Origin of the sequence: Acinetobacter sp. ANC 4218 (assembly GCF_002135245.1) — a bacterium.
Taxonomy (GTDB): Bacteria; Pseudomonadota; Gammaproteobacteria; order Pseudomonadales; family Moraxellaceae; genus Acinetobacter.
Genome location: NZ_NEGD01000010.1, coordinates 1 through 176,788, shown reverse-complemented (window position 1 = coordinate 176,788; position 176,788 = coordinate 1). Strand labels below are relative to the sequence as shown.

Here is a 176,788-nt window from a genome sequence, read left to right as displayed (position 1 = left end):
TTTCTCTAATTCTAAAATCCGCTGTTGTTCTGGTGAAAGTTGGCGTTTGCTTGAACCCGCCGGATTGGTTTCACGAATCCATTTATCCAATGTTGAATAACCAACACCTAATTTCTGGGCGATTGCAGCTACAGATTCGTGTGAGTTTGAAAGTGCATAATCAATTGCTTGCTGTTTAAATTCAGGACTAAAACGTTTAGCCATTCTTGTATCTCCAAAGTTAACGTTACGTTATCTTTAGAGGGAAATGCTGTCCATTATTTTGGCTAGGATCAATGCTAAGCTTTCATTAATCGCATATTCTTCACCAAATAACTTTATTAATTCATTTTCATAATTGTATAGAAGTGCTTGGCATTCACCAAAAATTGTTAGTCCGATTTCGTCTTTATCAATAGTTCTATGTTCAATTTTATTGCGAAGTTTAATAAAGAACTCCAGATTAGTTTTTACGGCTGGAGATAATTTTCCATATTCTTTGATACAAGTTTTTAATTCCCAAGCTTTTTTCTCACCATCTGTAAGCTTATAACGACCATTTTTTTCTTTATAAAAGTATGTTTCCCCAATAGTAAAATTAAAATAAGCCTGAAAAAGCCGAGTCCAAGCCATAATCATATGAGTAATAAAAGTTTCAACTCTGAAGGGGGCTCTAGGTTTATTGTAAATTTCAACTGCTAGCAAAGCACAATCAATAGAGCTTTCTAATAGGGATTTAGTTTTACCTTTTCTAAGTATTGGTGCTTTCATATTTGATCTATTAGTCGTATTTATCTGAAATATTAGCAAATTTCTTAATTTTTAGAATTATATAATTTACTTTTGTCGGGGCAAAAGTAACAAAACCCCTTTGTTCGTTAGAGGGCACGTCCGTGTGCCCCTAACGAACGTGCGACATCCATGTCGCAAGTCATCTGATTAGATTCTGTCCTAAAATTCACAATGAATTTTCCTCTCCTTAAAGGAGAGGGAACTACATAAAATTAGCTTAGTAATGGATTCTCCCTCTCCCTCAGGGAGAGGGTCGGGGTGAGGGAAAAATAAAAAAGCCCCTACATCAGTAGAGGCTTTTTATCTTCCGTCTTAAACCTTAAGACACTTTATCACCCGGTTTAGCACCAGATTCAGGTGAAATCACCCAAACACCGTCGCCATTACCCGCAGCTAACACCATACCGTTTGAAATACCAAAACGCATCTTACGTGGTGCAAGGTTTGCCACCATCACCACCAATTTGCCTTTTAAGTCTTCAGGTTGGTAGAACTCACGAATACCGCTAAATACGTTACGTGGCTCAGCTTCACCAACATTCAACGTCAATTGAAGCAATTTATCAGAACCTTCAACTGTTGCAGCATCTAAAACTTCAGCCACACGAAGGTCAACTTTCATAAAATCATCAATATTAATGATTTCAGCTTCGCCCACTTGAGGTTCAGGTTTCTTTTCTACCTTCTTCTCTTTTTTCTTTTCCGCTTTTGGTGCTTCAGCAGGAGCAGCTAAAGAATCTTTAGATGCATCGACCATCGCAGCCACAGCTTTCGGGTCAACACGTTGCATTAACGGTTGGAACAATGCAATTTCATGACCCACCAAGATTTGCTTACGAGATTCAAAGTTAAAGCTATCAAGTTGTAAGAACGCTTGAACTTGTTCAGCAAGCACAGGTAATACAGGGCTTAAGTACACAGCTAATTGACGGAACAGGTTAATACCTACAGAACATACATCATGTACTTGTTGTTCTTCGCCTTCAATCTTCGCTAAAGCCCAAGGCTTTTTCTCATCGATGTATTGGTTGGCTTTGTCTGCAAGCGCCATGATTTCACGAATCGCAGTAGAGAACTCACGTGCTTCGTATGCAGCAGCGATTGAATCACCGGCATCAATAAAGCTTTGAACCAATTCAGGCTCTGCACAAGTTGTACTTAACTTGTTGTCAAACTTGGTGTTAATGAATTTCGCACAACGACTTGCGATGTTCACCACTTTACCAACCAGGTCAGAGTTAACTTTCTGTACGAAGTCGTCAAGGTTCAAGTCAGAATCTTCAACTTTGTCAGAAAGTTTAGATGCGAAGTAGTAACGTAGGTATTCAGGGTTTAAATGCTCTAAATACGTTTCAGCTTTAATGAATGTCCCACGAGATTTCGACATCTTCTGACCATTCACTGTCAAGAAACCGTTGACGAATAAGCTTGTAGGCGTGCGGTAGTTTGCACCGTCAAGCATCGCAGGCCAGAACAATGCGTGGAAGTAAACGATGTCTTTACCAATGAAGTGATACACCTCATTTTCAGAATCTTTTTTCCAGTAATCGTCAAAGCTTAAGTCAGGACGTTTGGTTTTGATGTAATTTTCAAAGCTCGACATATAGCCGATTGGGGCATCGACCCAAACGTAGAAGTATTTGTTTGGCGCATCTGGAATTTCAAAACCAAAATATGGCGCATCACGAGAAATATCCCAATCCGACAAACCTGCTTCAAACCATTCATCTAACTTGTTGGCAATCGACACAGGTAAACGACCTTCGTCACGTGTCCATTTTTGCAGGTATTCACCAAAGTTAGGCAGTTTAAAGAAGTAGTGATCTGAAGATTTTTCTACAGGCGTCGCACCGCTTAATGTTGATTTTGGATTGAGCAGTTCAGTAGCATTGTAGGTTGTACCACACACTTCGCATGAGTCGCCGTATTGATCTTCCGCTTTACATTTCGGGCAGGTGCCTTTAATGAAACGGTCTGACAGGAACATGCCTTTTTCAGGGTCGAATAATTGCGTTACAGGGCGAACAGCAATGTTGCCTGCTTCACGGTTCTTGATATAAATCTCAGATGCACGAGCCTGGTTTTCAGTGCTGTTGGTTGAGTCGTAGTGGTCGAAGTCGACTTTAAAGCCGGTAAAGTCACGCTGATGTTCTTTTTGGACATTGGCAATTTGTTGTTCCGGAGTAATGCCATTCGCTTCAGCACGCAGCATGATCGCCGTGCCGTGAGCATCATCCGCGCAGACATAAGTCACGTTATGACCCATTGCACGCATGGCACGAACCCAGATATCTGCCTGGATATAACCGAGTAAGTGACCCATATGGATCGGACCATTGGCGTATGGAAGGGCGTTAGTGACTAGGATATTACGCACGGATATGACTCTCTCATTCGTATTTTATGCAATGGGTCATAATTTTACATGATGCAGAGGGGATTACAAAGAAATGCTTTAGCTGAAGCGCAATGAATAAAGCAACTTGAATATTCAAATATAAAATTCGATATCATTCGATGAGCGAATATTAAATAATTGATCGAGCTAGGTTAACGCTACTTTCTGCAATCAATAGCAACAACATGTACAGGCTTTGTTGCAGTTTGCTTAATTCGTCCGCTGGGTTGCATGCTTTGTGCTAAAAAATTTGTCTGATCATTTTATGACACCTCAGGAGGGTACTCATGACTCAGAATAACCAGACAAGTACTTCGAAGCAAAACCAAGATAAAGAACCACATGCACAACAACTGAATGAGCAATTGGAAAAAGAGCAAAAGCAGAACGAGATTGATAAACAGCACAAGCAGGAACATCAGGAAGTTTTAGAAGCCCAGCAGAATAATACTGATGAAAAGTCTGCAGTGAAGCAAGGTGCTCAGCCCAATGGCGAACATGCAGAGCAAGAAGATAATTCTAAACAAGCTCAGTCTGGCAACTCAGATCAAAAAACTGAAAGCATTAAGATGGATGACTTAAAAGCCATGGCAATCGCCATTGGTGAGGATCTACTGAAAAAAGCCGAAAAGATTCTGAATGAACTAAAAAATGGCAAGTCAGACAGCCAGCAAAATAGTGAACATGGTTCTGGTGATACGAAAAAGGCGAAAGCGGATCATACCTCGGAAGATAAATCGGCAAATCAGTCAGATCAGCAGGACCGTATGGCACATTTCAAAGATGAGGCCCTGCATAAGTTTGAAGATACCAAACAGAAGATTACAGAGTTGGTCAATGAAGCCTCTGTCAAACTGGGAGAACTGAGACAGATGGCGACGGATACAATGAGTAAAATGAAAGGTGAAGATCAATCCCAGTCAGGGGATTCGAAAAAGCAGGATCAAGATAAAACCGATCAATCTGAGCAAAACAAGCCTGACCAAAATAAAAATCATCAATAATGGTTTCAACTTTAAAGATACTTCAGTCAGGGCAGGGTTGAAGGGGGGCAGAGCGGCCGAAAAATTTAAGATTGTTCAGATGCCATCAAAACATGCTCCATCTGCATATTGGGAATGTCTAAATCAGGCACACTGTTATTGAGCGTCTATGACCTTGATTGAATCTCGATTGCGGTTCCATCAAGGTCAGTATTTATTTTATAGCGCTATCTGCTGTAGTGAATACCTGTGATAATAAGCACCTAAAGCAATGTGCCAAGAGTAAAGCCCATGATCGACGAAGATGATTTCGATTTCGACCAACCCGTTACCCGTATTAAACAAAATACTGCGATTCAAAAACAATTGGGCAGTCAGATTTTAAAAGATGCTGAGCAATATCTTGAAGAGATCTCGGCAGATGAGCATGCACTTTTAATCAACACCCTATTGGGCTTAGCCCAGCAAGAACCGTATTTTCAAGTGCTGGCTGATGAACTGGATCAACCGATTGGGGCGAAAGTGGCCAATGATGCTTTAAACCTGATGCACTTTTGGCCTGCTATTCACCAGTTTGAAGATTTAGAACAATTTAATTTACTCGACATTATTAACAGCGAACATTTCCAAACCCAAATGCTTAAAGCTTTTGACGCTTTAGAGATTGATGAAAATATCAAAGCGAAGCGCCGTCTTGTATTGCTTGAAAGTTTTAAAATGTACAAACTCGGCTTCTATAGTGGTTGCATTCCAAATGTTTATGCACAACTAGAAGGCATCTTGACCGATGTCCTAATTGAGGCGGGTTTTTTAAAACAAAATGCAACCAGGTTTGTGGATGTTTATAAAATTGTTCCAGGCTTAAAGGGCAATGAAATAAAAAGCTTGTGGCACAAATCTAAAATTGCGACTGAAATGAATCCGTACTTTGCTGAACTTGCCGCTTATAAAAAGGATAGCAGTTCAACCGTGAGCATGACCCGGCATAACATTCTGCATGGTACCGATCTGAATTATTTTAATCAGGGACGCAGTTTTGTCTTGTTTATCTGGCTGTTTTCTGCACTGAGTTTTATGGGGACGCTTAAGTACTGAACAAGCTGATCTAAACTATATTCGGCTTAAAGCTGCTGGGTTTGGGTGAGCTTATATACTGGATGGGCTGGAGATAGAGGGAACTTTTAACGTTCACAACAGATAAAGTATGTATCTCTTTTCTATGGTTTTGATCAGCAGGGTTGCTATTCAGCCAAATTTTATTGTTGTTTATGGCACATCGAAATCCTCGAACTTGAGTTTAGGGGAGTTATACTCAAGTTCGAGGATTCCGTAGCCAAATTTTTTAAATTACTATACAAATCTCATGAAGCTTATAGTTCACGCCAGACTTTATTTTCATCTTGCAAAGAAACAGTAAAATTAAAGTCGGTATCGTCTGATACCAGCAGGCTGGTCGGTGTTTGCATAATGACTTTTAAGATCGTGCCTTGTTCAAAAACGAGAGGACTGCAGTTCTCTTTTTCCAAGGTCACAGGTTTTAATAATTCGATGATTAAATTTTCCATTGCACTTCCCCCTAGATCTTATAAATTAGGTTAATAGTATCATAAATTGGTAAATATTTAACCAATCCTATCAGTCTTGATAACTAAATCCAAAAACAAACGGATGAAAAATACGATATAGTTCACATATTGTATATTAAAATGAGATAGAATTAAAACTTATATTTTGATTTAGCTCCGGTTTTTCAAATATTTCCATAAAATTTCTATGGATTTAATGGCTGGATTATTTTTAAGCAAATTTTAATTTGTCCCGGCTATGCTGGGGCAAAATCTGACTAAAAGTCACCTCTGCTGCATTGGATGCGATATGCAGCAGATTTTAGGCTGAACTGGCGTGATAAAAACCTCATCACAGGGCGAATGAAGCATACAACTTGATTATAAGAGGCATCATTCAAAGAAAATGAATTCACCTGAAAAAACATTTCACAAACAGTCTATAAGTTGCTACAAAGATGAAAAGACGAGAATAATAGCTACTTCATCCATCCAGTCTAAATGGGTCGGGTGGTTGATTGGCAAGTTTGAAACTAAAAATAAAGGAATAACCCTAACTGATGTTTAAATCTTTTTTTCCTAATCCAAAGTGGTTCTTTTCCTCTTTGGTACTCTGGTTTGTCATCAATATTGCACTGTGGTATTCCGGCGGAAGTGGCTGGGGAACATTTTTAGGCTTTGCACCGGGTTATGCCACTGCGGAATTACCGATTGGAGTAAGCCGTTTTTGGGCACCTTCATTTTTATGGTTCTATCTGTGGTTCATCGTTTCTACCGTTATTTTTGCGATGTTCTGGCGCTTTAAATCCAGCAATCCATGGCAGGGCTGGTCGGTCTGGGGCTCGGCTTTTATCCTGTTCAATATCTGGTTTGCGGTGCAGGTCAATGTCGTGGTGAATGCCTGGTACAGCCCATTTTATGACCTGATTCAGAAAATGCTGAGTAGTGGTGGTGGAGATGTCAATTTACTTTATAGTGAAACCCTGACCTTCCTGTATGTCGCCATGGTCTATGTGACGATTGCCGTGTTTAACCTGTTCTTTGTCAGCCATTATATCTTCCGGTGGCGTACGGCGATGAATGACTATTACACTGCGCATTGGGAACAGTTACGTTATATTGAAGGGGCTTCGCAGCGTATTCAGGAAGATACCATGCGTTTTGCCAAAACCACCGAAAGTTTGGGGGTAAGTTTCATTCAGGCCCTGATGACACTCATGGCATTTTTACCGGTGTTGTTACAGTTATCATCGCATGTGAAACAGCTCCCGGTGATTGGTGAAATTCCTTATGCACTGGTCTGGGCTGCCATCAGCTGGGCGGTGCTGGGTACTGTAGTGTTGATGCTGGTAGGTTATAAATTGCCGGGTCTGGAATTTAACAACCAGAAAGTTGAAGCTGCTTACCGCAAAGAACTGGTTTATGGTGAAGATTATGCCGATCGTGCCGATCCGCTGACCTTAAAAGAACTGTTTAGCCGTGTGCGTTTTAATTATTTCCGCCTGTATTTCCATTATGCCTATTTCAACATGGTACGCATCTGGTACATGCAACTGGACAATCTGTATGGCTTGTTTGTGCTGTTTCCAAGTATTGCCGCAGGGGCGATTACTTTAGGTTTGATGATGCAGATTGCCAATGTCTTTGGCAAGGTACGCGAGTCCTTCCAGTATTTAATCGAGTCTTGGCCGACCATTATTGAATTGCTTTCGATTTATAAGCGTTTACGGGCATTTGAATCGACTTTGCATAAATAAGGTATACTCAAATTGAGCAACAGAACCCGCATAATGCGGGTTTTTTTATAATGCTTTATATTTAACAATCATGAAAATGCTGAAGTATAGTAATTAAAAAGGGAAAGGGTCAGAAAAAATGAAAAGGTTTTATGCGTGGACTTCGCTTTGCTGTCTGGCCGTGACCAGTCCTCTAACATTTGCCAAAGAAATTCAAGGCATGTCTTTTTCTCATCAGGATTGGGAAGTGTATTGCAGTAATACCGGCACCTGTCGGGCAGCAGGCTATCAGGATGATTATCTGCAAAGCATGCCCGCCACAATCTTGTTGACCCGTAAAGCTGGAGCAAAACAAACTGTACAAGGGACATTTGCCTTATCCAGTTTTGATCAAGCCTTAGATAACAAGAAACTGAATAATTTAAACTTTTTTATCAATCATCAGGATTATGGTCGAGTCAGGATTAATATTTCAGAGCAACTGCTTACAGGAGCGCTAAATAGCAAACAGCTCAATGCACTGTTACAACAGACTCGGAAAAAAGCGAACATCGTATTTAAAAATGCCTATTACACCTGGCAGGTTTCTGATGCAGGCATGACGGCTTCATTGTTGAAAATGGATGATTTTCAACAACGTATGGGTACTGTAGGTGCTTTGGTCAACCCCGGAACTGCAGGTGAGTCGAAAGTATTGGCAGCACAGCCCAAATTAGTAGTCAATAAAGTAAAAACCGCAGCAAAACCTTATTTAACACTACAGCCCAATAGCAGGCAGTACCAAAACCTGCATAAGTTACTCATGACTGCCCGGCCGACACAGTCAGATGTAGCTGAATTTTGTGAAGGCATTTATGATGGAGATGGTGCCAAACCACAAGCGATTGAACTCTATAAGCTTACCAATAACAAAGTTCTAGCTACCACCCTATGCTGGCGCGGAGCCTACAATGAAGGCTATGGGGCTTGGGTAATGAATCCATCTTTAACAGGCAAAGCCAGCTTTGTGACCGAATCTGCATCGGATTTTGCAGCAGGCGAAATCAGCAGTGCGCAAAAGGGTCGTGGTATTGGTGATTGCTGGAAGATCAGCGAATGGATTTGGCAGGGACAAGCTTTCGTTCAAACTGTAGATCGCTGGTCTGGCATGTGTAAAGGTTTTGCCGGTGGGGCCTGGGATCTTGATTTAATTGAAGCCGTGGTGAAATAACCCATTTTAATTTTAGCTTTTGAGTACGCCAGCTAGCTATTTATATAAAAGATTAAATTTTCATCGGTTTATGATGGAAATTGCCGAATAGTTTCAGGGATAACTAAAGCTTCACCAATCATAAAAAATTTTAAACTGGCTAAAAAGTGTTATCCCATTCGGATTTTAGTACTAAAACTTTTAAAAGATTGGCAGTTATTTTGCATTTTCAGGCAAAAATCTATCATTTAACTTGAAGGGAATTAATAATAAAATCAAAGTGCTATATTTGTGATTTCCCCAGTTTTGATATATTTTTGAGTTACAGCATCAGTGAGCATTAATACGTGAATTTCAAAACATTCATCTTGATTGGCGGAGTGGGCATCACTTTACATGGCTGTACCAGTTTTAATGCTTTGAGCTCAGATGATTCTGTTAAAAATTATGCTTCAGCACAGGAAATGATCGTTCAAAAAAATATTAACCAACCCAATGGACAGGCCAAAGAATATGTCTATTCATGGGGAGCAAAACAGAATGACAAAGAAACGCAATCTTTATATCCCAGAAAATATTTAAACAATTACTGTTCTGCCAAGCAGGGCAAATTCACGCTGCTGTATAAGAGTTCCATGGCTCTGGTGAAGGATGTATCGGATAAAAAACGCTTGTCTGCTTCCGGTAATGTCAAACAGGGCATAGGCGCCTATAAGTGTGTACAAAATAATAGACAGAGCTGGATTGCCTCTATTGAACCGGCGGCTGAACGTAAACTCAATGACGGTTCGGATGCACGGGTAGTTAGTCTGCAGACCAGACTCATGTCGGCGGATGAAGCTAAAAAGTTTTATAAAAATATTAGTATGACCACAAATGCTGCGGATAAAAAAATCAATTCCAATGATCTGGGCAATAAAAAAGCGTTAAATAAATCTGCCCTTCAAAAAGAGGCTGAAGCCAAAAAAGAAGCAGATCTTAAAAAAGAAACCAAACTAACTCCGGAGTTGCCAGCAGCACAGCCGCTAAAAGTCGTGGAAAGCCCGCAACAGCAACAGATGAAATTTTACGTCGCTGCACGTCGTGATTTAAATAGTGGTAAAAATCAGATCTCTGCCTGTAATAATGCCCAGCGAGCTTATAACTATGGCAAGTTGCAAGGAACTGAGGGAACCCGGGTCTATACTGAATCTGGGATGCTGGTTGCACGTTGTTTAACCAGTGTACCCAGTTATAGCAACCGTTTTTCTAATTCTAAAGCTCAAGCAACGCGAGTCTTACAAAATTTAGCTGTGAACTATAATCACAGTGGGGCGAAAAATATGCTCAGGCAGATGAAGTAAAAAGCTATTTTGCTTATCTTTATCAGCGTCACGTTCCATCATCATGCGATGGAACGTGAATATTGAACTTTAAATCTGAATTCGGCAGGATTACAGGCTAATCGTTGCCCCTAATACTTTCACAAATTGTGCTAGCCATGCCGGATGAGCAGGCCAAGCCGGTGCAGTCACCAGATGTCCGTCGGTGACTGCTTCAGTGACTGCGATATCGGCATATTGCCCGCCAGCAAGTTTTACTTCCACTGCACATGCCGGGTAAGCAGAACAGGTTTTACCTTTAAGCACATCGGCCGCGGCAAGAAGTTGAGCGCCGTGACATACGGCTGCAATCGGTTTTTGAACAGCATCAAACTCACGTACAATTTCCACCACGCGTGCATTCATGCGTAGGTATTCAGGTGCACGTCCGCCCGGAATGACCAGACCCACATAATCCTCAGTATTGACCGAGTCAAAGTCATAATTAATGGCAAAGTTATGACCACGCTTTTCACTATAGGTTTGCTCGCCTTCAAAGTCATGAATAGCGGTGGCGATGCTGTCACCGGCTTTTTTATCCGGGCAGACTGCATGTACGGTATAGCCCAGACCAGTTAAAAACTGGAACGGCACCATGGTTTCGTAGTCTTCAGCGTAGTCGCCCACCAGCATCAAGATTTGTTTAGCCATGATTTTTCCCTCTGTTTGGATATGATTTATATAAAGTTTTATTTTCATTCACCATAGCATAAGCAGATGTCATTTTTAAAGGTGGGGTGGCTTTCTTTAGTCGAAGCCAGAAAACGTTCAAATCATCAGGTGGATAGACAAGCTGAAAAAAAGTTTGATTTTACAGAGTCATAACAGGCTGAACCCTGTAATTTATGATAAAAAGGCTGCAGTTCAGAATGGAAGTTTGCTTTATGTTTTACTCTATTTTTACCACTTTGGTTCGTCGCTTTACTCGAATGGGTTGTTCTATTTTGATGGCAATTGCCGTGATGGGGGCAACGCAAGTCGCAATGGCCGGGCCAACGGTGGATCAGCTGAGTAAGTGTCTGGTGAAATCCACCACTGCAGCAGATAAAACAACGGTGTTGCAATGGACTTTTGTCGCGTTATCTGCACATCCGGAATTGAAGAAATTCAGCAATGTGAATGAAGAGCAGAGAACCCAGCTGGATAAAAATTTAGCTCAGGTATTGCAGCGTATATTGGTAGAGCAGTGTTCCGCACAGACCAAAGCGGTAATTGCTGCGGAGGGTGTACAAGCGGTGGGCGATAGTTTTCAGGAGCTTGGACAAATTACCGGTGAAGAAATTTTAGAAAATCCTGAAGTGAAAAGTCAGCTGAAAGGTGTGCTGCGTTATGTCGATTTAAATAAATTGGTGATGACTTTTTTAACACCTGAGGTGTGGAATAAGTTGGGTTCGATCAGAGGAAATTAATATTCTTTTATAAAAATAACCTCTCCCTAGCCCTCTCCTGAAAGGAGAGGGAACCACGCGTATCAATTGATGACGTGGCAAGTCCCCCTTTGAAAAAGGGGGATTAAGGGGGATTAATGATTACAATAAATCAGGATAAAATTTCTCAAATTCTTTATTCACAGCTTCACCACGCAGCAAATAGCCTTTGGGTTGAATATAACTATAAATTTCGCGTGCAGGTTGTTCATGCCAGCCAATATTAAAAGCACACAGTTTTGGGAAAAATGTCATGTGGCTATAGTTCAAGTTATTATGAATCCAATATGCCAACTGTTGCCAATTGCTTGGGTCTTTCTCATAAAGCTCTAAAAATGATGGAATAACGATACACGCCGTTGCACCATAACCTTTTGCATCAGGATAGTCCCAAATATGGCTGGCAAAGTTTTTCTCATTGCTGGCGCAGTTATGTCCTTTTTCATTGCCAAGTTGATTGACACTCGGTGAGCGATAAGCCGAGCGAATGGTGATCCGTCCGAATTTTTCTTGTAATGGTTCGAGCAGTTGCTCGCACAGTTGTGTGCCTGTGTAGATGGCTTTTTCAGGATGGTCGGGGAAGTTGGGTGCACCGTACCAATTGGCGATTTCGCTATATAGGAAATCACGCATAAAAAATGACTTAGAGAGTTGGATACGTCCTAAGTCTTCGAGTTTGGCGATGGAGGATACTTTTTTGATGGTCATGTTTTAATATTAAAAATTATTTTTAGGGAAAATTTGTTGGGCATTGGACTGATTAATAAAATCAAAATATTTTTCTTCCTCTCGTGTCATAAAGTTTAGATCTAGAGGAGTGTGTGGAAGATGTCTTGAAAAGACTTCCTTTAATTTTTTTACATCTTCATAAGTTCTATAAATTACAAGAAAATCAAGGTCAGCCCACTTGTTACTCTTCAAGTAAGAGCCGAATAAATAGATATTACAATCAATTTCTAATATTTGAACTTCATTAATTAAATTGGAAATTTCAAGCATTTATGACTTTGGATTTGCTAAAAATGAAAAAAGAGCAGCCCACAATCCAATTTTTACTTCTTGGCCACGATAGGTGTAGTCTTTCCAATGGGCATTTGGATTTGCTGCAAGAACAAAGTCAAATGGTGCATAAAGCTCATAAATTTCATTTATTCTTTCTTGAGTGATGGCATATTCATTAATAAATACAAAATTTATAGGTCTACCATCATGACGTATAACAGAGATCTTTCTATTGGACATGAGCGAGTAGCTTTTAACATTAAAGTTTGCTCCTAAGTTATTCATTATGTATGCAGCATCTTTAGGAATGAAATCCGAATAAGCAGTAGTTTTATCGTGTAATAGCCTAAATAAATCACCACCTGTTCCAAAGCTAATATTATTTTTATTTAATAATCGAATAGCATCCTCGTCGATGAAAAAATTTTTCTTATTGCACAGTAAAAAATCGAATTTATAAGTATTTAAGAGTGTTTGAAGCATTTTGCCTGTTAATTTTTCATTAAAGTTTGAAAGAGATAAAAGTTCATGTCGATTATCTTTCGTAGTTATTTTAATGAGATTACCTTCTTTACTAACGGTTTCAACATTATCGTGAGCTTTTAAGCTGTCTAACCAAGTCATGATTTAATCCTTAAAAATTTTAACTACATCTTGTGGGAATCTTCTATTCGGTAAGTAACCTGATTCATGACATGATTTAAAATCGGTGACATGATCTTCATATTGATGATATAAATCACATTCCTCTTGCGTCATTAGCAATAGATTTTCAGAGCATATATCCCTAATTTTTTGATGATTAGGTAACATTATTTCTTTAACTTTTTTTCGCCATTCTTCTGTTGCATTACCTTCTAAATCGTAGAATGCATCATTATCTTCATGCGGACCATATTCTATGAAAATTTGACGATTACGGTCCCAAATAGGTTTAAGTTTTTTATAAATACGCTTTCTTTGAGCACTTTTTCGATTATTAAATTTTCTAAATAACCAAATAAAAAAAGGAATAAGTAGAGCAATTAAACCGATAATCCAGCCACTAAGCCCCACATCTTGTATATGCTCTAAAGAAAATAGTTTACCCATAAAAAACCCCGCACTAAGCGAGGTTTTTATCTCATGAAAATAACTGATTAGTCAATTATAAACCAATCAATTTCTTCATTAATTCATTCACTTGCGCAGGGTTGGCTTTACCCTTAGACGCTTTCATCACTTGACCCACAAGACCGTTGAAAGCTTTATCTTTACCAGATTTATACTCTTCAACCATCTTTTCGTTGGCAGCAAGTACTTCTTTAATGATTGCTTCAATTGCAGCAGAATCATCCTGTTGGTAGAGTTCATTTTCAGCCATAATAGCTTCAACACTTTGTCCAAAAGTAAAGTTGATAGTGAAGGTTGCAAAATGCTCATTAAAAGCATTTTCTTGAAACTTATTTTCTAACTCTAAGCGTTTTTTCTCAAAGTATTCTTTAAGAAGAACTTTGCCATCCTTAACTGGTAGAGCTTTTTCCGTTTTTTTGGTAGCCACTAACATTTCTGCTAGGAATGGTGCAGGAATAATATCGGGTGCGAAATCTTTAGAATACTTATTAAATAAACTTAAGACTTCACCCATTACCCAGTTAGCAGCCAACTTTCCGAAAGTTGAACCACCAGCATTTTCAACAACAGCTTCAAAATAGTCAGCTAGTTCTCGAGATGCAGTTAAGATATGAGCATCGTACTCAGTCACACCGAAGTCAGCTACAAAACGTGCACGACGTGCAGCAGGCAGCTCAGGCATAGTCGCTCGAATCGCTTCGATTTGCTCATCAGCAATCACAACCGGTAACAAGTCTGGATCCGGGAAATAGCGGTAATCGTTCGCTTCTTCTTTAGAACGCATTGAACGCGTTTCCATCTTCACAGGGTCGAACAAACGTGTTTCCTGATCGATGGTGCCATCCCATTCCAGGATTTCCATTTGACGTTCAATTTCAACATTGATCGCTTGTTCAATGAAACGAAATGAGTTCAGGTTTTTCAGTTCACAACGTGTACCGAACGGTTGACCCGGACGACGTAAAGACACGTTACAGTCGGCACGGAATGAACCTTCCGCCATGTTACCGTCAGAAATGCCCAACCAGCGAACCAGCGTGTGAATCGCTTTAATGTAGGCAACTGCTTCTTCAACCGAACGCATATCGGGTTCAGATACGATTTCAAGGAGTGGTGTACCTGCACGGTTTAAGTCGATACCGGACATGCCTTCGAACTGGTCATGAATCGATTTACCTGCATCTTCCTCAAGGTGCGCACGGGTTACGCCAATGCGTTTAGTCGTGCCATCTTCAAGCTGGATGTCGATATGACCCAAGCCCACAATCGGATTGTCCATTTGGCTAATTTGGTAGCCTTTAGGAGAATCCGGGTAGAAGTAGTTTTTACGTGCAAATACAGATGCTTTGTCAATATACGCGTCGATACCCAAACCAAAACGAATTGCAAGATCAACCACTTCTTTGTTGAGTACTGGCAATACGCCTGGCATCGCTAAATCAACCAGGCTGGCTTGTGTATTTGGGTCTTGACCGAAAGTGGTTGAAGAACCAGAGAAAATTTTAGTATTGGTTGCCAGCTGAGTGTGAATCTCGATACCAATAACGACTTCCCAACCATCAATCAGGTTTGATTTAGCTGCTTTTGGGGATTGTTTTTGAGCTTGAGCCATTATGCGTTCTCCTCAGCAATTGCAGCGCGTTTTGTATGCCAATCCGTTGCTTGTTGGTATTGGTGTACCACAGACAACAATTGAGATTCTGACCAGTAGTTACCAATCAGCTGTAAGCCAACAGGTAAGTTATCTTTGTCAAAACCAACAGGCGCATTAATCGCAGGCAGACCTGCCAAGTTTACCGCGATAGTGTAAATGTCACCTAGGTACATTTCCACAGGAGACAGGTTGGCACCAATTCGGTATGCAGTTGTAGGCGCAGAAGGGGCTGCAATCACATCAACCGATTCAAAGGCTTTCAGGAAGTCTTGCTGGATCAGACGACGTACTTTTTGTGCTTTCACATAATACGCATCGTAGTAACCCGCAGAAAGTGCATAAGTACCGATGAGGATACGTTGCTGAACTTCTTTACCAAAACCTTCTGAACGAGAGCGTTTGTACAAGTCCATAATGTCTTTCGGATCTTCACAGCGGTAGCCATAACGCACGCCATCAAAACGTGACAAGTTTGAAGATGCTTCAGCAGGGGCAATCAGGTAATAAGTTGGAACATAAGCTTCTGTCATGTTGAGGTCAATCTCAACCAACGTTGCACCCATTTCTTCTAACTTTTTAAGCGACTCTTCAACACGTACTTTTACGTCAGCATCTAAGCCGTGAACGTTGAAGTACTGTTTCGGAATACCAATGCGTAAACCTTTCACTGATGTGCCGTTCAGGTTTGCCACATAATCATCAACATCTTTGTTTACAGAAGTAGAATCTTTTGCGTCATGACCTGCCATCACGTTCATCAGGTAGGCACAGTCTTCAGCCGAACGTGCTATTGGACCACCCTGATCCAGAGATGATGCATAGGCAATCATACCGAAACGTGATACACGGCCATAAGTTGGTTTCAGACCGGTCAGACCACAGAAAGAAGCCGGCTGACGGATCGAACCACCAGTATCGGTACCGGTTGAAAATGGTGCCAGATCCGCAGCAACAGCCGCAGCAGAACCACCTGAAGAACCACCCGGAACGTGATCCAGTGCCCAAGGGTTTTTGGTCGCGCCAAAGTAAGATGACTCGGAAGTTGAACCCATGGCGAATTCGTCCATGTTCACTTTACCTAAAGTCACCAGGCCCGCAGCTTTACCTTTCGCTACAACGGTCGCGTCGTAAGGAGAGATAAAATTGTCCAGCATTTTAGAACCGGCTGTGGTCTTAATGCCTTGGGTACAGAAAATATCTTTATGTGCAATTGGCACACCGGTTAAGGAAGTTGCATTGCCGGCTTTAATTGCAGCATCAGCAGCATCGGCTTGGGCCAATGCCTGCTCGGCGGTTACGGTCACATAAGATTGTACTTGGGCATCGATTTTTGCAATGCGTTTTAAATAATGTTCAGTCAATTCGCGAGACGAAAATTTAGCCCCAGCTAAACCCTCGGAAAGTTCACGAATCGATAAGCGATGTAAATCTGTCATGAGAAATATTTCTTTACGTTTAATTTAATAAAATGATTTAACTGAATAAAGATTATTCAATCACACGCGGAACAAGGTACAAGCCATCTTGGGTTGCCGGTGCAACAGCTTGATATTCTTCACGATGATTTTCTTCAGAAACCACGTCTTCACGTAAGGGCTGTGGATGGTCAAATGGACTTTTAAGCGGCTCGACATTTTCAGTGTCAATGCCTTTTAAGGTTTCCATCATGCCTAAAATTTTATTTAGACTTTGAGCATATTCAGCAGATTGCGTATCATTTAGCGACAATCGGGCCAGATGTGCGATTGCTGAAACTGTTTTTGCATTTAAATCTGCAGAATGCTGTGCATCCGATGTAGACATAATATTACCTAATCAGTATTAAAAAAATTCAAAATATCGTGCGTTATAATAAGCGATTGACTTGTCCAAATCATCACATTTAGTTAAAGTTGCCACCTTGCGTCCACATAAAGTTTAATCGAGAACGTCTCCGTGATTCTAAAAAGACTAATTGGCTTGTTTTCGCCCGATCTAGCCATTGATTTAGGTACAGCAAATACACTTATTTATGCACCAGGACGAGGCATTATATTAAATGAACCGACGGTTGTGGCCATCCGTCACAGCGGTTCACAGAAAATCGTTGCCGCGGTTGGTCTTGATGCTAAACAAATGCTCGGTCGTACACCTGCAAATATTTCTGCAATCCGCCCGATGAAAGACGGGGTGATTGCCGATTTCGAAGTGACCGAAACCATGTTGAACCAGTTTATTGGTAAAGTACATGAAAAGCGTCTTTTCCCACCTGCACCGCGTGTTGTAGTGTGTGTACCGTGCAAATCAACGCTGGTTGAGCGCCGTGCCATTCGTGAAGCGGTATTCAATGCTGGCGCACGTGATGTCCGCTTAATTGAAGAGCCAATGGCTGCTGCAATTGGTGCCGGTATGCCGGTTGAACAGGCATGTGGTTCGATGGTGGTCGATGTGGGCGGTGGTACCACTGAAATCGCAATTATTTCATTGCAGGGCTGTGTTTACGCAGATTCACTCCGTATTGGTGGTGATGTCTTTGATGAACAGATCATTAACTATGTACGTAAAGCGCATGGCTGTGTGATTGGTGAAACCACTGCCGAAGTGATTAAAAAAGAAGTGGGTATGGCACTTCCGGATGAAGGCGCGAAGCCGCTGGAAATTGAAGTGCGTGGCCGTAACCTGGCTGAAGGTGTTCCTCGCGCCATTACGGTGACTTCAGACGAAATTACCCAGGCGATTTCAGACCCATTACAAAATATTGTCTCTGCGGTTAAATCTGCACTTGAACAAACCCCGCCTGAACTGTCTTCTGATATTGCAGAACGTGGCATTGTGCTGACTGGTGGTGGCGCACTACTTCGTAACCTCGACAAACTTCTTGCGCAAGAAACCGGTTTGCCTGTGGTTGTGGCTGAAGATCCGTTGACTTGCGTGACTCGTGGTGGTGGCAAGGTGCTGGAATTCTTCGACAATCCAAATCACGACATGTTATTTGTAGGTTAAGTTAGGGACCAGGCGGTGCAAACACAACTGTTTTCTCGACAACCGCCATCTTTTCGCTCATTTATCATTGCGGTGATTACATGTCTGGTGGTGCTGTTTTTTAACTGGCGCATGCCGCATGTGATTCAACCTGCACGTGATGTCTTGTATGCGGCATATAATCCTATTTATGCCCTTGCAAGTTATCCGGTGTTATCGCGAGAATGGCTCAATCAACAAACCAAGTCTGAAGCCCAGTTACGTCGTGAAAATACCGCGATGCAAGCCGAGTTGTTACAGGCTCAGGTTCGTTTGCAAAAATTATCTGAACTTTCTGCCGAAAATACCCGTTTAAGAGGTCTGCTGGATACGCCTTTGATTATTGATGGGCGCATGGAAATTGCAGAAGTCATCGGTACTGATGCCGATCCGCTACGGCATATTATTGTGATTAACCGTGGTTCCAACAGTCAGCTCAAGGTCGGTCAAACCGTACTGGACGATAAAGGAATTATGGGGCAGATCATCAATGTCAATTCGCATAGTAGCCGTATTATGTTGCTATCTGATAAAGAGCATTCTCTCTCTGTGCGTTTGGAACATACCGGAATGCGTGCCATTGTATCGGGTACAGGTGATTTGGGGCATTTGAAGATGGAATATGTTCCGACCAGTGCCAATGTTAAGGTGGGTGAAAAAGTGTACAGCTCAGGTTTGGGAGCGCATTTTCCGGCGGGTTATCTGGTTGGCACCGTGTCCAAGGTTAACCGGCATAATTCGGGTGAATTTGCCCAGATTGAAGTCATTCCAGCCGCACAATTGGCTGGTGGACATCATGTCGTGGTACTTTTTTCTGATTCATTAGCGATGGAGCAGCCGCATGCCACTCGCTAAATTACGGGCTGAAAGCAATCGGGATCCTTTAATTGCGATTATTGTTTCAGTCATTGTCTGTTCGGTGTTGATGGTTTACCCACTGTCTTATGCCGTATCCGGTGCACGTCCCTTATTCATGTTGCTGCTCATGCTATTTTGGGTGATGTGCCAACCTACATGGTGCGGAATCTGGTTTGCCTTTGCCACCGGTATGTTTACCGACCTGCTGGTAGATGCCCCTTTAGGCATGAATGCACTAAGTTTTGTGTTGATTACCTTTATTGTCCGGTTTTTAACCCGTGAACGACGCATTATGACCTTTGGCAATCTCTGGGTGATTAGCTTTCTGGCAGTAATGGCACATTTATTTGTGATCTGGATTGCCCAAACGATGGGTGGCTTGCAATTTTCCATTACCCGACACTGGCAGCCTTTATTGAGCAGTGTGCTGGTTTTCCCTGTCATGTATTTTATGCTTAAAAAATGGCGCGTTTAATTCTGGCTTCGAGTTCTCCACGCCGTCGGGAACTGCTGCAACAGTTAGGTTTAGAATTCGAGATTTATAGTCCGGATATCGATGAATCTATTCTTTACGGAGAAGATGTTGCCGCTTATGTCGAGCGTTTAGCCTGTAATAAGGCGCAAGTGGTATTGGAGCAATTTCCGGATGCCATCGTGATCGCTGCTGATACCAGTTTAGGTGTGGATAATCAGATTTTAGGTAAACCTGAATCAAAACAACATGCTTTTGAAATGTGGCAGTGCATTTCCGGGCGCAAGCATGATGTCTTTTCAGGTGTTTGTGTGCGTACAACAACAGAAAAATCAAGTATAGTGGTACGAACACAGGTTGAGTTTCAAAAGTTAAGTCTCAATGATATGGAAGATTATTGGGCAACTGGGGAACCCTTAGGCAAAGCGGGTGCTTATGCCATTCAAGGCATCGCAGCGCGTTATATTCCCCGTATCGAAGGCAGTTATAGTAATGTCGTGGGCTTGCCTTTACATGAAACCGTACAGTTATTACAGGCAGTTAAGGCACTAAATTAACTGACCTCAAAAAAGAATTTTTATAATGTTTTGAGTTTTATTATGTCTGACGAGTTGTTGATTAACGTCACACCTATGGAATGTCGTGTGGCCTTAATCCAGAACGGCACGGTCAATGAATTATTTGTTGAGCGTACGGTTAAGCGTGGATTGGTGGGCAATATTTATAAAGGCAAAGTGGTGCGTGTACTTCCGGGTATGCAGGCTGCTTTTGTCGATATTGGTCTTTCTCGAACCGCCTTCCTCCATATCAACGATATGGTCTGGCCCCGCAATCAACCGACCCCCAACGTTTTTGAACTGCTGCAACCCGGTCAGATTCTCACGGTGCAAGTGATGAAGGATATGCTGGGGACCAAAGGGGCGCGTCTTTCTACCGATCTTTCCATTCCTTCACGTTATCTGGTATTGATGCCTTATGGTCATCATATCGGTGTATCACAACGCATTGAATCTGAAGAGGAACGGGACCGGCTGCGTTCGATGATCGAACGCATTCAAAGCGAGCATGAATTACCGGGCAGCGTCATTGTCCGTACTGCGGCAGAGGGGATTCCTGAAGCGGAAATTGCACAGGATATGGCGTATTTGGCCAAACTTTGGGAATTCATTCAGCGCAAGCAAAAAAGCATTGCCGTCCCTTCACTGATTTTTGAAGAACTGCCGCTGCCACAGCGGGTGATTCGTGATTTGGCCAATGAAGATACTTCTAAAATTTCTGTCGACTCACGTGAAATACATGCCAAGTTGCAAGAATTTGTACTTGAGTTTGTTCCCAGTATGCAAGATCGACTGGTTCACTATCCGGGTGAACGTCCCATTTTTGACTTGTACAATGTTGAAGAAGATATTCAGAAGGCCCTACAAACCCGCGTAGCACTGAAATCGGGTGGCTATTTGATGATCGACCAGACCGAAGCCATGACCACCATTGATGTCAATACCGGTTCTTATGTCGGTGGCCGAACTCTGGAAGACACCGTATTTAAAACCAATATGGAAGCGACGCAGGTCATTGCCCGTCAGCTACGCTTACGTAATTTGGGTGGCATCATCATCATCGATTTCATTGACATGCAGGAAGCACAGCATCGTGAAGAAGTCATGAGCCAGTTTGAGCGTATGCTGGAACGTGATCATGCCAAAACCAAAATCACCCAGGTTTCGGAACTGGGTCTGGTGGAAATGACCCGAAAGCGTACTCGTGAATCTTTAGAACACTTATTATGTGAATCGTGTCCAACCTGTCAGGGACGGGGTTATGTGAAAACGGCAGAGACAGTGTGTTACGAGATTTTTCGGGAAATTTTAAGATATGCCCGTGCTTTTGAATGTAAAAGCGGTTTTACCGTAGTGGCACATCCTTTGGTGATTGACCGATTGTTAACAGCGGAAGCACCTGCAGTGGCCGATTTAGAGCACTTTATAGGGCGTATCATCAAATTTCAGGTGGAAAATCTGTATACGCAAGAGCAATACGATATCATTCTGAGCTGAAATTGTAACAGAATATCGTTAAACACTTGTTACATCTGAAATTTTACTTTTTAGGCTGAATTTTGAATACTAGTCATACACAAGTAGCCAAAGCCAAAATCTCCCAGTTTTGGTTTAGCAAACAAGAGGTATGACATGAGTATAAGCCAAGTAGCAGTTCAACAAAATACGAAAGTTACAGATAATAAAATGAGCCAAAATGGTTATATCGTCAATGAGCAGGGTAAAGAAGTTCAAATTACAGCTGCCATGATTCATTCAGTTTGTCATCAACTATTAAATCAATGTCGTGCAATTAAGAATTAATGTCGTGCAATAGAAAATAAAGGGACCTCTAAAAGGTCCCTTATTTTATTTATTATTCACTCTTTTGAAGCTGCGGTTAACTCACCGCTTTTAACTTTTTTGGTGGAATATCTTGACCTACAATTTCTTCAAAGCGCTGAATTTCATCTTCCAGGTGCGTGAGCAAGTTTTGCATTTTCGGTAAGGCATTACGACAACCGGTTAACCCCACTTCCAGTTTATCCAGATAGCTGGTCATGGTAATATTCAGTGCCTGTCCATCCAGTACAATTGAAGCTGGATAGAGTGCGTCCAGTTTTGCACCATTCCAGTATAGCGGTTCGCGTGGCCCTGGCACGTTAGAAATCACAATATTGAACGCTTGGCGTTTTGGCATCATTCCCGAGACAATATTTAAACCAGCTGCACCGTAAACTAATGCGCTATAGTTTAAAATTTGATTTGAATTCATGCGTTTGAACCGCTGCTTGGCATTTAACACACTACGGCGAATAATTTGCAGGCGTTCTAAAGGCGTATCTTTATGCGTACCCAGATTAGCCAAAATCATGGTAATACGGTTTGAAACTTCAGAATCATCATCACGAATTGAAGCTGGAACCATAGCAATCAGCGGTTTTTTCGGCAATGCGTGATGACTGATCAAATACTCACGCAGTGCGCCAGAACAGATGGCCAAGACTACATCATTGATGGTGACACCCAGTGCTTTTGCGATTTTGCTTAAGCGGCCCAATTCAAAGGATTGTGCGGCAAAACGGCGTGATGAACTGACTCGCTGATTTAAAATGCTGCTGGGTGCCTGGAAGCTGGAAACATAGTCCGGATTGCGCCCCATATCTTTGCAGATGGTTTGCGATAGTTCATACATGACTTTAGGGGTCGCTTCAAATTGTGATTTTACAGCCCCCATGACTTTCTTTATACGACTTGCTTTCGGCTCTTTTAATCGTTTAGCACGAGGACCTTCGACACACCAGAGTGGCACAATACTCTTGGCTTCTGGATCATAGGATAGTGATTTTTCTACTAAACGCATACCGGCAATACCATCAACCATAGCATGGTGAATTTTAAAGTACATGGCAAAGCGGTTGCCTTCAATGCCTTCAATAATGTTGCAGGTCCAGAGTGGTTTGGCACGATCAAGCAGTGCGCTATGTTCTTGTGAAATATAAGTCAGTAATTCACGGATTCGACCCGGGTGCGGTAGTGCAATGTGGCGGAAATGATGGTCTAGATCAAATTCTTGGTCTTCATCCCAAAATAGTCCATTGAGTTTATTATTAAAAGGCGCAACAGGAAGACATTTGGATTTACGAATATCAGCAACGAGGTCTTGAATAAATGTATCAGGTGCATTGTCAGGAATTTGAAACAGGAACAGCCCACCGACGTGCATCGGTTGCTGACGCTTTTCAAGTGACAGAAAAATAAAATCAATTGGGTGTAATGGACGCATAGCGTTGAATGCCTCACTGCAATTTTGTGCCTGTTCTTATATGAACAGGCTTGTTAGAATTATATAAAAGAGTGTTTTTAGTATATCTTTTTTCAAAAAGAAATGAACTGCTTTATGTGTAATGATAAGTTAAAAAAATCACTGAATAACAGTGATTTTTTTAAATATTATTTTAAATTTCCTGCGTGTAACCCGCATTCTTTATGGGTCGCCTCTTCCCACCACCAGCGGCCTTCACGTTCATGCTGATTTGGCAATACAGGACGGGTGCAGGGCTCACAACCAATCGAAATAAAACCACGCTCATGCAACGGATTATAAGGGATTTCCATCATGCGGATATAGTTCCACACGTCGGAACTTGACCAGTTTGCCAAAGGATTATACTTAATCAGCTGTTTTCCTGGACCTGAAAAACCGGCATCTGCTTGCACCACTGGAATTTCATTACGAGTCCCCGGACTTTGATCTTTACGTTGACCGGTAATCCAGCCATCCAGTGTAGCCAGCTTTTTGCGTAAGGGTTGAACTTTACGGATACCGCAACATTCCTGATGGCCATCCTGATAGAAGCTGAAAAAACCTTTTTCAGTCACCAGTTTTTGCATCACTTCTGTTTCAGGGAAACAAATTTCGATCTCAATATTATAATGTTTACGGACCTGGTCGATAAATTGATAGGTTTCTGCATGTAAACGACCGGTATCTAGACTGAAGACACGAAAAGGTTTGCCCAAATGAGAAGCCATATCAATTAAAACCACATCTTCAGCACCTGAAAATGAAATGGCAATTTCACCTTCTTGACTTAAAGCAAGTTCCAGAATCTCGCTGGGAGATTTATCGGCATATTCAGATGCAAGTGCATCAACAAGGTCAATGGTAGGGATTGTAGTCATGATAGTTCCTGGCGTATAGGCTTGGACACTTAAAAACCTATATTAGTTTAATTCACAATGATTTTAATGGAATTGAAATAATCTGCTTAGCACTAAAAAATAAATGCTTATGAATAAAATAGATTTAAAAAACAGCCCCTGAAATCTCTATTTTTAAGCTATCATAACGCAAAATTTTTTACTGACATTGGGAGAGCCCATGGAAATCGTATGTCTTGATCTTGAAGGGGTGTTGGTTCCGGAAATTTGGATTAACTTTGCCAAGAAAACTGGAATTAAAGCGTTGGAAGCTACTACACGTGATATTCCAGACTACGATGTGTTAATGACGCAGCGCCTGAATATCTTAAAAGAGCATGGTTTAGGCTTAAATGATATTCAGGAAGTAATTGCAGAGATGGGGCCTTTCCCTGGGGCAAAAGAATTTGTGAAATGGGTGAGTACACATTTTCAATTGATTATTCTTTCCGATACGTTCTATGAGTTTGCTCATCCTTTAATGAAGCAACTCGATTGGCCAACCATTTTCTGTCACAAGTTAGAAACTGATGAAAATGGCATGATTACAGCTTATAAACTTCGTCAGCCAGATCAAAAACGCCAGGCAGTTAAAGCACTGCATGGTTTGAACTTTCGTGTGATTGCAGCAGGTGATTCCTATAACGATACCACGATGCTGGGCGAAGCAGACCACGGTTTCTTGTTTGATGCACCGGAAAATGTCATTGCTGAATTTCCTCAGTTCCCACCGATTCACGGTTATGACGCGTTAAAAGAAGCAATTCGTAATGCTTCAGTACGTAATATTCCAGCTTAATATTTTTTAAGTTTATGCAATAAAAAGAAAGGGCGCCAATGGCGCCCTTTCTTCTTTAGTCCTAATTTTTAATGCAATTAGAAGCGGTAACCGATTTTCAGACCATAACCCATTGCATGGTTATCAGTGAAATCAGCTTTTATAGCGCCGCCAGTTTGAGCTTGAGCATCGCCTAGCCAGAAGTATTTAACCCCAGCTTGAATAAAGTAGTTTTCTGCAGGACTGTATTGTCCACCTAGACCAACACTCCAATAGCCTTCAGTTGGGCCTAAAGTAGTTACAGGGTTGCCTGCGCCAGAATCGTAGCCTACAGCTGCTGTACCCGCCCACTTAGTATTGAATTTATGTGAAAGACCTGTAGTTACAGAGTATTGATCGTTTGAGTAATCAATCAGGTTTTGCGCTTTGCCTTTTGCAAATGTAGATGCTTGAGCTAACAATTCAGGTTTAACTGCGAATTGATCCCAATGTACCCAGCGTAAGTTTGCAAATGCTAAAGTGTTTGCGGCAATACCTGTTTGTAAATCAATATTTACAGATTGAGGCGTTGTAGCATCAAGTATGCTTTCTTTGTAGCCTAAAGTTGATAAAAATGGTTTGTAAGGACTATATGGATGGCCTGTTGCAGGAATGCTTGCACCAAGAGCAGCTAAATTACTTGTTTCTGTAGAATTAGCTTTATGTTTGATTTCTGAACGATAAGTTACAGCAGCCTTTAAGGCTATTTCTGGGATTTGATAAGCAAATCCAGCTAACCAACCATACGCTTGTTTTTGATCAACTTTAATGTTGTAACCACTTAATAATGAATAAGCTGCACCACGTAATTTAATATCAGCCTCAACAGTTTGCCAAACCGGACCTGCATAAAAATTCCAGTTTGCTGTTGGTTGATAACCAATCAAAGCAGTTAAATTATTAGTACGGACTTCTACTTTTGTACCTTCTTTAAGTGTTGGGTCTGAGAAGTCTGAACCGTCAACTTGATAAGTAGCATCTGCACCATAAGGTTGGTCGTATAAAAGACCTAGGGAAATTTTATCTGTGGCTTGAACTTTAATGGCAGCAGAGGGGAAAGAGTAGTCATCTCCCATATCACCGACATGATGGCCACTTCGATCTTTACCTTTAACATCCGGATCTAGAACGGAAATTCCAGCTTCGGCATAATTTCCGGGTTGTAAAAATGCGGTGATAGATTGACCTGAGCGATCTAAGCCAGCGGCAAATACTGAAGCAGATGGAAGTAAGCTAATTAAAACTGCTGAATATATTTTGTTGAGCTTCATGGTTCTTTCCCTGATGCCATTTTGTAACTAAAAGTGCTGGAAAAGTAACATAAATAAAAAAAGAGTAAATACTCTGCTAGAGTTTAATAATTGACTTGTAAGCACACAAATGATGCTTGATAGAGTAATAATTCTATTTTTATTAAATTATCTTTATGATTTTTAAATAAAAAGAAAATTATAAAGAATGGAGTAAATTTCAAAATAAAAAATTAACCGTTTGATTGAAAATACAGCTATTAATTTATAAGTGTATATTAAATGCTAATCAAAGACTGAAAAAAAAGACCATTGCGAACAATGGTCTTTTATTGTTTGGTTAAATAAGATTAGAAGCGGTAACCAATTTTTAAGCCGTATGCAAGTGCATCGTTGTCTTCAAAGCTAGCAACTGTATTAGGAGTACCAAATTGTGCGCCAGATTGTGCTTTAGCATCACCTAACCAGAAGTATTTCACACCACCCGCGATGAAGTAGTTTGGTGCTGGGCTGAATTGTAAACCTAAACCAACATTCCAGTAACCTTCTGTTGGACCAAGGGTAGATACAGGGTTACCTGCACCAGTATCATAACCTACTGAAACGTTACCAGCCCATTGCTCACTCAGTTTACGACCAACACCAACAGTTGCAGAAATTTGATCATCGGAATATGCAACTAAATCAAAGCCATTTGGTTTTCCAGTTGAAGCTACAACAGGTGCTTGTACACTAGCTGTACCAAATTTAGGTGGGCGAATGGAGAAGTTAGACCATTCAACCCAGCGTACATTAGCAAATGCTACGGTATCTGCCATGATGCCGGTTTGGAAATCCAAGTTAACAGATTGTGGTGTCGTGATTGAAGTACTTGAATTTGGTTGTAGGTTAAGACCAGCAAATAAACCTGTATTAAAAGTTTCGGTGGTTTTTGCATCATGGTCAATTTCAGAACGATAGGTTAAAGATGCTTTGAGAGCAATATCAGGAATTTGATAAGCAAAACCAGCTAACCAGCCGACTGAACCGTCTTCTTCCATATTGGCATTATAAGAGCCAAATGTACTGCTACCGCCATATGCTAGACCACGTAATTGAACGTCACCTTCAACAGTTTGATAAACTGGACCTGCATAAAAATTTAAATTTTTATTTGGTTGGAAACCAAATAGCATTGATATATTTTGTGTTTTTACTTCAACTTTAGTTGATTCAGAACCATTATGGAATAAACCTTGACCTTGAAATGCGGCTAATGCACCTGGTAGTACAGCAGGTGAACTTGAGTCTGTGGCTGAATAAGTTGCATCAGCTCCGAAAGGCTGATCGTAAATTAAGCCAAAAGAGAAATTATCAGTAAGCTGTAATTTTAATGCTGCGCTTGGAAAATAATAATCATCTCCCATATCTGATAAGTTTGTATTTTGAAGCCCAATAGCACTTGCTGGAGCTGCTGGGTTTGGAGTATATCCATTATTTACTTTACCTGAAACATTTGGATCTAAAACAGAAATACCCGCTTCGAAATAGTTACCCGGTTGTAGGAAGGCTGAAATAGATTGACCTGAGCGATCTAGTGCAGCTGCAAATGCACCTGTCATTGGTACTGTTGCAAGAATCATTGCGGTACTAAGAGTTTTTAATTTCATTTTGTGTCTTTCCTTGAGGTACAAATTTTATTACGGCTGATTTGTGTTTTTGAATGCGCTAAATTTATTTTCCTAATATCAGTTATATAACCAGATATCATTTGTTACTCCATGTGACAAAAATAGCACAATAAAAAAAAGAGTAAATGCTCTATAAAAAACTATAGAGTTTAAAAAATGAACGTATTAGAGTTTTTAGTCTAAATTTATACTAATAGTTTATTTTAAATAATTGAAAAATAATAAATTAAATTTAATTGATAATTATTTTGTTTGAATATTTATTTGATTAAAAAGTGATCATTTATCATAAAAAGTATCATATTTTTATGTGATAGAGTTCTCTTTTTAAGCGTAATAATTGAAATTAAAAAACAGGAGGTCAGGAAATTTAATTTTTTAAATATTTTTTATTATTAATTGCTATTTGGGAATTTTAAAACACTCGTATCATTACCTGACTAAGGGAAAGTTTAAATATAGGTAGGTAGGGAAGCGAGATCTGGCAGGCTGAATAGGGCTTTAGATTATTTTTATTAAAAATTCTAGGGTGAAAAGTATTGTGCGCCCTGCGGGACTCGAACCCACGTCGGTCGCTTAGGAGGCAACTGCTCTATCCAGTTAAGCTAAGGGCGCAATGCGCAGCTAATTTAACGCAAATATCGGTAAAAAAAAAGTTATTGTCGAAACAATAACTTTTTAAAATGATTTTTATGTTTAAGATTTCTTCGTCTTTAGGCTTTTAAATAGGCCAAACATCAGCACTATCCAGACGGGAATCATTAATACGGATTCTTTAAAACCTTGGGTCCACATAATATAAAGTACTGTCGCAATAAAGATCAGTACCACATAATTGCTGAGAGGAGCCCAGAGTGCCGGGAACTTGGTTTGAATCGCAGCGTTTTTGACAGCCTGTTTGAATTTCAAATGTGTCAAACTAATCATGGCCCAGTTGAGTACCAAGGCACCTACGACCACATACATCAAGTGGCCCAAAGCGTCTTCTGGGACAAAGTAGTTTAAAAGCACACAACCGAAAATGAGCAGGGCTGAGAATAAAACAGCAGGGATAGGCACACCTTGTTTATTTACTTTCAGGAATGCTTTCGGTGCATTGCCTTGCTGTGCCAGACCATACAGCATACGGCTATTGGCATACATACCGCTGTTATAAACAGACAGTGCCGCAGTCAAGATAATGAAATTGAGTAGATGTGCTGCCCAGCCAATTCCGAGTTGACTGAAAATCATTACAAATGGACTTTTATCCATACCACCCAGTTCCAGCTGGTTCCAAGGCACTAAGGATAAAAGAATCGTGAGTGAGCCAATATAGAAAATCAGAATACGGAACACGACCTGGTTAATGGCCTTAGGAATGGTCTTTTCCGGGTCTTTGGCTTCTGCAGCCGCCATACCAATCAGTTCAATACCGCCAAAGGCGAACATGAGGAAAGCCAGCATATAGAACAGGCCTTCAAAACCATTCGGGAAGAAACCGCCATGTGACCAAAGATTGCTAAATGAAGAGGTTGATCCTGCATCTGCGGTCAGTAATAAATACAGGCCGAAAACAATCATGGAAATCACGGCAGTCACTTTAACAATGGAAAGCCAGAATTCGGATTCGCCATAAAACTTGACATTGCCGAGATTGACCAGAGTAATGACAATGAAAAAGAACAGTACCGAAGCCCATGCAGGAATATGTGGCCACCAGTAATTAATATATTTGGCAACTGCGGTAAGCTCTGTCATGGCAACCAGAACGTACAAAATCCAGTAATTCCAGCCCGCCAGGAAGCCCGGGAATTTGCCCCAATATTTATTGGCAAAGTGGCTAAATGATCCTGCTACAGGCTCATGAACAATCATTTCGCCCAGCTGGCGCATGATTAAAAAGGCGATTAAACCACCAATGGCATAACCCAAAATGATGGAAGGACCAGCAGATTGGATGACCTGTGCGGAACCTAAGAATAAGCCTGTCCCAATTGCACCGCCCATGGCGATCAGTTGGATATGACGGTTCTTTAAGCCACGCTGAAGTTTGGAAGACTCGTTGTTCAAAGTATTCAGCCCGACAATGTGTAAGGAAAGGATTGAAATGGATTGTAATAGATTGAAATGTATAAGCCTAGTACGGGCTCTAGAGAGGGATTGTTAAAAAATAATCATATAAAAAATATTTTATATATTCCTATTTTGAATCAATAAATTAATTTTATTTTTTAATACATAAAATAAAATGAGGTAAATGATGAAAAAAAGTTTGATATTCGTTTTTTATACTTAAGTCAAGAAAGCATCTATTTCATAAAAAAATCGCTATGATACTTTTTAGCATTTTGCTGACGGCGATGTACAACAATGATAAATGAAAGGATAAAAGAGAAATGAGTTTTGCTCCACAAATCAAGATTCCAGCAACTTATATGCGTGGCGGTACCAGTAAAGGGGTGTTCTTTAAACTGGATGACTTGCCCCAAGCTGCACAGCAGGCTGGAAAAGTGCGTGATCAGTTATTGCTGCGTGTAATTGGTAGTCCTGATCCGTATGGCAAGCAGATTGATGGCATGGGTGGAGCAACTTCAAGTACCAGTAAAACCGTGATTTTGGCCAAAAGTGCCCAGCCAGATCATGATGTCGATTATTTATTTGGACAGGTTTCGATTGATCAGCCTTTTGTGGACTGGAGCGGTAACTGCGGAAATTTAACGGCTGCAGTCGGCTCATTTGCCATTTCGAATGGCTTGGTCAGTGCAGAACGTATTCCGGAAAATGGCATTTGTACAGTCCGTATCTGGCAAGCCAATATCCAAAAAACCATTATTGCCCATGTGCCGATCACCAATGGACAGGTGCAGGAAACTGGTGATTTTGAGCTGGATGGGGTGACTTTCCCGGCAGCTGAAGTTGCCATTGAATTTCTGGACCCGGCTGATGATGGTGAAGAGGGCGGAGCCATGTTCCCAACGGGGAATGTCGTAGATACCCTGGAAGTGCCAGAAATCGGAACTTTCCAGGCGACCTTTATTAATGCCGGTATTCCGACCATTTTTTTAAATGCAGAAGATATTGGTTATGAAGGTACTGAATTACAGGATGCCATTAATGGCGATGCCCAAGCTCTGGCACGTTTTGAAACCATCCGCGCTTATGGCGCCAAACAGATGGGTCTGATTCAGGATATTTCCGAAGCGGAAAAGCGCCAGCATACCCCGAAAATTGCCTTTGTATCGAAACCTAAAGCCTATACATCTTCAAGCGGTAAAGATATTCAAACCACTGATGTCGATTTGCTGGTTCGTGCCTTGTCGATGGGTAAACTGCATCATGCCATGATGGGAACGGCTGCAGTGGCTATCGGTACGGCTGCTGCGATTCCTGGAACTTTGGTTAATCTGGCAGCAGGTGGCGGAGTACGTGAAGCAGTACGCTTTGGACATCCATCAGGTACCTTAAGAGTCGGCGCACAAGCTGTGCAGGAAAATGGACAATGGGTGGTCAAAAAAGCTGTTATGAGCCGCAGTGCGCGGGTACTGATGGAAGGCTGGGTTCGAATTCCGGAAGATAGCTTGAAATAGCAAACAAGATAGAGAATCTTGCGAGAAAGCAGTATCATGCTGCTTGTCATTGATCAATAAGTTAGCCTGATTAAAGCTTAAACGATGATGACGGTTCAATTCTCATGTAGATGAGGAATCGCAAGTTCTCTGTCGAAGGTGACAAGAGCGTTGTATATTAGATCGGGGTCATTTTTAATTTTCCCGATCTATTCCCAAAGCAAAGTATTCGAGGCGAATGTGTCATCTTTAACTGACGTGCAAGCAAATGCATTAACTCAAGCACAGCAACGTATTCAACAAGATTTATTAACGGCATTAGACGCATTTTCTATTCCGGAGCCGCTTAAAGGGGCTGTGTATCATGCAGTCATGCTGGGTGGAAAACGGGTACGTCCTGCACTTTGTTATGCCACCGCTGCTTTAAAACCGAATGCAAATTTTGCTGCCGTACGCCGTGCTGCAGTCGCCATTGAAATGATTCACTGTTATTCACTGGCCCATGATGATTTACCCTGTATGGATAATGATTCCTTGCGTCGTGGTCAACCGACCTGTCATGTCGCTTTTGGGGAAGATACGGCATTATTGGCAGGGGATATTTTGCAGTCGATGGCCTTTGAAATCTTGGGCAGTCGCCTGTTTGATCAGGGCCCGGCAGTTGCTCCGACCATTATTTTAAAACAGATGCAAATTCTGGCGACTGCCAGCTCGAAAATGGTCTGTGGTCAGGTGCTGGATTTACAGGCTGAAGGTAAGCGTGTTGATCAGGATGCTCTGGAAAATATTCACCGCAATAAAACCGGTGCCCTGATTTCTGCAGCCGTGATGATGACAGCCGTGACCGTATTTGAAGGCACAGATCCTGCCATTCCTAAACTGCGTGAATATGCGCAAGCGATTGGACTGGCCTTTCAGGTACAGGATGACATTCTGGATATTATTTCCGATACAGCAGTACTGGGAAAAACTGCGGGTAAGGATGAGCAAGTGGATAAATCAACTTATCCTGCACTCATGGGTCTGGAAAAAGCTCAAGCCTATGCCAAAGAGCTGCATGACCAAGCCTTTAATGCTTTGGAGATGTTTGCTGAAAATGCAGCTGAATTGAACCGGATTTCAGAATTTTTATTGGCGCGTAAAAGTTAATTTGGTTCAAATACAGCAGCCCAGACTATAAAAAAGAGGATCATATGTCCTCTTTTTTATACGTACAGACTGTAAAAATTATTTAGATGCTTTATATAGCTGGTCACCTTCATCGAAACGGGTGGTGACTTCAGCAGAAGGGGCTTTACCCAGAAGGCTGACCACGACAATGGCAATGATTGAAGCAATGAAGCCGGGAATAATTTCATAAACACCGGTATCACCCAACAGGTTTTTCCATAGAATCACCACCACAGCTCCGACCAGCATACCTGCAAGTGCGCCATTTAAAGTCATACGACGCCAGAACAAAGACAGAATAATCAGTGGACCAAAGGCTGCACCAAAACCTGCCCAGGCATAAGCCACCAAACCTAAAACCTTGGATTCAGGGTTTCCAGCCATCCAGATGGCAAGCAGGGCGATCAGCAACACCATGAGGCGGCCAATCCAGACCAGTTCTTTTTGTGTGGCATTTTTACGCAAGAAGGATTTGTAAAAGTCTTCGGTTAGCGTACTTGAGCAGACCAGTAACTGACAACTCAGAGTACTCATCACCGCGGCTAAAATGGCAGCCAGTACAATACCTGCAATCCACGGATTAAACAGAATCTTGGTCAGTTCCATAAATACGGTTTCAGGATTGGCCGTCACAGCACCAGCCAGTTCCGGATGCTGCTGGAAGTAGGCAATCCCAAAGAAGCCTGCTGCCACCGCACCACCTAGACATAACGTCATCCAGGTCATACCGATACGGCGTGCATTGGGAATGGATTTCACCGAATCTGCTGCCATAAAACGCACCAGAATATGTGGTTGACCAAAGTAGCCTAAGCCCCAGGCAAGTAAGGACATAATCGCCACAAAGCTTAGATCACCCATGATATCCATCGCTTGTGGACGTGCAGCTTCAAGTGCCAGGGTCATTTGAGACAGGTCCGAGAAGCTCAGAATGGTCACAATAGGGGTGAGTAACAGAGCAAAAATCATCAATGACGCTTGAATGGTGTCGGTCCAGCTGACCGCGAGGAAGCCACCGATAAATACATAACTGATGGTGGCAATGGCACTGATCCATAGTGCCGTGCTATAGGACAGGTCAAACATATTTTCAAACAGGCGCGCACCAGCCACCATGCCGGAAGCACAATAAATGGCAAAGAAAATCAGAATAATGAAAGCCGATGCCACACGTAAAATTTTCTTCTGGTCATTAAAGCGGTTGGAAAAATAGTCTGGCAAGGTCAGGGCATTGTGCTGTACTTCGGTGTGTACACGTAAACGTCCAGCAACCAGCAGCCAGTTGAGCCATGCACCAATAATCAGGCCAATTGCAATCCACATTTCAGATAAACCTGAAAGATAAATTGCACCCGGCAAGCCCATCAGCAGCCATCCACTCATATCTGAAGCACCGGCAGAGAGCGCCGTCACGAAACTACCTAAACGACGACCCCCCAAAATGTAATCAGAAAAATTGGCTGTCGCGCGATAAGCCAGAAGGCCAATCGCGATCATGGCGACAATATAAAAAAGAAAGGTAATTAAGGTCGGATTCAGGGAGTTCATACGGTATCCAGTTACACGGTGGACAGTAGATCGAAACACAGGCTTTTAAAGAACAAGCACAAATCATTTCAAAAAAATAACGCGAAATTTAACCATAGATTAAAAAAAAATGCTGAGTTTTTCTTGGCTGAAATAAAAATAGACAGCTTTTGCTGTCTATTTTTTAATATAAAAGAGTAGTTTACTGATTGCGTCCCATTACTCCACGAATGGTGTTCATGATGTCGGCAGGTAACACCACCGTTTTTGCATTATTGGATTTCGACATGTCCTGCATGGCTTTGACATATTGTTCACCCAGCAAATAAGCCACCGGAATTTCCTTGTCGCCGACTGCTGAAGTCACCATCTCAATGGCTTTCTGTGAGGCTTCAGCCAAGACGACTTGTGCTTCTGCATCACGGCGTGAAGCTTCCAGGCGGCCATCGGCTTCCAAAATTGCTGCCTGTTTTTCACCATCTGCCTTGGTCACGGTAGCACGACGCTGACGCTCGGCAGCCGCTTGTGCTTCCATTGCAGCCTGCATGGTCGATGAGGGTTGAATATCCTGAATTTCCACGGTTTTCAGGGTAATGCCCCAATCGGAAATATCATCGGAAATGGCGGCTTTCAGTTTGGCTTTAATGTGATCACGTGAGGATAGCGCATCATCCAGATCCATTTCACCGACAATTGAACGCAGTGAAGTTTGCACCAGGTTCTGAATGGCCCAAGTATAGTTTTCAATGCCGTAAACCGCTTTTTCCGGGGTAGTGATATTAATGTACGCTACTGCATTCATCAGCAGCACCGCATTGTCACGGGTAATGACTTCCTGTGAAGGAATATCCAGCACGATATCTTTGGTGGTGACTTTATAAGCCACTTCATCAATATACGGAATGACAAAACTGAGTCCCGGTCCCAAAGTGGTATGGTATTTACCCAGACGTTGCACGATCCATTTATAACCCTGCGGGACAATGCGCACCCCTTTAAAAATGGTCACGCCGGCAAAAACCAGCAGTGCTAAAACAATAATTGTTCCACCAGACATGTTATTTCCTCACTTATATATTTTCGTTATTGGGATGGTGTGGTTTAACCACCAGATCATTGCCGAGAATATCGACCACGCGAACCCGATCACCCACTTCTACCGGAGACAGCGTCCGACAGTTCCACTCATCTGACCCCAAAACCGGCATGGGAAAACGCACCGTGATCAGGTCATGCTGCATATGAGTCTGAATGACCATGCCCACCTGACCAATAGTCGCTTCACGGGATAAACCGGCTTTGGTTTTATCAATTGAAAGTGGTTTGATAAATTTGAACCACAACAATGTGCATAGCACAGACAGGATAATCCAGGTGACAATCTGAGTGGTTAAGCCCATCATCGGAAACATCCAGAATAAAACACCGACCATGATGGCTGCGATGCCAAACCATAGTGCAGCAAAAGCGGGGATTACCAATTCAGAAAGCATCAGTAATACCCCGAGTACAAACCAATGCCAAGGTTCGAATGCAAATTCCATACATCTACTCGTGTATTGTCAAAATAAAGAGAGACCATGAGGCCTCCATATCAATTTAGCAGATGAATAAGTCTTTGAATATTAAAAAAGCATATTTTTTAGATTCTGGATTTTGGCGCGGGTTTAAAGGCTGCGGGTGATTTTTTAAAGTCGCTGATTGCCTTTTTTATGGCGATGATTTTCAGCTGGGTCGCTTTTTCGCCTTCCAGAATGGATGTATTGCTGGCTTTTAAATCCAGCGTGCCTAAATGTCCTACTTTAGGCTGAATGATCACATTGGCCTGATTCAGTTCTTCATGAATGCTTTGTTGACCCATAATATTGATGGTCTGGTCCAGTAGGCCCCACATATTCATCGGTTGATTGCCACTCGGTCGTGCAGAAATGTCGACGGCAATAACAATATCTGCACCCATCGCTTTCGCGGTTTTCACCGGAATCGGGCTGACCAGCCCCCCATCGACATACTGTTTCCCACCGATGGTAGCGGGAACAAAGACATTGGGGATACTGCAGGAAGCACGCACCGCCTGACCGGCATTGCCTTTAATAAATTCAGCTTTAGTGCCGGTGTCCAGACGGGTCGCAACAGCTGCAAAGCGAATCGGGAATTTCTCAATCGGTTTATTAGCAATATGCTGGTTGACATAATTCTGCAATTTTTGACCTTGCACCACACCTTGACTGTTCAGGGTTAAATCACGGATATCCGATTCTTTTAAAGTCAGTGCAATTTGCTGTAGTTGATAAGGCGTTTTACCACTGGCATAAATACTGCCGACAAAACTTCCGGCACTGGTCCCGGTGACGATTTTCGGCTTAATGCCATGTGATTCTAAAACTTTCAGCACACCAATATGGGCAAATCCTTTAGCCCCGCCACCCCCAAGCGCAATGGCAATGACAGGTTCACGTGCCTTGATGGTTGTGGTTTGCGGTGGTGTTTTGGTGGTTTTATCACAGCCAATCAGTCCAAGCCCTAGTAGAGCAATGAAAGAATATTGCACAAGCTTCATGGTTGAATTTGTATATCAATTTGATGAAAAGTTGTGCACATGACAGCAGATAATTGTTATTTTGACTAGTTATTTTTTAAACGCTTTTGTAATGGCTTGGCTAACCAGTCCGGATTTTTGGCTGAAAATTTGCCGGTATAGTGATCTAAAATTTGTTCTACATCCTGCGCATAATTTCCCGTTGGCTGAAACACACCCAGGCAGTGTATCGCCTTGTTTTTATAATCCAGTGAAAACATCACAATCGGGATATGGGCACCCACGGCAATGCGGTAAAAACCACTTCTAAACGATTCAGCCTGTTTGCGTGTTCCTTCCGGTGCCATACCGACCCAGATCTGCTGTTGCGTATTAATGAAGTCGATAATTTGCTGAGTGGTACCTTGTTGGATACTGCGATTGACCGGAATCACCCCAATCCATTCAAGTATGGGTTTCAGCGGTGTGTTAAATAAGGTGTGTTTGCCAAAAACCGTGATCTTGATGCCCAGTCCAAGCAGTGCGGCAAAACCGTGCCAGGCATCGATATTCGAGGTGTGTGGAGAAATAATGGCGACCGCTTTCTGCAGGTTGGGAAAATCACCCTCAAAACTCCAGCCTTGGGCAAGAAATAATTTTTTGAAAATATTTCGGCTTAAGTGACCACTACGGGCAGGCACTTGATCGGGCAAGGTCGGAAAGTGTTGAGTCATGGTGTTTGATTGCACTCCCGGGTAAATTTATCGGCTTTTAAACATGTTAAGCTTTTGTAAAATAAGATTCATTGGCAAAATATCAACTGTCATTCAGCTTGCCTGATCAAAATAGTCAATCCGGTTTTGACCCTAAGGGCCCACTATGCCGAGTACACGTAACATCTATCTCTTGTTGTTCTCTTTATATTGGGCACAAGGTTTACCCGTCGGTTTTATGACCCATGCTTTACCGGTGATTTTACGTGCCCAAGGGGTGTCACTGGCACATATTGGCGGTTTTGGCTTATTGATGTTGCCCTGGTCAATCAAAATTTTCTGGGCACCATGGGTTGACCATTTTGGCCATGCAGCATTTGGACATTACCGTAGCTGGATTATTCCGACCCAGTTATTGAGTGTGGTGGTATTGACTGGCTTATCTTTTCTGCCGATTCAGGCTTTAAACCAGCCTGAATACTTGCTGGCTTTTTTTGTGGCTTTACTGAGTATGAATCTGGTCGGTGCAACGCAAGATATTGCTACCGATGGCCTGGCGGTCAATATGCTGAACAATCAGCAGCAGCATTGGGGCAACACCTTTCAGGTCATTGGCTCACGATTGGGCTTTATTGTCGGTGGGGGAGCTATTTTATGGGCACTGGACTGGCTGGATTGGCAAAGCACATTTTTAATCTTGGCGGGACTGGTGCTGTTGAATACTTTACCGATTTTATGGCTGAAAGAACCGCAACGATTAAAGCATATGCTGTCCAGTACCGAAGCAGGAACATTTCGCTGGCAAAAAATAAAAGATTATCTGGCTTATTTTTATCGAGAGCAAAATCTTGCTGCATGGTTAGCGGTGCTCATCACCTTTAAAATTGCCGATGGTTTAGCTGGGCCTTTGCTGAAACCCTTAATGGTGGATTTAGGACTGACATTTTCCCAAATTGGCATTTATGTGACCATGCTTGGCGCTGTGGCTGCACTCATCGGTGCAGGGCTTGCAGGGTTCAGCCTGAAGTATGTTTCCCGTGAACATGCTTTACTCGGTTTTTCTATTTTGAAAATTTTCACTTTGGCTGCCTATGCATGGCTAGCTGTTCAATATGAGACCCAAGGTCCTATTGAAACCTGGATGATCTATCTGGTTAATGCTGCTGAAGACATGATTTCCGCCATGCTTTTGGTGGTGATGCTGACTCTGGTCATGCAATACAGCCGCAAACATTTGGCAGGAACAGATTTCACTTTCCAGGTGGCGTTGATGGCAACCGTGAGCGGTGGACTGTATAGCCTAAGCGGGATTTTAGGCGATCTCTTGGGTTATGCGAGTTATTTAAGCTTGATCACTGTGTTGGCATTGCTCTGTATTTTCCCGATTCTGAGATGGAAAAACAGTTTGCTCTAAACCCTAAAAGCTTTTTAATTCAATTCAATATACATTTAAAATCTAAGGATTAAATAAGATAACTAAATAAAAATTAAATCATTTTTTTAAATATTTCTGAATTGTAACATCTGTTACAGAATAACTTAGGGGTATTTATAGATGAAAACCAAATTAGCAGCAGCGATTGCATTAAGCCTACTGGCAGCACCAACTTTTGCAGCGCCAACTTTTTATGGGGAAATTGATGCAAGTATCGATTACTTGCCAGAAGACAATGCCAATACTTCGGATAAAGATGTAGTAGAAGTTAGTTCTAATAGCTCTTTCATTGGTTTAAAGGGTGAAGAAAAACTGAACGATCGTCTAAACGCAGTTTATGTGATTGAATGGAGTCTCAGTGCAGATGGTGATAGTACAGACTGGACGACGCGTAACCGTTTTGTCGGTTTAAAAGATGCTCAACTCGGTACTTTAAAAGTGGGTGCACATGACACGCCATTGAAGCAACTCTCAAGTCCAGTTGATACATTTAACAACTACGTTGCTAACAAAGCAGATGTAAACGGTATTTTCACTGGTGAAGCCCGTATATCGAATGCAGTCATTTATGAATCTCCAGCAATTAAATTGCCTACAGGTGCCATTAAAGTGAATGCGTTGTTGGCCTCTGGTGAAGATTCAGGCATTGCAAAAGGTAATGGCTCATCTAAAACTGCTGGTCGTGGTTTAGGCGATGCATGGTCTGCATCTGTAGTCTATGACAGCCCGGTGGTTGTGGCTGGTATTGCGTATGATAAAGCCATTCCATCGTCTTTCTTAGGTTCTGGCTTTTCAAACGCTAGCTCTCCAGAGGTTTTACCAGCAGTTGATAAAGATGGCAAATTAACATCATTATTTGCAGCTGCAAATACAATTCGAGCTATTGGCCGTGTAAACCTTGAGGGTGGTTTGGCATTAAAAGCACTTTATCAAACTTCAGAAGTTGAAACTGCAAAAGGTAATGCTGCTGGTTCAGAATTTATTGATGATGCTCAAGGCTGGTTAGTGGGTGCAGAATATAATTTGCCAACAGCCAAGGCCTGGACGGTAAAAGCACAATATAGCCAAAACACAACTACATTTACTAATAATGCTCCTGACTATGAAGCAAAACAAATCTTTGCTGGTGCAGATTATGCATTTAACAAACAGGTGAAAGCGTATGGTTATGCCGGTTATCTGACTCTTGAACAAGGTTCGAATGAAACTAAACAACCTGTAGTCGGTACAGGATTGGAATATAAGTTCTAATCTGTGCGTTGTTTTTTTCTAAAAGGCGATGTTTTACATCGCCTTTTTTATTACTGTTTTTTATATTAAGTGAATTTTAAGTTTGGTATTCTACATTAAGACAACAGTAGAAAGATTAACCAACAGTCATGTCAAATATCATCAGTCCTATACGTGATAAAATAAAGCCCATTTCGTTAAGCCTGTTTAATTTATTGCTGGCAATATGGTTGGGCTTGGTGCTGAATTTTGCCTTTTTTCAAAAAATACAAAGTTTGACCCCTTATCAGGGCAGCAAAGCCTATTTATTTTTAATCGCGACCGTATTGGTGATCGTGGCGGCCTATAACCTGATTTTTCAGCTGCTGCAATGGCGCTGGAATGCAAAAATACTGGCTTCAATTTTTTTAGTGATTGGGGGCTTTACGGCCTATTTTGTCAATAGTTTGGGCGTGGTGATTTCACCTGAACAAGTTCAGAATATGATGCAAACCGATGCCCGTGAAGTCCGCGGATTGATGTCCTTACGCTTTGGGCTTTGGACGCTGGTATTTGTCATTTTCCCACTCATTTTTGTGGCGCTCGTTCGGATCAAGCCTGAAGCTTTTTTACCTAAACTTGGCAAAAAAATGTTAAGCAGTATCGCTTCATTGTTAGTGGTTGGCGCCTTGCTGTTTACCTTTTATGTAGATTATGCTGCGATTTTCCGGGAACATCGTGATTTGAAAGGCATGATTTCTCCACAAAATGCCATCGCATCGACCTTATCGTATTACCGTAAATCTGCACCTAAGCAGAATTTACCTTTAGTTCGTTATGGTGAAGATGCTCATTTGCTTCAGCCAGTCAATAAGCAGGCTAAACCTAAGCTTATGGTGTTGGTCGTGGGTGAAACAGCCCGTGCAGAAAGTTTTTCATTGAATGGCTATGCCAAAAATACCAATCCTGAACTCTCTAAACTGGACATTATCAATTTTAGTCAGGTGAGTTCATGTGGTACTGCAACCGCTGTATCCGTACCCTGCATGTTCTCCGGCATGCCTCGAAAAGATTATGATGAACAGCTGGCCAGTCACCGTGAAGGACTACTCGATATTGCACAACGTGCCGGCTATAAAGTGACCTGGATGGATAATAACTCGGGTTGTAAAGGTGCCTGTGACCGGGTTGAACAGTATCAGATTCCGCAACAGCTCAAAGATAAATGGTGTGCCAAAAATGGCGACTGCTATGATGAAATTCTGGTCGATAGTCTAAAAACTTATTTGGCTACAATTCCTGAAACCGACAAGACTCCACGTTTAATTGTATTACATCAGATGGGTAGTCACGGACCTGCTTATTATCAGCGTTCCAAAGCACCCTTCCAACCTTTTAAACCAAGTTGCGATAGCAATGCAATTCAAGGTTGCAGCCGTACAGAATTGTTGAATACTTATGATAATTCAATTGTATATACCGACCATGTTTTAAGTTCACTCATTCAGGTGTTAAAAGGCAACAGCACTTATCAAAGTGGGTTCTGGTATCTGTCTGATCATGGTGAATCGACAGGAGAACATGGTTTATATTTACATGGCTCACCTTATGCGATTGCACCTAGCCAACAAACTCATGTTCCAATGTTGATGTGGTTTTCTCCTGAATGGACTGCACAAAATTCTGCGCAAATCACTTGCTTAGCCCAGCAAAAAAGCAAACAATTAAGTCAGGATAATCTGTTCCCAAGTCTGTTAAGTTTGCTGGATGTCAAAACCCAAACCATTGACGAACAAAACAATATGTTGCAGAACTGTCAGTCAAAACAGAAAGTATGAGTTTAAAATATGGCTAAAATATTGATCATTGAAGATGATTTCATGATTGCTGAATCCAGCATCACTTTGCTGAAATATCAGCAATTTGATGTGGAATGGGTCAATAATGGCATTGACGGTTTAAAGAAACTCATACAGGAAAAGTTTGATATCGTCCTACTCGATCTAGGCTTGCCGATGATGGACGGGATGCAGGTATTGAAACAGATTCGCCAGCAGTGGCCTGCTTTACCTGTGCTGATTATTTCAGCACGGGATCAACTGCAAAACCGGGTGGATGGATTGAACTGTGGGGCAGATGACTATCTGGTCAAACCCTATGAATTTGATGAACTGTTGGCCCGCATCCATGCTCTATTACGTCGTAGTGGAGTAGAATCTGCGCTTCAGGACAGCCCGCAAATTTTAAGTTATGGCGAACTCACGCTGGATGTTGAACAGCACATTGCCAAGTTTAAGGGGCAATATATTGACCTGTCCAATCGTGAATGGGCGATTTTGATTCCCTTGGTGAGTCATCCAAACAAGATATTTTCTAAAGCCAATTTAGAAGATAAATTGTATGATCTGGATAGCGAAGTAAGCAGCAATACCATTGAAGTGTATGTGCATCACTTACGCGCCAAACTCGGCAAAGATTTTATTTGCACCATTCGTGGTTTAGGTTATCGACTGGGACAATTATAAATTCAGACAACGATAAAATCAGCTAGAAGGTCAGTCACTGGTGCAGTCACAGTATTCATTAAAAAAACGCCTGATTATTTATGTTTCTGTTTTTAGTATTGCCTTGGGCTGCTTGCTGATTTTTTCTGCTTACCGCATCGCCCTGCAAGAAATTAATGAAGTGTTAGATGCCCAGATGCAGAATCTGGCAGAACGCGTCGCGCAGCATGATCCTGAACCGGTGCAAAGCAAGTTTGATCAAGCCAGGCATTATCACGAAGAAGACCTGTTTGTCGATGTCTGGTCTTATGCAAATGAAGAACATAAAAGCCATGCCATGAATTTATTGGTTCATCCTGTGAAAAAAGCAGGATTTTATACCCATAAAACCGCACAAGGGGTTTGGCATACTTACATTCTGCCTTTAGAACATTATCAGATTCAGGTGAGCCAGCAACAATCGACACGGCAGCATCTAGCCTTGGAACTTGCCGGCAGTATGTTTATTCCTTATTTACTGTTTATGCCTTTTGTGATTTGGGGACTGAGCTGGATTATTAGCCGCAGCCTGCAGCCTTTGGATGATTTTAAAGCGGAATTGGCACAACGTGATTCGGAGGAATTAAGTGCCATTCAATCAGATAATTATCCGCTTGAAATTGTGCCGACCATTACCGAAATGAATCATTTGTTTGATCGGATTTCCTTTGCACAGCAGGAGCAGCGGCAGTTTATTGCCGATGCAGCACATGAGCTTCGCACGCCTATCACTGCATTGAATTTACAGATGCAGATTTTGTTAAAACAGTTTCCTGATGCTCAGGAGCTACAGAATTTAAGTAAAGGATTAATCCGGATTCAGCATTTGGTCAGCCAATTACTCAGCCTGGCTAAACAGGATGCGTCAATTCTAGAAGTTGAGACCAAACAGCAGTTTTTACTGAATCAGGTCGCGGTGAATTGTGTAGAACAGCTGGTTCATCTGGCCATGCAGAAAGAAATTGACTTGGGTATGGAACGTCAGGAAGATGTGCTGCTGTATTGTCAGGAATCAGCAGTACATTCCATTATTTATAACCTGATTGATAACGCGATTAAATACACGCCCAATCAGGGAGTGATTAATGTGTCTGTATTTGAACAGGCAGGTTTTGCCATGATTCAGGTCGAAGATAGTGGACCCGGAATTTCCCCCGAACTGTATGAAAAAATTCTTAAGCGCTTTTATCGTATCCATCATCATCTGGAAATAGGCAGTGGTTTGGGACTATCTATTGTAGATAAAGCCACAGAAAGGCTTGGCGGCAAGATTTCTTTTTCCAAGAGTGCCAGCTTAGGTGGCTTGCAGGTCAATGTGCAATTGCCACTCTAGCAGATCACTTCTCTTCTCTTAGATGATGGGTTCTAGCAGATAGGTATGAGCAGTTAAACTATCTCGGCTGTTTTATCCATGCTTTGGCTTGGTGCAAATCTTTTATAATTGAGTAGATAAAAGCTCACGTTGACGAGCCAGATAATCCAGGCGGTCCATAAGTTATGACTGAGAAAATGTGCTCCACGCATCATTTGCGCCCAGCCCATGGCGAAACCTAAAATAAGCCCCGAGACCAGAAAAAAATAGGCACGCTTTTTATCGGAAAGTCTGAATACAAAAAAACCAGCCATCAGTGCAAAGCCGGTAGATGCATGTCCCCCCGGGAAACAGTGTCCTTTGGTGGCAGAAAAATCCCAGAAAAAACCTTGATGGGTCGGAATGGTGATATTCCAGGGGCAGGCATGGGCAGACTGTGATTTCAACAAGCCAATAATTGAGGTGGAAAGGAGGATCAGCCCAAAGAAATAACCATAGGTCCAGCGTAAAGCTTTAACTTTCTCAAACTTGAACGATGCCAGCCAGATCAAAAAAAAGCCGGTATATACCGCAATAATCAGATTTTTGACATAACGATGGTTCAGTTCAGCTAAATACCAATTGTCACGTAACAGGAATTTCCCGGATTCACTGACCCAGGGATGAATTAGCGTCAGATCCAGTGCCCCCCCAATCGGGAAACAAACTAAAAGCAGGCAAAAACTGATAATGAGAAAACAGCCCTGATAGAGCATAAAACGTTGCTTATCGTGCATAGTAAAGATCAATTGATTTTAGTGCTGCGATTACAGCAATAAAAACTTAATCCAGACTTAAGCGAGCTTGAATCGGTGGGGAAAATCGCCGTAAAAGTATCGTGTTAAGTATGATGTTGGGTTAAATGTTGATAAGCATATCCAGGAAAGAGCATAACCGGATCAAGCTTTAATGCTACATTAACGGCAAGATTGCTATAGGTATTCAAATGACGATTCGTGCTGTTCTATTCGACCTGGATAATACCTTAACCCATCGTGATCAAAGTATTCTGGCGTATAGTCAATATCTGCTACAGGTCTATCAGCACCAGTTCCCGCATGATGCAATTGGGAAAATTCAGGCGATTATCCGTCGCATTGATAATGGTGGCTACCCGAAAAAAGAATTGCTCACCCATCCCAGCATTGCTGCATCTGTGGCTTATGCCTTGCAGCAGGAATTAACATGGAAAAGCATGCCACATTTGGATGAACTTACCCAATTCTGGTTTCAGCAATTTGGCTTATCCGCAGTGGCCATGCAGGGTGCCAGTCAGCTCTTAACCGAACTAAAACAGGATGGTTATCAGCTGGCGGTCATTTCAAATGGTGGACATGCGACCCGACTCACCATTTTACAGGGTTTGGGTTTTAGTCATTATTTTGATGAAATTGTCAGTTCTGAACTGGTCGGCATCAGTAAACCGAATCCGGAAATTTTTCTCTATACCAGCCAGAGGCTGGGCGTTGCACCAGAACATTGCCTTTTTGTCGGTGATCATCCCGTCAATGATGTACAAGGGGCAATGGATGCCGGTATGCAGGCTGTCTGGTTACAGGGTTTTCATGAAGTTCAAGATCAGCCCATAAATTGCATTCAATCTCTGGCTGAAATTAAGCAGTTTTTATGATGTTGATGATATTTAAAATTAGATTTTCTAAATTACCACGGCCTCATATTTAAGTAATTTCATTTTGATACCTCTGCGTAGGCAATGTCTCTACTTTTGAAAGGTCAAAAGTAGCCAAAAACCTTTTGTTTCCCATACACGACATCCTTGTCGTGATGAGAAACGTTGTGGCATCCATGCCACATTCATGAATCAAATACCTACTAAAATCTATTTTAACTTTGCATTACGAACAATTTGTAGTCATTGAAAATGATTTATGAAAGAAGTCTATTCAATAAGGAAAAACTGTTTAAGACAGTTAAATCTAAGAAATAAAAAGCGACTCTTTTGAGTCGCTCTGAAAATTGAAATGTCGTTTAGATAGTCAGTTTAAAGCATCAGCTTTAAAAAATGGTTTCTTCCGAATTGGCTGAAATTTTATGAATCGATAAATCTGCACCGCGGAATTCATCTTCCTGCGATAAACGAATGCCCATAATCAGTTTAAGTACGCCGTAAACGAAAAAGCCGCCAGCCAGTGCAATGGAGATGGCCAGTAAAGTACCAATCAGTTGAGAGAGGATTGAAACACCGCCCAAACCGCCGAGCCATTGCTGTCCGAAAATTCCTACGGCTAAACCGCCAAAGGTTCCGCATACGCCGTGTAATGGCCAAACACCGAGTACATCATCCACTTTCAGTTTGTTTTGGGTATAAGTGAACAGTTTGACAAAAATGACCCCAGCCACCATGCCAATGATTAATGCACCTACGGGGTGAACCACATCCGAACCTGCACAGATGGCAACCAGACCAGCCAAAGGACCGTTGTGCAGGAAGCCCGGGTCATTTTTGCCGATGAAGTTGGCCGCAATAGTACCACCAACCATGGCCATCAGTGAGTTAATGGCAACCAGTCCAGAAATGGCATCCAGACGTTGTGCACTCATCACGTTAAAACCAAACCAGCCGACAATTAGAATCCATGAACCAAGTGCCAGAAATGGAATGGAAGAAGGGGGATGTGCACTGACACGACCATCTTTTTTATAACGACCATGACGTGCGCCCAGTAAAATGACCGCTGCGAGTGCAATCCAGCCACCCATAGCATGCACCACGACTGAACCGGCAAAATCGTGGAAAGCTGCACCAAAAGTTTTTGCTAACCAGCCTTGTAATCCTAAATTGCCGTTCCAGGCAATGCCTTCAAAGAAAGGGTAAACCAGTGCCACCAATAATAATGTAGCAATTGCTTGAGAACGCATTTTGGCCCGTTCTGCAATACCTCCAGAAATAATGGCAGGAATGGCAGCAGCAAAGGTCAGCAGAAAGAAGCAGCGCATCAGGTTGTAGCCATGATCTGCGGCTAAGGTTGTACCGATATGAAAAAAGTGTTGTCCATAAGCAATATAGTAGCCGACAAAAAAGTAGGCGATGGCAGAAATGGAGAAATCTGTCAAAATTTTACTTAGGGCATTGACCTGATTTTTATGTCGTACTGTGCCCAGTTCCAGGAATGCAAAACCTGCATGCATGGCTAAAACTAAAACTGCACCAAGAAGGAGAAAGAGTAAATCTGTATTTTGCATTTTATGGCTCCATTTTAGTGCTTAAAATCACAAAAAGAAGATCAGTATAACCATGAGATTATTTTCGTGAAGATGGTCGAAATGGGGAAATTTTGATTAAGGCTGAGAAAAAGACCATAAGACTCGATATAAAGCAATCACTTGCTGAAGTATGAATGATTTGCGTTATTATGGTGCAATATTGTTTAATTTAAATTATAAATAAATATATGAAAATTGAATAAAATTTAACTTTTTTAAAGAAGTTGGTTTTATATGTTTTTTATAGCACTGAATAGTAGCAAGTTTAGCCCGATAAAAATGTAAACGGGTTTCTCGCTCATCATAAAGAAAAAATGAAAAATATATTTAAAGAAATTCTAATTTGGTTCAGTTTTAGAAATTGAGCACAAAAAAACCAAGCCAAAAACTCTGGACTTGGTTAAAGTACTCACTCTTTTAGTGCAAAATTTTATTTAGGAACTGCTGTGCACGTTCACCGCGTTGGGTGTTAAAGAATTCATCTTTGCTACAGTCTTCCACAATTTTTCCCTGATCCATAAAAATCACCCGGTTGGCCACCTGGCGGGCGAAGCCCATTTCATGGGTCACACACATCATGGTCATGCCTTCTTTGGCCAGTTCGACCATCACGTCCAGCACTTCATTGATCATTTCCGGGTCTAGTGCCGAAGTCGGTTCATCAAACAGCATCGCAATCGGGTCCATGCTTAAGGCACGGGCAATGGCCACACGTTGCTGCTGGCCACCGGACAGTTGTGCCGGGAACTTGTTGGCGTGAGCACTGAGTCCGACCCGTTCCAGATAGGCCAAGCCTTTTTTCTTGGCTTCAGCTTCAGAACGGCCCAGTACTTTAATTTGGGCAATGGTCAGATTTTCAGTAATGCTTAAGTGAGGAAACAGCTCGAAATGTTGAAATACCATACCCACACGGCTGCGCAGTTTGGTCAGGTCGGTTTTGGGGTCCTTGATGGAAATACCATCCACAATAATATTGCCTTGCTGAAAGGGTTCCAGACCATTCACAGTTTTAATCAGAGTCGATTTACCTGAACCTGAAGGTCCACAGACCACCACCACTTCCCCTTGGTGAATCTGGGTGGTGCAGTCGGTCAGTACCTGAAAATCTTTGTACCATTTACTGACATTTTGCAGATCAATCATCACTTTACCATCAGTCATACAGTTAACTTCCTTTGTAATTTTTTAACGGCATAGGTCGCGATCATACTCACAGTGAAGTACACCAAACCTGCAAATAAAATATATTGGGTCAATAGCGACATCAGGTCGCCACGGACATAGTTGGTCCGGAAAAAGTCCAGCAAACCAATGGCATAAACCATGGTGGAATCCTGAAACAAGATAATGGTCTGTTGTAACAGCAGCGGGGTCATTTTACGGAACGCCTGCGGCAGAATAATGAGTCGCATCGACTGGCTGTAACTCATGCCGAGTGCATAGGCGGCCGCAGTTTGGCCCTTGGGAATGGACTGGATGCCGGCCCGGACAATTTCCGAAAAGTAAGCCGCTTCAAACAGCATGAACGCCACAATACTGGATACCAGTGCGGTATCAATAGTCAGATAATTGCCCGTAACAGCCGTATAAATAAACGGTACGGCAAAATAGAACCACATTAGTACCAGTAGTAAGGGGATAGAACGGAACAGATTGACATAGCCTTGCGCAAATAAATTCAGGACTTTAAATGACGATAAGCGCATTAAGGCCAGCAGGGTACCAATTAAAATACCGCCGATGGTCGCACTGATGACCACTTTTAAAGTAATGCTCATGCCATGCCACAAGGCTGGAGCGGAGAGTTGTAAGTCATTTAAAAATGCAGTGAGCCATTCCATTATTTATCTCCTGCAATCAGACCGGGAACACGTAAGCGTTTTTCCAGCATATTCATTGCCTGAATTAAGCAGAAGTTAATCACAATAAAGATGATGGTCACAAAGGTATAAATTTCGATAGTGTTCTGGGTATATTCACTGATGGTTTTCATCTGGGAAATAATTTCTGCCACACCGACCAGTGAGGCTACTGAGGTATTTTTGACACAGTTGGTCAACTCGGAACTCAGTGGCGGTAAAATCATCCGGAATGATTGCGGTAAAATCACATAACGGTATAGCTGAGCAGTGCTAAAGCCCATGGCATAACCGGCATGGACCTGACCGACCGGCAAGGCTTCAATTCCGGTACGCACCTGTTCACAGACCCGTGCTGCGGTAAATAGCCCCAAACCGACACTGGCGGAAATGAGTGCCGTAGTATTCGCGCCCAGATCATTCATCCACCATAATTTGATGGTCGTGGGTAAAAAGTTGGGAACCACATAGAACCAGATAAACAATTGAATTAATAAGGGGACATTACGAAAGATGGTCACATACGCCGTGCCAATGCCCCGTGCGGTTTTGCTGGGTAAGGTGCGCATGATGCCCAGTATGCTGCCCAACACCATGGCAATGCTCCAGGCCACTACGGCAATCACCAGCAGCCAGCCCAGACCGGTCACAATCCAGTTCAGATAGGTGGTGTCGCCCACTCCAGTGGGCTGAAATAAAACTCCCCAGTTCCAACTATAATTCATAGTAACTCCTGAGTCGGGTCAGGCAAAAAAGTCCTTTTTCTGCCTGATATATTAAGTTGTTGTTCTAATGTTTATTGGTCACGATCATGTGGGTTACTGATTAAAGCTTTTAACTGATCAGACATCTGGAAGTTCAGGTTGATATTTTTCGGTGGAATGGGTTGCTGGAACCATTTCTGATACATCTTGTTGATTTCACCGGAGCTGTAGGTGGCTTTAATGGCATCATCAACTACCTGTTTAAAGCCAGTATCACCTTTACGCAGCATGCAGCCATAAATTTCATGGATGGGTGCAGTTCCGACAATCACCCATTTATTCGGATCAGCCGCCTTAGATTTTTCACCAGCCAGCAGAATGTCATCCATCATAAAGGCCGCAGCGCGACCGTTTTGCAGCATCAGGAAAGATTCCGCATGGTCTTTGGCCGAAATGATTTCTCCAATGCCTAATTCCTGTTGATGCTGACGGATATAACGTTCCGATGTCGTCCCCGCCGTAGTGACCAGTTTTTTACCTTTCAGGTCGGCAAAATCTTTAACGCCAGAATCTTTCGCTGTGAGCAGACGAGAGCCGACTTCAAAGAAACCGACCGAGAAATCGACCTGTTGCTGACGTTCCTTGTTGTTGGTGGTCGAGCCACATTCCAGATCTACCGTACCGTTTGATACCAGTGGAATCCGGTTTTGGCTGGTCACCAGGTTATAACGGATTTTTAAATCCGGCATATTCAGTTTTTTCTTCACAGCCTCTACAACTTTTAGCTGTAAATCATGGGCATAACCGACCGGTTGATTGGGATTGTCGGCAATATAAGAAAAGGGAATAGAGGAGTCACGATAGCCCAGAACAATGGTGCCAGATTTTTTAATCTTATCCAGCGTACCGGATGCGCTGGCATCCCCGGTTCCAGCGGTTTTTTCACCCGATGCGGGAGCCTTATTGTCACTACAAGCACTTAGCCCAAGCATAAGAGCACTTGCACAAAGTAGGGAGGTGATACTGCGTTTATGTATCATGTATAAAACTCCATTTTTATTTCATTATCATCAAGTGCCTAACAGGCAGCGAAGGCCATCAGTTTTGTTATGTAAAAGGTATTTTCTGTTCTGTACATAAATAGATCAGATTTCATCTTAAGCGAGTTTTCAATGCTTGCTCAAGCAAGTTTTTTTACCATTTTGTTACCGATAAATGATTATCAAACAATCAGTTTTTGAAACAAGACTGCATCAGATGCAATGCTAACTGCTGCAGGAACTATGCCATTTAAAATATGATTATTACTGCGTCGACTCAGCTTTTAGCCGATAAACTTGAATTAAAGCCAAAAACCAGTTGAGCTACTGCCAGCTTATCTGAGCATCGGTTCTTTGATAGCTTTGGCCCAGCGGCAACAGCCACAGCGTGGGCAGGACTGCTCGGGCTGGTTAGGTTGATCGACATGGCCACAGTACATGCAGGCATAATAAGTGTTTGGTTCTACCTGATTAACCTTCTGGTATTGCTTGGGAAACAGCGGCAAACCATAACGGATGTCTTCCGGGTGAAAAAGCAGGATACTAAATTTACCATCGCTTTCGAGCAGCCCGGCACGCACCTGACCTAGATGTTCAATGCCTTGTTGGCGCATTTCTGCAAAAAATTCATCGTGTGACATTTTCCCGCGCTTGATTTTCTCCAGCACCAATACACCATCTTCTACAATGTACAGCGACTTGCCTTCCAGCAGATTTTCAAAGGGTTGGTATTTCATCATCAGCCAGGTGGTCAGGCGGTACAGCATGATGATTACGCTCATGATCAGCAGGGCCTGAATTAATGGCAGGTCTTTGGTAAACATCGGGTCGCCGGCAATCGAACCGAGCGACAAGATAATGGCCAGTTCAAACACCGAAAGTTGCCGGACGCCGCGTTTCCCGGTCAGACGTAAAAACAGAATAATCATGATAAACATGCACACGCAGCGCACTACAATTTCAGCGGCAAATGACCAGCTAGTATCGTGGATGAAAATACTGGCCCAATCCATGTGTGCAGTTCCTTATCTCTGTTTATTCATCATTTTTTTTATAATATGCCTGACTTAATCCAAACCTGCCTTTATAGTTCGGTAAAGAACTGAAATTATTTGAGTCACGTAGTTAATTCAAAACTTGACCTGACCTAAAGCCGTGTAGTGTTAAGGCATGCCTGACAAGTGTTTTGCAGGGCTTCAATTTTACTGAAATGAGCCAAAAAATACTTTCCCATAAATCAGGTATAATTTTTCTTTTGCATTTTTCTGCCTTATGTCTTTCGATTTAAAAACCACGGTTCAGCCCGATGTTAAGCTTTCACCACAGCAGAGAAAGCTGAACCGGCTGATTGATAAAATTGAACAGCAGCAGCTTGAGCTGAAGCAGTGGCAGCAGGCAAAGGAAGAGATTCAGCAATATACCCGTCAAACCTTGATGCCGGTCTATCATGAGCTACATGCAGTGCTGTTCGAACAACTGGAACAGCTTTGGGCACATTTACAGGCTGCAGAATTTTCCAAGGCAGAGCTGACACAGCTGGATGTCAAAATCCAGTCTCTTGCAGCTTATTTAAAAGATTCTCAATCTTTATCAGGGCAACATGCCCAGATCGTTGATGAGATTTATAATTATTATCAACAGCATATTGAACATAGTCAGGCCAGAAAAAATAAAAAGCCAAGCGTAGAGGATATAGAGCTATTTTTTGATGAAGAAAATGATTCGGATCAAATAGTATCTGATGATTTTGAAGAATGGGACACTGAGCAGTATCAACAGGCCCGTGAGCAAGCCAAGTTAAAACGGCAGCAGGAAAAACTGGAACAAGCTGCAAAGCTGGCAGAGCAGTCCTTAAAAACTGTGTACTTAAAAATTGCGGCGATCATTCATCCAGACCGTGAGCTGGATGAAGCCAGAAGAATAGAAAAAACCGAAATGTTGCAACGAGCGAATGAGGCTTATGCAGCGCAGGATTTGTTTTATTTATTGAAACTGCAAATCCAGATTGAGCAGAATCGGGGCACTTCGCAAAAGGGTTTAACTGCCGAGCAGGTAAAATTTTACCAATTGGCTTTAAATGCACAAAGCCAGAAACTGGATGACCAGATAGAAGAAATGATTCAATCGTTGAGCTGGAATAAAAAAGCCTATACAGGAAAAGTGAAAATTACTGATTTATATAAGCAGGTAGATGCAGATACCTCAGCGATGAAAAAGCAGCTAAAAGGGGAGAAGGAACGCTTGAAGTATATGAGGAAGTTGAAAGGGTTGGAGATGTTGTTGGAGCATGGGGTTTTATAATTTTAAAAGCACCTCTCCCTGACCCTCTCCTGGGAGGAGAGGGGAAATCCATTACAAAATTAATTTAAGCTAGAAGCAAATAATAATAATTAAAATCACAATGAATGTTCCCTCTCCCTATGGGAGAGGGCTAGGGAGAGGGAAATAAAATGACAATAGATCCTCAATTATTAGAATTCGCTAAATCCATGCGCCACACAGCCACCGATGCAGAACACATCTTGTGGCAACTCCTACGCGCCAAGCGTTTTATGGATCTAAAATTCCGTCGCCAGCATGTGATTGAACCTTACATTGTGGATTTTTACTGTCATGAAATTGGTTTAGTGGTTGAGTTGGATGGTAGTCAGCATGGAACGGATGATGCAATTGAATACGATGCTGAACGAACCAAATTTTTAGAGGCTTTAGGTTTAACCGTCGTGCGTTATTGGAATCATGATGTGTTGGCGCGGATGAATGTGGTGTTGGAAGATTTGTGGAATGTGTGTAATGAGCTAAAAGTAAAAGTGGAAAAGTTCCCTCTCCCTCTGGGAGAAGGCGGGGGATGAGGGTTTTATAATTTTAAAAGCACCTCTCCCTAACCCTCTCCTAAAAGTAGAGGAAAACAAGTTTTTGAATTTACAAGGTTCAAATATGTAGTTTATTTATTGAAAACCAATTTTTTCTTTAATAAATTCAGGTAAAAACTCTGGGTTTGGTGGGATATCCTTTCCAATTTTAACTTCAACTTTTTGTTCAATTCTATCAATCAAGGAATTATTGTTATTTGTTATTAAGTATGCCTTTAATTTATCACATAATCTTTGAGAGAAAATTGAGTTAAAGAATCTTTCTATAAATAGACAAATTGTATATTTATTTTCTTCATTTAAAGTCACAGGGAATTCTATTTTCTTGGCGTCTTCATGATTTGCATTATATTTAATCCTATAGAGTAAATTTAATTGCTTTCTTTGCACTACTTGAATTTTGATATATTTATCAAGTAATTCATATAAATTATTTGCTAATTCATCATTATAAATATTTTTCTCAATTAATTTATCTATATGACTACATAAAATAGCTGAAAAGCTCATAAAATCTATGTCATTTATATATCTACAATGGTCTTGTACAAGTAGAGGGAAGTTTGGACTTTGTTTAAAAATTAAGTCTAACAGATACTCATTAAAATCCATCGGTAATGGAGTTATGAGATAATTTTCTTCTAATGTTTCTTTTAGAAAATCAATTACATCGGGAATTGAGAACCCTAAATTATTGGTTAAGCCAATTTCATCTAAAAGATCACCACAATTGTCATATGTTTTAGGAGTATCAATCAAATTAAGAGACATACGACATTGATTGTATTCTTTTAATAAATTAAAACGAGAAGGACAGTTCATTAAAGCATTGATGAATTTTTCAATTATTTTTATGTCATGGTATTCATAACATAGGTTGCCAATTAAAGTTAAAATTCTTTTCTTTTTCAAGTGATCATAAAAATTGAAAGTAATAAGGTTTACTAATATGTGGTCTAGATTGTCTAATAAATATGTGGATTTATCTTTGTTATCACAAATGTGAATTATTTTTATGGATTCTATAATATTTTCATAAATATTGGCACAGTTAATTAGGTGGGTAAAATGGAATATTATCTTGGAAAAATGAGTATATATATGTTGAATATTCAAAATTGTATTTTATGACGCTTATTGATTTTATATATTCAATAAATTCTTTAATATTTTTTTTCTATTTTTTTGCTTTTTAGTAATTTTTTTAAATACCTTATTTCTATTTGATTCGTATTCTTCATAGTGTAATGGTTGTGGAATTTCTCTTTCTAAAAAAATTCTTGGTGTATTTGCTAATAAGCTAAAAATTTCATGTTCAAATGCAATAAGATTAGGAATTCGATTAGAAGTTAACTTAATATTTAAATTTTGGATATCTTTTTCAATTATAAAGTCATCTTTACCTGAAACTAAAATAGCTTTAGTTTCTAGTAAGTCTATATCTAGTTTGGTCAGAGGGAGTTTTTTTCTATCGAAGTTATAATCTATCATCATAGTAGATTGTACAATAGGATAGGATAGAACATGCTTGTGGCTGAAAGCTTTTCCGTTATTTCCTGTATATGGTTGTGTCCATGTTGGAAAGCATGAAGCGATATTATTATCATCATGTATAAAATACATTAGACGTATAATTTTAGTTGGATCTGATTGAATATTACAATAACCGAATAATTGAGCATTTTCAGATTTCTCCAAATCTAAATTTTCTAAACCTTCTTTAATATACTCAAGTAATTTTATTTTATCTGTGTTTGCGGGGAATAAAGTTTTCCATAAATAACCAGAAATATAATATTTATCTACTGATAGAGTTGCTGATGCAGCACGTTTATTGAATAAAGTTCTTGGTAATTTCGCTGTTAAAACACCATTTTGTAATTCTCGAACATAGAACCAATCCTCATGTAACAAGGAATTGTAGTTGTATAAATGTGCAATAGTGGGGTGTTTATTTAAGAAATAATCAAAGCCATCCTTAATATGTAATCCACCAGCTAGAATAGATTTTACTTGTCCATTTCCTATTGGTTGAGTTGAAAATTCACCTTGAATGATATGATCTAATGCTCGTTGAGATAAATAATATTTTTTCCATTTATTGCATCAAATTCTAAAGTCATAATTAAAAATAAAGGGCTGAATAATCAGCCCTTTATACACAAATTAGATCAAACTAACAACACCTTAAAGCGCTGCAATCTGCTCCATATTCGCTTTAATCTTCGCTAACTGGTCAGCAAACTCGGCAAGTTTCACTTTTTCGCCTTCAACCACAGCAGCGGGAGCTTTCGCGACAAAACCTTCGTTAGAAAGTTTGTTGGCAATCTGGTCATGTTGCTTTTGAACCTTGTCTAAGTCTTTTTGTAGACGGCCTAATTCCGCTTTCGGGTCAATCAAGCCCTTCATTGGAACGTATACAGACACGTGACCCACTACAGAAGAAGATGATAATGGTGGTTGTTCGCCATCCGCCAAGAAGGTGATGCTTTCAACTTTCGCCAATGCTTTAAACAACGCTTCAATACGTGTGATCTGTGCTTTTTCAGCTTCGGTGGTATTTTGCAGAAGAACTGGCAACAATCGCGCATTACCTAAGCCCATTTCACCACGGATGTTACGTACTGCACCAATCAAACCTTGCAGCCATTGCATATCTGCTTCAGCTTGATCATTCATCAACGACTCATCCGCAGTCGGGTACTGCGCAAGCATGATGGTTTCGCCTGAAATACCAAGTTTAGGCGCAAGCGTTTGCCAGATTTCTTCAGTCAGGTACGGCATTAACGGATGAGCAAGACGTAAAGACGCTTCCATCACCGCGAGCAATACACGACGAACTTCCGCTTTACGCTCTTCAGATACATTTTCATCATTCAGAACCGGTTTAGTCAGTTCGACATACCAGTCACAGTATTCATTCCAGATGAACTCGTAAATCGCTTGTGCAGCCAGGTCTAAACGGTAGGTTGCAAATGCAGTTTGTACCGCAGCAGTCGCTTTTTGTAGACGGCTCACGATCCATTGTTCAGGCAATTCCCAAAGATCAGGACGAGCTGTTTGACCAACTGTTTGACCTTCAACATTCATCATCACGAAACGCGTACCGTTCCAGATTTTGTTAGCAAAGTTACGGTAACCTTCAACACGTTTCATGTCGAACTTGATGTCACGACCGGTGTTAGCCAGCGCACAGAATGTGAAACGAACTGCATCTGTACCGTAAGCCTGAATACCTTCTGGGAATTCTTTACGGGTCGATTTTTCAATCTTCGAAGCCTGTTTCGGGTTCATTAAACCAGTGGTACGTTTTTGTACTAAAGTTTCAAGATCAACACCGTCAATCAGGTCGAGTGGGTCAAGCACGTTACCCTTAGATTTAGACATCTTCTGACCTTCACCATCACGTACCAGACCGTGAACATACACAGTTTTGAACGGCACTTGCGGTGTACCATCTTCATTCTTCATGAAGTGCATGGTCATCATGATCATACGCGCCACCCAGAAGAAGATGATGTCAAAACCAGTCACCAAGACATCAGTCGGATGGAACGTATTTAAGAAATAGTTTTCCGCATCTTTCTTGGCATCGCCAGTCCAACCTAAGGTTGAGAATGTCCAAAGACCTGAAGAGAACCAGGTATCCAGTACGTCTTCGTCTTGGTTTAACTGTACATCGGCAGGGATGTTGTTTTTCGCACGAACTTCAGCTTCATCACGACCAACGAATACATTACCTTCAGCATCGTACCAAGCCGGGATGCGGTGACCCCACCACAATTGACGAGAGATACACCAGTCTTGAATGTTGTTCATCCACGCCATGTACATGTTACTATACTGTTCAGGTACGAACTTGATACGACCATCTTGAACCGCTTCAATCGCCGGTTTCGCAAGCGGTGCAATCTTCACATACCATTGGTCTGTGAGTAGAGGCTCAACGATCACACCTGAACGGTCACCGCGAGGTGGTTTAAGCGTATATGGTTGGATCTGGTCTAACCAGCCTTCCGCTTCCGCTTGTTCAACCAGTTTTTTACGTGCTTCAAAACGTTCTAGACCAACATAGTCCGCAGGTGCAGGGATGGTTTTAGAAATTTGTTCGCCCGCTTTTTCGATATATTCAAACTCAGCAAGAACTTCAGCATTTTTGTTGAAGATGTTGATGATTGGCAATTCGCAGCGTTTACCCACTTCATAGTCATTGAAGTCATGTGCAGGAGTGATTTTTACACAGCCGGTTCCGAATTCTTTGTCGACATATTCGTCTTTCACGATTGGAACTGCACGACCGGTAATTGGCAGGATGATATTTTTACCGACCAAATCTGCATAGCGTTCATCATCCAGTGCAACAGCAACTGCGGTATCGCCTAATAACGTTTCAGGGCGAGTGGTGGCTACTACGATATAATCTTTACCATCGTGCGTGCGAAGTGATTTATCTTCAAAGAAATATTTGAAGTGCCAGAGTGAACCAGCTTCTTCTTTATCAGACTCAACTTCCAGGTCAGAAAGGGCAGTTTGCAGTTTTGGATCCCAGTTAACTAAGCGTTTACCACGGTAGATCAAACCTTCTTCATGTAGTTTCACGAACACTTCTTTCACCGCATTGGATAAGCCTTCATCCATGGTGAAGCGTTCACGTGACCAGTCAACCGAAGAACCTAAACGACGGATTTGACGGGTAATGTTACCGCCAGACTGTTCTTTCCATTCCCAGACTTTTTCGATGAACTTTTCACGGCCCAGGTCATGACGGCTGATGCCTTGTGCACCCAACTGACGCTCTACCACCATTTGCGTTGCAATACCGGCATGGTCCGTACCCGGTTGCCATAAGGTATTTTTGCCTGACATACGGTTAAAACGCGTCAAAGCATCCATGATGGCATTGTTAAAACCATGACCCATGTGCAAGCTACCGGTGACGTTTGGTGGCGGAATCATGATACAGAATGATTCGCCTTTTTCAGACGGCTTGAAGTAACCGCGCTCTTCCCAAGTTTGGTACCATTTTTTCTCGATCTCGGTAGGATCGTAGGTCGTAGCAATATTTTGCGCAGAATCAGTCATAGTGAAAACAGATCAAAAGTGAATAAAAAATTGCAGTTATTGTAGCAAAAAAAATGACAGATGAGGCAGCTAAAGAAAATGCAAAAATTAAGCATTTGGCACATACACAATTCGGTTCTATGATGAGAGTATTATAAAAACAGCGCAGATGATCGCAGAACAATACTAAAAAGGAGATGATCACCATGAATTATATGATTTCTTTAAAATTAAAATCAGAAACACATCAACGGTTCCAGCAGATTCACCAGCAACTCAATCAGGGCAAAAGCGAAAGTCTGGCGAAACCGCTGGGTGAAGTCTTGGCGGATATCTCCTGTGAAATTGTCGATCAGGTGTTTGGTGAAATTGCCCGTTTATCTACCTCCAGTGACCGGGAATCTGAAAAAGTGGTGCAACAGATTTTAGATACGGTACGTAAATATATGCCGTGGTCGGTGTCATTTTTTGGTAATGACCGTCTCACTCCAATGGTTAATTATTTGATTGAAATGGCACATGAAAAAAATGATCAATACTATATTTCCTATCAGGTTGATCATGTGCTGGTGGTGGAACTGTTAGGTTGTGTGGAACAAGTCAAGAGTGGAAATAGCCAATATGTTTCGCCTGCCTTGAAAGCTTTTACCGAAATGGTCGATCAAGGTGTGACCTATTTGCTACGTGAGCCTAAAAAAATGTTGAAATTCAATTTGGTGGTTGATAAAACCCTGAATGGGGTGATTCATTTGACCACGCAAATGGGCTATAAACGTTTGGAAAAAATTGGAACTTATTATGATGATCAAGATACTTATCGTTATCTTGATCATTTTCTGATGTTTTTGAACCCAGAGCCTAAAACGGACAGATCAAACAATTCTGAAACCTAATTTAAAACAGGAAGCATAACATGGCGCAGCAGGACAGTTTAAACAACAAAGTGGTATGGATTACCGGTGCATCTTCAGGTTTGGGCAAGGCTCTTGCTCAAGAGTGTGCTCTGCAGGGTGCACAACTAGTACTGACTGCACGCCGTATCGATGAACTGGAAAAAGTCCGTTTAAGCTTACCTCATCCTGATCAGCATATCTGTGTCAGTGCCGATATTACTGATGAAAATCAGGTTCGCCATGCTTATGAGCAAGTGCTGAACCAGAAAGGGCGTATTGACTGGTTAATCAATAATGCCGGCCTAAGCCAGCGTGCCTTAATTGCCGACACCACCATGCAAACTGAACGTGCCATTATGGAAGTGGATTATTTCTCGCAGGTGTTTCTGACCAAAACTGTTTTGCCGACCTTCCTGCAACAAAATTCGGGACGGATTATCTTTGTTTCTAGCGTGGCGGGTTTATTGGGTACCCAGTACCGTGCTTCATATTCAGCGGCAAAAGCGGCCATCCACATGTGGGCCAATAGCTTGCGCGCAGAGGTGGCACAAGAGGGTGTTCATGTCAGTGTGGTGTTTCCGGGTTTTGTCAAAACCAATGTGTCTTTCAACGCCTTAAATGGAGAAGGTAAACCGCAGGGGCATCAGGATGAAGCGATTGAAAATGGTCTGGAGCCAGAAGCGTTTGCCAAAACCGTGCTGAGTGCTTTGCTGAACGGTGAAGAATACATTGTAGTGGGGGGGACTAAAGAAAAACTGGGGGTATGGATGTCACGCCTATCGCCAAGCACACTGTATAAAATGATCCGTAAGGCTAAGGTGAAATAATTAAAGCTCCCTCGTTTTTAAAAGGAAGCTTTAAAGTCCCCCTTTGCAAAAGGGGGATTCTAAATAGTAAAATGTTAGTCAAGATATAATTCCTTCCTTGCTCCTTAAGCATATATGCTGAGGAGGCTCATCTCCTGAAAGGAGAAAAATTTTTCATTATTAGATTCCCTCATCCGTGAAATCATATGATGCTCCCTCTCTCTGTGGGATGAGAAGCACTGCTTCGCAAGGAAGTGAAGAATTTTAGAATTATTTCTGAACCGCCGTCCCATAAGCAAAGACTTCAACCATCCCACCTTGCATGCCCAGCTCGGTGGTACTGAGGCGTAAGCCCATAATCCGGGTTGCACCGATTTTTTCGGCTTCCAGTTTCAAGCGGACAATCGCTTCACGGCGGGCACGTTCCACCACACTTTCATAACTGGTCAGGCGACCACCGAAAAAGTTCTGGATATTGGCAATCACATATTTAAAGTAATCATGCGAGATGACTACATTGCTGCTCACCAGTTGCCCCGGATATGAAGATGTTTTAAAACGGCTATTATCCAAAGTGATATAGGCCAAACGCTGTTCATTTTCCGCCAGTGAATCCAGGTGCTTGCGTTCATTGTATCTGCCAAAACCAAAACCGAGTGCAAATAAAATGGCAAAAACAGCAATTTGAAGAATCAGGCCATCCATCACTTAGACCTGCGCTTGAAATGGATCGGGAAGTTTGGGAATGTTTGGCTCCACCACAACTGCTGTGCCATACACAAAAAGTTCCGAAGCACCTTGGGTAATATTGGAGGTTGAAAAACGGATGCCAACCACGGCATTTGCACCCATGGATTGGGCTTTTGCAATCATGCGGTTCATGGCTTCCTGACGCGACTCTTCCAGCAGTTCGGTATAGGCCGTCAGTTCACCACCAACAATATTTTTTAAGCCTGCCAGCAGGTCCCGTCCTACATGTTTACTACGTACAGTGCTGCCATAGACCACATCAATTTGTCGGCTAATGGTATGACCTGGAACGGTTTCTAAATTACTCAGCAGCATTTTTTTGATATTCAAATGAAATGGGATTTATTGAAGATAGGAAATCATGTTTAAAAAAGCAATAAAAAAGCCTGCATGGTGCAGGCTTTTTTATCATATTTGAACATTACTGAGCGCTGTTTGCCGCTTTGCGTTCAGCCGAAGAAGGTGCCTGTTGAACGGCATCATCGGTGTTGGCTTTCAGACCACCACCGAGTGTTTTGTACAATTCAACCTGGTTATTCATGTTGGCTTGTTCAAGCAACAATAGACCCTGTTCAGCAGCATAAGAGGCACGTTGTGCATCCAGTACCGTCAGGTAGCTGTCAATACCGGCGCGGAAGCGGGCATTTGACAGTCGGTAAGTGGTATTGGTTGCATCTACCAGACGGCGCTGCGCTGCCAGACGGTCACCAATATTTTGACGTACCGCCAAGGCATCATTCACTTCGCGGAAAGCGGACTGAATGGATTTTTCATAATCAGATAAGGCAATTTGCTGGTCTGTTTCTGAAATCTTGATGTTGGCTTTACGTGTGCCCCAATCGAAGATTGGCAGGTCGATACTTGGGCCAATTGACCAGACAAAGCCACCGGATTTAAACAGGTCACTCAAGCTGGTTGAGGCATAGCCTGCATTGCCGGTCAAACTGATGGTCGGGAACAGACGTGCCTTAGCTGCACCGATATTGGCACCTGCTGCAGAAAGTTTATATTCAGCAGCGCGGACATCAGGACGGTTATTTAACAGGTCACTTGTTAAGCCAGCAGTTAAAGCATTGCTGCTGGTAATACGTGTGACACGTTGATTTGGCAATAGGTTTGCAGGAACCGCCTGACCAACCAGCAAATTAAGCAGGTTTTGTGCTTGCGCAATTTGGGTCTTGTAATTGGCAACATCGTTACGGGCCGTTTCGACAGAAATTTGTGCCTGACGCACAGGAACTTCACTGTCGATGCCGACATCGAAACGTTTTTTATTGAGGTTATAAGACTCAAGCTGGGCTTTCAGGGTTTGCTCGGCAAGTTTTAAATTGGCATTGGCAAACGAATAATTTAACCAGGCTTGTGCAACCTGACCTATCAATGCAATTTGAGTTGCATCACGCGCACTTGAAGTCGCTAAATACGTATCTAAAGCATTGTCTTTCAAGCTGCGCACGCGGCCCCAGAAATCCAGCTCATAGGCAGTCACACCTAAGCCGACATTGTAGCTGGTCATCGCACCCTTGGTGTTCATGGTGTCCTGACGCAGTACACTGCCACTGGCACCAATGGTTGGCAGCTGGTTGTTCTGGGTAATCTGGTACTGCTGCTGTGCACGCTGAATATTCAACGTTGAAGTACGCAAATCACGGTTATTGGCCAATGCCAGATCAAGCACTTGAAGCAAGCGTGGATCGGCAAAAAAGTCTTTATAACCTTGTTCAGCAATTGAAGGTCCAGAACTTGCGGTTAAATAACCCTGTTCCGGAATATTTGCTTGAGCTACGGGCTCTGGGCCACGCATGCTTTGACAGGCTGTCAAAGCAAGCGCAAGTGCAGATACCGCAATGCTACGACCTGAAATAGACCATACCTTTTGCATCACGATGCTTGCTCCTGATTATTTTGGTTTTTAGGTTTGTATTTAAAGATACTTCGAATCCAGACGTAGAACACCGGAATAAAGAAGATACCCAATAAAGTCGAACTGATTACGCCACCCAGTACACCATATCCGACTGAATGTTGGCTACCTGCACCCGCACCTGCAGCCAGGGCAAGCGGAAGTACACCAAAACCGAAGGCCAGGGTGGTCATAATAATTGGACGTAAACGCATTTTCGCTGCATGAAGCGTCGCTTCAAGCAAAGGCTCGCCTTTATCTTCCTGCAGCTCCTTGGCGAATTCTACAATCAGGATCGCATTCTTCGCAGCCAAACCAATGACGGCAATAATCGCGACCTGGAAGTAAATGTTATTCGACAAGTTTGGATCTTTCAGTACGATCATGCCAAGGAACGTCAAGCCAATTGCACCGACAATACCTAAAGGAATCACCAACAGTACCGAGAATGGAATAGACCAGCTTTCATACAATGCAGCAAGACACAGGAACACGATTAACATAGAAAGCCCGTATAGACCCGCAGTTTGCGAACCTGCTTCACGTTCTTCTAAAGATAAACCTGTCCATTCATAGTCAAAACCGCTCATGCCCATTTGTGGCAGTTTGGCAATAATTTCTTCCATGGCGAGCATTGCATCACCAGAGCTGACGCCCGGTGCAGGAGTACCCTGAATATTCACCGATGCAATACCGTTATAACGTTCAAGACGTGGCGAACCATAGGTCCATTCACCGGTTGCAAAGGCAGAGAACGGCACCATTTGTCCCAGGTTGTTACGTACGTACCACTTGTTTAAATCTTCTGGCATCATACGCGCATCGGGTACCGCCTGAACATAGACTTTTTTCACGCGACCGCGGTCAATAAAGTCATTAATGTATGAACCACCCCAGGCAATACTCATGGTACTGTTGATTTCAGAAATACTGACGCCCATAGCGCTGGCTTTTTCATTATCAACATAAATTTTGTATTGCGGCGTATCTTCCTGGCCGTTCGGACGCACACCGACAAGACGTTTATCTTGTGCTGCCATACCCAGAATCATGTTACGGGCAGTAATCAGTTTTTCGTGACCACTACCTGCAGCATCTTTCAACTGCAAGTTAAAGCCGGCAGAAACACCCAGTTCCGGCATTGCAGGAAGCTGCAACGGCATCACGTAAGAGGCATCTTTGGCAATCACGTTCAGGGCCATACCACGCTGGATGATGGCACCGATTTGAGATTCAGGTGTTGTACGCTCACTCCAGTCTTTTAACTTAATGAAGGCTAAACCGGCATTCTGACCGATACCCGTGAATGAGAAGCCCGCAACGCTGAAGATAGAATCGACATTGGCCTTTTCACCTTCCATAAAGAAACCATTCATTTGATCAATCACTTTTTCGGTACGATCAAGTGTGGCATTCGGTGGAAGCTGAACCAGCGTCATTACTACACCCTGGTCTTCATTTGGCAGGAATGAACTTGGCAGGTTCTTAAACATGAACAGCAAACCAGCGATGACCACAGCATAAATGGCACCCGCAATGATTTTATGAATTAGCAGTTTGCCTACCCATTTCTGGTAACCGACTGATAAGCGGTCAAAGCCATGGTTAAACCAGCGGAAAAAGCGAGCGAACACACCATTGCTTTCCGGCTTGTCTTTATCATGCTGTTTCAGCAAGGTTGCACAAAGTGCAGGAGTGAAGGTCAGGGCAATGGCCAGGGATAAAATCATCGCGGTCACAAGTGTGATCGAGAACTGGCGATAAATTACACCGGTCGTACCACTGAAGAATGCCATCGGTACGAATACTGCGGTTAATACTGTCGTAATACCGATCAGGGCACCCGAAATCTGTTGCATCGACTTTTCAGTCGCCGTAACCGGATCGAGATGTTCTTCCTGCATTACCCGTTCCACGTTTTCGACCACAACAATCGCATCATCCACCAGCAAACCAATTGCAAGGACCATGGCAAACATGGTGAGGGTGTTAATCGAGAAGCCAAACAGGTTGATGATGGCAAAAGTACCCAACACCACTACAGGCACGGCCATGGTTGGAATCAGCGTTGCTCGCCAGTTCTGCAAGAACAGGAACATCACCAGGAATACCAGCACAATCGCTTCAATTAAGGTGTGAACCACACTTTCAATCGAAAGTTTGATAAACGGCGTGGTATCAAATGCCAACTGGTCTTTCAAACCGCTTGGATAGTTTTTGCGCAGTTGTTGCAAGCGCTCTTCTACCGCAGTTGCCGTGTCGAGTGCGTTTGCACCGGTAGCCAGTTTAATTGCTACACCGCCAGCAGGTTTACCGTTGAATTTAGACCGGAACTGATAGGTGTCAGAGCCTAATTCAACTTTAGCCACATCACCCACAGTCACTTTTGCACCGGAACCGGCATTTTTCAAGAAAATGGCACGGAACTGTTCAGGTGTTTGCAACAGGCTTTGTGCATTTACAGTGGCATTCAGTACCTGGCCTTCAACAGCAGGTGCACCACCGAGTTGACCTACCGCAACCTGTGCGTTCTGGGTGCGCAGTGCAGTCACAACATCACTTGGAGTCAGCTGGTAACTGCTGAGTTTTGCTGGGTCGAGCCAGATACGCATGGCATAAGAACCACCAAAAACCTGCACTTCACCTACACCAGCTACACGGCTCAGTGGTTCAGAAATATTCGAGTTGACGTAGTCTTTGATGTCGGCATCAGAGAGTGATCCATCTGGCGAGTAGAATGCAACGACCTGCAGGAAGCTGGCACCCGATTTGGTTACCTTGAGGCCCTGACGCTGTACATCTTCAGGCAGCAGGGCAGTTGCGGACTGTAATTTGTTTTGCACCTGAACTTGTGCAATATCAGGATCAATGCCTTGTTCAAAGTTCAATGCAATAGATGCCTGACCGTTACCAGCACTGTTGGATGAAATATAGCGTAAGCCATCCAGACCGTTCATTTGCTGTTCAATAATTTGGGTCACTGTATTTTCTACAGTTTCAGCAGATGCACCTGGATAAGTCGCAGCAATGGTTACCGTTGGCGGTGCAATGGTCGGATATTGTGCAATGGGCATTTTGCTGAGGGTTAAAATACCCGCCAGCATAATCACCAATGCAATCACCCAGGCAAAAATCGGGCGATGAATAAAAAAGTGAGCCATTCAGTCTACCCCTTATGCATTTGAAGTAGCTTTTTGTTCAGTTTTAGGTTGTGCTTGGCCAGCAGGTTGGCCTGCTTTATTTGCATCTGCCGAAGGCTGACCTGCACCCTGAGGCTGGTAAGGTTTGGCAACCACGGTTGCGCCTTCTTTCACCTTGGCAATACCATCAACAATGACTTTTTCACCCGTTTGCAAGCCTTTGGTCACAATCCAGTCTTTGCCTTGCACACCGGCAGTTTCTACCGGTCGTGTTTCAACCACACCTTTAGCATTCACGATCATGGCAATCGCCTGACCTGTCGGGGTACGGGTAATCGCTGCCTGAGGAATCAGCATGGCATTTGGAATAACCCCTTGCACGATTTGAGCAGTTGCATACATACCGGGAAGCAGTAAATGGTTCGGGTTCTGGAACACAGCACGCAGCGTTACTGTACCGGTTTCCGGATTCACACTGGCATCGGAAAATGCAAGACGACCTTCAATCGGGTAATAGCTACCATCTTCAAGCTTAAGCTTCACTTTAGTGTTGTTGCTGCTACCCAAATTGCCTTGGCTCAACTGTTGACGTAAACGCAGCAGCTCGGCACTTGACTGGTTAATGTCGACATAAATCGGATCCAGGCGTTGCACCGTCACTAAAGGTGCTTCCTGGCTTGCGGTAACCAGGGCACCTACAGTGACGCTTGAACGGTTGGTTTGACCTGAAATAGGTGAACGAACGGTAGAATAACCGAGGTTGATTTCTGCATTTTTAAGTTCAGCCTGGGTTGCCGCGACATCCGCTTCAGCCAGTTTTACTTGTGCAGCAATATCATCATATTCTTGTTTTGAAATGGCATTGGTGCCGACAAGTTGACGGTAACGTCCTTCTTTCACGCGTAATAGGTTTAAGTTGGCCTGCTGACGGTTGAGTGCAGCACGTGCACTGGCGACAGTTTCACGGTTGGTTCGCGAGTCAATTTCATACAGTGCCTGTCCTTGACGGACATAACTTCCTTCAGTAAACAGACGTTTAAGAATGACACCACTGGTTTGTGGACGGACTTCAGAAATTTCAAATGCCGTCATACGACCAGAAAGTTCTACCGATTGCTCTACGCTTTGGGGTTGAGCAACAATGACACCGACTTCAGCCGGTGGCATTTTTTGGGCTGCTGCAGCTTGCTGCGCATCCTTGGGATCTTTGCTACAACCAACAAGTGCAATACTTGTTGCTAATGCGCAAGCGGTAAGGGCGGGTGCCCATAGCTTTGCAGACATCATTGTTCCACCTCGATTAGATTCTTCTCTAAAACTAATTTCTTTTTTCTCTACTTAATTTGGCATACAGCAGATAAAGTAGTGTGATCCAAATAAAACTTATGCTCCAACCCGCCAAAACATCAGAGGGGAAATGCACGCCCAGATAAACCCTGGAAATTCCCATAACAAACAGCCAGATAAAAGCACATATACAAACCAGTATGTGCTGGGGATGTTTTTGACTGAGATAAATTGCAAGACAACCCAAAGTTGCGGCATAAAGGCTATGCGCACTGGGAAATGCAGCACCATAGCTTGCAACCAGATGATACATTTCGGGTGGGCGAGGTCTTGAAATTACATATTTAAGTAGCCAAACCGTGACAGTACTTCCGATCAGCCCCATGCCAATAAAAACAACATTTGTAAATTTTTTATACCATGCCTGCTGTAAACACCAGACTGTGGTTAAAAATAACACAAATGGCATACCGCCTATAGTCGAAAGTGTGATGAATATTCTATTTAGTGGCACGCTACGATGCTGGCTCAGCCATTCAATCATCACCCAGTCGAAGTGATTCAAGAATGGCGTAACCAACATTAATATGCTGAAAATAAATAAGAAAAATCCTACACCAAGCAACAGATAAGGCATGTAAGCAACCTTTGTTATCTTAGTCGATTGAAGCATGACTAATGAATGGTTAAAGTGTACTCATCAGTACACTTTATTTCAAGTATGTGTAAATTATGCTTTTCTTTTTACCGATTTTTTAACATGAAGTAAAACAAAAATAGCAAATTACTTGGGTGCCGATTTTTGCGGTGTTGAAAATTCATCTACTTCTAATGGAGTTTTTGGCGGCCAAAAAAAGTCACTTGGGCGGGTCAGGAAGTGGGTGAGTACCAGTTTGGCCAATGGCTTCCATTGTTCAAAGCGAACGCGGCGAGCACGTAACGCGACAATAATCGTTAAAGTAAAACTCACAAACAGGTTGGTCAAACCAATTAACAATACACCTAAAAATGACACAATAATCAAGCCAATTTCAGGACTGCCATTAATACAGATCAGACCCTGAATAAAGTTGGCTGAAGCAAAGGCAATGTGGCGAATATCCAGAGGCAGCCCTAAAATAAAACCGATAGTGCCCATACTGCCAAGCATGATTCCGAACAGGAAGTTTCCTGCCAATGCACCTAAATTGCGTTCTATATAGGCGGCAAATTTATTCAGGCGTTCTTGCCCCAATAACTGTTTTAAGTTTGCATGGGCCTGTAAACGTGGACCCACCTTACGATATACCGCCATGTTGTCAAAATAGCCGGCAATCAGTCCTGAAAAGAATAGACACACCCCGGCAATCGCTGCATGAGGAATGGCCAGTGAGGTAAATGGATTGAGGGAATGTAAAGTTTTGGTGGCTTTGACATGAGTTAAAAGCGGTTCATCCACGCCGTACTGCCAGAGCAGGGTAATGATTGCTGCGGTCGGAATGGCAATGGAAATATTACCTAGAATGGCAATGAACTGGGTGCGGATAATATTAATGATCAGTGCGGCAAGTTCAGCAATCTGTGTGGTTTTAGAGCCTTTGGTCTGTTGTACCGTTGCTGCAAGTGCCGCGGCAGTCATGGCGGGCTGTTTGGTGGCAACGGTAAAATGCAAGACATGAATCAGCATAAACCCGAATGAATAATTCATGCTAAAGACCAAGGCGTGCATGATGGGTGCCATAGCCATTCGCGCAGCCAATATTTTCAAGCTGGCCATGGTGGCAATAATGACACCGGCACCCGCAGCCGATTTATACATCGACCAAAAACCTTGCTTGTCGGTACTTACATAGTGTTCACCGGTTTTACTGGCATTCTCGGTGACCTGTAATGCAATCAGTTCGCTATTGGCGGCTAAAAGTGACCGCACACTGCGCTCGCTATAAATAGCATGGGTGATATCGACCAGCAATAAGCCTAAAGATTCATAGCGAAGCTGGTCTTCATCCATAATCAGATTAAGTAACAGTTCAATACGGTCCAGACATTGTTCCAGTAATGACAGCAGATAGGTCAGGCTTAAACTCACGCCAATTCTTTTGGTGGCACGACGAATTTTTAATACCACATCCCGACATTGCTCAATCATGACCAAAGCTTGAGATGCGTCCGGAGGAACAATTAAGGCCATCGGATCGGTGTTTTGATGCAGTGCCTTGTAATGCTGGATAAATTCATTGATTTCCCGGTTTTGTACCAAGAAAGGCGATTCATATTCGGTAAGTTCCGGATGGGCGTTAATAAATTCCGGATACAGCCCAATGCCACTAATCCGGTAAGATAAAACGGTAATGGCCTTGATCAGCTCGCTTTTAATTTTAAGCTTGTCTTGCTGATTACTGTGCCCCTGATTGATCAAAGAAAAGAGTTTTTGCCAGTCTGCATCGACAAGACTATCCAGCCAGTATTTGTCACTACGCTGATAAAAAACACGCCGCACCAAATCTTGCAGCTGGCTTTGATCATTAATCAGGGGAAGAAAATGCGCACCCAGCCGCTGAGCGAGCTGATTCCAGAAACCATCCAAAGACAAAATGCCAGTATCGGCATATAAACTGGTTTGCTTGTACTGGTTAATGAGTTTTAAGATAAAATTCTGAAAGGTAGTAACAGCGTGGGGTGTAAGCAGCAGCGCTTGGATGAAAGCTTGGAATTTATGGTTAATTTCGTCAAGATTGGTGGAGTCATCTGGGCGAATCCGGTTCACCAGCTCAATCAGCAGTGAATCATCAAGAACAGCCTGACTGGATTCAAGCTGCTCCTGCATTTTTAAAAATAGATCATTAAAATTTATATGCATAGGCGAGGGGTAAAACTATATTTTTCAAATACCGTTATTGAATCCGGTTAAGGGCAAGCTGGGCCAAATTAATCAGTGCCTGGCGATATTCACTTTCAGGAAGTGCATCTAATGCGTTCAGTGCAAATTGTGTTTCTTCAGTGGCACGTTGGCGGCAATAATCCAGAGCACCACAGCTTTGTACAATCTCGATTACCCGTTCCAGCTGGTTAAGACCGCCGGTGGCAATACTACGACGAACAATTTCATGTTCTTCATCGGTGGTTTTTTGCAAGGCAGAGATTAATGGCAAAGTCGGTTTACCTTCCATTAAATCATCACCAATATTTTTACCTAATGTTTCCGCATCGGAAGTATAGTCTAAAATATCATCAATAATCTGAAAGGCATTGCCAAAGTGACCGGCAAAGACGCGCAGGGGTTCACGATATTGTGGCGTGCCCGATAAAATGGCAGCACCTTCAGTGGCCAGTTCAAATAGGCGCGAGGTTTTACCATGAATAATGTCGAGATAAGTCTTTTCGGTGGTTTCAGGCTGATGCTGTGCTTGCAGTTGCAACACTTCACCTTCGGCAATTTCACAGGTACCGGTAGAAAAGTCCTTTAACAGGGTCATGTCATTCAGATCGACCAGCAAATCGAAAGCACGGGAAATCAGAAAGTCACCGACCAGAACCGCAGTCTGGTTATTCCAAGTGGCATTAGCGGTAGGGCGACCACGACGCAAGCCTGATTCATCCACTACATCATCATGCACCAGCGTTGCGGTATGCAGCATTTCAATAATCGCTGCCAGTTTACGCTGGCGTTCGATATCTTCTGCACCACAGGCTTTGGCCGCCAATAGGCACATGATTGGGCGCATACGTTTGCCGCCTGCTTCAACCACGTGTTTACTTACTGCCATCACCAAGGCAACTTTTGAAGTGATTCCTTCATTGATAAATGTGTCCATCGCAGCAAAGTCTGAAGCAACAGGAGCGAGAATGTCTTGCTTAAAATCGATGGCCATATGAAGAGAAACCTCTAAAAATTGAATTGCTTATTTATAGTTTAACAACTATAGCTGATATAAGGCGAAGATCTTAATATAGTTGTTTAAAACCTGACTAGGCAAATGGTTTTAAATTTAACCGCATTATTATTATCCAGCCAGATGTGTGATGGAACTGGCACTCGGGTTTTTATACTAGCGAATTGAGTTTAAAAATCTATTACATTGACAAAACGTCAGTTTTACATACAGAGCTAAGAGCCATTTTTTAATACGCTTTGATCGTTTATAAAATAAACTGCGGACAAAGTGCAAAAAAACGCTGAAACAGCTTGTTGTTTGATTTATTATCACTTAATATGTTTGCCCTTATATATCCCCCCAGTGGCGTTCGTATTAAGATCGATATATTCCTTTATCGGCACGACGACACGGGCATGTTTGGAGTACATTATGTACGCAGTAATCCAAAGCGGTGGTAAACAACACCGTGTGGTTGAGGGTGAAACCCTTAAAGTAGAATTGTTGAAAGCTGAAACTGGTACAACTATTACGTTTGATGACGTATTAATGCTTGTAAACGGCGAAAGCATTCAAATTGGTGCTCCAGTTGTTGCTGGTGCGACAGTAACTGCTGAAGTAGTTAGCCACGGTCGTCACGACAAAATTCGTATTGTTAAAATGCGTCGTCGTAAACATTACCGTAAACAACAAGGTCACCGTCAATGGTTTACCGAGTTGAAAATTACTGCTATTTCAGGCTAATTACGAGGATTATGAAACATGGCTACTAAAAAGGCTGGTGGATCGACACGTAACGGTCGTGACTCGAACCCTAAAATGCTAGGTGTTAAAATGTACGGTGGTCAATCTGTGACTGCGGGTAACATTATCGTTCGTCAACGTGGTACAGAATTCCACGCTGGTGCAAACGTAGGTATGGGCCGTGACCATACTTTATTTGCTACCGCTGATGGCGTGATCAAATTCGAAGTGAAAGGTCAGTTTGGCCGTCGCTATGTATCTGTTGAAACTGCATAAGTTTTAATGGTACGAAAAAACCCACATTTGATGTGGGTTTTTTTATGGCTATTATTTAGGTAAAGTTAAACAAAAATAAAATATTAAAAGTATTTTATAGTGAGGGGGGATATGGATTTCTTTAAAGAAAAAATTGAAGAATCATTCGAGATTTTGATAACTAATAATATATTGCCTCAGAAGCTGAATGATGAGCTTGCTGTAATTAAAAATGAACATTATCAATTTAATAAGAAATCACAGCAACTTAGTGTGGAAGATTTCGAGCAAAAGGATATATATGCTCTTCGGCATTTTTGGGTTCTTAATCAGGATCGCTTGATGTGTATTAAACAAGGGCATTTTGAACCTTATGATCGAGTGGAATATGTAGTCTATTGTGTATATGAGCCGAGTGATCTCATGGATGCTCTGGCATATCTATTTTTGAAATCTTTTGTAGATCATATTCGCGGACAGTTTTTGCCCCAATGGATTGAAGGCGTAGTGGAATTTAAAGAGGATCAACTACATGCTGAGAAATATCAAGCTTTAAGCGTGCAGAAAAACAGAGTTTAAATGAGTAAATTTTAAGTTTTTTAAATGCTTATCCAGATTTACATGCACTCTATAGTGCTTTATACAGTAGGGATCTGAAGCAGTTTGATTCACCGCTGGTATTAGAAACCGTTGAGCGTATGGGCTTGATTTTTATTGAAAAATGGGCTGATTTTAAACAATGTCTTTGCTTAGGTGAGCAGGGAAGCCCAAATTCGCTAATTTTTTATATTCTGAATGAAGCAGTTTTGAAGCGCTATTTTCCTGAAACTGGACTCATCGAATGGAAATCTACGTCTTATCTGCAACAAGAGAAATACATCGATGAACAACTGGCGCAGCAAAAAGAGGTTTTACTAAAGTGCATTATAAAAAGGTATGTGGAAAGACTGGAACATTTAGCTTTAAAAGAGCCTGAACTATGGCAGATCAATCAAAGCTTATTTCCAGAGAGTATATTGAAGCAATATGTCGAAAGTTTAAAAAGTCTGATCAAGAAAATTCAAGCCTGCTTTTGAGGAAAGGATAGATAATTTTCTCCATCATGATGTAGAAATGGCTACATTGGCTATTAATAACAATACAAAACTTCTTATTTTCTCAATTATTAGAAATAAAAATTGGTTTAAGATGGACGCATTGAACAAATTGCGATACTGCAAATAAAAAAAGGTGATGATATGAAAATGCTTCGTAAAACCCTGTGTGCGATGACCTTGGGTGCTGCAACGCTTGCACCGGTAATGAGTACAACTGTTTTTGCTGCCCCTGTAGCAGCATCGGAGCAGCAAGCAACCAACAATCTGGTCAAGCAGTTAAGTAATATTCGCACATTGTCTGCTAACTTTGAACAAACCACAAAAGCGACTTCAGGCAAAGCGCCGCAGAAAAAAGGCTTGACTGGACAACACATGAATCAAACCTTTAAAGGGGTGATGAAAGTTGCGCGTCCGGGTAAATTCTTCTGGGAAACCACCAGTCCATCCAAACAGACCATTGTGACTTCGGGTAAAACCGTATGGATTTATGACCCTGATTTACAACAAGCCGTCCGTCAAAGCCTGGATGAACAGGTGGCAAATACGCCTGCGTTATTATTGTCGGGGAATACCAGTCAGATTATGAAGTCTTATCGAGTGACTCAGCCCGATAAAGGCAAGACCTATTACACTTTGTACCCTAAAGTGAAAGACAGTGCATTCCAAAGCCTGACCATTAGTTTTGGCGCGAACAAGGCCCCAAGTCTGATGATTTTGCAGGATTCATTGGGGCAAACCACCTATGTGCGCTTTAATAATGTGAAATTGAATCCATCGATTGCTTCTTCAACCTTCAATTTTACACCACCAAAAGGTACCGATATTATTGATCAATAATATATTGATTTATAATATTTAATTATGAGTTCGTCATAAATTGAAAAGCAGTCCTGTGTGGCTGCTTTTTTATTGGATATGCTGTTAAAAATGAGGGAAATTTTTATTCACCCAGCACCACCCTACAAGAATATGTTCAAGCTTGAACCTAAACATCATAACGCGCAATATTTCAAAATCAGCGGATGCGCAGAGGGCTTAGGGCTATCTGTTATCTTATCTCTATCATATCCATACATAATCTTCCTAAGTGGTGATTCTCAATGTGTAAGATTTAACACTTCAGTCTCAGGCAGGAATTATCCTAGGTGTGCATATGCCCTAGGGTTTTCACGATAACTGGGTTGAGCTATCTTAAAATCAGGCAATTTTTGATACAAATGTTTCGTTATTCGGCTAAAAAGAGTTAAAGATACATATTTTAAATGTTATTCAGGGATCTGGCTTTGTATAGTGCAGGAGCATTCTAAGGGTCTCAGGTTGTAAAAATAAAATGGAAACACGCACGAATAAACAATGGCTATGGGCACTTCCTGTTTCTTTGGCAGCACTCGTCATCACTGGTTGTCAGGAGCGACCTGCACCGCAAAAGGAACAGGTTAAGGTAGAAAAACAGGAAGCTTCTTCTACAATTCCATTAATTCAAGCCAATGTTGTTTCTGTGAAATTAAGCAAACCGGAAGCATGTGATGCGGAAGGTTGTACCCAGTATGAGATTCAGACGGTAAAGAGCAACTTGAAATGGGTGGATGACTATTTTCTCGATCGGGTGAAAAAAGCTGATCCGATTGCGTTTTCTACCACTCCCAATGAAAAGATCAATACTGCCGAAGGAGCAAATCCTAATTTAAGTCAAAGCTCGACCTATATTCGTTTTGTCAGTCAGCAGTATGACCGGGCAACCTTTGCCATTCAAACTTATACCTATTCATCCGGTGCTGCGCATGGCATGTATCATCAGGAATTTGTCAATTTTGACTTGAAAAATAAAAAGCGTCTGGCACTGCAAGATATTATGGTCAAAGGTTCAGAACAGCAATTATTGAATACTTTATATGATTCAAATAGCATCTGGCTGGAACAGCACAGTATAGAAAGAGAAAAGCTGAAATTAAGTGATAATTTTTACTATGGTGCCAATGGCATTGTCTTTGTTTATCCCTTGTATGAGCTGGCTTCCTATGCAGAAGGCATGACTGAACTGACCTTGCCTTATTCTGCACTCACTAAACTGATTAAAGCTGAATATCTGCCAGCTTTACCCAAGTATCCATCGTCTTAATTTTTCAGCTTAATTCGGGTAAATTTGCTCTAATAAGCCACAGCTGTCCGCTCGATCACTGTCTTTTTTAGTGTTTAGCGCTTACACTATAGCCAGTTTTTTTCTTTGCAAAAGATTGGCTATGATCGACCCGAAATTAATCCGAAATAATATTGAGGCTGTAAATTTAGCCTTGGCAAAACGTGGTGTACAGCTGAATGTCGAAGAGTGGGCTTCACTGGAAGCTCGCCGTAAAGAGCTTCAATCGAAAACTGAAGCTTTACAAGCAGAGCGTAATTCGGGTGCTAAACAAGTTGGCCAAATTAAAAAATCTGGTGGCGATGCATCTGAAATTATGGCACGTATGGCTGCTATTGGTGATGAAATTAAAGCTGCTGAAGTTGCACTTGCTGAATTGCAAACTGAAATTGAAACCAAGTCTTTAAGCATTCCCAACATGCCGCATGAATCTGTACCTGAAGGTAAAGATGAAGACGACAATGTTGAAATTTTAAAATGGGGCACACCGCGTCAATTTGATTTTGAAATCAAAGATCATACTGACTTGGGTGAATGGATGGGCGGTTTGGAGTTTGAAACTGCAACCAAATTGACCGGTACACGTTTCAGTGTCCTGAAAGGTCCATTGGCGCGTTTACAACGTGCATTGACTCAGTTCATGCTGGATACCCATACTCTGAAAAATGGTTATACCGAAGCTTATGTACCTTATCTGGTGAATGCAGATTCCTTACGTGGTACTGGTCAATTGCCTAAATTTGAAGAAGATTTATTCAAATTGCAGGGTGAAAAAGAATGTTACCTGATTCCGACTGCCGAAGTGCCAGTCACCAATTTCGTGCGTGATGAAATTGTTGATCCTGAACGTTTGCCATTGAAATATGCTGCACATACACCATGTTTCCGTAGTGAAGCGGGTTCCTATGGTCGTGATACCCGTGGTTTAATCCGTCAACACCAGTTCGACAAAGTTGAGATGGTTCAAATTGTAAAACCTGAAGATTCGATGCAGGCTTTGGAAGAACTGACCGGGCATGCTGAAGGCATTTTGCAGGCACTCGGTCTGCCATACCGTAAAATTATTCTGTGTGGTGGTGATATGGGCTTTGGTTCAACCAAGACCTATGACCTTGAAGTTTGGGTACCGAGCCAAAATACCTACCGTGAAATTTCTTCATGTTCAAATATGGGTGATTTCCAGGCCCGCCGTATGAAAGCACGCTACCGTGTAGACCAGAAGAAAACCGAATTCGTGCATACCCTGAACGGTTCTGGTTTGGCTGTTGGCCGTACCTTGCTTGCGGTGATGGAAAACTACCAGCGTGCAGACGGTTCAATTGAAATTCCTGAAGTACTTCGTCCATATATGGGTGGTGCGGAATTTATTGATTGATCTTCGGATGGATCAATAAATTTATGAACAGCATAATTTTGTGCACGAAAATTGCTTAAGACAGTCAGATTTAAAATATTGAGGTAGTGTGTGGATATCTTTCCAATCTCTTTAAAGTTGCAACAGCAACCTTGTCTGATTGTCGGTGGTGGGCGTATTGCCTATCGTAAGGCCGTACTTTTGGCAAAAGCAGGGGCAGTCATTGATGTGATTGCGCCTGAAATCGAAACTGATTTACTAGAGATTGTTCGTGCCAGCCAAGGGCAATATGTCCAAGCATCTTTTAGTCCAGATATTCCATTACGTCCTTACCGGTTGGTGATTGCGGCTACCAATGACAAAGCGACCAACATACAGGTTTTTGAAGCTTGCGAAGCTGAAAAAATTCTGGTGAATAGTGTGGATGATCTACCTCATTGCCGTTTTATGGTGCCAGCCATTATCGACCGTTCTCCTTTGGTGGTTTCGATTGCCACCAATGGCAAATCACCAGTTTTATCCCGTCAAATTCGTACCCAACTGGAAGCCAGTATTCCGCATGGCATGGGCAAGCTGGCAGAGTTTTCTGGAAAATGGCGTGCTGCAGTAAAAGCCAAAATTGAAAATCCAGAAGAGCGCCGTATTTTTTGGGAAGATCTGTATGTCAGTCCACTCAAAGAACAGGTGTTTAATGACAATATTGCTGCAGCGGACCGTTTAATTGAGCAAGCCTTAATGGAATGGAAAGCGCCAAAAGGTGAAGTCTACCTGGTGGGCGCAGGACCGGGCGATCCTGAACTGTTGACCTTAAAAGCACTGCGTTTAATGCAGCAGGCAGATGTGGTTATTTACGACCGTTTAGTATCGCCTGCGATTATGGACTTGTGCCGCCGTGATGCGGAAAAGGTTTATGTGGGTAAAGCCCGCTCCAATCATAGTGTGCCGCAAGAAGGCATTAATGCACTCTTGGTGGAATATGCTGCAAAAGGTAAACGTGTCTGCCGTTTAAAAGGCGGTGATCCATTTATTTTTGGTCGTGGGGGGGAAGAAATTCAGGAACTGTTTGCTGCGGGTGTAGCCTTTCAGGTGGTACCTGGGATCACTGCTGCTTCAGGCTGTTCTGCTTATGCAGGTATCCCTTTAACCCATCGTGACTATGCGCAAAGTGTGCGCTTCCTGACCGGACATTTAAAAGAAGGTTCGCCAGAGTTACCTTGGAGTGAGCTGGTGTATGAAAACCAGACCTTAGTACTATATATGGGCTTGGTAGGTCTGGAAAAAATCTGTGCCCAGCTGATTGCCCATGGCCAACGTCCAGACATGCCGGTTGCACTTATTTCCAAAGGGACTACCCCTGACCAGAAAGTGGTGGTTGGAACCTTGGCCGATATTGCTTCAAAAGTGTCAGAACATCAAATTCAAGCGCCAACCCTGACCATTATTGGGGAAGTGGTAAAATTGCGCGAACAATTACAGTGGCAAGGCTAATTCGAGTCTTGTTACATTGAAAGAGTAGAGAAATCCTGTGATCCACGTTGTTTTATACGAGCCTGAAATTCCTGCCAACACCGGGAATATCATCCGTTTATGTGCCAATACCGGTGCGCAATTGCATTTGGTTAAACCGCTGGGTTTTGAGCTGGATGATAAAAAGCTGAGACGTGCAGGTCTGGACTATCATGAATGGGCGCATATGAAAGTGTGGGAAAACTTTGCAGAATGTATAGCGCATTTAAAAGAACAGGGAATTGAGAATGATGCCATCTATCCCTTAACCACCAAAGGTTCTGAAACTCCGCATACCTCAAATTTAAACCGCCCGGTGGCATTGTTGATGGGACCTGAAACACGTGGTCTGCCTGAAAATGTACGTATGATGTTCCCGGAAAAACATTGGATTCGTTTACCCATGGCTGCTAATTCACGTAGTTTAAATTTGTCTAATGCTACAGCAGTTATTCTGTATGAAGCATGGCGTCAGCAAGGTTTTAAAGAACTGGTTTAATTTTAGATCATAAAAAAAGACGCATTGAGCGTCTTTTTTTATGCATGAAGTCAAAGCATTAATGCGTATCATCAAACTCGTTGTGCTGCGGAGCGGGGTGTTTGAAACCTTTGGTTTTATAACCCAGATACAAAATACCGAACATTGCCCACCATAAACCGAATTTTAATGCAGTATCTTCAATCTCTAGCCACATCGCAAAAATGCTCAGGAAGCCGAGTAAAGGAATGACCACAAAGCTGAGAATGTCTTTGATGTTTTTGCTACGTCCATCCCGTAAAGCATAACGTGAAATAACAGACAGATTCACAAAGGTAAAGGCAGTGAGGGCACCAAAACTGATCATTGAAATCACGATGTCCAAATCCATGAAACCAGCAGTTAAAGCCACGCCACCGACAATCAGGATGTTGTAAACCGGAGTGTAGCTTTTCGGACTGATATGACCAAAGATCTTTTTATTGATCACGCCATCACGGCCCATTACATACATTAAGCGTGAAACACCTGCATGTGCAGAAATACCCGATGCCATCACCGTGACGATCGCAAAGTAAAGCACTACAGTTTTGAACGCTACTCCGCCAACGGCTTGAAGAATGTCTGGCTGAGTTGCAGCAACATCTTCAAAGTAAGTCTTCGGATCATTCGGGAAGTAGATTTGCATGAAATAGGTACTGATAATGAAGATAATACCAGCAAGGAGTGCCGTAAGGAAAATCGCTTTAGGTAAGGTTTTTTCAGTATCTTTGGTTTCTTCTGCCAGTGAGCTGAGTGAGTCAAAACCGGTAAAAGAGAAACACAGCAATGTTGCGCCGGTAATGAGCGGACCTAAAGCCGTCATTTCATTCCAGAATGGTTCCAGGCTCCACAACTGGTATTTGGCATTTGCTAATGTACCATCGGCATTGACCCCACCTGCAAGCAGTGTATAAACCATCCAGGTGAAGTAAGCGATGACTGCCAGCTGAACCAATACAATCAGGCCGTTGAAGTTGGCAACGAATCTGGCACCACGTAAGTTTACCCCGGTCATAAATGCAGTCAGTACAACGACCCAAACCCAATGGTTAACCTCAGGGAACAGAGCTTCCAGATAAATGACCGCCAAAATGATGTTGACCATGGGTGACAGTAGATAATCCAGCCATGATGACCAGCCCACCATAAAACCAACGTTCGGATGAATTGATTTTTGCGCATAGGTATAAGCAGAACCTGACGACGGATAGCGACGGATCATGTGTCCATAACTAATCGATGTAAACAGAATTGCAATCAGGGCAATAATGTATGACGTCGGTACGTGGAAATGACTTTCTTCGGAAACCAGGCCGAATGTGTCAAATAAGGTCATTGGTTGAATATAAGCTAAACCAATAATAATGATGTGCCAGAGCCCTAGCGTTTTTTGCAGTTTAGCTGCCGATTGAGTCCCAGAGATATTTGTCAACGGCGTTATCCTCTTAATCGTTGATCAAGGATCAGTCATGTTTACAAGGATCGTTTGAGACGAACGATCCCCCCTATATGAATAAAACAAAGTGCGCCAATCTACTCTAGTTTGGTACCTTTTGCCAATATCTTTGTGAGTTTTTAATGCAGAAAATATGCCACTTGATATAAAAGACTCGCTTTAATTTTCTATATAAAAGTAAAAGCCTGATGCTTAAAAAAACATCAGGCTCATTTTTAGCTATATTCGCTTAATTTTCAATATTTACCAAGCTTTTTCTAAAATCGCTTTTAAATCGCTCAAGGTGGCTTCTTTCGGATTGTAAATAATGGAACCATCATTTAATGCTTTGTCTGCGACTTCATCCAGTTGTGCTTCTGAAACCTTGCCGGTTTCACGTAAAGTACGTGGCAATTTCGTCAGTGCATACAAGCGATCACGCATGGTCAGAATCGTAGCAATGGTTTTATCGGCACGTAAATGGGCAGGGGTTTGCGCATAAATGTCTGGACCTGCTAAAGGTAGCAATAATTCTGCAATCTTGTCTCCATTCACTTCTTTATTGTACTCAAGCACATAAGGCAGGAACAGGTTCATGCACAGGCCATGTGGTAAATGTGCAACTGCACCTAAAGCATGTCCAAGGGAATGCACCAGGCCTACCATGGAGTTCGAGAACGCAATACCGGCCATGGTGGAAGCTTGGGCTAATTCCAGACGGCCAAACTCATCAGTTGGATTATCTAACACATTGAACAGGCTGTTGCTCACTTTTTTGATGGCAGCTGTCGCATAAGCATCACTGATCGGATTGGCTGCCATACAGGTATAGGCCTCAACTGCATGGGTTAGTGCATCCATGGCTGTCATGGCAGTTAAATGTGGTGGCAAGGTCTGGGTCATGCGCGGATCCAGAATTGCCGCATGTGGCATCAGATAATAGGATGCAAAGGGCATTTTGACATTTTTTTCAAGATCCGAGACCACAGCCACCATGGTCACTTCTGAACCCGTACCCGATGTGGTAGGAATCACAAAAAATGGTTTTAACGGTTTTGGCAGGTTATGTGCACCTGAATATTTAAGCAGGTCATCGCCACCTTCGGTCACCAGAATATTGGTTGCCTTGGAAGTATCAATCACTGAACCGCCACCGACAGCAATAATCGCATCACAACCATTATCACGATAAGCTTTCGCTGCATTTCGGACGGTTTGTACACTTGAATCAGGTGGAACATCATCAAAAATATAACCAATCACCGCATCGGTAGATTCAAAAGCCGCTTCAATTGGTGCAAGCAGGTTGTTGCTGCGTACACCTTTGTCAGTAATGATCAGAGGACGTTTTGCACCTAAAGTAGCAAGTTCAAACGGAATATGTTCTAAGGCAGCATGACCTGCAATGACTTTGACCGGACAGAAAAATTCGTAATAAGGCTTAGCCATGTTATGCACTCCGTTTAAAATAGGATTGAGCTACTTTCAAATAAATATTTGCAGCTCCAGTCAGTTTTTCTTTTAGGCTTAATTCGGTCGGATATTGTTTTACAGCAAGCTCAGCAAGCAGTTTAGGTAAAATAAGCGCTTCCATTTTGTTTAAGCAGCGGACCAAACGAATGGCAAATGCAATATCTCCATCGGCTATCATACGGTCATGGGCAAAGGCCTGTGCGGTACTTTCCTGAAAGGAAAATACTAAAAAGGCATGGCTTAAGTGCTTAAAAGTAATGGTGAGGTCAGGTTTGCTGTCTACAGATTGCAGTAATTGTAATTGATGGTCTTGCGTGACTTTTGCAATAAAAGCCGGTCCATGGGGAAATACTTTCATCGATAGAACGAAATCCACCGGGAATTTTGCAACTTCCTGTTTGACTTCGGCGTCGACTTGACTCGCCATTACCAGACCTCTGCCAATCACATCCATCATGAGTTTGACATAGGTCAGTTGTAAAGCGGGCTTAACGGATTTGGTTGAAATCACTCGCGTATCCCTTATCTAAAGAATATTTTATTTGTTTAGAGTAAATACTCTAATTTATTTTTATGTCAAAAGCAAAATTATTGTTGCATGATTTGAACTTCACTAAAGTAACCGCTGTTGTTTAAAGTTTCAATGATATCGAAGCATAAGTTCTCGAATTTTGGATAATCTTCAACTAAATCCTCAATGCGTACCATCTCTAGGCCAGCATAACCACAGGGGTTAATGGTGTGGAAACCAGAAAGGTCACAATCAATATTTAGGGCCAGTCCATGATAGCTGCATCCTTTGCGGATTTTAAAACCCAGAGAACCAATCTTGCGCTCTGCTACATAAACGCCTGGTGCATCTGGTTTGGCATAGGCTTCAATGCCATATTTATTCAGCAGTTCAATCATTAAATTTTCAGCATAAGATACCAGCATGCGTACATTCCAGCCCAAGCGGTTTAGGTCAAACATAAAGTAGGCTACCAGTTGGCCTGGGCCATGCCAGGTCACTTGTCCACCGCGATCCGTTTGTACCACTGGAATATTGCTGGGTATCAGAATATGTTCCGGTTTGCCAGCTTGACCTTGAGTTAAAACCTCATGGTGTTGCAGAATCCACAGCTCATCCGGCGTGTTTTCATCACGGTTTTCAGTCAGGTTTTTCATCTCCTGAAAACGGTCGAGATAAGGTGTGAGCTGGTTAAATTGACGAATAATCAGTTTGGGTTTTAGAACAGCATCAGTCATGTGAAGTGCGTCCTTAAAAATTTTCAACAGGATGCAAGGATTATAATGAAATCATGCCAAGATGGGGGATGATCGCTGCACGATTTAAAGTTTTTCGTAGTATTGATAATATTTTTATTGGCTTATAAATAAAAAAACACGCATGACGCGTGTTTTTTGCTCTTAAAGTGCAGTTTTAATCAATGGGCAGGCTGCCAAGTCAGCATATAAAGCATGTACCTGTTCCAGTTCGACAAAAACGATTTGGGCAGTTAAAGAGTGATATTTTCCAGTACGTGAAGGTTGTACCTTGATGCTGTTACCATCAAATTCCGGAAAATGTTTTACCAAAATATCTACAACAGCAATATGTAATTCTTCACAGGCTTCACCAATCAGTTTGATCGGATAATCCATAGGGAAAACCCATAGATGTTCCTGAAGTTCGCGAGATGGTGTACGGTCTAACATGGTCATAGTAGTCCCACTTATATATCAAACGCCTGCATAGAGGCAGGCGTTATGTGTTGCTGAATACTAGATGGGGGTGTTGGATAACTTTTCAATCCCCATCCGTATCACTATGTCTTAGTCATTTTCCAGGAATGAACGTAAGTGTTCAGAACGGGAAGGATGACGTAATTTGCGTAGTGCTTTGGCTTCAATCTGACGGATACGTTCACGGGTAACGTCAAACTGTTTACCGACTTCTTCCAGAGTGTGGTCAGTCGGCATGTCGATACCAAAACGCATTTTCAAGACTTTCGCTTCACGTTCAGTCAGGTTTTCCAGTACTTCACGGGTTGCTTCTTTCAGGCCTTCTGAAGTTGCCGCATCAATTGGAGAAGTGATGTTGCCATCTTCAATGAAGTCACCCAAATGTGAATCTTCATCATCACCAATTGGCGTTTCCATGGAAATCGGCTCTTTGGCAATTTTAAGTACTTTACGGACTTTAACTTCATCCATTTCCAGACGTTCGCCCAATTCTTCCGGGGTTGGTTCACGGCCCATTTCCTGAAGTAATTGACGAGATACACGGTTGATCTTGTTGATGGTTTCAATCATGTGTACCGGGATACGAATGGTACGTGCCTGATCGGCAATCGAACGGGTAATTGCCTGACGAATCCACCAAGTGGCATAAGTCGAGAATTTATAACCGCGACGGTATTCAAACTTGTCTACCGCTTTCATCAAGCCGATGTTTCCTTCTTGAATCAGGTCAAGGAATTGCAAACCACGGTTGGTATATTTTTTCGCAATTGAAATTACCAGACGCAAGTTGGCTTCGACCATTTCCTTTTTCGCACGACGGGCTTTTGCTTCACCTACTGCCATACGTTTAGAAATATCTTTGATTTCCTTAACATTCAAACCCAATTCTTTTTCGATGTCGGCAATCTTTTGCTGGAATGCCAGTACATCGGGACGTACTTTTTCTAAATAAGTTTTTTGTTCAGCTGGCGCTTTGGCAATTTGCTCATCTAACCATGCAGGATTTGATTCCTGGCCCGGGAAAGACGTACGGAATTGAGTACGGTCCATACGGCCACGGCGGACTGCATAACGCATTACTTCACGTTCAGACGTGCGGATCTGTTCATGGGTGCCACGAATCATTTCAGAAATGATGTCAAATAGACGCGGAGTGAATTTGAACATCATAAACACGGTTGCCAGTGCTTGGAGCGCTTCATCTGCCTGTTTACTGTTACGACCGTGTTTTTCAATGACAGCTTTGGTTACTTTCCAGGCTTCTTCCAGTTCAGCAAAACGCACACGTGCAATTTCCGGATCAGGACCTGACTCACCTTCAGAATCATCCTCAGTTTCAGATTCTTCTTCTTCGTCATCGTCCAGTTTTACATCTTTGGTCGATTTAGATGTTGATTCTTCATCCTCATCGATATCCGCTTCATCTTCTAAAACTTCTGGAATTTCTTCATCAGATTCCGGGTCTAAATAGCCCGATAAAATATCAGCAAGACGACGTTCACCTTCGGTAACATCATTATATTCTTTTAATACAACTTCAACGGCATTTGGCCAGTAGGCAATCGAGTGCAGAACGTCACGGATACCTTCTTCAATGCGTTTGGCAATGCTAATTTCGCCTTCACGTGTTAAGAGTTCAACCGTTCCCATTTCACGCATGTACATACGTACGGGATCTGTGGTGCGACCAGGTTCGTTTTCAACAGAAGCAAGTACGGCTGCCGCTTCTTCTTCGGCAACTTCATCGGTCGCTTCTGCACTGGTGCCATCGAACATGGTGTCATCAGATTCAGGTGCACGTTCATGAACAGGAATACCCACGTCTTGAAGCATCTGGATGATGTCTTCAATCTGTTCGCTTTCCGTGATCGAGTCTGGGAGATGATCGTTAACCTCAGCGTAAGTTAAGTAACCTTGCTCTTTGCCTCGGCTAATCAGAGCCGCTACTTGCGAAGTAGGGGAAGTCATATCGCTCATCTTTGCTTACTCTTCGTTGAATCTGTGGCAGTGAAAAACCGTGCATGATAGCACAATTTGCTTAAAATTGTTTTGAATATTGATTGCTCAAGTTTCATTTAAAAATATAAATTTGATTTAACAGCTGTTTTCAATATTGGGCTGAAACTTTTTTTTTCAAGTCCATAGGGTGGATCACTCAAATTATGTTGAGTTTTTATTGGTCCATGCTGGAAATTCCAGGAACTAATAAATACACAATTTTTAGGGAGAAAAACAAGATTAAACCCGGTTTGCGGGAGAAAAAAATAAAAATACTTGACAAGAGTGCATAAGCAGGATAAATAGCGCCTAGACCCATTCACTTTTTTTCACCATGAGGTAGTTTTAGTGTCTTCTACAGATTTTGAACTAGATGATAGCTACAGTGATGATGATGTTAGTTTTGATGAAGTATCAAGCAAAATTAGTGCTAAAGAGTCGTTAGAAAAACGTCGTCTGATTGATGACCTTCTTGCACAGCGTCGTTTAGAGCGTGAGCTGAAAGATTTTGATTATGATCTGGATGATGACGACGATTTTGATGATGAAGAAGACTAAAATAGGATTCTGCATAGCGGGCTAAAATGCTATGCTATGTCGCAGTTATTTTACAAACCTGGATTTTAAATGAGTGCTTTAGATTTAGACCTTTTGAGCGAATATCTAGATGGCGACCAGAATGAATATGGTCTAGATTTTCCGGCTACTCATGGCTTTTTATGTGCAATTGCGGTTGGTCCGAAATTCGATAAATGGCTGGACGAACTTTTTGATAACAATCATAAGAAAGTGCCTGCTGAAATCATTGCTCAAGTAAAAGCCTGGTTAGAATCAATTCGTCAAAGCCTGGCGAATGAAGAAGGAATCGAGTTTCCTTTTGAAATTGAAGAGGCAGATGTTGATTCAAGTTTAGGTGACTGGAGTGTCGGCTTTGTCGATGCCATGTTCTTAAACGAAGATGCCTGGTTCACTCCTGAACATGAAGAACAATTGGTTGATTTAACTTTGCCAATGATGGTCTTTAGTGGTGTGGATGAAGAAGATCCGCAAATGGAATCTTTCCGTCGCAATGGCCAGTTGATGGATGAAATTGCTGAAGAAATTCCGGATAATTTAAATGAATTATATTTGATGTACCATACGCCAGCATGATGGTACGCCTTGCGCTGCTATAATCGCCGCGCATAGATCACATACCAGCGTGATGTGACATCTTGTGCTGTTCTAATCGCAGCTTATGTATGTATTTAGCTCAGATTAATTTGTTAATAAAAAAGCACCCTAAGGTGCTTTTTTATTTGTTCAATTGGCTATTTTCTGGATTTTAATTTCAAGAAGAGCGGACTCATCCACTGATAGGCAATAAAGAATAAAGCAAAATGTATTGCAACGATGAGCAACATAAATACGGCATAACCTGCTAGACCCATTTTTTCAGCAGATTGAATAATTTGTTCTGCATTCGGGTTCATCATGACCAAAAAGAATATAATAAAACACTCCAAAGTAATGGCAATTGCGGTATTTCCCCAGACCAAGATATTGCGTTCTTGAGCAGTCGGCAAGCGTTGTTCTTTTTGCAGGAATTTAACCACATGACGAATCATGGTAACCAAAAAAATAGCGACGAAGAGCATCAAGCCAAGATTAGTGACAAACAATAAAAACAAAACACTGAGAATTAAAACCACGCCATAATCGATAGCAAAACTTTTTAGATATTGTTGCATTTAAGCCCCTGATAAAATCACAATTAGTTCTTCATTTTGCGTAGCTGTCTACGGTATAGGAGGATAGCAACAATCACTAGGATAATGAGGATAATACCATGGCTGACTTGGCTAAATATTTGCTGCATGAGCGGTTGGTTTTCACCAAAGTAAAAACCCACACAAGCCAGAAATGTAGTCCAGATGATGGTGCCTAATCCGCTGTAAAACATAAATTTCCAGAATGGCATTCGGCTCATGCCAGCAGGAATGCTGATGAGCGAACGTACTGCAGGAATCATGCGACCAAAGAATACAATGCGATGTCCATAATGCTCAAACCAGTCCAGAGACTTTTTAACATCACTAGATTTTATAAACATATATCTGCCATAACGGTCAACGAAATGGAAAATACTGTCATGGTTAAACTTATAGCCAATCCAATACAGTAAGGCAGCTGCAAGCAATGAACCGAAACAGCCAGAAATAATTACCCCAAATAGTGTGAGTTGACCTTGTGACGCAGAGTAGCCAGCGGAAGGCATGATGATTTCAGAAGGAATAGGAGGAAATACATTGTCAAGGAACATCAGTAGGGCAATACCTAGATAGCCCAATTGTTCCATAATGGAAATAATCCATTCTGTCAGAGTCATAAAGTTATAAAAATATTCGTGATATTTACACCATCCTAAATATTATTTGTTGCGGGGTAAAGTATAGCCAAGCAATTATTCCTGGCTATGGATCAGGGTATAGATATAAACTTTTCTTAAGCTATAGGCGAGTGCAAATGGAATTACACCGAGCAAAGTATATTCCAGCAGATTAGGGGTGAGATGATAAGCAATAAACAGGGAAAAAATACTGCCAATAACAGCACCCATTATCACAATAAAAAGATGTGATTCTTGCTCTAAAGTTTGTTTAATTTGTTCTACTTTTTGCAGATTTCTTTCGCGCACAAGATAAAAGCGTCGAGTATCCTGGGCTGAACGGCTAATTGTTCTTGACATAATTTAACTCCTTTTTCACGTTACTTTTTAATGTTATATATTAAATATTTCACGTTAAAAATTAATGGGTTATAGATTTATTATAATTTTTATCCCAGATTACCATATTATTTGTGACTTGATATACATTAATGGTGAAAATTGGTGATATTTTTTTATTTATTGTTAATTTTAGGTAAATAAAAAGCCCTCGAGTGAGGGCTTTTTTGAGGGAGATTAATTACAGGCGTTTACGCTTGGCAGCTGCAATTTGTGACTGACGCATACGGAAACCGGCTTTTTGTTTCTCGCTGGTTTTATCGATGCAGTATTTGCAAGACACGCCATGTTCATAGCTTGGAAGTTCTACTTCTTCAGGAAGCAAAGGCCAACCACAGGCATGACACTTGGTGTTCTGGCCTTCTTCTACACCATGAGTTACGGCTGTACGGCCATCAAACACGAAACATTCACCTTCCCACATGCTTTCTTCGGCAGGCGTTTCTTCCAAATATTTTAAAATACCGCCTTTCAAGTGATAGACCTCATTAAAGCCTTCTTGCAGCAATAATGATGTTGATTTTTCACAGCGAATACCGCCTGTACAGAACATGGCAATTTTCTTGTCTTTATGCTGTTCCAGCTGTTTTTTTACATATTCCGGGAATTCACGGAAGGTTTCAGTTTTAGGATCAATTGCGCCTTTAAATGTACCGGCTTTATATTCGTAGTCGTTACGGGTATCAATTAAGATCACGTCATCACGTGCAATCAGTTCATTCCATTCTTTTGGATCAAGATAGTGACCGACTAAATCGCGCGGTTTGACTTCAACGCCTAAAGTCACAATTTCTTTTTTCAGTTTAATTTTCATTTTACGGAATGGCTTGTCAGAGCTGTGTGACTCTTTATATTCCATTGCGTTAAAACCTTCATCTAGAAGAAACTGGTGGATGGTATCAATTGCTGCACGGTCACCTGCTACAGTACCGTTAATGCCTTCTCCTGCAACAATAAGAGTTCCACAAAGATTGATGGTTTTTACCAAATCAAGAAGACGTTGCTGCAGATCGGCAGGATTTTGAACTTCTTTAAATTGATATAGTGCCGCAACAACCCAGTCAGTGGTCGCTTGCTGTTCTACAGGTGCAAGCTGTTCTACAGTAGCGTTCATGGAAAACTCCAAATGTATTAAGGTAAGACAAAATTTAAGCCGCATATTCTAACGTGAATTGGCACAATTAGCGATAAAACCTAGTATGAAATATGGTTTTTCATTTGCTGTTGGGGAATGTATGATGCCTGTGCTGATAGTTTATCAAATCAGAAAAGCGGTCTGAATTTTCCAGATGTGAACATTGTTGAATTTCGGAGTTTATTTTGAATACTGATCGTCGAATTGCTTCTTTGACCCCATGTGCAGGGCGTTGCTCTACGGTGTTTGGTGATTCGGTCTGTCGGGGGTGCCGTCGTTTTAATCATGAAGTGATTAAATGGAATACCTATACAGCAGAGCAGCATACAGCCATTTGGCGTCGATTAGATTCGCAACTGGATCAGATTTTGATTCCAATGTTGCCTATAGCCAATATCGCCCATGTAGAAGGTTTTGTTTTATCCAAGCGTGTGCGTTTGCGTCTGGATGCGAGCAAAGGGCGCAAGCTGTACCATGCATTAAAATTGTGTGAGAAAAATCGTCATTTTACTGATGATAGCGGTTTAGGCATTCACTATAAAGACGTGCGTCTTTTATGGGATGAATTTGAGCGACGTATATTGGCACTTGCCACGGCCAGTTATGATTTGGCTTTTTTACGCGCTGATTGCATCAGTATGCATTTGCTGCAAAGTCTGGAAGAAGAGGATTAAATCCTCTTTTTTAACTTAAAATTTATAAAAAAATTTCTTATTCTCGTGTGCACTGAAATCATTTTGCATTAAAAAATCATCAGGCTTAATCAGGAAGCCTGATGATTTTAATTTTTTTGTGGCAAGTTTTGTTGTCTCGTTTAAAGATTATGCTGCAAACGGTACTGTACAATTTCTTCAATGGTAATCACGGTTAAATGATGAGTCTGTGCATAAGACAGAACCTGAATACCAGATGCCATCGTACCGTCAGGATTGGTCAGTTCACATAATACACCAGCGGGTTTCAAGCCAGCCAAACGTGCCAGATCAATGGTGCCTTCAGTATGGCCACGACGCGTCAGTACCCCACCTTCGCGCGCGCGTAAAGGGAAGACATGACCTGGTCGGTTGAGATCACTTGCCACAGCACCATCTTTAATTGCCGCTTTTACTGTGGTGGTACGGTCTTTTGCCGAAACGCCTGTAGTGACACCTTCTGCTGCTTCAATGGTCACGGTAAAAGCTGTTTTAAAATGGCTGGAGTTATCTGTCACCATTGGGGGAAGTTCCAGATGGTTAGCGAGTTCATCAGTCAAACAAAGACAGACAATGCCTGAGCCATCGCGAATCATACGGGCCATGGTGTCTACAGTTAAGGTTTCTGCAGCCACGATCAGGTCGGCTTCATTTTCACGGTCAAAGTCATCCATGACTAAAACGGGTTTGCCTTGGCGGATATCTTCTAAAGCTTTCTGGATGCGTTGTTTAGCAGGAGGAAGGGCAGAAAAGAAAATTTCGGGTTGAATCAAACTAGACATTGAAACGCTCTCGTAAAATAAACATACGGTTGAACATTTCAGGACTGATGCAGAAATGGGGTCGCAGCGATATATCACATATCAATATCGGTTACGTCGTCTTCTTTCATCCGGACTATACCGTCGGCTTTGGTTTTTCACCAAATCTGCGAGTAAACTTTAACCAGTTTACAGGCTCGTGGGCTGATTAAATCCTACAAGAATGTAGTTTTAATTTACCACCGGTGGGGAATTGCACCCCGCCCTGAAGCGATGTGTCATAAGTATAGTCCTGTTTTTAACAGTGGGTACAAATTTCTATAGATGAATCAGTCATATCCATAGTCAAACCAAGAATAACTTTAGAATAAGCTTATAATTATGAATATGTAGGGTATAAAAAAGCCCGCAGAAGCGAGCTTTTTGAATGTTTTGATCTGAACTGATCAGTTTAGGCAACCTGTACAGGAATACAGTTGGCGGTATGGTTCACTGTATTGTCCGGATTGGCATATACCAGACGAGGTTTATGGGCATTCGCTTCAGCTTCGGTGAAATCGCCAAATGTGGCGATAATCATTAAATCGCCCACATCAGCCTGCAGGGCAGCACCACCATTGACTGAAATAATGCCAGAATTTTCTTCACCACGGATGGCATAAGTGGTAAAACGCTTACCATTAGTCACGTTCCACATATGAATTTCTTCATATTCACGGATACCGGCTAAATCCATTAACACGCCGTCAATTGCACAAGAACCTTCATAATGTAATTCTGCTTGTGTCACGACACAACGGTGGATTTTAGCTTTTAATAAACGAGAAAGCATGGCTAGCGTCTCCTTAGTCGACCTAAGATTTTATCTTAGTTAAATCAAATCACTTCTTACTGGATCAGTAATCCGCAGAAAGCGCATTTTGCTCCGAAAAAAGCAACATGGCAAGAAGGAAAATTCAATTATTTGTAGAATGATCAGTTCGGTTTATACGCGTTAATTTGATTCATGGCTGTCTGAATGTCACCGTTTACCAGCAATTTAATGCGAGATAAAGCATGTGCAATGGCATCATCCATTAAACCTTGTTCGCTGCTTGGAGCTTTGCTCAGGACATGACCCGATACACGTTCTTTGGAACCTGGGTGACCGATACCGATACGTAAGCGATGGAAATTGGGACCTGTATGCGGAACGATATCACGTAAACCGTTATGCCCACCATGACCACCACCTGTTTTCAGGCGAATGACACCGGGATTCATATCCAGTTCATCATGTGCGATGAGCATGGCTTCAGGAGCAACTTGATAGAATTTGGCGAAGGGTACAACGCTTTTGCCAGAGGCATTCATAAAGGTTGTGGGTAACAGCAGACGAACGTCTTGACCTTTGATGTTACCTCGACCACTGATTCCGTGGAATTTAGGATCGGCTTTGAGAGAGATGCCATATTGTTCTGCAAGGCGTTCAACGAACCAGAAGCCTGCATTATGGCGGGTTTGGGCATATTCCTTACCAGGATTGCCCAAACCAACAATTAGCGAAAGTTTTGACACTAATTTACACCGTTAACACTTATGCGCGTTTAAAGTCAGCGTGCATTGGAGTGTTTTTAGCTGGGTGACGTTGTAAAGCTTGGATTTTAACGCTTTCAACTTTGTCACCAACTTTGATTTCAACAACTTCTTCAAAGAAAGCGTTGTCTTCAAGTGCTTTAACAAGTTCACGAAGTTCTAAAGTAACCGCTACAGGTTCAGCAGCACCACCGTAGATGATTGCTGGTACTTTGCTTTGAAGACGAAGGCGGCGGCTCGAACCTTTCCCTTGTACTGCTTCTTCACGTGCTGCTGCGTTTAATACGAAGTTTGCCATGATAGACATTCCTAATTTAAGTTTAATTAAGCTGAGTTTTCGACCAGCTCAGCGATAGAAAACCCTGCCAAAGGCAGGGTTTTGAAAATTTAGCGCTATATTATAGATAAGAATCAAACATTGCGCTAATAGATTCTTCGTTGTTAATACGACGAATTGTTTCAGCAACCATGCTGGCGACTGAAACTTGGCGAATCTTACCAAGTTCTTGAGCTTCTTGAGAAAGAGGAATGGTATCCGTAACAACGAGCTCGTCGATTACAGAGTTTTTCAAGTTCTCAATTGCTTTACCAGAAAGTACTGGGTGAGTTGCATAGGCAACTACACGGCGCGCACCAAACTGTTTCAGTGCATCAGCAGCTTTACATAAAGTACCTGCTGTATCCACCATGTCATCCACGATGACGCAGTCACGATCTTTTACATCACCAATCAAATGCATCACTTGTGATTCATTGGCTTTTTGACGACGTTTATCGATGATTGCAAGATCGATATCACCCATTTGTTTCGCTACAGCACGTGCACGAACTACACCACCAACGTCTGGAGAAACAACCATTAGGTTATGGTGTTGCTGTTGACGAAGATCAGCAAGTAATGCTGGAGTACCGTAGATGTTGTCTACAGGGATATCGAAGAAACCTTGAATCTGGTCAGCATGAAGGTCGATCATTACAACGCGGTCAATACCGACAGTTGTCAGCATGTCTGCGACAACTTTTGCAGTGATTGGCACACGGCTTGAACGAGGACGACGGTCTTGACGAGCATATCCGAAGTAAGGGATGACAGCAGTAATACGACCTGCACTTGCACGACGCAAAGCATCAGCCATAACAAGGACTTCCATCAGGTTGTCATTTGTTGGGGCACAAGTAGGTTGTACTAGGAATACGTCTTTACCACGAACATTTTCAGTAATTTCGACAGCGATTTCACCGTCAGAAAATTGACCTACAGATGCTGCACCTAAAGGGATGTGCAGATGGCTTACGACTTTTTGGGCGAATTGTGGATGTGCAGTTCCACTAAAAACGACAAGATTGGGCATGAAGCACCCTTGGCGGTTGGAATGTTTGAAAGTAGATGGCAGGGGCGGCTGGATTCGAACCAACGGATGCCGAGATCAAAACCCGGTGCCTTACCACTTGGCGACGCCCCTAATGCGGCAGAACTTTAATATTTTTGCGGTTCTGTGTCAAGGTGAATTAACAAATGAACATGCAAATACTATTCTGTCTTTTTTGAGAAAATGGCAGGGGCGGCTGGATTCGAACCAACGGATGCCGAGATCAAAACCCGGTGCCTTACCACTTGGCGACGCCCCTAAATTTGATTGCTGTATTGTGATTTAAACTATAAGTTTAAATGGCAGGGGCGGCTGGATTCGAACCAACGGATGCCGAGATCAAAACCCGGTGCCTTACCACTTGGCGACGCCCCTAATACAGTAATCTACAGATGAATATGATGGCAGGGGCGGCTGGATTCGAACCAACGGATGCCGAGATCAAAACCCGGTGCCTTACCACTTGGCGACGCCCCTATCATATAACCTGGAAATGACGTAATGGTGATTCATTTAAACTATTGACCAAGTAAGCTTTACAAGGTGAATGAGCTAAAATCTCATCAATATTCATATCGGCAGTTACTTCAGTAAAAACACAAGCACCTGTACCTGTAAGTTTTGCAATACCGAACTGGTCTAAATACTGCATTGCTTCATTCACTTTTGGATATAGGCTTCTTGCCAAAGGCTCAAAGTTATTTCCAAAGTTAAATGGCTTTAACTGATAGGCGCAAAATTTAGTAGGCTTCGTGTCTCTTGTCAACGTTTTTTGTGAAAAAAGCAATTGAGTGCTGATAAAACAATCAGGTTTTAACACAATGTATTGTTTTTGATCTAAGTCTATGAATGTTAAGTGTTCACCAATGCCTTCCGCCCAAGCATTTCGCCCATGGACAAAAACTGGAACATCGGCACCTAACTTGAGTCCCAGTTCGGCCAACTGTTCAATACTTAAGCCGCATTGCCATAATTGATTGACCACAATGAGAGTAGTAGCTGCATTGGATGAACCACCACCAAGTCCTGCACCCATAGGAATATTTTTTTCAATGCGGATATTTAAGCCTGAATATGCTTTTGCATACGGCTTTAAAATCTGTATTGCCTTGAAAATCAGGTTCTGTTCCAAATCAACACTATTTAATCCATCAATACTAATTTCAGGACTTGCTGTTTGGCTGAACTCCAGCCAGTCATACAGGTCAATGAGCTGAAAAATGCTTTGCAATTCATGGTAGCCGTCGTCACGACGGCCGGTGATATGCAAAAAAAGATTAAGCTTGGCAGGAGCGGGAACACGAATCATAGAATTTTGAACTTTTGAATAGGCTTAACGGTTTTGAATGAGCATTGTAATACGGTTTTCCTGACCGGATTCAAGCAGATGCTTTAAAACTAGCTTGTTCGGTAACTGGGCTTGCTCGTTATAACTGAGATCCACTATCCAGCCATCTTCCAAGAACTGGATGGGGCGGTTTTGCTCATCCTTACTGATTTTTGCCAGTGTGGTTGCCGGTTTGGCCTGAACCCAATCGACTAAATGGGTAATAGGGGCTTGCCAGCCTGTGGCACGCTCAAGTAACTCTTCCGGAGTATCCGCTGTAATCAACCCGGTTTTTGAACTATTGAGGGTGACATTACCCAGTTGGCCGGAAATCTGGGTTTTACCCACGCCCAAAATTCCGCTTAATTCGATGTCGAATGCATCCTGCTGTTGTACCCAGGTAAAAAAGGCACTGCCAGATTGTCCCGGAGTTCTTACCCCAATTTTACCTTGCAGATTAAAATTCTTCGCAGCTTCTGGAATTTGAGCCACATTCGGTGCTTGAGGCTGGGTGTATTGTTGGCAACCGCTCAGGATTAGCGTGCTTGCTGCAATCAGGCTTAAACTGAATTTTGAAAAAATGTGCATACAGATAGTTAACTCTTTTTCATTTGTTGCGGTAACAGTAACGATTTCAATTGCTCTAATTGCGGATCATTCGGATGATTTTTTTGTAATTGTTGTAACACTTTACTAAATTTTGTCAGCTCACCTTGCATGTATAAAGATTTGGCATAACGTACACCAATTTTCACATTTTGACTTAATTGGTAGGCTTGCTCTAATACTTGAGCTGAAGTTTTAAAGTCATTTTGTAAATAAGTGATATAGCCTAAAGTATCTAAAATAGAGGCCTGTTCCGGAGCAAATTCCAGAGCATGTTCAACATACTTGCGGGCTTCATCTAAACGCCGGTTTTGCAGGGCAAGCGTATAGGCATAGGCATTGAGGTAAGTCGGGCTATTGGGTTCTATTTCCAGTAATTTTTTCAATAATTTATCCAGTTTATCTTTGTCTTGAAAAGCATCAAGTAATAACACTTCGGAGTAAATTAGTTCCGGGTCATCCGGGACGTTTTTAATGGCTTCATCCAGCAGGCGCATGGCTGCTTTTTTATTGTCCATGCGTTTTAAAATATCAGCCTGAGCCTGGTACAGGAAACTGGCATATTGCGGATAATTGACCCGTTCCTGAGTCAGGAAGCGCAGGGCATCAGTGGGCTGGTTCTGGGCAGTAAAAATATTAACCATGTTGCGGCGCGAAACTGTGTACAGGCTGCCATCCACCAGACGGTAATAGGCTTTCGCAGTTTCAAAATGCTGCTTTCGTTCGGCATTGACTGCTAGATAATAATAGGCCTCATTTTGATATTGCATGGAATATCGCAGCTCAACTAAATATTTTTCAGCTTTTTCATATTGTTCTAAGTCAATACTGGTTAAACCGGCAATAAACAATGCTTCTTCTTCATTGGGCCATTTTTTTAACAGGATCTCAAGTTTATTGAGAGCTTCTTCTGACTTATTTAATTTAATCAGATATTTAATTTCCGCTAAGCGAACTTCGATATTGTTTTTATGTTTGCGGCTGGCTTTGTCGTACCATTTTAGGGTTGCTTCATCATCCCCCAAAGCACTGAGTAAATTGGCCTTCATTAAAATAAAGCCGGTCACATTGGCACGCTTTTTTAAGGCACGACTAATGGTGGTCAGGGCCTGCTCTAGTTGCCCGTTTTGTGCTTCCAAACCTGCGATCAGTACCAGTACGGAAGGATTATCTCGTTCTTTACTTTTACGCAAGGCATCAATCAGAAAATCCCGATCTTCAGGGTCTTCAGGGGCAATCCCTGCCAGAATTTTTTCCAGGTCTGCATTGGGGTCAATATTTAAAATTTTGTCCAGCGTTTCTGCGGCCAGTTCATATTCATGGGCTTTTAAGGCAATATGTGAAAGATAAAATAAAGCCGGTACGTCGGTCGGTTCTTGCACCACCCAATGGGTGGCAATATCCAGGGCTGCTTTTAGATCATTCTGTTCAATCGCAACATTTAAGGCGCGCTGTTTAACCGTGGTGGAATTGCTTTTAATTGCAAGCACGGTGTAGTTGTGTAATGCTGTGGGAATGTCTTGATAGGTCAGTGCAAATTCAGCAATCATGCTTTGTTTTATAGCATTATAATTTGAATTGGCATGATAAATTTCTCCAGATGCTCTAATATGAGCACTGTAAGCCATGCTACCCACAAGTAAGAATGTGGTAGAATATTGCTTAATTGTCGCGCCGTTTATCCGGCTATTTGTTTGACGCAATTTTTCTTGATCCAAGTAATGCTTTTTATGACACCAATACTGCACAATAGCATAAATTTAGCGAAATGATGATCTGATATGTCTTTCTTTGCATTGGGTGTCAACCATCAAACCGCCTCTGTAGAGCTGCGTGAGCAGATTGCATTTAATCCTGAAAAATTAATGCACCTGCTTGCCCTGCAAAGCCAAAACCATGACCTGAATGATATGGTGGTGGTCTCTACATGTAACCGCACCGAAGTTTATGCCATGTCTGAAAATGCGGACATGGTAATGAATTGGCTCGCCGAAGCAAATGGCTTAGATGTTAAACAATTGTTTAATCATGTATATCGTTACGAAAATGCGCAGGCAGTGACCCATTTAATGCGGGTAGCCAGTGGTCTGGATTCACTGATGCTAGGTGAACCACAAATTTTGGGTCAGGTGAAATCTGCATTGTCTCTAGCTAAAGATGCACATACCGTTTCGCCGGATTTAAACCGAATTTTTGAATACGCCTTTTATGCAGCCAAACGTGTGCGCTCGGAAACAGCAGTGGGGAGTCATGCTGTTTCGATGGGCTATGCCGTTGCCCAGCTGGCCCTGCAGGTGTTTAGCAAACCTGAAAAACTGACCGTGATGGTGGTAGCTGCAGGGGAAATGAACAGCCTGGTGGCGAAGCATTTAGCGGAAATGGGAGTGGGGAAAGTTCTGATTTGCAACCGTACCCGTGCGCGTGCAGAAAGTTTGGCCCAAGAAATTGCCCATCGCGTTGACGTGGAAATTATTGAATTCTCTGATTTGGCTGCAAATTTACACCGTGCAGATGTGATTTCAAGCTGTACCGGAAGTCTGCATCAGGTTATTTCATATCAAGATGTTAAAACAGCGTTGAAAAAGCGTCGTTATCAGCAAATGTTGCTGGTCGATTTGGCCGTTCCGCGCGATATTGATCCCAAAGTGGAATCTCTGGATGGCGTTTATTTGTATGGAGTGGACGACCTGCAAAGTGTGATTGACGATAATCTTGCCCAACGTCGCCAGGCTGCGGTTGAAGCCGAGGTGATGGTCAATCAGTTAGCTACAGAAATGCTGACCCAGGAAAAAATCAAAAAAGCTGGCAGTACCATTCAAGCTTATCGTGAACAGGGTGAAGTACTCAGGCAAGAAGAACTGGCTTTGGCAATCTCTCGTCTGGCCAGTGGTGACAATCCTGAGCAGATTTTGCAGGAATTATCGTATCGCCTGACACAAAAACTACTGCATCCGACTTCAATCTTGTTGCGACAGGCAGTCAAGGCTGAAGATCCGGCTTGTTTTGAATCGATGCGTGATCAATTAGAAGATGTATTTGCTAAACGGCGTAATACCAAGCATGAATCATAAATACTAAATTATAGCCGCTCGCTTAATCTTCCAGTAGGGTAAGCGAGCGCTTTTTATCAATTTCGTAAATTTTCTGTTTCAGGTTGCGCATTTCAGCAATGCTGGTGAACTTTTTAGATTTGAGTTTTTGTTGTAAACATTGATATTGCAGTTTGATGGAAAAATCTTCTGCCAGTTTATCGGCCTGCTCGGGTGAAGATGTGTAATCACTTATATTGGCGTGTAGCAAAATATTTTGCAGATCATGGTGATAAGGCGCACAGGCACCTAAGACATAATACTGTGACAGCTCGGTATCATCAGGTAAATCATCAAAAATGATATTGAAGATATCAAGAATTTTAAACAGCAGTTGATCGTGTGAAATCAAGGCGCGTAGCGGTTCAAAATGAATATACAGATAGGGGTGATTCATTAAAATCGCAATGACATATTCTTCTGCATCAATCTTGGTGCTAAAGCTTAAGGATGCATCATTGTTGACCTGAGGTTGCCATTTGCGGTTAAAGCCCAGTTTTTCTCTAAAGAACTGCTGCAATAAATAACGGTACGACCCCTGTTTTGGCAACAGTTCGGTCAGTTGACGTAATTCGCCCATGACCTGGCTTTTGCCTTCCGGCTTGGTCACATCATGATTCTGGGTTAAAAGAGCAAAGACAAAATCGGAGAGTAACGGCGCTTGCTGTAACAGGCGGTGAAAGTTTTCAATACCTTCACGGCGAATCAGTGAATCCGGGTCGTGATCATTGGGTAACACAAAAAACTTGAGTTCACGGCCATCATTGAGTAGCGGCAGGGCAATTTCGAGTGTACGGCGGGCGGCTTTTTGTCCGGCAGCATCACCATCGAAAGCAATGGTAATACGGTTGTTTTGTTTGAATAAAATATTCAGGTGTTCGGTATTACTCGCTGTTCCCAAGGTCGCCACAGCCCCAGAAATGCCATATTGCTGCAAGGCAATGACATCCATATAACCTTCAACCATTAGCCAGTCTTGGGCTTTCTGTTTGCGGCCTTCATATAAACCATACAGCAACTGGTTTTTATGAAACACTTCCGAGTCAGGCGAGTTGATGTATTTGGGTTTGATTTCGTCATTCAAGGCACGACCACCAAAACCGACCACGCGACCTTTAGCATCCCGGATCGGGAAAATCACCCGGTCACGCAGCAGGTCAAAATCGCGTCCATTGTCACTGGTACGAATCAGCCCCAGTAGTTTTAAGCCTTCAATATCCTGTGGAAAAGCTTTTTCCAGATGTTGCCAGTCTTCTGGCGCATAGCCTAAACGCCAATAGTCAATGGTTTCTGCACTTAAGCCACGTTGCTTGAAATATTGCTGGGCACTGGTACTTTGCGGTAACTGGCGCTGGTAATACTGGGCGATGTTTTCCAGTAGATCAAACAGGTTGCCGTCTTGTACGGTTTCTTCCATTGGCATCTGTTCAAAAGATGCAAATGGATCATCATAGTATTCGGTTTCTTGCGCCTGAAATTCTGCAAAAGGATCAAAATGTGCTACAGGCGCTGCATTCGGTGTTTGATCGGTGGTGTTTTTCGGTTGTTCTTGCAGCTGTGTTGCTGCGGCAGGTTTTATGGATTCACGTTTATATTTGATTTTATTACTGTCGTTATTGTCTTTTGGTAGTTCAATACCAGTACGGCTCGATAGATCCTTCATCACATCAATAAAGTTACGACCGTCAATATCCATTAAAAAGCGGATAGCATTGCCGTTGGCCTGACAGCCAAAACAATGGAAATATTGCTTGTCGCGATAGACATGGAAAGATGGCGATTTTTCCTGATGAAAAGGGCAGCAGCCTGAATAGGTGCGACCGGTTTTCTTGAGTTTCACGCGCTGACCAATCAGATCGACAATATCGGTACGATCCAGGATTTGATCAATCGTGTGTTGAGGAATAGCCATAAGTATGCAATCGGGTGGTAATTTATTTAAATGACTGACAAATAAGCTGTCAGAATTTCCGCATATTAAAATTACGGCATCGGTTAAAAGTTAATTTGTATACCTTTTGCGCAAAATGATCAATATGATGCATTGAAATGACAAAAGGGCAAGTATGATAACTTGCCCTTCATGAAAATGCGACTGATAAGCCAAGCTTATTGTGATGCTCGCGTTCCAGTTGCTGCCGCTGCTTGAGGTTATTGCTCTGGTGCAGGGGGAATGCTGTTTTCAGTTTTAGGACGATCCAGCAAGCCAAAACTGATGCGATTGGTGAAACTGCGTTTTTCACTTTGCGCTGCATTTTGCTGTTGCTCTGCTTCGGTCGAGCTTTGCGCTTCGCGACCAAAAATACCTAAAGTGGCGCGGTTAAACCAGCTGCCTTCACCATGTGCAGCACGCATATTCACGCTACCATCAGCTTTGACCAGATGCGGATAATTCAGCTTTAACACTTCAATGTACTGCTGTGAAGTCTGCTGATCGCCCAATTTGTCATATCCATAGGCCATGGTGGCTAAAGCTTCAGGAACTTGCGGAGTTTGTGGATAGTGTTCAACTACCCATTGTGAGCGCTCAATAGCCGCTAGCCATGCTTTACGCTTAATATTAAAACGTGCCGCGTTCATTTCACTTTCAGCCAGCTCTGTGCCAATGAACTTCATACGCTGTGCCGCATCGACAGCATAAGTACTTGATGGGAAACGGCGGATGAAATCGACAAAATTCTGATAAGCCACTTTTAAATAGCTGACATCACGGTGTGACTGTTTTAATGATGTATAACGCAACAGGCCATCATAGTTTTGTTCCATGTTCGCGACACCACGAACATAGTAGGCATAGTCCACATTCGGATGTTGCGGGTTTAAACGGATAAAACGCTCAGCCAGGGCAACTGCGCCTTCATAATCTTTTTGTTGAAATTTAACGTATAACAATTCCAGCTGTGCCTGTTGGGCATAGTCACCTGTTGGATAATAGGTATCGATTGCTTCAAGATGTTTGGCCGCATCGGTATATTGACCACGTTCAAGGGCTTTTTCAGCTTTTTGAATATAAACTTGTTCGCTAGATTGTGGTCCTGTGTCTACCACTTCTTTCTTTGGATTACTGCTACAGCCCACTATTGCCGACGCAACGCCTAAAGATAAAGCAAGCATTGTCATTTTATAACGTGGTAACGACATAAAAATTCCTCTGTTAATACGGGCAATGAGCTACAATTGCACTATTAAACCACTTTTGTCTGAATGAGCAAATGAGTCAAGCACAATCTTCTAATTCTAATGTCCCTGAAACTGATTTCAATTTACTTGAAGATTCTGAGGATGCAGATAACCATACTTCAGACTCAACTGCAACACGTTTATCGTTGCAATTTCAATTGGATGAAAGTTATTTAGGGCAACGTATCGATCAGGTTGCAGCGCTAGTCTGGAGCGATTTTTCTCGTGAAAAATTGAAGCAGTGGCTGAAAGATGGCCATTTGTTGGTAAATGGTAACACTGTCAAACCTAAGTATAAATGTGAAGGCAATGAGCTGCTCACGCTGGATGTAGAGCTGGAAGTTCAAACCAAAAGCCTGCCGGAAAATATTCCCCTCAATGTGGTGTATGAAGATGACGATATTATTGTCATTAACAAACCGGTTGGTATGGTTGTTCATCCAGGTGCGGGAAATACCAGCGGTACACTGGTGAACGCCTTGCTTTATCATTATCCAAAATCTGCCGAACTGGCTCGTGCCGGTCTGGTACACCGTATTGATAAAGACACCAGCGGTTTGCTGGTGGTAGCGAAAAATCTTGAAGCCCAGTTTTCTTTAAGCAAGCAATTGGCGAAGAAATCGGTATATCGTCTCTATGATTTGGTGGTGTACGGTAACATTATTGCCGGTGGTACGATTGATGAGCCAATTAAGCGCCATCCGGTCGATCGAGTAAAAATGGCCGTGTTGCCGGGTGGTCGAGATGCAGTGACCCATTACAACGTGAAAGAACGCTTTCAGCATTTCACTCGTGTGCAGGCACGTCTGGAAACCGGCCGTACCCATCAGATTCGTGTGCATTTTAGTTATCTGGGCTTTGGTCTGGTCGGTGATTCGGTGTATATGAGCCGTGTCCGTGTACCGGCAGGTGCTTCAGAATTACTGGCCGATACTTTACGCGGCTTTAAACGTCAGGCCTTGCATGCAACCAAACTCGGACTGATTCATCCGCGCAGTGGTGAAGAAATGATGTTTGAGGCACCATGGGCAGATGACTTTGCGCAATTGATTGATCTATTACGCAGTGAAAATAAAGCCTACTAAGTGGTTTTATGGCTGGTGAATCATAAGGAAAAGCACAAGGAAATAGACATGCAATTTGTTCAAGGGCTTCCGGAAGGTGTATGTGTTGGGCAGACGCGAGTGCATCATGAAAAAATTCAGCCTTCAGCTCAACCTGAACTGGCAGGATTTAACCTGGCCTTGCATGTGGGGGATGATGCAAAGCGTGTACAGCAGCATCGTATGGCTTTACTGGCGGAGTTTGCCGAATTTGGGGTCAATAAAGTGACCTGGATGACGCAAACCCATAGCACCATTTGTCATACCATCAATGAAGAAATCCCTTTTCAGGCCTTGGAAGGGGATGGAGTGGTGACCCAGCGTAAAGCACATGCTTTAATGATGATGACTGCGGATTGTTTGCCTGTGGTGCTCGGCAATGCAGATGGGACGGAGATAGCGAATTTGCATGCCGGCTGGCGAGGTTTGGCCCATGGTATTGTTGAAAATACCATTGCTGCCATGCAAACCCAGCCAACTTGGGCATGGTTGGGCGCTGCGATTAGTCAGCCCTGTTTTGAAATTGGAGCAGAAGTCAAACAGGCTTTCTGCTCTAAATACCCTGAACTGGAAGCTGCTTTTAAAGCGGGTGAAAAAGCAGATAAGTTTTATGCTGACTTATATGCGATTGCACGATTTATCTTAAAGCAACATGGGGTCGAAGTTGTGCTAGGCGGTGACCAATGTTCCTATACACAGGCAGAAGAATATTTTTCCTATCGCCGTGCAGCCAAAACCGGTCGTATGGCAACATTCGTGTTTATGATTTGAAACTGTTAAACTTGTTGATTAAAACTTACTGCTTTTATTGATATGCCTTTATCCACGAAATCTCTTGCTATCGTTTATCACAGCCCCTATGGACATACTGCAAAGGTCGCTTCTTTCATTGCTCAAGGGGCCAAGCAAACCGGTATTCAGGTACATTGCATGAATATCGAGCATGTGGATTGGAATGTGCTGGATCAGGCTGATACCATTATATTCGGTTGTCCGACCTATATGGGCAGTATTACTTCAGCCTTGAAGCTATTTATGGAGCAGTCATCCAAACGCTGGCTGGCACGGACCTGGCAAGGCAAAATTGCAGCGGGTTTTACCAATGGTGGCGGATTGAGTGGTGATAAACTGGCAGTATTGCAGCAAATCAATCTGTTTGCCATGCAGCACGGCATGCTGTGGGCAGGTTTGCCGCTGATGCCGACTGGGCGTGGTTCGCAGGACCTGAACCGGATGTCGGGCTTTTTGGGATTGATGACCCAGTCGGATAATGCCCCGGTAGAGGTTACACCACCGCAAGGTGACCTAGATACGGCTATCTGGTTTGGTGAATATCTGGCATTGTTAGCAAACAGATTCAAGTAAGTTCAGATTTTTTCAGAAATTTAAAAACCTCCAGCTGGAGGTTTTTTTATTCAGGTAACAATTATTTGTGGAAAATCCGGGCCTTGTCACGCTGCCAGTCCCGGTCTTTTTCAGTCGCACGTTTATCGTGTAACTGTTTACCTTTCACTAGGGCAATTTCCAGTTTGGCTAATGGACCTTTCCAGTAGCAGGCCAAAGGTACACAAGCATAACCTTTCTGATTCACTGCACCCAAAAGTTTTTCAATTTCGCGGCGTGAAAGCAGCAATTTGCGTGTGCGGGTGGCTTCAGGAACCACATGCGTTGAAGCAGATAACAGGGGCTGGATTTGTGCACCAAATAAAAACGCTTCATTGTTCTTGAACAGAATATAACTTTCGGTAATGGTCATCCGCCCGGCACGCAAGGACTTGACTTCCCAGCCTTGTAAAGACAACCCGGCTTCGAATTTATCTTCAATAAAATAATCATGGCGAGCACGCTTGTTCTGCGCAATAGTGCCACCAGTATTTTTTTTAACTACGATTGATTTCGACATAATACGCATATTCCAAGATTAGCTCTATTTTGCCTCAAACTCGCTCTGAGGTGAAGTTTTTTCAAAAGTAAGGAGATTGTTCACTAAAAAAAGAAGTTTTTGTTAAAATAGGGCTCTACTAAAAACTAGAGTAAAAATGGATGACTAAATCTCGCGTCATTTATCCAGGCACTTTCGATCCAATTACTAATGGACATATCGATTTGGTGTCACGTGCAGCGAAAATGTTTGATGAAGTTGTGGTGGCTATTGCCATTGGTCATCACAAAAATCCAGTCTTTAGTTTGGAAGAGCGAGTGGAACTAGCAAAAAAATCGCTAAGTCATTTGCCTAATGTAGAATTTGTCGGCTTTGATGGTCTGTTGGTCAATTTTTTCCGTGAACAGAAAGCAACAGCAGTTCTGCGTGGATTACGCGCCGTATCTGACTTTGAGTATGAATTTCAACTGGCCAACATGAACCGTCGCCTGGATGCAAGTTTTGAGGCGGTATTTCTAACCCCTTCAGAGCAATATTCTTTTATTTCATCTACTTTAGTACGTGAAATAGCACGCTTAAATGGTGATGTCGCGCAGTTTGTACCGCAAGCTGTAGTTGAAGCCTTTAAGCGGAAACAACAGCAAGGTTGGTAACGTGTCTTTATATATTACCGATGAATGCATCAATTGTGATGTCTGTGAGCCGGTGTGCCCGAATGAGGCGATATTCATGGGTGAGGTCATTTATGAAATTCACCCGGATTTATGTACCGAATGCGTTGGGCATTTTGATCAACCGCAGTGTCAATTGTTCTGTCCGGTCGACTGTATTCCGCATGATCCCCAGCATGTGGAATCACAAGATGACCTGATGGAAAAATATAAAAAGCTGATTGCACAAAAAAGCATCAGTAATTAGTGCTGAAATTTGTTAGCATACGCCCCGAAGTGAGCCAGACGATCGCTGCTGTGGAGATCTCCGTGATTGAAGCAGGGGAGGAAAGTCCGGGCTTCGTAGGGCAGGGTGCCAGGTAACGCCTGGGCGGTGAAAGCCGACGGCAAGTGCAGCAGAGAGTAGACCGCCATCTTTGCAATTTTCCTTCGGGGAGACCAAGAGAGATGGTAAGGGTGAAAGGGTGCGGTAAGAGCGCACCGCGTGTCTGGTAACAGTTCACGGCAAGGTAAACCCCACCAGAAGCAAGACCAAATAGGAATCCTTCAGGCACGGCCCGTGCTGGATTCGGGTAGGTCGCTTGAGCGTACGAGTGATTGTACGCCTAGAGGAATGATCGTTCACGACAGAACCCGGCTTATCGGCTCACTTCACCAATTTTTTTACAATTATTGCGTGATATTTCTTGACATGAAGTGCCCTGAAATAGATAATATGCGCACAGTTTTGGCTATGTAGCTCAGTTGGTTAGAGCACCGCACTCATAATGCGGGGGTCACAGGTTCAAGTCCCGTCATAGCCACCATTTTCATAGACCACGTTTATAAAAGCGTGGTCTTTTTTTATGTCTAAAATTTACCTTAAAAAATCATTATTCACATTGAATTGCACTGGCATCGAGTTTTACTTTAGGAAATTTTTTGCTTATATTTTCCAGAATTTTTGGCTTTTTATTTTTTCCAAACACGATCTGTTGCAATTGATCGATTTTATTTTTAGTAAGATGTAACCGGGCATAATGCAGCGCAATCTAGTTTTGAGTAGCAACTGCTAATTTCTGATCTTCTGCAATATGCTCAATACGATAGAGCTTTTGCTGTGCTTGAATGCGTTGTGCCGGGGGCTGCGCTTTTGCTACATGGTCAAAAGCTGTTGATTGTTGATCAATCACCACATCCATACAAACTCCATTGTAATCGACGAATATGGGTGAAACTAACTGGTAGGAGACACCCATCCGGGGAATTAAGCTGATGGCGATGAATTTGAGATGCATTTTATTTCAATATTTTAGTGCTTTAATTTTAAGGTTTAAGTAGGAAATAGCTGGAATAAATCGCTGTTTTGTTTAAATATTAACTGAAAAAAAATAAAACGCTCAAACTCTGAACACTCATAAAATAAAGGGCTTGACGCTAGTTGTCGAAATCTAGATAATGCGCACACAGTTTATGGCTATGTAGCTCAGTTGGTTAGAGCACCGCACTCATAATGCGGGGGTCACAGGTTCAAGTCCCGTCATAGCCACCATTTTTATAGACCATGCTCTCAGCATGGTCTCTTTTTTTATGGTTCAAAAAAGTCAGGTCGATTCTCAGAAGCAGAAAAAGGTCTGTTAACCATCCATTAATAAAATGCCAACAGAGCCTGTATAAGAAATTAAAACCTTTCTTGAAGATATTGCTCAATAAATTGATGAGTAGTTTCGCTGGCATAAAAAGGTGAAATCAGCGCCAGAATAATCCCGTCTAGCAATCCTTGTTGTTCTAGGGCTTGAAGAGTGTAGGGCATAAAACGGTGGGCTTCCTGATGTAAGTCTTCTTCATCTAGTCCGACAGATTGCAACAGTTCCTGTAAGCTGTAGTTGGCGAAATAGTCATAAAAGCCAGCCACCACATCCAAAACCACCTGTTGCAGGTATTCTGTTTGTCTTAACTGTCGCCAGGTTTCATAGACCAGAATAAAGAACTCTTCAAAGTCTATGGGCTGGAATTGGGAAAAAGTTTCCCGCAAGGTTCTTTGTTTAATATCTTCCCATAAATGCAGGCTGATATCTGCCAGCTCTTCATTCGGCAGTAAAAACAGATTGGCAAGTTGTTTAACCAGAGCGTGAGCAAGTTGCTGCTCCAGCTTGAGTTCAATAGCCTGTTGCTGGTCTTGAATAAAACTGAGTATCTTGGAACCTAAACCTTGTTGATGGGTATTGAGCTTGCGTAGATGATCCAGCCAAGGCGTATTACTTTCAAGAATCTGGTTGGCTAACTGTAAACTGACATGTTCGACTTGCGGATTGTGCTGCAAATTATCATGGATGTAGTGACGCAACTGATCCAGTTCGAGAATCTTGTACATCCAGAGTTCAAAAGTTTCATCAGACAGCAGGGTGTTGATTTGAGTCTGGCTGTTCATTGCCAGCTGATGAATTCTTTGAGAAACAACCCCGATGAACTCTAAAATTTCAGCACCTAGATTCAATTCAAAGGCATATTTTTGAACCACCTCTTGTAGCGATTCAAGTTGAATAATCTGTTTTAAAGCAATCTGATCTGAAGAAATATAAAGATGATGAACAAATTTTTCGATATAAGGATTATGTTGTTCTGCTAATAATTGTTTTTTTATAAAGCGGGTTTGCTCAAGCATAAGCGCTTGAGCAAACTGTTGGGCTAGGTGCTTCTTAGACACCTGGTGTCCATCCATTCATAATTGGATAACGGCGTTCACGGGTAAATGCTCGTGAGCTGATACGCGGACCAATCGCACCTTGACGACGTTTATATTCATTACGATCTACCAGGCGAATGACTTTTTCCACCACTGCTTTATCAAAGCCTTTGGCAATAATGTCATCCTGACTCATATCTTCTTCAATATAAGAATAAAGAATGGCATCCAGTACTTCATAGGCAGGTAAAGAGTCTTGGTCTTTCTGGTCTGGACGCAGTTCTGCAGAAGGTGGGCGAGTAATGACACGCTCTGGAATGACTGGAGTCTCTGAAATGCTGTTACGGTATTTCGCCAGTTCAAAAACAATGGTTTTATACACGTCTTTCAGCACCGCATAACCGCCAACCATATCGCCATACAGGGTGCAGTAACCTACAGAAAGTTCAGACTTGTTGCCGGTAGATAAAACCAGATTACCAAACTTGTTCGACAAGCCCATCAGTAAGGTACCACGAGCACGGGCTTGCAGATTTTCTTCAGTGGCATCTGCAGGGCTGTTACCAAAGAATGGATACAGGGTTTGCATGAAGCTGTTTACGATTGGATTGATTTCAGCAATACCGAAAGTTACACCCATGTTTTTGGCCTGTGCAGCGGCATCTTCTACACTGATTTGCGCTGTATAGGTATAAGGCATCATCACGGCCTGAACTTTATCTGCACCAATCGCATCAACCGCGATTGCCAATGTTAATGCCGAGTCAATGCCACCCGATAAACCAAGAATTACGCCAGGAAAACCAGAACGCTGAACATAATCACGAGTTGCTAAAACCAGACCTTGATAGATTTCAGCCAAGGTATCTAAAGCAGGTGTTACTGTTCCGACTTTATAGGCTTTTTGTTCGGCTTCATATTCGGCGTAATAAAGATCTTCTTTAAAGCTGGCTGCCTGTAAAGCAATATTGCCATCTTTATTGATCACAAAGCTGGTGCCATCAAAAATCAGGTCATCTTGACCACCAATCTGGTTGGTATAGACCAGATTAATATTCAACTGTTTAGCCAGTTGACTCATGGTGGTGACACGATGTTGCGGTTTACCTACTTCATAAGGTGAAGCATTTAAGACCAAAGCTGTTTCAACATTCAGTTGAGATAACTGATGCACGGTACTCAGTGACCAAATATCTTCACAAATCAGCACGCCAAACTTATGACCTAAATATTCAAAAACAAGGTGTTGATGGCCTTCGCTGAAATAACGTTTTTCATCAAATACACTGTAGTTTGGCAAGTTTTGTTTGTTGTAAACACCCAGTACTTGTCCATCTTTCATTACGGCTGCAGAGTTGTAGCGGTGACCCTCTTCACTCTGATTGACAAAACCAAAAACCATCACAATGTCTTTGACTTGACTGAGCAGCTCAAAAGCTTTTTGTGTGCGTTTTGCCAAGCTAGGACGGAGTAATAGATCTTCTGCAGGGTAGCCTACAGTTGAAAGCTCCGGGAAGAGAATTAAATCAGCTTTTTGTTTTTTGGCTTCATTTATCTGTTCAAGCATCTTTTGAGTGTTTGCTTCGATATTGCCAATATGCGGAGAGAATTGTGCAAGGGCAATTTTAAAACTTTTCATTCCAACTTAATCCTATTACCTATAGGGATGTATACACAGACTTAGATTTATTATGATTATGCGTTCAATGCTGTGTACGTGACGACAAATAAAATAGAAGTATTAATCAATAATTAGCAATTCGATACTATATACGAATTGCATCGTTTATAGAGAAAAAAACAAAAAAAAATCTGAATTTAGACAAAAAAATACAGCAGGGATGCGAAAATAGACATATTGCAAATGGATTGTGGTGATTGGATGAGATAACCTGCTAGATGCAATTTCTATTAAATGTTTTAAATCAAATATTTGAGGTGGAATTCTACATTTTGTCTACGCGTGCACAAGCACTTGCCAGGTTATGGTTTGAGAGGCAGTTGTAGTTAAAAGTTATACACACTGTTGTCTAAACATCAGTTACCAAAAAGTATGCCATTCACTTCAAGCCTACTTATGAATCGCCACCTGTTTTTATAAACAGCTTTCAGTTTGCTTACCTGGAAAATTCACCAGATTTTGTTTAGCAGAATGATCTCGACAATGCTGAAAAGAGGGACTTGAACGATGAAATCGAACTATTAAAAATTAAAAAAGATGATCGGATGGAAAATTATGAGGCATTATTGAAATTTATTCATTCCAAGAATTAAGTTAAAAATTGAGCCTGCAAGAATTACTGTACGAGGTGTTCATTATTTAAAATAATGTTGGGGATATTTTTAAAGAATATGTCCCGGGCAATCTCTCCTTGTTGTTCAATGTTGTATGTATGAAACGGTTTGCCCGCAATAAAGTGGTATTTATAAGGATTATATTTTTTTAAACTCAAAAAATATTTGGACTGCAGTATAGCACCGTGTAACAGAACATTGATATTAGACTGATATTGATAAATGTGGGTCATCTCATGTATGAACAAACCTTGCATTTGTTTGGATCGCCGAGAGAAATCTTCACAAAAATTTTCGTTATTCATAAAAATGTTGCCATTGGGAGCCATATACATATTTATGGGTTGCCAGGGAAGATATTTGATATTCAATATTTGAACTTCATTGTAATTGATTAAATTACCGAAAACTTGCCGTGCAAGATTTATCTCACCAGTGGTCAACTGCCGAAAACGAAAGTTATGAATATCAAACATTAAATAAAGTTTGAACAATAACAAGAGTCTAAATTTTTGCAGCATAACATGTGGCTTTGCCATTGATACTGTAATTTTATGCAAAAAATAAAACTGGAGTAAATGTCAAGGAAGGGAAATTTGTTCAATTCTTTGATTTGATATTGTAACGATGCTGAAGAAAATTTGAATTCTTATTACCCGTGATGGATAAGAAGTTAGATACAAGTTTAACAATAGAATTTAAAGATCAATTCAAAATGAATTTACTTAGAAAGTTAAATCTGGAAAAAATCCATTTAGGGATTTATTCCTTTGATATTTATATAAAAGTATAGGTAAGCCTGAAAACATATTGTTTAATTTAAGAAAATCTGAATCGCGCATAAGAAATAGACTTGAAAAAAAGGCGGCTAAAAACCATGAGGGAGTTACCACATAACCTACGTCTTCAATGACCATGTTCGCTGGCTTTTTTTTAGAAATTTGAAGCAAGCCATTGGGAATTTTTAAAATATAGCAACAAGCATTTGAGAATACTGTCTACTTAATTGCAACTTTCAGAAATCGTGTTGATTGCCATTTGGTATAACTGCTCTTATTTCAATAATTTCAAAGCCTTCTTCTTTTTTATTAAGGCAAAATCAAGGTCAACTCTTTCGATATTTACCATGTTACCAGCGGATGGTTCATCTCATCAGAGCTCATTAATTGGCGCTGCATGCTTTACATTTTTCCTGGATGAAAGATTATTAAAGTCATTATTTATGGATTGATTCAACTACGCTAACTGTATGCAAAAATCAGCGGATTCAACGCATAAATCTCTAGGCAGCGATTTGCAACCCGCGGCAAAAGCTCAATGGGATGGTTCTTTGGCTGTAAGCTGTACTTAATCATGAATCAGTTATGAAGTCTGCTTGACTCTCAACATCAGATGAATATTACTTAAAGCAGCCTAATAAAATAGAGATTTTATTTAGCCTGTTAAAAGGAAAATATGATTTGGTGATGAGTTAAGTAAGAAGCATCGACGGGTACTTAGCGGGAATTTATGCATCCTTGTCTGGCTATAACTCTGTCATAAAAACAAGCCAGTGGTTCGTGTTATGCAAACATTGGCTTAAACAGGATTCGGGTTGAGTAAAATTTTATTGCATGGAGTAGAGGCTTGATTGAAAGACGTAAAAAAACCGCCCGGAAGGGCGGTTTTTTTAAATCATTAATTCTTAAAGAATTAACGACCTTGGATGTCACGTTGAACTTCACCAGTGTAAAGCTGACGTGGACGACCGATTTTGTAAGGACCGCTGTGCATTTCTAACCAGTGGCTGATCCAGCCAACTGTACGTGCAAGAGCGAAGATTACAGTAAACATTTCAGTCGGAATACCAATCGCTTTAAGGATGATACCTGAGTAGAAGTCTACGTTAGGGTATAAGTTACGTTTGATGAAGTATTCATCAGACAACGCAATGCGTTCAAGTTCCATCGCAAGTGCAAGCTGTGGATCGTTGATACCAAGCGCACCAAGAACTTCGTCGCAAGTTTCTTTCATAACTTTAGCGCGTGGGTCGAAGTTTTTATAAACTCGGTGACCGAAGCCCATAAGTTTAACTTCTTTAGTCTTCACTTTTTCCATGAAGCCAGCAACGTTTTCTACAGTGCCGATTTCATCAAGCATCTTAAGAACAGCTTCGTTCGCACCACCGTGAGCAGGACCCCAAAGTGCAGAGATACCCGCAGCGATACATGCGTAAGGGTTAGCACCAGTAGAACCGGCTAAACGTACTGTAGAGGTAGATGCGTTTTGTTCGTGGTCAGCATGAAGCGTGAAGATACGATCCATTGCTTTAGCAAGAATTGGGTTAACTTTGTAGTCTTTGTCTGCAGGAGTAGCAAACATCATGTACAAGAAGTTTTCAGCGTAGCTCAAGTCATTACGTGGGTAAACGAATGGTTGACCAACTGTATATTTGTAGCTCCAAGCTGCTAGCGTAGGAACTTTAGCAATCAAGCGGATTGCAGTAATTTCACGGTGGTTAACATCTTCGATGTCCAAGTTGTTGTGATAGAACGCAGAAAGCGCACCAACTACACCAACCATAATTGCCATCGGGTGAGCATCACGACGGAAACCATTGAAGAAACGGCTAACTTGGTCGTGAACCATAGTGTGGTTACGAACTTTAGCATCAAATTCTACTTTTTGTTCAGCTGTTGGAAGTTCGCCGTTTAACAATAAGTAGCAAGTTTCTAAATAGTCTGCTTTAGTTGCAAGCTGGTCGATTGGGTAACCGCGGTGTAGAAGAACACCTTTGTTACCATCGATGAATGTGATTTTAGATTCACATGCAGCTGTTGCCATAAAACCAGGATCAAAAGTAAAGTGACCTGCGGCCAACACATCTTTAACGTCGATTACATCTGGGCCCAATGTGCCGCTGTAAATTGGTAATTCAATTTCTTTGCCATCAAGCTGTAAAACGGCTTTTTTGCCAGTTGCTGCAGACATTCAATAGATCTCCTGTCCTGGTGAATGTTTTATCTGACTCGTAGTACTAATCTTTTAATGCGCGAATCAGACGGGTCAAAAATTTGCTATAAGATTAGTGAGTACTGAAATTTTGTCAATTATACTTATGGATAAAGCGACGCCCTCACCGGGGTTGGATCAAAAAAATCCAGTAGCCATGAGGAAAATATCAGTATCGACGCTGTATAATAAGTCAAATGAAAATAAGTTGCAGAAAAAAATATGCATGTTGGGGGAATTGTAGGCAATTTTTAATTCCTAAAAACTCTGATAGGTTCCGAATTTACGTCAAGCCTAATATTTTAAATTATTCTAATTTTCGTAACTTACATCTTTTTATTGTATTTTTTGCTGATTTTTTAGTCATAATTAAAAGCGATAAATGAAAAGTGAAATTAAGTTTGTTTGGTTAAAAAATAGCTGCCAAATATGTGCTGAAATGCCGGTTATTTGTTCAAATTGGATAAAATAAACCATAATTTTGCAGAAAAAATCAGCATGATTTTGCCATATAAGGAAGTTATGCACAGACTAAGTGGTTATTTCATTTCATGAAGTTGGATTGATATAATTATTATAAATACTATATATTTCTAATGGAAATGAAAATTGTTATAAATGATATAAATACAGCTAAGATTGTTGTAAAATATAATGATTCTTTGTTCATCTTTAGTCTAAATAAATAAATTTAATTCTCAAAGCTAAAAACGATAAATAAAATTTAATTTTATTTAATAAAAACCAAACATATAGCTCTGTTTTGTTAGATGTATTTTGTCTGCTTGCATGGGGGATTTTATGTTAATGATTCTTATTTGATGCTTTTTTATGGAAAAGCTAAATGTGACTGTTTGTATTTTGATAGTTCACGTTTTATAATTCAGTGTCGTTTTAAGTTTAGGTGTTACTGGATAGAGTAATTGCCTAAAAATGCTAGCTTTCCTTCGAATTAATTCCAACAAACTCCGGATGGAGTTTTTACTTACAGGATGCCCGCTGTGAAAAGCAACAGACCTGTCAATTTGTCCATGGGTCAAGTTTTAGAAGTAAACTTAAAATCCCCTGTGGCTATTGCATCAATTCTACACCGTCTCTCTGGTGTCATCGTATTTTTACTTGTACCGGTACTTTTGTGGCTTTTAGACAAATCATTGTCTTCTGCTGAAGGTTTTGCTGAAGTTCAGGCAATCTTTAGTGGCTTCATTGTGCGCTTTATCGTATGGGTGTTTGTAGCCGGCTTACTTTTCCATTTTATTATGGGTATTAAGCATTTACTTGCTGACCTTGGTTTTGCTGAAGAACTGCAAAGTGGTCGTGTGGCAGCTACTATTTCATTGATCTTGGCTGCGATTTCTATTGTCGCATCATTTGTATGGATTGTTCTCTAATGAAAAGTGCTACAGGTTTAACGGGTTCAGGTTCTCGCGATTGGTATATCCAACGCGTAAGTGCTGTTGTATTAGCTGTTTATACTGTTGTGGTATTGGGTTGGATCCTTCTGAATGGTGGATTTAACCATGAACAATGGTTTGGCTTTATGATGACATTACCAATGAAGATTATGTCTTTATTGGCAGTCTTATCTCTTGTCGCACACGCTTGGATCGGCATGTGGCAGGTATTCACAGATTATGTGACTACTCGTCAAATGGGTCCTTCAGCTTCGGGCTTGCGTTTGGTGCTGACTTCAGCAGTGATTATTGCTGTATTTGCATATGCAATCTGGGCAATCCAGATTTTTTGGGCGAATTGATAGGAAAATATCATGGGCGCGATTAACCCTAAAGAAGATTACACAAATATTCCACACGAAACTTTCGATGCTGTCATCGTTGGTGGTGGTGGTTCAGGTATGCGCGCATCTTACCAGCTTGCTCAAGCGGGTTTGAAAGTTGCGGTACTGACTAAAGTGTTCCCAACACGTTCTCATACTGTGGCGGCACAGGGCGGTATTGGTGCATCTCTTGGTAATATGCAAGAAGATAACTGGCACTACCACTTCTATGACACGGTTAAAGGTTCTGACTGGTTGGGCGACCAAGACGCGATCGAATTTATGACGCGTGAGGCTCCACAAGTTGTTTATGAATTAGAACATTTGGGTATGCCATTCGACCGTAACGCAGACGGTACAATTTACCAACGTCCATTCGGCGGTCACTCTGCAAACTACGGTGAAAAAGCAGTTCCTCGTGCATGTGCTGCTGCCGACCGTACAGGTCACGCACTGCTTCACACGCTTTATCAAAGCAACGTGAAAATGGGTACGCAATTCTTCGTAGAATGGATCGCACTTGACTTGATCCGTAACGAAGCTGGTGACGTACTTGGTGTAACTGCTATTGATCAGGAAACTGGTAAAATTGCAGTATTCCAAGCTAAAGCGACTCTATTTGCTACAGGTGGTGCTGGTCGTGTTTACCGTGCATCTACTAACGCATATATCAATACTGGTGACGGTCTTGGTATGGCGGCTCGTGCAGGCATTCCATTACAAGATATGGAATTCTGGCAATTCCACCCAACGGGTGTTGCGGGTGCAGGCGTATTGTTAACTGAAGGTTGTCGTGGTGAAGGTGCAATCCTTCGTAACAAAGACGGCGAACCGTTCATGGAACGTTATGCTCCAACTTTGAAAGACTTGGCGCCACGTGACTTCGTATCACGTTCTATGGACCAGGAAATCAAAGAAGGTCGTGGTTGTGGTCCTAAAGGTGACTATATTCTGCTTGATATGACGCACTTAGGTGCTGACACGATCATGAAACGTCTTCCATCTGTATTCGAGATTGGTAAGAAATTCGCGAACGTTGATATCACTAAAGAGCCGATTCCAGTAGTACCAACAATCCATTATCAAATGGGTGGTATTCCAACGAATATTCATGGTCAGGTTGTGGTTCCTGAATCTCGCGAAACAACTCCGCTTGAAGCACACTACAACAAAGATACTGATGTTTATTCTACAAATGCGGAAGGCCGTGACTTCACTAAGCCAGTGAAAGGTTTCTATGCAATTGGTGAATGTTCATGTGTATCTGTACATGGTGCGAACCGTTTAGGTACAAATTCATTGCTTGACTTGGTTGTATTCGGTAAAGCTGCTGGTCAACATATCATTGATTATGTGACTAAACATCATGGTGATGACTACCAACCGCTTCCTACGACTGTGCTTGAACAAACTGTTGAGCGTATTCGTAAATTGGATGAGTCAACTTCAGGTGAGAACGCTCAAGAAGTTGCTGATGCAATCCGTGACATCGTTCAAGACCACGCTGGTGTATTCCGTACATCTGCACTTCTTGAAGAAGGTGTGAAGCAAATTCTTGCGATTGAGCCACGTGTTCGTAACATTCACTTGAAAGACAAATCTAAAGTATTCAACACTGCACGTATTGAAGCTCTAGAAGTTGAAAACTTGTATGAAGTGGCGAAAGCAACACTGATTTCTGCTGCGGCTCGTAAAGAATGTCGTGGTGCGCATACAGTGGTAGATTTTGAATTGCCGCCAGAACATGCGGACTATCCATACGGTCGTCGTGATGATGAGTGGATGAAGCACACATTATGGTTCTCTGTTGATAACCATCTTGAGTACAAGCCAGTGCGTTACAAACCTTTATCGGTTGATGCAATTCCACCTAAACCACGTACATTCTAATAGGGAGAAGTAAGATGAGTAGAGGTACTCGTACATTTAATATCTACCGCTACGATCCTGATAAGGATAAAGCACCGTACATGCAAACTTTTAAACTTGAATTGACAGACAAGCACCGTATGTTGCTTGATGCTCTTCTTGCTTTGAAAGTGCAGGACGAATCTTTAACGTTCCGTCGTTCATGTCGTGAAGGTATTTGTGGTTCTGATGGTGTAAACATCAATGGTAAAAATGGTTTGGCGTGTCTGTGGAACCTGAATGATTTACCGGAAGTGATTACTGTTCGTCCACTTCCAGGTCTACCAGTGGTTAAAGACTTGGTTGTAGATATGAATCAGTTCTATGATCAGTACAATAAAATTCATCCGTTCTTGATCAACAACCAGCCTGCACCACCGAAAGAGCGTTTACAGTCTCCTGAAGAGCGTGAACACCTTGATGGTTTATATGAATGTATTCTTTGCGCATGTTGTTCGACTTCATGTCCGTCATTCTGGTGGAACCCTGACAAGTTCTTGGGTCCTTCAGCATTGTTGAATGCTTACCGCTTCATCATTGACTCGCGTGATACTGGAACACAAGAGCGTTTGGCTCGTCTTGACGATCCATTCTCGCTATTCCGTTGTAAAGGTATTATGAACTGTGTATCAGTTTGCCCTAAAGGTCTTAATCCAACTAAAGCTATCGGTCACATCCGTAGTATGTTGTTAGATCAAGCAGGTTAATCTGCTCCAGTTAAAAAAGCACACCTTAGGGTGTGCTTTTTTATGCTTTTAATAGTTGTAAGATAGGTAAGGGATACTAAATGGCTATATGAATAGACAGGAGTAGGGGTGTGAAGTGTTATTAAAAAATATATAATTGATTAAAGTAGAGACGGAATCTTGCTTAAAAGCGGTCTAAGTGTGGTGGGATTGTTTGAGTGAGTGATTAAAGCACTAATTGTAGGCTTGAATCTGCAAAGTTGAGATTAAAATGTTATCATATAACGCATATAAAGAGAGCCAGTTTAAATATTGAGCTCTCTTTTGTTATATGTGTGGGCGTGGGGTAGGACTTTGGTCTAGATTGAATCTAATTATGAGATAAAGCACCATATGTTAGATGAAAATGGAGGATATGTATTTCGCTGAGTTATGAGAGGTATGTGTCAAAAAAATCAATTGCAACTGGAGAACATGTTACGATTTGGCACAAAGCTATATTTAAAAAAAGCACTGTATTTGCGTACATTTTTTCAACATCTGAAATTATGTATAAGGTTTATAAATAGATATAAATCGCTTTAGAAAAATTAAGTCGCGTAGTTATTTTTTCTAAGTCGATTTGCAAAAAATTGCTCGGTCTTGGTCGAGTATATATCAATGAGTGATGATGCCAATGGGGGCGTTATGATTCATTATTCACATTGGGTTATTCCTAATGTAGTGATCACGCCTCATGGCTTATGCCTTATGGGGACTAATGTCATATTACCAATTTGACATTATTAATCATGGGTTCGCTTAAAAAGCATCCTGAAAATGTTTTTGCAATAGGAAATGGGTCCACAAATGCAAGAAGTTGCTGACGCACTGCGTCTTGACACTGAACTTAGCGCTGACAGTGCAGCGTATATTGAAGAACTTTATGAGCAGTATTTGACGGCTCCAGATTCAGTAGGTGCTGACTGGCAGGAATACTTCGGTAAATTCCCTAAAGGTGATCAACCACATAGCAATGTACGTGAGCAATTCCTTTTATTAGGTCGCAACTCAAGTCGCGTTCAACCTGTAATTCAAAGTGCTGTAAGTTCTGAGCATGAGCGTCGTCAAATTGGCGTATTGCAACTAATTGCGGCTTATCGTAACCGTGGTCATCAAAAAGCAAAATTAGATCCACTAGGTTTGGCTAAGCGTGAAATCGTACCTGATCTTGATCTTGCTGCGCATGGTTTGACTCAATCTGATTTAGATACAGTATTTAACACAGGCAACCTTGCAATCGGTAAGAGTGAAGCAACTCTAGCTGAAATGGTTCAGGCGATGGAAGCAACTTATTGCGCTTCTATTGGTGCTGAATACATGCATATTGTTGATACCAAAGAAAAACGCTGGATTCAACAACGCCTTGAAAGTGCAAAAGGTCAATTCGGTTTCACTGCTGAGCAGAAAAAACACGTCTTAGAACGTCTGACAGCAGCTGAAGGTCTGGAAAAATACCTCGGTAATAAATACGTTGGTGCAAAACGCTTTGGTGTAGAAGGTGGTGAATCCTTCATCCCGATGGTGAATGAACTGATTCAACGTGCAGGCTCTGTAGGCTGTAAAGAAGTTGTAATCGGTATGCCGCACCGTGGCCGTTTGAACTTGCTGGTCAACATTATGGGTAAAAACCCGGCTGACCTGTTTGGTGAATTTGAAGGTAAATCACTGCACAAAAAAGGTTCTGGTGACGTTAAATATCACCAAGGTTTCTCATCTAATGTGATGACTCCGGGTGGCGAAGTTCACTTGGCATTGGCATTTAACCCATCTCACTTGGAAATCGTTGGACCTGTAGTTGAAGGTTCTGTACGTGCACGTCAAGTCCGTCGCAAAGACATTGGTGGTGATGATGTATTGCCAATCATTGTTCATGGTGATGCCGCATTTGCAGGTCAAGGTGTAAACCAAGAAACCTTCCAGATGTCACAAACACGTGGTTATACCGTAGGTGGTACAGTTCACATCGTTGTTAACAACCAGGTGGGCTTCACAACTTCTGACCCACGTGATGCACGTTCTACAGAATACTGTACTGATATCGCGAAAATGATTCAGGCACCGATCTTCCATGTCAATGGTGATGATCCTGAAGCTGTATTGTTTGTTTCTCAATTGGCACATGACTTCCGTCACACTTTCCGTAAAGACGTTGTAATTGACATGTTCTGTTACCGTCGTCGTGGTCACAACGAAGCGGATGAGCCGGCTGCAACTCAACCAATGATGTATCAAGTGATTAACAAAAAAGCGACCACTCGTACGCTTTATGCTGACCAACTTGTACAACAAAATGTTCTGGATCGCGCTGCTGCTGATGCAATGGTTGAACAATACCGTTCAGACCTTGAAGCAGGCAAGCATGTTGCCAATGCATTGGTACTTGAACCAAATACCAAAATGTTTGTCGATTGGTCTCCATACCTGGGTCACGAGTACACAGACGTATGGGATACATCATTCCCAATCGAACGCTTGAAAGAACTCGGTACCAAAATGCGTGAGCTTCCAGAAGGCTTCGTTATGCAGCGTCAGGTTGCAAAAGTGATTGATGACCGCTTGAAAATGCAAACTGGTGAAATGCCGCTGAACTGGGGGGCTGCAGAAACTTTAGCGTATGCAACTATTCTAGATGAAGGCTTCCTGGTTCGTTTAACTGGTGAAGACGTCGGTCGTGGTACTTTCTCACACCGTCATGCGAAATTGCATAACCAGGTAGACGGTTCAACTTACATTCCATTATGTAACTTGAAAGAAAACCAGCCACGTACAGCAATTTATGACTCTTTATTGTCAGAAATGGCGGTACTTGCATTTGAATACGGTTATGCAACGACTCTTCCTAAGAGCTTGATTATCTGGGAAGCTCAGTTCGGTGACTTCGCTAACTGTGCGCAAGTTGTAATTGACCAGTTCATCGCATCTGGTGAAACCAAATGGGAACGCGTGTGTGGTTTAACCATGCTTCTTCCACATGGTTTTGAAGGTCAAGGTCCAGAGCATTCATCTGCACGTTTAGAACGTTTCTTACAGCTTTGTGCTGAAGACAACATGCAGGTGATGACACCGACTACACCAGCGCAAATTTTCCATGCGATGCGTCGTCAAGCACTTCGTCCAATCCGCAAACCAATGATCATCATGTCACCGAAGTCATTGCTTCGTCACAAACTTGCAACCTCTACGCTTGAAGAGCTTGCAAATGGTTCATTCCAGACTGTGATTGACGAAATCGACAACATCAACAAGTCTGATGTAACTCGTCTGGTGCTTTGTGGTGGTAAGGTTTATTACGATTTACTTGAAAAACGTCGTGAACAGGAATTAAACAACACTGCAATCGTTCGTATCGAACAATTGTACCCATATCCAGAACAACGTATTGCTGAAGTACTTGCTTCTTATCCAAATCTAAAAGAAGTGGTTTGGACTCAAGAAGAGCCGAAAAACCAAGGTGCTTGGTTATTCATTGCTCCTCGTTTATATGACGATGTAATGAAAACAGGTAAACAGGTACGTGTTAGCTACGCAGGTCGTCCAGCTTCTGCTGCGCCAGCTTGCGGTTCACCATATTTGCATGCAAAACAACAAGCTCAGCTGGTAAATGACGCATTAGCGATTGCAGCTGAACAATCAGGAGATTCTAAGTAATGGCAACCGAAATTAAAGCACCGGTATTCCCAGAGTCAGTTGCAGACGGTACGATTGCAACTTGGCACAAACAACCAGGTGAAGCTGTATCACGTGATGAAGTGATCTGCGATATTGAAACTGATAAAGTTGTTTTAGAAGTTGTTGCTCCTGCTGACGGTACAATTGCATCAATCATTAAAAATGAAGGTGATACAGTTCTTTCAGCTGAAGTGATTGCACAGTTTGAAGAGGGCGCTGTTTCTGGCGCTGCTCAAACTCAAGCGGTTCAATCTGAAGAAAAAGTTGAACAAGCGGCTGCACAAACTCAAGCGGGTAATGCACCTGTTGTTGAGCGTGCTCAACCAGTTGCTGATCAAGCTCCAGCAGTGCGTAAAGCATTGACTGAAACTGGTATTGCAGCGAGCGATGTAGCTGGTACTGGTCGCGGTGGCCGCATCACTAAAGAAGATGTTGCAAACCATCAAGCTAAACCGGCTGCTCCTGCTGCTGCGCCGTTAAGCGTTGCTGTTGGTGAACGTATCGAAAAACGTGTTCCTATGACTCGTCTTCGTAAACGTGTTGCTGAACGTTTACTTGCTGCAACTCAATCAACAGCAATGTTGACTACGTTCAACGAAGTGAACATGAAACCAATCATGGAAATGCGTGCTCAATATAAAGATGCATTTGAAAAGCGTCATGGTGCACGTCTAGGCTTCATGTCATTCTTCGTTAAAGCAGCGACAGAAGCACTGAAACGCTACCCTGCTGTAAACGCGTCTATCGATGGTGATGACATTGTTTATCACGGTTACTATGACATCGGTGTAGCTGTATCAAGCGACCGTGGTCTAGTGGTTCCTGTATTACGTGATACTGACCGTATGAACTATGCTGAAGTAGAAAACGGTATTCGCGCTTATGCTGTTAAGGCACGTGACGGTAAGTTGGGCATTGAAGACATGACTGGTGGTACATTCACTATTACTAACGGTGGTACTTTTGGTTCATTGCTTTCTACCCCAATTTTGAACACACCACAAACTGCAATCTTGGGTATGCACAAAATCCAAGACCGTCCTATGGCAGTGAATGGTCAAGTAGAAATCTTGCCAATGATGTATCTAGCACTTTCTTATGACCACCGTTTAATTGATGGTAAAGAAGCTGTAGGTTTCCTTGTAGCAATCAAAGAATTGTTAGAAGAACCTGCTCGTCTTATCCTTGATCTTTAATTTTATAGAATAAATCCATGGGCTTAGAGCGATCCTCTAAGCCCATTTTTGGAGAGCATAATGTCTCAACAATTTGATTTAGTAGTAATTGGCGGTGGACCAGGTGGTTATGAAGCTGCAATTCGTGCAGCTCAACTTGGTTTTAAAGTTGCGTGTATCGAAAAACGTATTCATAAAGGCAAACCTTCTTTAGGTGGTACTTGCTTAAACGTGGGTTGTATCCCGTCTAAGGCATTACTTGATTCTTCACACCGTTATGAAGACACCGTAAAACATTTAGATGATCACGGTATTACCACTGGTGAAGTAAGTTTCGACTTGTCTAAGCTTCTAGCACGTAAAGATAAAATCGTTGACCAGTTGACTGGCGGTATTGACCAGTTATTAAAAGGTAACGGTGTTGAATGGTTAAAAGGTACTGGTAAATTACTGGCAGGTAAAAAAGTTGAGTTCGTTTCTAACGAAGGTGAAACTCAAGTTTTAGAGCCTAAGTATGTCATTCTTGCCACTGGTTCCGTGCCAGTAAATATTCCTGTAGCTCCTGTTGATCAAGACATCATTGTTGATTCAACAGGCGCGCTTGAATTCCCAGAAGTGCCTAAACGTTTAGGTGTCATTGGTGCAGGCGTGATTGGTCTTGAGCTTGGTTCAGTATGGCGTCGTTTAGGTGCAGAAGTTGTTGTATTTGAAGCAATGGATGCATTCTTGCCAATGGCTGATAAAGCATTGGCAAAAGACTTCCAGAAACTGTTAACTAAGCAAGGTCTTGATATCCGTGTAGGCGCGAAAGTGTCTGGTACTGAAATTAACGGTCGTGAAGTGACTGTTAAGTACACTCAAGGCGGTGAAGACAAAGAGCAAACTTTCGATAAGTTGATCGTTTGTGTAGGCCGTCGTGCTTATGCTGAAGGTTTATTGGCGGATGATTGTGGCATTAAACTGACTGAACGCGGTCTGGTTGAAGTGAACGATTGGTGTGCGACTTCTGTGGAAGGCGTATATGCAATTGGTGACTTGGTACGTGGTCCAATGCTTGCACACAAAGCAATGGAAGAAGGCGTAATGGCTGTAGAGCGTATTCATGGTCATGCTGCACAAGTGAACTACGACACGATTATTTCTGTTATCTATACTTACCCGGAAGCAGCGTGGGTCGGTTTAACAGAAGAGCAAGCCAAAGAAAAAGGCCACGAAGTTAAAACTGGTCAATTCGGTTTTGCTGTAAATGGCCGTGCTTTAGCTGCGGGCGAAGGTGCTGGTTTCGTGAAGTTTGTTGCTGATGCAAAAACTGACCGTTTACTTGGTATGCATGTGATTGGACCAGCTGCGTCTGATATCGTACACCAAGGTATGATTGCACTTGAGTTTGTATCTTCAGTTGAAGATTTACAGTTGATGACTTTTGGCCATCCAACCTTCTCTGAAGTGGTTCATGAAGCTGCACTTGCAGTAGATGGACGAGCGATTCACGCGATTCAGCGTAAGCGTAAGTAAGACAAAAAGAGCGGCTTAGGTCGCTCTTTTTACATTTGATAGTTGTTTTTATTAGAACAATCATCTAAAAATAAAGATAAGAATCATTTTAAGTTCTCAAAATACCAATATTGATTGATGTGAACCAAAAGATATTGGTGAACGTAATAACAAAGTCAAATAAGTACTAAAAGGTTGTTCAATGAATTTACATGAGTATCAAGCAAAAACGTTATTAAAAAAATATGGGATGCCGGTTCAAGAGGGTATCTTGGCAACAAATGCAGAAGAAACCGTAAAAGCTTTTGAGCAGCTTGGTGGTAAATTTGCAGTACTCAAAGCTCAAGTACATGCCGGGGGACGCGGTAAGGCTGGTGGGGTAAAAGTCGTGAAGTCTGCACAAGAAGCTGCAGACTATGCCAATCAGATCATTGGTACTCGTTTAGTGACTTATCAGACGGATGCCAGTGGACAACCAGTCAACAGCATTTTAGTCTCTGAAGATGTTTATCCGGTTGAACGCGAGCTGTATCTTGGTGCAGTAGTCGACCGTTCCAGCCGTCGTGTAACTTTTATGGCATCGACTGAAGGTGGGGTCGAAATTGAAAAAGTGGCTGAAGAAACCCCAGAAAAAATTATAAAAGTCGAAGTTGATCCATTGGTTGGACTGATGCCATTTCAAGCTCGTGAAGTGGCTTTTGCTCTTCATTTGAAAGATGGCCAGATCAATCAGTTTGTCAAAATTATGACCGCAGCTTATCAGGCATTTATTGAAAATGATTTTGCCCTATTTGAGATTAACCCACTTTCAGTTCGTGAAAATGGTGACATCTTATGTGTGGATGCCAAAGTCGGGATCGACTCTAACGCCTTATACCGTTTACCCGAAATTGTAGCGATGCGTGACAAGTCTCAGGAAAATGAACGCGAATTAAAAGCTTCAGAACATGACCTGAATTATGTAGCCTTAAAAGGTAACATTGGATGTATGGTCAATGGAGCGGGGCTTGCTATGGCAACTATGGACATCATCAAACTGTATGGTGGTCAGCCTGCGAACTTCCTTGATGTTGGCGGTGGTGCAACCAAAGAGCGCGTCATTGAAGCGTTTAAAATTATTTTGGCAGACAGCTCGGTACAAGGGGTTTTAATTAATATTTTTGGTGGAATTGTACGTTGTGACATGATTGCTGAAGCCATTATTGCAGCGGTCCAGGAAGTTCATGTAACCGTGCCGGTCGTTGTGCGTTTAGAAGGGAATAACGCAGAACTGGGTGCCAGGTTATTGGATGAATCTGGACTTACGTTAATCTCTGCATCAGGTTTAGCTGATGCAGCAGAAAAAATTGTTGCTGCGGTAAAAGCTTAAGGAGTATCAATCATGAGCGTATTAATTAATAAAGACACCAAAGTATTGGTACAAGGTTTTACCGGTAAAAATGGTACGTTTCACTCAGAGCAAGCATTGGCTTATGGTACCAAAGTCGTCGGTGGTGTAACGCCCGGTAAGGGGGGGCAAAGCCATTTAAACCTACCTGTATTCAACACCATGAAAGATGCAGTCAAAGAAACAGGCGCAGATGCCTCGGTCATTTATGTACCTGCACCATTTGTATTGGATTCAATTGTAGAGGCAGTAGATTCTGGGATTGAACTTATTGTTGTAATTACTGAAGGTGTGCCGACTTTAGATATGTTAAAGGCCAAGCGTTATCTTGAAACCAATGGTAATGGTGCGCGTTTAATCGGTCCAAACTGTCCGGGTATTATTACCCCGGGAGAATGTAAAATCGGTATTATGCCAGGACATATTCATCAGCCAGGTAAAATCGGAATTATCTCACGTTCGGGTACACTAACCTATGAAGCTGTAGCTCAGACTACAAAGCTCGGTTTAGGTCAGTCAACCTGTATTGGCATTGGGGGAGACCCAATTCCAGGCATGAACCAGATTGATTGCTTGAAGTTGTTCCAAGAAGACCCGCAGACCGAAGCCATTATCATGATTGGTGAAATTGGCGGTACCGCAGAAGAGGAAGCAGCTGAATATATTCAGTCTCATGTCACCAAGCCGGTTGTGGGCTATATTGCAGGTGTGACTGCACCAAAAGGTAAGCGTATGGGGCATGCAGGTGCAATTATTTCTGGCGGTAAGGGCACAGCAGAAGAAAAATTTGCAGCCTTTGAAAAAGCGGGTATGGCTTATACGCGTAGTCCTGCAGAGCTCGGATCAACTATGCTAGAAGTTTTAAAACGCCAAAACCTGGCCTGAGTCAATCAATAAACTTGAAAGCTCTCAATTGAGGGCTTTTTATTTTATGGTCTTTGATAAGCAGGGTATCTGACATTGAAAAAACTTCATATAAAAAATGAGAAACTAGACTTTTTGCAAAATCACTTTTTAAATCATTTCAATGTTGTAAATTGCAGCAATCAAATTTAGACTTAAACCCGTACCTTTACATCGACTACAGTAAAGTGTAGCAAGAATCTTGAAAAATCTTTAATTTACCATTTACCTGCTCAGTTCGAATACGATGTTCGCCCATTTCTCGATTAATCTGCTTATGTAAGAAAGTTAATGGGTTGTTTTACTTGCTGAAAATGTGGTCGGTGTCTGATCCCTAATCGGCTTAAAGCTGGTTACTCTTTATCAATAAGCATAAGGGCTTGATATCTCTGCTTCTTGTGCTGATCATTAGACAATGAAAATCATGTGTACTTCCTTATGCCAATAACTTAGACTCATTAATGGTTAATCTTTCGGTAAAAGGCTAAAAGGTCTGCCTCGTCAGGTATTTGCTTGGCTTATTTTTAATACTTCGTGCACTTCTAAAAAGATTCTAGGTTGTATTCCAATAAGTCATTTGAATTGACTGCTTGATAATATTTTAACTTTTGAATATTTTATGTTCCTATAATAATAGAACATACCTTTTCTGTATGAATAAAAATACTCAACTTATTGAGCATTTTTGATTTATACAAGATATTTATTTTGAGTAATTGAGTAATAATGTTTTTATAAAGTGGTTAAGATAAAGAATTATATAAAAAAATTAATTATTAAATAAATAAAATATTGTTGTTAAAATAATTCGCCAAGATAAAAAAAATAATATATTTCACAATTAAAATAATGTGATATTTATCGCATAAAATAATAAAAACACAAAATTATACACAATATTTTTGTTAATATGGTCTTTTATTTATATATTGTGGATTACAATGTGACCATTAATAACAATGAATAAAGAATATTTTAATTATGAACTTTAATCTCACTATACTATCGATCTCCTGTGGGACTTTACTTTTTTCTACATTGTCATTCGCAGAATTGATCTATAAAGACGTTGTTGATCAACAACGTGAAAAAATTGTACCTTTAATTAAACAAGGCCAGGTGGATACTGGATTACAAAAACTCAGGCAATTATTGGGGCGTTATCCCAATAATCAAAAATTGATTGCTGATTTTGTAGTAATGGCTTATGAAAATAAAAAATTTGCAGAATCAGATATTCGCTACCTGAAGGGTATTCAAATTCAACAATTTCCAGACTATGGAAAAATATATGTTATTAAGGCATTACGCGACTTAAAGAAATTTGAGCTTGCAGAAAACTGGGCCAAAAACTTTGCCAAAACCGATTCTAATCAACAATGGATCGTTTGGGCAGGAATATTACAAGCAGAAGCCGGTAAAAAGGCTCAGGCGAAAAAAACCCTTTCTCAAGTTGATATTAATCAAGTCGAAGCAGATTATTTAGCACAGCTTTCCTATACTTACCGGATACTAGATATGCCTGTTGAGGCATTGAATACGGCTAATCTGGCTCTTGAAAAGAGCAAGGATATGGGTACCGAGGAGCAGTATGCATTAGCATTACTGAATAATGCAGATTACGCTAATGCGGAAAACTTTATACAAAACAGTAACTCATTAAAAGAGAATACTGATCTCAGAGCCAATGCCAAAATTAGTGAATTTTCTCAGCGGATTCAAAATGCTGTGGAATATTATAAACTTTCAATTTATCGAGGACGAAAACAGCCGTACCAGCAACTCGATGAAGTGCTCGCAGATATGGAGCAATACGAATCACAATTGCCGAATGATCCGAGTTGGAAACGCCGTTTTTATTATGAATACATCTATGCCTTAAACGAGCGAAATCGCTCTAAAAAAGTTTTTGAACAAATTTCAAAAACAGGAGTGCCTCTAGAACAGATGCCTCCTTATGTGCGTCAAGCGATTGCAGATGCTTACTTTAAGAATCAACAACCTCAAATAGCTGAAAAAATTTATAAAAGCTTATTGAATGAAAAGAACTATGCTCATTTTGAGCTATATGCAGGCTTGTATTACTCATTAATTGAACAAGAGAAATATAAAGAAGCTGATCAATTACTCAAAACAATGGACAAGGCATTACCTACTTTCCAATACAGTAATGCTAAAGGTGTGGATAAGGTTACCCATGATGACCGGAGTGAATATTTAGCTTTAGTCGGGCTTAACTACGCCTATCGTCAAGAATATGCCAAAGCAGAACAATACTATGAACAATTAATTGCAAAAGCACCGAATAACGTTCTTTTTCAAAATAATCGTGCATTCATTCAACTTATGCGTGAAAACCCACAGCGTGCAGAATGGATTGTATCTCAATGGGATGGAGTCATACCTGTAGATGAAGGCATCCGGATCCGTCATTTAGAAAATCTGCGAGCTTTGGAAAATATCCAGCAATGGCGTCTGCAAAGTACTGAACTCATGCAAACCATGCCTGAAGATACGACCGTAATAAAAAATAAAAAACAGCTTGATGACCGTAATCATGCCTCTATTCAACATCAGAGTAACTTTTCAGAAAGTGATTCCGATAACTCGGCTTTACTTAATCGTTTGAAGGGGAACCGTGAGCAGGATCATTTTACCCGCATTCACAGCCCATGGTTTTTTGATAATTATCGTACTTATGTAGATCACAGTTTTCGTTCTGGTGAATATGATACGGGCACAATTGAAGATCAACGCGTAGGTTTGGGACTGGAATGGGCATCACGTCGTAAAGCAGTGAATATCATGTTGTCTCAGAGTATCGATAATCCACAAGATCAAGACCGTTTTGGGATCAAGGCCAATTGGTCACAATGGCTGAATGATCATTGGCAGTATGCATTCAGATTTAATAGTCAGGCGGATATTCCATTACAGGCCATCCGAAAGGGCAATGAAGGTAAATCTTATACTTTTGATTTGAATTGGCAACAGCATGAATCTCGTAAGGCGGGTCTGGTCTATCAGTTAACTGATATTGATGATGATAATACACGCCAAGAGGTTTCGGCATACCTTAAACAGCAGATTTTCCAGGCTCCGCATCATCTTACCAGTTTGACTTTAGCGGGTTATTACAGCCAGAACAAAGATGTCATTGTGGACTATTTCAATCCTGAAGAAAGTTATAGTGCAGAGTTGCACTTACAGCATGAGTGGATTACGTGGCGGAGATATGACCGCAATTTTACTCAAAATTTTGAAGCTACCGCTGGGACTTTTGGACAAGATAATTATTCCACGAAGCCAATTTATAACGTTTTTTATGGACATGATTGGCAGGTTTCCCGGACTTGGAGTCTGAACTATGGCATAGGATGGGGAACTCATCCTTATGATGGTGAAGATGAAGAAAAAACTTATGCAACAGTGGGCTTTAAAGGAATTTTTTAATGAAACAAGTGATGAAAACCTTACTTTCTGCTGTCATGGTAACGGTCTTCGCCGTTCCTGCGACGGGTTTTACGCAAAATATAACCAAAAATACCACTGAAATACCTGATAACTTATTTGTTACCATTACTTTTCATGATGTTCGAGATGACGTTGCCCGTGAAGGAGATCGGGATCTTTATGCAATCAGTACTAAAAATTTAGGACGCTATTTTGCCTGGCTAAAACAGGAAGGCTGGCAAGCCATCAGTTTGCAAGATGTATGGGATGCTCGGCAAAAGAAAAAGAAATTACCAAAAAAATCAGTGTTATTGACCTTTGATGATGGCGCACTCAGTAGTTATACCCGGGTTTTTCCATTATTGAAACAGTATAAATATTTCGCTGCTTTTGCTATTCCGACGAGCTGGATTAACGGGAATACCAAAGATGCTTATGAAGCCTATGGTCAAAATAGCTTAATGTCTTGGGATCAAATGCGTGAAATGCAGCGCTCAGGCCTGGTAGAGTTTGTTTCACATTCGGACAATATGCATAAGGGCATACTTGCCAATCCACAACAAAGTATGCAGCCTGCAGCAATTACACGTCAATTTTTACCAAAATATCAACGTTATGAATCTGATCAAGCTTATCAAAACAGGGTTGTAGAAGATTTACAACAATCCAAGAAAATTTTAGACACTGAATTGGGAATAGATACACGCGCGATATTCTGGCCTTATGGGGCGGTGACCAAGGAAAGTGAAGAACTTGCAGAAAAAGCTGGTTTGCCTATGTCATTTAGCTTGGGCAGTATGTCAACCCTTGCTGATTCGGGGCAAACCTATCAACGTGCCCTAGTAATGAATAATCCAACCCCCGAAATGTTGCATGCAGAAATGCTGGATTTTTTAACTTTTGCAAGCGATATCCACAAACAGCGTAGAAGTTATATCCGTTTTGATTTGGCTGAAATGGTCAGTCCCAATGACAAAATTTTTGATCAAAAACTGGGGCAATTCTTAGATCAGATTAGTGCATTACAAACCAATACTATTTTATTAAAAACCGTAGCGGATGAAAATGGGGACGGAAAAATAGATGTTGCCTATTTTCCTAATCGTCAACTGGGTATGCGTAAGGATTTATTAAATCGTACAGTTTGGCAAGCACGCACCCGTGTGGGTAATCGGGTGTATGCTGAATTACCGATCAGTTTACAAACAAAACAGGGACTCAATTTTGCAGATCTTACTGCGGAATTAGTTAAATATAATTCTTCAGTTGAAGGTGTAATGATCGATATTGGAGATGAGCTCGACTGCGCGATACAGAAAAAGACTTGGGATGGGGAATGCGCTGAAAAAATAAAACAGGTTTTTGATATAAAAGATCAAGCTAAAAAACAGGCAAAATATTACACCAATATCAGTAATAATTATCAAACTGTTTTGAAAATCACCTTAAAGGATAAGCATGTAGATGGATTAATGCCTTTGATGGAATATAGTTTAAATAATAATGATTTTCTTTATATTGAATTTGATCCGGTGAAAGATTCTGGAATATTTAAAACTTTAGAAAAACAACTGGAAAAATTAAACAGTATACAAAAACAGTATTTAATCGTGAGTTTTACAGTAAATCCGAATGGGAAAAGAAGTGATTGGAAAGAATATTCACAATATTATCAGGAATTAAAAAAATTATCCGTACAAAAAATTGGGATTAATAATTATCAATTGAAGGCTGGACAGCAAGTTCAAGGACATCTTTACCAAGATCTAAGTATTAATACCAGTCCACTCACTTATCGTAATCCATATGAAAATAATACTGCGAAGGGGAGGAAATAATGACTGATTCAAGTTTATTTCAAATGAGTGACGTATATTTTGGCTTTGCTTTTTTCTACCCATTATTTATGGCGTGGCTTTGGATTGCGGGGGGAATCTGGTTCTATTTAAAACATGAACGCAAGCAACCATCGTTACCTCATCCTAGCGAACATGGATGCAGTATCATTATTCCTTGTTTTAATGAGGCAGCACAGGTTAGGGATACCATAAAGTTTGCCATGCAAACGCAGTATCCGGATTTTGAAGTCATTGCAGTCAATGATGGTAGTCGAGATAAGACTGCTGAAATTCTAGATGAGCTTTTGCAAAAATATCCAAAACTCAGGGTTGTCCATTTGGCTGAAAATCAGGGCAAGGCCTATGCTTTACGTGCCGGTGCAATGGTGAGTCAAAATGAATATCTAGTTTGTATAGATGGTGATGCATTAATCCATCCTCATGCAGTGTTATGGATGATGCATCATTTAACAAGATATCCACGGGTTGGGGCAGTCACGGGGAATCCTCGTATTTTGAACCGCTCCAGTATTCTGGGCAAAATTCAGGTGGGTGAATTCTCTTCTATTATTGGATTAATTAAACGTGCACAACGTACCTATGGACGCATCTTTACTGTTTCAGGCGCAATCGTTGGTTTTCGTAAAACGGCACTAGACCGGATTGGATATTGGCGTGATGACATGATCACGGAGGATATCGATGTATCATGGCGCTTACAGTTCGATCATTGGGACTTGCAATATGTCCCAAGAGCATTGTGCTATATCTATATGCCTGAAACCTTCAACGGCTTGTGGAAACAGCGTTTGCGTTGGGCACAAGGAGGAGTGGAGGTTTTATTTGCTTATTTACCAAACTTATTTAGGTGGAATCGACGCCGTATGTGGCCTATTGCACTAGAGTCTATTATCAGTGTGGTTTGGGCATATGTGATGTTCGGTATTATTATCTTATATCTATATGGCCTATTTTTTTCTTTACCCGGAGAGTGGGCAATTCAATCTCTCTTTCCACAATGGTACGGGATTATTCTGGGTTTAACTTGCCTGATTCAATTCTTTGTTAGCTTATATATTGATAAACCCTATGATAAAGCCCGAATCTTCAGAAACTATTTTTGGGTCATTTGGTATCCACTGTTCTTCTGGATTCTGACTATGCTGACGACTGTGGTTGCATTACCTAAAACGATTTTCAAGACTCAAAAACGTGCACGTTGGGTAAGCCCAGATCGTGGATTTAGAGGAGAGCCAGAAAATGACTAAAGTCTATAAATATTATTTAATTGAAGATGAATCAAAATTAGAACTACCAGCGTACATTGATCAACCTGAATATGTACGTAATAAAAGCTTGGGTTACAGTTTGCAAATCGTTGGTTGGTTTATGTTTATGTGGTTATTTATGCCAGTGTTGACCCTATTTTTATGGTGGTTTGAAAGTCAAACCATTTATCAGCAACTGGTCATACAAGCTCAACCCAATAGCCAGTTAAGTTTATTGAACCTTGTAGTAATGATTTTAAGCTTTATTGGCGTGCTGTTGCTTTGGGCAACTTATAACTGGGCCCGCTTTTCAGGTAAGGATCGTAGAAAAGCTCCATTAGCGGTCGCGGTACCCCAACTTGCCAGCAGTTTTAAGGTGAATACGGCAGATATTATCAATATGCAACAGGCTAGAAATTTAACCCTTTATTATAATAATAAAGGGTTACTGGAATTCTTTGAGACTAATCACCAGTTAAAAAAGCGGATTTCAGCTTAGAAGGTTGAGGATGTTCCTGTACAAAATCATCGGGGTAATAACCAATATGTTTTACCCCGTGTTTTTCTAAAAACTTGATGGTATCCACAATTTCTTCGGTGGAAAGCTGTTGATTGTTTCGCCAATTCAATGCTTGCAGTTCAAAGATAGTATGACTCAAATCCGGGTCGTATTTTTTTGACTGTTGTATGAGGTCGAAATAGAATTGTTGATGGTCATCCGCTTCTTCCATATAAGGCATCGCCATAATGGCATTGTAGTCATAATATTGATAAGTACTTGGCATGGATTGACTAAACCAGTTTTCACTATGAGGCTCTAATACTACGGGTGCATACATATTACGTGCAGTCAGTAGATGAGGCTGTTGTTGTTTAATGATTCTGCTAATACCTGCGGCAAACTGATCCAGATATGCCGTTTTGAATTTGGCAAATTGTAATTGCTTGGATTGCCGAGGCTGTTTTAATAATTGATCTGAACTAAATCCCCAAGCCCGATACATACTCCGTGCTGGAGCAGAGCTGTCTTCATAATCATTCAGTGTGATATCATCATGGTAGAGCACACCATCTACCGCATTTGATTTGATAAAATCTAAGTAAATTTCAGAAACATATTGAAGATTTTTGGGATCAAAGGGTGAAACTCTAATATAGCCCTGTTTTCCGCCGTTGTTATGTGAGACATAAGTCAGTTTGTAATTTTTTGGAAACTCCCACGCCATTAAGGGCAACCAGGCATAAATATGCTTGACCTGGGTCTTGCTACGAATCTGGCTGACAAGAAGAGGAAAAAGATTGTCTCTGGTCGGGATGTGGCGGTTTTTAAAGTACACCTGATTGGCTGAACCATTGGCATCGGGATCGGCAAAGGCTTGCAAGAAAATGGTATTGGGTTGAATCTTGTTAATACGTTGTAATAAAGCCTGAAGATTTTCTTGCTGCTGTTCTTTATTTTTATCATATACATAGTCAATATCGATATGCATGATGCGCATCTGATCGATTTTACCGGTTTTTTTTAATGGCGGCGCAACTGATTTTTGTGTCATATTCTGCTGCACAATTGCATCAATAGGATGCGGTTTGATCTGTACGAAATCTGCAGCCTGTGTAGCCAATGGCAGACAGGTTAAGCTCCAACAAAGACAATGGCTAAGACTGCTCTGGTATAAATTTTTTAAATTATTCATTATTATACTCACATTTTTTGGTTATAAAATTTTAAAAATATCAATGGGTTGTTTTATTATTAGCTCATCCTGTTAAAGGGTGATCAGGCATGAATCAAATCATCAATCAGTAGCTTTTTCATTTTAAATAACGTTGCTTGTGCATGAGAATTCTGCTTAACAATCTCGCCTAAATTTTCAGGGTGAATTTGCCAGCTCATCCCAAACTGGTCTTTACACCAGCTAGATTGGCTCTCGATTCCTTTTAGCGTGATGCTATTCCAGTCATAATCAATCTCGGTCTGATTTTCGCATTTAATGATTTTTTCTTTTGCCGCATATTCGTTTGTGGCAATCATGTGATTATACGGAAGACTAGAGTAATACCATTCACAGGCTGCTTTGGCATTTTTTCCAAACCACAGGCAAGGATAAATAGAGGTCGTCATTATTATGCTCTATATAAGTCATATAAACAGATAATGTAGCGCTCTACCAGCATGACTCAAGTGAGTTTGTGCAGGCTAATTGTTTAAAATTGATTCAATTTAAATGAAAAATGCAGCCGATGAGACTGCATTTTTTAGCTGGCAAAAATTTATCTAGTTTCAATCATTTGTGATATGAACTCTGAATGATATTTTTAATAAGCACGATTAAAGTAAACAGGTTTGAATACGGACTTTCATGTTCAAGGCCTGTTGCAGAATAAAAGCTTTCATCCAGTTGACCTGTTGTCCCATCGGATTGGTTTTGATGGCTGTCTTCAAGAAATCCAAGTTGGCCTGATTGAACAGTTGTGTTTCAATGGCCTGTTCAAGCTGAGCACTACTGGCTGTCATGGGCAGGCTCACCAGATAAAATGCCTTGGGATAGTTATAAAAAGCATACAACAAGTTAAAGGCTTTTTGATCGGCCTTAAGATTGCCTGCACCAATTTCATAGCTGCGATCCTGATTGCTATGGGTGACACCAATCAAAAAATCAAAATGATTATCCGAAAGTCTTAGTCCAAATTGCAGCCCAATCTGGTCAGCGGTGAGCTCATGTTGCACAAAATTATTCAGGATGGAGCCATCCTCTCCCCAAGGTTCTTGCAGCACCAGTAAATGTTGATTGTGCTGATAGATGTGGCCTGCAAGCTGTGCTTGTTCCAGGCTGGATTTCACGGATTCAATAGTACGGTCTGGCATAGGTATAATTCAAAAGAATACAGGAGATGGGAGAAAGTTTAGTTACTCTATGCAATTTTCAGCATGAATTACATAGATGTTTTAGAGGAATTAACAATCAGATTAGATTTTGTACATTTTAATGTTGGCTTGCGGTGAGGATTATCTCTGAATACAATAATAAATCATCATTTAAGTAAATCATTAATAAAAACTTATACTCTTTATTAGTTAAGCTTTATATGACAAATATGCATATTAATATAATAAAACAAGCAATAGATGTGATAACTAAATCTCTATAATGAATATATATATTTTTAAAAGTGTAATAAGTACACGTTGATCTGAGCTGGTGTTGTCAATGTCCATAACTGAGGAAAGACTTACTCATCTTAAACAGCTTGAAGCTGAGAGTATTCACATTATTCGTGAAGTGGCTGCCGAATTTGAAAATCCGGTCATGTTGTATTCTATTGGTAAAGATTCTGCAGTGATGCTGCATCTTGCTTTAAAAGCCTTTTATCCTGCAAAACTTCCATTCCCGCTATTGCATGTCGATACAGGCTGGAAGTTTAAAGAGATGATCACTTTCCGCGATAACATGGCGAAAACCCATGGTTTCGATTTGATTGTGCATCAAAATAAAGAAGGCCTTGAAGCAGGAATCAATCCGTTTGATCATGGTAGTTCTAAATATACCGACATCATGAAAACTCAGGGCTTAAAACAGGCTTTGGATAAATACGGTTTTGATGCGGCTTTTGGCGGTGCGCGCCGTGATGAAGAAAAATCACGTGCCAAAGAACGTGTTTACTCGTTCCGTGACAGTAAACACCGTTGGGATCCGAAAAACCAGCGTCCAGAACTTTGGAATCTTTACAACGGTAAAGTGAACAAAGGCGAAAGTATTCGTGTGTTCCCGTTATCAAACTGGACTGAGCTTGATATCTGGCAATACATCTATTTAGAAAGCATTCCATTAGTACCACTTTATTTAGCTGCAGAACGTCCTGTGGTTGAACGCAGTGGCACACTGATTATGATTGATGATGAACGTATGCCTCTACAAGAGGGAGAAGTTCCACAAATGAAATCGGTACGTTTCCGTACTTTAGGGTGTTACCCGCTTACGGGTGCAGTTGAATCAACTGCCAATACCTTGCCGGAAATTATCCAAGAGATGCTCTTGGCGACCAGCTCAGAACGTCAAGGTCGTATGATTGACCATGATGAAGCAGGCTCGATGGAGAAGAAAAAACAAGAAGGTTACTTCTAATTTTTCGATCTGAACCCGATTTCTAAAGTATGTGGAGTTTGAGCGATGTCTCATCAATCTGAACTGATTAGCCAAGATATTTTGGCGTATTTGAAACAACACGAAAATAAAGACTTACTGCGTTTTTTGACTTGCGGTAACGTGGATGATGGTAAATCGACTTTAATCGGTCGTTTACTTTACGATTCAAAATTGATTTATGAAGATCAATTGCAAGCTGTTACCCGTGACTCTAAAAAAGTCGGGACGACTGGTGATGCACCTGATTTGGCACTTCTTGTTGATGGTCTGCAAGCTGAACGTGAGCAGGGTATTACTATTGATGTAGCGTATCGTTATTTCTCTACTGAAAAGCGTAAGTTCATTATTGCCGATACTCCGGGGCATGAGCAATACACCCGTAACATGGCGACAGGTGCTTCAACTTGTGACCTTGCGATCATCTTAATTGATGCGCGTTATGGTGTACAAACCCAGACCCGTCGTCATACCTATATTGCAAGTTTATTGGGTATTAAGAACATTATTGTTGCGATCAACAAAATGGACCTGGTTGAATTCTCTGAAGCACGCTTCAATGAAATTCAGGCTGATTATGCCAACTTCGTAAGCCAATTGGGCGACCGTAAGCCAAGCAATATCATCTTTACGCCTATTTCTGCATTGAATGGCGATAACGTGGTGAACAAGTCGCCAAATACGCCATGGTACACGGGCGAAACCTTGATGGGTACGCTTGAGTCTGTAGAAATTAACCGTGATACCGCGAAACGTGATTTCCGTTTCCCTGTGCAATATGTGAACCGTCCGAACCTCGACTTCCGTGGTTTTGCAGGTACGATTGCGTTGGGTGAAATCAATGTCGGCGATACAGTTGTGGCTTTACCATCGGGTAAGACTTCAACAGTGAAAGAAATCGTGACTTATGATGGCAACCTTGAACATGCTTTTGCTGGTCAAGCGGTGACATTAACGCTGAATGATGAAATTGACGTATCACGCGGTAATATGCTGGTTCGTGCAGATCAGGGCATTCCTGCCATTTCACGTTCGGTTAAAGCGACTGTGGTATGGATGGCGGATCAACCGCTGGTCATTGGCAAGTTGTATAACATCAAAATTGGTACACAAACGGTGCCTGCTAAAGTGACTGGCATTAACTTCCGTACCAATGTGAATACGCTTGAGCACATGCAAGTGGATCATCTTGATCTCAATGCCATTGCCAATGTGACTGTTGAATTTGATGCGCCAGTGGTGTTTGACCGTTATCAAGACAGCCGTTATACCGGTTCGTTTATCTTCATTGATCGTTTGAACAACGTCACGATTGGTGCGGGTATGGTGGAAGAGTCTGTTGAATGGACTGTGCACAGCAACCCTGTAACTGCGGAAGACCGTGCAGCGCGTTTGGGTCAAAAACCTGCGTCAATTACGGTGTCTGCCAAAGCATTGGAAAATGCGCAAGCACTTGAAAACCTGTTGCTTCAACAAGGTATTGTCGTGATTGCGAAAGCTGACCTTGATGCTGCTCAAGTTGCACTGCTTCGTGAAACAGGTATTGCTGTGATTACTACTGTTGCAGAAGGTACAGATGTAAGCTTCGCTCAAGAGTCGGTTGAGGAACTGGCTGAGAAGATTGTGGAATTGGTTCGTCTATAATAGATTGAATTGATTTAAAAAAACCCGCTGAAAGGCGGGTTTTTTATTACATAGAACGATATGATTGTGTTCTTCTTTTCTCTCGTGTAATTGGAGTTTCATGAAATCTTTGATCTAGAGCATCAGCTAAATCACGTACGTCTTCATTATTATTAATGATAAATTTGCCATTTTTGAAGGTAATATGACTGAGATATTGTTGAACATTACTAATAAATTGAACTTGTTCACTAGCGGAAAAAGAATCAAAACGAGCTTGAACAGCATTAATTTTTTTTCTTACAGGAGTTGAAACTTTTTTAATATCAAATCCTGAAGCTGTATCAAAAATATTTGAATTTACAAAGTTGCTAACTTCAACTTCAGTTGCTTCTTTAAATTGTTGATCAATTCCTCTGAAAATGTCTGTCAATTTAGAAATGTCTTTGAAATACAATCTTTCCGTAGATTCATCATAAATTGCATCAGGAATTTCATTAATCAAAATAATTGGATCAACTGATATGCTTGGTTGGTCATTTAAACCTGTCCAATTTAATCGTGGTTTTTTGATTAGCATTGAATTTGGTACTTTTTGATAGAAAGCACGGCTGTTTAACTTATCAATTAATGTTAGAAAACGGATGGAAGTATATTCATCGGATGAAATTTGAACCCAATCATTACTATTTGCATTTAGGCAAACTGTAATGGGATTTTTGATATTTTTTGAAGGTAATGAGTCTAAAAAGAACCATTGGTCATCATCTAAAGAAGAATTAGGTGAGTAGGAAATTGCATGCTGTAAATCAAGATTGCGATATTCAGCAAAGACAGAAATTTCTTGCTGATATAATACTTTTTTAATCGACTTTCCTACTTTGCCAAGCAATATATCCATAAGTGTGAATTAACTCCTATCTAAAATTGAATATATGTATATTCGTTGATCTTTTTAACAGTAATCGAATTAGTTAAATCTTGCATTTTAAAGTCACTAATATTTTTAATATCGTACTTTATAATTAGTAGTATTTTCAAACCCTTAGTGTTTGTGATGTGGTAGAACTTATACCCTAAAACTAAAAGAATAGGATTGAAGAAAGCTGATTTAGAAAAATATAATAAAGTCGTTATTAGGATAAAGATGATAAAAAATGCTTTGAATGTACTAATACTGATAGCAACTAAAATATAGCTTAAGTAAATTGGCAAAAAATATTCATTAGCAGGCTCAATATTGGTAATAGAGTTTGTAGAAATTGAATCAGTTGCTCCAGTTTTTCCAAGTAAAATGGAGATTTTTCCAATGAAAAGGCAAAAGAAAAAGATAAAAAAATAAATCAAAATCGAGATGAAAAATTGATTGTCGTACATTGAACTTATGCAGAAATCAGTAAATTGATTAATTTTGAGTGCAAACCATAAATAAATTGAATTTAGCCATAGATCTTCGTGGCTTATTAAAAAAATAAGTATAGATAGTAGAAGCGAGCTGATTATCAGCAGAAGTTTGGCAATCATTTTGAATTACCACAGTAATTTTTTGATAAGTATATATAATTTTTCTTATAAGATTAAAGAGTTATAGGTTTCTAGCGACATAATTTGTCGTAAATGCAAAAATTAACTTTAAAAATAATAATAGAAATATTAAGATATATCTTAATTGATATTAAGGTATATCTTAGTTATGCCAAATTCCAATCATATTGAGAACATCGAAAGTATATCTTCACCGCGTAAACGCCTGTTTGAAGCCGGACAGATGAAGCTGTTGGTGCTGCATTTCATTGCTCAATCCCCAAAGTTTAGCTACGACATCATTAAAGATGTGGCATCACTGGTAGGCGGGAACTACAAGCCGAGTACAGGCACTATTTGTCCGACTATCAATTATCTCGAAGAACATCACTATACTCAGGCTGAACTGAGTGCCGATGATCGTAAGCAATACCGTATTACACCTACAGGTCTTCAACATCTTGAAGAGAATCAGGAAATAGTAAAAAAAATCCTCGACCGCTTTAACACACGCAAGCAAATCCAGAATAACGAACACTATGTCGATATCAAACGTGCGATGGAAAACCTGAAAACTTCATTGCGCCTGAAGATTCAACATACCGAACTGAACCCAGAGCAAATCCGTGAAATCTCCGGAAAGATTGATCAGGCAGCAGTAGAAATTGCACGTATGTAATTCGATTCACGATTTAAAAAGATTAGGTTAAATGATGAAAAATAATCTCCCAAAATTCCACCCGAAACATCTGACTTGGCTGATGCCACTTATCCTGTCGGGCATCATGAGTGGTGCAATTTCCTGCTTTAACCTGTTGCTGAATAAAGGCTTGGTTGATGGCTTCTTTTCTCTGTGGCTACATGCCTGGAGCTTATCATGGCTGATGGCATTTCCACTGATTCTGGTGATGCTACCATTGGTGCGTAAATTCCTGATGCAATTTGTAGAAATGCCGAAGTAAAAAACACTTCGGTTTGATTAAAAAACTGTCAAAACCATGTATATAAGAGATGGGGTGAATGTATCAGCTTTAGCCCCGTTTTTTTCTCAGCCAGATCACCAAGCGGGTCAACATAAGCAGTAGGGCAAAATAGATTTGAAAGACGGCTGCAAAGATCATGATCCAGCCGCTATTCCCGGGTGTTTTTTTTGCATCCAGCTCAATGACAAATACCAAAATTGCAACCACAATTTCAAAAACAATCACGGTTTTAAATAGCCAGGCCCACTGAAAATGCAACAACCATGTGAGGAAAATAACGCCCAAACCAGGGAACAGGCAAAATAGGAAAATGACTTTTAAATCCATAACAATTGAGCATTTTTTATTGTGGGTGTGGGGCTCACAATATATTGAATAAAAATAGAAATAAAGCAATGCACTTGAAATGACTATGCAATATTCAATTGGGTATTTTTATCATTGAACCACAATAATTTTAGATTAGTTCATTGAATCAACAATGCTTTTCATTTCATTCAAACTTTTCACCCCTGCAATCCGTTGAATGATTTGTCCGTTTTTAAAAATCAGTGTGGAAGGCAAACCGTAAACGTTATAGCGTAGGGTCAGAATCGGGGATTGATCGACATTGATCTTGCCAAATTTGATCTCGGGCTTTACCGTAGCATAGTGTGCTGCCAACTGTTCAAATACAGGAAAATTTTGTACACATGGGGCACACCAGTTGGCATAAAAACGAATCACAGCAAATCCTTCAAACCATTCAAAGTTACTATAATTATCTTCATTGTATTCAATGACGGCTGACATAAACTTTCCTGATATTTTCCCAATTAATGCTTGGACCAAGTCATGCTTAATTCCGCATGACCGGTGTTTTGATCCATGGCTTGGCTGATGATTTTAAAGCCCTGCTGCCGATAAAAATTGACCGCTGCGGTATTTTCAGTATAGACATTTAAATGCAATTCATCACACTGCTGTTTAAAAAAATCAATCAAGGCCGTACCGTATCCCAAACCTTGGTGATGAGGCGCAATAAAAAGTGCAGCCAGCGCCGATTCTGATCTTAATAAGGATGCAAAACCTGCGACAGTTTGATTTTCCTTGATCACATAATTTTCGGCTAAAGGCAGGTAAAGATCACGCATCGGAAGCAACTGCTTTTCCCAGTAAGAAGCAGGAATAAAATCATGTGCCTGTAGGGAAGCATTGAGCCAGATGTCTAAGATAGATTCCATATCCTGCATTTCAGCTTTTTGAATGGTTGCCATGCTCAATCTCATATCATTTTGCTGAATAGTAGGGAGATTATACATAAGTCAACAGTTATTCATTCGCGGCTATTTCTATGTTCAAATAGAGCAGTAAATTTTAAAAAGTAATGAATAGATCAGGAATAAATTATGTCACAAACGACTATGCAACAAGTCATCATCACAGAACCGGGCGGCGTGGATAAACTGGCTTACGAAACTGTTGCAGTACCTGAAGCTAAAGCAGATGAAGTCTTGGTGAAAGTGCATGCATTTGGCATTAACCGTCCTGACATCTTGCAGCGTCAAGGTCTATATCCAATGCCTAAAGGGGTAACGCCTGTACCGGGTTTGGAAGTGGCTGGTGAAGTGGTGGCTGTAGGAACTGAGGTTTCTAAGTTTAAGGTTGGCGATAAGGTCTGCGGCCTAACCAATGGCGGCGGTTATGCGGAATATTGCGTGGTACCTGAAAGCCAAACCTTGAATATTCCTGAAGGTGTGAGCTTTACTCAGGCAGCCGCGATTCCTGAAACCTTCTTTACCGTATGGGCGAATGTATTCCAGATGGGTAAAGCCAAGGCAGGGGAAACTGTGCTGGTGCATGGGGGAACGAGCGGGATCGGTACAACTGCTTTGATGCTCTGTAAATCCTTGGGGATTAAAACTTTTGCCACTGTGGGTACTGATGAAAAAGTGGTAGCAATTTCGGATTTAACCACGGCAATCAACTATAAGACTCAAGACTTCGAGCAAGTGATTAACGAGCAAACCGACAATGGCGGTGTTGACGTCATTTTGGATATGGTGGGGGCGCCATATCTGGAGAAAAACCTGAATCTGCTGCGTCGTGATGGTCGTCTGGTTTATATCGCATTCTTGGGTGGTGCAAAAGCCAAAGAGGTCAAACTCGGTCAAATCATGATGAAGCGTCTGACTATTACCGGTTCAACCATGCGTGCACGTAACACAGCAGAAAAAGCTGAAATTGCGCAAGGTTTGCAGCAACATGTCGCGCCGCTGTGGGCAAAAGGAGAATGTTTGCCGATGATCTATAAAACTTTTAAGTTTGACCAGATTCAGGATGCTCATGCGGTGATGGATACCGGTGAACATGTTGGTAAAGTTGTGGTAGAAATCCTCTAATCATTCCTGTGATTGAAATACTAAAAGCCAACATATGTTGGCTTTTATTTTGCTTACAATAAAAATGATAAGTAACTTAAATTAATAGATAAAAATAAGGTTATAAAATTTTAAAAAATGGTAAAAAATATCGATTGTTCGACACAACCTGTCAAAACCAGGGAGTAGATTAAGATTTAGAATAATCCGACTAAATTGTTTGGAATTAATTGAAACGTCATGTAATAAAAGGAAGTATATTATGAAAATAGTCTCAGCTCCTTATACATCTGAACATGGCTTACGCGCCTTGAAGCGATTGCATAAAGCCATTATTTGCAATCAGGTATTACCTTCTAATCTGCATCAGTTTTATAAAGCGATGCTGCATCTTGAGCGTTATGTTGAACGGCTTAATCCCAAACCGCCGACAAAAGGTGTCACCAGCCGTTTCAAATCCTGATTCAAGTTTATCCTATTAGGCTTAAGTTGAAATAAATATTTAAAATTAAGTTTTTGATTGGTAGTATAATTTTTAGATAATTTAAAAAATTTTAGCATTTTAGGTATTGTGCTTTTATTGCACAAAGAGGGTGTTTATGAAGGGCAATGCGTCAACGCATGAGCGCCTCGCAGAGCGTTTGGCCAATATTTTAACCAAACTGAATATAGGGCATCAGTTAAGTGTACAAGAACTGGCGGGTGAGTTTCAGGTCAGTACCCGAACCATTGAACGGGACTTTGATCGGCTTAATTCATACTTGCCTTTGATTCAGGATGGAAACACTAAACGCTATTATCTGGAACCTTCCTATTTAGGCCGTTTTAAACTGCAGGATATCCAGAATTTTGCGCAATTGTCGGGAATTAGTGAGCTTTACCCGACGCTGGATATTTCTTTTTTACGCGAATTGCTGGACGAGCGGGCGAATCAGGTCTTCTCGGCAAAAGGCTATTATTTTGAAGATAGCAAACGGTTTGCTGAACATTTTAAGCTGCTTAGCGCTGCGATTTATAAACGTCAATGGATTGAGATGCAATATCGTGATCAATGCAGAATCATCCAGCCTTATCGTTTAATCCATCATCATGGCATCTGGTATTTGGCGGGTGTCTTTCAGAAAAAACTGCAGACTTATCGCTTAAGTCAGATTCAGCAGGTGAAACTGCTATTTGAGGCAGAAAATTTCCAACATGATGCCGAGATATTAAAAATACTGGCTGATGAGGAAAGCATCTGGTTTGGACAGCAAAAACAGCAGGTTTTTATCCAGGTAAAGGCTGAGGTTGCGGTATTTTTTAAAGAGCGGCGTTTGTTTCCCGAGCAGCAGATTGAGCAGGAATCCACATCGGGAGAATTATTAATCAGCTGTCAGGTTCGCCACGAAATGCAGTTATTGCCTTTGGTGCGGTATTGGCTACCACATGTCAGGATTATTCAGCCAGTTCATTTACAGCAAAAACTGGAGCAGGACCTGGAGAACTATTTGCGCTCTGCGGGATAATACCCAAAGAGCATAATAGTGGAATGCAATTCAGAATAAAAATATGAGTTGCTAAATTTTAGGCATAAAAAAACCAGCTTAATGCTGGGTTCTTTATTTACACCATCTTAGTAGGCTAAGAATGGTGCCCGAGGCCAGACTCGAACTGGCACGCTTTGTGGGCGGGGGATTTTAAATCCCCTGTGTCTACCGATTTCACCACTCGGGCTTAACAAGATTGGAGGCGGAGGTCGGAATCGAACCGGCGTACACGGAGTTGCAGTCCGCTGCATGACCACTCTGCCACCCCGCCATGTCTTGTTGCTGCGTATATTATCAAGCCCTGAAAAAAAAACAATAGTAGATTTATGCAGATGTGCAGAAAAGCAGCATATAACGGAAAATATTTAAAATATTCATGTAGAATGTGCGAAATTGATTCATATCAACATTTGGGAGAAGTGCCGTGGCATTAGTATTAGATGGTCGTGCATTGGCAAAGAAAATTGAGGCTGATTTGTTAACTCGCGTAGAAGCGTTAAAAGCAAAATCAGGTCGTACTCCAATCCTTGCGACTATTTTGGTGGGTGATGATGGCGCATCTGCAACTTATGTGCGTATGAAAGGAAATGCTTGCCGCCGTGTCGGTATGGATTCATTGAAAGTTGAACTTCCGAAAGAAACCACGACTGAAGAATTACTGGCTGAAATTGAAAAACTCAATGCCAATCCTGATGTTCACGGTATTTTGTTGCAGCACCCAGTGCCTGCACAAATTGATGAGCGTGCTTGTTTCGATGCCATTTCACTGGCGAAAGACGTCGATGGCGTAACTTGCCTGGGCTATGGCCGTATGGCAATGGGTGAGGCCGCGTATGGTTCTGCAACACCAGCAGGCATCATGACCATTCTGAAAGAAAACAACATTGAAATCGCGGGTAAACACGCGGTGGTTGTGGGTCGTTCTGCGATTCTGGGTAAACCAATGGCGGCAATGCTGCTTGAAGCAAACGCAACAGTAACGATTTGCCATTCTCGTACGCAAGATCTTGCTAGCTTCGTTAAGCAAGCGGACATCATTGTTGGTGCGGTAGGTAAAGCTGAACTGATTCAAAAAGACTGGATTAAACCAGGTGCAGTAGTTGTTGACGCTGGCTTCCATCCACGTGATGGCGGTGGTGTAGGTGACATCCAGTTGGTTGGTATTGAAGAAGTGGCTTCTGCTTATACACCAGTTCCAGGTGGTGTAGGTCCTATGACGATTACCACTTTGATTCGTCAAACTGTTGAAGCTGCTGAAAAGGCTTTAGGTTAATCTTTTAATTAAAAGATGGTGAAGTCACGACGGAGTCTTACCGTTGTGACGATCGATGTAAGAAGCTCGTATGTTACTTTTGTTTCGGCAAAAGTAACCAAAACCATTTGTCACCCGCAGAACTCGGCATTTTGTGTCATTTAATCTGAAATGTCGCAGAAACAATTTTAAATAAATTTAGGTTTGCCTCGAACAGCTGCGGATGACTTGGTCGCGTATCAAATCCCTTTATAAGTTCCAATAAGATCATCGCCAAGGCTTAAGCATGAGCTGTACTTTCCAATTTCCCCAAACGCCACAACATCTGCTGAATGCCTTGCATGAAGTGATTCCAAACTGTGAGTTGATGGCACAGCAATTGCCTGAAACACCCATTTCACTGTGGCTGATTCCACCGGTCTTTCCGACAGACAAACTCGATGACGAAGTGATTCGTCGGATCTGGAATGATACGCCATACTGGATATTCTGCTGGGCTTCAGGACTTGCGATGGCACAGTGGCTCTTAGCTGAACCACATCATGTGAAAGGCAAGGTGGTACTCGACTTTGGTGCGGGGTCGGGTGTGGTTGCAATTGCAGCGAAAATGGCAGGAGCGAAGCGGGTGATCTGTTGTGATATCGATCAAGTCAGTCTGGATGCCTGTCGTGCCAATGCAGCATTGAATAATGTAGAACTTGAATATCTGGATGATTTATATAAAGCACAACAGGTTGATGTACTACTGGCCGCAGATGTACTGTATGACCAATGCAATCGCTTCTTTTTAGATGAGTTTCTAAAGTTTGCCCCGGAAGTATGGGTGGCAGACAGTCGGGTGAAAAATTTTAGCCATCCTAAATATGAAAAACTGGATGAGCACAGTGCCACGACTTGGCCAGATCTGGACGAATCACCAGAGTTTCGTAATGTCAGTTTTTATAAGACGCTATAAATAGCGTCTTATTTCTGTCTAAATTATTAAGTTTTAAGAGCAGGTATAGCGAACCACACTTAAGGTGCTTGGACGCGCTTCTAACGACTGGCGAGTAGCCATATTTTCACTATTATATAAGTCTGGGGTGTTGCTAAGACTTATGCTGGTACGGCTCTGGCCCAGTTGACGACCATAGTGTGGAGTTTGTATTTCCGGATTGGCAATTTCATTAATACTCAGGATCGTTAATTTATATTGTTTATTTAAGCCTAATACTTTTTGGCAGGCACGCTGTAATTTCTGTTCATCTATTTTCTGGTTTTGACGAATAGCCAAAGTATAAGTCAATGTTGCGCTATTGGCAGACTGGCTTTCAATCTGATAGCCGACATTACCATTGTATTGGCGCGGAGTACTTTGACAGGCAGTCAGTGCAAGCGCAAGCAAACTTAAACCCAACAATTTATAGCTTTTGTTCATCTTCAAAAAATCCCGGTGTTATTATTCTATTCAGTATGCCATAAGCCCGATTTTTTAACGATCTTGAGGCAGTGTATATTCCATAAAAAAGCTTTCCAAATGTGACCATCTGGAAAGCTGATGCCCTCAGAATAAAAAAAATAAATACTTGATTCATTTTGTCTGCATTGAAGTGAATGACAATTATTAGGTGTCCTTTCACTTTAAATAGTGTTAGGTTTCTTGAGACAACAAGAAATTTAAGTTTACTGTCTGAACAGGATTAGAGGAGGTGGACATGCAAGTGAGTCATCCGGTCTATGATGTAGCGGTGATTGGTGGTGGTATTAATGGCGTGGGTATTGCCGTTGATGCTGCAGGACGGGGTTTGTCGGTTTTTTTATGTGAAAAGGATGACCTCGCCAGCCATACTTCCTCTGCCAGCAGTAAGTTGATTCATGGCGGTTTGCGTTATCTTGAATATAAAGAATTCCGTTTGGTACATGAAGCTTTGCTGGAGCGGGAAATCCTGCTAGCCAAAGCGCCGCATATCATTCGTCCCTTACGTTTTATCATGCCGCATCAGCCGCATTTACGTCCCGCTTGGCTGATATGGACCGGTTTATTTATTTATGATCACTTGGGCAAGCGGAAAAAATTAGCTGCTTCCCGGCATATTCATTTTGATCCGGCCAGCAGTCCTTTAAAAGATGAAATGACGCAGGGTTTTGAGTATTCGGATTGTACTGTGGATGATGCGCGCTTGGTGGTTTTAAATGCCATGCAGGCCCATGAGCTGGGCGCTAAAATTGCCACACAAACTCGTTGTACCGCTGCTTACCGTGAAAATGGCGTGTGGAATATCCATCTAGAACATGCACAGGGTAGTTATCAGCTACAGGCAAAAGCACTGGTTAACGCTACTGGGCCTTGGGTGTTCCAGTTTATTGAGCACAATTTAAAACAGCAATCACCACATGGTCTACGTCTTGTTCAGGGCAGTCATATTATCGTGCCTAGAATTTATGAGGGCGATAAAGCTTTCATTCTGCAAAATGATGATCAGCGTATTGTTTTCGCAATTCCTTATCTGGAGCAATATACCTTGATTGGTACCACTGATCATGAGTATCAGGGCAATCTTGATCAGGTCAAAATCACCGCACAGGAAGTGGATTATTTGCTGGATATTTATAATGATCATTTTAAGCATCAGCTGACGATTGAGGATATTTTATATACCTATTCAGGTGTGCGCTCTTTGTGTGATGACGAGTCGGATAATCCATCGGCTGTTACCCGAGATTACACTTTGGCAATATCGCATGCGCAGGAAAGTGATGCACCTTTACTCTCGGTATTTGGCGGCAAGCTCACCACTTATCGAAAACTGGCAGAAGCAGCAATGGTGCATTTGGCACCGAACTTTCCTGACATGCATAGTTCCTGGACTGAAAAAGCATTGTTACCGGGTGCGGAAAACCTGGTTTCAGTTGAGCTGTTAATACAGCAGCTTATGCAGGGCATTGATGATGTTTCTTTGCCATTGGCTTCGCGCTGGGCACATGCTTATGGTTCAAGGGTATGGGTATTTTTAAAGGATATTTCCAGTATCAATGAATTGGGTGAAAACTTTGGCCATGGACTGTTTGCTAGAGAGGTAGACTATCTGGTCGATCAGGAGTGGGCGAGAACCAGTGAGGATATTTTATGGCGCAGAAGCAAACTCGGTTTTCAATTTAGTAGCGATGAAATACAGCAACTGGATCAATATCTTTTAAAGTTACTGCTGACAAGATCAAGCGATACTGCAGCTTAAGCAGTTCAACAAGAAAAAAGACCGCCTGAGCGATCTTTTGGGTACAGCAAGTTTTAGTTGTGATCTTCATTCAAGTTTCAGCGGTGGGCTGTACTTAAATTTCAACGCCGCCGAGTTCTTTACAATTTACCGGCGTATTCCATTTCACGGCTGTACCCCAAACCACGGGGCGTACAAAACGCCAAGGCCAGAAACCGAATCTCTGGCTGGCATTGTAGTTAATGACCACGTTGCCACCGACTTGATGAGCACGTTCTGCAAAACGTGAATACAGTTCTTCTACGCTGCCATAAGTCCCTTTAGCCACTTTAATGCGCTTTTTGATCTGAAACTGGCTAGAGTCAGGTGTACCTTTGATTGCGCAAATGTGAAGAGCAGGCTGTTCAGGTGTCTCGGGTTTGGCTATTGCCAAAGTAGACATGCTAAGCAGACAGGCAGTCAGTGTGAGTGTTTTTAACATGAAGTTTCCCCTTTTATGGCTGTTGTTAAGTTATACAATCTTATTATTAAACAAATAGTTAAAAAAAAGGCCGCTTGTGCGGCCTTTTTTTATTTAGCGATTAAGCAGATTGAACTGCAGCTAAAAGTTCAGCTTGACGCTTTTTCAACGCTTCTGGTAAACGGTCACCCAGTTTGTTGAACAATTCAGAGTGGCTTTCAAATTCTTTGATCCACAAATCTTTATCTTGAGAAGTCACCATCTCGAACTGTTCTTTAGTGAAGTCAGAACCAGTCCAGTTCAGCTGTTCGTAAGTTGGAACGCGACCAATTGGTGTTTCAACAGCATCTGCACGACCTTCACAACGGTCAATGATCCACTCAAGAACACGCATGTTTTGACCGAAACCAGGCCATACGAAGTTGCCTTCAGCATCACGACGGAACCAGTTTACATTGTAGATGCCAGGAAGCTTGTTGCCAGCAGCTGCAGCTTTCGCACCGACTTTTTCACCCATTTCTAACCAGTGAGAGAAGTAGTCTGCCATGTTGTAACCGGTGAATGGAAGCATTGCAAATGGGTCGCGACGAACAACGCCTTGTTGACCAACAGCAGCAGCAGTGGTTTCAGAACCCATGGTTGCAGCTTTATACACGCCGTCAACCCAGTCGATTGCTTCTGAAACTAGCGGCACTGTATCTGCACGGCGACCACCGAAGATGAATGCAGAAATTGGAACACCTGCCGGATTTTCCCAGTCAGCATCAATTGAAGGGCATTGACCCGCAGCAACGGTAAAACGTGCATTTGGATGCGCAGCTTTTTCACCAGCAACGTGTGGTTGACCTTTCCAGTTAGTCAGGTTAGCAGGTACTTCTTTAGTCAGACCTTCCCACCATACTTCACCGTTGTCAGTCACGGCAACGTTAGTGTAAATCACGTCGTGGCTTAAAGTCGCCATACAGTTCGGGTTAGTTTTGGTATTGGTACCAGGTGCTACACCGAAGAAACCAGCTTCTGGGTTGATTGCATATAAGCGACCGTCTTCACCTGGTTTGATCCAGGCAATATCATCACCTACAGTTTCAATTTTCCAGCCTTCGTAACCTGCTGGTGGAATCAACATTGCAAAGTTGGTTTTACCACAAGCTGATGGGAATGCAGCAGCGATGTAGTGTTTTTCACCTTGTGGATTGGTTACGCCAAGGATCAGCATGTGTTCAGCTAACCAGCCTTGTTGACGGCCCATAGAGGATGCAATACGTAATGCCAGGCATTTTTTACCAAGCAGTGCGTTACCGCCGTAACCTGAACCATAAGACCAGATTTCACGAGTTTCTGGATAATGCACGATATATTTTTCTGGGTTGCAAGGCCAAGCTACGTCTTTTTGACCTTCTTCAAGCGGAGCGCCTACAGTGTGGACACATGGTACGAATTCGCCATCAGTACCAAGTACCTCGTAAACAGCTTTACCCATACGAGCCATTTTAGCCATGCTTACTGCTACGTAAGGAGAGTCGGTTATCTCAATACCGATGTGTGCAATATGAGAACCTAAAGGACCCATAGAGAAAGGAACCACGTACATGGTACGTCCTTTCATGCAACCATCAAACAAACCGTTCAGGCGAGCGCGCATTTCAGTAGGCGCTTCCCAGTTGTTTGTCGCACCTGCGTCTTCTTGTTTTTCTGAACAGATAAATGTGCGACCTTCAACACGAGCAACGTCAGAAGGATCTGAATTTGCCAAGTAAGAACCAGGGTGTTTTTCTGGGTTAAGTGCTTGCATAGTGCCGTTAGCGATCATCAAGTCAATAAGACGTTGATATTCTTCTGCGCTACCGTCACACCATTCAATTTTTGCCGGTTTGGTTAATTTAGCAATCTCTTCCACCCATGCAATAAGCTTAGGGTTACGAACGAATTCTGGTGCGTTCACTTGGGTCATGGTGAGGCCTATCTCAAATATGTACGATTCAAATGTACAAAGTACAATCCAGGCAATGGGATACATCGCCAGGATGAAAATATAAAAAAAAAGTGGCTGTATTAAAGCATAAAATCATAAAAAAAATAAGACTAAAGAAGTAGCTGAAATAGATTGGAATATTATATGTTTATTTTTTTAAATCATTAAAAACAATAAGTTAAAACATTGTTCGTTTATTAATTGATCCATTTACCAGTTTTATGAGTGTTATTTATTTAAACTATTTATTTAAAAAACAATGGTTTAATGTTGTTATTTTCTTGGTGATCGCTATTGATTTAATAAATGGTGGTAATTCGAATTTTACATAAAGATGCTTTCAATTGTCGATAATTTGGACGAAATTAGAGCAATTGCTTCAAAAAAGTAGTAAAAATGTCAGTTTCTGCCAAGCCTTTGTCCCTTATCTATAATGAAAAATCAGGATTTCATGCAGCCAATAAAGATGAAATCTATGAGCCGCTTATGACAAATTTAACGGCCTATGGTTATGAGATTCAGGCATTTGAAATTAGTGCTGAAACAGATTTTAGCAGTTTTATGGACAGAATCATCGCACGCCATCTACAGGCAGAAGAAATTGGTATTGTGGTTGCTGCGGGTGGGGATGGTACACTTAATACGGTGGCTACCAAATTGATAGGCACCGAGATTCCTATGGGTATTTTTCCGTTGGGAACCTTCAATTATGTTGCCCGCTTGTTGCATATTCCACTTGATCTGCTCAAAGCGGCCGATGTTATCGCGACAGGGCAAATCCGTGCAGTCCATGTGGCACAAATTAATGATCATATCTATTTAAACAATGCCAGCTTGGGGCTTTATCCCTTATTCATACAAAGGCGTGAACTCTATAACCGGCGTTTTGGCCGTTTTGCTTTACATGCCTATACTTCAGCGCTAGATGTGCTAATTCGTGATCGCAAAGAGCTGAAACTGGAAGTGGAAATTGACGGTAAAAAATATCCCGTCAAAACTCCGCTGATTTTTTTTGGTAATAATCAGTTACAACTTGCAGAGATGAATTTACGCATTGCCAAATGTGCTGAATTGGGAAAGGTTGTGGGTGTGGTGGTGGCGAAAAGCGATAAACCCACCTTATTTAAAATTTTATGGCAACTGATTCGAGGCAATCTTGATCATGCACCAGATGTGTATAGCTTTTCTGCCGACAAGGTGCAAATACATTCCAAAGCCAAAAAACTGACTCTTGCACTGGATGGTGAGATTGTGGAAATGCAGCCCCCGCTGCATATTTCCGTACGCAAGCATGCATTGAAAATAATGGTTCCTTATGATTCTACATCTATCTGATTTGCATTTTGGTACGGAAAGGCCGGCCTGTATGGCTGCAATCCGTCTATTTTGTCAGCAATATCCTTTGGAGGGTATGGTTGTAAGCGGGGATCTAACCCAGCGCGCCCATTATAAGCAGTTTTATGATTGCAAACAGTTTGTGGAAAGTTTAAATCTACCCTATCTGGTGGTACCCGGTAATCATGATATTCCCTTGTACCATGTTTGGAACCGGATATTCAGTCCCTTTACCCGCTATAAAATTTTCTTTGGTCATATGGAAACTGTGCTGGAAACCAAGAATTTTTATCTGATTGGCGTCAACAGTATTCGGCGGCGTTATCATACTCGGGGCCATATTTCCCTGGAGCAAATTCAGCAAATTGATCAAAGGCTGATGATGGCTCCCAAGCGTAAAATCAAACTTATTGTGGCGCACCAGCCATTTTATACACCGCCGGATAATCCGCATGGCATCAAGGATTGTCCAATGCTGGGGCGTATGGCTTTGGAATCGTGGAGTCAAAGTGGTTTAAATGGTCTATTGCATGGTCATCTGCATCAATCAGCGGTGTATGATCTGAACCAGATTTACCATTTAGGGGCAGACCATCCGGTGTTGGATATTCATGCGGGAACTGCAACGTCTTACCGTTTGCATCGGGGCTTACCCAACAGTCTGAATCTGATTTATCCAAATGCTGATGTAGAGCATTATTATTTTAACAATCAGCAAAAAGAATTTGTGTTAAGAGAAGAAAGTGCTGATTAAATGCAGAAATATCGGACTTGAATAAAAAAAATACAAAAAACAGCAAATTTTTTTTGTTTGCCCCTTGAAGCGTTTTTTTCCATCCCCACAAAAGTGTCATCGAAATTATTTGATGATGACCGATGGAATAACAAAGTCATCATTACTTCACTAATAAAAGACTTAGTCTGATGGAGTTTCCAATGAGCAACATTCGTCCATTACATGATCGCGTAGTTATTCGTCGTGTTGAAGAAGAAACTAAAACTGCTGGCGGTATTTTGCTTCCAGGTTCTGCTGCTGAAAAACCGGCTCAAGGTGAAATCATTGCAGTAGGCAATGGCCAGATTACTGACAACGGTGTGCGTGCTTTAGATGTAAAAGTTGGCGACAAAGTATTATTCGGCACTTATGCAGGTACAACGGTAAAAGTACAAGGCGAAGAACTTCTTATTATGAAAGAGTCTGACATTTTAGCGGTGCTTGAAGGTTAATCCTGAGCCGGAAAATTCAGACCTGATTATTGATTCAGCTTATTGAAAATTAAAATATTTGGAGTAAACCATGTCAGCTAAAGACGTAAAATTTGGTGATTCAGCTCGCGCTAAAATGATTGCAGGTGTAAACGTACTTGCAGATGCGGTAAAAGTGACTTTAGGTCCTAAAGGTCGTAACGTTGTGATCGACCGTTCTTTTGGTGCACCACACATCACTAAAGATGGTGTAACTGTAGCGAAAGAAATTTCACTTGCAGACAAATTTGAGAACATGGGTGCTCAACTGGTTCGTGAAGTTTCTTCAAAAACCAATGACATCGCAGGTGACGGTACAACAACTGCAACCGTATTGGCTCAAGCAATCTTGAACGAAGGGATCAAGTCGGTGACTGCGGGTATGAACCCAATGGACTTGAAACGTGGTATCGACCTTGCAGTGAAAGCTGTAGTGGAAAACATCAAATCCACTGCTAAACCAGCGTCTGACACGAAAGCAATTGAACAAGTGGGTTCGATCTCTGCAAACTCTGACGAAACTGTGGGTAAATTGATTGCTCAAGCAATGGAACGCGTTGGTAAAGAAGGCGTGATCACTGTTGAAGAAGGTTCAGGTTTTGAAGATGCGTTAGACGTAGTTGAAGGTATGCAGTTTGACCGCGGTTATATCTCTCCATACTTCGCTAACAAACAAGACACTTTAACTGCAGAACTTGAAAATCCGTTCATCTTGCTTGTTGATAAAAAAATCAGCAATATCCGTGAATTGATTACAGTACTTGAAGCTGTTGCAAAAACTGGTAAACCTCTTCTTATTATTGCTGAAGATGTTGAAGGCGAAGCGTTGGCTACGCTTGTCGTAAACAACATGCGCGGCATCATTAAGGTATGTGCAGTGAAAGCACCTGGTTTTGGTGACCGTCGTAAAGCAATGCTGCAAGATATCGCAATCTTGACTGGTGCTACTGTCATTTCTGAAGAAGTGGGTATGACTTTAGAACAGGCTACGCTTCAAGACTTAGGTACTGCACATAAAGTAACAGTATCTAAAGAAAACACTGTGATTGTTGATGGTGCCGGTGATGCTAACCAAATCGCTGAACGCGTTCAACAAATCCGTGCACAAATTGAAGAATCGACTTCTGAATACGACAAAGAAAAACTTCAGGAACGTGTTGCTAAATTGGCTGGCGGTGTTGCAGTGATTAAAATTGGTGCAGCAACTGAAGTTGAAATGAAAGAGAAAAAAGACCGTGTTGACGATGCGCTTCATGCAACACGTGCTGCAGTTGAAGAAGGTGTGGTTGCAGGTGGTGGTGTTGCACTGGTACGTGCAGCTTCTGCGCTTAACGGTGTAACTGGTGCCAATGATGACCAAAATGTTGGTATTAACATTTTACGTCGCGCTATTGAAGCTCCGCTTCGTCAAATCGTAGCGAATGCGGGTGATGAGCCATCTGTAGTCATCAATGCTGTGAAAAATGGCGAAGGTAACTTCGGTTATAATGCTGCTACTGGTGAATATGGCGATATGCTTGAAATGGGTATTCTTGACCCTGCAAAAGTAACACGTTCTGCACTTGAGCATGCTGCTTCTGTTGCTGCTTTAATGTTAACGACTGAATGCATGATTACAGATATTCCTGAAGATAAACCTGCTATGCCTGATATGGGTGGAATGGGTGGAATGGGCGGTATGATGTAATCTGCCTGTACTGTGTGTAATGCTTTGTAATTTATGGATTTATTGATGATATTTTTATAAGTTACTCACAAAATATTTTGTTGTAAAAAAAGGTCGCTATTTTTAGCGACCTTTTTTATTTGATTGCTTTTAAAGGGAATCAATATACATTTCCTTGCTTGTGATGCATACAAGTATATAACTATTCAGCCAAAAATTTTTACGACCATCCTTGATAGGTGCTTGTATACGCCCATCTTTAATACGTTGATAGAGTTCTTTCTCACTGATATTCATACGCAAAGCAAATTCTGCTGTAAAAACTCGTCTTTCAGTATTGGTGAGATCTAGTGTAATTCCCATATCATTCTCCCCCAAGCTTATTGAACAACAACAGAAAACAAATGATATTTGAGAGATAGATTAAAGTAATCTAGAAAAAATAAAGATAAATCAATAATTTAAAATCCTATATGTTGATTTTTAAGGTTTTTAATTCACATAATTTCTTTATGAGTTCATCATTTGAAATATGTCACTTAGATAAAAATAGCAGGGTTAAGTTTTGAAAAATGGTATTTGTGCAAAACTTCAAAAAAATGGTTAACTTCTAAATTTAGTGTGAAGTTTAAATTTCTTGTAGCGATTGGTTATCAAAGTTCTTTTACCTTAAATTGAACTTTGATTGGTATTTCGGCGATCTAAGTGCCATATAGGTAACTTTACATGACACAGCATAATTCTAAGACAGCGCATGCCCTTGCTATTGAGTTAGGGCAAAGGTTACAAAGAGCTAGACTCAACTTAAACCTGACACAATTGGAGGTGGCTCAACACACAGGAGTCTCTAGAAAAGTTGTGATGAATGCAGAAGCGGGACAGGTCACATTAGAAAACTTGATCGCGATTTTGATGACATTAGACCTAGTTGATCATTTAGATTTGTTTTTACCAGAACAGCTAATTTCACCAATTCAGCTATGGAAATTACGAGGCAAGATTCGACAAAGAGCAAGCCGTAAAAGTAAGGAGACTTTACAAAGAAAAAGGGTGGAGGACTTAGGTTGGTAGTTTGAGGAATGGTTTTTTATAGAAGATTTAATTTTGGTAATATGAAGAATATTCTGAAGATATAGAAAAATATCAATTTTTATTTAGATGATTGTAAATTTTAAAAAAAATGTTAAATTAGTTATTAAGGTCGCCTACCGTACTTACGCATGAGTAGAAAAGGGATTTAAAGCTATAGGTTTGATTTATAAACCACATCTAAATTTTAATTTTCTTAAGTATCAACTCGTTTGGTTCTTAGCATTTAAACATGCGTTGCTATAAGTCATATGACACCAAAAATTCTTTGAATTAAAAGAGTTTAGAGTTGGCAACAGAGAAAATTATGTCTATTCAAGATTTTGCATTTAAATTATCAAAAGAAATCCAGGAACAACATTCTGTAAAGATTAGTCGTTCACATATTTATGAATTAATAGCTTTAGACCAAGGCTATAAAACGTATAACGCATTTATAACTCAAAATTTGATAATCAAAGTCGAATATGATGATTCTGAAGAATATTATCAGCATGAGCTCCTTAATGCCTTATCCTTAGAAATATTTAAAAACCCACCTGAATCAGACTATTCAAACTATGATGAAGATGACCTACATTGGGATGACTATGAGGGTCGTCACTTCCTAGGTCAGATTAAAAACCTTATTACTCGATTACAAAGTCTATCGAAGTTAGATATGTCAGAAGATGTTTGCTTTTCGATTGCAAAAACTGTTTATCAAGAGCTTTTGTATTTAAACGTAGAAGTAATAAATTTCAAAGTTGTGAGAGAAAGTTTGAGTCATGTTTGCTTTGATAATGGACGACTAGACACATGTGAACTTAGCTATGAATTGGACTATGGATATTTTGAAGGTGAGGATTTTGAGTTCACAACGATAGGAGAGCATTTTGAGACTATCTTGTCTTATGCAAAAGATCGTAAGAATCTAGATGCCTATGCTTTAATTGCTGGATATTATCGTTACTTAGCAAATCAAATTGCACCTTATGGTCGAAATGGTTCAAATTTTGGTAGTCGTTGGGACAACACTAAACAAAAATATATTCAATCTGAGGAAACGAAAAACAATAAAGAGAAGTATGAGGAATATATACAGCAAGCAGAATCCTTTGAAGCCTATATAAAAGATTACCCTTTGAATCTTGAAGAAGTAAATTTTGATGCAAGTGAGGATGATATCTATAAGCAGATGTTGTATCTATGCAATCAAGGTGATCTTAAGGCAATTGAATACTTCCTTTACCAGAGATTATTTAAGAACACTGGTGAAGCGTGGTTATATATTTATCTAGCTCAGTTGTGTGGAGTAGATTTCACACAAGATGATTTAAGAGCTTACAATGCCTATACAGGCGAAGAATATGATGACTATGGGCCTATGGAGATCGCAGGTCGTGAGGCAATTCAACATGTTATTGACTTACCTGATTTATCAGACGCTCAAGACGAGTTAGCGAGAAGAATTGCGAATGAACTATTGGAGAAAATTTAGACTTTAAATCAATTCATTCAAATCACTCTTCATATTTATTACGTTGCAATACTTTTAATACATAAAAAATCCCATTTTTTAAATGGGATTTTTTATCAAGTTACTTACAGCATTTAAATCACACCAAAAATTAAAATTATTAGCGAAAATTTCAAAAAACTTAACGGATTCAATCTTCATATTCTCATTTTTAGTAGCCTTTTGACGAGTTAGGTGAATGCCTAATTGGATAGTGGCCTCATTAAGCAAGCCTACCTGTAGCTACAAAAATAACTGCTACGCACTTATTTTTCGTACGCAACAGGGCTTGTTAGGGAGGCCCCTAAGACCCCAGAACCCACTTCACATAAATGGTGACGTTATGGCGAATGGCAAACGAACAGTTGTCAAAAGATTAAGGTTTACAGATGCCCAAGTGCAGGAATTAGAGCAATTATTAGCAGCCGAAAATATGATTTTTACTGATTTTATTCGTTTTTTAATTGCTAGAGAGTTTCTTGCTAAAAAGAATACTGACTTGGCGGAAGAGAACGCAAACCTGCGAATGCATGCTGCTCAAAGGCATCTAATACATCAGATATATCCTTATCAGATAATTTATCCTGTTCAGCCCATGCAATTACAACAGACGTATACTTGTACTTGTGTAGTGAGCTTTGAGCTAAAGCTGTAAAGGTGCTCGGGTCACCTCGTAAAACTTGTATACTTGCTCTAGGACGATTTAAATGGTCTTTATCATCAATTACATAACTAGCAGCACGTGCTGGATCTCCGGCACCATTCTCAAGGAACTTGATATACATTATGACTAGTCCCTTCCTGTTGTTGCACGTGCTATAGCTCGTTGCTTGGCTCTTTCAACCGCCTCATCAGATCTAAAGATTGGTGGTAATGGATGAAGATGTTGATGGAGTTCTTGTTGTATCTCACTCAGTACTTTTAGACACATGCCAAAAGAGAATCTATCCTTATCAGCTTGTTTACCTAAACATAAATGATTGAGTGATCTTGCAATTTGATTGATGTTATTACCAATCCTGCCAAGCTCCCTTAACAGCTCAGGATCTACCTTAGGCGCTGTAGGCTGTATAAATTTCGCTTTACGCCGATATCTTTTCTTAACATCTTTATTTTCAATTCCTTCTTTTAGCACCACACCAATATCACATGACGGCTGTCGTGCATGTTGAAGATAATGGCGCAAAACACGTCCATATTCTCGTGCCACGTATCGAGCTCACTTCAGGTAAATCCTTAAACATCGCTCCACCTGGTCATCGCTACTATTTCGATCCACTTAGGGATTATTTTAACTATCGAAATAACTGGGCTCGTCCAGATGACCCTACACGAAGTCAGGATTCAAAGCTTCCTGATCATATCTATTTACAAAATGCAGCAGCACTCCGAGCAGATTTAAAAGAGCAACCTAAAGAACACCGTATCCAACTGATCGATAAATTTGTTCATCACCGCATAGTGAATGGCGTTATCACAGATCGAGCTTCACTTATTCAATCTTTACGTGAGATTGGGACAATCAAGCGAGAGGGTAAGAACTATATATCCCTAGAAACAGAAGAAGGCACAGACCGTTTAAAGGCAGACTTTTACCATGAAAATTTTTCGATCAGAACTTATCTCCAAGATAGAGATAGAGCAGCAAGCTCTCAAAGAACATTACAACAAGTCTCAGAAGATTTGGAACAAGATCGAGACAAAGCAAACCAATGTTTTGAGCAAATTGGACGTGTTAGAGCAAAACGTGAGCAATACAACAGCCAACATTACCCAGATCGTAATGCAGTACGAGCATCTGATGAATCAGCAATTCAACAGTTTGATAGAAGCCAAGAAAACAGTTTATGCACAAGAAGCGAATATCAAACAACTGAATTCTCAGCTCAGCGAAATGAATACAATCAACTCACAGAACGAAGAAACAATAGAAATTCAACAGAAGGAGAAGCAAGAACTCGAGAGTTTAATCAACAAACACCAGAAGTTAATCAACAAGATCGAAGCCAATCATCTGGAGCAGAACAGGACTTGGGAGGAAAAGGTCAAGCATATTCAAAGTGGCAACAGTCATATCGTAGAACAAATGAAATTATCAAGGACATTCATTGACTCTCATCGTTTTACTTTTACTCATTATCCTGTGGAGATAAATCATGCTCATGACCGAACTAGGACAATTGAGTCAAGAGTACGTCAATCAATTACAAGCACAGATAGAGCAGTTGAAAAATCAACAAAAGCTGAATTTGAGTATCGAAGACAGCTTGAAGAAGACTGTAGAAATACAGAAGCATTATCAGAGCGTATTGGAAGAGAAAATCTTATTATTAGAAACAGAATTGGAGCACAAGACCGTAACGATCAACACTTACGAGCAGGAGCTCAAAAAGGAATTACCAGTACCAGATCTGACAATTTTTTTAAGAGACTTGGAGCCAACATTATTCAAACTCTTAAAGGATTATTTGAATCATCTAGAGCTGATAAAGTCTATCGATCAGCAAGTCGCAATATGTTTGGAACCCCATCTACAGAATCTCCAAGTTTTGAACTCAGTCGATTGGTCAGATTTGCAAAACAGCGAAGTACCAGACGTAGCGTCATTAGCAGTAATATTGAAGGATTTGGACGGTATGAGAATGACATTAAAAGAATTGATGCAAACTTACAAAATACGTGTCATCTGATAAAACGTTACAAATTCTCTGAGCATAGCTTGGATCACTATCTTCGATTGATATATGAGAATAATGAAAGAACACATCTTTCTGAATCAATCGAAATGGCATCTCAGGCAGATAGAGATATGAGAAAGCTCATTAAGGAAATACAAAGAGACCCTTATGGTGCATATGCAAAAAGGGGATTAAATATTGATTACTCTAGAGCAATTAAGAAATGCGTGAAAGATATGGTTGATCAGATTCAGTATATACAACCGGAAGATTACCAAAATATCGATGGTTTTATAAATACTGTTAAGTGCTATTTTCAATGCATAAACCAGAATGATCTGCGACACGATATAGCTTATCTTTTGGTTTCAATTGTTTGATTTTAAGATCATTAAGCATTTTTAGTGAGTAACACATTTTTAGAATTTCGTTACTCACAAGGTTACTCACAGAATTTGGTAATGTCACGTGTACTAAGGTGATGCCCGGTAATGATGAAATTTTTTCAAAAACAATTGCTTATATATCATAGTAATACAAGGTTACACGTAACGACGGAGTTGTGAAGCATGATGTAATTCATCTGGCTGATTCATTACTCAGCTTTCCAATACATGTTAAAAACATCCTTCAGGTTTAGGCTTGAAGGATGTTTTTTTATTGGTATATTTATTTATAAGTGTTATAAATTTTAACAATTTCAGTAAAAAATCTTCGACTTTTGTATCCTGTCTGTTAATTTATTTTGTGATAGGATAAATGAAGATAAGATAAATTTCACATCAGGTACGTATGATTTTTCTGTTGATATTTTAAACAGAATTAAGTGTATAGAATGGGATCTGAACATAATAAGTATTCTGAATATCTGTGATCTTTATCATAATATGATGTATAAATGTTGTTAAATAGTGATATTATTGTGACCGTGTAATCAGTTTATAATAGTTAATAATTTCTCCAAAATATAGTTGACATTTAGCATGAATGATTTGAATACAAGAGCTAAAGAGCATAAGAGGGTGGTTCTGAAATCGGAGCTGATAATGATTAGCGCTGAAGAGTTGAAGGGCTTATATCGAAAGTTGAGGGACTATGAAGATCAGATACAAAGTTACCAACAAGAAAAGCGATTTTTTCTGAAAATGCTGTCCAATCAATCCTAATTAGTTTGGCTAAACTCATCAATTAAGTTTTGAATAATTTCTTTGTGTGCACTCTTTAGGGCTTTGAATTTTAAAAAATAGTTTAATTCAACACTTTGTGATTCTGTTAGTGTAGATGTTTCATCTGCTAGTTTTTGATCACCAAATCTTAACCATTGTTTAGAAACATTTAACCATAATGCTAATAGCGACAATTTGTCCTGACCAGGAATAGCCTTGCCAAGCAGCCAGTTATTCGCTGATTGTACGGAAATTGGTTGACCATCATAACGACAGTTAAATTCTTTCGACAAGTAAGTTGGACTAATCGGATGTTTGGCTTCTGATAAAGCCTGAGTTAGGCGTTCAGCAAAAAGTTTTTTTTCCTGTTGATTACTCATGATCTAAAATAAACCTCAAAGATGCAATTATTATACACTTTTTATATTGCGAATAGGTTGTGCTATTGTAATACTTTTACTCCATAAAGGTAAATTAATTTCAATATCTAAAAAAGTCTTTGATAGTTTAATTTGTATCCAAAAGTTTCCATTTGATATTTTAAGGTCAGCTTGATTTTAAAAAAATAGCTGTAATCAGCTAAATAAACCCCTCATCTCTTTTAACAGTATTTGAAACGGTTTTTTTGCATTCTGATGAGTAAATGTAAATTGACATTTTTATGTGTAGTATTAAAAAAATTTTGATTAGCACAATTATAATTTTCAGTGCTCTTTTTAGGGTGGTGCTACAGTTTTCCATCTAATTTATGTGATTTTGATCCTTGGTGAAATGATTTGAATGCTGGATTCAATGATGGCGAAAGTTTGTATCTTTCAGAGCTTAATAATATCAATCAATCTGTACATACAGTAGATTTCTAATCGTTTTCTTGATTTTTTATTTGGGGTGTTGATATTTCATAATGGTAGCCAAATAAATATACAAACTAAGGCAACAGGACTTTCATAGTTTCTCTTTAGCTTGTCATGACCTGTCGTACTGTTTCTAAATAGCTGAAGCATATTCTTAATTAAGTCTCTAATTTTATATAAGTACCAATCCTTGTAATCATTATGCGATTGGGTTTTGAATTTTGTAAGATATTTGCTTTAGTCATTGTTTTTTGTATTTTTTTCTCTAAATTAAGTTCGCATCATATCCTTTATTTGTGCAAAGCACATTAGTATCTTTTAGATCTATGGGATTAACCAAGGCTGTTGCTACTTTCACATTATGGCTTGTACCGTCATGAATTAGAAATTGAATAGGGTTCCCATTTGAATCTACTGTTAAATGAGTTTTAGAGCTGTTACCACTCATGCTTTTTTGAAATAGCTTGGGTTTGATGCTTGTAGCATGCTGATGAGCACGCACATAGGTTGCATGAATAAATCCCCATTCCAGATCAGCATCAAAAGAAATTAAGTTAAATACTTTTAATAACTTATTATCTTTTGATCACTGTGCTTTGTTTGAGATAGATATCAGAATTTGGGGTGAGGAGTATTGCTCAGTAAGGCTTTCAGCTTAGACCGGTGTTGATCTGTCAGCATTGTGCGAGGCATAGCGAGAAGTGAATTTGGTTTGGTGATTAAATTTTACTTTCTCGCTATTTTTTTGCCCAGCAAATGTCACAGGCTTAATTTAAATCGAGTTGTTTTCATAAAAATTGACTGTATATGGCGCTAACTCATGCTGCTGCTAAAAAATTATAAATTGATCTTATTGGTTTGATTTATCGCCTAAAAAATACCTTATAGTTACAAAATATATCAAATATTGATTTAAATTGTTTTGATATGATTTTTGGTGTCTTGTTTTAAATGACTGATTTTATTGTATTTTATTATTTTTATGGTATTTATATTACTAAGAAATATGTGGTTATTATAAATATAAATCAAATATTGATTGATAAAGATGTTTTTTTTTGTATATTATGACCTTGTACGAAATTGATGCTCTGAACGGAATTTTTCAGTATCCAAATTTTCGTCCCAGTTTTGCTGGTTTGCAAACATCCTAGGGTAAACCAGTCTTTTTATAAGAATTGAAAGAGGACAAATCTATGACATTTAAGAAATCTGCATTAGCAGCAGCTGTATTAACAGTTGTTGCAGGGAATGCCTTGGCTGCAACAGTAACAACTCCAGAAACACGCTTTAAGCCTACAGGTCCATTCAGTGGTTATTTGCAATCTGAAGGCTATTCTACTTCAGTAATTGACACAAACTTTACAAGTAATAAAACCTTTCTTGAAGTACAAGATTCGAATGTTGTTATATCGGCTGGCACTCCTGAACCAGTAGCTGGTCAACCGGGGGTTGAGCGTTATAGTGAGACACGTGAAGGTACAGTTGAAACAACTTCTAATTCATCTGATTGGAACCTGACCGATAATACAAAAGAAGACTCACGAACTGTAGATACGTCTTCATATTATAGTGCGAATGGCTTGGTAACTCGTACAGCGCAAACTCGTACTCTATCTATACCTTTTGTTGGGACTGTTACTATTCGAGAAGCAGATGTTGGGACTTTGACTGAGGATAACTTTGAAGCATACGATCTAACCAAAAAAGCGGGTGCTTTTGAAGAAACACGTTCGAGTAGCAGAACAGCAGTTGACTATAATGATAACCAAGTACTTGATCATACTATAGAAAGTAAGCGTACTCGAAATTATAAGGATAATGCGGTTGCCTATGACCAAAATGGTCAACCAGTACAGGTTGACGGTCAAACTAGTTATGTGGTGTTAGAAGATACCAGTGAGCGTAATTTTAATTTAACGGCATATAATTCAGATGTTGAAAATGGCGTAGAGACTAGCCGTGGTCCTGATGGCAAGTTACTGGTTGTAGATCGTAGCCGTTCTTCTACCGAGCAAGATGCTAACTACCAATATGATGATATTTCTGGTGATTTCGTTACCTTTAAAGTTGAGGGTAATGATGTATTAGTGTCTAATATTAGCGAACAAACCAAGGCTCGAGCTTCAACATATATCAATTATGATGACGTGAGTGTCAAAGATTTTGAACGCAGCCGTTCTGGTACAAATAATAGCAAAGATACTGCTGTTCTTGATGGTTTTGAGCAATATGACAATCGCTCATGGGAAAATAGTGTAACTCAATATAATGATGGTAAATCTAATATTGACCAAGAATCTTCATTTAAGTTTACACAAGCATCGAAAGACCGTGATTTCTTGACTGATGAAGATGGGGTGGTTCTTGTTAATGGAAAACCTGTTGTAGATAAAGTAACTGAAGTAACTTCAAGTGTGTCAGGTGCTTATTCTAACTACCAAGCAACAGAAGATGCTAATGGTGATGATTTTGTTATCACTAAAAATGGAAATGATACACGTTGGACTGATACTGATCTGAAACATCGTTCATTTGCGTATGACTATCAGCAAACAGTTACAGATCAGCAGGATGGCTTTGTTGCACATGACATCCGACAATTTGACGGATCAGCTGACTACTATGCGAGCATGCAGGAAAATATTGAGGTAGATCGTGATCTCGAATTGAACTCCCTCAGTGATCAAAAATATAAAACAGGTCCTCTTCCTGTTGTAAATACTTATACTCCTGATCAGGTAACCTCTGGTTTCAGACGTAAACTTGATGGTTCACCTGTTACAGCTGCAGATGTGAATACTTGGACCGATCAAAATGGTACAGATCATTACTATGTTGTATTGGGTCATGATAGAAATGGTCAGGAAATTCGTTCTGAGGTTCAATATACGGACGGATCAGCATCGAGTTTAACTTTGAATGCTGTACAGGAAGATTTCCAACAGCGCAACTCAACAGAATCTGTGCGTTATAATGAAGATGAATTTTATAAGTCTACCGATTCATTTGTAAATAAAGAAAAAACCACTTATGAAGATGGTTCGGTTGAGTATGATAATTCGACTCTTGATCAAACAATCACTGTTTACAATGAGAATGTAGTTGATAAAGAGTGGGAAGGTACTCGTGCTGGTACTCAAGCAACTCAGGATGTGACATTTGTTGACGTGGGTGGTGTTGCAACAGCAGCTCAGATTGATACTTCAGCATCAAACTTTGCTGAAAAAACTACTAAATATAAACCAGGTCAGGAACTGGAAGAAGAGACTGCGCGTACTGAAACTCAGCAAGGTAGTCATGAGGATCTGTTAGCTGAAACGACAGAAGCTTACCAAAACAATTGGGAGTTTAATGACAAACTGTATGCTGCAGGCGCAAGTGATTTACTTCACGTTTCAACTGTAAGTGGAAATGGTACATCTTCTTATACTTCTGATACACAGACTCAAGAATCAGAATGGGCATTGAATAATGACGAAACAATTTATCAAGCTGGTGATATAAATAGTACTGAAACTGGTTCAACATCACAGAGCACAACAACTACTGATCTTGTAACAGGTAATTCAGAGACTTATGCAACTAATGGTCAATTTGCATCAACTGAGTTCAACACGGTTACTGGTTTGCTAGCATCACAAGCTGTTCTGTCTACAGAGGCTGCTGAGCGTCAAGAAAGTTTAAGCACTACTCAGGCTGGTGTAACCACCTCTACAACTGTTGTTCGTGGTTATGAAGATGAACAACGTAGTGATGAAAGTGCAACCTTGACAGTTTATGGTTCTGAAACCAATGTTGCGGGTGACGGCTCTCAAACTGTATTGGCTAAGAGCGCAACAACAGTGGTGGATAAATTTGGTATTGAGGAATCTAATCAGCTGACTCAAGCAGATACAAATATCACTGCTGCTGGTGCTGCAACCACAACTACACAACAACGTACAGATGATGTTACTGGTATCCGATTGGAAAAAACAGTAACTGCAGAAGGTGCTAGCGTTCAGAGAGCTGCGGGTACAACTAGTTCAACGATAATTAGTGCGGGTGAAATTTCTGTAGATGGTGTGTCTATCACTGCAAATGGTTTGAATGCCAATAATACCGTTGTGTCTAATGTTGCAAATGGTGTTGCGGATTCTGATGCGGCAAACCTTGGTCAAGTACGATCATACTACAATGATGTCAGTGGCCGTGTTAACCAATTAAATACACGTGTAGATGATGTAGAGAAAACTTCTTACCGTGGTATTGCTATTGCATTAGCTGCGCAACAACAAATTCCTAACATCGGTGCTGGTCAGTTCGCTGTCTTTGGTGGTGTAGGTCACTATGAAGGTGAATCTGCAGGTGCTCTAGGTCTTGCTAGTGTATTTGCTGATGGTCGTACTTCTGTAAGTGCTGCGGTAGGTTTTGCCGGTGGTAACGAAGTTGGTGGTCGTGTAGGTGTATCATACGTTTTTGGCGGTAAATAATTACCTGTTAAAAAGTATAGATTAAAAAAATCCTCGCCTTGTGCGGGGATTTTTTTAATCGATTTCTATTCATATGATGAGTCATTTTTTTGTTTGACTTATCACTTTAATTTTTTGTGTTAAACGTCTATAAACAGCTGTTTTTATCCGTTTTAGAATGGATAAAATAATGCAAAAAAGCTGGAAAATAAAATTACTGGACAAATTGATGATACTGCGTTGAATGTAAGTTTATAGACTAAAATAATCCAGAAAATTGTTCACTATACCCAAAGTCAGGTGGACAGGGTGTCTGCTTTAGATCTGGGAAAGAGATGGGATTTGGTTTCTTTGAGCTGATCGATTTTATACATAAATTATGTATAAATCCTGCAAGTTGACGGTACAAATCATGATCAAAAAATGGATATTTGCATCATTGATGCAAGAGGCTTACTGTTGAGGAATAGAATTAAAATTCCGGAAAAAAGAGGGGATAAAGTTACCTACTTAAAAAATATAGTCACTTGATAATAGAGCAAAAAATTAATGAAAGTTTCATGTGTTTAGTCTGTATTTTAATGAGTTGTTGCTTTAAAATCCGAAAATGCTCTAATTAATGTGATATTTTTCACATTAATTTGGATGGTTAATACCGAGTTTTTGATTAGAACACAGTAGAAATCTTAAAGCTAATTATTGAAAGTCATCATTATTTTTTATGTAATAATCACTTAAAGTTGAATATGAAAAAAAGTCATAGATCTGTTGTGAGATATCCTCAAAATCAGGTGATGGTGCTGTTCACCACATTAATGTTGACTTCCCCGGTTTATGCAGCGGATCTCAAAATATTGCTACAGAATGCATTAACACAAGATCCATTGATGATTGAAGCGCAAGCCAATGAGCAAGCGGCGATCAGTAAAGTTAAAGAGTCACAGGCCTTGCATTATCCAGTTTTGGCAGTGACCGCGAATCAAGTTCTGGGTCAATCCCATAAAGACCGTACTGATTATGCCAGTGAAGACTTCACGCCGGGTTTACGTGGCACTCTGAATTTATATTCTTTTGGAGCCATTAGTGCGCAGGTCGAGCGCGATAAAAGCAAATCAGCGTATTTCCATGAAAAAATTGGTGAAACTTCAGAAGAATTAGGCTACACCATTGGCAGTGAATATATTAAAGCCTTGCGTGCCCAAGAGTCCTTAGTTGTACAAAACCGGAGTCTGGAACGCCACAATAAATTCACCCAGGATATTGGGATTATTGTGAAATATGATCAGGGACGTCGTTCTGAACTGATTCAGGCTAAAGCCCGGCAGATGCAGGTTGAACATATGATCAGCGGTTTACAGCGTGAGCTGGGCTTTGCTTTAAGTAATCTGAAAAAATATACAGCTGATGTTTCCCCAGATGGATTGCATGATCCATTTGCCGATCTTTCCGTCACAGATGTGGTGAATCGTTATAGCTTGACCCATCCCAGCCAGCATCCCTCTTTTCAGGCACAACAAGCTGAATTGGACAGTATCCGATCCGAACATAAATATCGTCAAACCAAACGCTATCCAAGTATTAATTTAGAAGGAAATGTCACCACTGAAGATCGTCAAGTTTATTTGAGCATGTCGTGGGATATGTTTAATCAAGCGACAAAATATTCAGTGGAGCAGGGTGGACAATCGATTGTGGCAGCAAATGCACGATTAGGGCAAATTCAGAGAGATATAGAAGAACGTGCCCGAACTGCAGAAATTGATATGTTTCAAAGCAAACAAACAATGGAGATTACCCGGCAACAAATTGCAGCTTCACGTGATGTAGTGATTGCCAATGAAAAGCAATTTAAGATTGCACGAAAAACTTTGGTTGATGTACTGAATGCCTATAATGAGCTGTCTGCAGTTGAAATGGCTTATGTAACGGCACAAAATGATTTTCGTATGGCAGCTTTAGCATATTTGCGGGCACAGGGAAAAATCTCAACATGGGCGATGGGTTCGAGCGACACGACCTGGTCGATACAGCCTTAACTTTTAATCCAGCATTGCGACAGAATAAAAAAGGTTATCAAAAAGTTCATGAAATCAATTATCGAACATATCGCTTTAGTTACCCAGCTTCTGGGAACCCCTATTTCTGTTGCTACGCTTATGGCACAGGTCACCCAAGATCAGAACCTGCAGGTCAATTATCATTCATTGGGTGAAGTCTTAAAAACTCATGGTTTTGACAATACTCTGGCACAGCGAAATTTGCAGGATATTCCGTCCTTAGCCATGCCTGTGGTGATTGTGCTCAAGAATGAACACGCAGCAGTGATTACCCATATTGATGGTGTGGGGGATGAGCGAGTTTATGAAATTCAGCAGACCGATGGTTTAAAGCAGAAACTCACTCAACAACAACTTGATGAGCTCTATTTGGGATATTGCTGGTTTATCAAGCCAAAACTGGCCAGTGATTTACGTTCAGAATTACCCGAATATCATATGCCTAAAGCTTGGTTCTGGAAGGTGATCTGGCGTTTCCGTTCCTATTATTATCAAGTCATTTTGGCGACTTTCATTATCAACTTTCTGGCATTGGTCAGTTCGCTCTATGTCATGAACGTCTATGACCGTGTGATTCCAAACAAGTCTTATGAAACGCTGTGGGTGCTGAGTATCGGGGTCATTTTGGCGATTTTCTTTGAGTTTGTCGCCAAGATGATTCGTGGACATCTAACCGATATTGCAGGAAAAAAAGCAGATTTGATTATCAGTTCGGCGATTTTTAGACGGGTGATGAGTCTGGATTTGTCGGAAAAACCTGCTTCTTCAGGGGCTTATGCCAACAACTTGCGCGAGTTTGAGTCGGTACGTGACTTTATGACCAGTGCCAGTTTGCTGGTTTTGGTGGATTTGCCGTTCTTACTGTTATTTATCACCGTGATTTGGCTGATTGCCGGAAAATTAGCTTTGGTACCTTTAATTTTGATCCCTATTGTGATGCTGGTGGGTTTTTTGGCACAAGGTCCTCTTGCACGTTATATCAATGAGTCCATGCGTGAAGGCTCACAACGACAAGGCTTGGCGGTTGAGGCGATTGAAGGGATTGAAACTTTAAAAACCAACAATGCTGCCAGCTGGGCGCAAGAAAAGTGGGATTTTTATACAGCCCGCAGTGCAGCTTCAAGTACTAAAACCCGTGATTTAAGCAATTTTGTGGTGAATTTTTCGGTTGGTATTCAGCAACTCAATACGGTGATTTTGGTCATTGTTGGGACTTATCTGATTCATAGTCCGGATGCCAATTCTAAAATCACTATGGGTGCGTTGATTGCCGCCGTGATTTTATCGGGTCGTGCGCTGGCTCCTTTGGCGCAAATTGCCAACCTGGCGATTCGTTTCCAGCAAGCCAAAGTGGGGATGCAGGGCTTACAAAGCATTATTGACCGAAAAATTGAGCGTGATCCAGAGCGTGAATATATCAGTCTGGATCGGGTTGAAGGTGAGCTGAATGTGCAGCAGGTCAGTTTCAAATACCAGGCAGATACGCCAGAGGTATTACAAAATGTCAGTTTGCAGTTGAAGCCGGGCGAGAAAGTTGGAATTCTAGGTAAAATTGGCAGTGGTAAAACCACCATGCTGAAACTGGCCAGTGGTTTATTTACTCCGAGTCAGGGCAATGTCACTTTAGATGGCGTAGACTTAAGACAGCTTGATCCGAATTACTTGCGCAACCAGATCGCGATGCTGGGCCAGTCGCCACGATTATTTTTAGGCAGCTTGCGCGAAAATCTGGATCTGGCCCGTCAGGATGGTTTTAGCGGTAATCAGGATTTGATTAATGCACTGAAACGTTTTGGTCTGGAGCAGATGATTCAAAACCATCCTAAAGGTCTGGACATGCCCTTGGGAGAGGATGGACAGGGATTATCTGGCGGGCAGAAACAGGTTATTGCTTTGGCGCGTCTGACCTTGCGTCATCCGAAAGTGGTGCTTCTGGATGAACCCACTACAGGGCTGGATCAAGGCACAGAACAGAAAGCTCTACAAGCCTTGGGACAATGGTGTAAAGACAAAACTCTGTTGGTTGTGACTCACCGGATGCAGGTGTTAAGCATTGTCGATCGAATTGTGGTGATGGATCAAGGCAAAATTGTCATGGATGGACCGCGTGATGCCGTGCTTAAAAAGTTGACACAAAATGAACAAAAAGCACGTACAGCGACACAACGGGTGATTCGACCTGCGGCTATGGCGGGTTCAGTGGCAACCAACAGTTCGACGCAGACCGATACGAATGCCGCCCAGACAGCTGAAGCAGAGCATCCGACCGCCTAAATCTGACTTGAATGAAGAAAGCCCGAGCCAGCGACACACATAATATTGAGTAAAATGTATGAAGGATAATCCAACCAAGTCATCTGAAAAGATACATTCCAAAGATCTGAAATTGGTGAATGATCTGAATGCTGCTTTGCAAAAAGAAAAGCATACCGGTTTATTTTGGATGATCGGTTTGCTGTTTGTGTTTTTGGTGGTGTTCGTGATCTGGGCCTATAACAGCACGGTTGAAGAGGTGACTCGGGGGCAAGGCAGTGTCATTCCAACCAGTCGCGAACAAATTGTACAAAGCCTGGACCCGGGAATCATCAAGGAAATGCGGGTAAAAGAAGGTGATGTGGTCAAAAAAGGGCAAATTCTCCTCACTTTGGATGATACCCGTAGTGCCGCAGTATTACGTGAAAGCGAGGCCAAGGTTGCCAACTTGGAAGCCATGGCAGCCCGCTTGCGAGCAGAATCTTATGGCACTGCAATTCAATTTCCTGCAGGGATTAGTCTGGACTTGCAGCGTCGTGAACGTGCCGCTTATGAAGCCCGTCGTCGTGCAGTTGAAGATGCTGTATCCGGTTTGCAGCAAAGTAAAGCCATGTTGGACCGGGAAATTGGGATTACTGCACCGATGGTCGCAGAAGGTGTGATGTCAGAAGTTGAATTGCTGCGGATGCGTCGTCAGTCTTCAGATCTGGCTTTGCAAATCAATGAAAAACGCAACCAGTATGCGGCCGATGCCAACAACGAGCTGGTTCGAATTGAATCTGAACTGGCACAGGCCAAAGAAAATATGGCAATGCGTGCCGACCCTGTAGACCGCAGCTTAATTCGGGCACCATTACGGGGTATTGTGAAAAACATTAAAATCAATACCTTGGGTGGTGTAGTTCAGGCGGGGCAAGACATTATGGAAATTGTACCATTGGATGACAAATTACTGGTTGAAGCTTATATCCGTCCGCAAGATGTGGCATTTGTCCGTCCGGGGCTAGATGCAATTGTAAAAATTACTGCTTATGATTATTCGCTGTATGGTGGATTAGAAGGAAAAGTAACCCTGATCAGTCCTGATACCTTACGTGACAAGGCGCGACCAAGTGAATTGAATCTGAATCCAGATGAAGCTTACTATCGGATTTTAGTGGAAACCCATAAAAATTCACTGAAGGATAAAAATGGACAATCTATGCCGATTATTCCCGGTATGATTGCCAGTGTGGATGTCAAGACTGGAGAAAAAACGATCTTTCAATACCTGATCAAGCCAATTACCCGTATGAAGCAGGCATTGCAGGAACGTTAAATATAAATATATTTTAATTTAAAAACTTAAGCCAAATTTTTATGAAATTTGGCTTTTTTATTCACTTGAGATTGGATAAGACATACATGAGCTGAAAACTTCTTGTCAGTATCTGCTGGGCTTTACTAGGTTTAATTGAGGAGATGCATCTTAAAAATACACAGCACGATGATGGGGAAATAAACCCGGAAGTGATTTTGGTTTATAAAATATCGAATCTTTGAAGGAGACTACAACCACAGTTTTTAAACAGGAATGCCTGCTGTGTTTAGGATCACAACATTTAAGTTTCTATCTTCAAGGGAATGGTTTGGAAAGCTGAAAAATATCAACCTGCAGTAGTTAGGCTTGAATATATAGGTCTTGTCTAGAGGTCAGCATCATCTCAGGAACACTTTGATCAAAACAAATCGAACAAGCTCTAGTGTTTACTTCAATGCTGTATGCAGAGAAGAATCTCGTTTTCTAGCTTGAAACCGGGTGCGTGATTTTGAGTGACTCACTTTGATTACTTCATTATTCAGCACAAAGTTGCAATGAAATGTGTATTTTTAACTTTATTTATTTGGTAGAAGCTTTTGCTATTTGGTATTTTTTTATGTAATTAATGTATTGAAAGTGTAATTTATGTACCATGAATATTCATTTAATCAACTAGAATCATGTCTTACATAAATTATTTATCACGTATAAATATAAGCAAGTTATTGTAAATTATTAATATAAAATCCTCGAGAAAACTTGATTTTAATAAAAATTATTCTTATTTAAATTCCAATTTAAATGGAAATAAAACCTTTTTTCTATTAATAAAAAGAGATATAAATAAATTAAAAAAGATGATTTTTATACTATTTTTTTGAGTATATTTTTTATATGATTATTAAGTTTAAATGTGAATTAAGTCACATAAATCCATACTTTTTTTAAGAATTTTACATTGGATTTGCTTTTTTAAGGGTTTAAGGGTGGTGGGATATGAGTATTAGAAAATTAGTTTTAATAACGGGGCTTTCTATTTTTGGGTCGGGATGTGCTTCTATTAATAATCAGTCTCCTTTAGAGCATTGGAAAACATTTAATCCTGCGTCTATGATTTTGTCTGATCATATTAGACCGGATCAAACAATGGCAGTCTTTCTCCGAGAGGAAAATGCATTCAATGGTCCAGCCGTTAATATTTTTCTGGAAGGAGAGTATTTAACTTCGCTTCAACCGGGTGGTTATAAAATGCTGCCTGTATGTGCAAATCCGACTCAAATGAGTGCTGCTTTTACCCAAAGTGAGTTGGATTATTCAAAGGTACGGCAGAAAACTCAGGTCTATGATTTGCCTGAAGGGAAAATTCAGTATTTTAAACTTGTTGAGGATGCTAATCAGTCTATTAAAATTCAGCCATTAACAGAAGCACAGGCCCAGCAGATCCTTCCTACCGTTCGTGAACAAACCCATACGCTCCCACGTGTTGAAAAAAATAAGGTGTGTGCAAAACCAGTCTATGTCAATGTCCCTGTCCAAACTGTCTTGAAGAAATATACCTTACAGGCAAATACCTTATTTGCTTATGCAAAATCAGGCCCAAATGACATGTTAAAAAAAGGTCGCGAAGAAGTTAAAACAATTGCAGATCAAATTATCAATGAACAAAGTCAGGTTAGTCATATTAGCGTTCTGGGCTATACCGATCCTGTAGGAACTGAAGCTTTTAATCAGCAGCTATCTTTGCGACGTGCTGAAACAGTGCGCAATTTACTGACAATGTATGGTGTGGCTAGACAGAATATTTCAGTCGAAGGACGCGGTGAACAAGACCTGGTGGTCAGTGATTGTCAGAGTCGTTATGCAAAAGACAAGCTGGCTCGTGAGCAATGTGATCTGTCTAACCGACGTGTAGAAATTATTACTTACGGCATTAAAGCTGAATAAAGCTTTTCAAATCTAATTGAACTTTCTAATAAATTTTTGAAATCTGGCTAGCAGATCAGGATTAACCTTATGAATAATCAAACCATTACTGTAAAAATACATAGTGCTAAGAAAATAATTTCAACTCTTAACGTTACCAAAACACCCGATCAGCCTATGATTATTCAGGCCAAAAAAAATGTCAATTACGAGTTGATTGATGATGCAACTCAATTTGCCCCTGAAAATATTAAAATTAAGCGTGTGGGCAATGACTTGCATATTGGTTTTGAAGATGGTTCATCAGATCCACTTGATGCTGACCTGATTATTCAGGATTACTATGGTCACGATGGGGTGACCAGTAATTTACTGATCGGTCTGCATGAAAATGGCAGTTATTATGCCTATGTGCCAGAAAGTGGTTTGCAAGAACATGCTGTAAGTATGCTGGCTGAAGAAGTCAGTGCTGGTCAGGCATTGGGTGGTGAACCTTTGGTTGCAGCTGCCTATGAGTTTAATCCGTATTGGTTACTGGCTTTGATTCCTTTGGTGGGATTGGCTGTGGCGGCTAGTAACGATGATGATAATAGTGTTGGAGATATTACTGCACCAGTGGTTACTGTAAATGACAGCAACAGCAATGACAGCACCCCGGCACTGGGCGGTACGGTGAATGACCCAACAGCGATTGTTGTGGTTGAAGTGGATGGTGTTAAATATCCGGCAACGAACAATGGTGATGGAACCTGGAGCCTTGCAGATAACGTATTGCCTCCTTTAGGCGATGGCAGCTATCCGGTTAAAGTCACAGCGACAGATCCTGCAGGGAACAGCAGTACAGATACCGGTTCATTAACAGTAGAT

General features: G+C 41.2%; 161 protein-coding genes, 9 tRNA genes, 1 other RNA gene, 2 pseudogenes and 1 riboswitch. Of the genes and pseudogenes, 85 read left to right on the top strand and 88 right to left on the bottom strand.

What is annotated here, in order from left to right; genetic code table 11:
• The 3 genes from B9T38_RS11515 to metG all read right to left on the bottom strand — a co-directional run.
• The coding region (locus B9T38_RS11515) for a transposase (protein WP_086196926.1) at positions 1-204 on the bottom strand (204 nt) is incomplete at its 3' end.
• A gap of 33 nt (positions 205-237) precedes the next feature.
• On the bottom strand, positions 238-750 hold the full coding sequence (locus tag B9T38_RS11510; protein ID WP_251992231.1) for a DUF3644 domain-containing protein: 513 nt from the start codon (positions 748-750) through the stop codon (positions 238-240).
• Positions 751-1,090: 340 nt separating this feature from the next.
• Positions 1,091-3,148 (bottom strand): methionine--tRNA ligase, encoded by a 2,058-nt coding sequence (gene metG / locus B9T38_RS11505; protein WP_086196925.1) that lies wholly within the window; start codon positions 3,146-3,148, stop codon positions 1,091-1,093.
• Between the two features lie 308 nt (positions 3,149-3,456).
• On the opposite strand from metG, the gene B9T38_RS11500 reads away from it, so the two are divergent.
• Together B9T38_RS11500 and B9T38_RS11495 are read left to right on the top strand one after the other, a co-directional pair.
• Positions 3,457-4,173, top strand: a complete 717-nt coding sequence (locus B9T38_RS11500; protein WP_086196924.1) for a hypothetical protein — start codon at positions 3,457-3,459, stop codon at positions 4,171-4,173.
• A gap of 270 nt (positions 4,174-4,443) precedes the next feature.
• Complete coding sequence (locus B9T38_RS11495) at positions 4,444-5,247, top strand: hypothetical protein (protein ID WP_086196923.1); 804 nt, start codon at positions 4,444-4,446, stop codon at positions 5,245-5,247.
• Positions 5,248-5,522: 275 nt separating this feature from the next.
• On the opposite strand, the gene B9T38_RS11490 is transcribed toward B9T38_RS11495, so the two are convergent.
• Complete coding sequence (locus B9T38_RS11490; protein WP_086196922.1) at positions 5,523-5,717, bottom strand: hypothetical protein; 195 nt, start codon at positions 5,715-5,717, stop codon at positions 5,523-5,525.
• A gap of 560 nt (positions 5,718-6,277) precedes the next feature.
• Between B9T38_RS11490 and sbmA the strand changes: the two genes are divergently transcribed.
• From sbmA to B9T38_RS11475, 3 genes are all read left to right on the top strand, one after another.
• Complete coding sequence (gene sbmA, locus B9T38_RS11485) at positions 6,278-7,474, top strand: peptide antibiotic transporter SbmA (RefSeq protein ID WP_086196921.1); 1,197 nt, start codon at positions 6,278-6,280, stop codon at positions 7,472-7,474.
• A gap of 118 nt (positions 7,475-7,592) precedes the next feature.
• Positions 7,593-8,663, top strand: a complete 1,071-nt coding sequence (locus tag B9T38_RS11480) for a DUF1176 domain-containing protein (protein WP_086196920.1) — start codon at positions 7,593-7,595, stop codon at positions 8,661-8,663.
• A gap of 326 nt (positions 8,664-8,989) precedes the next feature.
• On the top strand, positions 8,990-9,985 hold the full coding sequence (locus B9T38_RS11475; protein ID WP_086196919.1) for a hypothetical protein: 996 nt from the start codon (positions 8,990-8,992) through the stop codon (positions 9,983-9,985).
• 90 nt (positions 9,986-10,075) lie between these two features.
• Here the strand turns inward: B9T38_RS11475 and B9T38_RS11470 are convergent, their stop codons facing one another.
• A complete protein-coding gene (locus tag B9T38_RS11470; protein ID WP_086196918.1) occupies positions 10,076-10,654 on the bottom strand; it encodes a DJ-1/PfpI family protein in 579 nt (192 codons plus the stop codon).
• Between the two features lie 233 nt (positions 10,655-10,887).
• Between B9T38_RS11470 and B9T38_RS11465 the strand changes: the two genes are divergently transcribed.
• Entirely contained in the window at positions 10,888-11,412 is a 525-nt protein-coding gene (locus B9T38_RS11465) for a hypothetical protein (protein WP_086196917.1), read from the top strand.
• 120 nt (positions 11,413-11,532) lie between these two features.
• Here B9T38_RS11465 and B9T38_RS11460 read toward each other — a convergent pair whose 3' ends face one another.
• Genes B9T38_RS11460 through gatC form a run of 7 tightly spaced genes read right to left on the bottom strand, consistent with a single transcriptional unit; the run spans position 11,533 to position 17,002 of the window.
• A complete protein-coding gene (locus B9T38_RS11460; protein WP_086196916.1) occupies positions 11,533-12,138 on the bottom strand; it encodes a hypothetical protein in 606 nt (201 codons plus the stop codon).
• A gap of 9 nt (positions 12,139-12,147) precedes the next feature.
• Complete coding sequence (locus B9T38_RS11455) at positions 12,148-12,429, bottom strand: nucleotidyltransferase domain-containing protein (protein WP_086196915.1); 282 nt, start codon at positions 12,427-12,429, stop codon at positions 12,148-12,150.
• Positions 12,430-13,056 (bottom strand): hypothetical protein, encoded by a 627-nt coding sequence (locus B9T38_RS11450; protein ID WP_086196914.1) that lies wholly within the window; start codon positions 13,054-13,056, stop codon positions 12,430-12,432.
• 3 nt (positions 13,057-13,059) lie between these two features.
• On the bottom strand, positions 13,060-13,524 hold the full coding sequence (locus B9T38_RS11445; protein ID WP_086196913.1) for a hypothetical protein: 465 nt from the start codon (positions 13,522-13,524) through the stop codon (positions 13,060-13,062).
• 55 nt (positions 13,525-13,579) lie between these two features.
• Positions 13,580-15,157, bottom strand: a complete 1,578-nt coding sequence (gene gatB, locus B9T38_RS11440; RefSeq protein WP_086196912.1) for an Asp-tRNA(Asn)/Glu-tRNA(Gln) amidotransferase subunit GatB — start codon at positions 15,155-15,157, stop codon at positions 13,580-13,582.
• Positions 15,157-16,635, bottom strand: coding sequence for an Asp-tRNA(Asn)/Glu-tRNA(Gln) amidotransferase subunit GatA (gatA, locus tag B9T38_RS11435; protein ID WP_086196911.1), 1,479 nt, complete (start codon positions 16,633-16,635; stop codon positions 15,157-15,159). Before gatA ends, gatB begins: the two co-directional genes overlap by 1 nt.
• Positions 16,636-16,687: 52 nt before the next feature.
• Positions 16,688-17,002: an Asp-tRNA(Asn)/Glu-tRNA(Gln) amidotransferase subunit GatC gene (gene gatC, locus B9T38_RS11430; RefSeq protein ID WP_086174772.1), complete on the bottom strand. Its 315-nt coding sequence runs from the start codon at positions 17,000-17,002 to the stop codon at positions 16,688-16,690.
• Positions 17,003-17,134: 132 nt separating this feature from the next.
• Here gatC and B9T38_RS11425 point away from each other — a divergent pair, with 132 nt between their 5' ends.
• The 6 genes from B9T38_RS11425 to B9T38_RS16785 all read left to right on the top strand — a co-directional run bounded on the left by B9T38_RS11425 (position 17,135) and on the right by B9T38_RS16785 (position 21,889).
• Positions 17,135-18,181: a rod shape-determining protein gene (locus B9T38_RS11425; RefSeq protein WP_086196910.1), complete on the top strand. Its 1,047-nt coding sequence runs from the start codon at positions 17,135-17,137 to the stop codon at positions 18,179-18,181.
• Between the two features lie 15 nt (positions 18,182-18,196).
• Positions 18,197-19,054, top strand: a complete 858-nt coding sequence (gene mreC / locus B9T38_RS11420; RefSeq protein WP_086196909.1) for a rod shape-determining protein MreC — start codon at positions 18,197-18,199, stop codon at positions 19,052-19,054.
• On the top strand, positions 19,041-19,532 hold the full coding sequence (gene mreD / locus B9T38_RS11415) for a rod shape-determining protein MreD (RefSeq protein ID WP_086196908.1): 492 nt from the start codon (positions 19,041-19,043) through the stop codon (positions 19,530-19,532). Before mreC ends, mreD begins: the two co-directional genes overlap by 14 nt.
• Positions 19,520-20,086 carry a Maf-like protein gene (locus B9T38_RS11410; protein ID WP_086196907.1) on the top strand — a complete coding sequence of 189 codons (567 nt, stop codon included), beginning with the start codon at positions 19,520-19,522 and terminating at the stop codon, positions 20,084-20,086. The genes mreD and B9T38_RS11410 overlap by 13 nt, the downstream gene beginning before the upstream one ends.
• Positions 20,087-20,128: 42 nt before the next feature.
• Positions 20,129-21,583, top strand: coding sequence for a ribonuclease G (gene rng / locus B9T38_RS11405; protein WP_086196906.1), 1,455 nt, complete (start codon positions 20,129-20,131; stop codon positions 21,581-21,583).
• Positions 21,584-21,718: 135 nt separating this feature from the next.
• Positions 21,719-21,889, top strand: coding sequence for a PA1571 family protein (locus tag B9T38_RS16785; protein WP_086196905.1), 171 nt, complete (start codon positions 21,719-21,721; stop codon positions 21,887-21,889).
• A gap of 76 nt (positions 21,890-21,965) precedes the next feature.
• On the opposite strand, the gene B9T38_RS11395 is transcribed toward B9T38_RS16785, so the two are convergent.
• Both B9T38_RS11395 and B9T38_RS11390 read right to left on the bottom strand, forming a co-directional pair.
• Positions 21,966-23,351, bottom strand: coding sequence for a WS/DGAT/MGAT family O-acyltransferase (locus tag B9T38_RS11395; protein ID WP_086196904.1), 1,386 nt, complete (start codon positions 23,349-23,351; stop codon positions 21,966-21,968).
• 167 nt (positions 23,352-23,518) lie between these two features.
• Entirely contained in the window at positions 23,519-24,250 is a 732-nt protein-coding gene (locus B9T38_RS11390; RefSeq protein ID WP_086196903.1) for a phosphoadenylyl-sulfate reductase, read from the bottom strand.
• Positions 24,251-24,449: 199 nt separating this feature from the next.
• Between B9T38_RS11390 and thrH the strand changes: the two genes are divergently transcribed.
• On the top strand, positions 24,450-25,067 hold the full coding sequence (gene thrH / locus B9T38_RS11385) for a bifunctional phosphoserine phosphatase/homoserine phosphotransferase ThrH (RefSeq protein ID WP_086196902.1): 618 nt from the start codon (positions 24,450-24,452) through the stop codon (positions 25,065-25,067).
• A gap of 77 nt (positions 25,068-25,144) precedes the next feature.
• Here the strand turns inward: thrH and B9T38_RS11380 are convergent, their stop codons facing one another.
• The 4 genes from B9T38_RS11380 to B9T38_RS11365 all read right to left on the bottom strand — a co-directional run bounded on the left by B9T38_RS11380 (position 25,145) and on the right by B9T38_RS11365 (position 30,057).
• Positions 25,145-26,356, bottom strand: coding sequence for an OmpP1/FadL family transporter (locus tag B9T38_RS11380; RefSeq protein WP_086196901.1), 1,212 nt, complete (start codon positions 26,354-26,356; stop codon positions 25,145-25,147).
• A 329-nt stretch (positions 26,357-26,685) separates the two neighbouring features.
• Positions 26,686-27,984 (bottom strand): OmpP1/FadL family transporter, encoded by a 1,299-nt coding sequence (locus tag B9T38_RS11375; protein WP_086196900.1) that lies wholly within the window; start codon positions 27,982-27,984, stop codon positions 26,686-26,688.
• Between the two features lie 563 nt (positions 27,985-28,547).
• Positions 28,548-28,620 (bottom strand) — tRNA-Arg (locus B9T38_RS11370).
• 81 nt (positions 28,621-28,701) lie between these two features.
• Positions 28,702-30,057, bottom strand: coding sequence for an amino acid permease (locus B9T38_RS11365; RefSeq protein ID WP_086196899.1), 1,356 nt, complete (start codon positions 30,055-30,057; stop codon positions 28,702-28,704).
• A 326-nt stretch (positions 30,058-30,383) separates the two neighbouring features.
• Here B9T38_RS11365 and prpF point away from each other — a divergent pair, with 326 nt between their 5' ends.
• Positions 30,384-31,574, top strand: coding sequence for a 2-methylaconitate cis-trans isomerase PrpF (gene prpF / locus B9T38_RS11360; RefSeq protein WP_086196898.1), 1,191 nt, complete (start codon positions 30,384-30,386; stop codon positions 31,572-31,574).
• A gap of 219 nt (positions 31,575-31,793) precedes the next feature.
• Entirely contained in the window at positions 31,794-32,702 is a 909-nt protein-coding gene (locus B9T38_RS11355; RefSeq protein WP_086196897.1) for a polyprenyl synthetase family protein, read from the top strand.
• A 78-nt stretch (positions 32,703-32,780) separates the two neighbouring features.
• On the opposite strand, the gene putP is transcribed toward B9T38_RS11355, so the two are convergent.
• From putP to B9T38_RS11330, 5 genes are all read right to left on the bottom strand, one after another.
• Positions 32,781-34,271 (bottom strand): sodium/proline symporter PutP, encoded by a 1,491-nt coding sequence (gene putP, locus B9T38_RS11350; protein WP_086196896.1) that lies wholly within the window; start codon positions 34,269-34,271, stop codon positions 32,781-32,783.
• A gap of 181 nt (positions 34,272-34,452) precedes the next feature.
• Positions 34,453-35,307 (bottom strand): SPFH domain-containing protein, encoded by an 855-nt coding sequence (locus tag B9T38_RS11345; RefSeq protein ID WP_086196895.1) that lies wholly within the window; start codon positions 35,305-35,307, stop codon positions 34,453-34,455.
• A 13-nt stretch (positions 35,308-35,320) separates the two neighbouring features.
• Entirely contained in the window at positions 35,321-35,794 is a 474-nt protein-coding gene (locus tag B9T38_RS11340; RefSeq protein WP_086196894.1) for an NfeD family protein, read from the bottom strand.
• Positions 35,795-35,892: 98 nt separating this feature from the next.
• On the bottom strand, positions 35,893-36,810 hold the full coding sequence (locus tag B9T38_RS11335) for a patatin-like phospholipase family protein (protein WP_086196893.1): 918 nt from the start codon (positions 36,808-36,810) through the stop codon (positions 35,893-35,895).
• Positions 36,811-36,875: 65 nt separating this feature from the next.
• Positions 36,876-37,502, bottom strand: coding sequence for a 1-acyl-sn-glycerol-3-phosphate acyltransferase (locus B9T38_RS11330; RefSeq protein ID WP_086196892.1), 627 nt, complete (start codon positions 37,500-37,502; stop codon positions 36,876-36,878).
• Positions 37,503-37,647: 145 nt separating this feature from the next.
• Here B9T38_RS11330 and B9T38_RS11325 point away from each other — a divergent pair, with 145 nt between their 5' ends.
• From B9T38_RS11325 to B9T38_RS11305, 5 genes are all read left to right on the top strand, one after another.
• On the top strand, positions 37,648-38,895 hold the full coding sequence (locus B9T38_RS11325; protein ID WP_086196891.1) for an MFS transporter: 1,248 nt from the start codon (positions 37,648-37,650) through the stop codon (positions 38,893-38,895).
• 141 nt (positions 38,896-39,036) lie between these two features.
• Complete coding sequence (locus tag B9T38_RS11320; RefSeq protein ID WP_086196890.1) at positions 39,037-40,167, top strand: porin; 1,131 nt, start codon at positions 39,037-39,039, stop codon at positions 40,165-40,167.
• 128 nt (positions 40,168-40,295) lie between these two features.
• Positions 40,296-41,963 carry a phosphoethanolamine transferase gene (locus tag B9T38_RS11315; RefSeq protein ID WP_086196889.1) on the top strand — a complete coding sequence of 556 codons (1,668 nt, stop codon included), beginning with the start codon at positions 40,296-40,298 and terminating at the stop codon, positions 41,961-41,963.
• Positions 41,964-41,972: 9 nt separating this feature from the next.
• Entirely contained in the window at positions 41,973-42,650 is a 678-nt protein-coding gene (locus B9T38_RS11310; protein ID WP_086196888.1) for a response regulator transcription factor, read from the top strand.
• A 40-nt stretch (positions 42,651-42,690) separates the two neighbouring features.
• Complete coding sequence (locus B9T38_RS11305; RefSeq protein WP_086196887.1) at positions 42,691-44,001, top strand: ATP-binding protein; 1,311 nt, start codon at positions 42,691-42,693, stop codon at positions 43,999-44,001.
• Positions 44,002-44,054: 53 nt separating this feature from the next.
• On the opposite strand, the gene B9T38_RS11300 is transcribed toward B9T38_RS11305, so the two are convergent.
• On the bottom strand, positions 44,055-44,756 hold the full coding sequence (locus B9T38_RS11300; RefSeq protein WP_086196886.1) for a phosphatase PAP2 family protein: 702 nt from the start codon (positions 44,754-44,756) through the stop codon (positions 44,055-44,057).
• A gap of 209 nt (positions 44,757-44,965) precedes the next feature.
• On the opposite strand from B9T38_RS11300, the gene B9T38_RS11295 reads away from it, so the two are divergent.
• On the top strand, positions 44,966-45,649 hold the full coding sequence (locus B9T38_RS11295) for an HAD family hydrolase (RefSeq protein ID WP_086196885.1): 684 nt from the start codon (positions 44,966-44,968) through the stop codon (positions 45,647-45,649).
• Positions 45,650-46,035: 386 nt separating this feature from the next.
• Here B9T38_RS11295 and B9T38_RS11290 read toward each other — a convergent pair whose 3' ends face one another.
• The 6 genes from B9T38_RS11290 to B9T38_RS11265 form a co-directional block, all read right to left on the bottom strand.
• Positions 46,036-47,223 (bottom strand): ammonium transporter, encoded by a 1,188-nt coding sequence (locus B9T38_RS11290; protein ID WP_086196884.1) that lies wholly within the window; start codon positions 47,221-47,223, stop codon positions 46,036-46,038.
• 438 nt (positions 47,224-47,661) lie between these two features.
• Positions 47,662-48,387: an amino acid ABC transporter ATP-binding protein gene (locus B9T38_RS11285; RefSeq protein ID WP_171263231.1), complete on the bottom strand. Its 726-nt coding sequence runs from the start codon at positions 48,385-48,387 to the stop codon at positions 47,662-47,664.
• A 14-nt stretch (positions 48,388-48,401) separates the two neighbouring features.
• Complete coding sequence (locus B9T38_RS11280; RefSeq protein ID WP_086196882.1) at positions 48,402-49,085, bottom strand: ABC transporter permease subunit; 684 nt, start codon at positions 49,083-49,085, stop codon at positions 48,402-48,404.
• Complete coding sequence (locus tag B9T38_RS11275) at positions 49,085-49,828, bottom strand: amino acid ABC transporter permease (protein WP_086196881.1); 744 nt, start codon at positions 49,826-49,828, stop codon at positions 49,085-49,087. Before B9T38_RS11275 ends, B9T38_RS11280 begins: the two co-directional genes overlap by 1 nt.
• Before the next feature lie 71 nt (positions 49,829-49,899).
• Positions 49,900-50,847: a transporter substrate-binding domain-containing protein gene (locus B9T38_RS11270; RefSeq protein WP_086196880.1), complete on the bottom strand. Its 948-nt coding sequence runs from the start codon at positions 50,845-50,847 to the stop codon at positions 49,900-49,902.
• Between the two features lie 335 nt (positions 50,848-51,182).
• On the bottom strand, positions 51,183-51,860 hold the full coding sequence (locus B9T38_RS11265; RefSeq protein WP_086196879.1) for a DUF421 domain-containing protein: 678 nt from the start codon (positions 51,858-51,860) through the stop codon (positions 51,183-51,185).
• 259 nt (positions 51,861-52,119) lie between these two features.
• On the opposite strand from B9T38_RS11265, the gene B9T38_RS11260 reads away from it, so the two are divergent.
• Together B9T38_RS11260 and B9T38_RS11255 are read left to right on the top strand one after the other, a co-directional pair.
• Positions 52,120-53,148: a coiled-coil domain-containing protein gene (locus B9T38_RS11260; RefSeq protein WP_086196878.1), complete on the top strand. Its 1,029-nt coding sequence runs from the start codon at positions 52,120-52,122 to the stop codon at positions 53,146-53,148.
• A 149-nt stretch (positions 53,149-53,297) separates the two neighbouring features.
• On the top strand, positions 53,298-53,699 hold the full coding sequence (locus B9T38_RS11255; protein WP_086196877.1) for an endonuclease domain-containing protein: 402 nt from the start codon (positions 53,298-53,300) through the stop codon (positions 53,697-53,699).
• Positions 53,700-53,795: 96 nt separating this feature from the next.
• On the opposite strand, the gene B9T38_RS11250 is transcribed toward B9T38_RS11255, so the two are convergent.
• From B9T38_RS11250 to B9T38_RS11240, 3 genes are all read right to left on the bottom strand, one after another.
• A complete protein-coding gene (locus B9T38_RS11250) occupies positions 53,796-54,632 on the bottom strand; it encodes a hypothetical protein (RefSeq protein ID WP_143222696.1) in 837 nt (278 codons plus the stop codon).
• 231 nt (positions 54,633-54,863) lie between these two features.
• Entirely contained in the window at positions 54,864-55,634 is a 771-nt protein-coding gene (locus tag B9T38_RS11245; RefSeq protein ID WP_086196875.1) for a hypothetical protein, read from the bottom strand.
• Between the two features lie 273 nt (positions 55,635-55,907).
• The gene (locus B9T38_RS11240) at positions 55,908-58,802 is read right to left on the bottom strand and encodes a valine--tRNA ligase (protein ID WP_086196874.1); all 2,895 of its coding nucleotides are present in this window, start codon (positions 58,800-58,802) and stop codon (positions 55,908-55,910) included.
• A gap of 185 nt (positions 58,803-58,987) precedes the next feature.
• Between B9T38_RS11240 and B9T38_RS11235 the strand changes: the two genes are divergently transcribed.
• Positions 58,988-59,674 carry a hypothetical protein gene (locus B9T38_RS11235; protein WP_086196873.1) on the top strand — a complete coding sequence of 229 codons (687 nt, stop codon included), beginning with the start codon at positions 58,988-58,990 and terminating at the stop codon, positions 59,672-59,674.
• A 20-nt stretch (positions 59,675-59,694) separates the two neighbouring features.
• Positions 59,695-60,501, top strand: a complete 807-nt coding sequence (locus B9T38_RS11230; protein ID WP_086196872.1) for an SDR family oxidoreductase — start codon at positions 59,695-59,697, stop codon at positions 60,499-60,501.
• Between the two features lie 249 nt (positions 60,502-60,750).
• Here B9T38_RS11230 and B9T38_RS11225 read toward each other — a convergent pair whose 3' ends face one another.
• The 8 genes from B9T38_RS11225 to sdsA all read right to left on the bottom strand — a co-directional run bounded on the left by B9T38_RS11225 (position 60,751) and on the right by sdsA (position 71,411).
• Positions 60,751-61,185: a YbjQ family protein gene (locus tag B9T38_RS11225; protein WP_086196871.1), complete on the bottom strand. Its 435-nt coding sequence runs from the start codon at positions 61,183-61,185 to the stop codon at positions 60,751-60,753.
• A 3-nt stretch (positions 61,186-61,188) separates the two neighbouring features.
• A complete protein-coding gene (locus tag B9T38_RS11220) occupies positions 61,189-61,545 on the bottom strand; it encodes a YbjQ family protein (RefSeq protein ID WP_086196870.1) in 357 nt (118 codons plus the stop codon).
• A 106-nt stretch (positions 61,546-61,651) separates the two neighbouring features.
• Positions 61,652-63,112, bottom strand: a complete 1,461-nt coding sequence (gene adeK, locus B9T38_RS11215) for a multidrug efflux RND transporter AdeIJK outer membrane channel subunit AdeK (RefSeq protein ID WP_086196869.1) — start codon at positions 63,110-63,112, stop codon at positions 61,652-61,654.
• Positions 63,112-66,294 (bottom strand): efflux RND transporter permease subunit, encoded by a 3,183-nt coding sequence (locus B9T38_RS11210; RefSeq protein ID WP_086196868.1) that lies wholly within the window; start codon positions 66,292-66,294, stop codon positions 63,112-63,114. Before B9T38_RS11210 ends, adeK begins: the two co-directional genes overlap by 1 nt.
• Positions 66,295-66,306: 12 nt before the next feature.
• Positions 66,307-67,560, bottom strand: a complete 1,254-nt coding sequence (locus B9T38_RS11205) for an efflux RND transporter periplasmic adaptor subunit (protein ID WP_086196867.1) — start codon at positions 67,558-67,560, stop codon at positions 66,307-66,309.
• Between the two features lie 31 nt (positions 67,561-67,591).
• On the bottom strand, positions 67,592-68,197 hold the full coding sequence (locus B9T38_RS11200; protein WP_086196932.1) for a phosphatase PAP2 family protein: 606 nt from the start codon (positions 68,195-68,197) through the stop codon (positions 67,592-67,594).
• Positions 68,198-68,344: 147 nt separating this feature from the next.
• Positions 68,345-70,399, bottom strand: a complete 2,055-nt coding sequence (locus B9T38_RS11195; protein ID WP_086196866.1) for a site-specific recombinase — start codon at positions 70,397-70,399, stop codon at positions 68,345-68,347.
• Between the two features lie 34 nt (positions 70,400-70,433).
• Entirely contained in the window at positions 70,434-71,411 is a 978-nt protein-coding gene (sdsA, locus tag B9T38_RS11190) for an All-trans-nonaprenyl-diphosphate synthase (protein ID WP_086196865.1), read from the bottom strand.
• Positions 71,412-71,846: 435 nt separating this feature from the next.
• Here sdsA and rplU point away from each other — a divergent pair, with 435 nt between their 5' ends.
• The 9 genes from rplU to B9T38_RS11145 all read left to right on the top strand — a co-directional run bounded on the left by rplU (position 71,847) and on the right by B9T38_RS11145 (position 79,006).
• Positions 71,847-72,158 carry a 50S ribosomal protein L21 gene (rplU, locus tag B9T38_RS11185; RefSeq protein ID WP_086196864.1) on the top strand — a complete coding sequence of 104 codons (312 nt, stop codon included), beginning with the start codon at positions 71,847-71,849 and terminating at the stop codon, positions 72,156-72,158.
• Positions 72,159-72,176: 18 nt separating this feature from the next.
• Positions 72,177-72,434, top strand: coding sequence for a 50S ribosomal protein L27 (gene rpmA / locus B9T38_RS11180; protein ID WP_086196863.1), 258 nt, complete (start codon positions 72,177-72,179; stop codon positions 72,432-72,434).
• A gap of 111 nt (positions 72,435-72,545) precedes the next feature.
• Entirely contained in the window at positions 72,546-72,992 is a 447-nt protein-coding gene (locus B9T38_RS11175) for a hypothetical protein (RefSeq protein ID WP_086196862.1), read from the top strand.
• Positions 72,993-73,111: 119 nt separating this feature from the next.
• On the top strand, positions 73,112-73,489 hold the full coding sequence (locus B9T38_RS11170) for a hypothetical protein (RefSeq protein ID WP_086196861.1): 378 nt from the start codon (positions 73,112-73,114) through the stop codon (positions 73,487-73,489).
• Between the two features lie 162 nt (positions 73,490-73,651).
• A complete protein-coding gene (gene lolA, locus B9T38_RS11165; RefSeq protein WP_086196860.1) occupies positions 73,652-74,347 on the top strand; it encodes an outer membrane lipoprotein periplasmic chaperone LolA in 696 nt (231 codons plus the stop codon).
• Between the two features lie 493 nt (positions 74,348-74,840).
• Positions 74,841-75,629 (top strand): RsiV family protein, encoded by a 789-nt coding sequence (locus B9T38_RS11160; protein ID WP_086196859.1) that lies wholly within the window; start codon positions 74,841-74,843, stop codon positions 75,627-75,629.
• 121 nt (positions 75,630-75,750) lie between these two features.
• Positions 75,751-77,022 carry a serine--tRNA ligase gene (gene serS, locus B9T38_RS11155; RefSeq protein WP_086196858.1) on the top strand — a complete coding sequence of 424 codons (1,272 nt, stop codon included), beginning with the start codon at positions 75,751-75,753 and terminating at the stop codon, positions 77,020-77,022.
• Between the two features lie 90 nt (positions 77,023-77,112).
• Entirely contained in the window at positions 77,113-78,489 is a 1,377-nt protein-coding gene (cysG, locus tag B9T38_RS11150) for a siroheme synthase CysG (protein ID WP_086196857.1), read from the top strand.
• 37 nt (positions 78,490-78,526) lie between these two features.
• Positions 78,527-79,006, top strand: coding sequence for a tRNA (cytidine(34)-2'-O)-methyltransferase (locus B9T38_RS11145; protein ID WP_086196856.1), 480 nt, complete (start codon positions 78,527-78,529; stop codon positions 79,004-79,006).
• Between the two features lie 58 nt (positions 79,007-79,064).
• On the opposite strand, the gene B9T38_RS11140 is transcribed toward B9T38_RS11145, so the two are convergent.
• The 6 genes from B9T38_RS11140 to rpoD form a co-directional block, all read right to left on the bottom strand.
• Positions 79,065-80,459, bottom strand: a complete 1,395-nt coding sequence (locus tag B9T38_RS11140; protein ID WP_086196855.1) for an APC family permease — start codon at positions 80,457-80,459, stop codon at positions 79,065-79,067.
• Positions 80,460-80,726: 267 nt separating this feature from the next.
• Positions 80,727-81,911, bottom strand: coding sequence for an iron-containing alcohol dehydrogenase (locus tag B9T38_RS11135; RefSeq protein WP_086196854.1), 1,185 nt, complete (start codon positions 81,909-81,911; stop codon positions 80,727-80,729).
• A 1-nt stretch (position 81,912) separates the two neighbouring features.
• Positions 81,913-82,446 (bottom strand): hypothetical protein, encoded by a 534-nt coding sequence (locus B9T38_RS11130; protein ID WP_086196853.1) that lies wholly within the window; start codon positions 82,444-82,446, stop codon positions 81,913-81,915.
• 77 nt (positions 82,447-82,523) lie between these two features.
• Positions 82,524-83,183 (bottom strand): lipoyl(octanoyl) transferase LipB, encoded by a 660-nt coding sequence (lipB, locus tag B9T38_RS11125; RefSeq protein WP_086196852.1) that lies wholly within the window; start codon positions 83,181-83,183, stop codon positions 82,524-82,526.
• A 162-nt stretch (positions 83,184-83,345) separates the two neighbouring features.
• On the bottom strand, positions 83,346-83,633 hold the full coding sequence (locus tag B9T38_RS11120) for a YbeD family protein (protein ID WP_086196931.1): 288 nt from the start codon (positions 83,631-83,633) through the stop codon (positions 83,346-83,348).
• 117 nt (positions 83,634-83,750) lie between these two features.
• The gene (rpoD, locus tag B9T38_RS11115; RefSeq protein ID WP_086196851.1) at positions 83,751-85,637 is read right to left on the bottom strand and encodes an RNA polymerase sigma factor RpoD; all 1,887 of its coding nucleotides are present in this window, start codon (positions 85,635-85,637) and stop codon (positions 83,751-83,753) included.
• A gap of 369 nt (positions 85,638-86,006) precedes the next feature.
• Here rpoD and B9T38_RS11110 point away from each other — a divergent pair, with 369 nt between their 5' ends.
• Both B9T38_RS11110 and B9T38_RS11105 read left to right on the top strand, forming a co-directional pair.
• Complete coding sequence (locus B9T38_RS11110; RefSeq protein WP_086176283.1) at positions 86,007-86,216, top strand: PA3496 family putative envelope integrity protein; 210 nt, start codon at positions 86,007-86,009, stop codon at positions 86,214-86,216.
• 69 nt (positions 86,217-86,285) lie between these two features.
• Positions 86,286-86,810 carry a YecA/YgfB family protein gene (locus B9T38_RS11105; RefSeq protein ID WP_086196850.1) on the top strand — a complete coding sequence of 175 codons (525 nt, stop codon included), beginning with the start codon at positions 86,286-86,288 and terminating at the stop codon, positions 86,808-86,810.
• A gap of 158 nt (positions 86,811-86,968) precedes the next feature.
• Here B9T38_RS11105 and B9T38_RS11100 read toward each other — a convergent pair whose 3' ends face one another.
• From B9T38_RS11100 to trhO, 4 genes are all read right to left on the bottom strand, one after another.
• On the bottom strand, positions 86,969-87,388 hold the full coding sequence (locus B9T38_RS11100; RefSeq protein WP_086196849.1) for an ABZJ_00895 family protein: 420 nt from the start codon (positions 87,386-87,388) through the stop codon (positions 86,969-86,971).
• 23 nt (positions 87,389-87,411) lie between these two features.
• A complete protein-coding gene (locus B9T38_RS11095) occupies positions 87,412-88,026 on the bottom strand; it encodes a DedA family protein (RefSeq protein WP_086196848.1) in 615 nt (204 codons plus the stop codon).
• 75 nt (positions 88,027-88,101) lie between these two features.
• Positions 88,102-88,386 carry an FUSC family protein gene (locus B9T38_RS11090; RefSeq protein WP_086196847.1) on the bottom strand — a complete coding sequence of 95 codons (285 nt, stop codon included), beginning with the start codon at positions 88,384-88,386 and terminating at the stop codon, positions 88,102-88,104.
• A 220-nt stretch (positions 88,387-88,606) separates the two neighbouring features.
• Positions 88,607-89,539 (bottom strand): oxygen-dependent tRNA uridine(34) hydroxylase TrhO, encoded by a 933-nt coding sequence (gene trhO, locus B9T38_RS11085; protein ID WP_086196846.1) that lies wholly within the window; start codon positions 89,537-89,539, stop codon positions 88,607-88,609.
• A gap of 206 nt (positions 89,540-89,745) precedes the next feature.
• Here trhO and B9T38_RS11080 point away from each other — a divergent pair, with 206 nt between their 5' ends.
• Complete coding sequence (locus B9T38_RS11080; RefSeq protein WP_086196845.1) at positions 89,746-90,234, top strand: DUF1289 domain-containing protein; 489 nt, start codon at positions 89,746-89,748, stop codon at positions 90,232-90,234.
• A 140-nt stretch (positions 90,235-90,374) separates the two neighbouring features.
• Here B9T38_RS11080 and ribB read toward each other — a convergent pair whose 3' ends face one another.
• The 12 genes from ribB to B9T38_RS11020 all read right to left on the bottom strand — a co-directional run bounded on the left by ribB (position 90,375) and on the right by B9T38_RS11020 (position 97,594).
• Positions 90,375-91,034 carry a 3,4-dihydroxy-2-butanone-4-phosphate synthase gene (gene ribB / locus B9T38_RS11075; RefSeq protein WP_086196844.1) on the bottom strand — a complete coding sequence of 220 codons (660 nt, stop codon included), beginning with the start codon at positions 91,032-91,034 and terminating at the stop codon, positions 90,375-90,377.
• Positions 91,035-91,128: 94 nt separating this feature from the next.
• Positions 91,129-91,289, bottom strand: a riboswitch (FMN riboswitch).
• A 175-nt stretch (positions 91,290-91,464) separates the two neighbouring features.
• Positions 91,465-91,845, bottom strand: a complete 381-nt coding sequence (panD, locus tag B9T38_RS11070) for an aspartate 1-decarboxylase (RefSeq protein WP_086196843.1) — start codon at positions 91,843-91,845, stop codon at positions 91,465-91,467.
• Positions 91,846-91,988: 143 nt separating this feature from the next.
• Positions 91,989-92,570, bottom strand: coding sequence for an aminoacyl-tRNA hydrolase (gene pth / locus B9T38_RS11065; RefSeq protein WP_086196842.1), 582 nt, complete (start codon positions 92,568-92,570; stop codon positions 91,989-91,991).
• 19 nt (positions 92,571-92,589) lie between these two features.
• Complete coding sequence (gene rplY, locus B9T38_RS11060) at positions 92,590-92,886, bottom strand: 50S ribosomal protein L25 (protein WP_086196841.1); 297 nt, start codon at positions 92,884-92,886, stop codon at positions 92,590-92,592.
• 100 nt (positions 92,887-92,986) lie between these two features.
• Complete coding sequence (locus B9T38_RS11055) at positions 92,987-93,940, bottom strand: ribose-phosphate pyrophosphokinase (RefSeq protein ID WP_086196840.1); 954 nt, start codon at positions 93,938-93,940, stop codon at positions 92,987-92,989.
• A 36-nt stretch (positions 93,941-93,976) separates the two neighbouring features.
• Positions 93,977-94,051, bottom strand: a tRNA-Gln gene (locus B9T38_RS11050).
• A 91-nt stretch (positions 94,052-94,142) separates the two neighbouring features.
• Positions 94,143-94,217: transfer RNA gene (locus tag B9T38_RS11045), tRNA-Gln, on the bottom strand.
• A gap of 41 nt (positions 94,218-94,258) precedes the next feature.
• Positions 94,259-94,333 (bottom strand) — tRNA-Gln (locus B9T38_RS11040).
• A 27-nt stretch (positions 94,334-94,360) separates the two neighbouring features.
• Positions 94,361-94,435, bottom strand: a tRNA-Gln gene (locus B9T38_RS11035).
• A gap of 1 nt (position 94,436) precedes the next feature.
• The gene (gene ispE, locus B9T38_RS11030; RefSeq protein ID WP_086196839.1) at positions 94,437-95,267 is read right to left on the bottom strand and encodes a 4-(cytidine 5'-diphospho)-2-C-methyl-D-erythritol kinase; all 831 of its coding nucleotides are present in this window, start codon (positions 95,265-95,267) and stop codon (positions 94,437-94,439) included.
• A 24-nt stretch (positions 95,268-95,291) separates the two neighbouring features.
• On the bottom strand, positions 95,292-95,873 hold the full coding sequence (gene lolB, locus B9T38_RS11025) for a lipoprotein insertase outer membrane protein LolB (protein ID WP_086196838.1): 582 nt from the start codon (positions 95,871-95,873) through the stop codon (positions 95,292-95,294).
• An 8-nt stretch (positions 95,874-95,881) separates the two neighbouring features.
• The gene (locus tag B9T38_RS11020; protein ID WP_086196930.1) at positions 95,882-97,594 is read right to left on the bottom strand and encodes a tetratricopeptide repeat protein; all 1,713 of its coding nucleotides are present in this window, start codon (positions 97,592-97,594) and stop codon (positions 95,882-95,884) included.
• A gap of 78 nt (positions 97,595-97,672) precedes the next feature.
• Here B9T38_RS11020 and hemA point away from each other — a divergent pair, with 78 nt between their 5' ends.
• Positions 97,673-98,962: a glutamyl-tRNA reductase gene (gene hemA, locus B9T38_RS11015; RefSeq protein WP_086196837.1), complete on the top strand. Its 1,290-nt coding sequence runs from the start codon at positions 97,673-97,675 to the stop codon at positions 98,960-98,962.
• 22 nt (positions 98,963-98,984) lie between these two features.
• On the opposite strand, the gene B9T38_RS11010 is transcribed toward hemA, so the two are convergent.
• Both B9T38_RS11010 and B9T38_RS11005 read right to left on the bottom strand, forming a co-directional pair.
• A complete protein-coding gene (locus tag B9T38_RS11010) occupies positions 98,985-100,892 on the bottom strand; it encodes a DNA primase (RefSeq protein WP_086196836.1) in 1,908 nt (635 codons plus the stop codon).
• 239 nt (positions 100,893-101,131) lie between these two features.
• Entirely contained in the window at positions 101,132-102,121 is a 990-nt protein-coding gene (locus B9T38_RS11005; RefSeq protein ID WP_086196835.1) for an outer membrane protein assembly factor BamD, read from the bottom strand.
• Positions 102,122-102,192: 71 nt separating this feature from the next.
• Here B9T38_RS11005 and rluD point away from each other — a divergent pair, with 71 nt between their 5' ends.
• From rluD to B9T38_RS10990, 3 genes are read left to right on the top strand one after another with little or no spacing between them, the layout of a single operon-like run.
• A complete protein-coding gene (rluD, locus tag B9T38_RS11000) occupies positions 102,193-103,245 on the top strand; it encodes a 23S rRNA pseudouridine(1911/1915/1917) synthase RluD (RefSeq protein WP_086196834.1) in 1,053 nt (350 codons plus the stop codon).
• Positions 103,246-103,293: 48 nt separating this feature from the next.
• Complete coding sequence (gene pgeF, locus B9T38_RS10995) at positions 103,294-104,034, top strand: peptidoglycan editing factor PgeF (RefSeq protein WP_086196833.1); 741 nt, start codon at positions 103,294-103,296, stop codon at positions 104,032-104,034.
• A gap of 42 nt (positions 104,035-104,076) precedes the next feature.
• On the top strand, positions 104,077-104,628 hold the full coding sequence (locus tag B9T38_RS10990; protein WP_086196832.1) for a flavodoxin family protein: 552 nt from the start codon (positions 104,077-104,079) through the stop codon (positions 104,626-104,628).
• Between the two features lie 61 nt (positions 104,629-104,689).
• Here the strand turns inward: B9T38_RS10990 and smpB are convergent, their stop codons facing one another.
• Positions 104,690-105,166, bottom strand: coding sequence for an SsrA-binding protein SmpB (smpB, locus tag B9T38_RS10985; protein ID WP_086196831.1), 477 nt, complete (start codon positions 105,164-105,166; stop codon positions 104,690-104,692).
• 140 nt (positions 105,167-105,306) lie between these two features.
• On the opposite strand from smpB, the gene coaD reads away from it, so the two are divergent.
• The 4 genes from coaD to B9T38_RS10965 all read left to right on the top strand — a co-directional run bounded on the left by coaD (position 105,307) and on the right by B9T38_RS10965 (position 106,622).
• Entirely contained in the window at positions 105,307-105,798 is a 492-nt protein-coding gene (gene coaD / locus B9T38_RS10980; RefSeq protein ID WP_086196830.1) for a pantetheine-phosphate adenylyltransferase, read from the top strand.
• Position 105,799: 1 nt separating this feature from the next.
• Positions 105,800-106,063 carry a YfhL family 4Fe-4S dicluster ferredoxin gene (locus B9T38_RS10975; protein ID WP_086196829.1) on the top strand — a complete coding sequence of 88 codons (264 nt, stop codon included), beginning with the start codon at positions 105,800-105,802 and terminating at the stop codon, positions 106,061-106,063.
• Positions 106,064-106,089: 26 nt separating this feature from the next.
• Positions 106,090-106,473, top strand: an RNA gene (gene rnpB / locus B9T38_RS10970) — RNase P RNA component class A.
• A gap of 72 nt (positions 106,474-106,545) precedes the next feature.
• Positions 106,546-106,622: transfer RNA gene (locus B9T38_RS10965), tRNA-Met, on the top strand.
• A gap of 225 nt (positions 106,623-106,847) precedes the next feature.
• Here the strand turns inward: B9T38_RS10965 and B9T38_RS16995 are convergent.
• Positions 106,848-106,997, bottom strand: a complete 150-nt coding sequence (locus B9T38_RS16995) for a hypothetical protein (RefSeq protein WP_251992230.1) — start codon at positions 106,995-106,997, stop codon at positions 106,848-106,850.
• Positions 106,998-107,270: 273 nt separating this feature from the next.
• Here B9T38_RS16995 and B9T38_RS10955 point away from each other — a divergent pair.
• Positions 107,271-107,347: transfer RNA gene (locus B9T38_RS10955), tRNA-Met, on the top strand.
• A 129-nt stretch (positions 107,348-107,476) separates the two neighbouring features.
• Here the strand turns inward: B9T38_RS10955 and B9T38_RS10950 are convergent.
• The 3 genes from B9T38_RS10950 to B9T38_RS10940 form a co-directional block, all read right to left on the bottom strand.
• Entirely contained in the window at positions 107,477-108,502 is a 1,026-nt protein-coding gene (locus B9T38_RS10950) for a hypothetical protein (RefSeq protein ID WP_251992229.1), read from the bottom strand.
• Complete coding sequence (locus tag B9T38_RS10945; RefSeq protein WP_086196827.1) at positions 108,495-110,120, bottom strand: NAD+ synthase; 1,626 nt, start codon at positions 110,118-110,120, stop codon at positions 108,495-108,497. Before B9T38_RS10945 ends, B9T38_RS10950 begins: the two co-directional genes overlap by 8 nt.
• Positions 110,121-110,778: 658 nt before the next feature.
• Positions 110,779-111,315 carry a hypothetical protein gene (locus B9T38_RS10940; protein ID WP_086196826.1) on the bottom strand — a complete coding sequence of 179 codons (537 nt, stop codon included), beginning with the start codon at positions 111,313-111,315 and terminating at the stop codon, positions 110,779-110,781.
• A gap of 398 nt (positions 111,316-111,713) precedes the next feature.
• Here B9T38_RS10940 and B9T38_RS10935 point away from each other — a divergent pair.
• Positions 111,714-112,358, top strand: a pseudogene (locus B9T38_RS10935) (transposase); the annotation flags it as partial.
• Between the two features lie 110 nt (positions 112,359-112,468).
• Here the strand turns inward: B9T38_RS10935 and gltA are convergent.
• Positions 112,469-113,746, bottom strand: coding sequence for a citrate synthase (gltA, locus tag B9T38_RS10930; protein ID WP_086196825.1), 1,278 nt, complete (start codon positions 113,744-113,746; stop codon positions 112,469-112,471).
• 1,013 nt (positions 113,747-114,759) lie between these two features.
• Between gltA and sdhC the strand changes: the two genes are divergently transcribed.
• The 13 genes from sdhC to pgaD all read left to right on the top strand — a co-directional run bounded on the left by sdhC (position 114,760) and on the right by pgaD (position 133,866).
• On the top strand, positions 114,760-115,158 hold the full coding sequence (sdhC, locus tag B9T38_RS10925) for a succinate dehydrogenase, cytochrome b556 subunit (protein ID WP_131273317.1): 399 nt from the start codon (positions 114,760-114,762) through the stop codon (positions 115,156-115,158).
• Positions 115,158-115,523: a succinate dehydrogenase, hydrophobic membrane anchor protein gene (gene sdhD / locus B9T38_RS10920; RefSeq protein ID WP_086196824.1), complete on the top strand. Its 366-nt coding sequence runs from the start codon at positions 115,158-115,160 to the stop codon at positions 115,521-115,523. The genes sdhC and sdhD overlap by 1 nt, the downstream gene beginning before the upstream one ends.
• Positions 115,524-115,535: 12 nt before the next feature.
• A complete protein-coding gene (locus B9T38_RS10915) occupies positions 115,536-117,434 on the top strand; it encodes an FAD-binding protein (protein WP_086196823.1) in 1,899 nt (632 codons plus the stop codon).
• A gap of 14 nt (positions 117,435-117,448) precedes the next feature.
• On the top strand, positions 117,449-118,159 hold the full coding sequence (locus B9T38_RS10910; RefSeq protein ID WP_086196822.1) for a succinate dehydrogenase iron-sulfur subunit: 711 nt from the start codon (positions 117,449-117,451) through the stop codon (positions 118,157-118,159).
• Between the two features lie 828 nt (positions 118,160-118,987).
• Entirely contained in the window at positions 118,988-121,828 is a 2,841-nt protein-coding gene (locus tag B9T38_RS10905; protein WP_086196928.1) for a 2-oxoglutarate dehydrogenase E1 component, read from the top strand.
• Complete coding sequence (gene odhB, locus B9T38_RS10900) at positions 121,828-123,045, top strand: 2-oxoglutarate dehydrogenase complex dihydrolipoyllysine-residue succinyltransferase (protein WP_086196821.1); 1,218 nt, start codon at positions 121,828-121,830, stop codon at positions 123,043-123,045. The genes B9T38_RS10905 and odhB overlap by 1 nt, the downstream gene beginning before the upstream one ends.
• Before the next feature lie 60 nt (positions 123,046-123,105).
• Positions 123,106-124,539, top strand: coding sequence for a dihydrolipoyl dehydrogenase (gene lpdA / locus B9T38_RS10895; protein ID WP_086196820.1), 1,434 nt, complete (start codon positions 123,106-123,108; stop codon positions 124,537-124,539).
• 181 nt (positions 124,540-124,720) lie between these two features.
• Positions 124,721-125,887 carry an ADP-forming succinate--CoA ligase subunit beta gene (gene sucC / locus B9T38_RS10890; protein ID WP_086196819.1) on the top strand — a complete coding sequence of 389 codons (1,167 nt, stop codon included), beginning with the start codon at positions 124,721-124,723 and terminating at the stop codon, positions 125,885-125,887.
• Between the two features lie 12 nt (positions 125,888-125,899).
• Complete coding sequence (gene sucD / locus B9T38_RS10885; RefSeq protein WP_086196818.1) at positions 125,900-126,790, top strand: succinate--CoA ligase subunit alpha; 891 nt, start codon at positions 125,900-125,902, stop codon at positions 126,788-126,790.
• A gap of 999 nt (positions 126,791-127,789) precedes the next feature.
• Positions 127,790-130,261: a poly-beta-1,6 N-acetyl-D-glucosamine export porin PgaA gene (gene pgaA, locus B9T38_RS10880; protein WP_171263228.1), complete on the top strand. Its 2,472-nt coding sequence runs from the start codon at positions 127,790-127,792 to the stop codon at positions 130,259-130,261.
• Positions 130,261-132,099, top strand: coding sequence for a poly-beta-1,6-N-acetyl-D-glucosamine N-deacetylase PgaB (gene pgaB / locus B9T38_RS10875; RefSeq protein ID WP_086196816.1), 1,839 nt, complete (start codon positions 130,261-130,263; stop codon positions 132,097-132,099). The genes pgaA and pgaB (B9T38_RS10875) overlap by 1 nt, the downstream gene beginning before the upstream one ends.
• Positions 132,099-133,367: a poly-beta-1,6-N-acetyl-D-glucosamine synthase gene (gene pgaC, locus B9T38_RS10870; protein ID WP_086196815.1), complete on the top strand. Its 1,269-nt coding sequence runs from the start codon at positions 132,099-132,101 to the stop codon at positions 133,365-133,367. Before pgaB (B9T38_RS10875) ends, pgaC begins: the two co-directional genes overlap by 1 nt.
• Positions 133,360-133,866 (top strand): poly-beta-1,6-N-acetyl-D-glucosamine biosynthesis protein PgaD, encoded by a 507-nt coding sequence (pgaD, locus tag B9T38_RS10865; RefSeq protein WP_086196814.1) that lies wholly within the window; start codon positions 133,360-133,362, stop codon positions 133,864-133,866. Before pgaC ends, pgaD begins: the two co-directional genes overlap by 8 nt.
• On the opposite strand, the gene pgaB (B9T38_RS10860) is transcribed toward pgaD, so the two are convergent.
• The 3 genes from pgaB (B9T38_RS10860) to B9T38_RS10850 form a co-directional block, all read right to left on the bottom strand.
• On the bottom strand, positions 133,832-135,061 hold the full coding sequence (pgaB, locus tag B9T38_RS10860) for a poly-beta-1,6-N-acetyl-D-glucosamine N-deacetylase PgaB (RefSeq protein ID WP_086196813.1): 1,230 nt from the start codon (positions 135,059-135,061) through the stop codon (positions 133,832-133,834). The two genes, pgaD and pgaB (B9T38_RS10860), sit on opposite strands and share 35 nt — an antisense overlap.
• Before the next feature lie 83 nt (positions 135,062-135,144).
• A complete protein-coding gene (locus B9T38_RS10855; RefSeq protein ID WP_086196812.1) occupies positions 135,145-135,489 on the bottom strand; it encodes a VOC family protein in 345 nt (114 codons plus the stop codon).
• A 207-nt stretch (positions 135,490-135,696) separates the two neighbouring features.
• The gene (locus B9T38_RS10850; RefSeq protein WP_086196811.1) at positions 135,697-136,233 is read right to left on the bottom strand and encodes a hypothetical protein; all 537 of its coding nucleotides are present in this window, start codon (positions 136,231-136,233) and stop codon (positions 135,697-135,699) included.
• A 349-nt stretch (positions 136,234-136,582) separates the two neighbouring features.
• Between B9T38_RS10850 and cysD the strand changes: the two genes are divergently transcribed.
• Both cysD and cysN read left to right on the top strand, forming a co-directional pair.
• Positions 136,583-137,491 (top strand): sulfate adenylyltransferase subunit CysD, encoded by a 909-nt coding sequence (gene cysD, locus B9T38_RS10845; RefSeq protein WP_171263230.1) that lies wholly within the window; start codon positions 136,583-136,585, stop codon positions 137,489-137,491.
• Between the two features lie 45 nt (positions 137,492-137,536).
• Positions 137,537-139,153 (top strand): sulfate adenylyltransferase subunit CysN, encoded by a 1,617-nt coding sequence (gene cysN, locus B9T38_RS10840; protein ID WP_086196809.1) that lies wholly within the window; start codon positions 137,537-137,539, stop codon positions 139,151-139,153.
• Positions 139,154-139,199: 46 nt separating this feature from the next.
• Here the strand turns inward: cysN and B9T38_RS10835 are convergent, their stop codons facing one another.
• Both B9T38_RS10835 and B9T38_RS17210 read right to left on the bottom strand, forming a co-directional pair.
• Entirely contained in the window at positions 139,200-140,033 is an 834-nt protein-coding gene (locus B9T38_RS10835) for a hypothetical protein (RefSeq protein ID WP_086196808.1), read from the bottom strand.
• A gap of 20 nt (positions 140,034-140,053) precedes the next feature.
• Entirely contained in the window at positions 140,054-140,656 is a 603-nt protein-coding gene (locus B9T38_RS17210) for a KwaA family protein (RefSeq protein WP_086196807.1), read from the bottom strand.
• A gap of 169 nt (positions 140,657-140,825) precedes the next feature.
• Between B9T38_RS17210 and B9T38_RS10825 the strand changes: the two genes are divergently transcribed.
• Both B9T38_RS10825 and B9T38_RS10820 read left to right on the top strand, forming a co-directional pair.
• Positions 140,826-141,335 carry a PadR family transcriptional regulator gene (locus B9T38_RS10825; RefSeq protein WP_086196806.1) on the top strand — a complete coding sequence of 170 codons (510 nt, stop codon included), beginning with the start codon at positions 140,826-140,828 and terminating at the stop codon, positions 141,333-141,335.
• A gap of 34 nt (positions 141,336-141,369) precedes the next feature.
• Entirely contained in the window at positions 141,370-141,618 is a 249-nt protein-coding gene (locus B9T38_RS10820) for a DUF2798 domain-containing protein (RefSeq protein ID WP_086196805.1), read from the top strand.
• A gap of 69 nt (positions 141,619-141,687) precedes the next feature.
• On the opposite strand, the gene B9T38_RS10815 is transcribed toward B9T38_RS10820, so the two are convergent.
• The 3 genes from B9T38_RS10815 to B9T38_RS10805 form a co-directional block, all read right to left on the bottom strand.
• Positions 141,688-141,966 (bottom strand): hypothetical protein, encoded by a 279-nt coding sequence (locus B9T38_RS10815; protein WP_086196804.1) that lies wholly within the window; start codon positions 141,964-141,966, stop codon positions 141,688-141,690.
• 135 nt (positions 141,967-142,101) lie between these two features.
• Positions 142,102-142,431 (bottom strand): thioredoxin family protein, encoded by a 330-nt coding sequence (locus B9T38_RS10810; RefSeq protein WP_086196803.1) that lies wholly within the window; start codon positions 142,429-142,431, stop codon positions 142,102-142,104.
• Positions 142,432-142,454: 23 nt separating this feature from the next.
• The gene (locus B9T38_RS10805; RefSeq protein ID WP_086196802.1) at positions 142,455-142,895 is read right to left on the bottom strand and encodes an N-acetyltransferase; all 441 of its coding nucleotides are present in this window, start codon (positions 142,893-142,895) and stop codon (positions 142,455-142,457) included.
• Positions 142,896-143,027: 132 nt separating this feature from the next.
• Between B9T38_RS10805 and B9T38_RS10800 the strand changes: the two genes are divergently transcribed.
• The 3 genes from B9T38_RS10800 to B9T38_RS10790 all read left to right on the top strand — a co-directional run bounded on the left by B9T38_RS10800 (position 143,028) and on the right by B9T38_RS10790 (position 145,504).
• Entirely contained in the window at positions 143,028-144,020 is a 993-nt protein-coding gene (locus tag B9T38_RS10800; protein ID WP_086196801.1) for an NAD(P)H-quinone oxidoreductase, read from the top strand.
• 241 nt (positions 144,021-144,261) lie between these two features.
• Complete coding sequence (locus B9T38_RS10795) at positions 144,262-144,462, top strand: hypothetical protein (RefSeq protein ID WP_086176233.1); 201 nt, start codon at positions 144,262-144,264, stop codon at positions 144,460-144,462.
• 136 nt (positions 144,463-144,598) lie between these two features.
• Complete coding sequence (locus tag B9T38_RS10790; protein ID WP_086196800.1) at positions 144,599-145,504, top strand: helix-turn-helix transcriptional regulator; 906 nt, start codon at positions 144,599-144,601, stop codon at positions 145,502-145,504.
• A 122-nt stretch (positions 145,505-145,626) separates the two neighbouring features.
• Here the strand turns inward: B9T38_RS10790 and B9T38_RS10785 are convergent.
• Positions 145,627-145,712 (bottom strand) — tRNA-Leu (locus B9T38_RS10785).
• 10 nt (positions 145,713-145,722) lie between these two features.
• Positions 145,723-145,796, bottom strand: a tRNA-Cys gene (locus tag B9T38_RS10780).
• A 153-nt stretch (positions 145,797-145,949) separates the two neighbouring features.
• On the opposite strand from B9T38_RS10780, the gene folD reads away from it, so the two are divergent.
• Both folD and B9T38_RS10770 read left to right on the top strand, forming a co-directional pair.
• A complete protein-coding gene (gene folD, locus B9T38_RS10775; RefSeq protein ID WP_086196799.1) occupies positions 145,950-146,798 on the top strand; it encodes a bifunctional methylenetetrahydrofolate dehydrogenase/methenyltetrahydrofolate cyclohydrolase FolD in 849 nt (282 codons plus the stop codon).
• A gap of 265 nt (positions 146,799-147,063) precedes the next feature.
• Positions 147,064-147,732, top strand: a complete 669-nt coding sequence (locus B9T38_RS10770; protein ID WP_086196798.1) for a class I SAM-dependent methyltransferase — start codon at positions 147,064-147,066, stop codon at positions 147,730-147,732.
• A 33-nt stretch (positions 147,733-147,765) separates the two neighbouring features.
• On the opposite strand, the gene B9T38_RS10765 is transcribed toward B9T38_RS10770, so the two are convergent.
• The gene (locus B9T38_RS10765; protein ID WP_086196797.1) at positions 147,766-148,194 is read right to left on the bottom strand and encodes a hypothetical protein; all 429 of its coding nucleotides are present in this window, start codon (positions 148,192-148,194) and stop codon (positions 147,766-147,768) included.
• 277 nt (positions 148,195-148,471) lie between these two features.
• Here B9T38_RS10765 and glpD point away from each other — a divergent pair, with 277 nt between their 5' ends.
• Complete coding sequence (gene glpD, locus B9T38_RS10760) at positions 148,472-149,992, top strand: glycerol-3-phosphate dehydrogenase (RefSeq protein ID WP_086196796.1); 1,521 nt, start codon at positions 148,472-148,474, stop codon at positions 149,990-149,992.
• A gap of 94 nt (positions 149,993-150,086) precedes the next feature.
• On the opposite strand, the gene B9T38_RS10755 is transcribed toward glpD, so the two are convergent.
• Together B9T38_RS10755 and B9T38_RS10750 are read right to left on the bottom strand one after the other, a co-directional pair.
• Complete coding sequence (locus tag B9T38_RS10755) at positions 150,087-150,452, bottom strand: hypothetical protein (RefSeq protein WP_086196795.1); 366 nt, start codon at positions 150,450-150,452, stop codon at positions 150,087-150,089.
• Between the two features lie 100 nt (positions 150,453-150,552).
• Positions 150,553-152,382: a phosphoenolpyruvate carboxykinase (GTP) gene (locus B9T38_RS10750; protein ID WP_086196794.1), complete on the bottom strand. Its 1,830-nt coding sequence runs from the start codon at positions 152,380-152,382 to the stop codon at positions 150,553-150,555.
• Positions 152,383-152,799: 417 nt separating this feature from the next.
• On the opposite strand from B9T38_RS10750, the gene B9T38_RS10745 reads away from it, so the two are divergent.
• The 4 genes from B9T38_RS10745 (at position 152,800) to groL (ending at position 156,670) form a co-directional block, all read left to right on the top strand.
• The gene (locus B9T38_RS10745; RefSeq protein ID WP_086196793.1) at positions 152,800-153,738 is read left to right on the top strand and encodes a diacylglycerol/lipid kinase family protein; all 939 of its coding nucleotides are present in this window, start codon (positions 152,800-152,802) and stop codon (positions 153,736-153,738) included.
• Complete coding sequence (locus B9T38_RS10740) at positions 153,719-154,492, top strand: metallophosphoesterase family protein (RefSeq protein WP_086196792.1); 774 nt, start codon at positions 153,719-153,721, stop codon at positions 154,490-154,492. Before B9T38_RS10745 ends, B9T38_RS10740 begins: the two co-directional genes overlap by 20 nt.
• A gap of 182 nt (positions 154,493-154,674) precedes the next feature.
• Positions 154,675-154,965 (top strand): co-chaperone GroES, encoded by a 291-nt coding sequence (locus B9T38_RS10735; RefSeq protein WP_016167026.1) that lies wholly within the window; start codon positions 154,675-154,677, stop codon positions 154,963-154,965.
• A gap of 70 nt (positions 154,966-155,035) precedes the next feature.
• Positions 155,036-156,670, top strand: a complete 1,635-nt coding sequence (groL, locus tag B9T38_RS10730) for a chaperonin GroEL (protein ID WP_086196791.1) — start codon at positions 155,036-155,038, stop codon at positions 156,668-156,670.
• Positions 156,671-156,799: 129 nt separating this feature from the next.
• On the opposite strand, the gene B9T38_RS10725 is transcribed toward groL, so the two are convergent.
• Complete coding sequence (locus B9T38_RS10725; RefSeq protein ID WP_086196790.1) at positions 156,800-157,012, bottom strand: hypothetical protein; 213 nt, start codon at positions 157,010-157,012, stop codon at positions 156,800-156,802.
• 363 nt (positions 157,013-157,375) lie between these two features.
• On the opposite strand from B9T38_RS10725, the gene B9T38_RS10720 reads away from it, so the two are divergent.
• The 3 genes from B9T38_RS10720 (at position 157,376) to B9T38_RS10710 (ending at position 159,891) form a co-directional block, all read left to right on the top strand.
• On the top strand, positions 157,376-157,720 hold the full coding sequence (locus B9T38_RS10720; RefSeq protein WP_086196789.1) for a helix-turn-helix transcriptional regulator: 345 nt from the start codon (positions 157,376-157,378) through the stop codon (positions 157,718-157,720).
• A 325-nt stretch (positions 157,721-158,045) separates the two neighbouring features.
• Positions 158,046-159,218, top strand: coding sequence for a hypothetical protein (locus tag B9T38_RS10715; protein ID WP_171263227.1), 1,173 nt, complete (start codon positions 158,046-158,048; stop codon positions 159,216-159,218).
• Between the two features lie 361 nt (positions 159,219-159,579).
• Positions 159,580-159,891: a hypothetical protein gene (locus B9T38_RS10710; protein ID WP_086196787.1), complete on the top strand. Its 312-nt coding sequence runs from the start codon at positions 159,580-159,582 to the stop codon at positions 159,889-159,891.
• A 135-nt stretch (positions 159,892-160,026) separates the two neighbouring features.
• On the opposite strand, the gene B9T38_RS10705 is transcribed toward B9T38_RS10710, so the two are convergent.
• Complete coding sequence (locus B9T38_RS10705; RefSeq protein WP_251992228.1) at positions 160,027-160,422, bottom strand: MobC family plasmid mobilization relaxosome protein; 396 nt, start codon at positions 160,420-160,422, stop codon at positions 160,027-160,029.
• On the opposite strand from B9T38_RS10705, the gene B9T38_RS10700 reads away from it, so the two are divergent.
• Positions 160,398-161,348, top strand: coding sequence for a hypothetical protein (locus B9T38_RS10700; RefSeq protein ID WP_171263223.1), 951 nt, complete (start codon positions 160,398-160,400; stop codon positions 161,346-161,348). The genes B9T38_RS10705 and B9T38_RS10700 overlap by 25 nt on opposite strands.
• Entirely contained in the window at positions 161,323-162,294 is a 972-nt protein-coding gene (locus tag B9T38_RS16780; protein ID WP_171263226.1) for a hypothetical protein, read from the top strand. The genes B9T38_RS10700 and B9T38_RS16780 overlap by 26 nt, the downstream gene beginning before the upstream one ends.
• 782 nt (positions 162,295-163,076) lie before the next feature.
• On the opposite strand, the gene B9T38_RS16875 is transcribed toward B9T38_RS16780, so the two are convergent.
• Positions 163,077-163,460, bottom strand: coding sequence for a hypothetical protein (locus tag B9T38_RS16875; RefSeq protein ID WP_180042314.1), 384 nt, complete (start codon positions 163,458-163,460; stop codon positions 163,077-163,079).
• A 519-nt stretch (positions 163,461-163,979) separates the two neighbouring features.
• Positions 163,980-164,627: pseudogene (locus B9T38_RS10680) on the bottom strand (transposase).
• Positions 164,628-165,130: 503 nt separating this feature from the next.
• Between B9T38_RS10680 and B9T38_RS16580 the strand changes: the two are divergent.
• From B9T38_RS16580 to B9T38_RS16870, 6 genes are all read left to right on the top strand, one after another.
• On the top strand, positions 165,131-168,409 hold the full coding sequence (locus B9T38_RS16580; protein WP_143222692.1) for a YadA-like family protein: 3,279 nt from the start codon (positions 165,131-165,133) through the stop codon (positions 168,407-168,409).
• Between the two features lie 749 nt (positions 168,410-169,158).
• Positions 169,159-170,424, top strand: a complete 1,266-nt coding sequence (locus B9T38_RS10670) for a TolC family protein (RefSeq protein ID WP_171263225.1) — start codon at positions 169,159-169,161, stop codon at positions 170,422-170,424.
• A 48-nt stretch (positions 170,425-170,472) separates the two neighbouring features.
• Positions 170,473-172,719, top strand: coding sequence for a type I secretion system permease/ATPase (locus B9T38_RS10665; protein ID WP_086196781.1), 2,247 nt, complete (start codon positions 170,473-170,475; stop codon positions 172,717-172,719).
• Between the two features lie 58 nt (positions 172,720-172,777).
• Positions 172,778-174,016, top strand: a complete 1,239-nt coding sequence (locus B9T38_RS10660) for an HlyD family type I secretion periplasmic adaptor subunit (protein ID WP_086196780.1) — start codon at positions 172,778-172,780, stop codon at positions 174,014-174,016.
• Between the two features lie 1,128 nt (positions 174,017-175,144).
• Complete coding sequence (locus B9T38_RS10655) at positions 175,145-175,942, top strand: OmpA family protein (RefSeq protein ID WP_171263224.1); 798 nt, start codon at positions 175,145-175,147, stop codon at positions 175,940-175,942.
• Positions 175,943-176,011: 69 nt separating this feature from the next.
• A partial coding sequence (locus tag B9T38_RS16870) for an Ig-like domain-containing protein (protein WP_251992227.1) occupies positions 176,012-176,788 on the top strand: 777 nt, incomplete at its 3' end.

Coding starts and splice junctions, on each gene's coding strand:
- hemA (WP_086196837.1), top strand. CDS start 97,673: ATGTCTTTCTTTGCATTGGGTGTCAACCATCAAACCGCCTCTGTAGAG.
- B9T38_RS11490 (WP_086196922.1), bottom strand. CDS start 5,717: ATGGAAAATTTAATCATCGAATTATTAAAACCTGTGACCTTGGAAAAA.
- B9T38_RS11120 (WP_086196931.1), bottom strand. CDS start 83,633: ATGTTAGACCGTACACCATCTCGCGAACTTCAGGAACATCTATGGGTT.
- B9T38_RS11495 (WP_086196923.1), top strand. CDS start 4,444: ATGATCGACGAAGATGATTTCGATTTCGACCAACCCGTTACCCGTATT.
- lipB (WP_086196852.1), bottom strand. CDS start 83,183: ATGACTGATGCTGTTCTAAAACCCAAACTGATTATTCGTCAATTTAAC.
- B9T38_RS11240 (WP_086196874.1), bottom strand. CDS start 58,802: ATGACTGATTCTGCGCAAAATATTGCTACGACCTACGATCCTACCGAG.
- smpB (WP_086196831.1), bottom strand. CDS start 105,166: ATGTCGAAATCAATCGTAGTTAAAAAAAATACTGGTGGCACTATTGCG.
- lolA (WP_086196860.1), top strand. CDS start 73,652: ATGAAAATGCTTCGTAAAACCCTGTGTGCGATGACCTTGGGTGCTGCA.
- rpmA (WP_086196863.1), top strand. CDS start 72,177: ATGGCTACTAAAAAGGCTGGTGGATCGACACGTAACGGTCGTGACTCG.
- B9T38_RS11345 (WP_086196895.1), bottom strand. CDS start 35,307: ATGTCTGGTGGAACAATTATTGTTTTAGCACTGCTGGTTTTTGCCGGC.
- B9T38_RS11460 (WP_086196916.1), bottom strand. CDS start 12,138: ATGACCATCAAAAAAGTATCCTCCATCGCCAAACTCGAAGACTTAGGA.
- B9T38_RS10990 (WP_086196832.1), top strand. CDS start 104,077: ATGCCTTTATCCACGAAATCTCTTGCTATCGTTTATCACAGCCCCTAT.
- B9T38_RS11170 (WP_086196861.1), top strand. CDS start 73,112: ATGGGCTTGATTTTTATTGAAAAATGGGCTGATTTTAAACAATGTCTT.
- sucC (WP_086196819.1), top strand. CDS start 124,721: ATGAATTTACATGAGTATCAAGCAAAAACGTTATTAAAAAAATATGGG.
- B9T38_RS10940 (WP_086196826.1), bottom strand. CDS start 111,315: ATGGCAAAGCCACATGTTATGCTGCAAAAATTTAGACTCTTGTTATTG.
- sdhC (WP_131273317.1), top strand. CDS start 114,760: ATGCCCGCTGTGAAAAGCAACAGACCTGTCAATTTGTCCATGGGTCAA.
- trhO (WP_086196846.1), bottom strand. CDS start 89,539: ATGAACGCTACTGTAGAACAGCTTGCACCTGTAGAACAGCAAGCGACC.
- B9T38_RS11175 (WP_086196862.1), top strand. CDS start 72,546: ATGGATTTCTTTAAAGAAAAAATTGAAGAATCATTCGAGATTTTGATA.
- ispE (WP_086196839.1), bottom strand. CDS start 95,267: ATGATTCGTGTTCCCGCTCCTGCCAAGCTTAATCTTTTTTTGCATATC.
- rpoD (WP_086196851.1), bottom strand. CDS start 85,637: ATGAGCGATATGACTTCCCCTACTTCGCAAGTAGCGGCTCTGATTAGC.
- gatA (WP_086196911.1), bottom strand. CDS start 16,635: ATGACAGATTTACATCGCTTATCGATTCGTGAACTTTCCGAGGGTTTA.
- B9T38_RS11210 (WP_086196868.1), bottom strand. CDS start 66,294: ATGGCTCACTTTTTTATTCATCGCCCGATTTTTGCCTGGGTGATTGCA.
- B9T38_RS11395 (WP_086196904.1), bottom strand. CDS start 23,351: ATGCGTCCATTACACCCAATTGATTTTATTTTTCTGTCACTTGAAAAG.
- coaD (WP_086196830.1), top strand. CDS start 105,307: ATGACTAAATCTCGCGTCATTTATCCAGGCACTTTCGATCCAATTACT.
- B9T38_RS11095 (WP_086196848.1), bottom strand. CDS start 88,026: ATGACTCTGACAGAATGGATTATTTCCATTATGGAACAATTGGGCTAT.
- B9T38_RS10765 (WP_086196797.1), bottom strand. CDS start 148,194: ATGAACAAAAGCTATAAATTGTTGGGTTTAAGTTTGCTTGCGCTTGCA.
- B9T38_RS10835 (WP_086196808.1), bottom strand. CDS start 140,033: ATGGATATATTGCTTGGCAAAGTAGGAAAGTCGATTAAAAAAGTATTA.
- B9T38_RS10805 (WP_086196802.1), bottom strand. CDS start 142,895: ATGGCAACCATTCAAAAAGCTGAAATGCAGGATATGGAATCTATCTTA.
- B9T38_RS10750 (WP_086196794.1), bottom strand. CDS start 152,382: ATGACCCAAGTGAACGCACCAGAATTCGTTCGTAACCCTAAGCTTATT.
- B9T38_RS10665 (WP_086196781.1), top strand. CDS start 170,473: ATGAAATCAATTATCGAACATATCGCTTTAGTTACCCAGCTTCTGGGA.
- thrH (WP_086196902.1), top strand. CDS start 24,450: ATGGAAATCGTATGTCTTGATCTTGAAGGGGTGTTGGTTCCGGAAATT.
- gatB (WP_086196912.1), bottom strand. CDS start 15,157: ATGGCTCAAGCTCAAAAACAATCCCCAAAAGCAGCTAAATCAAACCTG.
- B9T38_RS10945 (WP_086196827.1), bottom strand. CDS start 110,120: ATGAAAAGTTTTAAAATTGCCCTTGCACAATTCTCTCCGCATATTGGC.
- B9T38_RS10755 (WP_086196795.1), bottom strand. CDS start 150,452: ATGTTAAAAACACTCACACTGACTGCCTGTCTGCTTAGCATGTCTACT.
- B9T38_RS11445 (WP_086196913.1), bottom strand. CDS start 13,524: ATGGGTAAACTATTTTCTTTAGAGCATATACAAGATGTGGGGCTTAGT.
- B9T38_RS10715 (WP_171263227.1), top strand. CDS start 158,046: ATGTCTATTCAAGATTTTGCATTTAAATTATCAAAAGAAATCCAGGAA.
- B9T38_RS11320 (WP_086196890.1), top strand. CDS start 39,037: ATGAAAACCAAATTAGCAGCAGCGATTGCATTAAGCCTACTGGCAGCA.
- B9T38_RS11160 (WP_086196859.1), top strand. CDS start 74,841: ATGGAAACACGCACGAATAAACAATGGCTATGGGCACTTCCTGTTTCT.
- pgaC (WP_086196815.1), top strand. CDS start 132,099: ATGACTGATTCAAGTTTATTTCAAATGAGTGACGTATATTTTGGCTTT.
- sdsA (WP_086196865.1), bottom strand. CDS start 71,411: ATGGCCATCGATTTTAAGCAAGACATTCTCGCTCCTGTTGCTTCAGAC.
- B9T38_RS11450 (WP_086196914.1), bottom strand. CDS start 13,056: ATGACTTGGTTAGACAGCTTAAAAGCTCACGATAATGTTGAAACCGTT.
- B9T38_RS10910 (WP_086196822.1), top strand. CDS start 117,449: ATGAGTAGAGGTACTCGTACATTTAATATCTACCGCTACGATCCTGAT.
- B9T38_RS11220 (WP_086196870.1), bottom strand. CDS start 61,545: ATGCTGCTGAGTAATTTAGAAACCGTTCCAGGTCATACCATTAGCCGA.
- B9T38_RS10905 (WP_086196928.1), top strand. CDS start 118,988: ATGCAAGAAGTTGCTGACGCACTGCGTCTTGACACTGAACTTAGCGCT.
- gltA (WP_086196825.1), bottom strand. CDS start 113,746: ATGTCTGCAGCAACTGGCAAAAAAGCCGTTTTACAGCTTGATGGCAAA.
- B9T38_RS11205 (WP_086196867.1), bottom strand. CDS start 67,560: ATGATGTCTGCAAAGCTATGGGCACCCGCCCTTACCGCTTGCGCATTA.
- B9T38_RS10770 (WP_086196798.1), top strand. CDS start 147,064: ATGAGCTGTACTTTCCAATTTCCCCAAACGCCACAACATCTGCTGAAT.
- glpD (WP_086196796.1), top strand. CDS start 148,472: ATGCAAGTGAGTCATCCGGTCTATGATGTAGCGGTGATTGGTGGTGGT.
- B9T38_RS10855 (WP_086196812.1), bottom strand. CDS start 135,489: ATGACGACCTCTATTTATCCTTGCCTGTGGTTTGGAAAAAATGCCAAA.
- B9T38_RS10795 (WP_086176233.1), top strand. CDS start 144,262: ATGAAAATAGTCTCAGCTCCTTATACATCTGAACATGGCTTACGCGCC.
- rng (WP_086196906.1), top strand. CDS start 20,129: ATGTCTGACGAGTTGTTGATTAACGTCACACCTATGGAATGTCGTGTG.
- B9T38_RS11310 (WP_086196888.1), top strand. CDS start 41,973: ATGGCTAAAATATTGATCATTGAAGATGATTTCATGATTGCTGAATCC.
- B9T38_RS11105 (WP_086196850.1), top strand. CDS start 86,286: ATGAGTGCTTTAGATTTAGACCTTTTGAGCGAATATCTAGATGGCGAC.
- B9T38_RS11330 (WP_086196892.1), bottom strand. CDS start 37,502: ATGACTCAACACTTTCCGACCTTGCCCGATCAAGTGCCTGCCCGTAGT.
- B9T38_RS10720 (WP_086196789.1), top strand. CDS start 157,376: ATGACACAGCATAATTCTAAGACAGCGCATGCCCTTGCTATTGAGTTA.
- B9T38_RS16580 (WP_143222692.1), top strand. CDS start 165,131: ATGACATTTAAGAAATCTGCATTAGCAGCAGCTGTATTAACAGTTGTT.
- cysN (WP_086196809.1), top strand. CDS start 137,537: ATGTCTCATCAATCTGAACTGATTAGCCAAGATATTTTGGCGTATTTG.
- B9T38_RS11010 (WP_086196836.1), bottom strand. CDS start 100,892: ATGGCTATTCCTCAACACACGATTGATCAAATCCTGGATCGTACCGAT.
- sbmA (WP_086196921.1), top strand. CDS start 6,278: ATGTTTAAATCTTTTTTTCCTAATCCAAAGTGGTTCTTTTCCTCTTTG.
- B9T38_RS11375 (WP_086196900.1), bottom strand. CDS start 27,984: ATGAAATTAAAAACTCTTAGTACCGCAATGATTCTTGCAACAGTACCA.
- B9T38_RS11275 (WP_086196881.1), bottom strand. CDS start 49,828: ATGAATTATAGTTGGAACTGGGGAGTTTTATTTCAGCCCACTGGAGTG.
- B9T38_RS11465 (WP_086196917.1), top strand. CDS start 10,888: ATGTTTTACTCTATTTTTACCACTTTGGTTCGTCGCTTTACTCGAATG.
- B9T38_RS11390 (WP_086196903.1), bottom strand. CDS start 24,250: ATGACTACAATCCCTACCATTGACCTTGTTGATGCACTTGCATCTGAA.
- B9T38_RS16785 (WP_086196905.1), top strand. CDS start 21,719: ATGAGTATAAGCCAAGTAGCAGTTCAACAAAATACGAAAGTTACAGAT.
- B9T38_RS11300 (WP_086196886.1), bottom strand. CDS start 44,756: ATGCACGATAAGCAACGTTTTATGCTCTATCAGGGCTGTTTTCTCATT.
- B9T38_RS11335 (WP_086196893.1), bottom strand. CDS start 36,810: ATGAAGCTTGTGCAATATTCTTTCATTGCTCTACTAGGGCTTGGACTG.
- B9T38_RS16780 (WP_171263226.1), top strand. CDS start 161,323: ATGAAATTATCAAGGACATTCATTGACTCTCATCGTTTTACTTTTACT.
- ribB (WP_086196844.1), bottom strand. CDS start 91,034: ATGTCTAGTTTGATTCAACCCGAAATTTTCTTTTCTGCCCTTCCTCCT.
- B9T38_RS11410 (WP_086196907.1), top strand. CDS start 19,520: ATGGCGCGTTTAATTCTGGCTTCGAGTTCTCCACGCCGTCGGGAACTG.
- B9T38_RS11480 (WP_086196920.1), top strand. CDS start 7,593: ATGAAAAGGTTTTATGCGTGGACTTCGCTTTGCTGTCTGGCCGTGACC.
- adeK (WP_086196869.1), bottom strand. CDS start 63,112: ATGCAAAAGGTATGGTCTATTTCAGGTCGTAGCATTGCGGTATCTGCA.
- B9T38_RS11100 (WP_086196849.1), bottom strand. CDS start 87,388: ATGCAACAATATCTAAAAAGTTTTGCTATCGATTATGGCGTGGTTTTA.
- B9T38_RS11055 (WP_086196840.1), bottom strand. CDS start 93,940: ATGCCCAATCTTGTCGTTTTTAGTGGAACTGCACATCCACAATTCGCC.
- B9T38_RS11235 (WP_086196873.1), top strand. CDS start 58,988: ATGAATTATATGATTTCTTTAAAATTAAAATCAGAAACACATCAACGG.
- B9T38_RS10810 (WP_086196803.1), bottom strand. CDS start 142,431: ATGTCAGCCGTCATTGAATACAATGAAGATAATTATAGTAACTTTGAA.
- B9T38_RS11230 (WP_086196872.1), top strand. CDS start 59,695: ATGGCGCAGCAGGACAGTTTAAACAACAAAGTGGTATGGATTACCGGT.
- B9T38_RS11510 (WP_251992231.1), bottom strand. CDS start 750: ATGAAAGCACCAATACTTAGAAAAGGTAAAACTAAATCCCTATTAGAA.
- B9T38_RS10825 (WP_086196806.1), top strand. CDS start 140,826: ATGCCAAATTCCAATCATATTGAGAACATCGAAAGTATATCTTCACCG.
- B9T38_RS16875 (WP_180042314.1), bottom strand. CDS start 163,460: ATGAGTAATCAACAGGAAAAAAAACTTTTTGCTGAACGCCTAACTCAG.
- rplU (WP_086196864.1), top strand. CDS start 71,847: ATGTACGCAGTAATCCAAAGCGGTGGTAAACAACACCGTGTGGTTGAG.
- B9T38_RS10655 (WP_171263224.1), top strand. CDS start 175,145: ATGGCAGTCTTTCTCCGAGAGGAAAATGCATTCAATGGTCCAGCCGTT.
- B9T38_RS11200 (WP_086196932.1), bottom strand. CDS start 68,197: ATGCCTTATCTGTTGCTTGGTGTAGGATTTTTCTTATTTATTTTCAGC.
- B9T38_RS11225 (WP_086196871.1), bottom strand. CDS start 61,185: ATGGATGGCCTGATTCTTCAAATTGCTGTTTTTGCCATTTTATTTGCA.
- B9T38_RS11005 (WP_086196835.1), bottom strand. CDS start 102,121: ATGTCGTTACCACGTTATAAAATGACAATGCTTGCTTTATCTTTAGGC.
- B9T38_RS11470 (WP_086196918.1), bottom strand. CDS start 10,654: ATGGCTAAACAAATCTTGATGCTGGTGGGCGACTACGCTGAAGACTAC.
- B9T38_RS11195 (WP_086196866.1), bottom strand. CDS start 70,399: ATGCATATAAATTTTAATGATCTATTTTTAAAAATGCAGGAGCAGCTT.
- sdhD (WP_086196824.1), top strand. CDS start 115,158: ATGAAAAGTGCTACAGGTTTAACGGGTTCAGGTTCTCGCGATTGGTAT.
- B9T38_RS10815 (WP_086196804.1), bottom strand. CDS start 141,966: ATGGATTTAAAAGTCATTTTCCTATTTTGCCTGTTCCCTGGTTTGGGC.
- B9T38_RS11295 (WP_086196885.1), top strand. CDS start 44,966: ATGACGATTCGTGCTGTTCTATTCGACCTGGATAATACCTTAACCCAT.
- B9T38_RS11270 (WP_086196880.1), bottom strand. CDS start 50,847: ATGATACATAAACGCAGTATCACCTCCCTACTTTGTGCAAGTGCTCTT.
- pgaD (WP_086196814.1), top strand. CDS start 133,360: ATGACTAAAGTCTATAAATATTATTTAATTGAAGATGAATCAAAATTA.
- B9T38_RS11285 (WP_171263231.1), bottom strand. CDS start 48,387: ATGATTGATCTGCAAAATGTCAGTAAATGGTACAAAGATTTTCAGGTA.
- prpF (WP_086196898.1), top strand. CDS start 30,384: ATGAGTTTTGCTCCACAAATCAAGATTCCAGCAACTTATATGCGTGGC.
- B9T38_RS10735 (WP_016167026.1), top strand. CDS start 154,675: ATGAGCAACATTCGTCCATTACATGATCGCGTAGTTATTCGTCGTGTT.
- B9T38_RS11380 (WP_086196901.1), bottom strand. CDS start 26,356: ATGAAGCTCAACAAAATATATTCAGCAGTTTTAATTAGCTTACTTCCA.
- panD (WP_086196843.1), bottom strand. CDS start 91,845: ATGCTTTCTCGTTTATTAAAAGCTAAAATCCACCGTTGTGTCGTGACA.
- lpdA (WP_086196820.1), top strand. CDS start 123,106: ATGTCTCAACAATTTGATTTAGTAGTAATTGGCGGTGGACCAGGTGGT.
- B9T38_RS11340 (WP_086196894.1), bottom strand. CDS start 35,794: ATGGAATTTGCATTCGAACCTTGGCATTGGTTTGTACTCGGGGTATTA.
- B9T38_RS10740 (WP_086196792.1), top strand. CDS start 153,719: ATGATTCTACATCTATCTGATTTGCATTTTGGTACGGAAAGGCCGGCC.
- sucD (WP_086196818.1), top strand. CDS start 125,900: ATGAGCGTATTAATTAATAAAGACACCAAAGTATTGGTACAAGGTTTT.
- B9T38_RS10915 (WP_086196823.1), top strand. CDS start 115,536: ATGGGCGCGATTAACCCTAAAGAAGATTACACAAATATTCCACACGAA.
- B9T38_RS11315 (WP_086196889.1), top strand. CDS start 40,296: ATGTCAAATATCATCAGTCCTATACGTGATAAAATAAAGCCCATTTCG.
- pgaA (WP_171263228.1), top strand. CDS start 127,790: ATGAACTTTAATCTCACTATACTATCGATCTCCTGTGGGACTTTACTT.
- B9T38_RS11255 (WP_086196877.1), top strand. CDS start 53,298: ATGACAATAGATCCTCAATTATTAGAATTCGCTAAATCCATGCGCCAC.
- serS (WP_086196858.1), top strand. CDS start 75,751: ATGATCGACCCGAAATTAATCCGAAATAATATTGAGGCTGTAAATTTA.
- lolB (WP_086196838.1), bottom strand. CDS start 95,873: ATGCACATTTTTTCAAAATTCAGTTTAAGCCTGATTGCAGCAAGCACG.
- B9T38_RS11500 (WP_086196924.1), top strand. CDS start 3,457: ATGACTCAGAATAACCAGACAAGTACTTCGAAGCAAAACCAAGATAAA.
- groL (WP_086196791.1), top strand. CDS start 155,036: ATGTCAGCTAAAGACGTAAAATTTGGTGATTCAGCTCGCGCTAAAATG.
- B9T38_RS11280 (WP_086196882.1), bottom strand. CDS start 49,085: ATGGAATGGCTCACTGCATTTTTAAATGACTTACAACTCTCCGCTCCA.
- B9T38_RS10745 (WP_086196793.1), top strand. CDS start 152,800: ATGTCAGTTTCTGCCAAGCCTTTGTCCCTTATCTATAATGAAAAATCA.
- B9T38_RS10820 (WP_086196805.1), top strand. CDS start 141,370: ATGAAAAATAATCTCCCAAAATTCCACCCGAAACATCTGACTTGGCTG.
- B9T38_RS11090 (WP_086196847.1), bottom strand. CDS start 88,386: ATGTCAAGAACAATTAGCCGTTCAGCCCAGGATACTCGACGCTTTTAT.
- rluD (WP_086196834.1), top strand. CDS start 102,193: ATGAGTCAAGCACAATCTTCTAATTCTAATGTCCCTGAAACTGATTTC.
- B9T38_RS11135 (WP_086196854.1), bottom strand. CDS start 81,911: ATGGCTAAGCCTTATTACGAATTTTTCTGTCCGGTCAAAGTCATTGCA.
- B9T38_RS10660 (WP_086196780.1), top strand. CDS start 172,778: ATGAAGGATAATCCAACCAAGTCATCTGAAAAGATACATTCCAAAGAT.
- B9T38_RS11325 (WP_086196891.1), top strand. CDS start 37,648: ATGCCGAGTACACGTAACATCTATCTCTTGTTGTTCTCTTTATATTGG.
- rplY (WP_086196841.1), bottom strand. CDS start 92,886: ATGGCAAACTTCGTATTAAACGCAGCAGCACGTGAAGAAGCAGTACAA.
- odhB (WP_086196821.1), top strand. CDS start 121,828: ATGGCAACCGAAATTAAAGCACCGGTATTCCCAGAGTCAGTTGCAGAC.
- pgaB (WP_086196816.1), top strand. CDS start 130,261: ATGAAACAAGTGATGAAAACCTTACTTTCTGCTGTCATGGTAACGGTC.
- B9T38_RS10725 (WP_086196790.1), bottom strand. CDS start 157,012: ATGGGAATTACACTAGATCTCACCAATACTGAAAGACGAGTTTTTACA.
- pgeF (WP_086196833.1), top strand. CDS start 103,294: ATGCAATTTGTTCAAGGGCTTCCGGAAGGTGTATGTGTTGGGCAGACG.
- B9T38_RS16995 (WP_251992230.1), bottom strand. CDS start 106,997: ATGGATGTGGTGATTGATCAACAATCAACAGCTTTTGACCATGTAGCA.
- mreD (WP_086196908.1), top strand. CDS start 19,041: ATGCCACTCGCTAAATTACGGGCTGAAAGCAATCGGGATCCTTTAATT.
- B9T38_RS11290 (WP_086196884.1), bottom strand. CDS start 47,223: ATGCAAAATACAGATTTACTCTTTCTCCTTCTTGGTGCAGTTTTAGTT.
- B9T38_RS10850 (WP_086196811.1), bottom strand. CDS start 136,233: ATGCCAGACCGTACTATTGAATCCGTGAAATCCAGCCTGGAACAAGCA.
- B9T38_RS11265 (WP_086196879.1), bottom strand. CDS start 51,860: ATGGATTGGGCCAGTATTTTCATCCACGATACTAGCTGGTCATTTGCC.
- putP (WP_086196896.1), bottom strand. CDS start 34,271: ATGAACTCCCTGAATCCGACCTTAATTACCTTTCTTTTTTATATTGTC.
- B9T38_RS10790 (WP_086196800.1), top strand. CDS start 144,599: ATGAAGGGCAATGCGTCAACGCATGAGCGCCTCGCAGAGCGTTTGGCC.
- gatC (WP_086174772.1), bottom strand. CDS start 17,002: ATGTCTACATCGGATGCACAGCATTCTGCAGATTTAAATGCAAAAACA.
- B9T38_RS11455 (WP_086196915.1), bottom strand. CDS start 12,429: ATGCTTGAAATTTCCAATTTAATTAATGAAGTTCAAATATTAGAAATT.
- B9T38_RS11260 (WP_086196878.1), top strand. CDS start 52,120: ATGTCTTTCGATTTAAAAACCACGGTTCAGCCCGATGTTAAGCTTTCA.
- B9T38_RS17210 (WP_086196807.1), bottom strand. CDS start 140,656: ATGATTGCCAAACTTCTGCTGATAATCAGCTCGCTTCTACTATCTATA.
- pgaB (WP_086196813.1), bottom strand. CDS start 135,061: ATGAATAATTTAAAAAATTTATACCAGAGCAGTCTTAGCCATTGTCTT.
- B9T38_RS10710 (WP_086196787.1), top strand. CDS start 159,580: ATGGCGAATGGCAAACGAACAGTTGTCAAAAGATTAAGGTTTACAGAT.
- B9T38_RS10800 (WP_086196801.1), top strand. CDS start 143,028: ATGTCACAAACGACTATGCAACAAGTCATCATCACAGAACCGGGCGGC.